This is a genomic window from Hanamia caeni (assembly GCF_003721595.1).
GTDB classification, from domain to species: Bacteria; Bacteroidota; Bacteroidia; order Chitinophagales; family Chitinophagaceae; genus Ginsengibacter; species Ginsengibacter caeni.
The window spans coordinates 1-230,686 of the sequence record NZ_RJJR01000005.1; the positions used below are offsets into that span (position 1 = coordinate 1).

At 39.2% G+C, this 230,686-nt stretch carries 184 protein-coding genes, 1 tRNA gene and 1 riboswitch (1 of these 186 cut by a window edge); of the genes, 111 read left to right on the forward strand and 74 right to left on the reverse strand.

Translation table 11 applies throughout. The annotated features are described in order from the left end of the window. The 3 genes from EFY79_RS07485 to EFY79_RS07490 all read right to left on the reverse strand — a co-directional run. A partial coding sequence (locus EFY79_RS07485) for a beta strand repeat-containing protein (protein ID WP_199727489.1) occupies positions 1-2,262 on the reverse strand: 2,262 nt, incomplete at its 3' end. A gap of 86 nt (positions 2,263-2,348) precedes the next feature. Continuing rightward, positions 2,349-2,516 carry a hypothetical protein gene (locus EFY79_RS21410; RefSeq protein ID WP_158605175.1) on the reverse strand — a complete coding sequence of 56 codons (168 nt, stop codon included), beginning with the start codon at positions 2,514-2,516 and terminating at the stop codon, positions 2,349-2,351. Positions 2,517-2,693: 177 nt separating this feature from the next. Continuing rightward, positions 2,694-4,448 (reverse strand): tetratricopeptide repeat protein, encoded by a 1,755-nt coding sequence (locus tag EFY79_RS07490; protein WP_123120078.1) that lies wholly within the window; start codon positions 4,446-4,448, stop codon positions 2,694-2,696. A 314-nt stretch (positions 4,449-4,762) separates the two neighbouring features. On the opposite strand from EFY79_RS07490, the gene EFY79_RS07495 reads away from it, so the two are divergent. Further along, positions 4,763-6,799 carry a M13 family metallopeptidase gene (locus tag EFY79_RS07495; protein WP_123120079.1) on the forward strand — a complete coding sequence of 679 codons (2,037 nt, stop codon included), beginning with the start codon at positions 4,763-4,765 and terminating at the stop codon, positions 6,797-6,799. A 98-nt stretch (positions 6,800-6,897) separates the two neighbouring features. Here EFY79_RS07495 and gap read toward each other — a convergent pair whose 3' ends face one another. From gap to EFY79_RS07515, 4 genes are all read right to left on the reverse strand, one after another. Beyond that, positions 6,898-7,911: a type I glyceraldehyde-3-phosphate dehydrogenase gene (gene gap / locus EFY79_RS07500; RefSeq protein WP_123120080.1), complete on the reverse strand. Its 1,014-nt coding sequence runs from the start codon at positions 7,909-7,911 to the stop codon at positions 6,898-6,900. A 245-nt stretch (positions 7,912-8,156) separates the two neighbouring features. Beyond that, positions 8,157-8,813 carry a LysE family translocator gene (locus EFY79_RS07505; protein WP_123120081.1) on the reverse strand — a complete coding sequence of 219 codons (657 nt, stop codon included), beginning with the start codon at positions 8,811-8,813 and terminating at the stop codon, positions 8,157-8,159. Between the two features lie 3 nt (positions 8,814-8,816). Then, a complete protein-coding gene (locus EFY79_RS07510) occupies positions 8,817-9,359 on the reverse strand; it encodes a YceI family protein (RefSeq protein WP_123120082.1) in 543 nt (180 codons plus the stop codon). Between the two features lie 34 nt (positions 9,360-9,393). Next, positions 9,394-10,434, reverse strand: a complete 1,041-nt coding sequence (locus EFY79_RS07515) for a hypothetical protein (protein WP_123120354.1) — start codon at positions 10,432-10,434, stop codon at positions 9,394-9,396. A 101-nt stretch (positions 10,435-10,535) separates the two neighbouring features. Between EFY79_RS07515 and EFY79_RS07520 the strand changes: the two genes are divergently transcribed. Both EFY79_RS07520 and EFY79_RS07525 read left to right on the forward strand, forming a co-directional pair. Continuing rightward, positions 10,536-11,315 (forward strand): (Fe-S)-binding protein, encoded by a 780-nt coding sequence (locus EFY79_RS07520; RefSeq protein ID WP_123120083.1) that lies wholly within the window; start codon positions 10,536-10,538, stop codon positions 11,313-11,315. Positions 11,316-11,418: 103 nt separating this feature from the next. Continuing rightward, positions 11,419-13,134 (forward strand): glutamine--tRNA ligase/YqeY domain fusion protein, encoded by a 1,716-nt coding sequence (locus tag EFY79_RS07525; protein WP_123120084.1) that lies wholly within the window; start codon positions 11,419-11,421, stop codon positions 13,132-13,134. Positions 13,135-13,202: 68 nt separating this feature from the next. On the opposite strand, the gene EFY79_RS07530 is transcribed toward EFY79_RS07525, so the two are convergent. Genes EFY79_RS07530 through pheT form a run of 3 tightly spaced genes read right to left on the reverse strand, consistent with a single transcriptional unit; the run spans position 13,203 to position 16,236 of the window. Next, positions 13,203-13,493, reverse strand: coding sequence for a cell division protein ZapA (locus EFY79_RS07530; protein WP_123120085.1), 291 nt, complete (start codon positions 13,491-13,493; stop codon positions 13,203-13,205). A gap of 3 nt (positions 13,494-13,496) precedes the next feature. After that, on the reverse strand, positions 13,497-13,787 hold the full coding sequence (locus EFY79_RS07535) for a hypothetical protein (RefSeq protein WP_123120086.1): 291 nt from the start codon (positions 13,785-13,787) through the stop codon (positions 13,497-13,499). Continuing rightward, positions 13,780-16,236 carry a phenylalanine--tRNA ligase subunit beta gene (pheT, locus tag EFY79_RS07540; RefSeq protein ID WP_123120087.1) on the reverse strand — a complete coding sequence of 819 codons (2,457 nt, stop codon included), beginning with the start codon at positions 16,234-16,236 and terminating at the stop codon, positions 13,780-13,782. The genes EFY79_RS07535 and pheT overlap by 8 nt, the downstream gene beginning before the upstream one ends. 605 nt (positions 16,237-16,841) lie before the next feature. Here pheT and dnaB point away from each other — a divergent pair. Both dnaB and EFY79_RS07550 read left to right on the forward strand, forming a co-directional pair. Continuing rightward, positions 16,842-18,398: a replicative DNA helicase gene (dnaB, locus tag EFY79_RS07545; RefSeq protein WP_123120088.1), complete on the forward strand. Its 1,557-nt coding sequence runs from the start codon at positions 16,842-16,844 to the stop codon at positions 18,396-18,398. After that, on the forward strand, positions 18,379-19,128 hold the full coding sequence (locus tag EFY79_RS07550) for an RsmE family RNA methyltransferase (protein WP_233577959.1): 750 nt from the start codon (positions 18,379-18,381) through the stop codon (positions 19,126-19,128). The genes dnaB and EFY79_RS07550 overlap by 20 nt, the downstream gene beginning before the upstream one ends. Positions 19,129-19,177: 49 nt before the next feature. Here EFY79_RS07550 and EFY79_RS07555 read toward each other — a convergent pair whose 3' ends face one another. Next, positions 19,178-19,876, reverse strand: a complete 699-nt coding sequence (locus EFY79_RS07555; RefSeq protein ID WP_123120089.1) for a response regulator transcription factor — start codon at positions 19,874-19,876, stop codon at positions 19,178-19,180. A gap of 156 nt (positions 19,877-20,032) precedes the next feature. On the opposite strand from EFY79_RS07555, the gene EFY79_RS07560 reads away from it, so the two are divergent. Next, positions 20,033-21,577 carry a helicase HerA-like domain-containing protein gene (locus EFY79_RS07560; protein ID WP_123120090.1) on the forward strand — a complete coding sequence of 515 codons (1,545 nt, stop codon included), beginning with the start codon at positions 20,033-20,035 and terminating at the stop codon, positions 21,575-21,577. Positions 21,578-21,812: 235 nt separating this feature from the next. On the opposite strand, the gene EFY79_RS07565 is transcribed toward EFY79_RS07560, so the two are convergent. Next, on the reverse strand, positions 21,813-23,747 hold the full coding sequence (locus tag EFY79_RS07565; protein ID WP_233577950.1) for a RecQ family ATP-dependent DNA helicase: 1,935 nt from the start codon (positions 23,745-23,747) through the stop codon (positions 21,813-21,815). A gap of 112 nt (positions 23,748-23,859) precedes the next feature. Here EFY79_RS07565 and tsaE point away from each other — a divergent pair, with 112 nt between their 5' ends. Both tsaE and EFY79_RS07575 read left to right on the forward strand, forming a co-directional pair. Next, a complete protein-coding gene (gene tsaE / locus EFY79_RS07570) occupies positions 23,860-24,288 on the forward strand; it encodes a tRNA (adenosine(37)-N6)-threonylcarbamoyltransferase complex ATPase subunit type 1 TsaE (RefSeq protein WP_123120092.1) in 429 nt (142 codons plus the stop codon). 37 nt (positions 24,289-24,325) lie between these two features. Beyond that, positions 24,326-25,540, forward strand: a complete 1,215-nt coding sequence (locus EFY79_RS07575; protein WP_123120093.1) for an alanine dehydrogenase — start codon at positions 24,326-24,328, stop codon at positions 25,538-25,540. Between the two features lie 57 nt (positions 25,541-25,597). Here EFY79_RS07575 and EFY79_RS07580 read toward each other — a convergent pair whose 3' ends face one another. Next, the gene (locus tag EFY79_RS07580; protein WP_233577951.1) at positions 25,598-26,728 is read right to left on the reverse strand and encodes a formimidoylglutamase; all 1,131 of its coding nucleotides are present in this window, start codon (positions 26,726-26,728) and stop codon (positions 25,598-25,600) included. A gap of 114 nt (positions 26,729-26,842) precedes the next feature. Here EFY79_RS07580 and pheS point away from each other — a divergent pair, with 114 nt between their 5' ends. The 4 genes from pheS to EFY79_RS07600 are packed head-to-tail and all read left to right on the forward strand — an operon-like array spanning position 26,843 to position 30,971. Then, positions 26,843-27,874, forward strand: coding sequence for a phenylalanine--tRNA ligase subunit alpha (gene pheS, locus EFY79_RS07585; protein WP_123120094.1), 1,032 nt, complete (start codon positions 26,843-26,845; stop codon positions 27,872-27,874). Positions 27,875-27,929: 55 nt separating this feature from the next. Beyond that, a complete protein-coding gene (locus EFY79_RS07590) occupies positions 27,930-28,781 on the forward strand; it encodes a 3-hydroxyacyl-CoA dehydrogenase family protein (protein WP_123120095.1) in 852 nt (283 codons plus the stop codon). Positions 28,782-28,820: 39 nt separating this feature from the next. Next, the gene (locus tag EFY79_RS07595) at positions 28,821-29,837 is read left to right on the forward strand and encodes an NAD-dependent epimerase/dehydratase family protein (protein WP_123120096.1); all 1,017 of its coding nucleotides are present in this window, start codon (positions 28,821-28,823) and stop codon (positions 29,835-29,837) included. 6 nt (positions 29,838-29,843) lie between these two features. After that, positions 29,844-30,971, forward strand: coding sequence for a carboxypeptidase-like regulatory domain-containing protein (locus tag EFY79_RS07600; protein ID WP_123120097.1), 1,128 nt, complete (start codon positions 29,844-29,846; stop codon positions 30,969-30,971). Positions 30,972-31,017: 46 nt separating this feature from the next. Here EFY79_RS07600 and lpxD read toward each other — a convergent pair whose 3' ends face one another. Continuing rightward, positions 31,018-31,989, reverse strand: coding sequence for a UDP-3-O-(3-hydroxymyristoyl)glucosamine N-acyltransferase (gene lpxD, locus EFY79_RS07605; protein ID WP_123120098.1), 972 nt, complete (start codon positions 31,987-31,989; stop codon positions 31,018-31,020). Between the two features lie 365 nt (positions 31,990-32,354). Here lpxD and EFY79_RS07610 point away from each other — a divergent pair, with 365 nt between their 5' ends. Genes EFY79_RS07610 through EFY79_RS07630 form a run of 5 tightly spaced genes read left to right on the forward strand, consistent with a single transcriptional unit; the run spans position 32,355 to position 36,121 of the window. After that, positions 32,355-32,960: a pseudouridine synthase gene (locus tag EFY79_RS07610; protein ID WP_123120099.1), complete on the forward strand. Its 606-nt coding sequence runs from the start codon at positions 32,355-32,357 to the stop codon at positions 32,958-32,960. Continuing rightward, positions 32,954-33,829: a YicC/YloC family endoribonuclease gene (locus EFY79_RS07615; RefSeq protein ID WP_123120100.1), complete on the forward strand. Its 876-nt coding sequence runs from the start codon at positions 32,954-32,956 to the stop codon at positions 33,827-33,829. The genes EFY79_RS07610 and EFY79_RS07615 overlap by 7 nt, the downstream gene beginning before the upstream one ends. 52 nt (positions 33,830-33,881) lie before the next feature. Next, on the forward strand, positions 33,882-34,349 hold the full coding sequence (locus tag EFY79_RS07620; protein ID WP_158605176.1) for a gliding motility lipoprotein GldH: 468 nt from the start codon (positions 33,882-33,884) through the stop codon (positions 34,347-34,349). Positions 34,350-34,406: 57 nt separating this feature from the next. Then, the gene (locus EFY79_RS07625) at positions 34,407-35,408 is read left to right on the forward strand and encodes a sensor histidine kinase (protein WP_123120102.1); all 1,002 of its coding nucleotides are present in this window, start codon (positions 34,407-34,409) and stop codon (positions 35,406-35,408) included. Between the two features lie 8 nt (positions 35,409-35,416). Then, entirely contained in the window at positions 35,417-36,121 is a 705-nt protein-coding gene (locus EFY79_RS07630; RefSeq protein WP_123120103.1) for a response regulator transcription factor, read from the forward strand. 71 nt (positions 36,122-36,192) lie between these two features. Here the strand turns inward: EFY79_RS07630 and EFY79_RS07635 are convergent, their stop codons facing one another. Beyond that, on the reverse strand, positions 36,193-37,011 hold the full coding sequence (locus EFY79_RS07635; protein ID WP_123120104.1) for an SDR family oxidoreductase: 819 nt from the start codon (positions 37,009-37,011) through the stop codon (positions 36,193-36,195). 83 nt (positions 37,012-37,094) lie between these two features. On the opposite strand from EFY79_RS07635, the gene EFY79_RS07640 reads away from it, so the two are divergent. After that, positions 37,095-38,372, forward strand: a complete 1,278-nt coding sequence (locus EFY79_RS07640) for an acyltransferase family protein (protein ID WP_233577952.1) — start codon at positions 37,095-37,097, stop codon at positions 38,370-38,372. Positions 38,373-38,435: 63 nt separating this feature from the next. Here EFY79_RS07640 and galK read toward each other — a convergent pair whose 3' ends face one another. The 4 genes from galK to EFY79_RS07660 form a co-directional block, all read right to left on the reverse strand. Further along, positions 38,436-39,587 carry a galactokinase gene (gene galK / locus EFY79_RS07645; RefSeq protein WP_123120105.1) on the reverse strand — a complete coding sequence of 384 codons (1,152 nt, stop codon included), beginning with the start codon at positions 39,585-39,587 and terminating at the stop codon, positions 38,436-38,438. A 5-nt stretch (positions 39,588-39,592) separates the two neighbouring features. Further along, a complete protein-coding gene (locus tag EFY79_RS07650; protein WP_123120106.1) occupies positions 39,593-40,555 on the reverse strand; it encodes an aldose 1-epimerase in 963 nt (320 codons plus the stop codon). Positions 40,556-40,579: 24 nt separating this feature from the next. Beyond that, complete coding sequence (locus EFY79_RS07655) at positions 40,580-41,671, reverse strand: DNA topoisomerase IB (protein WP_123120107.1); 1,092 nt, start codon at positions 41,669-41,671, stop codon at positions 40,580-40,582. Between the two features lie 104 nt (positions 41,672-41,775). Continuing rightward, positions 41,776-41,970 (reverse strand): hypothetical protein, encoded by a 195-nt coding sequence (locus EFY79_RS07660; RefSeq protein WP_123120108.1) that lies wholly within the window; start codon positions 41,968-41,970, stop codon positions 41,776-41,778. Between the two features lie 81 nt (positions 41,971-42,051). Here EFY79_RS07660 and EFY79_RS07665 point away from each other — a divergent pair, with 81 nt between their 5' ends. The 8 genes from EFY79_RS07665 to EFY79_RS07700 all read left to right on the forward strand — a co-directional run bounded on the left by EFY79_RS07665 (position 42,052) and on the right by EFY79_RS07700 (position 46,308). Beyond that, a complete protein-coding gene (locus tag EFY79_RS07665) occupies positions 42,052-42,672 on the forward strand; it encodes an acyl carrier protein phosphodiesterase (RefSeq protein ID WP_233577953.1) in 621 nt (206 codons plus the stop codon). Between the two features lie 131 nt (positions 42,673-42,803). Further along, positions 42,804-43,949, forward strand: a complete 1,146-nt coding sequence (locus tag EFY79_RS07670) for a cystathionine gamma-synthase (protein WP_123120109.1) — start codon at positions 42,804-42,806, stop codon at positions 43,947-43,949. Between the two features lie 63 nt (positions 43,950-44,012). Beyond that, a complete protein-coding gene (locus EFY79_RS07675; protein ID WP_123120110.1) occupies positions 44,013-44,231 on the forward strand; it encodes an addiction module protein in 219 nt (72 codons plus the stop codon). Beyond that, entirely contained in the window at positions 44,221-44,529 is a 309-nt protein-coding gene (locus EFY79_RS07680; RefSeq protein ID WP_123120111.1) for a type II toxin-antitoxin system RelE/ParE family toxin, read from the forward strand. Before EFY79_RS07675 ends, EFY79_RS07680 begins: the two co-directional genes overlap by 11 nt. A 169-nt stretch (positions 44,530-44,698) precedes the next feature. Then, the gene (locus EFY79_RS07685; RefSeq protein ID WP_123120112.1) at positions 44,699-44,914 is read left to right on the forward strand and encodes an addiction module protein; all 216 of its coding nucleotides are present in this window, start codon (positions 44,699-44,701) and stop codon (positions 44,912-44,914) included. Beyond that, positions 44,914-45,213, forward strand: a complete 300-nt coding sequence (locus EFY79_RS22020) for a type II toxin-antitoxin system RelE/ParE family toxin (RefSeq protein WP_158605177.1) — start codon at positions 44,914-44,916, stop codon at positions 45,211-45,213. The genes EFY79_RS07685 and EFY79_RS22020 overlap by 1 nt, the downstream gene beginning before the upstream one ends. Continuing rightward, the gene (locus EFY79_RS07695) at positions 45,195-45,983 is read left to right on the forward strand and encodes a TIGR02757 family protein (RefSeq protein ID WP_123120114.1); all 789 of its coding nucleotides are present in this window, start codon (positions 45,195-45,197) and stop codon (positions 45,981-45,983) included. Before EFY79_RS22020 ends, EFY79_RS07695 begins: the two co-directional genes overlap by 19 nt. Positions 45,984-45,993: 10 nt before the next feature. Next, positions 45,994-46,308 carry a hypothetical protein gene (locus tag EFY79_RS07700; protein WP_148041873.1) on the forward strand — a complete coding sequence of 105 codons (315 nt, stop codon included), beginning with the start codon at positions 45,994-45,996 and terminating at the stop codon, positions 46,306-46,308. Between the two features lie 34 nt (positions 46,309-46,342). Here the strand turns inward: EFY79_RS07700 and EFY79_RS07705 are convergent, their stop codons facing one another. After that, positions 46,343-47,035: a sterol desaturase family protein gene (locus EFY79_RS07705; protein ID WP_123120116.1), complete on the reverse strand. Its 693-nt coding sequence runs from the start codon at positions 47,033-47,035 to the stop codon at positions 46,343-46,345. 162 nt (positions 47,036-47,197) lie between these two features. Between EFY79_RS07705 and EFY79_RS07710 the strand changes: the two genes are divergently transcribed. Continuing rightward, positions 47,198-48,202: a fumarylacetoacetate hydrolase family protein gene (locus EFY79_RS07710; protein WP_123120117.1), complete on the forward strand. Its 1,005-nt coding sequence runs from the start codon at positions 47,198-47,200 to the stop codon at positions 48,200-48,202. 80 nt (positions 48,203-48,282) lie between these two features. Here EFY79_RS07710 and EFY79_RS07715 read toward each other — a convergent pair whose 3' ends face one another. After that, complete coding sequence (locus tag EFY79_RS07715; RefSeq protein WP_123120118.1) at positions 48,283-48,687, reverse strand: cupin domain-containing protein; 405 nt, start codon at positions 48,685-48,687, stop codon at positions 48,283-48,285. 27 nt (positions 48,688-48,714) lie between these two features. Further along, positions 48,715-48,933 carry a hypervirulence associated TUDOR domain-containing protein gene (locus EFY79_RS07720; protein WP_123120119.1) on the reverse strand — a complete coding sequence of 73 codons (219 nt, stop codon included), beginning with the start codon at positions 48,931-48,933 and terminating at the stop codon, positions 48,715-48,717. A gap of 200 nt (positions 48,934-49,133) precedes the next feature. On the opposite strand from EFY79_RS07720, the gene tkt reads away from it, so the two are divergent. The 3 genes from tkt to acnA all read left to right on the forward strand — a co-directional run bounded on the left by tkt (position 49,134) and on the right by acnA (position 54,543). Further along, complete coding sequence (gene tkt, locus EFY79_RS07730) at positions 49,134-51,131, forward strand: transketolase (RefSeq protein WP_123120121.1); 1,998 nt, start codon at positions 49,134-49,136, stop codon at positions 51,129-51,131. A 25-nt stretch (positions 51,132-51,156) separates the two neighbouring features. Continuing rightward, on the forward strand, positions 51,157-51,633 hold the full coding sequence (locus EFY79_RS07735) for a universal stress protein (protein ID WP_123120122.1): 477 nt from the start codon (positions 51,157-51,159) through the stop codon (positions 51,631-51,633). A 126-nt stretch (positions 51,634-51,759) separates the two neighbouring features. Further along, complete coding sequence (gene acnA, locus EFY79_RS07740; RefSeq protein ID WP_123120123.1) at positions 51,760-54,543, forward strand: aconitate hydratase AcnA; 2,784 nt, start codon at positions 51,760-51,762, stop codon at positions 54,541-54,543. A 110-nt stretch (positions 54,544-54,653) separates the two neighbouring features. Here the strand turns inward: acnA and EFY79_RS07745 are convergent, their stop codons facing one another. Continuing rightward, a complete protein-coding gene (locus EFY79_RS07745) occupies positions 54,654-55,595 on the reverse strand; it encodes a TIGR01777 family oxidoreductase (RefSeq protein ID WP_123120124.1) in 942 nt (313 codons plus the stop codon). 225 nt (positions 55,596-55,820) lie between these two features. Here EFY79_RS07745 and EFY79_RS07750 point away from each other — a divergent pair, with 225 nt between their 5' ends. The 3 genes from EFY79_RS07750 (at position 55,821) to purQ (ending at position 59,105) form a co-directional block, all read left to right on the forward strand. Next, positions 55,821-57,335, forward strand: a complete 1,515-nt coding sequence (locus tag EFY79_RS07750; protein WP_123120125.1) for a hypothetical protein — start codon at positions 55,821-55,823, stop codon at positions 57,333-57,335. A 76-nt stretch (positions 57,336-57,411) separates the two neighbouring features. Further along, positions 57,412-58,392, forward strand: coding sequence for a DUF6427 family protein (locus EFY79_RS07755; protein WP_123120126.1), 981 nt, complete (start codon positions 57,412-57,414; stop codon positions 58,390-58,392). Positions 58,393-58,439: 47 nt separating this feature from the next. Further along, positions 58,440-59,105, forward strand: a complete 666-nt coding sequence (purQ, locus tag EFY79_RS07760; protein ID WP_123120127.1) for a phosphoribosylformylglycinamidine synthase subunit PurQ — start codon at positions 58,440-58,442, stop codon at positions 59,103-59,105. Between the two features lie 146 nt (positions 59,106-59,251). On the opposite strand, the gene EFY79_RS07765 is transcribed toward purQ, so the two are convergent. Next, positions 59,252-59,824, reverse strand: a complete 573-nt coding sequence (locus tag EFY79_RS07765) for an RNA polymerase sigma factor (protein WP_317128033.1) — start codon at positions 59,822-59,824, stop codon at positions 59,252-59,254. 279 nt (positions 59,825-60,103) lie between these two features. Here EFY79_RS07765 and uvrA point away from each other — a divergent pair, with 279 nt between their 5' ends. Further along, the gene (uvrA, locus tag EFY79_RS07775; protein ID WP_123120130.1) at positions 60,104-62,938 is read left to right on the forward strand and encodes an excinuclease ABC subunit UvrA; all 2,835 of its coding nucleotides are present in this window, start codon (positions 60,104-60,106) and stop codon (positions 62,936-62,938) included. Between the two features lie 33 nt (positions 62,939-62,971). On the opposite strand, the gene EFY79_RS07780 is transcribed toward uvrA, so the two are convergent. Beyond that, complete coding sequence (locus tag EFY79_RS07780; RefSeq protein WP_123120131.1) at positions 62,972-63,418, reverse strand: DUF4293 family protein; 447 nt, start codon at positions 63,416-63,418, stop codon at positions 62,972-62,974. A gap of 198 nt (positions 63,419-63,616) precedes the next feature. On the opposite strand from EFY79_RS07780, the gene EFY79_RS07785 reads away from it, so the two are divergent. Further along, entirely contained in the window at positions 63,617-64,642 is a 1,026-nt protein-coding gene (locus tag EFY79_RS07785; protein ID WP_123120132.1) for a PIG-L deacetylase family protein, read from the forward strand. A gap of 49 nt (positions 64,643-64,691) precedes the next feature. Here the strand turns inward: EFY79_RS07785 and EFY79_RS07790 are convergent, their stop codons facing one another. Further along, on the reverse strand, positions 64,692-65,972 hold the full coding sequence (locus tag EFY79_RS07790) for a serine hydroxymethyltransferase (protein ID WP_123120133.1): 1,281 nt from the start codon (positions 65,970-65,972) through the stop codon (positions 64,692-64,694). Between EFY79_RS07790 and EFY79_RS21885 the strand changes: the two genes are divergently transcribed. After that, positions 65,966-66,097 (forward strand): hypothetical protein, encoded by a 132-nt coding sequence (locus EFY79_RS21885; RefSeq protein WP_262683929.1) that lies wholly within the window; start codon positions 65,966-65,968, stop codon positions 66,095-66,097. The two genes, EFY79_RS07790 and EFY79_RS21885, sit on opposite strands and share 7 nt — an antisense overlap. 97 nt (positions 66,098-66,194) lie before the next feature. Next, positions 66,195-67,187: a sugar phosphate nucleotidyltransferase gene (locus EFY79_RS07795; protein ID WP_123120134.1), complete on the forward strand. Its 993-nt coding sequence runs from the start codon at positions 66,195-66,197 to the stop codon at positions 67,185-67,187. 69 nt (positions 67,188-67,256) lie between these two features. Here EFY79_RS07795 and EFY79_RS21945 read toward each other — a convergent pair whose 3' ends face one another. Next, positions 67,257-67,421: a DUF6728 family protein gene (locus EFY79_RS21945; protein WP_317128034.1), complete on the reverse strand. Its 165-nt coding sequence runs from the start codon at positions 67,419-67,421 to the stop codon at positions 67,257-67,259. 712 nt (positions 67,422-68,133) lie between these two features. Between EFY79_RS21945 and EFY79_RS07800 the strand changes: the two genes are divergently transcribed. Then, entirely contained in the window at positions 68,134-68,505 is a 372-nt protein-coding gene (locus EFY79_RS07800) for a response regulator (RefSeq protein ID WP_123120135.1), read from the forward strand. 3 nt (positions 68,506-68,508) lie between these two features. On the opposite strand, the gene EFY79_RS07805 is transcribed toward EFY79_RS07800, so the two are convergent. Further along, positions 68,509-70,071: a hypothetical protein gene (locus EFY79_RS07805; RefSeq protein WP_123120136.1), complete on the reverse strand. Its 1,563-nt coding sequence runs from the start codon at positions 70,069-70,071 to the stop codon at positions 68,509-68,511. Between the two features lie 443 nt (positions 70,072-70,514). Between EFY79_RS07805 and EFY79_RS07810 the strand changes: the two genes are divergently transcribed. The 17 genes from EFY79_RS07810 (at position 70,515) to ilvA (ending at position 88,639) form a co-directional block, all read left to right on the forward strand. Then, positions 70,515-71,690, forward strand: coding sequence for a 2-isopropylmalate synthase (locus EFY79_RS07810; protein ID WP_123120137.1), 1,176 nt, complete (start codon positions 70,515-70,517; stop codon positions 71,688-71,690). A 35-nt stretch (positions 71,691-71,725) separates the two neighbouring features. Next, a complete protein-coding gene (gene leuC, locus EFY79_RS07815) occupies positions 71,726-73,126 on the forward strand; it encodes a 3-isopropylmalate dehydratase large subunit (RefSeq protein ID WP_123120138.1) in 1,401 nt (466 codons plus the stop codon). A 36-nt stretch (positions 73,127-73,162) separates the two neighbouring features. Further along, entirely contained in the window at positions 73,163-73,747 is a 585-nt protein-coding gene (leuD, locus tag EFY79_RS07820; RefSeq protein ID WP_123120139.1) for a 3-isopropylmalate dehydratase small subunit, read from the forward strand. A 15-nt stretch (positions 73,748-73,762) separates the two neighbouring features. Further along, on the forward strand, positions 73,763-75,274 hold the full coding sequence (locus EFY79_RS07825; RefSeq protein WP_123120140.1) for an ATP-binding cassette domain-containing protein: 1,512 nt from the start codon (positions 73,763-73,765) through the stop codon (positions 75,272-75,274). A 44-nt stretch (positions 75,275-75,318) separates the two neighbouring features. After that, positions 75,319-76,434 carry a 3-isopropylmalate dehydrogenase gene (gene leuB, locus EFY79_RS07830; RefSeq protein WP_123120141.1) on the forward strand — a complete coding sequence of 372 codons (1,116 nt, stop codon included), beginning with the start codon at positions 75,319-75,321 and terminating at the stop codon, positions 76,432-76,434. Between the two features lie 287 nt (positions 76,435-76,721). Then, the gene (locus tag EFY79_RS07835) at positions 76,722-77,621 is read left to right on the forward strand and encodes a branched-chain amino acid transaminase (protein ID WP_123120142.1); all 900 of its coding nucleotides are present in this window, start codon (positions 76,722-76,724) and stop codon (positions 77,619-77,621) included. 42 nt (positions 77,622-77,663) lie between these two features. Continuing rightward, positions 77,664-79,367 (forward strand): dihydroxy-acid dehydratase, encoded by a 1,704-nt coding sequence (gene ilvD / locus EFY79_RS07840; RefSeq protein ID WP_123120143.1) that lies wholly within the window; start codon positions 77,664-77,666, stop codon positions 79,365-79,367. An 18-nt stretch (positions 79,368-79,385) separates the two neighbouring features. Next, positions 79,386-79,943 (forward strand): ORF6N domain-containing protein, encoded by a 558-nt coding sequence (locus EFY79_RS07845; protein ID WP_123120144.1) that lies wholly within the window; start codon positions 79,386-79,388, stop codon positions 79,941-79,943. A 78-nt stretch (positions 79,944-80,021) separates the two neighbouring features. After that, positions 80,022-80,273: an ORF6N domain-containing protein gene (locus EFY79_RS21720; RefSeq protein ID WP_123120145.1), complete on the forward strand. Its 252-nt coding sequence runs from the start codon at positions 80,022-80,024 to the stop codon at positions 80,271-80,273. Positions 80,274-80,441: 168 nt separating this feature from the next. Further along, positions 80,442-80,600, forward strand: coding sequence for a hypothetical protein (locus EFY79_RS21725; RefSeq protein WP_233577954.1), 159 nt, complete (start codon positions 80,442-80,444; stop codon positions 80,598-80,600). Positions 80,601-80,602: 2 nt separating this feature from the next. Beyond that, on the forward strand, positions 80,603-81,127 hold the full coding sequence (locus EFY79_RS07860) for a DinB family protein (protein WP_123120146.1): 525 nt from the start codon (positions 80,603-80,605) through the stop codon (positions 81,125-81,127). Positions 81,128-81,153: 26 nt separating this feature from the next. Then, positions 81,154-82,899 (forward strand): biosynthetic-type acetolactate synthase large subunit, encoded by a 1,746-nt coding sequence (ilvB, locus tag EFY79_RS07865; protein ID WP_123120147.1) that lies wholly within the window; start codon positions 81,154-81,156, stop codon positions 82,897-82,899. A gap of 21 nt (positions 82,900-82,920) precedes the next feature. Then, positions 82,921-83,559 (forward strand): acetolactate synthase small subunit, encoded by a 639-nt coding sequence (gene ilvN / locus EFY79_RS07870; protein ID WP_123120148.1) that lies wholly within the window; start codon positions 82,921-82,923, stop codon positions 83,557-83,559. A 15-nt stretch (positions 83,560-83,574) separates the two neighbouring features. Then, positions 83,575-83,949, forward strand: a complete 375-nt coding sequence (locus EFY79_RS07875; RefSeq protein ID WP_123120149.1) for a glyoxalase superfamily protein — start codon at positions 83,575-83,577, stop codon at positions 83,947-83,949. Beyond that, positions 83,946-86,138 carry an alpha-galactosidase gene (locus EFY79_RS07880; RefSeq protein WP_123120150.1) on the forward strand — a complete coding sequence of 731 codons (2,193 nt, stop codon included), beginning with the start codon at positions 83,946-83,948 and terminating at the stop codon, positions 86,136-86,138. The genes EFY79_RS07875 and EFY79_RS07880 overlap by 4 nt, the downstream gene beginning before the upstream one ends. A gap of 95 nt (positions 86,139-86,233) precedes the next feature. Continuing rightward, entirely contained in the window at positions 86,234-87,289 is a 1,056-nt protein-coding gene (gene ilvC / locus EFY79_RS07885; protein WP_123120151.1) for a ketol-acid reductoisomerase, read from the forward strand. 63 nt (positions 87,290-87,352) lie between these two features. Beyond that, complete coding sequence (gene ilvA, locus EFY79_RS07890; RefSeq protein ID WP_123120152.1) at positions 87,353-88,639, forward strand: threonine ammonia-lyase; 1,287 nt, start codon at positions 87,353-87,355, stop codon at positions 88,637-88,639. An 81-nt stretch (positions 88,640-88,720) separates the two neighbouring features. On the opposite strand, the gene EFY79_RS07895 is transcribed toward ilvA, so the two are convergent. The 6 genes from EFY79_RS07895 to EFY79_RS07920 form a co-directional block, all read right to left on the reverse strand. After that, the gene (locus tag EFY79_RS07895) at positions 88,721-93,172 is read right to left on the reverse strand and encodes an autotransporter outer membrane beta-barrel domain-containing protein (protein ID WP_123120153.1); all 4,452 of its coding nucleotides are present in this window, start codon (positions 93,170-93,172) and stop codon (positions 88,721-88,723) included. Between the two features lie 274 nt (positions 93,173-93,446). Next, positions 93,447-94,874 (reverse strand): IS4 family transposase, encoded by a 1,428-nt coding sequence (locus tag EFY79_RS07900; protein ID WP_123120154.1) that lies wholly within the window; start codon positions 94,872-94,874, stop codon positions 93,447-93,449. A 51-nt stretch (positions 94,875-94,925) separates the two neighbouring features. Beyond that, positions 94,926-95,186 carry a GIY-YIG nuclease family protein gene (locus EFY79_RS07905; protein ID WP_123120155.1) on the reverse strand — a complete coding sequence of 87 codons (261 nt, stop codon included), beginning with the start codon at positions 95,184-95,186 and terminating at the stop codon, positions 94,926-94,928. A gap of 41 nt (positions 95,187-95,227) precedes the next feature. Beyond that, positions 95,228-95,299 (reverse strand) — tRNA-Glu (locus tag EFY79_RS07910). Between the two features lie 95 nt (positions 95,300-95,394). Then, entirely contained in the window at positions 95,395-96,402 is a 1,008-nt protein-coding gene (locus tag EFY79_RS07915; protein WP_123120156.1) for a PorP/SprF family type IX secretion system membrane protein, read from the reverse strand. A 236-nt stretch (positions 96,403-96,638) separates the two neighbouring features. Continuing rightward, positions 96,639-97,235, reverse strand: a complete 597-nt coding sequence (locus EFY79_RS07920) for a nitroreductase family protein (RefSeq protein ID WP_123120157.1) — start codon at positions 97,233-97,235, stop codon at positions 96,639-96,641. Positions 97,236-97,448: 213 nt separating this feature from the next. Between EFY79_RS07920 and EFY79_RS07925 the strand changes: the two genes are divergently transcribed. The 6 genes from EFY79_RS07925 to EFY79_RS07950 all read left to right on the forward strand — a co-directional run bounded on the left by EFY79_RS07925 (position 97,449) and on the right by EFY79_RS07950 (position 102,485). After that, the gene (locus EFY79_RS07925) at positions 97,449-98,036 is read left to right on the forward strand and encodes a Crp/Fnr family transcriptional regulator (protein WP_123120158.1); all 588 of its coding nucleotides are present in this window, start codon (positions 97,449-97,451) and stop codon (positions 98,034-98,036) included. A 1-nt stretch (position 98,037) separates the two neighbouring features. After that, positions 98,038-99,015 (forward strand): 2-hydroxyacid dehydrogenase, encoded by a 978-nt coding sequence (locus EFY79_RS07930; RefSeq protein WP_123120159.1) that lies wholly within the window; start codon positions 98,038-98,040, stop codon positions 99,013-99,015. A 142-nt stretch (positions 99,016-99,157) separates the two neighbouring features. Next, positions 99,158-99,649, forward strand: coding sequence for an NAD(P)-binding domain-containing protein (locus EFY79_RS07935; RefSeq protein ID WP_158605178.1), 492 nt, complete (start codon positions 99,158-99,160; stop codon positions 99,647-99,649). 84 nt (positions 99,650-99,733) lie between these two features. Continuing rightward, the gene (locus EFY79_RS07940) at positions 99,734-100,384 is read left to right on the forward strand and encodes an NAD(P)-dependent oxidoreductase (protein ID WP_199727490.1); all 651 of its coding nucleotides are present in this window, start codon (positions 99,734-99,736) and stop codon (positions 100,382-100,384) included. Between the two features lie 242 nt (positions 100,385-100,626). Further along, the gene (locus EFY79_RS07945) at positions 100,627-101,328 is read left to right on the forward strand and encodes a DsbA family oxidoreductase (RefSeq protein WP_123120162.1); all 702 of its coding nucleotides are present in this window, start codon (positions 100,627-100,629) and stop codon (positions 101,326-101,328) included. A 122-nt stretch (positions 101,329-101,450) separates the two neighbouring features. Next, positions 101,451-102,485, forward strand: a complete 1,035-nt coding sequence (locus tag EFY79_RS07950; RefSeq protein ID WP_123120163.1) for an LLM class flavin-dependent oxidoreductase — start codon at positions 101,451-101,453, stop codon at positions 102,483-102,485. Positions 102,486-102,518: 33 nt separating this feature from the next. Here the strand turns inward: EFY79_RS07950 and EFY79_RS07955 are convergent, their stop codons facing one another. Together EFY79_RS07955 and EFY79_RS07960 are read right to left on the reverse strand one after the other, a co-directional pair. Next, on the reverse strand, positions 102,519-102,974 hold the full coding sequence (locus EFY79_RS07955) for an Hsp20/alpha crystallin family protein (protein WP_123120164.1): 456 nt from the start codon (positions 102,972-102,974) through the stop codon (positions 102,519-102,521). A gap of 177 nt (positions 102,975-103,151) precedes the next feature. Further along, positions 103,152-104,420, reverse strand: a complete 1,269-nt coding sequence (locus EFY79_RS07960) for a DUF2130 domain-containing protein (protein ID WP_123120165.1) — start codon at positions 104,418-104,420, stop codon at positions 103,152-103,154. Positions 104,421-104,564: 144 nt separating this feature from the next. Between EFY79_RS07960 and EFY79_RS07965 the strand changes: the two genes are divergently transcribed. Then, the gene (locus EFY79_RS07965; protein ID WP_123120166.1) at positions 104,565-105,767 is read left to right on the forward strand and encodes a pyridoxal phosphate-dependent aminotransferase; all 1,203 of its coding nucleotides are present in this window, start codon (positions 104,565-104,567) and stop codon (positions 105,765-105,767) included. A gap of 33 nt (positions 105,768-105,800) precedes the next feature. Here EFY79_RS07965 and EFY79_RS07970 read toward each other — a convergent pair whose 3' ends face one another. Then, the gene (locus tag EFY79_RS07970; protein WP_123120167.1) at positions 105,801-106,211 is read right to left on the reverse strand and encodes a hypothetical protein; all 411 of its coding nucleotides are present in this window, start codon (positions 106,209-106,211) and stop codon (positions 105,801-105,803) included. Positions 106,212-106,331: 120 nt separating this feature from the next. Further along, positions 106,332-108,140: an aspartate--tRNA ligase gene (gene aspS, locus EFY79_RS07975; protein WP_123120168.1), complete on the reverse strand. Its 1,809-nt coding sequence runs from the start codon at positions 108,138-108,140 to the stop codon at positions 106,332-106,334. 259 nt (positions 108,141-108,399) lie between these two features. On the opposite strand from aspS, the gene EFY79_RS07980 reads away from it, so the two are divergent. Continuing rightward, positions 108,400-112,161 (forward strand): DUF3857 domain-containing protein, encoded by a 3,762-nt coding sequence (locus EFY79_RS07980; protein WP_123120169.1) that lies wholly within the window; start codon positions 108,400-108,402, stop codon positions 112,159-112,161. 106 nt (positions 112,162-112,267) lie between these two features. On the opposite strand, the gene EFY79_RS07985 is transcribed toward EFY79_RS07980, so the two are convergent. Then, positions 112,268-113,368, reverse strand: a complete 1,101-nt coding sequence (locus EFY79_RS07985; protein WP_123120170.1) for an Mrp/NBP35 family ATP-binding protein — start codon at positions 113,366-113,368, stop codon at positions 112,268-112,270. 116 nt (positions 113,369-113,484) lie between these two features. On the opposite strand from EFY79_RS07985, the gene EFY79_RS07990 reads away from it, so the two are divergent. Beyond that, positions 113,485-114,123: a carboxypeptidase-like regulatory domain-containing protein gene (locus EFY79_RS07990; protein WP_123120171.1), complete on the forward strand. Its 639-nt coding sequence runs from the start codon at positions 113,485-113,487 to the stop codon at positions 114,121-114,123. Positions 114,124-114,243: 120 nt separating this feature from the next. Here EFY79_RS07990 and rsgA read toward each other — a convergent pair whose 3' ends face one another. The 6 genes from rsgA to EFY79_RS08020 form a co-directional block, all read right to left on the reverse strand. Further along, the gene (gene rsgA, locus EFY79_RS07995; RefSeq protein ID WP_123120172.1) at positions 114,244-115,167 is read right to left on the reverse strand and encodes a ribosome small subunit-dependent GTPase A; all 924 of its coding nucleotides are present in this window, start codon (positions 115,165-115,167) and stop codon (positions 114,244-114,246) included. A gap of 139 nt (positions 115,168-115,306) precedes the next feature. Further along, positions 115,307-116,311, reverse strand: coding sequence for a vWA domain-containing protein (locus EFY79_RS08000; RefSeq protein ID WP_123120173.1), 1,005 nt, complete (start codon positions 116,309-116,311; stop codon positions 115,307-115,309). After that, entirely contained in the window at positions 116,301-117,254 is a 954-nt protein-coding gene (locus tag EFY79_RS08005; protein WP_123120174.1) for a hypothetical protein, read from the reverse strand. Before EFY79_RS08005 ends, EFY79_RS08000 begins: the two co-directional genes overlap by 11 nt. A 6-nt stretch (positions 117,255-117,260) precedes the next feature. After that, a complete protein-coding gene (locus tag EFY79_RS08010) occupies positions 117,261-118,184 on the reverse strand; it encodes a DUF58 domain-containing protein (RefSeq protein WP_123120175.1) in 924 nt (307 codons plus the stop codon). 112 nt (positions 118,185-118,296) lie between these two features. Then, a complete protein-coding gene (locus EFY79_RS08015) occupies positions 118,297-119,298 on the reverse strand; it encodes an AAA family ATPase (RefSeq protein WP_123120176.1) in 1,002 nt (333 codons plus the stop codon). A gap of 162 nt (positions 119,299-119,460) precedes the next feature. Continuing rightward, entirely contained in the window at positions 119,461-119,667 is a 207-nt protein-coding gene (locus EFY79_RS08020; RefSeq protein ID WP_123120177.1) for a dodecin family protein, read from the reverse strand. Positions 119,668-119,818: 151 nt separating this feature from the next. Here EFY79_RS08020 and EFY79_RS08025 point away from each other — a divergent pair, with 151 nt between their 5' ends. Continuing rightward, positions 119,819-120,160, forward strand: a complete 342-nt coding sequence (locus EFY79_RS08025; protein WP_123120178.1) for a hypothetical protein — start codon at positions 119,819-119,821, stop codon at positions 120,158-120,160. 119 nt (positions 120,161-120,279) lie between these two features. Next, positions 120,280-122,754 carry a TonB-dependent receptor gene (locus tag EFY79_RS08030; RefSeq protein WP_123120179.1) on the forward strand — a complete coding sequence of 825 codons (2,475 nt, stop codon included), beginning with the start codon at positions 120,280-120,282 and terminating at the stop codon, positions 122,752-122,754. A 55-nt stretch (positions 122,755-122,809) separates the two neighbouring features. Here EFY79_RS08030 and EFY79_RS08035 read toward each other — a convergent pair whose 3' ends face one another. Continuing rightward, positions 122,810-123,520, reverse strand: coding sequence for a YebC/PmpR family DNA-binding transcriptional regulator (locus tag EFY79_RS08035; protein ID WP_123120359.1), 711 nt, complete (start codon positions 123,518-123,520; stop codon positions 122,810-122,812). Between the two features lie 179 nt (positions 123,521-123,699). Here EFY79_RS08035 and EFY79_RS08040 point away from each other — a divergent pair, with 179 nt between their 5' ends. Further along, complete coding sequence (locus tag EFY79_RS08040) at positions 123,700-125,016, forward strand: aspartate kinase (protein ID WP_123120180.1); 1,317 nt, start codon at positions 123,700-123,702, stop codon at positions 125,014-125,016. 179 nt (positions 125,017-125,195) lie between these two features. Here the strand turns inward: EFY79_RS08040 and EFY79_RS08045 are convergent, their stop codons facing one another. Together EFY79_RS08045 and EFY79_RS08050 are read right to left on the reverse strand one after the other, a co-directional pair. Next, positions 125,196-127,337 (reverse strand): hypothetical protein, encoded by a 2,142-nt coding sequence (locus EFY79_RS08045; protein WP_123120181.1) that lies wholly within the window; start codon positions 127,335-127,337, stop codon positions 125,196-125,198. 90 nt (positions 127,338-127,427) lie between these two features. After that, complete coding sequence (locus EFY79_RS08050) at positions 127,428-127,877, reverse strand: LytTR family transcriptional regulator DNA-binding domain-containing protein (RefSeq protein ID WP_123120182.1); 450 nt, start codon at positions 127,875-127,877, stop codon at positions 127,428-127,430. 432 nt (positions 127,878-128,309) lie between these two features. Here EFY79_RS08050 and EFY79_RS08055 point away from each other — a divergent pair, with 432 nt between their 5' ends. The 6 genes from EFY79_RS08055 (at position 128,310) to EFY79_RS08080 (ending at position 137,987) form a co-directional block, all read left to right on the forward strand. Further along, a complete protein-coding gene (locus tag EFY79_RS08055) occupies positions 128,310-130,517 on the forward strand; it encodes an alpha-galactosidase (protein ID WP_199727491.1) in 2,208 nt (735 codons plus the stop codon). Between the two features lie 102 nt (positions 130,518-130,619). Next, complete coding sequence (locus tag EFY79_RS08060; RefSeq protein ID WP_158605179.1) at positions 130,620-131,717, forward strand: sulfatase-like hydrolase/transferase; 1,098 nt, start codon at positions 130,620-130,622, stop codon at positions 131,715-131,717. A gap of 195 nt (positions 131,718-131,912) precedes the next feature. Beyond that, complete coding sequence (locus tag EFY79_RS08065) at positions 131,913-134,966, forward strand: ligand-binding sensor domain-containing protein (protein WP_158605180.1); 3,054 nt, start codon at positions 131,913-131,915, stop codon at positions 134,964-134,966. 136 nt (positions 134,967-135,102) lie between these two features. Beyond that, on the forward strand, positions 135,103-136,152 hold the full coding sequence (locus EFY79_RS08070; protein ID WP_123120185.1) for a sensor histidine kinase: 1,050 nt from the start codon (positions 135,103-135,105) through the stop codon (positions 136,150-136,152). After that, positions 136,149-137,198 carry a sensor histidine kinase gene (locus EFY79_RS08075; protein ID WP_123120186.1) on the forward strand — a complete coding sequence of 350 codons (1,050 nt, stop codon included), beginning with the start codon at positions 136,149-136,151 and terminating at the stop codon, positions 137,196-137,198. The genes EFY79_RS08070 and EFY79_RS08075 overlap by 4 nt, the downstream gene beginning before the upstream one ends. A 15-nt stretch (positions 137,199-137,213) precedes the next feature. Continuing rightward, a complete protein-coding gene (locus tag EFY79_RS08080; protein WP_123120187.1) occupies positions 137,214-137,987 on the forward strand; it encodes a LytR/AlgR family response regulator transcription factor in 774 nt (257 codons plus the stop codon). A 148-nt stretch (positions 137,988-138,135) separates the two neighbouring features. On the opposite strand, the gene EFY79_RS08085 is transcribed toward EFY79_RS08080, so the two are convergent. After that, complete coding sequence (locus EFY79_RS08085; RefSeq protein WP_123120188.1) at positions 138,136-138,537, reverse strand: hypothetical protein; 402 nt, start codon at positions 138,535-138,537, stop codon at positions 138,136-138,138. A 23-nt stretch (positions 138,538-138,560) separates the two neighbouring features. Continuing rightward, a complete protein-coding gene (locus EFY79_RS08090; protein ID WP_148041874.1) occupies positions 138,561-138,752 on the reverse strand; it encodes a hypothetical protein in 192 nt (63 codons plus the stop codon). Between the two features lie 369 nt (positions 138,753-139,121). Here EFY79_RS08090 and EFY79_RS08095 point away from each other — a divergent pair, with 369 nt between their 5' ends. The 9 genes from EFY79_RS08095 to EFY79_RS08135 all read left to right on the forward strand — a co-directional run bounded on the left by EFY79_RS08095 (position 139,122) and on the right by EFY79_RS08135 (position 152,673). Beyond that, positions 139,122-139,754, forward strand: a complete 633-nt coding sequence (locus EFY79_RS08095) for an RNA polymerase sigma-70 factor (protein ID WP_158605181.1) — start codon at positions 139,122-139,124, stop codon at positions 139,752-139,754. 126 nt (positions 139,755-139,880) lie between these two features. After that, the gene (locus tag EFY79_RS08100) at positions 139,881-140,978 is read left to right on the forward strand and encodes a FecR family protein (protein WP_123120191.1); all 1,098 of its coding nucleotides are present in this window, start codon (positions 139,881-139,883) and stop codon (positions 140,976-140,978) included. Between the two features lie 153 nt (positions 140,979-141,131). Further along, a complete protein-coding gene (locus EFY79_RS08105; RefSeq protein ID WP_123120192.1) occupies positions 141,132-144,515 on the forward strand; it encodes a SusC/RagA family TonB-linked outer membrane protein in 3,384 nt (1,127 codons plus the stop codon). A 33-nt stretch (positions 144,516-144,548) separates the two neighbouring features. Further along, positions 144,549-146,099: a SusD/RagB family nutrient-binding outer membrane lipoprotein gene (locus tag EFY79_RS08110; RefSeq protein ID WP_123120193.1), complete on the forward strand. Its 1,551-nt coding sequence runs from the start codon at positions 144,549-144,551 to the stop codon at positions 146,097-146,099. Positions 146,100-146,228: 129 nt separating this feature from the next. Beyond that, entirely contained in the window at positions 146,229-146,756 is a 528-nt protein-coding gene (locus EFY79_RS08115; RefSeq protein WP_123120194.1) for a class I SAM-dependent methyltransferase, read from the forward strand. 17 nt (positions 146,757-146,773) lie between these two features. Beyond that, on the forward strand, positions 146,774-149,320 hold the full coding sequence (locus EFY79_RS08120) for a phosphocholine-specific phospholipase C (RefSeq protein ID WP_123120195.1): 2,547 nt from the start codon (positions 146,774-146,776) through the stop codon (positions 149,318-149,320). Between the two features lie 97 nt (positions 149,321-149,417). Beyond that, positions 149,418-150,776, forward strand: a complete 1,359-nt coding sequence (locus tag EFY79_RS08125) for a Gfo/Idh/MocA family protein (protein WP_123120196.1) — start codon at positions 149,418-149,420, stop codon at positions 150,774-150,776. A gap of 95 nt (positions 150,777-150,871) precedes the next feature. Further along, the gene (locus EFY79_RS08130; RefSeq protein WP_123120197.1) at positions 150,872-151,870 is read left to right on the forward strand and encodes a 3-hydroxyacyl-CoA dehydrogenase family protein; all 999 of its coding nucleotides are present in this window, start codon (positions 150,872-150,874) and stop codon (positions 151,868-151,870) included. Between the two features lie 59 nt (positions 151,871-151,929). Next, on the forward strand, positions 151,930-152,673 hold the full coding sequence (locus tag EFY79_RS08135; RefSeq protein ID WP_123120198.1) for an SDR family NAD(P)-dependent oxidoreductase: 744 nt from the start codon (positions 151,930-151,932) through the stop codon (positions 152,671-152,673). Here EFY79_RS08135 and EFY79_RS08140 read toward each other — a convergent pair. The 3 genes from EFY79_RS08140 to EFY79_RS08150 form a co-directional block, all read right to left on the reverse strand. Continuing rightward, entirely contained in the window at positions 152,670-153,386 is a 717-nt protein-coding gene (locus EFY79_RS08140; protein ID WP_199727492.1) for an SDR family oxidoreductase, read from the reverse strand. The two genes, EFY79_RS08135 and EFY79_RS08140, sit on opposite strands and share 4 nt — an antisense overlap. 83 nt (positions 153,387-153,469) lie before the next feature. Then, positions 153,470-153,745, reverse strand: a complete 276-nt coding sequence (locus tag EFY79_RS08145) for a hypothetical protein (RefSeq protein WP_123120199.1) — start codon at positions 153,743-153,745, stop codon at positions 153,470-153,472. A gap of 176 nt (positions 153,746-153,921) precedes the next feature. Beyond that, positions 153,922-154,926, reverse strand: a complete 1,005-nt coding sequence (locus EFY79_RS08150) for a beta-ketoacyl-ACP synthase III (protein ID WP_123120200.1) — start codon at positions 154,924-154,926, stop codon at positions 153,922-153,924. Positions 154,927-155,325: 399 nt separating this feature from the next. Here EFY79_RS08150 and EFY79_RS08155 point away from each other — a divergent pair, with 399 nt between their 5' ends. Continuing rightward, entirely contained in the window at positions 155,326-155,523 is a 198-nt protein-coding gene (locus tag EFY79_RS08155; RefSeq protein WP_123120201.1) for a hypothetical protein, read from the forward strand. A 17-nt stretch (positions 155,524-155,540) separates the two neighbouring features. Next, complete coding sequence (locus EFY79_RS08160; protein WP_123120202.1) at positions 155,541-155,891, forward strand: hypothetical protein; 351 nt, start codon at positions 155,541-155,543, stop codon at positions 155,889-155,891. A gap of 56 nt (positions 155,892-155,947) precedes the next feature. Here EFY79_RS08160 and EFY79_RS08165 read toward each other — a convergent pair whose 3' ends face one another. The 4 genes from EFY79_RS08165 to EFY79_RS08190 all read right to left on the reverse strand — a co-directional run bounded on the left by EFY79_RS08165 (position 155,948) and on the right by EFY79_RS08190 (position 160,202). Next, complete coding sequence (locus EFY79_RS08165) at positions 155,948-157,339, reverse strand: APC family permease (RefSeq protein ID WP_123120203.1); 1,392 nt, start codon at positions 157,337-157,339, stop codon at positions 155,948-155,950. 195 nt (positions 157,340-157,534) lie between these two features. After that, entirely contained in the window at positions 157,535-158,167 is a 633-nt protein-coding gene (locus tag EFY79_RS08170) for a c-type cytochrome (RefSeq protein ID WP_123120204.1), read from the reverse strand. 254 nt (positions 158,168-158,421) lie between these two features. Continuing rightward, the gene (locus tag EFY79_RS08180) at positions 158,422-158,913 is read right to left on the reverse strand and encodes a nuclear transport factor 2-like protein (RefSeq protein WP_148041875.1); all 492 of its coding nucleotides are present in this window, start codon (positions 158,911-158,913) and stop codon (positions 158,422-158,424) included. A gap of 542 nt (positions 158,914-159,455) precedes the next feature. Further along, entirely contained in the window at positions 159,456-160,202 is a 747-nt protein-coding gene (locus EFY79_RS08190; RefSeq protein WP_123120208.1) for a LytR/AlgR family response regulator transcription factor, read from the reverse strand. Positions 160,203-160,605: 403 nt separating this feature from the next. Between EFY79_RS08190 and EFY79_RS08195 the strand changes: the two genes are divergently transcribed. Beyond that, positions 160,606-161,562 (forward strand): helix-turn-helix transcriptional regulator, encoded by a 957-nt coding sequence (locus EFY79_RS08195; protein WP_123120209.1) that lies wholly within the window; start codon positions 160,606-160,608, stop codon positions 161,560-161,562. 1 nt (position 161,563) lies between these two features. On the opposite strand, the gene EFY79_RS08200 is transcribed toward EFY79_RS08195, so the two are convergent. Together EFY79_RS08200 and EFY79_RS08205 are read right to left on the reverse strand one after the other, a co-directional pair. Further along, the gene (locus EFY79_RS08200; protein ID WP_123120210.1) at positions 161,564-162,055 is read right to left on the reverse strand and encodes a DinB family protein; all 492 of its coding nucleotides are present in this window, start codon (positions 162,053-162,055) and stop codon (positions 161,564-161,566) included. Between the two features lie 153 nt (positions 162,056-162,208). After that, the gene (locus tag EFY79_RS08205) at positions 162,209-163,348 is read right to left on the reverse strand and encodes a DUF2235 domain-containing protein (protein ID WP_123120211.1); all 1,140 of its coding nucleotides are present in this window, start codon (positions 163,346-163,348) and stop codon (positions 162,209-162,211) included. Positions 163,349-163,554: 206 nt separating this feature from the next. Between EFY79_RS08205 and EFY79_RS08210 the strand changes: the two genes are divergently transcribed. From EFY79_RS08210 to sov, 3 genes are all read left to right on the forward strand, one after another. Further along, the gene (locus EFY79_RS08210) at positions 163,555-164,934 is read left to right on the forward strand and encodes a polysaccharide deacetylase family protein (RefSeq protein ID WP_123120212.1); all 1,380 of its coding nucleotides are present in this window, start codon (positions 163,555-163,557) and stop codon (positions 164,932-164,934) included. Between the two features lie 385 nt (positions 164,935-165,319). After that, the gene (gene ruvA, locus EFY79_RS08215) at positions 165,320-165,904 is read left to right on the forward strand and encodes a Holliday junction branch migration protein RuvA (RefSeq protein ID WP_123120213.1); all 585 of its coding nucleotides are present in this window, start codon (positions 165,320-165,322) and stop codon (positions 165,902-165,904) included. Positions 165,905-165,933: 29 nt separating this feature from the next. Continuing rightward, on the forward strand, positions 165,934-173,160 hold the full coding sequence (sov, locus tag EFY79_RS08220) for a T9SS outer membrane translocon Sov/SprA (RefSeq protein WP_233577955.1): 7,227 nt from the start codon (positions 165,934-165,936) through the stop codon (positions 173,158-173,160). A gap of 326 nt (positions 173,161-173,486) precedes the next feature. Here the strand turns inward: sov and EFY79_RS08230 are convergent, their stop codons facing one another. Both EFY79_RS08230 and EFY79_RS08235 read right to left on the reverse strand, forming a co-directional pair. Beyond that, positions 173,487-174,995: a RagB/SusD family nutrient uptake outer membrane protein gene (locus EFY79_RS08230; protein ID WP_123120216.1), complete on the reverse strand. Its 1,509-nt coding sequence runs from the start codon at positions 174,993-174,995 to the stop codon at positions 173,487-173,489. A 17-nt stretch (positions 174,996-175,012) separates the two neighbouring features. After that, on the reverse strand, positions 175,013-178,087 hold the full coding sequence (locus EFY79_RS08235; RefSeq protein WP_123120217.1) for a SusC/RagA family TonB-linked outer membrane protein: 3,075 nt from the start codon (positions 178,085-178,087) through the stop codon (positions 175,013-175,015). An 867-nt stretch (positions 178,088-178,954) separates the two neighbouring features. Beyond that, positions 178,955-179,066, forward strand: a riboswitch (SAM riboswitch). Positions 179,067-179,465: 399 nt separating this feature from the next. On the opposite strand from EFY79_RS08235, the gene EFY79_RS08240 reads away from it, so the two are divergent. The 3 genes from EFY79_RS08240 (at position 179,466) to EFY79_RS08250 (ending at position 185,501) form a co-directional block, all read left to right on the forward strand. Continuing rightward, on the forward strand, positions 179,466-182,675 hold the full coding sequence (locus EFY79_RS08240) for a SusC/RagA family TonB-linked outer membrane protein (RefSeq protein WP_123120218.1): 3,210 nt from the start codon (positions 179,466-179,468) through the stop codon (positions 182,673-182,675). Between the two features lie 5 nt (positions 182,676-182,680). After that, positions 182,681-184,117, forward strand: a complete 1,437-nt coding sequence (locus EFY79_RS08245; RefSeq protein ID WP_123120219.1) for a SusD/RagB family nutrient-binding outer membrane lipoprotein — start codon at positions 182,681-182,683, stop codon at positions 184,115-184,117. 118 nt (positions 184,118-184,235) lie between these two features. Further along, positions 184,236-185,501, forward strand: coding sequence for a peroxiredoxin family protein (locus tag EFY79_RS08250; RefSeq protein WP_123120362.1), 1,266 nt, complete (start codon positions 184,236-184,238; stop codon positions 185,499-185,501). A 114-nt stretch (positions 185,502-185,615) separates the two neighbouring features. Here the strand turns inward: EFY79_RS08250 and EFY79_RS08255 are convergent, their stop codons facing one another. Continuing rightward, positions 185,616-185,933, reverse strand: coding sequence for a DUF6799 domain-containing protein (locus EFY79_RS08255; protein ID WP_148041876.1), 318 nt, complete (start codon positions 185,931-185,933; stop codon positions 185,616-185,618). Between the two features lie 641 nt (positions 185,934-186,574). Between EFY79_RS08255 and EFY79_RS08260 the strand changes: the two genes are divergently transcribed. Then, positions 186,575-187,342 (forward strand): hypothetical protein, encoded by a 768-nt coding sequence (locus tag EFY79_RS08260; protein WP_148041877.1) that lies wholly within the window; start codon positions 186,575-186,577, stop codon positions 187,340-187,342. Between the two features lie 210 nt (positions 187,343-187,552). On the opposite strand, the gene EFY79_RS08265 is transcribed toward EFY79_RS08260, so the two are convergent. Then, positions 187,553-188,665 (reverse strand): glycoside hydrolase family 18 protein, encoded by a 1,113-nt coding sequence (locus tag EFY79_RS08265; protein ID WP_123120222.1) that lies wholly within the window; start codon positions 188,663-188,665, stop codon positions 187,553-187,555. A gap of 167 nt (positions 188,666-188,832) precedes the next feature. Continuing rightward, positions 188,833-189,378, reverse strand: coding sequence for a plastocyanin/azurin family copper-binding protein (locus EFY79_RS08270; protein WP_123120223.1), 546 nt, complete (start codon positions 189,376-189,378; stop codon positions 188,833-188,835). Positions 189,379-189,683: 305 nt separating this feature from the next. On the opposite strand from EFY79_RS08270, the gene rpoB reads away from it, so the two are divergent. Together rpoB and rpoC are read left to right on the forward strand one after the other, a co-directional pair. Next, entirely contained in the window at positions 189,684-193,493 is a 3,810-nt protein-coding gene (rpoB, locus tag EFY79_RS08275) for a DNA-directed RNA polymerase subunit beta (protein ID WP_123120224.1), read from the forward strand. A gap of 97 nt (positions 193,494-193,590) precedes the next feature. Beyond that, positions 193,591-197,883: a DNA-directed RNA polymerase subunit beta' gene (gene rpoC / locus EFY79_RS08280; protein ID WP_123120225.1), complete on the forward strand. Its 4,293-nt coding sequence runs from the start codon at positions 193,591-193,593 to the stop codon at positions 197,881-197,883. Positions 197,884-197,897: 14 nt separating this feature from the next. Here rpoC and EFY79_RS08285 read toward each other — a convergent pair whose 3' ends face one another. Next, positions 197,898-198,098 (reverse strand): hypothetical protein, encoded by a 201-nt coding sequence (locus tag EFY79_RS08285; protein ID WP_123120226.1) that lies wholly within the window; start codon positions 198,096-198,098, stop codon positions 197,898-197,900. A gap of 72 nt (positions 198,099-198,170) precedes the next feature. Between EFY79_RS08285 and EFY79_RS08290 the strand changes: the two genes are divergently transcribed. The 3 genes from EFY79_RS08290 (at position 198,171) to atpC (ending at position 201,673) form a co-directional block, all read left to right on the forward strand. Beyond that, positions 198,171-199,715, forward strand: a complete 1,545-nt coding sequence (locus EFY79_RS08290) for an oligosaccharide flippase family protein (RefSeq protein WP_123120227.1) — start codon at positions 198,171-198,173, stop codon at positions 199,713-199,715. 157 nt (positions 199,716-199,872) lie between these two features. Further along, complete coding sequence (atpD, locus tag EFY79_RS08295; protein ID WP_123120228.1) at positions 199,873-201,378, forward strand: F0F1 ATP synthase subunit beta; 1,506 nt, start codon at positions 199,873-199,875, stop codon at positions 201,376-201,378. 43 nt (positions 201,379-201,421) lie between these two features. Further along, the gene (atpC, locus tag EFY79_RS08300; protein ID WP_123120229.1) at positions 201,422-201,673 is read left to right on the forward strand and encodes an ATP synthase F1 subunit epsilon; all 252 of its coding nucleotides are present in this window, start codon (positions 201,422-201,424) and stop codon (positions 201,671-201,673) included. A gap of 88 nt (positions 201,674-201,761) precedes the next feature. Here the strand turns inward: atpC and EFY79_RS08305 are convergent, their stop codons facing one another. Then, entirely contained in the window at positions 201,762-204,800 is a 3,039-nt protein-coding gene (locus tag EFY79_RS08305; RefSeq protein WP_123120230.1) for an AsmA-like C-terminal region-containing protein, read from the reverse strand. Positions 204,801-205,135: 335 nt separating this feature from the next. Beyond that, positions 205,136-206,704 (reverse strand): SUMF1/EgtB/PvdO family nonheme iron enzyme, encoded by a 1,569-nt coding sequence (locus tag EFY79_RS08310; protein ID WP_123120231.1) that lies wholly within the window; start codon positions 206,702-206,704, stop codon positions 205,136-205,138. A 400-nt stretch (positions 206,705-207,104) separates the two neighbouring features. Between EFY79_RS08310 and porV the strand changes: the two genes are divergently transcribed. The 9 genes from porV (at position 207,105) to EFY79_RS08360 (ending at position 213,808) form a co-directional block, all read left to right on the forward strand. After that, positions 207,105-208,268 (forward strand): type IX secretion system outer membrane channel protein PorV, encoded by a 1,164-nt coding sequence (gene porV / locus EFY79_RS08320; protein ID WP_123120233.1) that lies wholly within the window; start codon positions 207,105-207,107, stop codon positions 208,266-208,268. Positions 208,269-208,386: 118 nt separating this feature from the next. After that, the gene (gene ispF / locus EFY79_RS08325; protein ID WP_317128036.1) at positions 208,387-208,884 is read left to right on the forward strand and encodes a 2-C-methyl-D-erythritol 2,4-cyclodiphosphate synthase; all 498 of its coding nucleotides are present in this window, start codon (positions 208,387-208,389) and stop codon (positions 208,882-208,884) included. A 40-nt stretch (positions 208,885-208,924) separates the two neighbouring features. Then, entirely contained in the window at positions 208,925-209,368 is a 444-nt protein-coding gene (dut, locus tag EFY79_RS08330; RefSeq protein ID WP_123120234.1) for a dUTP diphosphatase, read from the forward strand. 18 nt (positions 209,369-209,386) lie between these two features. Then, positions 209,387-210,214, forward strand: coding sequence for a DUF4292 domain-containing protein (locus tag EFY79_RS08335; protein ID WP_123120235.1), 828 nt, complete (start codon positions 209,387-209,389; stop codon positions 210,212-210,214). 69 nt (positions 210,215-210,283) lie between these two features. After that, positions 210,284-211,573: a murein hydrolase activator EnvC family protein gene (locus EFY79_RS08340; protein WP_123120236.1), complete on the forward strand. Its 1,290-nt coding sequence runs from the start codon at positions 210,284-210,286 to the stop codon at positions 211,571-211,573. A 53-nt stretch (positions 211,574-211,626) separates the two neighbouring features. Beyond that, complete coding sequence (locus EFY79_RS08345) at positions 211,627-212,178, forward strand: gamma carbonic anhydrase family protein (protein ID WP_123120237.1); 552 nt, start codon at positions 211,627-211,629, stop codon at positions 212,176-212,178. Between the two features lie 84 nt (positions 212,179-212,262). Further along, the gene (locus EFY79_RS08350) at positions 212,263-212,445 is read left to right on the forward strand and encodes a hypothetical protein (protein ID WP_123120238.1); all 183 of its coding nucleotides are present in this window, start codon (positions 212,263-212,265) and stop codon (positions 212,443-212,445) included. A gap of 30 nt (positions 212,446-212,475) precedes the next feature. Then, positions 212,476-212,778 (forward strand): hypothetical protein, encoded by a 303-nt coding sequence (locus EFY79_RS08355; RefSeq protein WP_123120239.1) that lies wholly within the window; start codon positions 212,476-212,478, stop codon positions 212,776-212,778. A 136-nt stretch (positions 212,779-212,914) separates the two neighbouring features. Further along, entirely contained in the window at positions 212,915-213,808 is an 894-nt protein-coding gene (locus EFY79_RS08360) for a 3-hydroxyacyl-CoA dehydrogenase family protein (protein ID WP_199727493.1), read from the forward strand. Here EFY79_RS08360 and EFY79_RS08365 read toward each other — a convergent pair whose 3' ends face one another. From EFY79_RS08365 to EFY79_RS08375, 3 genes are all read right to left on the reverse strand, one after another. Next, positions 213,809-214,525 carry a type 1 glutamine amidotransferase gene (locus EFY79_RS08365; RefSeq protein ID WP_123120240.1) on the reverse strand — a complete coding sequence of 239 codons (717 nt, stop codon included), beginning with the start codon at positions 214,523-214,525 and terminating at the stop codon, positions 213,809-213,811. A 90-nt stretch (positions 214,526-214,615) separates the two neighbouring features. Next, on the reverse strand, positions 214,616-214,948 hold the full coding sequence (locus tag EFY79_RS08370; RefSeq protein ID WP_123120241.1) for a DUF962 domain-containing protein: 333 nt from the start codon (positions 214,946-214,948) through the stop codon (positions 214,616-214,618). A gap of 14 nt (positions 214,949-214,962) precedes the next feature. Beyond that, positions 214,963-215,574 (reverse strand): YigZ family protein, encoded by a 612-nt coding sequence (locus EFY79_RS08375; protein ID WP_233577956.1) that lies wholly within the window; start codon positions 215,572-215,574, stop codon positions 214,963-214,965. 195 nt (positions 215,575-215,769) lie between these two features. Between EFY79_RS08375 and kynU the strand changes: the two genes are divergently transcribed. From kynU to EFY79_RS08400, 5 genes are all read left to right on the forward strand, one after another. Then, positions 215,770-217,059, forward strand: coding sequence for a kynureninase (gene kynU / locus EFY79_RS08380; protein WP_123120243.1), 1,290 nt, complete (start codon positions 215,770-215,772; stop codon positions 217,057-217,059). Positions 217,060-217,121: 62 nt separating this feature from the next. After that, complete coding sequence (pyrF, locus tag EFY79_RS08385; RefSeq protein WP_123120244.1) at positions 217,122-217,922, forward strand: orotidine-5'-phosphate decarboxylase; 801 nt, start codon at positions 217,122-217,124, stop codon at positions 217,920-217,922. Between the two features lie 357 nt (positions 217,923-218,279). Then, a complete protein-coding gene (locus tag EFY79_RS08390) occupies positions 218,280-220,481 on the forward strand; it encodes a T9SS type B sorting domain-containing protein (protein WP_148041878.1) in 2,202 nt (733 codons plus the stop codon). A gap of 70 nt (positions 220,482-220,551) precedes the next feature. Next, the gene (locus tag EFY79_RS08395) at positions 220,552-220,851 is read left to right on the forward strand and encodes a hypothetical protein (RefSeq protein WP_123120246.1); all 300 of its coding nucleotides are present in this window, start codon (positions 220,552-220,554) and stop codon (positions 220,849-220,851) included. A 256-nt stretch (positions 220,852-221,107) separates the two neighbouring features. Then, positions 221,108-224,422 carry a TonB-dependent receptor gene (locus EFY79_RS08400; RefSeq protein WP_148041879.1) on the forward strand — a complete coding sequence of 1,105 codons (3,315 nt, stop codon included), beginning with the start codon at positions 221,108-221,110 and terminating at the stop codon, positions 224,420-224,422. A gap of 168 nt (positions 224,423-224,590) precedes the next feature. Here EFY79_RS08400 and nadB read toward each other — a convergent pair whose 3' ends face one another. The 4 genes from nadB to EFY79_RS08420 all read right to left on the reverse strand — a co-directional run. Next, entirely contained in the window at positions 224,591-226,189 is a 1,599-nt protein-coding gene (gene nadB / locus EFY79_RS08405; protein ID WP_123120248.1) for an L-aspartate oxidase, read from the reverse strand. A 181-nt stretch (positions 226,190-226,370) separates the two neighbouring features. Beyond that, entirely contained in the window at positions 226,371-228,383 is a 2,013-nt protein-coding gene (ispG, locus tag EFY79_RS08410; RefSeq protein WP_123120249.1) for a (E)-4-hydroxy-3-methylbut-2-enyl-diphosphate synthase, read from the reverse strand. Positions 228,384-228,433: 50 nt separating this feature from the next. Next, a complete protein-coding gene (locus EFY79_RS08415; protein ID WP_123120250.1) occupies positions 228,434-230,107 on the reverse strand; it encodes a VWA domain-containing protein in 1,674 nt (557 codons plus the stop codon). A gap of 108 nt (positions 230,108-230,215) precedes the next feature. Then, a protein-coding gene (locus tag EFY79_RS08420) for a penicillin-binding transpeptidase domain-containing protein (RefSeq protein ID WP_123120251.1) crosses the window boundary here: on the reverse strand, positions 230,216-230,686 show its 3' portion. It continues 324 nt past the right edge of the window; only the last 471 of its 795 coding nucleotides appear in the window; its start codon lies off the right edge, out of view — the gene reads right to left on this strand; the stop codon is at positions 230,216-230,218.

Genomic DNA, 230,686 nt, shown 5'->3' on the forward strand with positions numbered 1-230,686 from the left:
CACGCTATTTCCGAGGCTTTTATCCCAAATTTTAATCCTGAACAGGTCTGTTCCGCCACTTCCGTTAATTTGCCCATCAACAGCAGATACCATAAACCCATAATCACCCGCGCCATTTACAGTTCCTTCACCTCTGTATGTTCCTTTTGCACCTGAGATTACTAAAGAACCTGCATCCAGTTCATTGCTTTTGAAATTGAAATTACCATCCTGGAACTGAAACTCAGTATTTCCATCTACCAGGTTTTTTCCTTTCTGATATTTAGCTACGAAGCCAAAATTTGCCTTGCCACTCAATGAAGGTTGGGCAACCAAAGCGCCTGCAGGTGAGGTAATCCATCCGCCTCCGGTGATAAAGCTGCTGTTAGGGTCGTACACAGGCAAGTAAGCGGCGTCAGAGGTAGCACAACCGGATGCAGCCGTTGCAATCACTTTATATAAATTAACGGTAAGGCCTGAAACCGGGGCAGTGGTTGCGACTCCTGAATTATCGGTATCAGCCGTATAAGTAGTAATCACCCCGGTTCCCGGATCAACATTAAAGTTGACGGTAACTCCGGAAACAGCCGGTGAAATGGTAGCGGATAAAATAGCAGCAGACCCTAATGGAACAGGATTACTGCTTGCAGAGGCATCTATCCCTGAAATAACAATGATAGCCACACTCTGAGTGTTTGCACTTGCACCACCGCTGGTAACCACTGCCCGGTACCAGGTGGTAGCAGTGAGATTGGATGCTGGATAAGTGGCCGCGGTTGCATCTGCAATATTATCAAATGTTAGATTGTCTGTAGATGACTGCCATTGAATCGTTCCGGTATAGCCGCTCAAAGTAAGCGTAGTGCTGTTTGTACCGGAACATACAACCCCTGCACCGCTGATGGTACCTGCAACTGCCAGGGACGCCGCACTTTCATAAGCGCCCAAATCAATTGTTCCGCCCTGTATGCGTGCATGTCCATCTAAATCGGTGGTAATCGCGGATAAGTCAGGAGATTGGCCAGCCTCGTAATATACATTACTGCCTGCGTTAAGGAGTGGGCTGGTTGCTTGTAACCTATAATCTCCACCGGTACTTAACCCAGCAGCGACAGGACTTACAAATTGTGGATTGGTACTGCCATCTATATTACCATTAGTAACATCAGTTGAACCCTGCACCAGGCTGTAGCTAATTATTGATATGGAATTACCATAATAAATTTCATCATTATTGATTCCACTATTATTTCCATAGATAACAGTGTTGCGGATTTGAGAAGATGATTCATAATTATAAATCGCGCCACCGCCATCATTACCCGTATTCTCATTGACAAAAGCAGTATTTCCACTGATGGTTACATTGGTTAATATGGGGGATGAAAAATAATTAACAATTCCGCCACCATTGAGCCCGGCAGTATTCCCGGTGATTCTTACATTGGTTAAAACGGGAGATGCATAATAATTAGTAATTCCGCCGCCCTCACCAGTGCCACCAGCAATATTTCCACTAATAGTTACATTGGTTAAAACAGCGGATGAATATTCATTTGAAATTCCACCACCCTCGGCGTCGGCAGCATTACTATTAATGGTTACATTGGATATAACTGGGGATGAATTATAATTAAGAATACCTCCACCATTGACGTAATATAAATGTTGCGAATTAATGTTCAAATAAAAATATCCATTTGCATTGCCCCCGCTTATCGTAAATCCATTTAATTCTGCAGTACCCACATCTCCTGTACTGATAACAACATGATACGCATTATCACTGTTATCACCAACAGTTCCCATATCACCACTTAATATGGTGTTATTGATTGTCCTTGTAGAATCTCTCTGTGTTAATGCTGTTTCGTTGCCTGCAAAGCCACCGTACATTTTCACATTTGATTTTAATACAAAAGCATTGCACCTGTCATTAGGAGTAATCACAGTAAGGGCATCCGCTCTTCTGTTAGGTAAATAGGTGCCTGCTGCTACCCAAACCTGGTCGCCGGCTACTGATGAATTAATCGTTGCCTGTAAATCGCCTGAAGCATTTGCCCAGCTAGTTCCATCGCCCGTACCATTCACTTTTACATAATGTATGGTTTGTGCATTAGCCGCACCCATTGCTACATACAAAAAACTTACCAGCAGCGCCACTTGCAAGGCACGAAAGCCTTGGCATGATGATGATTTTTGTAATTTAAATATTCCTTTTTCAATTGGCTTATTTCCTTTTCTAAAAAGAAAATAATAATTACCATGTAATAGTGAATTCATGATGTTTATTTTTTTATTGTTATTGTAAATTAATTTCGACTAACTGTTCAGCTTTTCATGCTCCAAAAACTTCCTGACCTTTCAAATTATTTCTGTTGCTCAGTAGAAAAACCAGGTTCTTTTTCTTTCTCTATCATCTTTATCCTGGATTTGAAATACATGAAAACGGCCAATGCCAGCAAAACAAATACAAGGATTATAAGCAGGTACCGGATGACTGATTTATTTTTTTGAGGAAGAATATGCCAGCCCATATCAAATTTTTTATGATGCGAGATTACATGATTACCGGGCCGGATACAAATTTTCGGCGTGACTAAAGTGTTACAGGGGCGTAACAAAAACGTGACAGGTTGAAATTCCTTTTATAAGTGAGTCGGATTCAAAGAAAGAAACTACAAGATGGTAATCAGAAGGGTATTTATATGCGCTTAAATTTTCGCCACCAATTTCTCAATTCTTTCTTCATCTCCTGAATTGAGTTTCTTTTTAAGCCGGCTTCTGATTTGGCGAATGGCCTCAGTGCCTACACCGAGCATGCTTGCCATTTCTTTGTTGGAGAGCTGGAGTTTGATAAGCGCTGCGAACCTTGTTTCTGCAGGAGAAAGCCCGGGCAGCTTTTGTTTTAGCCTATCAAAAAACCCGTCATGCACTTTTTCAAAAAGGAGGGTAAAATTTTTCCAATCCTCATCGGTAAGAAGTACAGACTGTTTCAGGAGCCCTAAGGTATGATTATCTGCTTCTGCCGGGGAGGATAAACCATTCCGTTCATTTTTAGCAAGATTCAATTCAGCATTCACTCTTTCAATTTCCCGTGAAGCCTTTTCAATAAATTCATTTTTTTCCCTGATAGACTGTGTGAATGAATTAAGCTGTTGTGTAGCAGTTTGCAATTCATTTTCAGCCAATTGTTTTTGCGCAATTAGTTGTTGCTGGCGGCTCTTGTTTTTTATCTGGGCCCTGTTGTAAAGCAATAATGAAATAAACATCAGTAAAACGACAAATACAATGATAACATTTCTCAGGAAAATCTGACGTTGCTTTTCAACTGCAAATGATTTTTCTCTTTCCTTCACCAGTTCATTTTGCAAAGCCATTTCAATCTTATATTTTGTATTCAGATCTTTTTGGACAGTAAGCTTTTCATTAAAGATGCTGGCAGAATCGCTATATGCGATATAAAGTGCCGAATCTTTTATTGACCGGTAATAAGCAGCGGCAGCAGTATATGCAGTGAAATAATTTTCATTATCACCAGCCAGGTGAGCCGAATGTAGCGAAATATCAAGATATTTTTTTGCCTCGGCCTGCATGTTCTGTTTCCGGTAAATAGCTGACAAATCAGAGGCAAAGCCAACCGTATTATCATATACATTTCCCCGCATAGTCAGGGCAACACCTTGCAACAAATACCTCGTTGCCTTACTAAAATTATTTTGAAGAAAATAAGTCACACCAATGTTTCCCAAAGCAATGCCTTTCCATGCCACTTCACTTTCCATGAGGTGTGCATTATCAAATACACGCTGAAAATAAATCCGTGCAGAATCATATTGCCCTGTTTTCATGTAACACATACCAATAAGATCGGTATTGTAAACATACACAACTGTTTTTATGGTAAAAGTCTTATCAGTCCTGAGGGCCAGCTTCAGGGTATTCTGGAAATCGTTGTAACGATAATAGGCCTGGGATATAGCATACAGTGTGTATTGTCTTGGAGGAAGTTTTTCTTCGGGTATCTTTTCAAGCAGCATGTAGGCTTCCAGGTAATTTTCAAAAGCCTTTCCCAGGTTGTGCTTCTTTAGCTCATAGTAAAATCCTAAAGCCATGTATTGCATCGCAGCTATTTCCGGCGCATTCATTTCCATTGCCTCTTTAATTATTTTCTCCGCATTCAGTACTGCCGTTTCCAGTTCATATCCGTCATCGGTCTTCACAGAAAGAATGGTACGCTCGAGGTTGAGCCGTGTGTAATCATCTGTGTTTGCAGCCGCCGTGCGGAGTTTGGCTATTTCGTTATAAAATGTTTGTGAATCTACCTTAGCCAACGTAATACACACAGAGTCCAGCAAATGAATTTGTTTAGGGAAAGGAGTCTTGAAGATATACTCATACTGGGCAAGCGCTGACTGACTCAGCCCAAGCAAAACCAGGATGATAAAGAAACTTCTGAGAGGTCTCATCACTTTTCGCAGAGATTTACATTAAAAAAAAGAGGGTAATTTTCCGGTATTATCAAGGATGTATTGGCAAAGCAATCAGGGACGAAGGAAAAACAGTTGTACTACTTTTCAAAGATATGATTTTGAAACGTTCTATCGTAAAATGTTCTCAGTTTCATAATATTTAGATATTAACCAGTACAAGAAGAAGATCTTAAGTCTGGTTTTGTGGCTCACGAAATCAGCCATCAATTCTCTGCAATCAATAAAGCCACTCATAAATATTTTAAATTTATAAACACTCTAGATCCTACTTTTGAAATAAAAAATTTTTCATGCCAAAGTATATACTATTTGCAATTGCCTTAACTATTGCTTGTTGCACAAACAACGCCTATTCTCAAAAAAAATCAAAAGGAGGGGCGATAAGATATATTGATAAGTCCAACATAGATACCAATATAAAACCGGGTGATAATTTTTTCCTGTATGCCAACGGCGGTTGGCTGAAAAATAACCCGGTGCCCGCATCTAAAACCCGGTGGGGGACCTTCGATGTATTGAGGCTCGAAAGCGCAGACCGGCTTAAGAAAATCGCAGAGGAAGCCGCAGCCCACGGAGGCGATTCCGTATCACAACGGGTCGGAGATTTTTATGCAAGCGGAATGGATACCGCTTCTATCAACAAGCTCGACTATTCACCTATTAAACCGGAATTAAAACAATTAAAAAATCTTGGTACAAAAAAAGAAGTTTTGCATCAAATAGCTCTGCTTAGAACCAAAGGATTTGGGAGCCCGCTTTTCCGCTTTTCAGTTACCCAGGACGATAAAAATGTAAACGAGTACATTCCGCAATTTTCACAAGGCGGCACCACATTGCCCGACAGGGATTATTATCTGAATGATGATTTGAGAAGCAAAACAATCCGCCAGGCTTATCTTAGTTACATGACCGACTTGCTTCATATGACCGGCGATCCGCTTCCCCAGGCATCACAAAAAGCATTTGAAATACTGGCGCTCGAAACAGGCTTTGCCAAACTACAAATGAGCCGCGTGGAATTACGCGATCCGGTAAAAACTTATAATAAATTTTCAATATCGGATTTCAGCAAAATGACGCCTGGCTTTGATTGGAAACCCCTGATGAAAACCATGAAAGTAACAGAAGCTGACAGTGTTCTTGTAAATAATCCTTCTTTTTTTAAAGGTGTTGATGCTTTATTTTCAGCGGTTCCTTTGGATACATGGAAAGCCTATCTTGAATGTAAATTAATTGAATCTGCCGTGCCCTACCTGAGCGATGATTTTACAAACAGAGCTTTTGAATTCAATAAAGTAATGACCGGCCAGAAAGAAATTACTCCGCGATGGCAAACCATAAGCGACCTTATGGATCGCTCAATAGGTGAATTAGTGGGGCAACTGTATGTAAAAAAATATTTTACTGAAGCCGCCAAACAAAGGATGCTGGCGCTGGTACAAAATGTACAGGAAACTTTCGCCGATCGCATTACCAGGCTTACATGGATGAGTGATTCCACCAAGCAACAGGCTTTGGATAAATTGCATGCCATCGTTAATAAAATCGGTTTCCCGGATAAATGGGAAACCTACCCGGGCGTAGTAATTAACAGGAACGATTTTTTCGAAAACATTAAAAGCGTACAGGAATTTCAATATAATAAGATGGTTTCACGGATGGGAACGCCTGTGGATAAGAGCAGATGGCTTATGACGCCTCCTACGGTAAATGCCTATTACAATCCACCCAACAATGAGATTGTATTTCCGGCAGGAATTTTACAATTTCCTTTTTTCGACTTTGGCGCTGATGATGCAATTAATTATGGAGGGGCGGCAGCCGTTATTGGCCACGAATTAACGCACGGTTTTGATGACCAGGGCCGTCAATTCGCTGCCAATGGTAACCTGCATAACTGGTGGACAAAAGCTGACGCCGACCGCTTTAACGGCCTTGCCAAAAAAGTGGCTGAAGAATACGACGCCTTCACTATAAATGATTCATTGCACATAAATGGTAAATTAACACTTGGAGAAAATCTTGCAGATCTGGGAGGGTTGAATATCGCTTACGAAGCGTTTAAAAAAACACCCGAAGGAAGAAGTGATAAAAAGATTGATGGATTTACCCCTGATCAAAGATTCTTTTTAAGCTGGGCACAGGTTTGGCGTTCTAACACAGTTCCTGATTATGCGCGCCAGTTGCTACTTACCGATCCGCATTCGCCCGGCGCAGCAAGAACGAACGTTCCTGTTTCAAATATGGATAGCTGGTACAAAGCTTTTGACGTAAAGCCGGGTGATAAAATGTATAAGCCCGAAAGTGAAAGAATCACTATTTGGTAATAGGCAGGTAAGCAGATAATTTGTAACAGACTTCTTTTTACATTAAAAAACCCTCCTTATGCAAAGAGGGCTTTTTGATGTACTGTATATCGAACGAATTATTTTGAAATTAATTTTCCAAAATAATGAACCGTACGAACCAGTTGGGATACATAGCTCATTTCGTTGTCGTACCAGCTTACTGTTTTCACTAACTGGTTGTCACCAACAGTTAAAACTTTTGTTTGTGTGGCGTCGAATAAAGAGCCGAAATGCATTCCGATGATATCAGAACTTACAATGTCATCCTCATTGTAGCCGAAGCTTTCGTTGGAAGCCGCCTTCATAGCTGCGTTTACTTCATCAACAGTTACTTTTTTAGCAAGGATGGTAGTTAATTCAGTAATAGATCCTGTGATAACCGGAACCCGCTGAGCCACGCCATCCAATTTTCCATTCAGTTCAGGCAAAACTAATCCGATTGCTTTTGCAGCTCCTGTGCTGTTTGGAACGATGTTGGCTGCTGCCGCTCTTGCCCTTCTTAAATCTCCTTTAGGATGAGGTGCATCCAAAGTGTTCTGGTCATTGGTGTAGGCATGAATGGTAGTCATGAAGCCTGTCTGTATGCCGAAAGTATCGTTTAAAACCTTTGCCATCGGTGCAAGGCAGTTGGTAGTGCACGATGCGCAGGAAATAATAGTTTCGCTTCCGTCTAATATTTCATGGTTTACATTAAACACTACGGTTTTTACGCCACCTGTTGCCGGAGCTGATACAACCACTTTTTTAGCGCCCGCTGTAATGTGAGCCTGGGCTTTATCTTTATCTGCAAAAAAACCGGTACTTTCTATTACTACATCCACCTGGTGAGTACCCCATGGAATTTGTGCAGGGTCTTTTTGTGCATAAATTTTAATTTCTTCACCGTTAACGATAATTGAATTATCCGTGTGCTTTACTTCCGTATCAAATCTTCCCTGCGCACTGTCATATTTTAATAAATGTGCTAATTGTTTTGGACTTGTCAAATCATTGATGGCTACAACATCTATACCTTCCATATTGTAGATTTGCCTGAAAACAAGGCGCCCTATTCTGCCGAATCCATTAATGGCAACTTTAACTGTGCTCATAATACTTTTTGTTTTTATTTTAAAATTAAGGCTGCAAAATTAAGATTTTATAAAAGAACTTTCTTTATTTTAAAAATCTATGCTTCATGTGGACGTTTCTATGAATTTTTATCAGCACGTAAGGAGCAAGAGCAGGATTTTTAAGAATTTGTACAAATTCTTTATCTAACCGAATAGTAAAGCAACTTTTATTGAAATTTTTTATTTTGCCAGTTGGGTAGTCACCATGAAAAAAGCAAGTTGGATTAAGCGGTTTCCTCTAATTTTTTCAAACCATCTTTATGCAGTAATATTTTTATGAGAAAGATGATGGCTGTGACCGTAAAGATTCCACCAATTATCCAGTTTAATAGATTTTGATTTCCATTGAGCATGGTAACAATCCATTTTCCTCCAAAGATGAAAACGAAATTTCCCAGCAATGTTCCTATGCCGATTCCGACAATATAAAGATTATAGAAAGAATTTTTAGGGGCTAAAATATTTTTTGTAAAAAGAACAGTGCTCCACCCAAACCAAAAAGGAATTTGCACGGGATTAATCGCGCTTAGCATTGCGCCCAGTGCGTAGCGGTTGATATTATTATTCAGCACTACATTTTTAGCGGCGTGCGGTTTCATGGCTGCCGCAAAGCTTCCGATGGCCAGCGCCAGCACAATGGCCACGGTAATCCACTCCATGTATCGAAACAGCTTTTTTTGTTTTCGTACCCAATTAATGCCCACTAACGAAATGCGCACATAAATCATTTCAACAGTCAATGAGCCCAGGGAAAAAAGTATGGCATTGTGTACGCTTTCCTGCACGCTGATTTGCATAGCCGCCACATTCAAAGTTCCCAGGGGAAGAGAGCCTAAAAAGCTCACCATCATTCCCCAAAAGAAAACTTTAATTAATGGCATACGTCAGTTCTTTTTTGCAAAAACAGATAACGTAACCGCGACCTGGTTACCAAGTACAATACTTTGCTCACCAAGCCCAAAATCCATCCTGTTAATTTCGAAACTGCCGGTAAACAGCAATCCGTTTTTTTCTTCTTTCACCTGGAAGGGAAACGAAATGCTTTTTGTAACACCTTTTATGGTAAGGTTCCCGGTAAAATAATAAAACCCCGCAGCGGTTTTGTTGGTTTTTTCAATTTTTGTAGAAACAATCGTAATAAGCGGAAACTTTGCTGCATCAAAATATTCTTCTTCTGCCAGGCTTTTGTCCCTCATGCTGTTATCCGTATCGATGGTGGAAGCCTCCACAGATACATTAAAACTGCAGGCAGCAGGATTATCAGCAGAAAAAGAAATATCGCCTTTTAACCCCGAAAAATCTCCGCCTGTGTTAATTCCAAAATTTTTAATAACAAAATGTACTTTACTTGCGGTATCTACCGGTGTATATTTTTGAGCGTATGTGTTAACTGAAATGCATAATAGAAGCGCTGCAATAAATTTCATAATTTCATCCGGTTTTTAGCAAGGTGTTTCATTTTCAGGAAATTTCCTTGTCTGCTTTATTAATTAATTTATAATATTTTTTAGTTTGACGATGAAAGCTCAGGCCTTTTAGAAAACTCCAATAAGGCACACCGCGTTGATGATTATACCGGCTGATTTCAAAAAGGATTTTCCAATGTTTCAAAATTTCTTTCCAGGCGGCGGTTAATGTGTATCCTGTATCATAAATATGATTGGGTTCTGCGCCACAACCATTATATTCCAGGATGACAAAGTTTTTTCTCTGTTTTAACTCTTCTATTGAATTGCACATGATATCATACCTGCCGTAAAAAAAATCATTAATGCCAAGGCTAATCTCATCTAGTTGTTGCACCAGGTCGTCTGAAATTTCGGCACTCAGGTCAAAAAAATCAGCTCCTCTGTTGTGATTGCCGGCGTGGCTTAATATATAAACTTCATCCTTTGGAACAATTTTGCTGAAGTTGATTTCGTGTTTTTGCTTTAGTTCAGTTAATCGCTTTTTGGTCTTAACATTTTTTAATAATAATTCGCCTAAATTATGCACGCCGTCACCCACCACACGCATCGGCACCTTTTGCAGAAATCCTGTAATGTGGCCTTTTTTTTCAAACGGATAGCGATAATAGAAAAGGCTTATTTCCAAAGGATAGCTGATAAATTCCTGGATAAAATATTCAACCGGAACTTTAGAATGGTATTCTTTTAAATGCGCTTCGCTTTCAATTTTTCTGAACAATATTCCTTGCCCTCCCACCTCCGGCTTCACGATTAAGGGATAAGAAAATCCTTTTTTTTCTATGTCTTGTACTACTTCTGCAAATGAAACCGATGGGCTTATATTAAAAAAACGAGGACATAAATGTGGAGGAAGAAGATCGTGCATTTCTTTTTTAGGCTCACCATCCAGGCCGCCAAAAGTAAGTTTAGGATTGCTTGGAGTAAAAAACCAGACAGAACCGGATCGGATCATATACCATAGCCACACAGGCGCAATCGGAGCGTATAAAATTTTGAAAGGCCACTGTTCCCAGTTTTTTATTTTTTTAAACAATAGTTTTTTTTTAAACAAGCGCAAAAATAAGTTGAAACAGCGCAACCTGTGCGTATTCTATCAAAATTGTTTGTTGTATTTTAGCTCTTAAATCAGGTACCATGCGTATCCCAACAATGGCAGAATTGACAGCAGAGGGCAAGAGCCCGGACATTTTATTTTTTGTGGGCTGTGCAGGAAGTTTTGACCAAAGAGCACAGAAAATCACCAAGGCTTTCGCCACAATTTTGCAGAAAATAGGAGTGAACTTTGCAATTCTTGGAAAAGAAGAAATGTGTAATGGCGACCCTGCGCGCCGTGCGGGAAATGAATTTCTGTTCCAGATGATGGCATACCAGAATATAAGATTGCTGGATGGCTATGGCATAAAAAAGATAGTAACTACGTGCCCTCACTGTTTCAATATTTTAAAAAATGAATACCCGGCTTTGGGCGGTAATTATGAAGTAGTTCATCATACTGTTTTTTTGCAGCAATTAATAGATGAAGGCAAAATCAGGATGAAAGAGTCAGGTGAATTTAAAGGAAAGAAAATTACCTATCATGATAGTTGTTACCTTGGCCGCGCAAATAATATTTACGAGGCGCCACGCAAGGTGCTTGAGGCGTTGGATATTGAATTGACGGAAATGAAAAGATCGCGCAGCAACGGTTTTTGTTGTGGCGCAGGAGGCTCCCAGGTTTTTAAAGAGGAAGAAAAGGGCACACAAAGAGTAAACAATGAAAGAGCGCGCGAAGCCATAGAAACCGGTGCACAGATTATTGCTTCCAATTGCCCTTATTGCATGACGATGCTGACAGATGGTGTAAAATACAATCAAAAAGAAGAAGAAGTTAAAGTGATTGATCTGGCTGAACTAATCGCCGGAAGCATGGAATGAAGTTATGAGTTATGAGTTATGAGTTATGAGTTATAAGTTATGAGTGATGAATTAAATATTTAGGATTGACGATTGGGAAATGATTTATTAAAAGAAAAAAATAATGGCTGATAATAATAATCAATCTTTTGAAGCGAATGATTCACATAGCATTTTGCATAAAGAAAATACAGGAGAGCCACGAAGCCTCAATTTTATTGAAGAGATCGTTGAAAAAGATCTTGCCGAAGGGAAACATAAAACCATATTAACGCGCTTTCCGCCGGAACCCAATGGCTATTTACATATTGGCCACGCCAAAAGTATCTGCCTCAATTTTGGCCTTGCTGAAAAATATAAAGGCAATACCAACCTGCGCTTTGATGACACTAACCCCGTAACAGAAGACGTAGAATACGTTGACAGCATAAAAGAAGATATTCGCTGGCTAGGCTTTACCTGGAGCAATGAATATTATTCCAGCGATTATTTTGACGAGCTGTATCTCTTTGCCACAAAGCTTATCAGAAAAGGGTTGGCGTATGTGGATGATAGTACCTCCGAACAAATAGCTGCCGCAAAGGGAACGCCCACAGAGCCAGGTACAGAAAATGAATTTCGTAACCGAAGCGTGGAAGAGAATCTTCGCCTGTTTGAAGAAATGAAACAGGGCAAATACAAGGATGGTGAAAAAGTATTGCGCGCTAAGATAGATATGCAGCATATAAACATGCTGATGCGCGATCCTATCATGTACCGTATCAAACATGCATCCCATCACCGCACTGGCGATAAATGGTGCATTTATCCCATGTATGATTTTGCGCATGGGCAAAGCGATAGTATAGAACATATTACGCACAGCATTTGTACGCTTGAGTTTGTGCCGCATCGTCCGTTATACGATTGGTTTATCGAAAAACTTGAAATCTTTCCTTCGCGCCAGTATGAATTTGCAAGATTAAACATGACGTTCACGGTGATGAGTAAACGAAGATTGCTGCAACTGGTAAATGAGAGATTTGTTTCGGGTTGGGATGACCCCAGGATGCCAACCATATCTGGATTTCGGAGAAAAGGGTACACGCCATCAAGCATCAGAACCTTTTGCGAAAGGATTGGCGTTGCCAAAAGGGATAACCTGATTGATATAAGCCTTTTGGAATTTTGCATCCGCGAAGAATTAAATCAATCTGCGCCGCGCATAATGGCTGTGCTGAACCCCGTAAAGCTGATCATCGATAATTACGACGACAACAAAACTGAAGAACTGACTACCGAAAATCTTCCGAACGATCCCAACAATGTGAGGACTATCACTTTTTCAAAAGAATTGTGGATTGAAAAAGATGATTTTATGGAAGTGCCTGTAAAAAAGTGGTTCAGGCTCGCTCCAGGGCAAATGGTTCGTTTAAAAAGCGCTTATATCATCCGCTGCGAAAGTTTTAAAAAAGATGATGAAGGAAATATTATTGAAATTCATTGTGCCTATATTCCGGAAAGTCGCAGCCATAATGATACCAGCAATATTAAAGTAAAAGGAACTATTCACTGGCTTAATGCCCGCGACGCCGCCTCTGCTGAAGTACGACTATACCAGCGGTTATTTACGGTTGAAAATCCGGCTGCAGAAGAAGGAGATTTTAAAGCGTATATAAATCCTGATTCTTTACAAGTAATTCCGAATGCTTTTATAGAGCCGAATCTTCAGCATGACAATACAGGAAGCCATTTTCAATTTGTAAGAAACGGTTATTTCTGCATCGACAAAGATTCCCGGCCAGGGAAGCTTGTTTTCAATCGTACGGTCACATTAAAGGAAGGATTTAAACCTAAGTAACTATTGGTTCGTTTAGTACGATGCTCCCAAAATAAAATCTGATGTTATTTGTTGCTTTACTGCCGGGTTTATTGCAAAGCTTCATCTAATTGCTTTTCCATTTTCAAAAGTGACGACGCGAGTTCATCATTTAAAATTTGGGAATTATCTTCTTTTGCCTGGGTAGCATACCATATCAAAACCATGGAAATATAATCCTGCATATCTTTTCCTGCAAACTGGGTTTTGAATTCAAGAATTTTTTCGTTGATGGTTTTCAAAACTTTTCTCACCGTTTCTTCATCGGCGGGTAAAATTTTTATGCGATAGTTTCTATCGGCAATAACAATATTGAGTGGAATGAGCTGCTGGCCTGCCATGGATTATTTATTTAATACGCCGATACATTTATCCAGCGACCTGATGTAGCGGTTAATTGTTTTTTCAAAATCAGTTTTTTCGTTTCCCTCCAGTTGTCCCGCGGACGTTTTTAAAATCGCCACCTGCATTTCCAGTTGCTGGTTTCTTTCATGAAGGCTTTTGATTTTACTGGTAATATCCACATTTTCTTTGCGGAATTGCTCGATTTCTTTATTGAGGAGCGCGTGCTTTTTTAAGAGCAATTGCAATTTAGCCTGAAGGTTGATTATATGATTTTCAATATTGTCAGCCATTGCTTCTTATTACAGCATCAAATTTAGTCTTCAAAGCAGTAATGATTTTGCTCATCATTTTTTCTACTTCTTCATCTGTCATCGTTTTTTCTGTATCCAAAAAAGTAAAGCTGATTGCTAACGATTTTTTGTTAGGCCCCAGTTTTTCATTTTCGAAAACGTCAAACAGGCGAATGCTTTGCATCTTTTTAATATGCAAAGACTTTACCAGTTCTTCAATTTCGCCGAAAGGAATATTTTTATTAACAAGTAAAGAAAGGTCTCTTTCCACGTGCGGGTACTTCGAAATTGGTTCAAAAGTGATTTCTTTTTTGCTGCTCAAGTCGAGTAGATTGTCCCAGTCAATATCAATATAATACACGGGTTGTTTTATAGAAAACTTTTCCAGCCGGGATTTCTTAACTATTCCCATAGTAAGAAGACTTTTTCCTTTTGAGGTCGCCGTTAGGCTTTCTTCCAAATCTTCATTTTCTTCTTTTTGCTCAAACTTATAATTGCTGATGCCAGCCAATAAAAGAATCTTTTCACTTACGCCTTTTGCAAAATAAATTCCTGATGGCCGCGACGGGCTGTTCCAGGTTTTTATTGCCACATTGCCTGTGATGTAAATAGCTAATTTTTGAGATTCTGAATAAGAATTATTGCTTCGCAAATAAGTTTTACCAAATTCAAAAAATAAAAGATCGTTGTTCTTTCTGTTCAGATTATAAGCAATACATTCAAGCCCGGTAGGCAACATCGAAGGTCGCATCACATTTAAATCTTCACTCAGACTGTTGATAATGGAAACCGAAGTATCCAGCGTTTCTTTAGAAAAATATTTACTGTTGGTGATGGAGTTAGTAAAAATTTCAAAAAAGCCATTGCCTACCAGCCAACCTGCAATTTTTGATTTCTGCGCTGCGGCTACCACGCCGGTATCCGTTGAAGGTGTGATGTTGATGGAAGAAGGAATTTCTATATTATCCAAACCATCAATTCTCATAATTTCTTCTATTATATCTGCAGGAAGGGAAATGTCGGGATTGCTGTAAGGCACTTCCACCTGGAGACTGTCTATTCCTTCTCTTACAATTACATAATTTAAAGAAGTAAGAATATCCTTTATCGTATCCGGGTGATATTTTTTACCACTGATTTTTTTGAGATAAAAATTTGATAAAGTCACTTCCTTTTTAGGCCTCGTGACGGGGTATACATCAATTATGTCGGATGAAATAGTGCCGCCGGCAATTTCTTTAATCATCATTGCCGCCCGTTTCAGCACTTCAACCGTGTTGCCTATATTAATTCCTTTTTCAAAACGAACCGCAGCTTCCGTTCTGAGGTTATGCGCCAGCATGCTTTTCCTGACGGATGAGGCATTAAATACAGCACTTTCTAAAAAAATATCCGTAGTTGATTCTGTTACTCCGGAGTGCAAGCCACCAAAAACTCCGGCAATGCACATGGGCGTGTCTGCTCCATCGCAAATCATTATATCTTCTGCCCGCAGCTTTCTTTCTTTTTCATCCAGCGTTATAAATGGAGTGCCTTCTGCAAGGGTTTCCACTTTAATTTTAGTGCCCTTTATTTTATCCAAATCAAAAGCGTGGAGCGGCTGGCCGGTTTCATGCAAAATAAAATTCGTAATATCCACGATATTGTTGACCGGGCGCAGGCCAATGGCTTTCAGTTTATTTTGAAGCCAATCAGGCGATTTGGCCACTTTAATTCCTGAAATGCTGACGCCTGCATAACGTTCGCATTCTTTCGCATCTTTAATTTCCACCTCAAGCTGCCTTGAACGGTTGTCTGGCTTAAAATGATTTTTGAAAGGAGATATAACTTTTGCCGGCCTTTTTAAATGATGCGAGAGATAGGCACAAACATCTTTTGCCACTCCTAAATGACTCATGGCATCCATACGGTTAGGAGTAAGCCCTATTTCAAAAATCCAATCAGCATATAATTTAAAATAATCATTTAATGGAGTACCGGGCAAAGTGTTTTCCGCTAAAATCATTATGCCTTCATGGCTGGTGCCCAGGCCAATTTCATCTTCAGCACACAACATTCCGTTACTTTCCACTCCGCGGATTTTCGCATTTTTTATGGAAAATGGCTCACCCTTCAAAGGATAAAGGGTAGCGCCTACCGGCGCCAGTATTACATTTTGGCCTGCCTTTACATTGGGCGCTCCACAAACAATTTGCAAAATTTCACCTTTGCCATTATCAACCGTGGTAATTTTTAATTTATCTGCGTTGGGATGCGGTTCGCAGGCGATTACCCTGGCTGTAAACAAACCCTCTAACCCGTTTTTCACCTGCTCATATCTTGCCAGGCTCTCTACTTCAAGGCCAACTGAAGTTAAAATCTCTGATATTTTTTGGGGATCGCCGGTTATTTTCAAAGTGAACTCATCAATTGGCAGGTATTCAACCAGCCAGTTATAACTAATCTTCATGTATCTGTTTAAATATGTTCAAAAATAAGAAAGAAGTAGCTAACATTTTTTTACCACTTTCGCAGCAGATGAACAAATAAGGTCATTTTATATTTTGATTATGATAATATGGATTTTTTTGAACTCATGAGTTTTTTTTCGGCTGAAAAAAAATCCTGTAAACTTCCGCGTAGAAATCGTTTTTAAACATCTGTTGAAACCAGGATTTTTTTCTGGCATTTATTTTCACCGAAAGTTTTGACAGCCTTCACTTTCAGGAAATCGGAGGATTTTTTGGTAAAAAATTTTAATTTTTATCATAATAAATGGCTACTTATTTTAGCCGGAATTTATTCCTAAAAACTAATCTTTTTTTCTACACACCAGGATGTGCACAAAAATTGAAAAAATTGGGAAACTTTTTTTAATTGGGGAAAAACGCAATATACCTGTTGATAAGTGACTACTTTTGAGTGATTATCTTGTGGAAATGGCCTGTATAAATATAAGGCCTTAACTATTTCTTAATTTAGATTTTGTTCCGTTACCTTAGCTCCCCGCTTATGAAAACACCGAAAAATTACATAAGGATTTAAATTAATGGCTCTGTTTGAGAAAATTAAAAAATGAATTTACCAGATATAAATAAAGATAGAAAACGGCGGAAAAATGGGCCTCTTGAGCTGGGAACGATGGCTTTTGGCAAAGTGCCTCCGCAGGCAAAAGAACTGGAAGAGGCTGTGCTAGGAGCCATCATGTTAGAAAAAAATGCATTTGATATTATAGTTGAAATTTTATCTCCTGAATGCTTTTATGTGGAAGCGCACCAAAGAATTTTCAGGGCCATGCAGGGCTTGCAACAAAAAAATTCTCCCATCGATCTCTTAACCGTTGTAGAAGAATTAAAATTCCGCGAAGAGCTGGATTTGGTGGGCGGCCCTTTTTATGTTACCAGGCTTACCAATTCCGTTTTTTCTTCTGCCAATATAGAAATTCACGCCCGCATCATACTTCAGAAATTCATCCAGCGCGAATTGATTAAGATAAGCAGCGAAATAATCGGCGATGCCTATGAAGACAGCACCGATGTTTTTGATTTGCTTGATATGGCAGAGTCAAAGCTTTTTGACATCACCAACAAGCATTTGAAAAGAGATTATGCCAGCATTGATACGGTGTTGGTAAAAACCATTCAGCGCATAGAAGATTTAAGAACCCGGCAGGATGAAATTACCGGCGTTCCTACAGGATTTAACAGCATCGATAAAGTAACGTATGGCTGGCAGCAAAGTGATTTGATAGTGTTGGCAGCGCGGCCTTCTGTGGGTAAAACTGCCTTTGCGCTTAATCTTGCCCGCAATGCGGCTTTGCATCCTACCAAGCCCACGCCCGTTGGCTTTTTTTCACTGGAAATGAGCGCCAGCCAGTTGGTACAAAGAATCCTTAGTGCAGAAAGCGGCATCATGCTGGAAAAGATTGCAAGGGGAAGATTAGAGCAGCATGAAATGGAGGAATTGTATAAAAAAGGAATCAACCGCCTTTCTTCTGCGCCCATTCATATCGATGATACAGCGGCCTTGAATATTTTTGAGCTGCGCGCCAAGTGCAGAAGGCTGAAAAATAAACACAATGTGGGGTTGATTATTATAGATTATCTGCAGCTAATGAGCGGTACGGGCGAAAACCGCAATGCCAACCGCGAACAGGAAATCAGCCGTATTTCAAGGGATTTAAAGGGATTGGCAAAAGAATTACAAGTGCCCATCATTGCGCTAAGCCAGTTGAGCCGCGAAGTGGAAAAAAGGAAAGAAGGCAGTAAAATTCCTCAATTGAGCGACCTGAGGGAATCCGGAGCGATTGAGCAGGATGCAGACATGGTTATCTTTCTTTACCGACCCGAATACCACGACATTCATGCAAACGAGATGGGCGAATCTACCAAAGGAGAAACGCAGGTGCGGATAGCAAAACACAGAAACGGCCAGTTGGAAACGATTACGCTGAAGGCGCTTTTGCATATTCAAAAATTTGTAGAAAATGATGACGATGATTTCGGCCACAGGCTTCCTCCCGGAAACTTCAGGCCTGTAAAAGATATTGATGGACAAGGTGGCGCAAAGCTTTACTTCGAAGCCGGCAGCAAAATGAATGAGGCAGAATTTGATGAAGACGCTCCATTTTAATTTATTAACCATACAAAGCGGTGAAGAAAAATTAATGGCTTCTCCTTATTTTTTTGAAAAAGATATTCCGGAGGCAGATGAATTTGAATTGAGCGAAAGCTCTTCCAGGCACATCAGCCAGGTGTTGAGAATGAAAGAAGGAGCGGGTATTATACTTACTAACGGTAAAGGCTACACGCTAAATGCGGTTATCGCCACTCCTGACAAAAAACACACCCGGATAAAAATAATTTCCAAAGAATTTAATGAAATTCCGCGGCCGGAAACATGCATTGCTATTTCATTGATAAAAAATAATAACCGTTTTGAATGGTTTGCGGAAAAAGCCACTGAATTGGGTATTTCCCGTATTGTTCCTTTAGTTTGCCATCGTACTGAAAAATCTCATTTTAAAAAGGAAAGGATTACGTCAATTTTAATTAGTGCGATGCTTCAAAGCCAGCAGTCGTGGCTTCCTGAGTTGAGTGAGGTTACCTCATTCGATGAAATAATTAAAAATGCAAATTTTGAACAGAAGTTTATAGCTCATTGCTTGCCCGGGCAAAAAAATCTTTTAAAAAATGTGGTATTGTCAAATGCTTCAAAAATAGTCCTGATTGGACCTGAAGGAGATTTTACTCCGGAAGAAATAGCAACCGCCCTTCAAAATAATTTTTTGCCGGTTAGCCTTGGTGAAACCCGGCTCAGAACAGAAACTGCCGGCATAGTGTCGGCAGTTATGATAAAATAAAAATCTTATATATTTCTTCGTTTACTGAATCATTCGATAGTAATCGGAACTATTCCTGAACTACCAGCCTGAAGCCGTTTCCATGAATATTTACGATTTCAATATTTGGGTCGCCTTTTAAATATTTTCGCAGCTTGGCGATATACACGTCCATGCTACGGCCATTGAAATACGTATCGCTGCCCCAGATTCTTTTTAAAGCAGTTTCCCTGGGCAGTAAATCGTTCTTATATTCCGCAAGCATCTTTAAAAGCTCGTTTTCCTTGGGAGATAAGGTTTGTACATCTTTCCCGATGCCCAACTGACGCAGGCGTGGATTGAAATGATATTTACCTAAATCATATTCTGCATTTGCTTCTTCACGGTGCAACTCTTCATTACGTTTAAGGATAGCTTTTATTTTATGAAGTAAAACATCGCTGTCGAAAGGCTTGGTGATATAATCATCGGCACCCAGTTTGTAACCTTTTATAATATCATCTTTCATAGTTTTTGCCGAAAGGAAAAACAGGGGCATATCCGGATCTACATTCCTGATTTCTTCTGCCACCGTAAATCCATCCATATTGGGCATCATCACATCCAACAGGCACAAATCGAATTTTTCGCGCTGAAAGGCAGCCAGGCCAAGCCTTCCGTCTCTTTCAAGCACAACGTCATAATCATTAAGTTCCAGAAAGTTTTTCAGCACCATTCCAAGGTTAGGATCGTCTTCACAGATAAGAATTTTAGGTTTATTATTTTCCATAACTTTTTGGGTTTATTTAATTTAAAGGTATTTAGTTTTTATGAAATATCTTTTACATATTTAATGCCATAAATATTCAGGCTAATGTATTTACTTAAAAGTTAAAACAATCTTACTTTTTCAAATTGACTTTGTAACTTTCAAAAAAAATAAAAGATGGACAAAAAGGCGGACTTTTTACAGGCGATAAAAAATGGATACACTTTTAAGGGCGAGACAATTAAAATAGGAGCTGGCATACTTGATGGTGAAGTGATCCCCGAAGCTGAGGTATTTATTCCTTTATCTACTATGAACCGCCATGGATTAGTAGCGGGCGCCACGGGCGGTGGAAAAACGAAATCTTTTCAAATGATAGCTGAAGGATTAAGCGATGCTTCCGTTCCCTGCCTGCTCATGGATATCAAAGGCGACCTAAGCGGCATAGCGGCTGCCGGAACTGCCAACGATAAAATAAATTCCCGTTACCAAAAACTGCAGATGGAATACAAACCCACTACTTTCCCGGTGGACCTTCTTTCCTTAAGTTCTCAAAAAGGAGTAAAGCTTAGAGCAACCGTTTCAGAATTTGGGCCCATTTTAATGAGTAAAATTTTAGGATTGAATGATACGCAGGGTGGCGTGGTAGCAATGATCTTTAAATATTGCGATGATCAAAAACTACCACTTGTAGATCTGAAGGATTTTATTAAAGTATTACAATACGTGGGCAACGAAGGCAAAAGTGAATTACAAAAATCGTATGGAAATATTTCAACAACTTCCACCGGCACCATATTAAGAAAAGTGATTGAATTGCAGCAGCAGGGCGCCGATTTATTTTTTGGTGAAAAGAGCTTTGAAGTGGAAGATTTTATGCGAATGGATGATCAGGGTCGTGGAATGATAAGCGTTTTAAGAGTCACAGATATCCAGGATAAACCCAAACTGTTTTCCACTTTTATGTTGCAGATGTTGGCAGAGTTGTATTCTGTTTGCCCCGAGGAAGGCGATCTTGATAAGCCTAAGCTGATAATTTTTATTGACGAAGCCCATTTGATTTTTGAAGAAGCCAGCAAGGCGCTTCTCGATCAAATAAATACCGTCATAAAACTCATAAGATCCAAAGGAATCGGGATTTATTTCTGCACTCAAAATCCGATGGACGTGCCCGCGAGTGTTTTAGGCCAACTGGGTTTAAAAATCCAACATTCTCTAAGGGCATTTACCGCCAACGATCGCCAGGTGATAAAGCAAACAGCGCAGAATTATCCCGAAACTACTTTTTATCAAACGGCAGATCTCATTACTCAATTGGGTATTGGTGAAGCGCTGGTTACCTTATTAAATGAAAAAGGAATTCCTACACCGCTGGTACATACGATGATGTGTACGCCCAGAAGTCGCATGGACGTACTTACTGAGTCTGAAATTGATTCGATTGTAAATAAATCCAAACTGGCTGCAAAGTATAACCAGGTTATCGATTCTGATAGCGCTTATGAAATGCTGACAGCGAAATTGCAGGAAGCTGCTGCTAATCCTCCGGTGACATCCACAACCAAAAATGCTAAGCCTGAAGAAAGTACCCTGGAAAAGGTGGTAAACAACACCGTAGTAAAAAGTATGATGCGCACTGCCGGTACTACAATTGTGAGAAGTTTGCTGGGTTCGCTGGGCCTTGGCGGAAGGAGCAGGAAGTCATCTTCCGGATGGTTTTAATTCATATTAGAGATTTTTAGCGGTCTAAAACCGTTCGCTCAATAAAATCCACCGTTCAGTAAATAAAGCCGCTGCTTGTAAGTATAAGCGGTTTATTTTATGCTATTCAGCCTCAAATTGTAGTTACAGATAAAAGATTTCCTACTATATTTGTCTCGGTTTTTCATAGGATATTGGATTTTAAAGCGGGACTAGATTTCTATCTGGGTCCCCTTTTTTTTAAAAGGCCTTTCAGTTATTTCCCAGCTAATTTTATTGATCCTTCCTGGTCCACTGTTACGGCTTCTTCTTCCCGCAGAAACTTTAATACAGTTCTGATTTTGTCTCTTTTTACACTGGTGAGAATATTGAAAATTTCCTGCAGCGTTACTGCCTTCTCCTTCATTGTATTCTTAATTTCAGAAGAAATTGCGTTGAATTCTTCTTGAGAAAGTGCGCTGTTATTTTCACGGAGACAATTATCGCAGATGCCGCATGGCCGCAAATATTCACCGTTAAAATAATGACCGATAGCCGCACTCCGGCATTCGTCACTTAATTTACAAAAGCGAATCATTGCCTGTAATCTTTTTTCATAAGCTTCTTTTCGCTGGCGGACATTTTTTTGATTTATAAATAATTCATCGGTTCTTACACGATTTTTCAAAAAATAAATCTGTGGTTTTTCTTTTTGGGGAGTGTATTTAATTATTCCGAAAGCGGCTAAACCATTAAGATTTTGCAATAATAATTTTTTATTCATTCCGGCAAGACCTGACAACTCTTTTTCATTGATAAAAGCCGGGAAATCAAAAATACCATCATAAGAGCGCAATAAACTTTTTACAATTTCTGCGTATTCGGGTTGTGCTGACTCAAAGTCATTCAACTGATCTTTCGTTACACAAAATTCAACAGTTGAAGGCATAAAAAATTGTTCACTATACGTAATTAACTCTTCCTGCTCCAGAATTTTCAACACATTGTTTACGGTGATAGCATTCAGTTTGAAATTTTTTGAAAAAGTGTTAATATCAAATTCGTAATACATTCCTTCGCCACTATTGGCGGGGATTTGTAAAAAGCTACATAAATCCCTGTATATATTCTTAATCACTTCATTAGCCGGGAAACGGGTTTCAACCTGCTGTTTCAATGCCAGTAATTCGTTCCCGCTATAAAGCAAAACTGCATAGGCTTTTTTGCCATCGCGTCCGGCTCTGCCCGCTTCCTGGTAATAATTTTCAAGAGCATCCGGAACATCAAAGTGAATCACCACTCTCACGTCTGGCTTATCTATTCCCATTCCAAAAGCATTGGTACATGAAATAATCCGCATTTTTCCATTTATCCAATCTTCCTGCTTGCTATTCCTTTCTTCAGCGGTGAGGCCTGCATGGTAAAAGCCCGAGTTTATTCCATTCAAATTTAAGAGGTCAGAAATTTGTTTGGTATGTTTTCTTGTCCGGCAATAAACAATTCCGCTGCCGGACACTTTGTTTAAAATGTGTAGCAATTTATTTTCTTTTGAATAAAGCTCAAAAGCACTGTAAGAAAGATTAGGCCTTTCGAATGATTGCTGAAAAATCTTAAAGGATTTTTTAAATTGAAGCTTTTCACAAATGTCGCTTTGGACATCACGGGTGGCAGATGCAGTCAGCGCTAAAAATGGAACATCTTTAAAATTTTCACGAATAGCTGCAATCCGTAAATAAGGAGGCCTGAAATCGTAGCCCCATTGAGAGATGCAGTGAGCCTCATCTACTGCTATAAGACTTACCTTAATTAAGGGAAGGTATTCAAGGAATAATTCCGTTTCTAATCTTTCAGGCGACACATATAAAAATTTGAAATTACCATAGGCTGCATTTTTCAGCGTTTTTTCTACTTCATGAAACTTCATTCCTGAGTAGATCGAAAGTGCGGAAATTCCTTTTTGCTTCAGATGGAATACCTGGTCTTTCATTAAGGCTATTAGCGGACTTATTACGATGCACACACCTTCCTGCAACATGGAAGGAACCTGGAAGCAAACAGATTTTCCGCCACCTGTAGGCAGCATAGCAAGCGTATCATTGCCTTGCAAAACGGAATGTATAATTTCTGCCTGCAACGGTCTGAATGAATCATAACCCCAGTATTTTTGTAAGACTTGCGAAGGCGTCAGCATCAGATTTGTATGAAAATCCAAGATAGCACTTGTTAACCTTCATCCAAAATAAAATGGCACGATTGCAAAAGCAAAATTTTTCATTCTGAATTGCAATTTTATTTTAAGGGTAGTTATGCCTTAAATTTACAAAATGATAGAATTGGAGATTTATTTCGATTATAGTGAAATAGATAAAGCGGCCAAAAAATTTTTAGAGGCCATAGATTCCAGGAAAATATTTGCTTTTTCAGGCGATCTTGGAGCCGGCAAAACCACGTTTATTACTGCGCTTTGCAAAGCATTGGGTGTTTATGAAACCATTACCAGTCCCACGTATTCAATAATACAAGAATATAAAACAGGGGAAAATCAAACCATTTTTCATATTGACTTATACCGCATTAAAAGCAAGCAGGAAGCTATTGATGCAGGGGTGGAAGATTGCTTATTGAGTAATGAGCTGTGCATGGTGGAATGGCCTGAAAGAGCGCCGGAGATTTTTCCTGTCTCTGCTGTCTTTTCGCAAATGATTATCCTGTCGGATACGAAAAGAAAATTGATTATACAATTACCGGCTTAAAAATTTAAATTTATATCCCCAAAAAAGTAAATATTTAATGGCAACTTCAAAACCTTTCGTTTCATCTTCCTTTACTTATGAAACCCTGGAAGAAACCCTTGACATTAAACCTAAAGGCGCAGATTTATTTATCGGTATTCCCAAGGAATCTTCTTTTCAGGAAAACCGAATTGCGCTCACTCCCGAGGCGGTAGCCGTGCTGGTGGCAAACGGGCATAGGGTAATAATGGAAAGCAAAGCGGGAGACGGCGCCAGTTATTCTGATACTGATTACAGTGAAGCCGGCGCTAAAATCAGCAAAGACAAAAAAGAGATATTCGATTGCGATATTCTTGTAAAGAGCGCACCGGTTTGCGAAACAGAAATTGATTTTGTGAAGCCAAATCAATTTATCATTTCGCCAATCCATGTTACGGCTATGAAGCGTGATATTCTGGAACAAATGATGGAGAAAAGGATCACTGCATTAAGTTTTGAAAATCTCAAAGATGACAGTGGCCACAATCCCATCGTTAGAAGCATGAGCGAAATTGCCGGCAGTGCGGTGATGTTAATTGCCGGACAGTATTTAAGCAATGCGAATAACGGAAAAGGCGTACTTGTTGGCGGAATTTCAGGAATACCACCCACGAAAGTAATTATTATAGGAGCGGGCATTGTAGGAGAGCAAGCCGCGCGAACTGCGCTGGCCATGGGCGCCAGTATAAAAATTTTTGACAACAGTATTTACCGGTTAAAGCGTTTGCAAAACAATATTGGAATGCGGTTGTTCACTTCAGTTATTGAGCCAAAAATATTGTCGAAGCAGTTAAAAACGTGTGACGTGGCGGTGGGCGCTTTGGCCGCTTCAGGGGGAAGAACACCCATGGTGGTCACAGAGGAAATGGTAAGCAGGATGCGGCCCGGAAGCGTGATAGTTGATGTAAGCATTGACCATGGCGGGTGCTTTGAAACTTCAGAAATCACATCCCATACAAGTCCAGTTTTTAAAAAATTTGATGTAATTCATTATTGTGTGCCAAATATTCCAAGCGGATTTGCAAGAACTGCTTCGCAGGCGATCAGCAACGTGCTGATGCCATTAATGCTTGAAATGGCCGATGACGGCGGATTTGAAAATCTTGTGTGGCATAAATTAAATATCAGGAGTGGTATTTATTTATTCAAGGGCTCGCTCACTAATTTTCATCTCAGCCAAAGGTTCGATCTGAAATTTACAGATCTTAATTTGCTTATCGCAAGCCGGCGGTAAAGCCTGAAATAAAAATCTTCTTTATTTATTGCTTTACTCATTTGGGTAAAATAAAAATCATATGTCCCTTTCCTGAGCTCTTAACCATCTTTCAGGGATTTGGTTGCTGCTGGCGACAAGGTAATCTTTATAACTGCAGGCTATCATTTTTTTATCCGGCATCTGCATCCACCAGCGCCCTGTTTTTTTGCTTTGAAGAAAAACAGTATCCACTTCTGCAAAGGCTGTATGGTATTCAGTAAAATTCTGGCGGTCGTGCAATCCTGATTCATGGCGCCTTTTATGTCTTCCATCGATAAAATACCAAATCATTTGCGCTATTTGCAATGCGGTGAGCTCTTCGCGATCTTTGGAAGCATCAAAACCATATAATCCCATTGTAGAAACAGAAGGACTCATGCCTGCATAACGGGCAAGCGTACACGCTTCTTCGCCCGACAAGCCATTAGGGCTGCAATTGTTTGCAGGCGCATCGCTGTTTTTTATGGCGTCAATGTCAAAACTGATTAAGGATGAATTGCGCAATACGGGCTCCATCTCTGCGAGCGCTTCTTTTACTTTTCCTACCCTGAAACAATCAAACCGGAGCTTATCCATTGTTTCAAGCATACCCGGATGAACAAAATAACTCTGAAAAGCAATATGATTATAATGCCTCACCATGTTGGGTTCGCCGGTAAGCATTTCCATCAAAAAATTTTCACTCCGCAAGGGTGATTCGCTTTTCAAATCAATCTTCGCGTCCACAATTGTGGTTTCAATAATCCTGTTTAATTCTTTGTAGGCATTATATTGGGCAATTGTATTATCATGTGAGCCTCCGATAATGACAACGGTTTTATTAAGCTGGAGTAATTCTTTCAATACAATGGTGGCGGCGGCAAAGCTATCATTTAAGGAGGCGCCACTTTTTATATTGCCGATGTCTGCAATAGAAATTTCTTTATGCCAGTAGTATAATTCATAAAGCTTTTTCCGGATGGCATCCGCCGAACTCCGGCTAACATTTTTTCCTTCACCCCTGAATTCATCCATGCCTACAATTATAATTTCCACCTCTGAAATGTCAGGCATTTCTTCTTCAAATATTTTTATTGCGTTTCCCAGTTGTTGTTCGCCGTAATTTGTATCACCATTGATGGCAGCAGTTTGCAGGGGAATTAAGTATTCGGTTAAATCGTAAGTCAATCTAATTTTTTTTTTGACAAACCTAAACAATAAATACAGAATAGGTAACTGCGAATAATTTCTTTTCTGAAATTCAGAAAATGGAGCTGACGTTGTTTCACTTATTTTTGCAAAATGGAAAATCTGCTAACGCAAATCAAAAATTTACAGGAAGAAATTGCTAATTTCTCGTCAGAACAAAAGGATCCGGCCGAAATATTCAGGATAAGATTTATTGGCTCAAATGGCTCGGTAAAATCTTTGATGAGCGAAATGAGAAATGTGCCACCTGATCAAAAAAAGGAAATGGGAAAAGCGCTGAATGAATTGAAAATTTTTGCAGAAGGCAGATATGAAGCGCTAAAAAAAATTCCGGTTGACGAAAAGGATGCAAACGAAAAATTCATTGATTTATCCTTGCCCGGAGATTCGCTTCCTCTTGGAAGCCGCCACCCCATAAGTATTGTCAGAAATAAAATAATTTCCATTTTTCAACGCCTTGGCTTTGCCGTTGCTGAAGGGCCGGAAATTGAGGATGACTGGCATAATTTTACAGCGCTTAATTTGCCTGAAAACCACCCGGCGCGCGACATGCAGGATACGTTTTACGTGTCTCAAAATCCCGCGTGGATGTTGCGCACCCACACCAGCAGCGTGCAGGTTCGTGAAATGGAAAAGGGAATATTACCTATCAGGATTATTTGCCCGGGAAGAGTGTACAGAAACGAAACCATCAGCGCGAGAGCTCATTGCTTTTTTCACCAGGTAGAAGGATTATACATCGCGGAAAATGTATCGTTTGCTGATCTGAAACAAACACTCTATTTTTTTGTTCAGGAAATGTTTGGCAAAGAAATCAAAATTCGATTCCGACCATCATATTTTCCATTTACTGAACCAAGCGCCGAGATGGACATCTCATGCCTCATTTGTGGTGGCACGGGGTGTAATGTTTGCAAGCACACCGGATGGGTTGAAATATTAGGCTGTGGAATGGTACATCCCAACGTGTTGGAAAATTGCAACATCGATCCTAACAAATATTCGGGTTTTGCTTTTGGAATGGGAATCGAAAGAATTACCATGCTCAAATACCAGATTAAAGATCTTAGAATTTTTAGTGAAAATGATTTACGATTCCTGAAGCAATTTGAAAACGTAGTGTGAAATATTTATAAGATTAGGTCGCAACGTGTTGTTTATTTTAATTGAATAATCCATCATGACAATACCTATCGCTGTTTGCGGGGCAGGAACTATGGGAAGCGGAATTGCGCAGGTGGCTGCCCAAACTAATTTTGAAACCGTGCTTTTTGATGTGGATGAAACAATGCTTGAAAAAGCGAAGGTGGATATTGCAAAAAATCTACAGTACCTGGTTGAAAAAGGGAAGATGGATTTACAAGAAAAGCATGAAATTCTACACCGGATAAAATTTACTTCTGACATTAGCGACTGTACCGCTTTTGTAATTATAGAAGCTATCGTGGAAAAAGAAAAAGCCAAAATTTCTTTATTTACTGATCTTTCCAAATACAATAACGAAGAGGTAATTTTTGCTTCAAACACTTCTTCACTTTCTATTTCCAAAATACAGCAGCAGGTTCCCTTTCCGCAAAGAGTTATCGGGATGCATTTTTTTAATCCGCCGTATATCATGAAACTTGTGGAAGTGGTGAAGGGTGCTGAAACGAATGACGAAGTGATTACAGCCATTATGGATATCTGTAGGCAAATGGGCAAGGTGCCTGTTTTGTGCAAAGATTCGCCCGGTTTTATTGTGAACCGCGTTGCGAGGCAGTATTATCTTGAGTCACTAAAAATAGCGGAAGAAGAAATCGCATCATTTGAAAATATTGATAAAATTTTAGAAGCTTCCGGTTTCAAAATGGGACCGTTCAGATTAATGGACTTAATCGGGCTTGATATAAATCTTGCCACAACAGAATCAATATACCATGCATTCAATGAAACGTCACGCTTTATTCCATCGGCGATTCAAAAAGAAAAAGTAAAACAAAGTCTTTTGGGCAAAAAAACGGGCAGGGGATTTTATAATTATAAACAGGAATAAATAATTTACATTGCCTAAATAATTTTTAGATACCATAAAATGGCGGTCGAAAAACTCTCTGAAAAAAAAACAGGCGAAAAGCAAATTCTTGTCACGGGAGGTTCCGGGCTGGTAGGAAACGAATTGATAACTCAACTGCTAAATGCGGATGAAAGAGTGACCGCCCTTCAGCATACTTCTTCCATTAATATTTCACATCCTAATCTTTCAATAGTTCAATGTGATATCCTGGATGTTTCGTTGCTTGAAGAAATCATGCAGGATATTACGCATGTGTATCATGCCGCAGCACTTGTTTCCTATTCTCCGAAAGATAAAAAGCAACTCTTACAAATTAATGTTGAAGGAACAGCAAATGTTGTAAATGCCTGCATTAACAATCAGGTTCAAAAATTAGTGCATGTAAGTTCGGTAGCCGCGCTGGGAAGAATAAGAAATGGAGAAATGGTAACTGAAAAAATGAACTGGACTGAAGAAACTAGCAATAGCATTTATGGAAAATCAAAATATTATGGCGAGATGGAAGTGTGGCGCGGCGCGGCTGAAGGGCTGCAGGTGGTTATTGTAAATCCAAGCTTAATATTTGGCGGCACTGATTGGGAAAGCGGTTCTTCAGCCATCTTTAAAAAAGCCTACGAAGAATTTCCGTGGTATACAAATGGCGTAACGGGTATAGTAGATGTGAGAGATGTAGCGCGTGCTATGATAGCTTTGATGAACAGCGATATCACGTCTGAACGGTTTATATTGAATGGCGAAAATTTATCGTACAAAGAAATATTTACAACAATCGCAAATTGCTTTGATAAAAAACCTCCGTCGAAAAAAGTAACTCCATTTTTAGCAGAAATTGTTTGGCGAATGGAAGCAATAAAAAGCCGGATTACTAATAAGAAAAGTTTGCTTACAAAAGAAACTGCACGCACTGCGCAGGCGAAGGTTTATTTCGACAATCAGAAGATTTTGAAAGCCCTTCCTCAATTTCATTTCACCAATAGTAAAGACACAATTGAATTTACCTGCAGTCGTTTAATTGAGAAGTACCAGCTTAAATAAAAAATTATGATGAATTCTTATTTACAGGTTATTGTAGTGGCGGCGTTTATTTTTATTCTTTCTTTTTTTGTTCTTCCTAAAAGATTATTTGCGCAATCTGCCTATTATCTGGTAAAAGGAAAAGTGATAGATAAAAATACTTTAATGCCGTTGGCCGGCGCATCAGTATTTGCACAAAACACTACTATTGGCGAGGCTACCGATTCATCCGGCAATTTTAAGATATGGCTGCCGCAGGGCGGTTATTCGCTGGTAACAACTTTTACTGGTTATGAAACGCAATCCATACGCGTAAATGGATCGTCTGAAAATGATAGCTTGCTTTTTGAATTAAATCCGGAAGAAAAATCTTTGGAAACGGTAACTATTTCAATAAGCAATGAGGTGGAAGATGGCTGGCAGCAGTACGGCACATTTTTCACCAATAATTTTATCGGCCAAACAGCGTTTTCAAAATTGTGCTTTATCAAAAATCCGGAAGTGCTTCATTTTTATTTTTATAAAAAAAGAAATGCATTAAAAGTAACGGCTAAGGAACCATTGATTGTTGACAATTATGCATTGGGATATTCGATAAAGTTTGCGATAGATTCTTTTACTACTAATTATAATTCACAAACTAATTTATTCATCGGCTACCCCTTATTTATGGAAATGAAGGGAACGCCGGGACAGCAGCAAATGTGGAAAGCGAACCGTGAGAAAGCTTACAAAGGTTCTATGCTTCATTTTATGCGAAGCCTTTATTCACAAACCTTAGAAGACAATGGATTTGAAATTCAGTTTATCGTAAATAATAATGGTGAAGATTATCCGGTAAAACCCGGCGATGTATATGGAGCAATGAATTATAAAAAAGATGACAGTACGAACACCGTAGAATTTTATCCAAATCAAAACCGTGTTGCATTAATTTATAATGGTTATCCTGAAAAAGCGTATACAGAAATAGATACTACTGCAAATAAAAATTTTCAATTGTCCACTTTAATTTTTCCCGGAGGTGAAAAATTTTTCATCGATGAGAACGGTTATTTTTATGACCAGGAAGATTTGATAACCAACGGCTATCTGGGTTTCAGAAAGATAGGAGATATGCTTCCCTACAATTATCAATTGAAAGAAGAGGAATAGTGAAGCAACAAATCTTTATGATTTTTATTTTGCCTGTTTAAAAAATTTAAGTTTGAGAAGATGTTTTTCTTTCGCCGATTGATTTTATTTTTTCCCAAATTTCGGGAAGCCTTTTTATCATTACGAGCTCTTTTCTTTTATTGTAAAATTCCTGGATGGGCGTTCCCCAATACGTTTTGTTGGGTCCAATACTGGAGGTTACGCCGCTCTGGCCCATCACCACTGCATTATCGCCAATAGAAATGGTTTTGTTCACGCCTACCTGTCCCCAAAGTGTAACACCATCGCCTAATACAGTGCCGCCGGCAATGCCAACCTGTGCGGCAATCAGGCAATTTTTTCCGATAACTACGTCATGGCCGATATGAATAAGATTGTCCATTTTAGTGCCGCTGCCAATCTGTGTTGAATCGCTTACACCACGGTCAATTGTACAGTTGGCGCCTATTTCAACATTATTTCCTATTTCAACCATACCGCAGCTTTTCATTTTTTTAAACCAATGTTCACGGTTCTTTTTTGTATTGAAATAAAATGCATCGCTGCCTATCACCGTTCCTGAATGTATCTCTGCGTAATTGCCGATAATACAATCATCATAGATAGTAACGTTTGGATGAATGATGCAGCCATCACCAAGCACTACATTATTGCCTAAAAAAACATTTGGCATGATTGTGCAGCCTTTGCCAACTTTAACGCTGTCGCTAATCATTTTTTCTGATGGCACAAACGGACGAAAATGATCCACAATTTTGAGATAAGCTTCGAACGGATCCTCAACTACAAACAATGTTTTTCCTTCAGGAACCGGCACATCAGTGTTTATGATAATGCAGGTAGCAGCGCTGTTCAGGCAGGTATCATAATATTTGGGATGATCAACAAAAACGATATCGCCGTTTTTTACTTTATGAAGTTCGTTGATGCCGGATGCGGATGAATTTTTATTGCCTGTAATTTTTGCATCTATAAAATCAGCAATCCAGGAAACAGAAACAGGAGAAGGAAATTGCATACATGAAAATTAAGCTTCAAAGGTAAACATTGAAAGGCCGACTCCACAATTTTGATTGAGATGAAATCTAAAAATGGTTCACAATAAATGAAGCAATATTTTAAAATCAATGCGATCATTTTTTGAATCGTTCAGGTTTTATTTTTATGATTATCCACACATTGATTTAAAATGTTGATAAAAAAATTTCAAATATTTTTTCGTAAAGCAAAATTTATTTTTAATATTGTGTAAGGAAATTTATTTCCTGTACTTACTAACCCATCAATATAACAAAGCCCGCTGATTTTCTTGCCGGGCTTTTTTATTTTTTGCGAGCGGACAATAAAAAATCATGAAATTTTGTTTTAAAAATTTTCTTTCATTTGAATAACTATTTTATCCTTCACAAACCATTTAATGTGCTTTCGCAATTCACTTCAGCTGATGGGAAAAAGACGCTGAAGGATGTATTTAATATTCCGCCGGATGCGTGGCCTGTAGGCCGTTTGGATTACGACAGTGAAGGTTTGCTAATCGTTACTGATGATAAAAAACTAAATCGATTTTTATTGGATCCGGTGCATGCTCATGAGAGGGAATATTGGGTGCAGGTGGAAGGCAATATTAATGATGAACAAATTGAACGATTACAAAAAGGTGTTGCGATAACTGTAAATGGGAAAAGGTATCAGACAAAAAAATGTGTTGTAAAAAAATTTTCACATCTACCACAAGTAAGTGTTAGAAATCCTCCGATACGTTTCAGAAAAAATGTTTCTGATGGCTGGATAAAAATAATTTTAACAGAAGGTAAAAACCGGCAGGTAAGAAAGATGACTGCTGCAGTTGGATGCCCAACTTTACGATTAATCAGGTATAGGATTGAAGGAATAAATTTGGAAAAGCTGGAACCCGGCGAAATGAAAAAAATCGCTAAACAGGAATTGTATAACTTGCTTAAAATAAAAAAAGATAATTTAAGATGGTAAGATCAATGACAGGCTTTGGAAGAGCAGAACAGGCGGTAGATGATAAAACATATCTGGTGGAAATAAAATCGCTGAATGGAAAACAGTTTGAGGTGAATCTGAAAATTCCCCCACTGATAAAGCCTTATGAATTTGACATAAGGTCATTAATCCAGGAAAGCTTACTTCGCGGCACTATAGAATGCCTGATTGTGGTAAAACAAAATGGAACCAGTAAGCCCGTTGTTCTTAACACAGATCTAATTAAATCTTATTACAGGCAGATTGAGTCTCTTGCGTCTGAGCTCTCAATTGATACTAACAGCGTGCTGGCATCACTGCTCAGATTGCCTGAGGTAGTAAACCCGAGTAATGAAGTGCTCAACGAAACTGAATGGAAGAATTTGAGGCAGGTGATTGAAAATGCATTGGCACAATTAAATGCGCATCGTATAGAAGAAGGGAAAGCTCTTGACCGCGAATTGCGTTTACGCATACAAAATATTCAAAGCCAGGAAGCTGAAATTCTTAAGCTCGAACCGGAAAGAAGAAAGAAAATGAAAAGTGAGCTTGTTCAGCTTCTTGAAGAAAATGTGGGCAAAGACAATTATGACGCAAACAGGCTGGAGCAGGAATTAATCTACTATATTGAAAAAATCGACATCAGGGAAGAGCAGGTAAGATTAAAAAACCACTGTGAATATTTTTTGCTGCTGCTCGACTCAAACGAAATAGCCAAGGGTAAAAAGCTTGCATTTCTTGTTCAGGAAATCGGAAGGGAAATTAATACAACCGGCTCCAAAGCTTATGATTCTGAAATTCAAAGATGTGTGGTGCTGATGAAAGATGAACTGGAAAAAATGAAAGAACAAACTTTTAATATCCTTTAGGAACCGATTTATAGCAACAATGAAAACTTTTTATTTTTGTAAAAATGCCGGTTTGAAAAAATTCTTCGCGATATCAATGCTTTCTGTATTTTTTGCATCCTGTATAAAAATTGATCTTTTTGAAAAGCAGGCAACTATCCCTTTGCAACAGTGGTTTTATTCAAATGTGCCGCAGTTTACTTTTCATATTGACGACACTACTTCTTTATATAATGTTTATGTAATTATACGGCATACTGACCGGTATGAATACAATAATATTTGGCTTAGAATCGGCTTAAAAACTCCATCCGATTCTTTTAATTATCAAAATGTAAATCTCACGCTGGCAACAGATGCCAAAGGCTGGGAAGGAACCGGGATGGACGATATTTATGAAGTGAGAAAAAACATTTCATCTGCTCCATTTTCATTTAAGAAGCCGGGCGATTATACGTTTTCAATTGCACAAATTATGAGGGAAAATCCTTTGAAAAATATTTTGAGCGTGGGATTGAGAATTGAAATTGTCAACCGGTAATTGCGCAAGCCAGGCAAGTAACCTGTCTATTCCCGTTTTGTAAAAACCTTGAAAATAATGGCTTATTCAGCAATAAAGAACAAAATAAAATCAAGGCCGCTTCGCATCATTTACATATTTTACTGGTTCCTGTTAGCTTATATTTTGGCGGCTCTTATATTTTGGTATATTGATCTGAACGCCCAAAACCAGGAGCTTACCAGCTTAAGGCTAAACGCAGTAAATCCGCGGGAAACAAACTACATAGAAAAGGTAAACCACATTAAAGATTTAAGGAATAGAAAAAGCACACAGTATATCAGTGAAGGAATTACTTTTCTTTTGATGATAATTGCCGGGGCGATATATGTTTTCAAAATCATTAAGAGGCAACTGGTACAGGCTGAGCAGCAAAAGAATCTTATGATTGCCATCACACATGAATTAAAAACGCCGATTGCTGTCACCAGACTGAACCTGGAAACCATGCAAATGCGAAAACTTGAATTTGCCCAACAACAAAAATTAATAAGAAGCAGTATCCAGGAAGCCAACCGGTTGAATACGTTGTGCAATAACATGCTTTTCATGAGCCAGTTGAATTCCGGCGACTCAAACCTGAGCAATGAAATGCTGGACATTTCAGAGGTCGCGCGGGACTGTGTTTCAGATTTTGTGTCACGGTACCCAGATAGAAAAATGCTAATTGAGGTGGAAACAGACATAATTATTACCGGCGATAAAATTTTGCTGCAACTTGCGATTAACAATCTTTTAGATAATGCTATCAAGTATTCAGAGAAAGACGATGTAGTTTTGGTTAAAATCTTTAAAGCCGGCAAGAAAGTAATTTTGAAAGTAATAGACCACGGAGTGGGCATAAAGGATTCTGAAAAGAAAAGAATTTTTGAAAAATATTTTCGTGGCTCAGGTATGCAGGCAAAAGGCACAGGGCTTGGCTTATATCTAACCCGTGAAATCATAAAACAACATCATGGCATTATTAGTTTCCGGAATAATGAATATGGCGGAAGCACTTTTGAAATACAATTAAAAACTGCAAAAAATTTTAAGAAATAACCGGCAAAATGCAATCAAAAAAATTTTCCATATTATTGGTCGAAGATGAAGAGAACCTGCAGGACACATTGAAATTAAATTTCGAACTGGAAGGCTATGAAGTTACTTCAGCTTATGCAGGAGAAAAGGCGTTAAATGCAATCCACAATGAATATTTTGATCTGATTATTTTGGATGTAATGCTCCCTGATATAGATGGCATCACGGTTTGCGAAAATATAAGACTTACAAATACTGAAATCCCTATCCTGATGTTAAGCGCCAAAAGCCAAAGCAAGGACCGGATTTTGGGATTAAAAAAGGGAGCTGATGATTATTTGACCAAACCGTTCAGCCTTGAAGAATTATTGCTAAGAGTAAAAATTCTGATTAATAAAAGCCAAAAAATATCTGCCAAAGAACCAGTAGCTGAGCAATATTTATTTGGTAAAAACCAGGTGAATTTTAAATCCCTCGAGTGTACTACCAAATCAGGCGAAGTTGTAGCGCTTACAAAAAAGGAAGCAATGCTTTTAAAACTTCTTATCGAAAACAAAAATGAAGTGGTGACCCGCGAAAAAATTTTACAATCCGTTTGGGGATACAATGTTTACCCAACTACACGTACGGTGGATAATTTTATTCTGAACTTCAGAAAATATTTTGAAGAGGATAGCCGCAATCCCGAGTATTTTCATTCAGTAAGAGGAATCGGTTATAAGTTTACGAATTAATTTTGCTGACAATTCGTGGCAATATTGAAAATAAGAATTTGAATTATTTCTTGGTTTACTGCACTAACATTTTACAAAAACAAATCTGAATACAGCTTGCCGCCTGGCTTTACGGCGTATTTTTCCAGGTTGGTTATCCCTTCCTCTGCCAATACTTCTTCATCAATAAAAGTATTGCCTGTGCATTCAAATGACGATCTTTTAAGAATGTAATAAGCGCTGTCGGCAATAATTTCTGCAGTTCTGCTCATTTGAACAAGCGCTTCTCCGCCCAGTAAATTTCTTACCGCTGCTGTGGCGATGGTAGTTTTCGGCCATAAACAATTAGCCGCAATTTTATATTTTTTTAATTCTTCGGATAAGCCCAATGCGATCATCGTCATATTATATTTACTCATGGTGTAGGCGAGATGATTGGCAAGCCATTTTTTGTCAGGATTGATGGGCGGCGATAAATTAAGAATATGAGGGTTTATTCCTTTTTTTAGAAAAGGAATACATGCCTTGCTTACAAAAAATGTTCCTTTCACATTGATATCATACATTAAGTTGAATGGCTTAAGTTCTGTTTTTTCAACCGGCGTTAAGCTAATAGCTGAAGCATTATTAATTAGAATATCGATGCCGCCAAAATGATCAACGGCTTTCTTTACGGCATTGGATATCTGATCTTCAAAACGAATATCACACTGCACGGCTAAAGCCTTTCCTCCGGCTTCCTCAATTTCATGGGCTGCCGAATAAATGGTTCCACCCAATTTTGGATTCTCTTCTACAGATTTTGCGGCTACCACAATATTGGCTCCTTCTTTCGCAAGCCGCAGCGCAATTGCCTTTCCGATGCCACGTGATGCGCCTGTGATGAACACAGTTTTATTTTTAAAGCTCATACACAACAATTTTAGAGTTTCAATAAATATAATCCTATTTTCATTGATTTTAGAGAAATCAAATCAAACCGCACATACAATCTGTGGACAGATTTAACTTGCGGGCTTCGTCCGTTTTGCTAAATTTTTTTGACGAAAATTATCAATTGCTGATGGCAGACTCATTAATCAAAAAGGAAAGATTTTATTCGCTGGATGTATTTCGCGGCGCTACCGTTTGCCTGATGATAATGGTAAATAACCCCGGAAGCTGGGAACATATTTATGCGCCCCTTGACCATGCTGAGTGGCATGGTATCACGCCAACAGATCTTGTTTTCCCATTTTTTCTTTTTGCCGTTGGAAATGCGCTGGCATTTGTTATGCCGCGCCTCGAAGAAGGTGGCCACAAAGTTTTCTGGAAAAAAATAATCAGGAGAACGCTTCTCATTTTTTTTATCGGGCTTTTTCTCAACTGGATGCCCTTCGTAAAATGGAATGATGGCAGTCTTGTGTTTAAAGCGTGGAGTTATGTAGATGTTGATGGAAACCCGCAAGGCATAAGGATTATGGGCGTATTACAAAGAATTGCTTTGGCTTATTTCTTTGCTTCAGTAATCATTTACTTTTTAAAAACCAGGATGGCATTTGTTTTATCCTGCATTTTATTGTTAGCCTATTGGCTGGTCTGTGTTGTGTCTAATCCTGCGGATCCTTTCAGCTTGTATGGGTGGTTTGGTACGCACATAGATAAGGCTATTCTTGGTCCTGCACACATGTATCACGGCGAAATAAGGGAAGGCCGCCCTGTGGTTTTTGATCCGGAAGGATGGGCGAGTACCGTCGGCGCAATCGTGCAGGTAGTGTTTGGATATTTTGCGGGTGATTATATTATAAAAAAAGGGAAAAATGCTCAGATGCTAAACGGCTTATTTGTCGCCGGCGCATTTTTGCTTTTCGCAGGATATGTATGGGATATGGTTTTCCCGATCAATAAAAAAATATGGACAAGTTCCTATGTCGTGTATACTACCGGCCTGGGAATGATTATACTTGCGGTAATGATTTATCTCATCGAATTTAAAAAACACAAAGGCTGGCTAAGCAAATTCTTTGATGTGTTTGGAAAAAATCCACTCTTTATATTCGTGTTAAGCGGATTCTTGCCGAGGTTGTTGGCGCTCATCAGAATTCCTTCGAAGGGTGTTGAAGGGGGAGAAACTTTTATTACACCTTTTGGTTGGTTTTATGAGCATATTTGCAAACCGCTTTTACCGGGAAACCTAGAGAACGGTTCACTATTTTATGCCTTCTGCATGATAACTTTTTACTGGGCGATTGTGTACTGGATGGACAAAAAGAAAATCTATATCAAAGTGTAGGAAAACTTTTTACAGTAAAAGAACAAATACTTACGATTTTAATTTTCCTTTTTTTCCCCCGCTTTACGCTATCGGGCCGGTGCCATCAACAATTTTTACTTTATAACTTTCAGCCTGTATGCCAAATTGTTTTTTATAATCGTTGATAATTTGTTCAATAAAAGATGACGCGCCTTCGGATTTGACAATATTAATCGTGCAGCCACCAAAGCCGCCGCCCATCAGCCTTGAGCCGATTACTTCGTTATTCTCGCGTGCTGCATCTACCAAAAAATCAAGCTCTTTACAACTTACTTCGTAAAGATTTTTTAAACCGTCGTGTGTTTGAAACATCAATTTGCCAAAACCTTCAATGTCATTCGACTTTAAAAGCTTTGCCGCATTTTTGGTTCTTTGAATTTCTTCGATAATAAAAGTGCAGCGGTCAAAAACTTTTTCTCCCATTTCGCTTTTAAACGGAGACAACCTGGCAACGTCATCAATGTCGCGGAAAGAATCTATGTGTAATTCTTTTTTCAAAATTGATAGTCCCTTTTCACCCTCTTTTCTTCTTTCGTTATACGCCGAACCTGCGAGTGAATGATGCACTTTTGTATCAATCAAAATAATGTCGTATCCGTTCGTATGAAGTGGAATATCTTCATGCGCTACATTTCTACAATCCAGCAACAGGACGGTATCCTCTTTGCCCATCATATTGGCATATTGGTCCATAATGCCACATTTTACTTCGGGGTAATTATGTTCAGCGCGCTGGCCAAGCAAAGCCAGTTCTTTGCGACTCATTTTAAAATCGCAAAGCTCATTCAGACTAAAGGAAATTCCTCCCTCCAATGCAGCTGATGAGGACATACCTCCGCCGATGGGAATATTTCCACCAAAAGTGCAGTTGAAACCTTTGATGTCGACATTTAATTTTTGAAATTCTTTTACCACGCCAAGCACATAATTTTTCCAGCCGTCCATTTGCTTCACTTCTTTCAACGGAACAGAAAGATTTTCATTCAAATCGCATGAATAGCAATTAATAGTTTCGGAATGGTTGATGGCGACAGCAAAAAATATCCCTTTGTCAATTGCACCTGGCATCACATAACCATCATTGTAGTCAATGTGTTCACCAATAAGATTGATTCTTCCGGGAGAGTAATACAGGCGAGGTTCTTCTTTAAATTTTTCTTTGAAAGCTGAAGATACCTCTGATTTTTTAGACATTCTTTTTAATTTAAAAGAACAATTTTATAAGATGTTTTGAAAAGGGAAGATTGGCCGGGTTCTAAAGTAGTAACGCCGATATTGTTATTAAATCCATCGGGCACGCCACTCAAATTTTCAATGGCTATACTTTTCCTGTGTGGCGGAGTGTACACCTGCAAATACGGATATGATTCATCGGGCAGAAGCTGAATCTCAATTTTTTTATCGGCATTTCTTAAAACACAAAGTGGCTGGCATTCCTGCGAGTCGAGCACAAAACAATTATCAAGAAACCTGTCGCCAAGCTTTTCAATGGTTGTAAATCTTGTGTAATCAATTAGCTTTTTTGTAGGCAGTAATTCTGTATTGAATTCAACCATTTTCAAGGATTGAAATTCGAGGTCGAGATTATTAATCGTATCGCCCAGTGTGAAGTAAGGATGCCAGCCGTCCTGGATTGGAATGAGTCCTTCATCTTTATTAACGCATTCTGTTAGCACCGTTAATTTATTATTTTTTTCCAAACGCCAGGTCACAATACAATCGTAATTAAAAGGGTAGCCCGGATCATCTTGGCGGTATTCGTATTTCATTGTCACAGCGGCTTCTTTATCATTCGCCGTTTCAGAAATCAGTTCAAAAGATTTGTCATAAATCAGGCCGTGAATTGCGTGTTTGTTGGGCGACGATTTCTGTTTTTCAATCACATATTCTTTGTCAGCAAAAATATATTTTGATTGATTGAGCCTGCACACAAAAGGCGACAGCTTGCAGCCTTTAAAACCTTTGTCAGCAAGTTGAGATTTAAATTCTTCTGCACTTTTATAGCCATCTATTACGTTGAACGGAATGTTGTTTTGTTCAACTACAAATTCGAGCAAAACAGCACCACAGGCAGGCGCAATGGCAGCATAATTTTTAGTCTCGTCATTTTGCAAAATGATTTTATCAAAGCCTGACTCTTTCTTTTTCTGAATTGTAAACATGGCCGAATTTACAGAAAAGATTTTTTAATTGGTTTCCAAAATTTTCATTACCATTTTTTCTTCCGGCGAAAGCGCAGTGCTCGTCTTTGATTTCTCAATATCATCTATTGAATTGAAATATTTCTCAATTTTCCGGCTTTCATAAAGCGACAAAATCATTGGATGGACATAATAGTTTTTGCAAACGGAGCGTGTATTTCCCAGGTGTTGCGATACAATATCTATCGCTTCTACGATCCTTCTTTTTGTTTCTGTTTTTGTTTCGCAACAGCCAATGGATTTTAAAGCAAGGAATGCGTGGACGGTTCCTGCCCATGTTCTGAAATCTTTCGCTGTAAAATCTTGTCCACTAATTTCCCTGATGTAGTTGTTCACCATTCCGGAATCAATAGAATGATGTTCGCCGTTTTCATCATAGTATTGAAAAAGTTCTTTTCCTGGTACATCGCGGCATTTTTTTATAAGCGCTGCGAGTTTTTTATTTTTAAGATTCACCTTATGCGCTACTCCTTTTTTACCTACAAATGAAAACGTAACTGAACTTCCGTTGAACGTAACGTGCCTGTCTTTTAAAGTAGTGAGGCCAAAAGAACCATTTGCTTTTTCGTAGGCAGAATTTCCAATACGGATATTCGTTCTTTCCATGAGGCTCACTACAACGGCCAACACTTTTCTTTCTGTCAGATTTTTTTGGCGCAAATCCTTTTGCAAATGCCTTCTTATCTGGGGCAAAACTTTTCCCAGGTCGCGAATGCGATAAAATTTTGTGTGATTTCTTAAGGCATTCCAATGCGGATGGTATCTGTACTGCTTCCTTCCTTTCGTATCGTAGCCTGTTGCCTGGAGATGACCATTTTCTTTTTTGCAAATCCATACTTTTTCCCACGCTGGTGGAATCACCAGGTGCTTGATGCGCAGCAATTCTTCATCATCTTTTATCAATTGACCGTTGAAATAATACTCAAAATTTTTTCCTCTTTTTCTTCTTTCAATTCCGGCTTCCTGGTCGCTCACGTAGAGCAAATGTGCTGCCCGCGCGGTTTTTTGTTCATCTTTCAAAATCTTTCTCAGCTTGCTTTTTGACAATTGAGGAAGGCCATCTGAAACTACGGGCATCTACTGATTTTTTATTTTCTTTTTGATTTGAGTATAATTCTCCACAGGATACCTTGATTAGATCCTCTGAATAGTCTTGATTATTCTGCAATATTTTTCTGAAACTAATGCTTCTTTTTATCCGATTCGTTTCCTGTTTTCTTATTTTGACCCTTATGTTTTTTGCCCCCAAGCGCAGTCAAATGCAGTTGCGTATCCGTACCGGCAGAAAGGCCGCCGGTAATCCTGTCTTCTTTAGTTTCATCGCCTAGTTCATTACTACCACTTGATGGGCGCGAAATTCTTTCTTTGTCTGCCATAATTTTAATTTTTTATGAATAATAAAAGAGTTAGAAAAATATATGCCAGAATAATTTTAATTTTTACTAAACACACTATTCATGAAAGATGATGTTATTTTACAAATGAATTTCCTTGCACATGCTTTCCTATCGTTCAACGACAAAGACCTGCTAACAGGAAATATGATTAGTGATTTTGTAAAAGGCAGGAAGAGATATGATTACCCTGTTCCCATTCAAAAGGGCATCACGCTGCACCGCGCAATAGATGAATTTACGGATTGTCATCCCGTAACAGCGAAAGCGAAGGAATTTTTTCGAAAAGAATACCGCTTGTATTCCGGGCCGTTTGTAGATATCGTATTTGACCATTTTTTGGCAGTTGATAATGCGCAGTTTATTGAATATGATGATTTGAAGGGCTTTACAGAAGAAACTTATCAGCAACTGCAGATAAACGCAGCTTATTTTCCTTTTGTTTTCCGGCAAATGTTTCCTTATATGCAATCGCAAAATTGGTTGTATGGCTATAGGTTACAGGAAGGCATTGAAAAAAGTTTTGGAGGGCTGGTGCGCAGGTCGCTTTACCTGCATGAATCTGAAACAGCATTTAAAATTTTTATTGAAAATTACCATCAATTAAGCGAGTGCTATGCTTCGTTTTTTCCTGAGCTTAAAAATTTCGCCCGTCAAAGGATGCAGGAACTTGAGCGTGAATAAATCATTCTATCTTTGTAATCAAATCCGTTTTAAATAAGCAATATTTATGCAGAGAATATAAATCGTAATTATTTATTCATTTACTGCAGTTTTGGTTTGCGTTCTATATTAAAATTTTAAAATCAATTATTTTGAGAAAAGAAACTCAGTTTATTCATGCAGGCGCCGAGCCTGACAGTGCAACGGGCGCTATAATGACTCCCATTTATCAAACTTCTACTTTTGTACAGGAGGCGCCCGGCGTGCACAAAGGGTATGAATACGCACGCACGCAAAATCCTACGCGGAGCGCGCTGGAAACCGCACTGGCCCTTGTTGAAAATGGTAAATATGGATTGTGTTTTGGCAGCGGCTCTGCTGCTTCAGACGCGGTGATCAAATTATTAAATCCAGGAGATGAAGTAATAGCTGCAAATGACATGTATGGCGGAACTTACCGCTTGTTTACAAAGATTTTCGAAAAGTATGGTATTAAATTTCATTTCATCAACATGCAGGATGCGAATGAAGTTTCGAAATTTATTAATGAAAAAACCAAACTCATCTGGACTGAAACGCCTACCAATCCAATGATGAATATCACTGACATTGCTGCGGTAGCTGAGATTGCCAAAAAGCATAAGGTGCTTCTCTGCGTGGACAATACTTTTGCGTCACCTTATTTGCAAAATCCTTTAAACCTCGGGGCGGATATTGTTTTGCATTCTGCTACAAAATACATAGGCGGCCACAGTGATTCCGTTTTGGGCGCGCTTATAGTAAAAGATGAAGAATTAAAAAATAAGCTGGCATTTATTCAAAACAGTTGCGGCGCCGTTCCCGGCCCGCAGGATTGTTTTTTAATGCTTCGCGGCTTAAAAACATTGCACGTGCGCATGAAAAGACATTGTGAGAACGGAGAAAAAATTGCTCATTGGCTAAGAGATAATCCGAAAGTTGATAAAGTGTATTGGGCTGGATTTAGCGACCATCCCAACCACCAGATTGCCAAAAAGCAAATGAGTGGTTTTGGCGGCATGATGAGCTTTACTTTAAAGAATGACAATATAGACGAAGCAAAAAAATTGCTGTCATCAACAAAACTCTTTTCGTTGGCCGAAAGTCTCGGCGGCGTGGAAAGCCTCATAGGGCACCCGGCATCAATGACCCATGCAAGCATCCCGAGAGACGAAAGAATTAAAAATGGTTTGGTAGATTCGCTGATACGATTAAGTGTGGGGATTGAAGATGCCGATGATCTGATTGAAGATCTGGAGCAGGCAATAGGTAAAGATTAAGCTATTCTTTTTAAGATTTAAATTGTATTTTTAATAGCATGAAATCATTTTAAAATAAATCCTATGCCTTACAATAAAGAAGAACTTTTTAAGTTACCGGTTGAAGAAAAACTGGAATTGGTGGAAGCCTTGTGGGATAAAATTGATGATGAGTTAATGCCTCTTAACGATGAAGAAATAAAATTTGCCAGTGAGCGACTTGATATGCATAAACAAAATCCAGAAGAAGGTCTCGAATGGTCAGAATTTAAGCGAAAAATAAAGGAGAAATATGGCTTTTGAAATTATTATTAAGCCAATCGTTTTTCTTGATCTTGATGAAGCTATTAACTGGTACGAAAGCGAGCAGGAAGGACTGGCAGCCAGGTTTTATAAATCTTTTGAAACTGCAATTGAAAGAATCAAAGAAAATCCTGATGCATTTACTAAAGTTATTGCGGGGGTTAAAAGAATACTTTTAAAAAGGTTCCCCTATAAAGTTTTTTATTCAGTTTCTGAAAATACTATTTTTATTTTGGGCGTAACCCATTCAAAAAGAAGTAATGCGTATATAAGAAAACGATTGAGGTCAATGAAGTAATAATTTAAAGATTCGAAGCAGATCATGAACATAAAAAAAGAATCTGATCTCAAAATTTTTCTTGATAAAAAAATAGAAGCGTATAATAATGTTCATTTTATTGAAGACTGATCCTTTTAAGATTTATATTGTATTTTTAATAGCATGAAATCATTTTAAAATAAATCTTATGCCTTACAATAAACAAGAACTTTTCAAGTTGCCAGTGGCAGAAAAATATGAGCTTGTAATGGACTTGTGGGAAAGTATTGATAACAATTTTTTAGGAAAAGAAATGACGAGAAAAGGACTCGAAGAAGAGATTGACAAAAGGATTGAGAGAATTGAAAAAAATCCTGAGTTACTGATACCATGGGAAGAAGTGTTAAAAGAAATGAGGGATTAATGGACAGATATTCTGTTTCATTTTTTCCGGAGGCTAGAAACGAAGCGTTACAAGCATACCTGTGGTATCACGCAGAGCAACCTGGATTAGAAAAAAAATTTCGCGAGCACTTGCGTAACAAAATTGATTCTCTAAAAGCAGATCCAAAAGCTTCCTCATTCGTTTACAAAAATGTAAGAAGTTCCAGAATGCAAATATTTCCCTACAGTGTTATTTACAGAATTTCAAATTTAAACATACAGGTAATTGCAGTATTTCATCACTCCAGAAATCCAAGGGTGTGGAAGAAAAGAATCTAAAAAATTTCAAAATTTTTCTTGATAAAAAAGTAAAAGAGTTTAATAATGTTTCTTTTATCAAAGATGATCCTGTTTGTCTGCCTCATCTTTTTACTAAAAAACAGGATATAGAAATTGCAGGTTTTTTTGCAGCTACGTTTGCGTGGGGAATTCGCAAAACCATCATCAATAAAGGAATGTCCTTATTTCAATTAATGGATAATGCTCCTTATGATTTTTGTATACATCATTCAGAAAGCGATTTAAAAAAGCTCGAAGGATTTTGCCATCGCACTTTTAATGATACAGATCTTTTATACTTCATTTCTTTTTTTAAATATCATTATTCAAAAAACAATTCCCTTGAATCCGCTTTTTTCAATAAAAAAACGTTGGGTGCAAAAGAGATTGTGATTGAGAATGCGCTCAATTATTTCAATCAATATTTTTTTTCAATGGAGGATATTCCACGCCGCACTAAAAAACATGTTGCAGCGCCCAATAAAAATTCAAGTTGTAAAAGGCTCAATATGTTTCTTCGCTGGATGGTTCGCCATGATAATAACGGCGTTGATTTCGGCATATGGAAAAAAATTAAACCTTCTGATTTGATATGTCCTGTAGATTTGCATGTGGCCCGCGTATCCAGGCGATTAAACCTGCTTTCACGAAAACAAGTAGACTGGTTAGCCGCTATGGAGCTTACTGAACATCTGCGCAAGTTTGATGCGGCGGATCCTGTAAAATATGATTTTGCTTTGTTCAGTTTGGGTATTTATGAAAAATATTAATCTGCCAGTGATGGAAAAAGATATTTCTGAAGAAATTATTAATCTTTCTGGTTCATTACAACCGGCAAATAAAAGCCTGATTCGTGATAGGTTAATTGTGTTAGTGAATACGCTTATCAATAAAGATTTTCATTCTTTAATTCAATTATTGTATCAGATTGATATAAGTGAAAATAAAATCCGTTCGTGTTTGCAAAACGATTCAGAGATACTTACTGCGGATATAATTGCAGACCTGATAATAGAAAGACAATTGCAAAAAATTGAAAGCCGAAAAATTTTCAGTTCAAAAAATGAAAAGCTTTCAAATGAAGAAATATGGTGAAACAGATAACGGTCACCAGTAAACGAATATTTATCTATAAAACCTGTTTTACCTGCCTTGAAGGCTTCTTTGTGTACATCAGCTTTTGCACTTCTTCTTTATTTTCTTTTTCTTTTTTTAAGTTGAAAGCCGTTCCAAAAATCAGGTCCCACAAATGAGAGCTGACACCAAAACCTTTTTCTTCACTTTTATAATGATGAAGGTGATGGTTTCTCCAAATGGGCTTCATCCATTTATAACGCGGATTCCATGCATGAATGGCGTAATGCATGCTTCCATACATAAGATAGCCTAAAATAAAACCGGCGAAGAATGAAAAAGCATATTCTCTCATGGCAGAATACATCAGCAGAAAAATTAATGATGCAATAATTAGACTGGGCACCGGCGGCATAAAAAGCCTTTGCTTGTCCCGGGGAAATTCATGATGATTTCCATGTAAGACATAACTCATCCTTTGAATTTTGGGATTGTCGCTTACCCAATGAAATACAAATCTGTGCATAATGTATTCAAAGAATGTCCAGAAAAAAATACCGCCCAAAAAAAGCAGGGAAACCTGCACGCCGCTAAAATTGAGCTTTGTAGAAGAATAATAAGGTAATAAAATAATTACGGGAAGATACATTGCCCAGATAACGAGTGGGTGTGTTTTTGTAAAATATTCAAGGTATTGATTCCTGAAAATTTGGGCTTGTCCTTTATTGTGAATTTTTTCGAATTTCATGCTTTCTTTGTTTCAATTTCTACCCACAAAAATAAGCGATATTTATTTCATCATTTATCACACGTTACTTTAAATATTCTTTAAATGATTGCCCTCACCTGGTATTTATTGTGGATTTGCTCCTATAAAAGTTTTTATATTGCAGCCGCAAAAAATTAATGAATGAAGTTAGTTTCTTATCTGAGGGAAGATGATACGCAATTGGCGCTATTAGTAAACGGTTTTTTATTTGATATGGATAACCTCAATCCTAATTTACCTGTCACCATCACCATGTTTCTGAATTATTGGGAGGATTCTTATCCAATAGCACATTCAGTGAATCGCTTGCTGGAAGAGGGCACCAATCGTTTCAGGGCTATCAGGCTGGAAGAAGCAGAATTAATAGCGCCGGTATCTGCACCCACCAGTTTTCGGGATGCTTATTCTTTTCGTGACCATGCAGCAATCGGCGGAAAAATCAGGAATGCCCCACTTCCTGCGGAGTTTGACCAATTTCCTGTTTTTTATTTTTCAAATCACAATACAATCACTGGCCCTGGGAATATTGTTTGTATGCCTGATCATTTGAAAAAACTTGATTTTGAATTAGAAGTCGCTATCGTAATCTGCAAACCGGGAAAAAATATAAAAGCAGAAGAAGCAGATAATTATATTGGGGGATTTATGATTATCAATGATTTTAGCGCGCGTCAATTGCAAAGGGAAGAAATGAAATTAAATCTGGGTCCTTCCAAAGGAAAAGATTTTGCAACTGCGATAGGGCCTTGGTTGGTTACCCCTGACGAACTGGAACCATTTAAAGTTGCTCCAAAAGAAAATCATATTGGGAATGCCTACAACTTAAAAATGAAATGCAGCGTAAATGGAGTGCAGGTTAGTGAAGGAAATCTTGCAGATATGACCTGGACCTTTGCAGAAATCATTGAACGTTGCAGCTATGGAGTCCAACTATATCCCGGCGACATTATAGGTAGCGGCACGGTTGGAACCGGATGTTTTTTAGAACTTAATACAACTGGCAAATTGAATGACCCGCATTATGAAGAACAATGGCTGAAGGAAGGAGATGAAATTGAATTGGAAGTTGAGGCGCTTGGTAAATTGAAAAATAAAATAGTAAAGGCTGAAAGCGACTTTTCTATTTTGGATTTAAAAAAGATGTAAAAGATTCTGCCAGATAGAAATCCGGCATTAAATTTTAAGATTTTACCTGGCCGCTCGCAATTTATTTCGAAATACAGGAATTATTCATTGTCTCTAAATCCGGCAACACTTAAAAGAAATACAGATTCTTTTATGGCAATCACTTTGTGCGGTATGTTACGGTGAAGCGTAATTAACTCTCCTTTTTCCAGCGGATAGGTATTGCCAAGTGTTTCAAAATTAATCTTTCCTTCCAGCACCTGTACAGTTATCAAACCATTGGCGGTGTGTTCATCGATCATTGCATTTTTATGTAACGCAGTTAAAACAATGCGTATTTCATCAGATTTAAAAACAGTAATGGCATTCCGATCGCTGTTTTTCCATGCAGGCTCTTTTTTAATCTGTTTTAAGAATTCGGGGATATTGATATGCACCACCGGCGCATTCACTATTCGATCGCCCTTCGGTCTTAATTCTGTTGACTCATTTCTTTTTATTTCCATAGTTTCAATTTTTTTTGGATGACAGGATCACGTATCGCTTTTTTTTGAAAGTGCGCTTCCTTTATGAACGGCTACATGATCAGACTTGTCGCTTTTAATTTCATATTGAGGATCATCTTTACTGGCATGATGCGTATAGCCCTTGTAATCAAAATCTGATCTGTGAATTTTTATAATCTTCCCTGAAACATGCCCTGCCTCAGAATTCCATTTTACATGATCCCCGACTTTAAACTTGCCTGCCATTTTTTATTTTTTCATGTAACAAAAATTGCTCCTGAAATGTGAGATTCAATTTAATCCGGAAATTATATTCAGTCGCCGGTTCAAAATACAGGTAATTTTCTTCATAAATTTCTTTCTTGTTACTTTTGTTAAAATCAGGTGTTTAACGGCATATACTTGGAGGCAAAAACAGAAATTCAAAAAACAACTAAAAAACGAAAATGGAATCAATTGAACAAAAGGGAATTAATACAGTCCGCGTTCTCTCAGCAGATGCAGTGCAGAAGGCCAATTCGGGCCACCCCGGCACGCCGATGGGGCTTGCTCCGGTGGGCGATGTACTATGGACAAAAGTGATGAATTACAATCCAAAAAATCCAAACTGGCCAAATCGTGACAGATTCGTTTTGTCAGCGGGACATGCGTGTATGCTGCAATACAGCTATCTGTATCTTACAGGATACGAAGTTTCTCTTGACGATCTTAAAAATTTCAGGCAGCTACACAGCATTGCAGCGGGCCATCCGGAATATGGATTAATGCCAGGCGTGGAAGTAACTACCGGGCCACTTGGCCAGGGCTTTGCAAACGGCGTGGGCATGGCTATTGCTCAACAATATCTTGCCTCACGGTATAATAAGCCTGGCTTCGATTTGTTCAATTATAAAATATATGCAATCTGCAGTGATGGTGATATTATGGAAGGCGTAAGTGCAGAATCTGCTTCTCTTGCCGGCCATTTAAAATTAGGGAACCTCATTTACATTTACGACGATAATAAAATAACTATTGAAGGTGATACTTCGCTTGCGTTTAATGAAGATGTAGGTGAACGTTTCAGGGCTTATGGCTGGCACGTTCAATCGGTTGAAGACGGTAATGATGTGGAAGCGATTCATTCAGCAATTGTAAATGCACAAAAAGAAACAGGCCGTCCTTCACTAATAAAAGTGAGAACCCACATTGGATTTGGAAGCCCGAATAAAGTGGATACAGCATCTGCCCACGGTTCACCGTTGGGAAAAGATGAAGTAAAACTGGTGAAAGAAAATTTAGGATTTGATCCGGAGAAAAGTTTTGATATTTCTGACGAGGTGCTCAATTATTACAAAAGCAAGGGAAACGAAGGCCAGCAAAAGGAAGCAGATTGGAATAAGCTTTTTGACGGTTACAAACAAAAATATAAGGCCGAAGCTTCCGAATTTGAATTATTAAGCGCCGGAAATTTACCCGAAGGCTGGAAAGATAATCTGCCTGTATTTAAACCCGATCCCAAAGGCCTTGCAACCAGGAAAGCCTCCGGAAAAACCTTAAATGCTATTGCGTCCAAATTGCCCTTGCTGATTGGCGGATCTGCAGATCTTTCACCTTCCACAGATACAGAATTAAATGAGTATGAATCTTTCACTGACGAAAATCATGGAGGAAGAAATTTCCATTTCGGTATTCGCGAGCATGCTATGGGAGCAGTGCTAAATGGGATAGCGCTTACTAAAGGCTTTATTCCTTTTGGAGCTACTTTTCTTATTTTTTATGATTACATGCGGCCACCAGTAAGGCTTGCCGCCATTATGAAAATAAAACCCATATTTATTTATACTCATGACAGCATTGGTCTCGGGGAAGATGGAACTACCCATCAGCCGGTTGAACAATTGATAGGCCTTCGCTCTGTTCCGGATCTTACAGTCATCAGGCCGGCAGATCCAAATGAAACTGCACAAGCCTGGAGAACGGCTATTGAGCACGAAGGCGGACCGGTTGCTTTGATTTTGACAAGACAGAACGTTCCAATCATTGACCAGGAAAAATACACTAAAGCTGATAACGTGGACAAAGGCGCATATATACTTTCCGATTGCGATGGCGATCCCCAGGTGATACTGATGGCAAGCGGAAGCGAAGTTCACCTTATTGTTGAAGCACAGGAAAAATTAAAAGCAGAATCAATAAAAGCCCGCGTGGTAAGCTTTCCAAGCTGGGAATTGTTTGAGGCACAGAGCAGCGATTATAAGGAAAAAGTGTTGCCGAAAAAATTGCGTGCACGGCTTGCAGTAGAAGCCGGATCGCCGATAGGATGGTGCAAGTATGTTACTGATGACGGCGATGTTTTGGGTATCAGCAAATTTGGCGAATCGGCTCCGGGAGAAGAAGTAATGGCTGAGTACGGCTTTACGGTCGATAATGTGGTGGCCAGGGCAAAGGCGTTATTAAAATAATTATTTGCAAATCAAAATTTATTAAATGAAAAAAGTACTGATAGCGCTCGATTTCAATCCTACTGCGCAGCACATCCTTGAAGCGGGTTATGAGTTGGCCAGGTCAATGGGTGCAGAGGTTACGCTGGTGCATGTAATTGCTGATTACACGTATTATTCGTCTCTTGATTATTCCCCGATTTTGGGCTTTGATCAATTCAGCAATTTGGGCACGGTGCAGGTAGACACCGTGGCACAACTGGAAAATGCAGCAAATGAATACCTGGAACATTTAAAGACTCAGGTTGGAGATCCTTCCGCTAAAATTCTTATTAAAGACGGAGATGCGGGCGAGGCGATAGTGGAAGCTTCAGATAATCTGAATGTCGATGTTATTGTTCTTGGAAGCCATAGCCGCAGAGGGCTCGATAAAATACTAATGGGAAGCGTGGCTGAAAAAGTGCTTAGGAAAAGTAAAAAGCCCTTATTTATTATTCCTGTGAGCGAAAAAAATAAAAGCTGAGACTTAAGAGTAAAAACGATAGCAATGGATAAGAGCCCTATTGTAAAATAAGAATCAACCCTATTTATTGCCTTACTGTTTTTTTTAAATAAAATTAATTCTAATCGCATTCAAACCAATTTAATTATGGCAAAAGACCCTTATCAAATAAAGAAAATCCTGACCACTAAGGATGGAAATTTTACCTACTACAGCCTTGCTGAACTGGAAAACCAGGGCCATAAAATCAGCAAGCTGCCTTTCTCAATTCGGATACTGTTGGAAAATGCATTGCGCAACTTTGATGACTTCTCAGTCACTAAAGAAAATATCGAAACCCTGCTGAACTGGAAGCCCAAGGCCTCCGACAAAGACATTCCATTCAAGCCGGCCCGTGTGCTGATGCAGGATTTTACCGGCGTACCGGCGGTGGTAGATATCGCCTCACTCCGTGCAGAAGCTGCAAGAAAAGGGAAGAACGCCGAAGAAATAAATCCTTTAATTCCTGTTGATTTGGTTATTGACCATTCTGTGCAGGTGGATTATTTCGGAACTGAATATTCGTATCAGCGAAATATGGACGAGGAGTATAAGCGCAACCAGGAACGGTATTCTTTTTTGAAATGGGCGCAAAAATCTTTCAACAATTTTAGCGTAGTTCCTCCCGGCATGGGAATTTGCCACCAGGTAAACCTGGAATATTTTTCAAAGGGCGTAATAGAAAGAAATGGAGAAGTTTTTCCAGATACATTGGTAGGAACTGATAGCCATACTCCTATGGTAAATGGTATTGGTGTGGTAGCATGGGGCGTAGGTGGAATTGAGGCCGAGGCGGCAATTCTTGGCCAGCCGCTTTATTTCATCATGCCTGAAGTAATTGGTTTGGAACTGAAAGGAAAGCTTCCACTTGGGTCTACTGCTACAGACCTTGTGTTGAATATCGCTGAAACTTTAAGAAAATACGGCGTAGTCGGAAAATTTGTAGAAGTGTATGGTGATGGGCTCAATCATCTTTCTGTGCCTGATAGAGCCACTATAGGAAATATGTCGCCTGAATTTGGCTGCACTATCACTTATTTCCCGATTGACCACAAAACAATAGAGTATATGGAGAAAAGTAATCGTTCTGCCGCTCAGCTGAAGCTGGTAGAAGATTATTGCAAAGCAAATATGCTTTGGCGTACCGGCAAGGAAAAAATTAGTTATACAGATACGATTAAGCTTGATCTTTCTTCTATAGAACCATCAGTGGCCGGGCCAAAGCGCCCCCAGGATAAAATTCTTTTAAAGAATTTTAAAAAGAAGTTTATTGATTTAATGGATAAAAATTACGGCCGCACTTATTCGGTTCCTGACAAACAAATGTCACGTTGGTTTGCTGAAGGCGGCGGTCAGCCTATTGACCCGGTAACTCCCGGCGCGGCAACAGCAGATGTAAAGGAAGAAGTGGTAAATGGAACAAAAAAAGTTTGGGTAACCTTAGGGCATGAAAAATTTGAGCTGTCCGACGGTTCTGTGGCAATCGCCGCAATAACTTCGTGTACCAATACTTCCAATCCGTTTGTAATGATTGGTGCAGGATTGGTAGCCCGCAAAGCAAGGGAGCATGGGCTAAACAAGAAACCATGGGTAAAAACATCCCTCGCGCCGGGTTCGAAAGTAGTAACAGATTATCTGAGAAAAGGTGATTTGCTCAATGATTTGGAATCGTTGGATTTTCACCTGGTTGGCTATGGATGTACTTCCTGCATTGGTAATTCCGGGCCTCTTCCTCCTTACATGGCCACAGCAGTTGATGAACATGACCTGGTAGTAGCTTCGGTACTTTCAGGAAACAGGAATTTTGAAGCCCGAATTCATCCGCAGGTAAAAATGAATTTTTTAATGTCTCCCATGCTGGTTGTTGCGTATGCTATTGCCGGCCGCATTGATATAGACCTGACGAAAGAACCGATAAGTTATGATTCAAACCTGCAGCCTGTTTATCTGAAAGATATCTGGCCGAGCGATGATGAAATAAACGAAATTATGGATAAAGTACTTTCGCCAAAGGATTTCTCTAAAAACTATGGTGAAATTTTTGAAGGCAATGAAATCTGGAGAAATTTGAAAGTTCCGGAAGATAAGCTATACGCCTGGGATAAGAATTCTACTTACGTAAAAGAAGTTCCTTTCTTTTATAATCTTCCCGATAATGCTCAGCCCACTACGGATATTTTAAATGCGAGAGCCTTGCTCGTATTGGGAGATAGCATCACCACTGATCACATTTCGCCTGCCGGGCAATTTAATGAGAAATCATCAGCCGGTCAATATCTGATCAGCCGTGGAGTAACAAGAGAAAACTTCAATTCCTATGGCTCACGCCGGGGCAATGATGAAGTGATGGTGAGAGGAACCTTTGCTAACGTTCGCATTAAGAACAAGCTGGCGCTGAAAGAAGGGGGCTATACCACCTACCTGCCCACAGGAAAAGAAATGTCTGTGTATGATGCGTCAGTTAAATACAAAGAAAAAAATACTCCGTTAGTTGTGTTGGCCGGAAAAGAATATGGAAGCGGCTCATCACGCGACTGGGCGGCAAAAGGAACTTTTCTTTTGGGCGTAAAAGCAGTGATTGCTGAAAGTTATGAACGCATTCACAGGAGCAATTTAGTGGGTTTGGGAGTGTTGCCTCTTGAATATAAGAAAGGTGAAAATGCGGACATTCTCGGGCTAACCGGGAATGAAACTTTCGACATAACAGGCATAGCCGGCCCGATGAAGCCCTTGCAGGAGATGCAGGTGACTGCCAGGAAAGATGATGGCGCCTCAGTTCAGTTCAGCGTCATCGCAAGGCTTGATTCAGCAATTGAAATTGAATATTATCGCCATGGAGGAATTCTTCAATATGTTTTAAGGCAATTCCTGGAAAAAAATGGCAAAGAATAAAAAGTAAGCTTATTTGCTCATTTACTGTCCGGAGTATCAATTTTATTTTTACCGATAAACAGATACTCCGGATTTTTTTGCAAACAATATTTGCAACCTTAATCTGAAAATCATTTATGAGGATTGGCACCTAAATCATTAATGGCAGATTCAAGGGAAGGATATAAAAAAGTGAAGCCATTTGATTTTATTTTTTTATCGCTAACGGTTTCACTTTTTAAAATTTCTATACTCCTTTTCCCAAATAGAAGCTTAATCGCAAAGCGTGGTACATATACGGGTATAAAAAACCTGTTGCGCATCTGCTGCCCAAGCTTCAGTATTAAATCTTTTTGCGTGGAGGGTTCAGGGGCTACGGCATTGTAATTTCCATTCAGGTAAATATTTTCTATTGCCTCGCAATACATGCGGCAAAGGTCGTCAATATGAATCCAGCTTACAACTTGTTTTCCATTCCCGAGGATTGGCGCTATCCCAAATTTAAGCGGCGCTTTATATCTCTCAAAAGCACCGCCCTGGTTGGATAATACAATCCCTGTTCGTAATCTTACCAGCCTAATCCCAAAAGTAGCTACGCGCGATGATGCTGCCTCCCACAATACGCAGGTTTTTCCTAAAAAATCATCAGCCGAAGGGTCCCCTTCTACAAATCCTTCTTTTCTTATCAGTGGTTTTTCATCTTTTCCATACCATCCGATTGCTGATGCCGAAACAAATGTTTTTACATTATGATTGCTTTCATTAAGGCAATTGATTATCATTTCAGCGCTTTTTACGCGGCTTTCAATGATGACGTTTTTGTATTCCTGAGTCCACTTTTTATCAAGTACGCCAGCGCCAGCCAGGTGGATAATGTGATCAGCTTTTCGTACCACTTCCGCATCAATAATATTATCCTTTATATTCCAGTAGCTGTAAGAAATTTTTGGATTATCGGAAGCTTGATTTTTCTTTCGGCTAAGAATTATAATATCATAATTTTTCTGAATTAAATGATCAACAAGATGCGAACCTATTAACCCTGTTCCTCCCGAAATTAAAACGCAAGGCATAATTTTCTTCTTTTAAAATTTTAAAATTCAGGTTTGCAATATCTTCGGCTTTACAAGAAAAGTTTTTATGAGCAAATTATAAATCAAAAATCACAGCGATGAGGCATTCAAAAGAGTTAATAAAACATTGACATTAGCACACACTTATTTTTACTAAATTAGTATAGCTTTATAAAGATCAATTTAAAAGAACATCAGCATAAACCAGAAACCTTCAGACAAAGTATGAAAAATATTTTTATAATTCTTGGATTCCTTCTTATTGGCCAAACTTCATTTTCACAACAAATTACTTACTCGCAGCCAGAGTCGCAGGATACAAGGGCGCTTAATTTTGAAATCATTGGAAAAATTCATGATAATTTTTTAATCTATAAAAATATCAGGAACAAATACGCTATTTGCAGCTATGACAATTCGATGAACCTGGTCAATCGCGTAGATCTGCAGTTTATGCCCGACAATACCTTAAACGTGGATTTTGTCACCTATCCTGATTTTTCATGGCTCATATATCAATATCAAAAAAAGAATACACTTCATTGCGATGCCGTAAAAATAAATGAAGAAGGAAAATTGTTAAGCGACCCCATTGAGCTTGATACCACCCATATCAACTTTTTTGCTGATAATAAGATATACAGCACTATATATAGCGAGGATAGGTCTAAGATTATGATTTATAAAATTCAAAGGAAAAATGGGAATTTCAATTTCACTACGCTGTTGTTTAATGATAGCCTTCAATTGCTGCACAAATCGAGAATCCCTACAAATTTTGATGACAGGAAAGATTTGTTCAGCGATTTTTATGTAGATAATGAGGGCAATTTTGTTTTCACAAAAGGAAATAAATCTTCTACCAAAGATTTTATTCAAGACCTCTCTTTGATTACGAAAAAGCCGGATGATAACGATTTTATTTTAAACCAGTTTGACCTGTCAGGAAACTATCTTGATGCTATCAAGCTTAAGATTGATAATCTCAATAAACATTATATTATTAATTCGTTGTATTATGAAAAAAAGCGCGGCAATGTTGAGGGCATTTATACAGCGGTGTGGGACGTAGAGAATAAAAACATTATTACGCAGGTGTTCCAGGTGTTGGGAGATACCGTGCGGTCAGTGGCTAAAACCAACGGTAATAATAAACTGGCGCTCAATAATTATTTTATCCGCGATGTGATTCTGAAAAAAGATGGAGGATTTATACTAACAGCAGAAGATTTTTATTCTCAATCGCGCTACAGTCCGTGGAACCGCTATGATTATCTGTATGGTTATCCCTCATTTTCCCCGTATAATTATTACATGTATTCGCCCTACTCCTATGGCTATTACGGGGGCTATCCTTTTTATAATTCACGTGGCCAAAATCGGTATTACTACAACAACATCCTGGTTTTAAATATGGACAAAACCGGCCGGACTGACTGGGCTACCATTGTCAACAAAAGCCAATACGATGATGAAACTGATAACTTTCTTTCTTATCAGATAATGCTTAACGGTGGCCAAATGCATTTCCTGTTTAATTCATTGGAAAGACGAAATTTTCTTTTAGTGGATCACAGTGTGTCCGGCTCAGGAAAAATTACCATCAATCCTCCGTTCAGAACACTTGACAGGGGCTACCAGTTTATGCCGCGCTATGGTAAGCAGGTGAGCGCTTCGCAAATAATAATACCTTGCATCTACCGCAATTATATTGCATTTGCCAAAATTGAATTTCCATAAATAAAATCAGTAAGCTGCATTTCTGTGTGAATCAGTTTTAATTTTTTATTTTTGTTTTTTCAATTAATTATTTATTGTGACAGGAATTTTCAGGACCAATAATCCCCTCAATACGTTCCTGCTTTTCGTGTATGGAATTCTTTTAAAATTTGCCTGGCTTTCGCATCCGCAAATTCCCGTAGTTGACCAGTCCGGCGGATTTCTGTTTAATGATCTTATTCATTCTGTAAAGCCCTACTTTGATCAGTTCCCTAAATCTTATTTCCTGGTGGCCTATTTGCTTCTTTTTTCGCAGGCGATTACGCTAAACCAGGTTATTATCAGCAGGCGAATGATGCAAAAACCTGATTTTCTGCCGGCGATGAGCTATCTTTTAATCACTTCTTTTTTCCCTGAATGGAATATTTTGAGTGCACCATTAATTGTAAATTCATTTCTCATCTGGGTTTGGTCTAAAATGAGCAATCTCAATAGCAGCCAGCATCCCAAAGGAACGTTATTTAATGTGGGGCTCGCCATTGGCATTGCTTCTTTTTTCTATCTTCCCTCATTTGCCTTTGTAGTTTTTGTTATTTCTTCGCTCGTCATTACGAGGCCACCAAAAGTTGCTGAATGGCTCATTACTTTTATCGGTGTGCTTACGCCATGGTATTTTTTATTCGCATGGCTTTTTCTTACTAATAAGTTATATTCCTTTAAATTTTATGGATTTGGAATTTCAGAAAAAAGCTATAATTTGTTTTACACAGAATGGGTAGGTATTGGTCTGATTGTGATCATGATCCTCGCCGGTGCTTTCTATGTTCAGTCTTTTATGAATAAGCAAATTTTGCAGGTAAGAAAAAACTGGGGCCAAATGTCACTTTACCTCGCTATTTGTATCGGAATTCCATTCATTATTTATAATCACAACATCAGCTACTGGCTGCTTGCGCTGGTGCCGGCTTCCGCTTTTATAGGATGTGCTTTTTATTATCCGCGCCGCAGGTGGATTCCGATGGCCATGCAATGGCTAATGGTGGCATTCGCCATTTATATACAGTATTTCAAAAAATAAAACAGTGGGGATTGTTTAATTTTGCATTCCAATAATAAAATTGAATCATGAAATTTGGTGTAGTAGTTTTTCCGGGTTCTAATTGCGACAGGGACATGATTAATGCGCTTCAAACAGACCTGCGCCAGGAAGTGATTACACTTTGGCATAAAGACAAAGATTTATCGATGTTTGATACCGGCGATTGCATTGTGCTTCCGGGTGGTTTTAGCTTCGGTGATTATCTCAGGTGTGGCGCCATCGCGCGTTTTAGCTCGATGATGCAGAGCGTAATTGATTTTGCCAACAAAGGAGGTAAGGTGTTTGGTGTGTGCAATGGTTTCCAGGTGCTTTGCGAAAGTGGCTTATTGCCCGGTGTTTTGTTACAAAATGCACACATGCAATTCACCTGTAAAAACACATTTATCAGGAACAATGTGGATGGAGAGATTCTAAAAATACCTGTGGCCCATGGCGAAGGGAGGTTTTTTGCTTCAGAAGCGGATCTTGAAGAAATTGAGAAAAATAACCAGATAATTTATAGCTATTGTCATGAAGATGGCGAAATTCATATTGACCATTCGCCTAATGGTTCTATTAAGAGCATCGCCGGCATCAGCAATAAGCAAAGAAACGTTTTTGGAATGATGCCCCACCCCGAAAGGGCCTGCAGTGAAGCTTTGGGCAATACTGATGGTAGAAAAGTATTCAGGGAATTATTTTCAATAAACTGACCACACCATTTTTGGATCCATTTTGTAAAGACAAAGCAACAGTAAAAGAATAAATATTGGCAATTTATATTTTGCATTAAATCATAAAAAAAACCCTTCGTTACAGAAGGGCTTTTCGTTGTGGTTTCAGAAGTGTTATTATTGATCTATAAAGCTATTTGTTTTTCTACCATCATTTTTCTCAGGTTGATAAGGCCATAACGCATCCGGCCAAGGGCAGTGTTGATGCTGCAGTTGGTGATGGTGGCAATTTCTTTAAAGCTGAGGTCTGCAAAATGTCGCATTACGATTACTTCTTTTTGATCTTCGGGAAGCATATCCAGCATTTTGCGTACACGCTCATGACTCTGTCCCTGGATCATTTTTTCTTCCATGCCTGCTTCAGAAAAATTAAGTACTTCAAAAATGTCGTGGTCTCCGCTTGTTTTGATAGTCGGAGTACGTTTTACCTTTCTGAAATGATCAATGCAAAGATTGTGGGCTATGCGCATTACCCAAGGTAAAAATTTACCTTCTTCATTATACCGGCCACTGTTGATAGTATCAATTACCTTGATAAAAGTGTCCTGGAAAATGTCTTCGGCAAGAAATTTATCTTTTACCAAAAGATAAATAGAAGTGAAAATTTTGTCTTTGTGACGGTCTACAAGTGTTGAAAGTGCATCGCTGTCTCCTTCGAGATAAATGTGAATTAATTGGGGGTCGGATAAACTGTTCATGGTTTTCATAACCTGTTTCGAAATTTAGGGTTTAGGATATTGTGTAAGTTCCAATTTGGAAGAAAACGATGACGTAACTTTGAGCGCTTGCGGAAGGTTTTTCATTGTTTCTGGAAAATTGGAAGACCAAAATTATATGAAAAAGTTACATCTCAAAATAAAAAATCAGATTTTTGGGCTAAATCACAAAAATCGAGTGTTACCACTTGAAAACCCGCGCACTTTCACTTTGTAACAGGCACCGTAAAATTACTATTCGTTAATTTTGCATCTCTAAAAATGAATAAAAAATCACTTTTACCCACGAAAATTAGGAACGTCAAACCAGATAATATTTTTATAAAGGGCGCGCGCGTTCACAATCTTAAAAATATAGATGTAGAAATACCAAGAAACAAGCTGGTAGTGGTTACCGGCGTGTCAGGGTCAGGAAAATCTTCGTTGACAATAGATACTCTTTTTGCAGAAGGACAACGGCGTTATGCTGAAAGTATGAGCGCTTATGCAAGGCAATTTATGTCGCGGATGAGCAAGCCGGATGTGGATTATATAAAAGGATTGTGCCCTGCCATTGCGATAGAGCAGAAAGTAATTACACGAACCCCGAGATCCACCGTAGGCAGCATGACGGAAATTTACGATTATCTCCGGCTTTTGTTTGCCCGCATAGGAAAAACCATCTCACCCGTTTCGGGCAGGGAGGTAAAAAAAGATGATGTGACCGATGTGGTAAATGCCATCAATAATTTGAAAACAGGCGACAAGGTATTATTGCTCGTTTCTTTTCGGAAAATGCACAATCGCGATATAAAAGAAGAACTTCATATCCTGATGCAAAAAGGCTTTTCACGAATTTATGCAGATAATAAAATAACCAGGATAGAGGACCTTGAAGAAGAAAAAGATTTGGATTCTTTTTTTGATCATAAAACGGTGTATGTTTTAATTGACCGTTTGATTAAAAAGGATTTTGACGAAGAAGATAATCATCGGATTGCAGATTCGGTGAATACCGCTTTCTATGAAGGCGAAGGTGAACTCTTGCTTGAAATAAACGGTAAGGATCATATTCATTTTTCCAACAAGTTTGAGCTGGACGGGATCAAATTTGAAGAGCCCGTTCCTAATTTGTTTTCATTTAATAATCCATATGGCGCCTGCCCGGTTTGCGGTGGGTTTTCGCTCGTGCTCGGCATTGATCCCGATCTGGTTTTTCCTGATAAAAGATTAAGTGTGTACGAAAATGCCATTGCGCCATGGCGCGGCGAAAAGTCCGGGCTTTATAAAGAACGCCTGGTAAAAATGGCCAGGCATTTTGACTTTCCTATTCATAAGCCGGTAATTGATCTTACAACGGCGCAATACAATTTATTATGGACTGGCAATGAATATTTTGAAGGAATTGATGATTTCTTTAAAGAGGTTCAACAGAATTTATATAAGATTCAATACCGCGTTTTGCTTAGCCGGTATCGCGGCAAAACCCTTTGCCCCGAATGTCATGGATACCGGCTAAGAAAAGAAGCATTGTATGTGCACGTAGCCAACAAAAATATTGGTGAGCTTTGCGAAATGCCTGTGAGGGATTTGAAAAAATGGTTTGAAGAAATTGAATTATCAGATTTTGACCAAACCATTGCCAGGCGGATCTTGACGGAGATCAATACACGGCTAAAAGTTTTATCCGATGTGGGTCTTGGTTATCTTACGCTAAACAGATTGGCTAATTCACTAAGCGGCGGTGAAAGCCAGCGAATTCAGCTCACAAGAAGTTTGGGAAGCAACCTCACTGATTCCTTATACATTTTGGACGAACCTTCAATCGGTTTGCACTCGAGGGATACAGAAAATTTAATTAGGGTTTTAAAAAATCTGCAATCTCTTGGAAACACAGTCGTGGTGGTTGAGCACGATGAGATGATGATGAGAAAAGCAGATCACATTATTGATATGGGCCCATTAGCGAGCCACCTTGGCGGTGAAATAATTGCTGAAGGAAATTATGATGAGATAATAAAAAATCCGGAAAGCCTTACGGGTAAATATTTGAAAGGGGAATTAAAAATTGAACCTCCAAAAAATATACGCAAATGGAACCGTTCCATAAAAGTGGAAGGTGCGCGTCAGAATAATTTAAAAAATATTGATGTGGTGTTTCCGCTTAATGTATTAACCGTGGTCAGCGGTGTCAGCGGAAGTGGAAAAACTACTTTAGTAAAACAAATTCTTTATCCGGCATTAAAAAAATTGAAGGGTGAATTTGCAGAAAAGATTGGGCTAAGCAAAGGATTGTCAGGCGATGTAGATTTTATTTCACAGGTAGAATTGATTGATCAGAACCCCATAGGCAAATCTTCACGCAGCAACCCGGTGACTTACATAAAAGCCTATGATGAAATACGTGAGCTTTTCAGCAAACAACCTTTAAGTAAAATACGGGGATATCAACCCAAACATTTTTCTTTTAATGTAGATGGAGGAAGGTGCGACGCCTGCAAAGGCGAAGGAGAGCAGGTGGTTGAAATGCAATTCCTGGCAGATGTCCATCTCGTGTGTGATGTATGTCACGGCAAAAGATTTAAGGAAGAAATTCTTGAAGTAAAGTACAATGATAAAAATATTTACGATGTTTTGGAAATGAGTGTAGATGAAGCCATTTCATTTTTTTCAAAAGAAAAATCTTCTTCAAAGAAAAATGAAATTACAGGAGAAGAAATCGCCAAAAAGATTCGTCCACTGGCGGATGTAGGTTTGGGATATATTAAATTAGGCCAATCATCCGACACATTGTCCGGCGGAGAAGCACAACGGGTAAAGCTTGCGTCGTTTTTAGGAAAAGGAAAAGGCCAGGGAAACCTGCTTTTCATTTTTGACGAACCTACAACGGGCCTTCATTTTCATGACATAAAAAAACTGCTGTCTTCTTTTAATGCATTAATTGAGCAGGGGCATACTATTATCGTGATAGAGCACAATACCGATGTGATAAAATCTGCCGACTGGAATATTGATCTCGGGCCCGGCGCCGGCGATGAAGGGGGAAACCTTGTTTATGCAGGTATTCCGCAAGGATTAAAAAAAGTGAAAGAAAGTTGGACGGGAAAATATGTTTGACAAATCATACATCAAAAAATCAGAGGTCAGATGTTATCTCAACCTGTTACTTTCTTTTATCAGCTTAGAATCTTTATAAATCCCTCTTGATGCCATTATAAGAAAAATAATTACCAGAATATGAAGGATTGCCCAGATATTAAAATTTCCCTGTGAAAATTTTTCGGTTTCTTTTATATATAAAAAAATAATTAAGCATTCCATTAAAATTGCTGCAATAATAATCCTGATTTGAATACTTCTCTGTTTGAATAAAAAAATATTGATAATGATACCTGTTCCAAGAGCGCTGGTAAGTATCAATATTAAAAAATTATCAGTCGCCGTTACCAAATGATAACTCCCATCAGTCGCCATCGAAGTAACCGCATCAGCCCCGTTTTGAATGGCGAGTGTGCCGCTGTAAAAAGAAAATTTAATGGTTAAGAAAACAGCGATCGCCGCCAGAATCATCCAGATAGTTTGTACACGTTGTATCATAAAGAAACTTTGTATGAATTAGTCATATTGTTCAAAAAATATACATACCGAAGCTGATATTTTTTATTGCAAATATATTCTTTAGTAAAGTTATCCTTTTAGCCTTTTTTCATATCTCGACCGGCTAACAAAGCTGAAATTTTGTTCATACATTTATCATCTTCACTTACACCAATAATATAAACTTAATTCATCATCATGAAAAGAAGAGATTTTTTTGGAAAAAGCATGTTGGCCGGGGCTTTCATGAGTCCTGCTGCTGCGGTTGCGGCCCTGGATTCATCAAGTTCAAAGAAAAGCATCCACACTGGTTTGGAAAGTACTACTGACAAGGAGAAAGAAGAAGTAGTTATAGAAAGGCCTGTAGAAGGCCGGCCGCATGCGGGTAAAGTGCTTGGCATAATACAGCCGCATTGCGATGACATCGCCCTTTTTGCCGCGGGCACAGTAGCCAAATTGATTCATGAAGGATATACAGGATATTTGATAAGAACGTCAAATGATGACGCTACCGGCGTAGGAAATAGTTATGGCGAACAAGTATTGAATAATGAAAAAGCGAATGAAGCATTTGCAAAATCTTTGGGAATCAAAAAAATTTACGACTTACATTATCGAAATCACCGTATGGACGAATACAACATCCAGGAAATAAAAGGACGTCTTATATTTTTGTTCAGGCTGCTGAAGGTAGATACCGTTATATCTTATGACCCCTGGGGGCATTACGAAGAAAACCCCGACCATTACGTCACCGCAAAAGCAGTGGAAGCTGCCCGCTGGATGGCAGGAGGTCGGGGCGATTACCCGGAACAATTGGATGTAGTGGAACCTCATTCCGTGATGGAAAGGTATTATTTTGCCAGGGGACCGCAGCTCGTAAATAGGGTAGTGGATATCAGTAATTATATAGATAAAAAAGTGGAGGCCAATAAAGCCATCACTTCCCAGGGCCCGGGCGGAAACGCAGGTGCGCAACTAAGAAAAGCGCTTGCGGCAAAAGGTAAGAAATTACCCATTCTTGGCAACGACGACAACGCCGCTAATTTTAATTATATCAAAAATTTTATGTTGGATATAGATTCTGAAAGATTAAGAGGTGTTCCGTCTGATAAAAAAACAGGAGAACAATACGGTTTAGAATGGGCTGAACGATTTCATTATTTTGGCCCCGCAGAAAACAAACTGGAAGAATACAGTAAAGCCAATCTTGTCAATGCATAAACTGCCTGTCGTTGTAATAATAAATGAGTTCTATCGTGGATTAATTACTTTACCCCAACTCCGGATACAAGGGAAATGCTTTCATAAAATCTTTCACATCGCCTTTTACAGACGCAATTATTTTTTCATCGTCAAGATTCATCAACACTTTGTCAACAAAATCAACTACGGTCTGCATGTCATTTTCTTTCAGCCCGCGCGTAGTGATTGCGGGCACGCCCACGCGAATTCCGGAAGTAACGAACGGGCTTTTGTCATCAAAGGGAACGGCATTTTTATTTAAAGTGATGGCTGCTTTGTCAAGCGTTTCCTGCGCTTTTTTGCCGGTAATATTTTTATTGCGAAGATCAATTAACATTAAATGGTTGTCTGTTCCATTGCTGATCAAATCATATCCTTTTGCATTGAACGCCTTGGCCATCGCCTGCGCATTGGTCTGGATTTGTTTTGCATAAGCAGTAAAATCCTCACCCAGTATTTCGTAAAAAGAAACGGCTTTCGCAGCAATGATGTGTTCCAGTGGCCCGCCCTGTGAACCGGGAAAAACAGCCATGTCTAATAAATGGCTCATCATTCTTGTTTCACCTTTGGGTGTTTTCAACCCAAATGGATTTTCAAAATCTTTTCCCATCATAATAATTCCGCCGCGCGGGCCCCGCAAGGTTTTATGAGTAGTGGAAGTAACAAAATGACAGTGCTCAAAAGGAGAATTTAATAAGCCTTTCGCAATTAAAGCCGCCGGATGGGCGATGTCGCACATTACAAAGGCGCCTACTTCATCAGCTGCTTTTCTTATCCGCTCATAATCCCAATCGCGGCTGTAGGCGGAAGCGCCACAGATAATCATTTTGGGTTTTATTTCTCTTGCTTTTTGTTCCAGCATTTCATAATCTACGAGGCCTGTTTCTTTTTTCACACCATAGAAATGCGGCTCATATATTTTGCCTGAAAAATTTACCGGCGAGCCGTGAGTGAGATGGCCGCCCATGCTTAAATCCAATCCTAAAACTTTATCGCCAGGTTTAAGTACGGCAAACATCACAGCGAAGTTCGCCTGGGCTCCGCTATGCGGCTGCACGTTCGCATAATCACAATCAAAGATTTTTTTGAGGCGATCGATGGCTAGTTGCTCCGACTCGTCCACAAATTCACATCCACCATAATATCTTTTGCCGGGGTAACCTTCTGCGTATTTATTGGTCAACACACTTCCCATCGCTTTTATCACCTCTGCGGATGTAAAGTTTTCTGAAGCAATTAGTTCGATTCCTTCGCGCTGGCGGTTCAATTCTTTGTTGATGATATTAAATATTTGTGTATCGTTTGGCATGGATAAAAATTTTGCGCAAACCTACTAAAAGAATGCTGAATGCGGAAAGCCGAAGGCAAAAGCAAAAGGGAAAAGGCAAAAGGCATAAGGCAAAAGTAGAAGGCGCAAAGCAGGCAAGGCATTAAGCCTTCAGCATTTAGCATTGAGCCTTCGGCTTTCAGCCTCTTTCCGAAACATTTACTATATTCACATCCCCTAAAAAGTTTTTAAACTTACAGATTCATGAAGGCTATTATCCCTGTAGCAGGAGCGGGAACTAAATTGCGGCCACACACCTATACACAGCCAAAAGCTTTGATTCCTTTGGCAGGCAAAACGATCCTGAGCATTAATGTGGATCAGATGCACGATGCAGGTATCAATGAATTTATTTTTATTGTGGGCTATTTAGGAGAGAAAATCCAGGATTATATTACCACCAGGTATCCTCACCTCACCTGCCATTTTATTTTTCAAAATATCCGCAAAGGCACGGCGCATGCAATAGACCTCTCTAAAAAGCTGGTGAATAATGATGAAGTGTTCATAGCGCTGGGAGATACGATTTGTGAATACGACATTAAAAAAATTCTTTCTTCGCCAGATTCTATGTTGGGGGTAAAAAAGGTGGATGACCCACGTAATTTTGGCGTTGCAGAAATTAATGAAAAAGGGATTATTACCAAAGTGGTGGAAAAGCCTGCTATTCCTAAATCGAACATGGCGCTTGTCGGGCTTTACAAAATTAAAAACTCAAAACTGTTGTATAGCTGCCTTTCCAAAATTATTACCAATGGTATTAAAAGCCATGATGAATTTAACCTTACTGATGCTCTTGAATGTATGATTGAAGGCGGCGAAACCTTTAGACCTTTTAAAGTAGAAAACTGGTTTGATTGCGGAAGAAAAGAATCGCTCTTACAATCGAATTCTATTTTGCTGCAAAAATTCGGAGGTTCCATTGCTGAGCCAAACAATTTTGAAAATACCATTTTCATTCCGCCGGTAAGCATCGCTGAAGGCTGCGATATTAAAAATTCAATCATTGGACCGCACGTAGCGATGGGTGAAAATACCATTGTTCATTCTTCTATAATAAAAGCATCCATTATCGGCTCTTTTTCAAAATTATATGACATAATGCTGGACGATTCTTTAATAGGAAACGATACGGAAGTAATTGGTGAAACGCGTTCTTTGAATATAGGAGACAATACAGAAATCAATTTTGGATAAAGGCAATTGAAACGGTTTCAAAAAATGAGTGAACGAACAAATAACCGATTTTTTTTTGCACCACGCTATTTACCGCCTTATTAACTGAATTATTAATATTATCATGGCAAGTATGAACAGTAAAATGGAAAGGCGGTTGATAAAATGCATGGCCCTTGTCATTCTTGAATAATGAGCATTCGGGTTCTTTTTTACAATCCATAAGTATTCTCCTATCTGTCGCCATATTCCCATACAACAAATTTATAAAAATTGCAAGTGAGTTGATGCTGGGGATTTCTCCAAGACTTTCTTATTTTATGATCAATTCTTACATTTTTTATGATCAATTCTTAGTTGTTCAAAATTCGCGCTAATTAAATTCCTCAAAAAATTTGTTTGGGACTAAAACTGAGTGTCTTTTTTTCCCCAAAATTTCTTTCAAATTTGAATTTTGGGGTATATCTGCAAAGAATGAGGAAAAATTCTTATTATGCTTAGGAAGAGATGTTACGAACCTGGTTTTTGAACGTAGCATAATAATAATTTTTGGAAAGTTTTTTAGTTTAATTCCAAAAAATGAAAAATGAACAGCGTATTAGCATAGATTGTCAATAGGTAACGATTTAAAAAACTTTCTGTTGGATAGGTACTAATGATTGAACTGACCCCGAAAACATTAGTGTAGAAATAGGTGGTGGAGATGGGAATCTTCTTTTTTTAACTACTTTTACAATAATATGAAAGGCCAGCGTATGTTGTGGTAACAAGTGTAATTGAAATTTTATGAGAAAGCTGCTTTAAGCCAGATTAAATCGAAAATTAAAATGTGGCACGTTATGTGGGGGAGTATTGGGCTAAATAACCATCATCCTAATTGTGTGTAAAACAGGCGAAATGCCAGCATCTCCCGAAATAACGGCTGCTGTTGAAAGAAAAATTATTTGTTTATTTAAACAATTAAAATATGAATCGGATTCTTATCGTGGATGATAATACTGATATACTGTGGGTGGTTGAAATAATTCTTAAAAGATATGGATTTGAAGTGATGACGACGCTTAAGGGCGAAGAGGTTCTTTCCAAAACTAAATCTTTTGCACCTCAGTTAATTCTTTTAGACGTGTTTTTATCGGGTGTTGATGGCATAGACGTTTGTAACACATTGAAATCAAACCCTATTACAAAAGATATACCTGTCATAATGATTTCCGCACATACGAACTTTAAAGAGATTAAAAAGTTTTGCAAGGCAGACGATTTTATGGCAAAACCTTTTGATGCCAATGAACTGGTAAGAAAAATAAAACATTATATAGGAACCCCGGTTAAAGACTAATTATCAGCTATTTTGATTGTAAAGTTTTCTTCCTCTTAAATATTTTTCGTGGATAATTTCATAAATGGGTTTATCCAATACTTTGCTTTCGAGCCATGAGATGATATCGAGGTAGGCAAAAGCGCGGGTCTCAAACTTGCTTGTTTCAAATTGCCTGATAGTATTAAGGAGATTCTCAAACTCCGGCTTTAGCCTGGCTGCCGACATATAAAACGATTTGCGCAGAAAGCGGAAAATTTCTTCTTCTACCAAACTCAGGTTTTGCATCTTGGCCATAAAGCGATACACCGTTTTTACAAGATACTCCAATAGCTGAAAATTACCTATTTCGTAATGCGCTATCAAATGGAGCAGACGGGCATAACATTGTAAATCGCTGCGCAGGTTCACTTTCCAATTAATAATTTTATTCAGGTAGTCGATGGCTTTATCATAATCGCCGGCGCCAAAATAAAGAGAGGCTATCTTATAATAAAATACCAGTCTGCGATGCTGGTCAAGAAATAAATTATAAGCGTCCAGTTTACTTTCAATTTCATCTACCACCTCCAGGCCTTCTCTGAAAGTGCCTTCAAGAAAATGCTTGTTGATTTTGGCGGTGTACAGATAAACAAAAACCTGTATTTGATTGTTATCGTTCTTTTTTACGATGTCAGAATCGCCAAATTCTTCAAGGATGGCAATCGTTTTTTCAAAGCCCGAAAAGTTTCTAAGTGTAAAATGCGCATTCAGCAAATTGTGCAATCCTTTAATATAATTGCCCGTCTCTATTGATATCATAGAGGGTTCATTAATAAAAACATCTACCCATTTTTGTGTATAGCGGTAATACATCAAATAATCCTGGCGGATAAATGCATACCAGCTATAGCTTTGATTAAAATATAACCTTTCATAAAATCCTTCGGGATGCTTAATATCTTCGGTTAAATGCTGGTGGAAGTAATCTTCTATTTCTTCTTCATCCGCACTATTTCTGGCCAGGCCGTTTTTGATATACCAGCTATACAACTGCAACGCAAGGTTAGAAAGCTTTGATTGCTTAATCAGCCTTTCATTGGATTCATGCACATCGAGGGTGAGCTCATCAGCTCTGTCCTGCATACTTCTCGTGATATGCAGGCTTTCAATTTTCTTTTCAAGGATTAAAACCTCAATATAAAAATTTACCTGGTTAGCCGCCCGTGCGGCCTCCTTAATCTTTTCTAAAATTTTAAGGCTTTGGAGATAAAGTCCCTTATTATAAAGAATGCGCGCATAATCCAATTGCTCGTGCATTTGAAGGTCAATATTATCGGCGCTTTCGAGCAGGCGCAAACTTCCAAGAATTTGCCTGTATAAATGTGCTTTTATATTAGGTAATTGCTGCTTTTTAATTGAAGAAGTTTTGCTCATTAGCACATTTTCATCATAAACGTTCATCTTATCGATGGCATCAAAAAGCTGGACTACTTTCAGGTCATTATTTGAAGAATTTCTCTTAACATATAATTTAAAATTTCTTTTCTCTGATTTTTGAAGAGAATGAACCAGTTGAAATAAAGCATCTGTTGACCTGTTTGGCATCGTATCTAAATTTACAAACTAATATAACGCACTGTATACGGCTTTAATATCTTAACAAAATGTAAATGAACGGTATTCAATTTTTGTTTTGAATTATTTTTGAGAAATAAAATTCGCTCCACAACCAAAATTGATGAATTAACTTTGGTTACAAAAATATTTAAGAAATAAGCACTTTATAAATTACAGTAAACAAAGAAATAGCGTTAATTCGTATTCTGATTTCTATAAAAGTAGTTAAAAGCTCAACCCGCTATCCGGTTGGGCATCGTAATATAGATATTGCAGAACCCTTTGCCACAAAGGGTTTCATATTTTTCGCGTTTATTTTAGCAGTGTAAGTTCATTTCATTTTAATTTAGCTATCATAGAGGTAAACCTCTAATTTCGGAGAAAACGTAGATGTTTTTTCTTCCGCAAATTCATCTTTTTAAAAACAAATTATGGAAAAGATTGTCATTTTTGATACTACCTTAAGGGACGGAGAACAGGTCCCCGGCTGCAAATTGAATACGAAAGAAAAAATTGAACTGGCCTTAAAACTTGAAGAATTAGGCGTGGATGTTCTGGAAGCCGGGTTTCCTATATCAAGCCCCGGCGATTTTAATTCAGTGGAAGAGATTTCTAAAAATATAAAAAATGCGATTGTGTGCGGATTATCCCGCGCGGTGCAAAAAGATATAGAAGTGGCCGCCCAGGCTTTAAAATATGCAAAAAGATCGCGCATCCATACAGGCATTGGCACCTCTGATTTTCACATAAAAAGTAAATTCAATTCAACAAGGGAAGAAATTTTAAAACGCGCGGCGCAATGTGTTACGTGGGCCAAAAATTTTACAGATGATGTGGAATTTTATGCAGAAGATGCGGGAAGAACCGACAATGAATATTTGGCAAGAGTGATTGAAGCGGTTATAAAGGCCGGCGCCACTACCGTTAATATTCCTGATACTACCGGCTACTGTTTGCCTCATGAGTACGGCGAAAAAATCGCTTTCTTAAAAAATAATGTAAGCAATATTGATAAGGCGGTGATTTCATGTCATTGCCATAATGATTTGGGCCTCGCAACAGCTAATTCAATTTCAGGCGCAATAAGTGGCGCGCGGCAGATAGAATGCACTATAAATGGATTGGGAGAAAGAGCAGGCAATACTTCGCTTGAAGAAGTGGTGATGGTAATTAAGCAACACAAATCATTGAATTTTTATACCAACATTGATTCTACAAAATTATATCCGATGAGCAGGCTTGTTTCTGAAACCATGGGCATGCCGGTTCAGCCGAATAAAGCCATCGTAGGCAGCAACGCTTTTTCCCATTCTTCCGGTATTCACCAGGACGGATTCTTAAAGGATTCTCTCACGTATGAAATTATGAATCCCGAAGAAGTGGGCGTTGACAGTTCAAAGATTGTACTTACCGCCAGAAGCGGCCGCAGTGCATTAGCTTATCGTTTTCAGAAATTAGGATTTCAGTTTTATAAGAGTGATGTTGATGTTTTGTACGATCATTTTTTAAAAGTAGCCGATCGAAAAAAAGTAGTGGAAGATGAAGACCTTTCAGAATTGGCCAGCGAGTTTGAATCTTCAAAAAAAATGCAGAAAGCAGAAAGCTAAGCCAACCCGTTTAAAAAATTTCTCATTTAAACATTATGAGCAAAACACTTTTTGAAAAAATATGGGAAAAGCACCGGGTAAAATCTATACCGGAAGGGCCCGATATTATTTACATCGACAAACATTTTATTCATGAAGTTACCAGCCCGCAAGCTTTTGCCGGTGTGGAAAAAAGAGGATTGAAAGTTTTCAGGCCGAATAAAACGGTAGCTACTGCAGATCATAATGTACCTACTATTGATCAGCATTTGCCGATAAAGGAAGAACTGAGCAGAAGGCAGGTGCAAAAATTAACTGAGAATTGCAAAAATCATGGAGTTGAATTATACGGACTTGGCCATCCCTTCCAGGGGATTGTGCATATCATTGGGCCCGAGCTGGGAATTACACAGCCTGGAATGACGATTGTTTGTGGCGACAGCCATACTTCTACGCATGGCGCATTTGGCGCTGTTGCCTTCGGAATTGGAAGCAGCGAGGTGGAGATGGTTTTCGCTTCTCAATGCATTATGCAGACGAGACCCAAAGTAATGCGCATTAATATCAATGGAAAATTGAATAAAGGCGTATTGTCAAAAGACATCATTCTTTATATTATTTCAAAAATATCGGCCAGTGGCGCAACTGGATATTTTGTTGAATATGCGGGTTCTACCATCAGCGATCTTTCAATGGAAGCAAGAATGACCATTTGTAATATGAGTATTGAAATGGGCGCAAGGGGCGGCATGATAGCCCCCGACGAAACTACTTTTCAATATGTAAAAAACAGGTTGTTTGCGCCGAAAGGAACTGCATGGGATGATAAAGTAGCAGAATGGAAAAAATTGCGATCTGATGATGATGCTGTTTTTGACAGTGAATTAAATATAAATGCTGAAGATATTGAACCCATGATTACCTATGGAACAAATCCGGGCCTGGGAATTTCTATAAACGGAACAATCCCCACCTCTGGCAGCATAGAAGACGAAGGGGATAGAAAAAATCTTTTGAAAGCGCTGGAATATATGGGATTGCAGGAGGGACAGCCATTGAAAGGCATGCGTGTACAAAATGTTTTTATTGGCAGTTGTACTAATTCAAGAATTGAAGACTACCGCCTCATAGCATCTTTCATAAAAGGAAAAAAGAAAAATGAAAATGTGAAAGTGATGATCGTTCCTGGCTCACACCAGGTGCGGGAGCAAATTGTAGCAGAAGGGCTTGATAAAATCTTTAATGAATCAGGATTCCAGATTCGCCAGGCAGGGTGCAGCGCATGTTTGGGAATGAATGAAGATAAAATTCCGGCGGGCGAGTATTGTATTTCTACGAGCAACCGCAATTTTGAAGGAAGGCAGGGCCCCGGAGCACGAACATTATTAGCAAGCCCGCTCACGGCAGCAGTGGCCGCTATTACGGGTGAAGTAAGCGATATTAGGGAATTTGTTTAGGAACGGATATTGTTTTAAAATAAAAGATGATTTAAAATGCATTCTTTACGAAAAGTAACCAGCACCTTCATTCCTCTTACAGAAGAGAATGTAGATACGGATCAAATAATTCCCGCACGGTTTTTAAAAGCAACCACGCGCGAAGGTTTTGGTAAAAATCTTTTCCGCGATTGGAGGTATTATAATAATGATGAATCACAGCCGAAAAAGGATTTCGTTCTGAACAAGCCTGAATACAACGGTTCCATACTTGTGGCCGGTAAAAATTTTGGTTCCGGATCATCCCGGGAACACGCCGCGTGGGCAATTCTTGACTATGGTTTCAATGTGGTGGTTTCCAGTTTTTTTGCAGACATTTTTAAAAATAATGCGTTGAATAATGGCATTCTTCCTGTACAGATAAGTGAAGCTTTTTTAAATAAAATATTTGAGCTTGAAAATGGATCTACCCTTACGGCTGATGTAGAGAATCAAACTATTACAATTGATAAAACCGGGGAATCAGAAAAGTTTGAAATCAATCATTATAAAAAAACCTGCCTTCTGAACGGATACGATGATATTGATTATCTGATAAACCTTAAAGACGAAATCTCAAGGTTTGAAAATACATTGTCCTGAAATCAGCAAGTGAAAATGCAAAAACTATCTATCATAGTAAAAAAGGTTATTGTACAAACAGACGATAAAATTGTGCTGGATGGAATTTCTTTTTCTCTTCAGCAAAATGAGCATTTGGCTATACTGGGACCATCCGGCAGTGGCAAAACCACGCTGGCAAAAGCATTGGCCGCAAATATTCATTTTAACGGAAATATTTCTTTTCATTTTGATCATGTAACGGACAGGCATACACGAATTCAATTAATTGATCAGCGATATGCTTTCAGGAATTTATCAGGCACATCTGATTTTTATTACCAGCAGCGATATAACAGCTTTGATTCACAGGATGCACCAACTATTTACGATGAATTAAAAAGGGGATCACTGGTGGCAAACAATAATACTGGCAATAGTAAACAAACAAATAGCATAGATTTTACGCTCGCTATCCTGGGTATTGAACATTTAAAAAATTCTCCGCTGATTCAATTATCAAGCGGTGAACATAAAAGGTTTCAATTAGCTAAAGCGCTCATTAATCCACCGGATATTTTGATTCTTGATACGCCTTACACAGGGCTTGATGTATCAGGTGTAAATGAATTAAATAATATATTGCTCAAAATATCAAAGCAGGGAACTCAGATTATAATCATACCCGGAACGTTTGCAATACCGGATTTTGTAACGCATGCCTGTTTTCTCGAAAATGGCCGGATAACTTATTTTGGAAGCAAAGAAGATTTAGTATTGGAACAACCTGAAAGGGCCCAAAATAGTTACAGTTATAATTCCGATTTGCTGCCTCTTTCTGATTTGTCTTTGCAATTTGAGTCGGTGGTAAAAATGAAAAATATTCATTTGAACTACGGAAAACATTTGATTTTTTCAGGACTCAACTGGACGGTAAAAGAAGGGGAAAAATGGCTGTTGAAAGGGCGCAATGGTTCCGGCAAATCATCATTGCTGAGCATGATAACCGGCGACCATCCGCAGGCATACGCCAATGAAATTTATTTGTTTGGAAAAAGAAGGGGAAGTGGCGAAAGCATTTGGGACATCAAAGAAAAAACGGGCTTTATATCTCCCGAGCTCCACGCATATTTCGACAAAAATATTTCCTGCTTTGATGCAATCGCATCCGGTTTTTTTGATACAATCGGATTATACAGAAAGTTAAGTCAATCACAACATCAAATTATACTTCAATGGTTGGATTTTTTACAAATTTCTCATGTGTCAACGAAGCCGCTGCATTCAACTTCTACCAGTTTCCAACGAATGATTTTGCTTGCAAGAGCTTTGGTAAAAAATCCGCCATTGTTAGTATTAGATGAACCTTGCCAGGGGCTTGATGATAAGCAAAGCAAACAATTTGTTTCATTGGTGGATAGTATTTGTTTGGGTAAAAACCGTACATTGATCTATGTGAGCCATGATGAACGGAATGTGCCATCATGTATAGAAAATATTTTCCAATTAGAAAAGAAAGCTGATAAGTTTTATAGGGTTTTAAAGAATACTACGCTTGCCCTGGCATGAAATATTTATAAATGAAATAATAAATCCGCTAGCGAATTATAAACATGGATAAGAATATAACAGTGATTGCAGGAGATGGAATTGGTCCGGAAGTGACCTATGAAACACTAAAAGTGTTAACCGCAGTTGCATTAAAATTTAAGCATAATTTTAATTTTAGTCATCGGCTGATGGGGGGCATTGCTATTGAAAAAACGGGCGATCCGCTGCCCAATGAAACCATTGAAAGCTGCCTGAACAGCGATGCCGTGTTGCTTGGCGCCATCGGGCTTCCGAAATATGATAATGATCCGTCTTTGAAAATAAGGCCCGAACAGGGTTTGCTGCGATTAAGAAAAGACTTACAGCTATTTGCCAATATTCGCCCTGTAAATGCTTATAAATCTCTTTATCATCTTTCGCCTTTAAGAGAAAAAAACCTGGCCGGCGTTGATTTTGTTATCTACCGCGAGCTAACCGGCGGAATATATTTTGGGAAAAAAGAATTGAATGAAGAAGGTACAGAAGCGTCGGACCTTTGCATCTATAATACTTCAGAAATTTCAAGAATTGCACATCTCGCATTCGCAGCCGCTCAAAAAAGAAAAAGGAAATTAACGCTGGTAGATAAAGCAAATGTGCTGGAAACTTCAAGGTTGTGGAGAAAAACGATACAGCAAATTTCTCCAAAATATCCGGATGTTAAGGTAAATTATATGTTTGTTGATAATGCAGCTATGCAAATCATCGTGAATCCAAAACAATTTGATGTAATTCTTACAGCGAATATGTTTGGTGATATTCTTAGTGATGAAGCAAGCGTAATCAGCGGTTCGCTGGGATTGCTTCCTTCCAGCTCTATCGGGGAAGTGAATGCATTGTTTGAACCAATCCACGGGTCTTATTCGCAGGCCGCCGGAAAGGATATTGCAAATCCTATCGGCTCCATTTTATCAGGCGCTTTGATGATGGAACATTTTGGATTAAACGAAGAAGCTAAAATGATAAGAGATGCTGTGGATTGGACATTAAGCAATGGTTTTGTTACCAAAGATATCGACCCGGTAAATTCATATTTTACTTCAACGATTGGCGAATTAGTGAGCAATTATATTTCAAATGAAATTCCGCAAAATTCAAACATCAGCAATATGGCGATTGGCCAGACAACCATCATTTAAAGAATAAAAAAAAATTGGCGATAGAGGGGTGTCAGGCTTTAAAACGCCGGCACTCTAAAAAAGTTCTTTGTTTTTTGAACCAGGTATTTTAAGTTTGCTTTTCAATCCTCAAAATGTTGACAGGCAAATTAAATAATGGACTAATAAATGTTGCAGTGATCATGATTGCTGTGGTAGTCATTATTGTACCTGTCTTTGGAGGAGGATAAGCTAATAAAATTATTTAAACAAGCAGCCCCGCCTCCAAAAGATGCGGGGTTTTTTTCACCCCTTCAATTAAAAAAATCATGTATTACAACAACAAAACATTTGTTTATTTAAACGGAGAAATCGTAAAAGCTTCAGAAGCTAAAATTGATCTGTACAGTGAAACGCTGCATTATGGATATGGCGTTTTTGAAGGAATTCGTTCTTATAAAACAATAGATGGGCAAACAAAAATCTTTAAAGAAATTGAACATTTCGACAGGCTTGCCAATTCAGCAAGCGCGCTTAATTTGCCTTATCCATGGGATCGCGACGAACTAATTGACGCGACTTATCAAGTTTTAAAACTCAACAATTTGCAGGATGCCTATATCAGGCCGCTCGTGTATGCACCGGCCAATATGAGTTTCAGTCCAAACACAGAATCTTTCATCGTAATTGAAGCGTGGGAAATGCAACCTTTTTTGGGCGAAAAATTATTAAGCGTGATGACTTCTTCTTTTGAAAGGCCTAATCCAAAAGCATTTAAAATAGAAGCAAAGGCAACAGGCCATTATGTAAATTCTATTCTTGCCAGCCAGGAAGCCAAATCAAAAGGATTTGATGAGGCTTTATTGAAAGATATAGATGGTAATATAGCTGAAGCACCGGGCGCCAATATTTTTATGGAAAAAGATGGCAGGCTTATTACGCCTCAGCCGGGCAATATTCTTCCTGGAATAACAAGAGCCACAGTTTTTGAAATCTGCGAACGCTTTCAAATACCGGTAGAAGAAAAGCAAATTTCTCCGGAGGAACTCAGGGATGCAGACAGCGCTTTCTTTTGCGGCACAGCAGCAGAGGTGATAGGAATTGAAAAGCTGGATAATATTTCTTTCAGAAAAAGATGGAACGAATCACTCGGAAGTAAAATTCAAAAAGAATATAAAGACCTTGTGACCGAAAAAGCAACAAAAAATAATTTACAGCCGGTAAATTAAATATCAGTAAACGAATAAATAATCAATAATTCTATTTTACCAATGAGCGAGAAATTAGTTGACACCGAACTTAACAAATACAGTAAAACGCTGACACAGGACGAGAATCTGCCGGGTGCGCAGGCGATGTACTATGCAATCGGATTTAAAGAAAAAGATTTTGATAAAGCGCAGGTGGGAATCGTGAGCATGGGTTGGGATGGTAATCCGTGCAATATGCATTTAAACGACTTTGCTACAGAAGTTAAAAAAAGTGTGAACAATGTAGAAGGCTTGCTGGGCCTTCGTTTTTATACAATCGGCGTAAGTGATGGCATTAGTATGGGCACGGATGGAATGCGTTTCAGCCTTGTGAGCCGCGACCTTATTGCCGATAGTATCGAAACAAATGCAAGCTCGCAATATTATGATGCAATTGTTGCGATTCCGGGTTGCGATAAAAATATGCCTGGTTCCATAATGGCGATGGGCAGATTGAACCGTCCGTCTATAATGTTGTATGGCGGTACTATCGCACCGGGGCATTATAAAGGGGAAGATTTAAATATTGTTTCTGCTTTTGAAGCCCTCGGCCAAAAGATTTCCGGCCATTTGGATGAAGCTGATTTTAAAGGTATCATTCGCCATTCATGCCCGGGAGCAGGGGCTTGCGGTGGCATGTACACAGCGAACACGATGGCCAGTGCGATTGAAGCGATGGGAATGAGTTTGCCTTATTCAGCAAGTAATCCTGCGATGAGCAAAGACAAAGAAAAAGAATGCGCTGCGATTGGGCCGGCCATAAAAAATCTTTTGGAAAAGGATATTAAGCCAAAAGATATTATGACGCGTAAAGCTTTGGAGAATGCGATTACATTAATAATGATTTTAGGCGGCAGCACCAATGCGGTTTTGCACATGATTGCAATAGCCAAAAGCATTGGCATTGATTTAACTCCGGATGATTTTCAAACCATCAGCAATAAAGTTCCGATGCTTGCAGATTTTAAGCCAAGCGGAAAATACCTGATGCAGGATTTGCATGAACATGGCGGCATTCCTGCAGTTATGAAATATTTACTGAAAAAAGGTTTATTGCATGGTGATTGCATGACCGTAACCGGAAAGACGGTGGCTGAAAATCTGGAAGAGGCAAAAGACCTTGATTTCGACAAGCAGGATATTATCCGTCCGCTTGAAAATCCACTTAAAGCAACAGGACATCTTCAGATATTATACGGCAATCTTGCAGAAAAAGGAAGTGTGGCAAAAATAACGGGAAAAGAAGGAACCCATTTTGAAGGCACTGCAAGAGTATTTGAAGGCGAAAAACATTTGATAGAGGGACTGGAGAGCGGGCGTGTTCATGCGGGTGATGTAGTGGTAATCAGAAACATCGGGCCTAAAGGCGCGCCTGGCATGCCAGAAATGCTAAAACCCACAGGCGCTATTATTGGCGCGGGTTTGGGAAAAACGGTTGCATTAATTACCGATGGAAGATTTAGTGGCGGCACTCATGGTTTTGTCGTGGGCCACATTACTCCTGAGGCTTTTGAAGGCGGGCTATTGGGATTGGTAGAAGATAATGATATCATTGAAATAGATGCGGTAAAAAACACATTAAACTTAAAGGTAAGTGATGAAGAAATTGCTAAAAGAAGAGCTGCCTGGAAACGGCCTGCTTTGAAAGCAACAAAAGGAGTTTTGTATAAATATGCAAAGTTTGTAAAGAATGCGAGTGAAGGTTGTGTGACCGATGAAGATTAGAATAATTGAAAAATAATCATGCAGATTATACGAAGCATACAAAACAGGATCTATAAAATCAGGGGTGAAAGGGTAATGCTTGACAGGGATTTGGCAGATTTATATCAAACAGAAACTAAATCATTAAACCTTGCTGTCAAGCGGAATATAAAAAGATTTCCCAAAGATTTCATGTTTCAACTCGCAAAAGAAGAATGGGATGATTTGAGGTTTCAAATTGAAACCTTAGAAAAGCAGTTACATCCTTTGAGGTTGCAATTTGAAACCTCAAAAAGAGGCGGCACCAGGTATCTTCCTTATGTTTTTACTGAACAAGGTGTGGCTATGTTGAGTGGCGTTTTAAATAGTGATAAAGCTATTAATATGAATATAGCCATTATGCGCGCTTTTGTAGAAATTAGAAAGATTATTTTAAAAGAAAATGATTTGAAAGAGCAATTAAAAATGATTAAAGAAAAAATAGGTGAACATGATGCACAATTAAATCAAATTTATGACTCTATCGAAAATTTATTAGACGAAAAAGCAAACCAGAGAAACTGGGAACAAAGGGAAAGAATCGGGTTTAAAAAATAAGTATAATGTTTGCAAAATGGTGATATGGTTATTGGCATTAATTAAAAATTAAAAAATTGGGTTTAAGAATTTTTAGTAATGCGAGCGCAATTTATTCAACAAAAGATATTTGAAATAAGGGAACAAAAAGTGATGCTTGATTTTGATTTGGCTGCTTTGTATGAAGTAGAAACAAGAGTTTTTAATCAGGCTGTAAGAAGAAATATAGAAAGTTTTCCGGAAGATTTTATGTCTCGGCTTACCAGAAAAGAATGGAGCAGTATGAGGTCACAAATTGTGACCTCATACATTCAAATAGATGTCAGAATGTTAACTCATCACAAATTGTGACCGGTTCCAGAAAAAGAGAAGAAAGGACTTATTGCCTTACGCATTTACTGAACATGGTGTAACCATGCTAGCAAGTGTTTTAAAAAGTCCGATAGCAAGGAAAATGAATATCGCAATTGTCCGCGCTTTTATTGCTTTAAGAAATTTGCTATTCAATACAAAGATATTTTGGAAAAATTGGATGGGTTAAGAGAAAAAATAGGAAGCCACTATGCTCAATTGAATCAAATCTACGAAGCATTAGAAAACATGTTGGATAAAAAAGTAGAAGAAGAAAATAAATTGGAAGCATGGAAAGCCAGGAAACGAATTGGATTTAAAAGTTAATTATGTCAAAGAATTATTTTATAGAATTATCTGAATACCACATCTGGGCAAATAATCAGATGTGCGATTGGCTCAAACATATTTCTGATGAACAATGGAATCAGCTGGTAGTGAGTAGTTTCAAAAGTATTTATGAAACTATTTTGCACATGGTATCAGCAGAAAAAACGTGGCTGGAAAGAATGAATAAGAAGCCAAATTCCCAAATGCTTGCAGTAAAATTTAAAGGCTCAAAAGATGAGTTAATAGAAACCTGGAAGGAAATCTCTGACGGCTATCAGAAATTCGTCACGGCTATGTCGGAAGACCAATTTCCGCAGACATTAAATTATAAAAATTCGAAAGGAATAGAATTTAATCAACCCATTTATCAATTGTTAGTGCACGTATTTAACCATACTACCTATCATCGCGGACAAGTCGTCACCATGCTGCGACAAGTCGGGTACACCGATGTAAGCTCAACAGACATGACTACTTTCTTCAGACTTAAAAATGAATTTGCCACTCAAGTGTTTAGTAATTAAACATACCATATTTAAATTTTACTATTATGAATACCATCGAATTAGAAGAAGAAAAAAAGACAAAAGTCACTTCTAAAAAAACGGCAAACATTACTGGCAGCGAGGCCGTAATAAAAATATTACTTGCCGAAAAAGTAAAGACGGTTTTCGGATATCCCGGAGGCGCCATCATGCCGATTTACGATGCGCTTTACGACTACCAGGATAAAATCAACCATATTTTAGTCCGTCATGAACAGGGCTCCGTTCACGCCGCGGAGGGCTTTGCCACTACTTCCGGAGAAGTAGGTGTAGTATTCGCTACCAGCGGCCCCGGAGCTACCAACCTGGTAACAGGGCTGGCGAATGCTATGATTGACAGCACGCCGGTTGTTTGTATCACAGGCCAGGTGTTCGCACATCTTTTAGGCACGGACGCTTTCCAGGAAACTGATGTGGTAAATATTACGACGCCGGTTACAAAATGGAACTACCAGGTAACTGACGCCAACGAAATTCCATCAGCGCTTGCAAAAGCATTTTACATAGCGAAGAGTGGAAGACCAGGGCCGGTTTTAATTGACATTACAAAAAATGCCCAAGTTCAAAAATTCGATTTTGAGGGATATAAGCCTTGTAACCATATTCGTAGCTACAGGCCTAAACCGATTGTTCGCGAAGAATATATCGAGCAAGCCGCTGAACTAATTAATCAAGCAAAAAAGCCTTTCGTAATTTTTGGACAGGGTGTAATTCTTGGTAATGCAGAAAAGGAGTTTAAAGCATTTATAGAGAAAGGAAATTTGCCCGCCGCATGGACCGTTCTGGGTTTGAGCGCCTTGCCAACCGACCATCCATTAAATGTAGGAATGCTGGGCATGCATGGAAATTACGGCCCGAATGTATTAACCAATGAATGTGATGTGTTGATTGCGGTGGGTATGCGTTTTGACGACCGTGTAACAGGAAGGCTTGATAAATATGCGAAGCAAGCCAAAGTAATACATCTTGATATTGACCCGGCGGAAATAGATAAAAATGTAAAAACTACGGTGCCGGTTTGGGGCGATTGTAAAGAGACGTTGCCTTTGCTGACCAAACTAATTGATAAAAAAGAACATAAAGATTGGTTGAAGAAATTTAGTGAATTCACTCAAAAAGAAATTGACATCTGCATCAACAAAGAATTAAATCCTGACACCGACATCCTGACGATGGGCGAGGTAATTAAAGTTTTGAACGAGCTTACAAAAGGCGATGCCGTAATCGTTAGTGATGTTGGCCAGCACCAGATGGTGGCTTGTCGCTATGCGAAATTCAACTCATCCAGAAGCAACGTTACTTCAGGCGGCCTCGGTACAATGGGTTTTGGATTGCCCGCAGCAATGGGCGCAAAGTTAGGCGCGCCAGAACGTACGGTTGTGGCAATAATTGGAGATGGCGGCTTCCAGATGACCTTGCAGGAAATGGGAACTATTATGCAAAATAATATTGACCTTAAAATTATTATTTTAAATAATCATTTCCTGGGAATGGTAAGACAGTGGCAGGAATTATTTAACGACAGGCGCTATTCATTTACCAACATTGACAGTCCTGATTTTGTAGCGCTTTCCAGGGCTTATCATATCAATGCTGAAAACATTTCTGAAAGAAAAAACCTGGAAGAAGGTATCCGGAAAATGCTTGAAACCGAAGGCCCGTACTTGCTGGAAGTGAAAGTAGGTAAAGAAAATAATGTATTCCCGATGGTTCCCCAGGGTTGCAGCGTTTCTGAAATCCGTTTATCTTAAAATCTTTAAAAAATCAAAATCATGAATACTGACGAAATAAAAAAGACAGCTATTTCTTCTTCCACTGTACCGGGAAAGCAAGAATACACGATAACGGTTTATTCAGAAGACCAGATAGGAATTCTAAATAGAATCTCCATCATTTTTTCAAGGAGGAAAATAAATATTCAAAGCCTGAACACTTCACCCTCAGAGGTTCCCGGCATTCACCGGTTTAATATTGTAATTGAAGAAACAGAAGAAGTAATCAAAAAATTAGTACGCCAGATTGAAAAACAAGTGGACGTTTTAAAGGCTTATTTTAATACCAACGACGAAATCATCTGGCAAGAGATGGCTTTGTATAAAGTGCCAACTGATGTTATCGCAGAAAAAGCCAAGGTTGAAAGATTACTTCACCAGTTTGGAGCAAGGGCGGTAGCGATTCGAAAAGATTATACAGTATTTGAAACAACAGGTCATCGCGAAGAAACCAATAAAGTAATTGAAGCGCTTGAACCCTACGGTTTGATTGAATTTGTAAGAAGCGCACGCGTTGCCATTATTAAAAACAGCGATAGCTTTCATGAAAAAGTAAAAGAATTTGAAAAAATGCAGCCGGGTGAAGAAGTTGTAGAGAATGAATTTTTAGACCGGCAGAGCGAAATTTTTACTATGTAATCCAATTTCAATAAAATGAAAATTGAAAAAGTTATTCCTGTTTTGAGAATTTTTGATTATAAAAAGGCAATCGAATTTTATGTTGATTGGCTGGGATTTAAAATCAATTGGGAACATACTTTTGATGAAAACACGCCGGTATACCTGGAGATTGAAAAAGATGGATTGCTAATTCATTTAAGCGAACATCACGGAGATGGCACTCCAGGCACAAACGTATTTGTTTGGCGCAATGGCGTGGAAGAATTTCACAAAGAGGTTATCGGCAAAAAATACAAATACAATAAACCGGGATTAGAAAAAACTTTTTACGGCGCAATGGCGGTTAAAGTAATTGACCCTTTTCACAATCAAATTATTTTCAATGAAAAAACAGACGAAGAAAAATGAAAAACCCTTTAGCTAAAATATTAATCTGCTTTGCCTTTTGTTTTTGTTTTTTTTCAAAAAATTACGCCCAAACTATTACAATTGCCACAAACAATACTTCATTAATATATAAGGTTGATGGCAATCATCAATTACAACAAGCTTGGTTTGGTTCCAAATTCGCTGATGCAGATAATCCCGATTCTTTGAATGATAAATCGCTGCTATCCCGCGGCAATCCTGCCTTTCCGGGTGGAGGTATGGGGTATGTTTTTGAGCCTGCTATCCAGGTTACGCATGCAGATGGCAATCCTTCTTTGCAACTTAATTTTGTTGAATCCTCTATAGAAAATGAGAACGATGATGTTTCAGTTACTCATATCAAATTGAAAGACCCGGAGTATTCTTTTTACGTCACTTTGAATTTTAAATCTTACAAAAAGGAAAATGTGATAGAACAATGGGCAACGATTTATCATGAAGAGAAATCTTCGGTTACGCTTAACCGTTATGCTTCTTCATTTGTCACACTTCACGATAATAATTTTTATCTTACTCATTTTTATGGTGACTGGGCCAGTGAAATGCAATTTGAAGAAACAAAGCTGCCCGAAGGAATTTACAATATTCAATCTAAACTTGGCACAAGAGCTACGAATTATGAAGTGCCATCTTTTATGATTTCGCCCAACAAGCCTGCCGATGAAAATGAAGGAAATGTTTTTGCAGGTTCTTTGGCGTGGAGCGGGAATTTTAATTTGCAATTTGAAAATATCAGGTCTAATGGGCATGCAGGGAATTCACTAAAAATAATTCCGGGCATCAATGCGTACGCTTCGGCTTATTCACTCAGGCCAAAAGAAGTATTTAATACACCGCATTTTATTTTTACGTGGTCAACAAATGGCAAAGGACAAGCCAGCCGCAACTTTCACCAATGGGCCTTAAATTATGGTGTGTGGAACGGACATCAGAAAAGACAAACGCTGCTCAATAATTGGGAAACTACTTTTTTCAATTTTACACAGGATACTTTGGTAAAATTATTTGATGGTGCAAAAAAAATTGGTGTTGATGTTTTTTTGCTGGATGATGGCTGGTTTGGAAATAAGCATCCGCGACATGGCGATACAGCAGGCCTTGGCGATTGGCAGGCGAATAAAAAAATATTGCCCGATGGCCTTAAATATCTTGTAAAGCAGGCTGAACAAAAAGGTATTAAGTTTGGAATTTGGGTGGAACCTGAAATGGTAAATCCTAAAAGTGAATTGTATGAGCAGCATCCTGAATGGGTTTTAAAATTACCAAACCGCCCGATAGACCTTTCACGTAACCAACTTGTGCTGGACCTTACCAATCCTAAGGTTCAGGATTTTGTTTATGGTGTAATGCATAATCTACTTACTGAAAATCCGGGAATTGCTTATATAAAATGGGACTGCAATCGCTTTATGACAAACGCTTACAGTAATTACCTTGGCAATAATCAACAGGCGTTGTATGTGGATTATACCAAAGGATTGTACAAAGTATTGGAGCGGGTGAGAAAAGAATTTCCTGACCTTGAAATGATGCTTTGTTCCGGAGGCGGTGGCCGCGCAGAATATGGTGCATTAAAATATTTTAATGAATTTTGGGCCAGCGATAACACCGACCCGGTTGAAAGAATTTTTATTCAATGGGGTTATTCTTATTTTTTTCCAGCCGGCGCCGTGTGCGACCATGTTACCAATTGGGGCAACGAAAGTTTGAAGTTTAAAATTGATGTGGCTATGCAGGGCAAACTTGGTTTCGACATTAATATCAATAAATTAAGTGAAAAAGAAATTCAGTTTTGCAGAAATGCAGTTGACAATTATAAAAGGTTGCAGGATGTTTTAAATTATGGCTCGTTATATCGGCTGATAGCGCCTTATAAAAACAGCATTGCCGCGTTGATGTATGTTGACAGCAGCAGGAAAAGGGCCGTGGTATTTGATTACAATATGAACGTGCATCATGGTGATACCTATCAAAATATAATTTTGCAAGGTTTGAAACCGGCCAGCAGATACGTCGTAAAGGAAATTAATGTAGAAGAAGGCAAACGAAATTCATTTCGCGAAAGTGGTAAAATTTATACCGGTGATTTTTTGATGAAAGAAGGAATAGGATGGTACCTGAATGGAGCATTAACCAGTTCCATTTTAGAAGTAACAGAAGTTGAGTAAATAATTTAAAACGATATTGATAGCAGACTTTTATTGTTATTAGTCACAGTAAACAAATAAAAAACAGGATTTTTAATTTACAAAAAACAAAAAACATGGCGACATTAAATTTTGCAGGAACGGAAGAAAACGTGGTAACGCGTGAAGAATTTCCATTATCCAAAGCACAGGAAATTTTAAAAGACGAAGTAGTAGCCGTAATTGGTTATGGTGTTCAGGGGCCAGGACAGGCTTTGAATCAAAGGGATAATGGCATCAACGTAATTGTTGGGCAAAGAAAAAATTCAAAGAGCTGGGATAAGGCAGTGCAGGATGGATTTGTAGAAGGAAAAACTTTATTTGAAATTGAAGAAGCTTTGGAAAAAGGAACTATCATTTGTTATCTGCTGAGTGATGCGGCACAAATAGCTTTGTGGCCAACGGTTAAAAAACATTTAACTGCCGGAAAAGCCTTATACTTTTCTCACGGATTCGGAATTACCTACAATGACCAAACAGGCATCGTTCCCCCAAAAGATGTGGATGTATTTTTGGTAGCGCCAAAAGGTTCAGGTACTTCTCTAAGAAGAATGTTTTTGCAAGGCCGCGGATTAAACAGCAGCTACGCCATTTACCAGGATGCAACAGGCAAAGCATTTGACAGGGTTATTTCTCTTGGAATTGCAATTGGTTCCGGGTATCTTTTTGAAACCGATTTTAAAAGAGAAGTGTACAGTGACCTGACTGGCGAGCGTGGCACGCTGATGGGAGCGATACAAGGAATTTTTGCTGCGCAATTTGAAACCCTTCGCAAAAATGGCCATTCTCCTTCCGAAGCTTTTAATGAAACCGTGGAGGAATTAACACAATCATTGATGCCCCTGGTTGCCGAAAATGGAATGGACTGGATGTATGCTAATTGCTCTACTACAGCACAGCGTGGCGCATTAGACTGGTGGAAAAAATTCCGTGATGCTACATTGCCGGTCTTTTCTGATTTGTATGCAAGCGTTGCTGCAGGCAAAGAAGCAAAGCGTTCAATTGATTCCAATTCGCAAAAAGATTATCGTGAGAAACTGGATGCAGAATTAAAAGAATTACGCGAAAGCGAAATGTGGCAGGCGGGAAAAACCGTAAGGAGCTTGCGTCCTGAAAACCAGGAGCCCGCATAATAATTTTAAAGATTGCCGGCATAAAAGGCCGGCAATCTTTTTTCAAATTTTTTTGCATTTCCTATGAGTAATAAGCATCAATCAAAAGGCCATGAAATAAATTATCATCCCATCTTTGATGGCCTGGGAGTGGCCGATGCATCTGCCCGCTTAAACAATGTAGTGAACAGAACTCCACTCGAGGTAAACCGGAATTTATCCACAAAATATAATTGTAATATTTTCCTCAAAAGAGAAGACTTGCAGGTAGTGCGTTCTTATAAATTAAGAGGTGCTTACAACATGCTCAGCACTTTGCCGCAAGAACAATTAAAGAAGGGTGTAGTTTGCGCCAGTGCAGGAAATCATGCGCAGGGATTTGCCTACTCGTGCAAAAAATTAAGTTGCAAAGGAGTAGTTTTTATGCCGGTGATAACACCTAAGCAAAAAGTAAAGCAAACAAAAATGTTTGGCGCAGATGCGATTGAAATAAAATTGGTTGGAGATTCTTTCGAAGAGTGCGCCGCAGCCGCCATTCAATTTTGCAAAGAAAATAATCAAACATTTATTCCTCCGTATGATAATCTTAAAATTATTGAAGGGCAGGCAACTGTTGCTTTGGAAATACTGGAAGAGCTTAACCACATTGATTATTTATTTTTACCCGTTGGTGGTGGAGGACTCGCATCGGGCGTTGGTTCTTACTTTAAAACTTTTTCACCCGCTACAAAAATTATCGGCGTGGAACCGCAAGGCGCTCCTTCTATGACTGCAGCTTTTAAAGCAGGCCACCCGGTTGAACTGCATAACATAGAACATTTCGTGGATGGCGCTTCTGTTAGCCGCGCCGGTGATATCACTTATAAAATTTGCAAAGAGGTTTTATACGAAATGCACTTAATTCCTGAAGGAAAAGTTTGTACTACTATTTTACAGCTTTATAATGAAGATGCGATTGTAGCGGAACCCGCGGGAGCTTTATCCATCGCTGCTTTAGATGATTACAAAGACGAAATAAAAGGCAAAAATGTCGTTTGTATTATCAGTGGGGGCAATAATGATATTGACCGCATGCAGGAAATAAAGGAGCGTTCATTACAATACGAAGGTTTAAAACATTATTTTCTGATACGTTTTGCGCAAAGGCCCGGCGCATTGAAAGAATTCGTCAATAAAGTTTTAGGACCAACTGATGATATCACCAGGTTTGAATACATCCAAAAAAATAATAAAGAAGCGGGCCCCGCGCTAGTTGGCATTGAGTTAGGCGCTAAGGAAGATTATGAAAAGCTCAAAAATAATTTTAATCTTCACAATATTAATTACACCGAATTAAAAGAAGATGATGATGCTTTTGGTTATTTAGTGTAAAATAAAAAAGCAGATTATTTGTCTGTCCACTATATAATTGTAACTGTCTTTTTTCGTTTACCCCTCACCGTTAGTTGCCGGCTATTTTTCAATTTTCAATACCGATTTGCTGCCATCAGGTTTTATGACTTCTAAATTATAAACGCCATTGGCAATCTCTTTTTTGAGCGTGATAATTTGTGATGAATTACCACGTTCAACCAAAACTTTCTTTGAAAATTTTTTATGACCCACCAGGTCAAATAAATTTAAAAGGTAAATTCCTGATGATTGATTGTAGAATTGAAGTTGTATAATTCCCTGCTGAATTGGGTTTGGATATACTTTAATTGAGGATTCAATTCCGGCAATCACTATTCTCTTTATATCATTGTATCGTATTTCTCCATTTATTTTTATCGCGCTTAATCTGTAAAAATTATTGCCCGCGGCAGGATTCAGATGAAGAAATTCATAATTATTTGCTTTTTCTGCACCAGCATTTATGCAACCAATTTCAGCAAAATGAATTCCGTCGGTTGAATGCTCCAGCTTGTAATTTTTGACATCTGCATCTGTATTCGTCTTCCAGGTTACCAACACACTTTTTCCTTTTTGAATAACATTCATTGATAAGAAAGAAATATCAAGCGGCGAACTTGTGCGAAATACTATATAAAACCGGTTGGCGCCTGTTGAATTTTTGTCGTCGGTAACACTAAAATTCGCGTCGGTGTTTTGGCTTAAATTAATTGGCGTTTCGGTTTTCAAATAGTTGTCGACCAGAATGGCCGTTAATCCGGGAACCATATTTTCAGGAATAAAATTGAATTTGTATTGTTGTTTCGGAAGGTTTTCCAATGAATAAAAAATAGTATCGGCGGATGTTATTTCTTTTCTTGCTTCGATTGATAAGAATTTATTTGTTCTTTTCAAACAAAAGACTGGAACACCAGTTGTGAATTTTGGCGCATCATACCCATCAATTGCGTTTGAAAATTTTGAAGAAAAAGAAACGGCATTGCCATCAATTAAAATTCCATTTTGAGCAAATAAATTGGCATATAAAGTTACATACTCCTGTTCCGTTTTTCGTGTTACCAAATGATGATTATCATCCATTTTACATTCTTCGGTAAAATTTACAGATCCATTGGAAGCGGTTGAATTATACACAAGAATTCCTTGTCCTGATTGTATATTTCTATAATCAGATGCGGAATTATAAGTGGCCGTATTACCCGGAACGGGTTTAAAGCCAGTAGCTTCAGAAATAGTTTGATATCCTCCCACGCCATAGTCGCCACCCAGGGTTGGGTCCCAGGTGATGTAGTAAGATCCAATGTTAGTAGCATTAATTTTAGAAAAATTTATCACAGATGCATAAGGATTTCCTACCAGTTGAAATTTTCCTGGAGAAACGATGCTTTCAGGAGGTAAAAAATCGTGTGTATAAATTTTACCTCTTGTTCGCAAAACTGTGGGAGTAGCAGGAGAATTAATCGAAGTTGCTTTCCTGTCACCTCTTACAAAAATCATGTAAGCATTTTTGGTTTCAAGATTAATATTAGTTCCCGGGATGCCTGAAAAACTATTTGATATTTCATCAAAATATTTCATTGAAGGCGCTGCAGAAATATCGTCGAAACCATTTACGGTACCGGTCTTATCTGTTATCCACGTTCCATATCCTGAAATCGTTTTACTTCCTTTTTCCTGCCAGGTATTAAAAATTGTTTCACTAAAAGCAGATATGGAAAGCATTTGCCATGATTTTAAATGACCTCCATTTATTGTATTAGTATTTATATATCGCTCGATAATAAATCTTCCCTCGCCATAATTGATTTTTACGTTTGTGCCTAACTGTCCGATACTGGCCGTTTGAATTTTATTGCTTAGTAAACTAATGTCTGCGTTAAGGTGAGTAACAGAACTATTATTAAACGCCAGCCGCCTATAAACTGATAAGCTGTCATTGATAATAAGACCGGCAATATTTTTATTAATCAAATTATGAAAAATTACCTGGGGCGAAGCACATGAATAAGTTTGAGAAATGGTGTTATCAAAAATGACTGTTCCATTATTGTGAACAAAAGTTGCAGCGCTTATTTTAGAAAAATTTCCCTTTATAATTAAATCATTTGAGGGAGCTACTTTATTTCCTGTGCCGGAGATTTGCAAATTTTGATAAGCTAATCCGTTTGCATTAGTTATCGGCTGATCGCCATTCCTGGAATAATCAACAATGCTATTTGGTTCAAGAATTATCTTTTCAATATCAACATTAATCGCAGAACTTTTGATGGGCGCCGAAGTAATGGCCGCACCATTAAATCCGAGGTTGGTGCCGCATCTAAACGTTGCACCGCCTTCCACTTTTACAATTTCGGAATGATCTCCGGAGCCGGTAATTGTATTATCATTAATCCAAAAAACACCGCCATTTTTAACTGTAAAAGTTCCATTGCTGTTCAAAAATATTTTGCCATCAGACATGCCAACATTCGTTCCTGTCACTTCAATATTCTGATAGTTTTTACTTCTGATAGTCTGAGAAGTTGAACCGGAACATTTAAATTCAATAACACCTCCTGAAAGATTATAAAGCCCATCTATCGGAGGATTTGGTCCGTATGTACTAACAATTAGCCGGCTGTTTCCTGTCATGGTAAGATTTGTATTTACATCTCCGATATTTATACCGTTTGTATTTCCTGTGCAATCAAATATGGCATTGTCTTTAATGGTGAGAGTTCCATTCGGCGAGAAAGGACCTTTTGGAATTTTTGTACCATTTCCTGAAAAGATCAGGTTGCTAAAATCGGTTCTTGCGTTAAGGTATTGAGTGTTGTCTGAATAGAGTTCTATTGTTGAGCCTCGATTAACCAATACACTGCCTGAAACAATTGATGACCCGCTACCGGAAAATCCTCCGGGATTTTTGGTTTTGAAAAGCCCATTTAGAATTATCTGGCCATTTTTATTTCCAATTCCCTGATCGGTTACATCTAAAGTGCCGTTTATGGTGAAAATATTTCCCACTGTATTATTATTAATACTGGACCCGGAAATAGTTACCTGAGCCCCTACAGGAATGTTTGCGCTTGACAGAAGACTGAGGTTATTATTTAAAAATAATTTTAAAGAATTGCCTCCCAAAACAGGATTGACTCCATTCAAAATTAGTTGGCCGGTACCCGTTTTAGTCAGGGTATAGTTTCCTCTTATGCCGTTTCGCAGATATTTGTCGCCCGTACCAGAAAAAGTAAAATCGCAATTGACCTCAAGTATTCCATTAACATAAAATGGACTGCTGGAGCCGCTTCCCGGTGTTCCGCTTACAGCGCTTACCCTAAAGACAGGGATAACATTTGAGGAGGCATTCGGAAAGTAAGTCAATCCTGGCGCTTCAAATTTTTTATTGCAATTGAACTCATACACTGCCCCATCGTTCCAAACGTTGCTTAATGATGTTGCAAAATTTTCATAGCCATTACCAGTAAAAGCACTTCCATCGCCGATTTGTATTTTGCCGTTTGGGGAAATATTGATGGATGCAGCGCCGCTTTGATTAATCGTTGTAGAATAGTCCTGTGAACAGGTAACTTTTAAAATTCCGCCAGCAGGGATAATAATATCATCACCTTCGCCATCATTAATATTGAGACTTCCGTCTGTTTGTAATTCCAGTGTGCCCGCAATGGTGACCTGGTCAATTGATAACGGGCAATCAATAGTTATTGTGTGGCCGTTTGCAATCAAGATCTTTTCCACATCTTTAGATGGGGTATATGCTGAGGGGCTCCAATTCAAATTGTCTGTGGAATATTCCCAGGTTGAAGAAGATGCCCATAACCCGCTTTTTTTACTCCTGTACGAGGTTTGAACGGCAGAAATGGCAACGTCCAGCGAGAGATCGTCAATTCGCCATACGGCTGTATTTTGAGAAGACCCTGTTCCATTAAAACCATATATTCTTATCGTGATGGATGAGCCAGTTGCCAGCGATAAAGAGGGATGCTGGTAATAGTACCAGGTGGAGTTAACCGGGAAAGTGCCTGCAGCTACATCTGAATTATATGAGTCAATGGAAGTGCGTATTGAATAAGCCTGCGGGCCCGTTCCTGTTGACCTTGAGCCAAAACTTATTTTTGATATTGCTATCGTATAGCCCTGTGATGGAGAAAGGGTAAATTCAAAATACGTACTGGTGGTTGCATTAAAGCCCGCGGATATAGTAGCTGCACAAGCATTAAAGTTTCCGGAAGCTCCGGTATACCCAGAAGAGGCAGAACTGGAAGAAAGCATAGTCGTTATGCCCCAATTATTTTTTTGTGATACAGGTGACACAGTAACATTGGCGATACTTTGATAGGGCAAATCTGTTCCGCCCGGCCCATCGAAAGTCCATTTTATGGACTGCGCATCTGCTGTAAAAAAAGCTAAGACAGCAAATAAATTAAAGAGCATTTTAAAAACAATGCCCTTTTGATCAAAACAAAAAAAGAATTGACATTTTTCTTTTTGAAAGGAAATGAAATTTTCCATAACAATTAGTTTAGGTATGATATATTTTTGGCTTTAAGGATACTGACAAGCTTTCAAAAAAGGGGAGGATTCAAGCAGTTACGAATTCTATATCTAATATAATGCCTTATTTTAAATAATACCGTTTTTATTTATTATTTTTTTTGAACAGATCACACGGAGGTTGCTCCGTGAGGAAGATATACTGGAACGATAATAAAAAAGCCTCGAAAAATGACTTCGAGGCTCAGGCTAGTAGCACGTACGGGATTCCCTGCCTGACTGCGTCAAGCAGCTACACTGTACACATATCTTTTGCAATAGCGATCCCTTCCATGATATTATTAAACTTATCCAACCCCTTCTTCAAACAAATAACTCCGGGCGGCCCTTGAGAGTCATACCCTTTCCACCCACCCAAGCGTCCTATTATCCAGGCAGCCCATTTTGTTTTGTCCGGATTATGGTGATTTTGTGTTTTCAATCTTTTACCTTGTAAGGTTTTATTCAGATGAGTTAATACTGCAATTTCCTGTTCGCTAAATACTTCTTTTATTGGCTGACCCCCTTCGGGATCACTATAAGCGATATTCATTTGAATAATCTTTATCAAGCCGGATAGCTGCATCAAAACAAGTTTACGTATTGCCCAGCCGCTTTCTAATTGTGCACCCTCAATGCCAAAACCTTCTGATTTCAGAAGTCTGAATACTTGTTCTATAAACCATCGCGCACCATACCATTCTACTATCTGTATGGCTTCCTCTACGCTATTGATACTATGAGTAGTAAGCAATTTCCAATTGATTAAATCTTTCCCTGCCACTCCCTCTGTGATTTCCTGCGTCCAAACGCCCTGTACCTCAATATAGTCGGGATACATAGTCTTGCTTAAATTAGCCGGACGTTTTATTTTGAATGTACCATAACGAATGGCCATTTTTGCTGTTCGCTTAGATTTGTTTTTACGCTTATCGGCTGCAATCTCAATTGTATAAATACCTGCAACCGGTAATTGTTTCATAACCGTATAAAGATCGGAGCCATCCCAAAGGCAACGTGTAGTTCTGCTTCGGATTAACAGATGATGTTTTTCATCAGATATAAGGGCAAATTGTTCAAATATATCGCCTTCCCTGTCCTGAATAAAAGTAACACGGTCTGCTGATGATAAAGCATCTTTAGAAGCGTCCGACACTTCTATCCACTTATAGGATTCTTTTTGTTCAATAGGTTGTTTCTTATAATTTCTCTCAAATCTGTCCGGTTCCTGCTCTTCCCGATGAAAAACCTTGACTGCAGAAAACCCTAATGGACACAAACTTTCCGCATCCAGCACTAATCCCGGATGTATTTTAAAACAAGTGGCATTGTCTGCATTGTCTGATCGTCCAATACCACTACCAGGGCGTAATCTGTTTTTATTAGCACATACGTTGATTTCGCTGCTGTCTTGTATGCAAAGTAAGTCCCGGCCTTTTGCTAACGGTTTCATTCTGCCGGTAAGTTCATTAATCAAATCCTCTTCAGCCAGTTTTTCATTTTCCAGCAGCCGATAATAGGCAATCTGCTCGGCTCTATTGTCTGACAGTTTACTGATTGAAGACCCAGGCCTGCGACACAAGCTGTTCCATAAGTTTTGAGCACGCTTGTCTAAGCGCCTATCACCTGTAAGGCCTCTATAATCGGCAATAAAATTTTTTCCGTCAGTAGGTACGCTCATCGTTTTTAAACAAATTTCTGCTTTAATTTATATTTGTGTGTACAGGGTAGGTCAAGCAGGCAGGGAACCCGAGATTCCGTCTTGCTTATTTAGCCAATTTTTCCCCGCGGTGGATTTTAAATATTTTTCTCTTATTCTTGCTGAAGCCCAATCAGGGTGCTGCTCGGTATAAATAATTTTCCAGGGTATGTGCCCTTTGGTATACCGGTTTTTACCATGATTGTGTTCTTTAAGTCTTTTAGAGGCATCGGAAGCCATTCCCACATAAGTTGCATTATCTTTTAAACTAAGGAGAACATACACTGTAATCATAATAAAAAAGCCTCGAAAAATGACTTCAAGGCTGAGGCTAGTAGCACGTACGGGATTCGAACCCGTGATTCCTCCGTGAAAGGGAGGCGTCTTAACCCCTTGACCAACGCGCCATTTTTATTAGGGGAGGGCAAAGATAACTTCAGGGAGTTTTGTTGCCAAATAATTTTCGTTCCACAGATGGAAAAGCAACTAATATCAGTGAAATCTAAAATTTAGGACAAGGGATACCTTTAAATCCTGCAGGCTTTTTAATATATATAAGAGAGATTTCCATGCCTCCCCGGCTTTCCGAGCCAGCACGAAGACTGGAAACATTAATATCGTAGGTGGCGCCAATCCGTAAACCGGCAAACTCAATCCCGATATAGGGAATGATAGCATCATTTAACCGATACCACAAGCCTGCGTATACATTGGAAGGTTGTTGTGATACCTTGTCTATTACTGCAGACAAAGCGCCTCCAAAAACAGTTTCTGAGGCCTGGTTCTGATATTGATAGATACCACTTGTATGAAAGGTAAGAATATCTGACACAGGAAAATAACCTCCGGCGCTTATCGTGGTTCGCGTAGCTATATGCCAGTCGGCGCCAGTGAAACTTTCGCTCGGCTGGTTAATATGATACAGCGAAGCACCAACATAAAAATTATTGCTTGCATCTGTTGACATCGAATATAATAACCCGGCATTTACATCCAAATAATTCACATCAAGGTTGTTTTGATCAAATGTTTCCTGCGTTACACCCGTAAAACCGAAGGGAGTTAACTGGTCTTCGAAATATAACTTATTTCTGTCGAGGCGTTTGCCTCCGTAAACTCCCTGGAAGCCTATTCCTAATTGCTTAAAACCATCTTCATCGAGCGACTTATGATAAGAGGTAGAAATACCTAAATAATTGTTTCTGATTAATCCTGCACCCGCCTGGTCGGTAAGCGCCAGAATTCCGATTCCCCACCTGTCGTAATCAGGCAATTTGTCTTTTAAAATATCAAAATCAACACTCACCGTAGAAGTGGTGTATGCATTATTAAAAGCAGGCCATTGGTTTCGGTAATTTCCGGCTACCCTCACTGTGCCGTCAAACTTCCCTGTAAACGCCGGATTCAGGGTGAGGGGAGAAGCGAAAAATTGTGAAAAATGAGGGTCCTGTGCAGTAGCATAGAACGAAACAAGTAGGAGCAGATGAAAAAAAAGGGCGGCTTTTTTCATTTTTTAGAATTCAGTTTCTTAAAGATAAGTGAAGGCATTGAGTTATTTCAGATAATTAAAACTACTATTTATATGAAATTCATTTTCCCAAAACTGTATCGGTTATTAAAGCGGGTAAAAGTAAAAAAACCATTGCACATTCCATAGCATTGGGTGAAATATTTTGCACTGCAATTTTCGTCTAATCGAAAATATGATTTTCAGCTATTTGTTTATCCACTGTGATCCATTAAACATTAAGAGTTCACCCATTTAACTTTGTCATCAACCAAGGAGCGTTTAGTTAATGGATTATCAACTACATCCGGATAGCCAATAAAAATTGTTCCTATCAGCCGGTCGTGTGGGCCAAGTTCAAAATAAGGTTTGGCTTCATCAAGGTAAGTAATGCCCCCCGTGGATATATATCCACCGAGATTATACGCATTTAGCGATAAAAAAATATTTTCGATTGCGCAGCCAACAGCAATTATTTCTTCTGTTTCCGGAATCGAAATATGTAATGTCCGTTTCATACCCACCACAATTACATGCGAAGAGAATAAGGGGTAGTCGCGAAGATTCTGCAATTTTTTTTCTTTGAAATTTTCCCCTGCATACCTTGTATAAATTTCAGTTTGCATATCTGAAAAGACTTCCCTTCCCTTACCGGAAAAAACTGTAAACCGCCAGGGTTGCGTTAATTTATGTGTTGGCGCACGGTTGGCATTTTCTAAAATTTGACGGATAACCGGGTCAGGAATTGCTTTCCCTTTTATAAACTGGTATGGATATATACTACGCCTGTTTTGAACGATAGAATTAAATTGATTTATATCATAGCGATCTTCCATCCTGTTTTTGATTTTTCTTGAAAGGCAAATTTACATCTGCACCTCTTTAAATAAAAACTATAAGCGTTTGATCATCATATTTGCGCAACCGGATTAACAGCAGGCATTTAGAAAAAGATTTCTAAATGTAAATTGATAAATTTTGGAGCTGGCGATTTTCTTTTAACGAGTTATAGTTCAGGTTATGTAAATTAGTGACCTAATATTGTATGAATGTTTGAATTACTTGCTGAAAAAATACGAGAGCAAATTGTGATCACTGAGGAACAATTTGAATTTTGCAAAACACTTTTTATTCCAAAAAAATTAAGGAAAAGACAATATTTATTGCAGGAAGGCGATGTTTGCCGATACACAGCGTTTGTTGAAAAGGGCATGCTGCGCACATTCACGGTTGATGAAAAGGGAAATGAACCGATTCTTCAATTTTCTTTTGAAGGCTGGTGGATTGCCGACTTATACAGTTTCCTTACAGAAGAACCTTCGATTTATAATATAGAAGCTTTGGAAAATTGCGAGTTGCTGTTAATCACTAAATCGTCCTGGGACGAATTGCTTGAAAAAGTTCCGGCTTTTGAGCGATATTTTCGTATATTAATCCAAAACAATTTAATCGCTACGCAAAAACGATTGATGAGTTCTTTAAATGAAACGGCCGAAGAAAAATATAAAAAACTGATGGAAAATTTTCCGGGTTGCCTCCAGCGCGTGCCACAACACATGATCGCTTCCTATTTAGGTATTACTCCTGAAACATTGAGCCGCATCAGGGGCCAACTGGCATCGGTCAAATCTAAATAAAATGAAAGTTTTTATCACAAGAGAAATCCCCGCAATTGGCATAGAAATATTGAAAAAGGCAGGTATAGAAATTGAACAATGGGAGGAAAAAAGGCCTTTGACGCAAAATGAACTGATCGATTTCTGCATGCAAAGTGATGCATTGTTATCAGCAGGTTACAATAATATTGATGCGTATTTTCTAAATAAATGCAATCATCTAAAGGTGGTTTCATTACATTCTGTGGGGTTCGACAATGTAGATGTTGCCGAAGCAACTAAATTAAAAATTCCCGTAGGGCATACACCCGGCGTTTTAAACAGCGCTACCGCCGATATCGCTTTTTTGTTGATGATTGCTGTATCGCGGAAGGCATTTTATTGCTATGAAAAAATAAAGAAAGGAGCGTGGAAATTTTTTGAACCAACGGCCGATCTCGGCATTGAATTGGAAGGAAAAACTGTAGGCATTTTTGGTCTTGGAAATATTGGTTTTGAAATGGCCAAACGATGTAAAGGTGCCTACGACATGAAAGTGATTTACCACAACCGCACTAAAAATCCGAAGGCTGAAAAAGAATTAAATGCCGAATGGGTTTCATTTGATCACTTATTGGAAAGAAGTGATGTTATTTCGCTCCATAGCAATTTATCAGAAGAAACCAGGGGCAAATTCGACCGCAATGCTTTTCAAAAGATGAAACGCTCGTGCATTTTCATTAATACGGCCCGGGGCGCCATTCATAATGAAGAAGATCTCATTGAAGCTTTGGAAAAAAGAATCATCTGGGGAGCAGGCCTTGATGTAACAAATCCCGAACCGATGGACAAGAATAATCCACTGCTGACAATGCCTTCAGTAGCCGTATTACCGCATATCGGCAGCGCTACTGTTGAAGCAAGAAACGGAATGGCGCGTATTGCTGCACAAAATGTTATTGCCGGTTTAAACGGAGAAAAATTGCCATTTCCGGTAAACCCCGAAATATACCGGGCCTAAATAAATTTACGCGTTACTGCTATTTGTATGAAGAAAAAATTTCTTCATTTTCTTGATATACATCAATGGTAAATGTTATCACATCTCATTGGAAGCACCATGACTCCACACGTAACTTTGCTCTACATCAAATAGTACAATCGTGAAGAAAACGATAGCAATTGTAGGCGCAACTGAAAAGAATGGAAAAGAAATCATAGCAAAGTTTGCATCCGCTCCTTACCGTTTGCTTTTAATTTCCAATGAAGCGAATGAGCTGGAGCATTTCGGCACAGATATAACAGCAAAGTATCCAGGCAGTGACATTGAAACCCTGGATTGTGTTAAAGATGGTTGTTGGGAAGCGGACATTATTATCCTTGCCGTTCCCCCGGAAAAAATAGTAGAGATCACAACAAAATTCAAAGAAGTTGCAACCCAAAAAATTGTTATAGAAATGTGGGGCAATGAAACCAACTCCGAAGAATTAAAAAAGATTTTACCCTATTCAAAATTGGTAAGCATTTCAGGTTTTTGTTCACCCAAAATCACCATTAGTGGCGAAGACAAAACAGTAAACGAAGAAATAAAGAAGATTTTTATTTTGGCCGGATTTTGCGTTAGCGATGCAGTTGATAATATTAAGAAATCTTAGCAATGCAAAATAGTTAACCGGAATAAAAGTAAAAATAAGCCGGAGATATTTAATGGTAACATATTAAACTTAAAAAGAAGAATTATGAAAATTGCACTAATAGGAGCTTCGGGATTTGTAGGTACTTCAATTCTGAATGAAGCATTAGAAAGAGGTCACGAAGTAAAATCCATTGTGCGCCACACTAATAAATTAAAGGAACAAAACAATTTAAAAATCGTGGAAGCAGATGTGATGAATACTGAACTTTTGGCCACTACTTTATCAGGAAGCGATATCGTGATAAGCGCTTATAATGCCGGATGGACGAATCCAAACCTTTATAAAGAATTTTTAAAAGGATCCGTTTCTATCCAGGAAGCTGTAAGCAAATCTGGTGTAAAAAGATTGATAGTAGTTGGTGGCGCCGGCAGCTTGTTTATTGCGCCGGGCGTACAATTAGTTGATACAACTGATTTTCCTGACACGTTTAGGGCTGGCGCTGCCGCGGCCCGCGATTATTTAAATATTCTCAAAAAGGAAAATGACCTTGAATGGACATTTATTAGCCCCGCAATAGAGATGAACCCTCTTTCTTTACATGAAAGAACCGGCACTTATCGTACAGGAAGAGACGCTCCCGTATTTGATGAAAATCATAGAAGCAAAATTTCGGTTGAAGATCTTGCTGTAGCAATTATCGATGAAGTAGAAAACCCAAGACATATTCGTGTACGCTTTACTGTTGCATACTGATTATCCGCTAAAGCAAAATAGTAGATCTTAAAAAATATTAATTTATTATATTAAAAATATAAGCGTGAAAATATTATTAATGGGCGCAAAGGAAAACTGTAACCGGTTATGTAGAAACAATTGAAAGCACTCTGGGCGGGAAATCCTTTTTTTAGAAGGTTCTAAACGTACAAGGAAATTTTAACACTTGTGAATTTGCGGTAAGTAAATAATAAAATTAATCCTCATAAAAAATTTAAATTATGGAAATAAAAATTTGGTCAGATATAAGATGCCCGTTTTGCTATATTGGAAAACGGAAGTTCGAAAAAGCGCTTAATCAATTTGCCCATAAAGAACAGGTGAAGGTGATATGGAAAAGCTTTGAGCTTGATCCTAACCTCACAACAAATACAAATGTAAACTCCACCGAACATCTTGCTAACGCAAAAGGTATTTCAAAAGCGGAGGCAGAAGGAATGGAGAAATATGTTGCAAATATTGCTAAGGAAATTGAGCTTCAATTTAATTCTGAAAAAATGATAGTGGCAAATTCTTTTAACGCGCATCGTTTAATTCAGTTTGCAAAATCAGTGGGCCGTGCTAATGATGCTGAGGAAGCATTGTTTAAAGCATTTTTTGTAGATGGAAAAAATATAGATGACATTCCGGCTTTGATTGAAACGGGCGTGGCTGCAGGGTTGGATAAGGAAAAGCTTCAGAATATTTACCAGTCTGAGGATTTCAAAAATGAAGTAAGAAGTGATGAAGGTGAAGCCGGAAACTTGGGAATCAATGGCGTACCATTTTTTGTGTTTAATGATAAGTATGCTGTTTCCGGCGCTCAGTCTCCCGAAACATTCCTGGAAGTACTGGAACAATCATGGAAAGAATTTGCTGAAGGAAAGCCAGAGTTTATCCTAACAGAAGGTCCTTCCTGTGAGCCCCGCGGAAATTGTAATTAAAAGAAGACACAGAACGTTAACAATATAACGGTAATGGATATACGAAATATTCGTTACGATGAGAAGCTTATTTTATAGTAAAGAAACAAAAAAATAAAATTTTTATTTTAAAACAAATTTTTATGGAGTTTGGCCTGATAACTTTTGCAGATATGCACCCGGAGTCATTGCCCGGTCGCGGTATCAATGCACATCAAAGAATAAAAGACTTAATGGAAGAAATAAAGCTTGCAGATGAACTGGGCCTTGATGTGTTTGGGATTGGCGAGCACCACCGGCCTGATTATGCCGTATCTTCTCCGCCAATCTTATTGGCTGCAGCTGCGATGGTTACAAAAAACATCAAGCTTTCCAGCGCGGTGACCGTCTTGAGTTCGGATGATCCGGTGAGGGTGTTTCAAAATTTTTCGGAAGTGGATTTATTATCAGGGGGCCGTGCGGAAATCATGGCCGGACGCGGATCATTTATTGAATCTTTTCCATTATTCGGTTATAATCTTGAAGACTATGATGAGCTTTTCACTGAAAAATTAGATTTGCTTTTGAACTTAAATCAATCAACAAAAATAACATGGAAGGGAAGGCATCGCCCTTCCATAGATAACCTTGGCGTGTATCCCCGCCCATATCAGTCTTCTATTCCTGTTTGGCTTGCGGCCGGCGGAACCCCGGCATCGGCAGTAAGAGCCGCTAAGCTGGGCCTGCCTTTGATGTTAGCGATTATTGGAGGACGCCCTGAGCAATTTGTTCCTTTTATAAACCTTTATAAGGAAACAGCGATAAAGGCAGGGAAAGAAATTTCTGAATTACAGTTTGGAGTTAATAATCATTTTTATGTTGCTGAAGATTCCCAGCGGGCGGCCGATGAATTTTACCCGTACTATGCAGAAATGATGAACCGGGTGGGCCGGGAACGCGGCTGGCCTCCGCTTTCACGGCAACAATATGATTATGCAAGATCGCGGCAGGGCGCGCTAATGACAGGAAGTGTGCAGGAAGTGGTTGATAAAATTTTATATGAGCATGAGCTCTTTGGAAATACCCGCTTTCTTGCACAGGCAAGTGTGGGCACTGTTCCTCATAAATTAGTCATGCATTCAATTGAATTGTTTGGCGACAAGGTGGTTCCGGCAGTTAAAAAAATAATAAAGGCATAAAAAAAACTGCCTTCGGGCAGTTTTTTTGTTCATTTATTGAATCTGAATTTGCTTTGGTGGCTTTACTTTAGCCTCTTCCTTTTTAGGAATTTCCAGGTGTAACAAACCATTTTCATATTTTGCCTGAATTTTATCAGCATCTACCACATCTTTCGGTAATGTGAAAGTCCGCTGAAAAGATTGGTAGCTGAATTCGCGGCGGGAATATTTTTCATCTTTATTATCTTCCTCGCTTTGTTCCGTTTTCTCTGAACTAAGCGTGAGCAAGTTACCATCTAACTGGATTTTGAAATCCTTTTTGTTCATTCCCGGTGCCGCAACCTCCACTACAAAATTGTCTTTGTTTTCTTTGACATTAACGCGGGGGACTGTGGTATGTGTGTCTGAAAAATTTTCGAGCCCCCAATTAGAAAACCCCGAATTAAAAAAGTCGTCAAACAGAAAAGGCCATTGGTTTGCCGGGGCTGCGTTTCTTTTGATAAGATTCATAATACCCTCCTTTTTTAATGGTTAATAATAAAATTGTTTACCCAATTTCCCCCAAGAAATATACCATCTTCATGTCATATTTGTAGTTCTGAACTTTTGTTCCGAAAAAGGAAAAAAATGACAGTCGGCAGGACAATTTTTCTGTTAATTTTTTTCTAACGCAAATGAATTTTTAATTTATTCTTCAAAAGAATTCTGCTCATCCAAAAGATTTAAATTTATGGATTCCAGGCCAGAAATACCATCAATAGATCCCTTTACATGTGCGGCATTCAGCAGTACTTTTTCCAATTGTTTTTCGCGTGCTTTCCATAGTTTTTCCATAGCCGATCTTTCATTTATGATGCTCATTTTCATAGCGGCAAATCCTTCGCGGATGGCTTTCCATTGTTCACTGAATTCATTGCTGGTCAGGTAATCATACAGAAGCTGCATTTTATCGCCTTTATTTTCATGGCTTTTTGAAGAATTATACACCCTGATAATACCATCCCGCAATACGTTTGCAAGGGCCTTCACTTCAGAAAAAGTACAAATCCAAACGCCATCTTTCAGACCAAAACATTCTAATTCTTTGGGCATAGTTTTCGTAACCAGTACCGCAATATCGGCCCTGGTGCTTCGCATATCTGCTTTTAATTTTTCTATCCAGTCCACACCAAAATCTTTGGTGCGCTTGCTTTCATAAATAATCTTACCGCATTCCTGGCCAAAATTATTTCTTACGGTTTGAATGCAATCTGCGCCCCTGATACCTTTGCCTACTTCAGAAACTATGTCAAAAGGAAAAGCATTTCCTAATATTTCTTCTAAAGCCAGTTCCTGCACTTCACCCTGCAATTGCATAGATACCTGGTCCTGCCTGCGTTTCATTTCCTCTACTAATTTCTTCTGATCATTTAATTGCTTTTCCAGTTCTTTATACCGCAAGGATTGCTCAGTTTCTTTAATTTCATTTTTTTCCTTTTCCTGTTTTCTAATTTGTTCGATAAGCAATTCTCTCTCGCGGGCTAATTTTTTTTCCAATTGAATTTCCATTTCTTCTGCCTGGGTTTTTAATTCCTTTTCTTTTTTCAGGAATTCCAATTCTTTTTGCCGGGCGCTTTTTAATTTCTCTTCATTATCGTTGTTTGCCTGCTGTAGAAGCTTTAACTGGTTTTCATAATCATTACTAATTGTTTTTCTTAATTTTTCCTGGAGGTCATTTTGCATTTTTATTTTTTCTTTTTCCATTCTTTCTGCAAACAGCTCATTTTCTTTTTCTTTCTTTTTTTCAAATTCTATTTGCTGTTGTTGCAGTTGCCTTTGTTGAGCGGCAAATTGTTCGCTAAGCCGCTTGCGATCCTGGAATAATTTATCCTGGTATTCTTTTTCCAACGCTTGTGCAATGGCTTCCTGTGGGGCAAATTTATGCTGACACTTAGGGCAGGTAATTAAAGTATCCATTGAAATTTTTTAGCGGTTAAGGTACAAGTAATTTTAATAAATTTCAGCGTTACAACTACCGGTGTGCGGCTGCACAAAGTTCAATTAAGAATAAATATGATCAAGAGCTAAAAAAACTTGTAATTACTCAACTATCTTTGTTGTATGCTTTCTATAAGTAACAGAGGCAATATAATGCCCGCTTCGCCCATTCGTAAATTGGTTCCTTTTGCAGAAGATGCAAAGAAAAGAGGAATCAAAATTTATCACATGAACATAGGCCAGCCTGATATTGAAACGCCGGCAAAAACGCTGGCGGCGGTGCGGAATTCGGATTTTGAAATCCTTGAATACAGCCACAGTGCTGGCATTGAAAGCTATAGAAAGAAACTGGTTAAATATTATAACCGGGCAGGCATCGGGCTGGATTATGAGGAAATCCTCATAACTACCGGCGGTAGTGAAGCTATTCTGTTTGCGATGATGAGTTGTCTTGATGCAGGCGATGAAATCATCATCCCTGAACCTTTTTATGCAAATTACAATGGATTTGCGGTTGAAGCAGGAGTTGAAATAATTCCAATCACCTCTCATATAAACAATGGGTTTGCTTTACCGCCTGTTGAAGAATTTGAAAAATTAATTACTTCTAAAACAAAGGGAATTTTAATTTGTAATCCTAATAATCCTACGGGCTATTTGTACAGCCGTGAAGAGCTGGAGGTGTTAAAAGATATTGTTATCAAACATGATCTTTATTTGTTTTCTGACGAAGCGTATCGCGAATTTTGTTATGAAGGCAATCATTTCAGCGCAATGCTGTTAAAAGGCGCTGAAGAAAATGTAATTCTTTTAGACACCATTAGTAAACGATATAGCGCATGCGGCGCAAGGATTGGCGCTCTCATCACTCGTAATAAATCACTGTTACAAACAGCTATCAAATTTGCACAGGCACGATTGAGCCCTCCTACTTTTGGACAAATTTTAGGTGAAGCGGCTGTGGATTTGCCTGAAGATTATTTTGAAAAATCCAAAGCCGAATACCGTTTAAGGCGTGATACCATTGTGAACAGGTTGAACCATATGCCCGGCGTTTTTTGTCCCAATCCTGGCGGTGCATTTTATGCGATGGCTTCCCTGCCAATTGACGACTCCGATAAATTTTGCCAATGGCTGCTTGAATCATTTGATTATAATGGAGAAACGCTGATGTTAGCGCCTGCTACCGGTTTTTACAATACACAGGGGTTGGGTAAAAATGAAATAAGACTTGCCTATGTTTTAAACAGAGACGCGATTAATAATGCGATGAATTGTCTTGAAAAAGCGCTTGAAGTTTATCCCGGAATCGTTAGCGACAAATAGTAAACAAACAAATAACCAATACTTTTATTTTACTTACCGCAGGCTTTGCTTAGCATCGGTGTTTTTGGTGATGTATCTGAAGGATATTAAAGAGAATCCAATAGACAAAAAAGTTCTGAACATCATAGCCTTTACTGTTTTCTCTTCATAAATGCCTCCTGAATAAATGTGAATTCCAAGGCCGATAAAAGCAACAATTAAAACTACCACTGCGGCGTTCATCAGCCTGGTTGTCCATCTTTTCCTTTTGAAAAATCCATAAGCGCCTGGGAGGTATAAAAAAGCGCAAATAAAATTAGCGACCACAACAAACAAAACATAATTGCCTTCTTTTTCCCTGATATCAAATAAGCCAAAAATAACGGACGTGCTCATAAAAAGCGTTATGATTCCGAAGAAGGCCACGATGCATCCTGTAATAAATAAAATAATTTTTGGTTTCATGGTTGCGATTCTTTTCCGGATTAAAACGATAGGCAGCTAAATGCATAATAGGTTTTAGAAAATATTCTCTAAAAAATTCAAATTTTTTCCCGAAAGAAATTTTCTGCGAAACCAGTTGCTTTATTTAAGATCTAACTTTATCTGCAACTCATCCAATTGCTTTTCATCAATAGTAGAGGGCGCGTCAATCATCACATCCCGGCCAGAATTATTTTTTGGAAAGGCAATAAAATCGCGGATGGATTCGCTGCCTCCTAAGATAGCGCAAAGCCTGTCGAAGCCAAATGCAATGCCCCCATGCGGCGGAGCGCCATATTCAAAAGCGCCCAACAAAAATCCGAATTTATGTTGCGCTTCTTCTTTGCTCATTCCTAAAGCGGCAAACATTTTTTCCTGTAAGTCTCTTTGAAAAATCCTGATAGAGCCACCGCCAATTTCATTGCCGTTCAAAACAATATCGTAAGCATTCGCCTTAATTTTTGCATAATGATGATCTAAATAATTTTCCGCATTTTCAATCAATGGATTGTTATTTATCATCACTTCTATATCTTCCGGCTTTGGCGATGTAAACGGGTGATGCCGGGCTACCCAGCGATTTCCTTCTTCATCATATTCAAATAATGGGAAATCAGTAACCCACAATAATTTAAATTCATCCGGCTTACGCAGTCCCAGTCTATCGGCCATATGTAAACGTAAATCGCTTATGGCTTTGCGGGTTCTTTCTTCTCTTCCGGCTAAAATCAAAATGAGATCGCCGGGACTTGATTTTGAATATTGGGCTAATGCCTTTAATTGTTCCGCATTAAAAAATTTGTCAAAACTGCTTTTTAGGGTTCCGTCGTTATTCACTTTTACAAAAGCCAATCCGCCCATTCCTATCTGCGGACGCTTAACCCATTCGGTAAGTTCATCTGTTTGTTTTCTCGAATAATCGCTACACCCCGGAACGCTAATGGCGACAACCGTTTCCGCATTATTAAAAACGGGAAAATCTGTTTGGTTCAATTCTTCAAACAAATTTTTCCCTTCTACTTTAAGGTTCGCAACTTTCATTTCAAAACGGATATCTGGTTTGTCGTTGCCATAATTCCACATGGCATCGTCCCAACTCATTCGTTCTACTTTTTCAGTGTAATCAATATTCTTAACTTCTTTAAAAATGTATTTTACAAGGCCTTCAAATGTTTGCAATATATCTTCCTGTTCTACAAAAGACATCTCGCAATCTATTTGCGTAAACTCCGGCTGCCTGTCGGCGCGCAAATCTTCATCCCGGAAGCATTTCACAATTTGATAATAACGGTCGTATCCGCTTACCATCAGCAATTGCTTAAATGTTTGCGGCGATTGAGGAAGCGCATAAAATTCTCCCGCATTCATCCGGCTTGGCACCACAAAATCTCTTGCGCCTTCAGGAGTAGATTTTATTAAAAAAGGAGTTTCAATATCTATAAATCCATTTTGATGCAAATACTCCCGCGTGGCTCTATTTACGGCATATCTCAATTCGATATTTTTTTTCACCGCATTTCTTCTTAAATCCAAAAAGCGATATTTCATGCGAAGGTCATCGCCGCCATCGGTATCATCCTGGATCGTAAATGGCGGAACTGCCGATTTATTCAGCACTTTAAATTCAGAAACTAAAACTTCAACATCGCCTGTAGGAATGTTTTTATTTTTATTGCTTCTTTCAGAGACGGTTCCTTTCGCCTGGATTACAAATTCTCTTCCCAAGGGATTTTTGTCCAATTGTTCAGTCAGTTTTTCATTAAAAAGAAGCTGCGTAATTCCATACCGGTCGCGAAGATCAATGAAAGTGATGCTGCCAAATTTTCTGATTGTTTGCACCCAACCGGCAAGCGTAACTTCTTTTTGACTATCACTTAATCTTAATTCGCCACATGTTTTTGTTCTGTACATCCTTAAATTATTGATTTAAAATTATTGGTTTGCAAATATAAGCCGGTTGACGAAAGTATAAATCCTGAAAAGAAGCCTTTACAGTAAAAGGATAAATAATCTCAATTTGTATTTCAGGCCTTTTTCATTCTTTGCATAATAAAATGGTGGAATTTTCGTTAGGAATTTTTGTAGCAAAAAAGGGCTTTAAAATTTTATTTTTTAAAATCTATTCTATTATTTTAGTCCTCTAAAAAATCAGTTACCAAAATTATCTTTCATGAAAAAATACCTTGTTGCCATCTTATTAGCGTGCGGTTCTTCAATTTTTGCTCAAACTAATCCTTATGTAACTGCCTGGAAATACTTAAATGAAAACAACAGGCCTGAAGCAGAAAAATTACTTCAAAAAGCTGTGGAAAGTTCATCGTATTATGACGATGCTTTCATTACTGACCTGTATATAAAAACCTATAACAGGAAAGAGGATGAAGTCAAAGAATTTGTGAGCTCATTTTATAAAAAATCCGCAAATCCTTATCCGTATGTTTTTGCATTATGGTCCAATAAAGCGTTAGCAGGTTCTGTAGGTAAAAAGACTTCCGAAAGCCAGGTAGAATTTTTGAATACAATTCTTTCAGACAAAAATGCACCGGGCACCTTAGTAGCTGCAGCCAATTACAATGAGAAAATGCATTATCTTTTTTCAGGTGAATTTCAAAAGTCTCAATCCTATTCCGAGGCGGTGGGAAATATTAAAAACTGGCAATTTGTTGGCCCGTTTGAAAATTTATCGCAGAGCGGATTTTATAAAGATTACGGGCCATTGGAACACCCGGAGCAAAGTGCAGTTTTCAAATCAATATCTAATGCTGATGTACAATGGTTTACGCCGCAAATTGAATCCAAAGACGGCTGGACGCCGATAGTTTACCAGTTTAATAAGGCTACGGCGATCGTGTATGCTCAAAGCTTTATTAACAGCGAAGCGGCGCAAACAGTATTTTGCAACATCGGATGTGCGGGCTCAGTGAAGGTTTGGGTGAATGATGAGTTGGTGATATCAGAATCAAAAGAAAGAAACACTGAATTAGATAATTATTCTGTAAAATATGATCTGAAAAAAGGCGGCAACCGCATATTGGTTCAGTTGGGATACAGCAATGCCTCTTATCCCAGCTTTTCGCTGCGGCTCACTGACGATCGTTACCGGCCGATAACCAACATTAGTAATTCTTCAAATTTTATTTCGTATCCAAAAAATACCGGTGGTGAAAAAAAATATGAATTGATACCGGGATTTGCGCAAAAATATTTTACTGATAAAATTGAAAAAGATAAAAATAATCTCCTTAATTATCTGCTTCTCGCCGATGTGTATTTGAGAAGCGAAAACCTTTTGGAAGCGCACAATACTTTGACTGACGCGCTGAAGATAGCGCCCGGCAATTGTCTCATCAGGATGAAGCTGGTGACCGTGTTGAAGCAGGAAAATAATAAAACTGCTTACCAGGAGGAGTTGGAAAAAATTAAAAAAGCAGATCCTGAAAGTGTAGATGTATACGATCTGAACCTTGAGGAATTGTATAAAAATGAAAAGTACCAGGAGTGCGAAAATGCGTTGCAAAAAAGAATACAAAAGTTTGGTGAAAATGAAGTGACGGACGCTTACGAATTAATGCTGTTGGCGCAGGATAAAAAATATGATGACCTGGTGAAGGTGGCCGAAAAGATGTATTCGAAATATCCCGGCAATGCCAAGTTGTTGCCGATGATGTATAATATAAAAAAGGAAGTGTATAAAGACAATAAGGGCGCATTGAAGGTGTATGATAATTTTATGAAGGATAATTACGACTATGATACTTACATTAAATATGCAGACCTTTTGATTGACCAGGGAATCACCAAAAAAGGCTTGGAAATAAAGGAAGATTTGGCAAAGCGTTTTTCCTTTGCTCCGGTTGGATTTTACAAATTATCTCAGTACTTTTTTTCGATTAAGCAATATGACAAAGCGGAAGATAATATCAAAAAGTCGCTGGTGTTATCGCCTTATAATGAAGATTACTGGCAGCAGCTTGGCGATATTAAAAGTGAAAAGAATAATGTTGCCGAAGCAATGGATGCGTATAATCAATCTTTGAAATACGACCCTAATCAATATGATATCATCAGCAAAATCAGGAAGCTGAACAATAAGCCGGAGATATATAAATTATTTCCGGAGGTAGATATTGATAAGGAAATCGCCAACGACAATCCTGATGAGGCGCAAAATAAAGATTATGGCTACTACTATATTCTTGACCAGCATGATGCCGTAATTTATCCTGATGGAGCAAATGAGCAATACTACACAACCATTTTAAAAATAACCAATGAGAAAGGCGTTGAAAGATATAAAGAGACTTCTATCGATTATAATAATGATCAATCATTGCTTATTGAAAAGGCTCAGATTATTAAGAAAAACCAGGCAAAGATTGATGGCGAACGAAATGATAACCAAATTGTATTTACCAACCTGGAGGCAGGTGATTATATTGTAATGAAATACCGGCTTCAAAGTTATGCCAGCGGCAGATTTGCGAAAGATTTTTGGGACAAACATTATTTCAATGGAAAAATTTATTGCCATGCCACGAAATATAATTTGCTGATTCCGGCGACGCAAAAATTCAAATACCTGCTTACCAATTCAAACATTCAGCCTACAGTTACCGATGTGGAAGATTTTAAAAAATACAGTTGGGAAATGATAAAGGCTACGCCTTTGAAAGATGAACCATTGATGCCGTTAGTGATTGATGAAGGCGCCATATTGCATGTATCCACTGTTAGTTCATGGAAGGATATTGCAGACTGGTACAGTGATATTTCAAATAATAAATCTGAAAAGGATTTTGAAATATTGGCGCTTTATAAAAAATTATTTCCTGGTAATAATAAGCCGATGTCGCAGTTTGAAAAGGCAAAAATTATTTATGATTATATCGAATCAAATATCAGGTACAGCTCGGTTTCGTTCAGGCAAAGCGCCTTCGTTCCGCAAAGGGCTTCTGCCACTTTGATTACGCGGCTGGGTGATTGTAAAGACCTTTCTAATTTGTTTGTAACGCTGGCAAGGATGGCAGGCATCAATGCACAAATGGTTTTGGTAGACACAAGGGATAACGGAGAAAAAGATATGATGCTGCCTTCGGTTGAATTTAATCATTGCATCGCAAAAGCAATCTTGGATAACAAACCCTATTTCATTGAGCTTACCGATAATTATTTGCCGTTCACAAGTTTGCCTAATGTTCTGAACGGAGCGCTGGCGCTGGAAATACCAGCAAAGCCAAATGCAGAAAAAAAGGAACTTATTCATTTGCATGCAGTCAACAGAAAAAAAGATATTATCAAAAGAATTATAGATATTAAACCGGAAGAAGAGGATCTGAAAATTTCTGTGAAGAGTATTTTGTATGGTTCATTTTCTGCTTCAACGCGCCAGGACTACAGGAACCTTGATAATGAAAAACAAATTCAGGAAATGGAGAAGGTGGTAGCAGGAAGATATAAAAACAATGTTTCGTTGGATAAAGTTCATTTTAACGGGCTTGACCAGCTTGATGATTCTATATCTTATGACTATAGTTATAAAGTAAAAAATGAAGTTGCTGAAATCGGAAGCCTGAATACTTTTAAAATTGTTTATCCGGATATTGTGGCCACGTTGGATAATTTTTCTGCTGATAAGAGAGACTTTCCGGTGGAATATTGGAATTATGAAACTGCAGATGCTTATGAAACAGTAGTGAACATTACAGCACCGGACGGAAAAAGTTTTGTGGAATTGCCAAAAGGAGAATCCGCTTCTTTCAAAGACATGAAATTTTCTATTTCCTATACTTTGAAAGCTCCGGATAAGCTAACCATTATCCGCAAGTTCTCCGATGCAAGAAGCCAGCAAATATCAAAAGAGGATTACCCGGCGTTTAAAGCCTTCTTTGAAAAAATAGTAAAGTCGGAACAGAAGTTCATTGCGTTTAAATAAGAATCATTAATAACAAAAAAAAGGAAGATGGCGGTCTTCCTTTTTTTTGTTTACTAAGGTGTAGTAAAAGCACAAATACTTTATAATTTTATTTTGCAATTCTCTATTATACTTTTTCGAGGATGCTGCTTACTTCTGTTTGCGGTAGCTGAGCATTGCGGATAGAAATAGCCCTGACTGCATTTTTGCCAAAATCGCTAAATGCTTTTTTGGAAATTTCATCGTCTCCAATCATTACCGGGATTCCCAAATCGCCGCCTTCGCGGATGGACTGCACAAGTGGAATTTCTCCAAGGAAAGTAATATCAAATTCTTCGGCAAGATTTTTACCACCTTCTTTTCCAAAAATATAATATTTATTTTCCGGCAGTTCCGCAGGCGTAAAATAACTCATGTTTTCAACGATACCGATTACAGGAACTTTTAGTCCGCGCTGGTTGAACATGGTGATTCCTTTTTTTGCATCGGCAAGCGCCACCAGTTGAGGTGTAGTCACTACAATGGCGCCCGTAACAGGCACCGTTTGAACAACGGTAAGATGGATATCGCCGGTACCTGGCGGCATGTCTATCACAAGATAATCGAGCTCGCCCCAATCCACATCGCTTACGAATTGTTTGATAGCGCTGCTCACCATTGGGCCGCGCCAAACCACAGCCTGCCTTTCATCCACCAACAAGCCAATGCTCATTACTTTAATTCCGTAGCGGTCTATCGGAACAATTTTCCCTTTGCCATTTACGTCTCTCATTTGAGGCCTTTCGCCACGAATGCCAAACATGATGTGCACACTCGGGCCGTAAATATCCGCATCCATCAGCCCTACTTTGGCGCCGCCGGCGGAAAGCGCCAGGGCAAGATTAGCGGCCACTGTGCTTTTTCCTACGCCTCCTTTTCCGCTCACAACAGCGATAATATTTTTTACATCTTTTAAAAGCTCTTTTTTATCAGTTCTGGAAGAAGAAGTGTTGCTGGCCCAGTTTATTTTAATTTCCGCGTTTTCATTTACCATTGAATGAATGGCTTTTTCACATCTCAATTGTATGATATCTTTTAAAGGACAGGCAGGTGTGGTGAGTATAACGGTAAAAGAAACTTTATTATCCTCAATATGGATATCTTTTACCATATTCAGTGTGATAAGATCCTTTTTAAAATCGGGTTCTTCAACGGTGGAAAGCGCCTTCACAATCTCATTTTCGGTCATGGTTCAATATTTTGTTAAAAACAATTAGTGGTTGCAAATTTAACCATTGATGGCCTTACTTTGTTTACTTAAAAAGGAACTTTCTGCAAAGAATTTCCGAAATTTACCCGAGAGGTATGAAAAAAGCTATACTATTTTTTAATTTGTTTTTGTTTGCTCTTTCGGGTTCAGTTCAAGCCCAATTTGAGACTTACAAAGATTCGGTAGTGCAGTTGTACGGAGTGGTGATGTCTGCCGATAGTTTGCAGGGATTGCCCGCCGTAAGTGTGGTGGTGCAAGGGCGCAACCAGGGAACCATTACGAATGACCAGGGTGTTTTTTCCATTGTGGTTTTAAAGGGCGATAAAATTGAATTTACAAGCGTTGGCTATAAGCCGAAGCTCGTGACCATACCAAAAAACCTGGAAGGAAATCAACAAAGCATAATTCAGCTAATGGTACAGGATACTGTTTATCTTGCAGCTACCATTATTAAAAAATACCCTACCAAAGAAGAATTTGCACGCGACTTTGCTAATATACAAATACCGGACGACCAGGAAGAAATAGCAAGGCAAAATATGTCGGAAGCCAACCGCACAGCTTTAATGAATGTGTACCCGATGAATGGCCGCGAGGCAAACAATTATTATTTTAAGCAAAACCAGAAAAAATTTTATTATAATGGTCAGTTGCCTCCGCAAAATATTTTCAATCCTTTTGCCTGGTCAGAATTTATTAAAGCATGGAAGCGGGGAGATTTTAAAAGCAAATAGGATTTTTACCTAAATAATAATTCGTCTTATTTCTTAGTTTACTGTAATGTATAATACGCTGGCCCGCACATCAATGATTTTTAGAGACAGCGTTGTGGTAAATTAGAAAATCTTTTCTATTCACCATTTCTTATTGTCAATGGTTCCCAAAATATTCAGGTAGCTGATATATCGTTCCGGAGAAATTTTATTCTCTTCTACTGCAGGCTTAACTGCGCATCCCGGCTCTTCTATATGCATGCAATTATTGAATTTGCAGTCATGTATCAGGGCTTTCATTTCGGGAAAATAATGGGAAAGTTCATGAGGCTCAATATCCATCATCGCAAATTCACGCATGCCCGGTGTATCAATTATTTTTCCGCCAAAAGGAAGGTCAAACATTTCAGCAAAAGTGGTGGTGTGCAATCCTTTGCCGCTCCAGCCGCTTACTTCCTGCGTTTTAATGGTGTTTCCCGGAAAAATCGTATTGATAAAAGATGATTTTCCGACTCCTGAATGGCCGCTGATTAAAGTGATTTTATCTTTCAATAATTCCTTTACTTCTTCTACTCCTTCATTGGCTGCCAAACTCATGGAATATACCGGGTAGCCAATTTTTTCATAAATGGCTTTTATTTTTTCAAAATTTTGTTTCTCTTTTGCTTTGTGCAAATCAGTTTTATTAAAAACAATAATTGCCGGCACGTGGTATGCTTCCGATGCTACCAGAAACCGATCTATAAACCCTGTTGACGTTTTAGGATCTTTTAAAGTAGCTAGTAAGATGCTTTGATGAAGGTTGGCCGCAACGATGTGATGCTTAAATTTATTATGCGGCGATTGCCTCGTGATGTAATTTTTCCGGTCGTGAATTTTTGTTATGACGATAGATGCTTCACCTTCCTCTTTATCAATATCCACAATATCGCCAACGGCAATGGGGTTGGTGGAGGTGATGTCATCAATTTTAAATTTACCTTTTATACGCGCATTAAATTCTTCTCCCTTTTCATTTTTGGCGACATACCAGCTACCGGTAGATTTATAAATTAAAGCGGTCATGAAGGAAGGTTTATTGGTTTGTTGGTTAACTGGTTTAGAAGGGTTTAGATGGTTTAGATGGTTAGTGCTTTTGTCTTCCTGCTTCAGCTTTCTGCCTTGAGCCTTCTGCCTTGAGCTTCCGCCCTCTGCCTTCCGCTAATTAGGGAAATTTTTTAAAGAATGTAAATTTTAAAATAACCTCTAATAAAATTAACGCCAATGCGGCAAAAACAAATGGATAAAATTTTTCTGTATAATGATGAAATGTGGTTATTTCAACTTTCGATTTTTCCATTTGGTCGATCTGGCTATAAATTTTTTCAAGGCTTTGGTTATCGGTGGCTCTAAAATATTGGCCGCCTGTTTGCTTTGCGATATTTTTTAAAAGATCTTCATCAATCGATACCTTTTGATTTTGCATTACAATGCCGAGCGGTGTACTTACAGGAGTAGGTGCGTAACCATCAGTGCCTACGCCGATTGTATAAACTTTCACATGAAAAGTTTTCGCTATTTCCAAAGCCGTCGATGGATCGATTAGCCCGCCATTGTTCATTCCATCGGTGAGAAGAATTACGACCTTGCTTTTTGATTTGCTGTTTCTCAGCCTGTCTACGCTGGTGGCCAGCCCCGACCCAATCGCAGTGCCATCTTCCAGCAAGCCGTTCCTGATATTTTCGATTTGAGTTTTTAAAACATAATGATCGGTGGTGAGGGGGCATTGCGTAAAGCTTTCTCCTGCAAAAATTACCACGCCAATCCTATCTGAAGGGCGGTTATCCACAAATTCTGCTGCTACCTTCTTTGCAGCCTCCATCCTGTTGGGGGTAAAATCCTGTGCAGTCATGCTGCCACTTACATCAATGGCTAAAATGATATCAATCCCTTCGCCTTCTCTTTGAGTTTCATCAAACCTTGTCTGAGGCCGTGCCAGTGCAAGAATAATACAGGCCAGCGCAAACATTCGCAAAATAAAAGGGAATTGCTGGAAATAATTTTTCCAGGATTTTGATTCCATTAATCCCTGGATAGATGAAATAGCCAGCGCGGCCACTTGCTTTCTGCCCTTATGATACTTCCAGTAAATAAGCACAGGAATTACCAGGAGAAGCAGCAGCCACCACGGCTGCCCGAAAATAATATCCTGGAAATAATCAAATACCATCTTTATTTTCCCTGGTTTCCATGTTATGGATGTTTACAATCATTTCTTTTATTTCAGAAAAGCATTTCTGGTTTTCAAAATCAGCAGGAATAAACCGTGCAAATTTTACCGCATTTCCCATACGCAGGCAACTGGCAAAATTTCCAATCTTATCTTTTGGCAAATTCATCTGATTTAATTCTATCAGCAATTCATCTGTTGTCAGATACATCTGGTTGATGTTATTTTTTCTTGATAAATATCTTTTGAAAATATCTGACAACCTTGTATGATATTCTTTGTATTCCTGCTTTTCAATAAAATTTTCATTTTGGAGTTCATCCAATAGCTGCATCGCTTCCTCAAAAGGCGGAATTTTTGATTCAAAAATTTCATCGCTTTTTTTCTTTCTTGCCTTTCTGATAAAATAAAAAATGAGCAGGCCCAAAATAATTACCCCAAGCGCTATCAATGCCCATATCCACCATTGAAAAGTTTTATGAACTTCAATGATATTCTTAATGTCATGAAAAGGAAGCACGCTATCAGCCGGTGAATAGCCAACATTGATGGGTATCGAATCTGTGTAAATGGTAAATGTTGAATCGCCATCCAGCGTAGAAACGGAAAGTGGTAACGGGGGGATTATTTGCCGGCCGCTATCAAAGCTTGTGATAATTATTTGCTGGCTGAAATTTAAGTTGCCGTTTGAATAAGAAGAATCAATTTTTTCTTTGATAACAGGAACAAAATTTCCAAAGCTATCGGGTACCGAAAACCAGCCTAAGCGATAGGTATTGTCTGGCATTGAAGTGGCAACTTTGAAGTGTATTCTCTGGCCAATTAAAATATCATTTTTGTCGACAGTGGTTTTTACGGTGGGGGATTGGGCGAATGTTCTTTGCAGTGAAAACAATAAGCCGGTAAGAAAAACAAATTTGATATAGTAAACTCCTTTCTCCAAATCCTTTTAATGCGTTTTTTTTCTTCTTGTAAAAAATTGTTGTAAAATTTTTACATAGTCTTCATCTGTCCGGATATGCAGCAACTGGGCGCCCGCTCTTTTAAAAATCGTTTTGGTGGCCGTGCTGTGTTCAATGAAGTTCTGATGGTATTTATACCTGATCATCGAATCTGAAGTATTAAGCCATGCTACATTTCCTGTTTCAAGATCCTGCACCTTGGCCATGCCGATATCAGGCAGATGGCTGTCCATCTTATCATAAACTTTCAGGCCAATCACGTCATGCCTTTTTCCGAGCACACGAAGCGCATGTTCGTAATTGTCATCAATAAAATCGCTCATAATGAAGGCGATACTTTTCTGATGGTTAGACCTTGAAAAAAAATTAAGCGCTTCGCGGATGTTGGTGCCTTTTCGTTTAGGGGTAGCCGTTAGTAACTCCCTTACAATATACAGCGCATGGTCTTTGCCTTTTTTAGGCGGAATATATTCTTCTACTTTGTCGCTGAAAAATATGACGCCCACTTTATCGTTGTTGTTGATAGCGCTGAAAGTAAGTATCGCTGCCGTTTCAGTAATCATATCTTTTTTATTCTGATGAACAGTACCAAATAATGAGCTGGCGCTGATATCGACCAACAGAACGACCGTTAATTCCCGTTCTTCTTCAAACACCTTGGTAAAAGGATGTGCGTACCGTGCGCTCACGTTCCAGTCAATAAATCTTATATCATCGCCATGGTAATATTCCCGCACTTCCCTGAAGCGCATTCCCTTCCCTTTGAAGGCAGAATGATACTCACCGGTAAAAAGATGCGTGGTGAGCTTTTTGCTCACAATCTCCAGTTCTTTTACTCTTTTTATTATTTCGGCGGTGGTTAAAGGCAATGGTTGATTGGTTAATTGGGTTAATTGGTTAAATCGTTGCATTTAATAGGTGACTTATTATTTCCATAAAAAAGAAAATCGTATTATTTGTTTGTTTACTAAAACTCCTAAACTTCCAAACCCCTAAACGCTCAACTCCTCAACCCTAAACTCCCTAAGGAACATTCACGGCTTTCAAAATTTCATTGATCACCATTTCGATATTTATATTTTCGGCTTCGGCTTCATAGGTAAGCCCGATACGATGGCGCAGCACATCTTTACAAATATTTCTCACGTCTTCGGGAATTACGTATCCTCTTTTGTTGAGGTAGGCATAAGCTTTTGAGGCCAGTGCCAGGTTAATACTTGCCCTCGGAGAGCCGCCATAGGAAATCAATGGCTTTAGTTTTGAAAGATTATAGTTTTCCGGAAAGCGTGAAGCAAATACGATATTGATAATATATTGCTCCACCTTTTCGTCCATATATACTTCGCGCACAAGCTGGCGTGCCTGTAATACTTCAGAAGAAGATACAACTGCATTTATACGAGGCTGTTGAAGGCCAAGCACATTTTGCCGTATAATAGCCTGCTCTTCTGTTTTAGAGGGATAATCAATAATAACTTTTAGCATAAACCTGTCTACCTGCGCTTCAGGCAGCGGGTAGGTTCCTTCCTGCTCGATAGGATTTTGTGTGGCCAAAACCAAAAATGGTTCTTCCAGTAAATAAGAATCATTGCCTATGGTGATTTGCCGTTCCTGCATGGCTTCCAGTAAGGCGCTTTGCACTTTTGCCGGTGCCCTGTTTATCTCATCCGCCAGAATAAAATTTGCAAAGATGGGGCCTTTGCGCACCACAAATTCATTTCTCTGCTGGTTATAAATCATGGTGCCTATTACGTCAGCCGGTAGCAGATCCGGCGTAAACTGAATGCGGCTGAATTTTGCATTTATCGTATTGGCAAGCGATTTTATTGAAAGTGTTTTTGCCAGGCCTGGTACGCCTTCCAGTAAAATATGCCCATTGCTGAGAAGCCCGATAAGTAATCTTTCGAGCATGTGGCTCTGGCCAACAATTACTTTTCCAACCTCATCATGTATCTTATCAATCAACGATGCTGAGTGATTTATTTTTTCATTCAATAACCTGATATCTTCTGAAGTTTGTACCATTTTTTTTATGCAATATTTTTTTCGGTTTAAAGGCTTGCAAATTACGAACTACGGCTAAACAATAAATAAGTTTATATATAACCTTCACGGAAAGGTATGTTAAAAAATAAGGGAGCCGTAAATTGCTCCCTGTCAAAAATGAGTCTTCTTTCCGGGCAAAACTTATTTTTCGTCTACACGAAAAGAGACTTTACAAATTACTCCATAGGATGATACCTTTTCATCTTTTACATGAACTTTAAAATCTTTTACATACACAGAATCAATATTTTTTATTGTTTTAGAAACCTCTTTAACCGCATTCTGGATGGCATCATCGAAACTTGTTTCTGAAGAAGCTATTACTTCAATTACTTTTACAATAGGCATACTAAGAGTTTTAATTGTGAGATAAATATTTTAAACTATATCTGTTACAAAAGTTATTCCGCTTTTGTTGATACTTCGTGAAAACTTTCCGTATTGAATTCCGCGAAAAAACTTAAAAAGCTACCTTTGCAAAATCATTAATAAACACAGGTTGAAGCATATTAGTTATACCAGGAAATTTACAGGCGTTCTTTTGCTGGCTTTGTTTGTGCTTTGTAATACGCCCACAAAATACCTGCACGCAATATTTGCAAACCACTCGGATTTTATAAGCAAGACTTTAACCGAATCAAACCATCCTCAAATAAATGCACCCGGAATTGATTGTCATTGCCAAAATAATGTGATAATTGCTCCGTACACATTGCAGCCGGGCTTTGTTATCAAAGCCCCCGTTCGCTTTTTCAGGGGATATTTTATTTCTCCCGTTCAAAAATTTTCATATTCCCAACATGATTTCTTTGGCTTAAGAGGCCCGCCATCTATGAGTTAGTTTCTGTCACACGCAGTGAATACTTTTCCTCGTTAGCGCAGTAAATGGACATTTTATGCTGATTTATATTCTATAGATTGGCTCATCTTATTAAATTAGCGACTTTTCAAAAATTATTGATGAAAATTTTTTCTATTATAAACCTGATTGCGTTATTCAGCTTTTTATCTCTTTCCTCTACGGCTCAAAAAAAAGCAGCCCGCTTTTCTTTCTCAGGAATTATTACGGATACCGCTGGCACACCTTTGCCAGGTGCTTCTGTTCATATTCCCGATTTGAGGAAAGGTAATGTAGCAGATGCTACAGGCCACTTTGTAATCAATAATATTCCGGCAGGCAATTACCTTGTTGAAATAAATTATGTAGGCTATAAATCGATTGTAAAAAATATGGATTTTACAAATAATGTTGTTGAAAATTTTAGCATGCAAATTTCAATTGTTGAAGAAGATGCAATTGTTATCACGGGTTCTTCCAGGGCCAGTTCAATCATCCGAAACCCGGTTCCAATTGTTTCGATAAATAAAAAATTTCTGCAGCAAAATTTAAACACAAATATTATTGACGCTATTGCCACTGTGCCCGGCATCAGTGAAGTAACCACCGGCCCGAATGTTTCAAAACCTTTTATTCGCGGCCTTGGCTTTAACCGCATTCTTACTTTATACGATGGCGTTCGGCTGGAGGGGCAGCAATGGGGCGATGAGCATGGCATAGAAGTAGATGAAAACACGGTAGACAGGGTAGAAGTGGTGAAAGGCCCCGCCAGCGTGATATACGGTTCTGATGCCTTGGCTGGCGTCGTAAATCTTATTCCTGCTTCACCTCCTGCTGCCGGAAAAATTTCAGGAAATTTTTTAAACGAATACCAAACCAACAACCGCCTGATTGAAAATTCCTTAACTGTCGCGGGTAATACAAATGACATTACCTGGGGCGGAACCTTTACGCATAAAATAGCTACCAATTATAAAAACAAATATGATGGAAGGGTGTATAATACAGGCTTTGCAGAAACGGACGCAGCAGCCAGCCTTGGCATCAATAAAAGCTGGGGCTACAGCCATTTTGGATTTTCAATGTTTGATGACTTGCAGGAAATTCCGGATGGCAGCCGCGATTCTGCTACGCGGAAATTTACCAAGCAAATTACTGAGGCAGATGATTACCGGCCAATTGTAAGTGAGGCCGAATTGAATTCATATAAAATTTCAGCACTGCATCAACATGTGCAGCATTATAATTTTTACAATGCCAACAGCTTTAACCTGGGAAGCGGACGGCTCACCGTGAATCTTGCGTTTCAAAAAAGCACCCGTCGCGAATACAGCCATCCTGAAATTCAAATACCGGGATTGTATCTTTTATTAAATACCTACACTTATGATGCAAAATATTATTTTAAAGAAATAAATGGCTTTAGCATAACAGCCGGCGCAAATGGCATGTACCAGGATAATAATGTCAATAAGGGCACTGAATTTATTATCCCATCTTACCGTCAATTTGATATCGGTCCGTTTGTCTACTTAAAGAAAAGAATGGATAAACTGGAGATATCAGGAGGGCTGCGCTATGATGTAAGAAATTACCGCAATAATGATTTGTATTCCATTACAAATCCTGTAACAGGTTTTGATAAGGTAGTAAAAGGCAATGATACTGCCGGCGCTGATCATCTCTTTTATGCATACAAGCATTCATTTTCGGGTATGAGCGGAAGCATTGGATTTTCATATAAATTGAATGATCGGTTTAGCATCAAAGCCAATCTTGGAAGGGGATACAGGGCGCCAAACGTTTCTGAAATTTCTGCGAATGGGGTTCACCCGGGAACGAATATTTACCAGATCGGCAACCTTAATTTCAAACCTGAATTCAGCCTGCAGGAAGATTTGGGGGCTACGTTTAATTCAACCCATATTTCCATTACTGCCGATATTTTTAATAACACCATTCAGAATTACATTTACAACGAAAAGCTGCAAACCGCGTCAGGAGAGGATTCTATCATTGTCGCCGGCAATCAAACTTTTAAGTATGCAGCAGCAAAAGCGCAATTATATGGCGGAGAGTTGAGCATTGATGTGCATCCGCATCCATGGGATTGGCTGCATTTTGAAAATTCTCTTTCTGTTGTATATGGCGTCAACAAAGGCGTTGAGGGAGAGGCCAAGATTTCAGATAGCGCAAAATATTTACCATTTATCCCGCCATTGCATTCCATTTCTGAATTGAGGGCAAACATTAAGAAGGTAGGAAATGCTTTTGAAAATGCTTTTGTAAAAATTCAATTCGAAGTATATGCCGCACAAAACCGTGTCTTTCTTCAAAACAATACAGAAACGCCAACAGCGGGCTATCAGTTATTGAATGCAGGTTTTGGAACGGATGTGCTCAATAAATATGGAAAGCCGATGTTTACTATTTCTTTCTTTGGAAATAATTTATTGAATGTGGCTTATCAGTCCGGGCTAAACCGTTTAAAATATTTTGAACCTTATCCCGGCAATTTTACAGGGCATGACGGCATTTACAATATGGGAAGAAATTTCAGCATTAAACTGAATATTCCATTGCGATTTAAAGATTGATAGTAAACGGGCAAATAATCGCAATTTTATTTCTGTTTCAAGAGATTCAGGATTGCTATTTCAGGTTGTGATATACTTTTTGAACGTCATCGTCCTGTTCAAGATTGTCTACCAGCTTTAATACATCTTCAGCATCCTGCTCGGATAATTCAACCGTAGTAGTGGGTATGCGCGTTAATTCGGCAGTGATTACTTCTATCTTTCTATCGTCAAGAGCCTTGTTCATGTTGCCAAATTCAACAAATGGCGTGCGGATGATGATATTGCCTTCGCTGTCTTCACCTATTTCTTCCAGGCCATAATCAATCAGTTCAAGTTCCAGCTCTTCAATATCAATATTTTCATTTTTAATTTTGAACTCGCCCAAGTGATTAAATAAAAATCCAACACTTCCGCTCGTTCCGAGCGAGCCATTCCCTTTATTAAAATGCATCCGCACATTGGCCACAGTTCTCGTCGGATTGTCAGTAGCAGTTTCTACCAATACAGCAACACCATGTGGCGCATAACCTTCATATACTTCTTCATGATAATCGGATTTGTCCTTACCCATAGCACGCTTGATGGCCGCTTCCACGCGGTCTTTCGGCATGTTTACAGCTTTGGCATTGATGATGCAACGGCGTAGCGCGGCATTATTATCAGGATCAGGGCCGCCTTGTTTTACCGCAATATCAATTTCTTTTCCTATGCGGGTAAATTGCTTGGCCATCTTATCCCATCGGGCAAACATGGTAGCCTTTCTTACTTCAAATATTCTTCCCATTACTAATTCGTTATTAACTTTTTTGGTTGATTTGCTAACGGGCAAAACTAAAATCTATATGCTATAATTAAAAATTAAAAACCATCTCAGGATAAAAAAAGTGTAAACTTTCTTTTTGGAAAGTTTTTTCATATAAAATAATTTTGCGCGCGCTTTAATTTAAATAAAAAATTGAATTCATGAAAATAATGAAGTTTGGCGGCACGAGCGTAGGGAAGCCGGAAAGAATGGCTGAGATCAGGAAACTGATTACTAAAGATGATGAAACAAAAATTATTGTGCTAAGCGCGCTCAGCGGCACTACCAATGCGCTTACTGAAATAAGTGATGCCTTATCAAAAGGCGACAGGGAAGAGGCAAAGAAGCGCATTGATGCATTGGAAAGTCATTACCAGAATTTCATTGTGGAGCTTTTAAAAGACGAAACTTATTTTAAGAAAGCCAAAGAAACTCTTGCGGAGCATTTTGAATTTTTGAATATCATTTTAAAAATTTCCTACAGCGAAGCTTTAAATAAAGACATTCTTGCGCAGGGCGAATTGCTCAGTACCAAACTTTTCAGCATTTATTTAAATGAACAGGAGATAGCGCACGTGTGGCTTCCGGCGCTGGAGTTTATGAGCATTGACCAAAATAATGAACCGCAGGTAGCCTCTATTAGAGAAAAGCTTTCCAAACTTCTTGATATTCATAAAGGCACTCAGCTTTTTGTGACACAGGGATATATTTGCCGGAATGCTAAGGGCGAAATTGATAACCTCAAAAGAGGAGGCAGCGATTACAGCGCTTCTTTGATAGCCGCGGCTGTAGACGCTTCTGTATGCGAAATATGGACAGATATCAGCGGTATGCATAATAATGATCCACGTGTGGTAAAAGATACAAAACCGGTGAAACATTTATGTTTTGAAGAGGCGGCAGAACTGGCTTATTTCGGTGCAAAAATTCTCCACCCCGCCAGCATTTGGCCTGCCCAATATTTTAATTTTCCGGTCAGGCTTTTAAACACAATGGAGCCTGATGCCCCGGGCACTTTGATAGAAAGGGATTCTGATTCTGAAGGCGTAAAGGCCATAGCGGCAAAAGATTTTATTACGGCGATTAAAATTAAAAGCAGCCGTATGCTGCTGGCTTATGGTTTTTTAAGAAAAGTATTTGAAGTATTTGAAAAATACCAGACTTCCATTGACATGGTTACTACTTCTGAAGTGGCCGTTTCGCTTACGATTGACAATGATACTTATCTCAATGATATAATCAGGGAGTTGGAGATGTTTGGCAGCATTGAGATAGACAAAGCGCAAACTATCGTTTCGATAGTTGGCTATCATGTTGCCAAAACTGAAAACCTGTTGGCAAAAGTATTTGACAGCCTTACTGAAATTCCTGTGCGCATGGTGAGCTTTGGTGGCAGCCAGCATAATATTTCGATTCTTGTGGCCCATGAGCATAAAGAAAAAACTTTACAGCTTTTGAGCCATGGCCTTTTTGATTAGCGTTTTACTTCTTGTTTTGGAAATAAAAAATCAAACTATTTGTTTATCTGCTGTCGTTTATTATAAGCCGTATAATCAACCTATTTATTACAGGGATTAGTTTAAAAAATACGAACTCACCTTGGCTGGTAAGTTCGTATTAGTTGTCCTGTGTTTGCGATTATTTATTTATCCTTCATTTATTTTGCCGCATCGCGAAGGCAAAAGCCCTGCACATCATTGTTGTAGAAGCCGATGGTGTGGGAGTTTAAAATGGTTCTGTCCCACGCGTCTATTCTCACATTATAACCACACCTTGGTACGCCTGCAGTATGAATAACAAAAGTTCCGGATTTGCCGCCATTCGGTAATGTTCCGCCAATGTAGCTTAGACTGCTTGTGCCGGTGCCGTCTACATCTACTGTGGCCCCCTTAGCGGGTGTTACGCTTATCGTGAATGATCCTGCGTGGTCATCGATCATACTATAAGTTCCGGTTATATCAGTCCCTGTAGTAAAGTCTGCGCAATCCCCGCCGATTGCAGGATCAATATGAATATGAACATCGGGCCTTTCTGCATCCACCCACAATGACACACTTCCATTGGGATCATCGTAAATAATATTGGCCGCGTCTTTTGCCTGGATCCGGATTTGGTGCTTGCCTTCTTCAGTTGCATGATACCGTCCCAGCAAATCTGCGACAATATTGGTTACCGGGGTTTGTAAAAATGGTATCCATCCCTGCGCATCCGGGTTCAAAACAACATCATTTAACGAGCCAAGCGTATCGGTGGTTATCGTTTGTGTGTCCATTAAAGGTTGCTCCACGCTGCCGGGTTTTGTAACCAGGAACCGATATTTCATTCCGCCACCGGCAAAGAAAATATTTCCGATTAATTCCATAGTTCCATAGAACGGACTGTTTTTGGCTCCGCCTAAAGACGCTGCAGAGAAGGTGGTGGCCAATCCTGTAATGTCATTGATATCATCTACTGACATGCCTCCAACTTTTTCCAAAACTACCGTAGTCTGGCCGGGGTAAACATTCTTTGGTAATGGTTTAATTTCTACGTTACATTCTTCCCAATCTCCGTAAGAGGCTATATAATTCGGATTATTGGGTGGAGGAGGCACATTCCACGAAAGAATGGCTTTCACTTTAGCTTTGCCCGCAATACACCATTCTTTTTGATACGGAAGAAGATTTACAGAATGCATGACGTTGTACCATAATCCATCATTTGGAGCAGACGATATATCATGCACCGCGACTGAAGAGGTGCCGATATAAATATACCCGCCTCCGAAATCCATGTAAAACGCAACATATTCTTTACTTCCATGGTGGCATAAATCGCCCGAATAACCCAAAGGTTTTTTAAGGACTACGCTGGCATGCAGTGTATTTAGTTCCCTGTTTAAGGCCACACACTTTACCTCTTCGTAGGTGGTATTAAATTGGAGTAGCTTGATTTTGTTAACCAGGTCGGCCCAGTTAAATCCTTTTACATTGATGTTACTTTCAATAGGCGAAAGGGCAGAAATTTTTGAAATTTCATCAATTTGCTTCATTACAATCCGGCTGTCCTCTACCTGGCCTTTATATGCCTGTTGCAAATATTGGAGCGTCAATGGCCCCGGATCGGGCTGTGGAGGAATAGGCGGAATAAGGGGTTGTAACTTTTCGATATTTGCCAACAACTGATTTTGTATTGTATCGTCCAGCTTCACTCCTTTTTTAATATAACACCAGATGCTATGGCTAGGGGCTATCTGGATATTTGTTTCCATTACATTTCCCCACACGGGTATCCAGTTTGGCAAATTAGCAGGTGGCAAACTGTTCCACGAAAGGATGGCGCGCACTCTTGGAAGTATGGCGGCATCATCGCAGCACGAAGATTTTTTTGGTGTAATCTTTAGCCGGACGTTATAGCAATAAATATCTGCCGGAAGATCATGAACGTTCGTTGCGACAACTCCCTCATCAACCCAGGTTCCGTTCCGCAGGTAATCAACGTAAAAACGCACATACTCGGCGCTGCCGTTCGTGCATGGGCCACCACCATAGCCACCACTTTGCTTTATGGTGATGGCAGCATTCAATAATTGTAAATCAGGATTATAGCTTACACATTTTAATTCTTCATAAAAAACATTTCCGGCAATCTGTACCACGAGCTTTTCTTTGCTTTCTTTGAGATTCCCAAAATAGTTGGCGTTAGAAAGCTGCAGTGCTTTGAAATTTGACCGCAGATCCAAATATTCCAGGTCTTTTGGTGGTGTTACCGGCAAATCTTTTGTGGCTGTTATTTTTGTTGTTGAAATTTCTTTTGCCATAATGATATTTTTTGGGGGTTAAGATTTAGGGTTACTCCCAAAAATATTATTACCGGCTTTCTGTTGGCAACACTTTTACGTGATTTCATTTCACGTATAGCTGCTTTTTAGTAAATGGCTTAAAAACGGGGATATCCGGTGAGGGGTGGCTATTGAAAATCCATTGATTAAGTATAGAATCTTATGACTTTCATTGATATGCGAAAAATAATTGAGGTTGAGCACATAAAATTTATTGAGGCGGACAAAATTTTGCTTAGGCAACAGATTCATCAATTCTTTGAGCGTGCTGTGCCTTGTCATCCATTTCATTTTTTCTCCACAATTAATAAGCGTTTTTACATAATGGTCAGCGCTGATTCCAAAAATTATTTCATCAGAATGTGCCCATATATATTTTTCTTTCTTTTCTTCAAAACGGATAAACTCAATACAATTGGTACTTACATCCGCAGGGTTTGAAAGTGTAATAAAATTTCTCTTTTCGGAATAAATCGTATTTACGAGATCATTATTCATTATGTAATTGTGAATTCTCATAAATTTAAAAATGAGATTTTGGGTAACCGGTATATCAGGCGTTGACGCATGTTATTACTTTGGGCCAATGGATTATCAAATCTTAATCAGGGAACTTCTTTTGCACCGGGAACTATTTAAGGTTTTCTTTTTAATAAAAAAAACCTGAAACAGTTTTCACTAAAATGTAAAATGAAATTACAGTATTAAACAATTACATAAAAACATCATGTAATGCTTACCTTAAACAATGATGTAACCGGTAGGGATATACAACCCAGTGGTAGAACTCCACTAACGGTACGTCAGATCAAATTAGTAAAATAAAAATTCCGCTTATTTATCTGCCTGCTGTCAGACGGTTGGCTCTGCTATATTGCCATAGATTTCTTCCGCACAGGATAACCAAAGCGAAAACAAATTGCTACATTTATTCTTAATAAATTCAGATCAATGAAAAAAAACGTATTGTGTATTTTTCTTGTTTTCCTCTTCCTACAAACAGGCATCTCCCAAAATATTTTATTGCAAAAGTTTAACGAGCTTCCTGTGTATGCTTCTCAGAAAGCAGCCCTACACGAAAGTGACTGGTTGTTAGAAAAAGTTGGATATGCGGCCGCTGTTTACAAAAGTGGAAACGGTAAAGATTTAGTTATAACCAATGGATTGATAAGCCGTGAATTTCGCATGCAGCCTTATTTTGCCTGCTTCAGCTTTCGCAACCTGATGACGCCAAAAGAAATGATTAGGACTATTCAACCAGAAGGGCAAATCGAAGTAGATGGAATTGATTATAATATCGGCGGCCTAAAAGGGCAGTTTGAATATGCCTACATGAAATATGACTGGCTTGAAAAATTTACTGCTGATCCTGCAGCCTTTCAATTAAAGAATTTTGAAGTAAGAAATATTCAAAAGCGGTTTTCGTGGACGCCGCGGCGCTGGGCACTGAACAAACAGTGGCCACCAAAAGGAATAGAAATTATTTTCTATTTTTCATCATCCCAAAAAAGTGCGGAAAATATTCAGGTAGCAGTGCATTACGAAATGTATGATAATATTCCTTTGATGAGCAAATGGATAACCATTGTAAACAATTCTGATAAAGAAATCAGAATCAATTCATTCAAAAATGAAATTCTTTCCGTAGTGGAAGAAGAGTCGGTAGTAGGCGGTGATGGGCGCCTGGCCACACCGCATATTAATGTGCAAAGCGACTATTCTTTTGGCGATATGACTTCCAAATATGCTGACCACACCACTTATTGGCTGCCGGATACTTTGTATACCTCGCAGGTAAATTACAATTTGAAAACACCCTGCCTCCTGGAGAGTAAACCGCCTATCGGCCCTTCTTATCGCCTGCAGCCGCATCAAACATTTGAGCCCTTCCATACATATGAAATGATGTATGATAGCTATGATAAGGAGCGTTGCGGGCTGGCAGAAAGGAAAATGTATCGCATCATTGCTCCATGGGCAACTGAAAATCCGATCTTCCTTCACCTTACTTCTACCGATCCGGTAGTCGTAAAAAATGCGGTAGACCAATGCGCAGCCACGGGTTTTGAAATGATAATCCTGAGTTTCGGGAGTGGCTTAAATATGGAAGATACCAGCTACGCTAACATTCATAAAATTAAATCGTTGGTGGATTATGCGCACAGCAAAGGAATTGAAATGGGAGGATACTCTTTGTTTTCCAGCAGAACCATTGATGCACAAAATGATGTGATTAATCCTGAAACCGGGAAGCCCGGTGGCGCAATTTTCGGAAATGCGCCGTGCCTTGGAAGCGAGTGGGGCATTGCGTATCTCAAAAAAATAAAAAGATTTATTGAAAAAACAGGATTCGATTTGCTGGAACATGACGGCCCTTATCCGGGAGATATTTGCGCTTCCACTTCGCATCCCGGCCATGACGGAAAAGATGATTCTCAGTGGAAACAATGGTGGCAAAGTATTTCATTCTATCGTGAACTTAGAAAAAATGACATTTATATCAATGCGCCTGATTGGTATTTTTTGAACGGAACTAATAAAGTGGGCATGGGCTATCGCGAAACGGACTGGTCGTTGCCGCGCGATCGCCAGGTGATAATTGAGCGGCAAAATATTTATGACGGTACATGGAATAAAACGCCCTCTATGGGATGGACCTTTGTGCCGCTTACGCGATATCATGGCGGTGGCGCTGCTGCCACGATTGAACCATTGTCTGAACATTTGAAAGATTACGAAGCTCATTTGGTTCAAAATTTTGGAAGCGGCGCCCAGGCTTGTTATCGGGGCCCGAGATTATTTGACGCGCCTTCCACTGAAGCGCTTGTGAAAAAGCAGGTTAGCTGGTATAAAAAGTACCGCGATATTTTGAATTCGGATATCATTCACCTGCGCCGGGCCGACGGCCGCGATTATGACGCGATGCTTCATGTGAACCCGCGTTTGAAAGAAAAAGGATTGCTAATGGTCTATAATCCGTTAGATACGCCGATTACCAGGGAGATTAAAGTTCCTTTATATTATACAGGAATATCCCGCGTGGCAACCGTGAGCGAAAAAGAGGGTAACAAAACAAAATATCCACTTGATGAAAATAAAAATATCGTGTTACGGTTATCCATACCTGCAAATGGTTACAACTGGTTTTTAATTGAATAAAATATAGTTATTTGAATTTTCATCGGAGTAATATTGTGCTCACTATTATATCTTCAAAACAGCGATTGATTTATGCTATCAATTTACGAAAACAAAAAAATCATGAAATTAAAAATCCCCTTATTTATTGCTTTACTGTTTTTGATATTACCTTCTTATGCGCAAAGAGAACATAAACCCAAAAACGCAGTAGTAATATTAATTGACGGCTACCGCTGGCAGGAACTTTTTAAAGGAGCTGATTTCGATTTACTAAATGATAAAAAATACAACACCGGCGATTCTTTACAACGTTTCAAAAAATATTGGTCGGAAAATTTGGAAGAAAGAAGAAAAAAATTAATGCCTTTTACATGGAGCAAAATGGCAAAGCACGGGCAGTTGTATGGAAATCGCGACCTGGGCAACTTTGTGAATGTGGCCAATCCCTATTGGTTTTCTTATCCGGGCCGTGCAGAAATTTTGAGTGGTTTTGTGGACACAGCAATCAATTCAAACGAGTATGGAAGCAACCCAAATACGAATGTGCTTGAGTTTATTGATAATCAAAAAGAATATAAGGGTAAAGTGGTTACGTTTGCTTGTTGGCGCGCCACAGGAAGATGCCTGCATAAAGACAAAAGTCCAATGCTCATCAATGTTCCGTGGGAAAACATTACCGGAAATAATCTGACTGAAGCAGAAATTCTTGCGAACGAAATGCAGCATTTTATTCCCCAAATCTGGGGCGATGATGAGCGGCTGGATGCGAATGTTTATGCCCTGGCAAAATCTTATATTATGGCCCATCATCCGAAAGTTGCTTACCTTGATTTTGGCGATACGGATGAATATGCTCACTCAGGTAAATATGAAAGCTACCTCGATGATATTCATAACCTTGATGCCATGATTGGAAAACTTTGGGAAACGATGCAAAAGGATGTTTTCTATAAAAATAATACCACATTTTTTATTGTTCCCGATCATGGAAGAGGCGTGGGCGCTCAATGGACCGACCATGGCAGTGGCACACCACACAGCAATGAAACCTGGTTTATGGTAATGGGCCCGGATATCAAACCTTCGGGAGAAATGAAAAGCAGTGAACAAATTTTTCAAACTCAATATGCAGCTACCATTGCAAACTTGTTAGGATTTGATTATATGGTTCCGGGAAAATCCGTCGGGGGAAAAATAAAAACTGTGTCGAACAGATAGTATCCAATAATTTTAATTGGTTTATGTGAAATGACGTTTGCCTGGAATCTTGTTTCAGCGCATAAACATTTGCGAAATTTTACTTTCAATTCATACATCAAAATCCTCAATTCATCCAGGTTTTTTGCTTAAAAATATTTCCATTTTACTGATATTATGGCGGCGCAGATTATATTTGAAATAAATAATTCCGCATTGCCACGCACACTGTTTATATTAATTTTTTTCCAGTTTTTTTGGAGCTGTGAGGCCGAAAGCCAATCAAAATATATTTTCAATCATCTTGGCATCAAAGACGGATTATCATCAGAAAAAGCACACGCCACAGCGCAGGATTCCAAAGGTTATATCTGGATTGCCACCAAAAATGGATTGCAACGGTTTGACGGCGTGCGTTTTTTGTCGTTCCGGCACCAGGAAGGCGATTCAACCTCCATTCCGCACAACAGTATTATGCGGCTTTGTATAGACAAGCATGATAAGCTTTGGATAATCACGGCTGATTTTAAGCTGGGCTATTTTGATATAAACCGGTTCCGTTTTCACCCGGTAAAAATTGTATTCAAAAACAAAATGTTGAACAGGGCAGAAGGCGATTTTTATACGGATGAAAACCAGGAAATCATTTTAGTGCTTCATCATTACAATGACGATGCGTGGGGCATTGTCACGTTCGATCAAAAGAAAAATATTTTTTCAGATGAAGATAAAAGGTTCGACCTGCCCGGCGACCGGAGAATATCTTTTTTTTCAATTGACAGCCTGCATCATCATTATTGGTACGGCACAAACCAGGGATTGGTAAAATACAATCCTGAAACTGGTAACTTCAATTATCGCGGTCACAATCCTGATAAAGATGCCATTATCAATGCACTTCAAAATTTTTCAGAAACGGGCCATCCTTTGTTAGACCGTCGCGGAAATTTTTGGATGACCACTTTCCAGGATAATAAAAATGTACATCTCATATTTTATGATTTTAAAAATAAGAAAGTAATTGATCGGAGTGATGAATTGCAAAAAGCAATCGGCACCTATTATGAAATACACAACATTCTGCCGGGAAGTGATGGCGATGTCTGGTTAAATGGATTGGGCATGCTGGTGCATGTGAATGACAAGAATAATTTTGAAGTGGTGCCCCTGAATTCTTTTGAAGAATACAATATCAATTTCGAAGACTCATACACGTTTAGGCACGACAGGGAGAATAACACATGGATTACTACTGACAATGGTTTGTATTGGTTCAATCCACAGGCCAATCTCTTTCGCTCAACGCCAATCAGGCGCTTCAATTCCCGTAAAAATTTTAAGGCAGATGTCACCGATATTAAAGAATTGCACAACGGCAATATCCTGGTTTCTACCTGGGGCGCCGGCCTGGTGGAATATGATAAAAATTTTGAGCCGGTGAACTCACCAATCGTACGCCAGGGAATAGAAAAAGGCGAGGAGATGGTTTGGTCGATATTACAACGCAGGAATGGAGATGTCTGGCGCGGGCACCAGGATGGATGGCTCTACATTTATCATGCAAAATCAAATTCCACAGAAAAAATCCAACTGCCGGTATTTAGAAAAAAAACCATCAGGCAAATCGCAGAAGACAGGAACGGAAATCTTTGGTTTGGCACTCAGGGTGGCGATGTTATAAAATGGATATCGAAATCAGACTCTTTTTATTTGGCCAGAAAGATGAACAAACTCGTAAAGCGTTTGTACGGTGACAACAAAGGCGACATCTGGGTTATAACAGAGAAAGTGATTCAGTTGAATGCTGACAATGATTCTATGATGCATGAATATGTGCCTTTAAAAGCTGATGGCAGGCATTTGCCTTCACCGGATCTCAACGATATTAAACAATATGATGACAGCACTTTTATTATAGCAGGCGAACAGGTGAGCATTTTAAATACGAATACGGGAATGTTCCGGTATCTAAGCTCAAATACAGGCATGCCTTCAGATTACATTTCCAATGTAGTTATTTCAAAAGATGGTAATCCCTGGATGAGTACTGAGAATGGTATTTATGTGCGAAATTTTAAAACTACAGTAAGCTCAACTTTTGGCCCCGAGGATGGTTTAATCAACAGCAAATTTGCGAATGCCGCTTCCTGCCTGCTCCGCAATGGCACTATCATTTTTGGAACAAGCCGTGACATACTGAGTTTTGACCCTTTAAAGTTGTATAGTCCTGAATTTGCTCCGCCGCATGTGGAAATAACGGCAGTGAAACTTTTTAATAAAAATCTCCTGGTTGATTCAATCCTGCATTTGAAAAGAATGGAGGTAAAGTACTTCGAAAATTCATTTGTTTTTCAATTTTCCACGCTTTCATTTATGTGGAAATACAACACAGCCTACATGATGGAAGGGATTGATAAAAAGTGGGTCAAGAGCAGCTCATCTAATGAAGCCGTCTATTCTTATTTGCCGCCCGGTAATTACGTTTTTAAAGTAGGTGCACCTGACAGTAAAGGGAACATAAGCAACATTGTGTCGATGCCGATTCACATAGAGGCGCCCATCTGGAAAACCTGGGAATTCTATACTACCCTTTTACTTCTTGGAGGATTTATAATCTGGCGTTTATACAAAGAGAGAAAAAATCACTGGAAAAATATATTGTATATGCGCAGCACAATTGGAAAGGATTTGCACAACGAGGTGAGGACAACCCTTAAAAATATCAGCGCATTGAGCGAAATAGCTGCAATAAAAGCAGATTCAAACCAGGAGCAGGCAAAAGATTATATCCGCGAGATAAAGCAGAAAAGCCGCCGCTCCGTTATCGCCATGGATGATGTAATGTGGAGCATCGATCCCGCAAATGATTCAATGAATAAAATTATTGACAGGATTTATGAAATTGCGGATACACTTAACAGTGAGTATGAAACCCGGATAGACATTGACATTGATAAAAACGTGCAGCACCTGCGGTTTTCAATGAAAGAAAGGCTCGAATTTATGATGATCTACAAAAGAGCGGTTTTACTTCTGAGCCGCGATAGCCACTCCAAACACATCAAGGTTGATTTGGATAAGGAAAAGGGCGGCCTTTCGTTGAAGCTTTTTGCAGAAGGAACTTTATTGTCAGAATTTGATCAAAAGGTGTTGAAAAGCGTCGAAGAAATAAAGACTAGGGCAAGTGATATAAACGCGGTAGCAGAAATACAATCTGATGCTTCGGGTACGGCTATTCTTACGGTAATTCATCACAAAAAACAAGCATAAAAAAGAAGCGGTGCGATAATAAAAAATATTAAAACAGTTTTACAACCCATGGTACAAAACAACCAATTCAAAAAAAATAATAACAGCTGAATCACTATCATGTTTTCTTTTTTATTCTTTTAGATAATTTAGGAATATGGCTATGCGACGATATAGTAAAAACGAACCATTCATTTTCATTTGGGTAATGATCCCCTATGTGTTGGGAATGAATGTGATTTTATTTGGCTCATGCATACTAAAATCCTTTTCCCAATTCCTTCTTTCCTTTTTGTACAGCGGCATCTACCTGGCTGCCATGTATTTCCTTTTCGGAATGGTGGCTCTTTCTATCAGAAAACAATTTCCATCCGCATCAGACTTATTCAGGCGTATCAGGTGGATGCTGCCGATATTTTATGTGATGAATATTGCAGCCATTAAAGGAATGGCGGTATTTTACCAGCAGCTAAAATTATTGGATTGTGAAGCAGGCGATAACATGGAGTGGTGGGGCGTGTTGTATGGATGTGTGATGAGCACAGCCATCACTTTTTTAAATGAAGGAATGGCAAATTTTGAAGCATGGAAAGCTTCCCTTACTGAAACGGCAAGATTAAAAAGTATTTACCAGCGCAGTAAACTGCTGGGTCTGAAAGGGCAAATCAATCCGCATTTTCTGTTTAACTGTTTCAATACATTGTCTGGCTTAATCCGTGAAGATGAAGAGAAGGCAGAATCTTTTTTAAATGAAATGACCAAAGTGCACAGGTATCTTTTGCGCAATGATGATGATCTGCTTGTGCAGGCAGAGGAAGAAATAAAATTTGCGTCCTCTTATTTGTATCTAACCAAAGAAAGATTTAATAAGGCTGTAGACATTCTTATCAGCTTTCCTGAAGAATATAAAAATTATTATTTACCGCCGTTAACTCTGCAGGTGGTTTTGGAAAACATAATCTATTCCAATGCCATCAGCAAAGAAGATCCGCTTGTGATAAGGATTTCAGCGGCAAACGGTGAAATCATTATAACGCATTCCGTACACAAAAAAAAAATTGTGCAATCATTATATATCGACGAAGGGCTGCATAACTTATCAGACAAATACAAATTGCTGAAAGCAGGTGAAATAAAAATTTCAGCACAAGACCAAATAAAGACCATCAGGCTTCCATTGATCAAAGACATAAATGAACTACAATGAAGAAAGATAAATTGAACAAGGTTTATTTATGGAGTTTTTTACTCACAATGCCGGCTATAACCATCATTCTCTGTTACATCATGTATGGCCAGCGCTTGTTTTATGAATGGAAATTGTGGATTTATGGATTTTTCACGATTTATTTGATAGGGTGCCTGATGTGGTGGGTTCGCTACCAGTATGATAAATTTTTATTCGAACGCTATCCTCACATAGAGCAAACCCGCCATCGCGTTTTTTATAAAATTTTGGTCAACATTTTTATCTTGTCGCCTTCGGCACTTCTTGTCCTTTTCGTATTCGACCGTTTTCATATTGGCGGTTATTATCGTGTGCCAGGCGATGCTACAAGCATGCTTATAGTTGGGTTTTCCACTAATCTAATTCTTGAAACTTTTTTTGAAGCAATCTATAGTATTGAGAAATTCAAAGACTCATTGTATGAAAAAGAAATGCTGGAGCAGATGAATCTCCGCCAGGAATTTGACAATTTAAAAGGGAAAGTAAATCCTCATTTTTTGTTTAATTGCTTCAATACACTTTCTTCCCTTATCTCAGAAAATAAAGAACTGGCAGAAAAGTTTTTGGATGAGCTCAGCAAAGTATATCGTTATTTATTACGAAATAATGAAGATGGAATGAGCACTGTGGAAAGCGAAATGAAATTTATACAGAATTATTTTCAACTGATGAATACGAGGCATGGAGATGGTATCAGGCTCAATATGCAAATTGATAAAAAATATCATCCTTATATCATTCCTTCTCTGAGCGTTCAGCTACTTGTTGAAAATGCCATTAAGCATAATGTGGTAAGCCGCCAGATGCCTTTGTCAATAGAAATTTTTACAACGGAAGGAAAGCAATTAGTGGTGAATAATAATTTGAACGAAAAAGCCCATAAAGAACATTCCACCAGTATTGGCCTTCATAATATCGAATCGAAATACAAGCTGATGAACCAGGAAGGATTCCAGGTCGTACATGGTGAAAAGAATTTTATGGTAGTGCTGCCCATGATTTGGAAAGCCAAAAATGCATTGTAACTTAAATTTATTTATATGAAAATTTTAATTGTAGAAGACGAAGACCTTGCAGTAAAGAAATTGCAAAAAACACTTAAAAGTGTAGAGCCTGATGCAGAAATAGTGGGATGCACCGATAGCATAAAAAATACAGTGGAGTGGCTTCAGCAAAATGAACAACCCGACCTGATACTGATGGACATTGAGCTTGCCGACGGCCAGAGTTTTGAAATATTTAATCTGGTGCGTGTTAACTGCCCCGTTGTATTTACTACCAGCTACGACGAGTATGCACTGAAAGCTTTTAAAGTAAACAGCATTGATTATTTATTAAAGCCCGTGCAAAATGAAGATCTCGAAAAGGCGATTCAAAAATTTAAAGGCTATGCAAAAAAACACGAAGGCGATGCAAATGCGTTGAACATGGATAGCATCTTAAAACAACTTCAGCAAAAATTGCAACCCAAGGAATATCGCAAGCGCTTCCTGGTTAAGAATGGGCAAAAGCTTGTCAGCATTGAGGTAGCCGATATAAGGTATTTTTTTAGCGATGGAAGATTAAACTTTTTTAAAACTGCTGACAATAAAAAGTTTGTGGTAGATTATACCATTGATGAGCTGGAGGAAATGCTTGATCCTGATGTATATTTCAGGATAAGCCGCTCTTTCTATGTTTCTATTAATAGTATCGAAAAAATTGATGATTATTTTGGTAACCGCCTCATCCTGCAATTGAAGCCTGCGGTAGATAAAGAAGCTTTGGTAAGCAGGGAAAAAGTAACTGATTTTAAAAGATGGATGGGCAAATAAGCAGGCGCTTCCGGAATGCAATGACAGCCAACAAACAAATAACGACATTTTTTATTTTGATCTTAATACCGTAGCTACAATAAAACAGCCTCCATAAAAATGAAGGCTGTGCTATACTCCAAAATCCAAAACCTGGTATGTTTCCCTTTTAATTTTTTAATTCTTCCTGTTTTGACAACAGGTAACGCGTCATAAAAATTCCGCCATTGCCGCTTTCAGTCTGGCTAAGCGTTAGCGAAGTGACGTGATCTATTTTCCAGCCATTTTCTGTATAAAATTTCAGGGTATTAATTAATTTATTTTCGTTCTCCCCGATATTTTTAAAATTAATGCCCACCATGCTGAAAAGGTTTTCCATTCCTGATTCTTTTTGACTTCCATCAGGATTTGTAACGATCATTTTTGAACGTCCCAATCCGCCCGAAAGCACGGATTCTACGGTAGTCACCTGCATAAATTGCTGTGCTTGTTTTACGGGGATGCTTTGCGCTTTTAGTTGAGAAGTGACTCCGCAAAAAAGTAACAGTGTGCCTAAAATTATCTGTTTCATTTTTTCTTATTTTTTATTGTGAATCAATTTGAATCCTGATCAGATGTTTCGAGCGCTAATGCCAAATCTTTCCTGAAAGTTTTTTGCAAAGGCTCTTCGTAATTTTTGCATGCCTGCTTTAGAATTTGTTCTACATGCCGCAGCTTTGATGATTTTTTCTTGCCTGACATACATGCCATTATTACATATATATCAATGTATTTTCCCTTTTTCATGATAATTGTTTTTTTTTGCGTTTTTATATTTTTTTGTTGATGGAACAAAATTATAAAGGCATCTTCTGCGACGAATACGCTACATGAATGGGCTGTATTTAATTTTAAATGAATTGAGCAATTTGCGGCTGGCAAAAGGTTTGAGCGAAAAAAAAGAAGGGATGAAAAATTAGTTTTTTAAATTTTTTAATTTGTAAAATAAAAATTCAGTTTATTTATTATTTTACTACGGGTGAGAAATTCATTGGTGTTTATTAAAAACAAGCGAAATTTTTTTTATTTAAGTTCATCAACCGGTGCAGCATTTTGAAATAAAAAAATGTCATTTGAGCGAACAGCCTGCCAATGTTCTTAATTTTGCTATATAAATTGCAAGATCCCAAAACACATATCAGCCAGCTTTTTGAAAATATTTCTCAGAAAGACGATCAAAAGTCTTTTGAAGAATTATTTAAGCTGTTTTATGAAAGGCTTTTAAATTTCTGCGTGCGTTATACAATGGCGAGGGAAATTGCAGAAGAGTTAGTTTCAGATGCATTGTTTACCATTTGGCAAAAAAGAAAAGATTTGTCGCATGTATCTAACCTGCAGACGTATCTTTTTATAATGGTAAAAAATAAATCTCTTAATTATACCAAACAATTTTCCAATTACAGGTTTGTATACCTTGAAGAAACAGGAAGCCACCAGCTCTTAAATATCAATGACCCCGGGAAGGAATTGGAACGAAGAGAATTAATTCTTAAAATGGACCAGGCTATAGAAACCTTGCCTCATCAGTGTAGAATTATTTTTAGTCTTATAAAAGAAGAAGGCTTAAAGTATAAAGAGGTTGCACAAATCCTGGATATTTCGCCACGAACGGTGGAAACACAATTGGTAAGAGCTATGAAAAAATTGGATAAAATTCTTTTTCCTTACGTTTCTCCCAAATCATCTCTTCGCAGGAAAACTAATCCGATTTCTGTTATTAAATCTGCATTGTTTTCAACCTTCTTTTAATACATCCAATTAGCCATTGCATTGAGCTTCTGTTTCAAAAAAAAGTTTCGAATGCTGTAGGTAATTTTTCAAAAAATGTTGTCCTTATTAAGTACGGCTTGATTTACGAATACCTGAAAATTGAAAATGGACAATGATACCTTCTTATTGTTAACAGCCCGAAAGCTAAGCGGAGCGGCATCTTCAGAAGATATACGGTCTCTGGAAAAGTTATTAAATCAGGATGAGTTGCTGAAAAAAAAATATGAGCTTTTAAAAGCGCATTGGGAAAACAAAAATATGGTTGCTGCAGATGTTCATAGTGCTTTGGAAAAAGTATTGCACAGGATGCAGAATGATAAAATTCAAAAAGAATACCCTGGTTTAGATTTGCGACCACAAAGAAAGCGGCCTGTTAAATGGCTTTTGCAATTCTCCAAAGTGGCTGCGGTAATTACGGTTGCTTTAGTTTCAATATATTTTTTGAACCAAAAAAAACTTGTTCCGGAGGTTGCTCAGCTAACTGCAAAAGATACATTGCAAACCCTGCAAACTCCTAAGGGAAAGAGAACCGCCATTACTCTTTCTGATGGCACCAAAGTAATTATGAACGCAGATAGCCGGCTTACCTTTCCTAAAAATTTTTCAGGCAATACCCGCGAAGTTTCACTTGCAGGAGAAGCATTTTTTGATGTAACGCATAAAGCCAAAATCCCTTTTATCATTCATACGGATAAAATAAGCATTAAAGTTTTGGGCACGGAGTTCAATGTAAAATCCTATCCTGGCGATTCTACAACAGAAACCACGCTGATACATGGAATGATTGAGGTTACTTTAAATGACAGGCCCGATGACCGGATTGTCTTAAAGCCAAAAGAAAAATTAGTGGTTTCCAATTCTGCGGCTGAAAAAAGTTCTTCAGCAATTAAAACGGTTCCGGAAACTCATGCAGCCGAATTATTAATAAGCAACCTTCATTATGTTTCCGGGTCAGACAGCACCGCCATAGAAACGTCATGGGTGAATAATAAATTGATTTTCCAGGATGAGACCTTTGGCAAGCTCGCTGAAGAGTTGGGCCGGAAATATGATGTGGCAATTGAATTCAAGAATGAAGTAATCAAAAATTACAGGTTCACAGGAATATTCGAAAATGAATCCATAACACAAGCATTAGACGCGTTGAGGCTGACAGAAAAGTTCAATTACAAAATGAATGGAACTACTATAATCATCTATTAATATTTAAAACCAGTTAACGTATGCGCTTATTAAATGAAACTTAAAAAACGGGGAATGTTGCAAGCATTCCCCCGAAAAGTCAAAACAGAAAACGAATTCATGTGATCTTCTGTGGGAGAAGATTACGCTTATTTAACTTTCAAAATTAAAGTTATGAAATTTTTAAAGCACCCAAACGGTGCACACCAAAAACATTGGCTTGTAAAGTCATTGGTCATTATGAAACTCACAATTATCATCCTCCTGATTTCCTGCATGCAGGTAAGGGCAAAAGGCTATTCACAGGCAATTACACTCAATTTGAAATCGGTAGAGTTGCGCAAAGCTTTAAACACTGTTGAAAAACATACCAACTTCAGGTTCCTCTATAGCGAACGAAAAATGGCCGATGGCGACAAAGTATCGATAAATGTAACCAACGCCGATATTTCACAGGTAATGAATCAATTGTTATCCGGCACTTCACTTTCTTATAAAACACTTGGAAATAATCTTATTGTCCTGGTGCAAAAAGATGAGGAAGTGCAGGACGTGGTGGCCACAGGAAAGGTGACCGATAAAGCTACAGGGCTTCCGATAGCAGGCGCAAGCATCCAGATAAAAGGAAGTAATGCCGGCACAACCACTGATGGTAACGGAAATTATTCCATCAATGTACCTGAAAGGGCGACGCTGGTGATTTCATCAATTGGCTACAATAATCTGGAAATACCCGTACAGGGCAGAAGCGTAATTAATGTAACGCTCGAAGTTTCTACCACGGGTCTTAATGAAGTAGTAGTAACGGCCCTTGGTATTACACGCGCCTCCAAGGCATTAGGTTACGCGGTTCAAAAAGTGGGAGGTAACGAAATCCAAACGGTAAAGGGCGTTGATGTCGGAACATCGCTTTCAGGAAAAGTATCTGGCCTGGTTATCAAAAATTCTACTGAATTTGATGCCACGCCCACTATCGAACTCAGGGGTGAATCGCCGATGCTGGTTATTGATGGCGTGCCTTATTCAAACCTTACCTTGAGAGATATACCTACCGATAATATTGCAGATATCAGCGTGCTGAAAGGGCCAACTGCAGCGGCTTTATACGGAGCGAAAGGTGCAAGCGGCGCCATCATGATTACGACAAAGAAAGGAAAAGGAAAGGGTTTGTCTATCGATTTGAACAGTAATACGATGGTGGCATTAGGATATCTTGCGATTCCGAAAGTACAAACTTCTTATGGCCATGGTATCGACGGGCAGATTTCCACAGACTATGTGTGGGGGCCAAAACTGGATATTGGTGACAGCGCTATACAATGGAATCCTGTTTCAAAACAAACGGAAATGAGGCCATTGGTATCCAGCGGAAAAAATAACCTGAAAAACTTTTTGGAAACCGGCCTGATCACCAATAATAATATCAGTGTAATGCAAAGCGGCGAAAATGGCTATTTCCGGGCGGGTATTAATCATATCTACAACAAAGGTCAGTTTCCTAATGAGCATTTAAATATCATCAATTACACGATGAGTGGCGCCTTAAAAGTGGGAGATAAATTTAATATTGAAAGCCATATGGGATATACATGGCAAAAATCGCCTCAAATATGGGGGCGGGGCTATGGTGCACAAGGGTATCTTTATCAAATCCTGATGTGGACAGGACCTGACTATGATATTCGCCAGTATCGCGATTATTGGGTAACTCCGAATGAAAAACAAAACTGGTTGTATACCGCGTGGTACGACAATCCCTACCTGATAGCGTATGAAAAATTAGATGGCGTGGTACGTAATAAATTAAACGCGAGCCTTACCGCCAATTACCAGTTTACAAAAGACCTGAGCCTGATGTTCCGCACCGGCTATGATTTTTATAAAAATGAAGAAACAGTACAAAGCCCTGCCGGTATTAATTCAACCAGGGGTGGATCAAGCGGTAATACTTTTGGCTGGAACTATAGTGGCAAAGGAATGTTTGGTATGAACCAGCTTTGGGGCTTTAGCACCAATAATGATTTGATATTAACGTATGACAAAAAAATCAATCAATTTGATGTAAATGTGTTAGGTGGAAGCAGCATTTCCTATTTTACCGATCGCGAATTTGGTTCGCAAACACGTAACGGCCTTGCCGTGCCAGGATGGTATTCGCTGGCAAATGCCGTGCCATCGACTACTGCCGGTGTAGATGCATTGAGAACCAACTATGGCACCTGGAGCGAGCAGGTAAACAGCCTGTATGGAAAAGCCTCATTGGGATGGAACACTACCGTTTTTCTTGACCTTACGGGCAGGAATGACTGGAGCTCCACTCAATCTGCATCACAACGTTCTTATTTTTATCCATCCATTTCGTCAAGCGTGATTGTATCAAAGTTTATTCCGATGCCTGCTTACGTAGACATGTGGAAGCTGCGCGGATCATGGACGCAGGACAAACTACCGGCAGGCATTTACGACAATAACCGCACCTTCTCAGGAGGTACATCATGGGGTCTTCCAAGCTCAACCTATCCTGGCAATTTGCTGGGAAAAGATTTGTTGCCTTCTTCTACAAGAACCTGGGAAGTGGGTACGGAAGCCTATCTGGCCTCTGGCCGCCTTCATTTTGATGTGGCTTATTTCAATAAATATTATTATGATCAGCAAACATCAGCTACTATTTCCTCTGCCTCCGGATTTTCCTCTACTTTAATCAATACGAAAGAAACGTATGCAAGAAGAGGCCTTGAAGTAACGGTAGATGGATCTGTTATTAAAAATAAAGATTTTGAATGGCGCTCAATGATAAACTATTCATTTCAGCACCGGTATTATATAAACCTGGACCCTGTGTATTCTGCTGATAATTTATGGACAAAAAAAGGCGCCAGGCTTGATGCTTACATTTCAGAACCCTTGCTGAGAGACCCGAAAGGCCAGTTAATCAATGACGGTGGTTTTCCTGTATTGAGCGATTATTACGGCAACCTGGGATATACGGATCCCAAATTTTCTTTTGGCTTCATCAACAATTTTACTATTAAAGATTTTATCATTGGGGTTAGCATTGATGGCCGCATTGGAGGCATCATGTATGATTACATCTGGAATAAAATGTTCGACACCGGAGCCAATCCGGAAACAGATACAAAATGGCGGTACGACCAGGTAGTGCTGGGACTTATCAATTATGTTGGTCCTGGCGTAAAGGTGGTTTCCGGCGAAGCGAAATATGATAAATATGGCCGCATTACCAGCGATACACGTAAATATGCAACCAATGATGTGGCGGTGGGTTACCAGGATTATGAACAATGGCTCAATGGTGCAGGATATGAGCATGGGTTAAAAAATCAATCCTTCATTAAGCTGCGCGAAATATCTGTAGGCTATAATTTCCCAAAAAGATTATTAGGAAAAACCGGGATTAAAAATGCCACTTTGAGCCTTACAGCCCAAAACGTTTTGATGTGGACAAAGTTCACATTTTCTGATCCCGACCTGGGAGATGAAAACCTGAATGCACCTTCACAACGCTTACTTGGATTGAATATTAAGCTGGGCTTTTAAAAATCCGTTTATTGAAATTTTAAAAAGAATACAATGAAAATTATTTTAAAATATATCATGGTACTCCTGGTAATTACAGCGCTTGGAATATCATGCACGAAAAAGTTTGATGCAATCAATACCAATCCTGATAAATCAACTACTTCCAATGCGGCATGGCTTGCTACAAGCATGCTTACTTCCATTACTTCCAGCGACATTTCTTCTACTAAAAGTTTTGTGCAGCCCTTCCTGCTTGCCAAATATGCCTTGTGGACTGAAGACCAGGAAAGCTATCAGTATAATAAAATCAGCCGCGCAGGGTTTGGAAGATTGTCTGTTTTGCGCAATGTGCCTGTGATGATTTCCTATGCGCAGAATGAGCCTGATGATGTAAAGAATTCTTACCTGGCCCTCGGGCATTTTATCAGGGCGTGGCAATTTTACCAGGTAACCATGCAGCTCGGCGATATCCCTTATTCAGAGGCCATCAAAGGCGAGTCTGATGGTAACATCAAACCGAAATATGATACTCAAAAAGACGTATTCATCGGAATTTTGAAGGAGCTCGATAGCGCTAATATGCTCTTTGCCTCAGGGGCTCCATTTGGGGGAGATTTTATTTATAAAGGTAATGTGGACCAATGGCAAAGGCTTACGAACAGCTTTGAGCTGAATGTGCTGATGCAGCTTTATAAAAAAACAAGCGACCCGGATTTAAATGTGGTGTCAAGATTTAAAGACATCGTGCAAAACAGGCCATTGATGCGGGATTACGATGATAATTTTGCAGTAAAATATGTAAATACTGCGGGCTATGCTTATCCATGGAGCAATACACCTACGCAAATCAATTCATTTGTAATATACCCAATGGTAGGCGCAACGCTGATCAATCCTTTAAAGGCAATGCACGACAGGCGCCTGTTTTATTATGCTGAGCCGGCGCCCACAATGATTGCAGCGGGGAAATCTCCTTCCGACTGGGATGCCTATATTGGCGTAGAAGCTTCTGATCCTGTTGCCAGCACTAAATCAGCGAGGGCTTCCGGAAATTTTTCAGACTTCAATAAAAGATATGCTGATTTATATAATGCAGAACCCGTGGGGCTTTTTAATTACTGGGATGTTCAGTTTCTGTTAGCTGAAGCAACAGTTCGCGGATGGATTTCAGGCACACCGGCTGAAACGTACTATGAGGCGGGCATTTCAAGTTCGATGAATTTTTTGGCACATTATGCACCGGCCGGTTATGTACATGGAATGCCTATTACTGATTCGTACATCGCAAGCTATCTTCCTGCTGTGGCTTTGACAGGAGACGCCGAGAATATGATTCAACAAATCATCACGCAAAAGTATATTGCGAATTTTTTGCAGGATGTGGACTACAGTGCATGGTACGAAAACAGGCGCACCGGCTACCCGGAGTTTGTATTAAATCCCGCTACAAATCTCAATATTCCTGAAACGAAGTTTCCTGTGCGTTGGCTGTATCCTTCTGCAGAGTTGGATTATAATCCCGACAATGTAGCAGCGGCTATTCAAAGCCAGTACGGAGGAAATGATGATGTAAATGCTTTGATGTGGATTTTGAAAGATTGAAATAATGATTTATTCTGAACGAAATAAAAATCTGCATTAAAAGCCCTTTTACTGTATATTTATTTGACCAGGCAAACAAAGGAGTGTACAGCCGCTTTTTTGTTTGCCTGGCAATAAAAAATAATTGAAATGACTTTGAAAGAAGGAATTGCATTAATTAAAACGGATAAAATCAATTCTTTCAGAGCGGCCACCTGGGCTGATTTAGGCTGTGGCTCCGGACTTTTTACTTATGCTCTTGCCGGCATGTTGAATAACAAAAGCACGATTTATGCCATTGATAAAAATATCACTTCTTTTAAGAAAAATCTTACATTCAAATCATTTGAAATAATACCGGTTGAATTGGATTTTGAAAAACAGGATTTGCCTTTTATTAAGTTTGATGGTATTTTAATGGCCAATTCTCTTCATTTTATAAAAAACAAAAATGATTTCATTAAAAAAATAAAATCGCGGCTTAATAGGGGCGGCCTCTTTTTGGTTGTGGAATATGATACAGAAGCCGGCAATCATTGGATTCCTTACCCAATTACTTTTGAAGGCTTAAAAGAATTATTTGCAGCGACAGGTTTTCCAGGTGCTTCAAAAATAAATGAAAGGCCTTCTGCTTTTAACAGCGCTAATTTATATTCGGCAATAGCAGAACACACATAATTATTTACATAACGGTCATGGATACACGAAGAGAATTTTTAAAGAAAGCGTCTATGCTTGCGGGTGGCATGAGTCTTTGGAGCAGCCTTCCTGCCTCTATTCAAAGAGCGATTGCTATCAATCCGGAAGAAGGATCCACATTTATGGATGCTGAACATGTTGTTTTCCTGATGCAGGAAAACCGCTCGTTTGATCATTGCTTTGGGACTTTACAGGGCGTACGCGGATTTAATGATCCAAGATTTATTTCACTGCCTGGCGGCGATCCCGTTTGGTTGCAAACCAATAATGAAGGAAAAAAATATGTGCCTTTCCGGCTGAATATAAAAGATACCAAAGCCACCTGGATGGGCGGCCTGCCTCATTCGTGGGATAATCAAACAGACGCCCGCAACAATGGAAAATATGATAAGTGGCTGGAAGCGAAACGCCCTGGCAACAAAGCTTATAAAGACATGCCGCTGACTATGGGGCATTACTCACGTGAAGATATTCCTTTCTATTATGCAATGGCAGATGCTTTCACAGTTTGTGATCAAAACTTTTGTTCGTCGCTCACAGGAACTACCACCAACCGTACCTTTTTTTGGGCCGGGAAAATTCGCCCCGAGCCCGGCGCGCCGGCCGATGTGCGTAATTCTGATTTATATTACAACCGCGAAGCCAGCTATAAAACTTTTCCTGAAAGGCTGGAGGACAATGGAATTTCGTGGCGCGTGTATCAAAACGAACTGAGCTTACAGACGGAACTCGAAGATGAAGCCGACAGTTGGCTTTCGAATTTTACGGATAATAATCTCGAATGGTTTAGCCAGTATAACGTTCGTTTTCACAAAGCCCATATTGATTTTTTGAAAAAAAGAACAGAGGAATTACCTGTTGAAATTACTGCGTTGCAAACTGATTTGAAAAAGGCGAATAAAAATCATGCAAAGAAAATTCAGAAGAAAATTGACCAGAAACAACAGCAGCTTGAAAAGTATAAGAGTGAGATAGTGACTTGGAGCGAAGAAAATTTTGAGAAGCTACCTGACTATAAAAAAAATCTTCATAAAAGTGCTTTTACTACCAACGTGAACGATCCGGATTATCATAAGATAGAAATGTTCACTTATGATGACAACGGAACAGAACGCAAGATTTTGTTACCCAAGGGCGATGTATTACACCAGTTTAGAGAAGATGTAAACAAGGGAAAACTTCCTACTGTTTCGTGGCTGGTAGCGCCGCAATATTTTTCAGATCATCCCAGTGCGCCGTGGTTTGGCGCGTGGTACGTTTCGGAAGTATTGGATATTTTAACCAAAAATCCCGACGTATGGAAGAAGACAATTTTTATTCTGAATTATGATGAAAACGACGGGTACTTTGATCATATTCCTCCTTTTACTGCACCGAGGCCCGGCGACCTAAATAGCGGTAAAGTTTCTGACGGGATAGACACTGCTCCTGAATATGTAACGCTCCAGGAAGAATTGTCGCGCGAAACCGTTGACAAAGAAGATGCGCGTGAAAGCCCTGTTGGCTTGGGTTATAGAGTTCCAATGGTAATTGCTTCTCCATGGACAAGAGGCGGCTGGGTCAATTCAGAAGTATTTGATCATACATCCACTTTACAATTCCTAGAAAAATTTCTATCCCAAAAAACAGGGAAAGAAATCAGTGAACCCAACATCACCGATTGGAGAAGAACCGTGACCGGAGATCTTACTTCAGCATTCAGAAAATACAATGGTGAAGAAATTATATTGCCGGAGTTTATAAAAAGGGATCCGTTTGTTGAGAAAATTTATAATGCAAAATTTAAAAAACTTCCAACGGATTTCCGCGCATTGCATCATGACGAAATAAATGATGCGAGGATTAATCCTTTGTCAACGTTGCTTTCGCGCCAGGAACCGGGTATCAGAAATTCGTGCGCACTTCCTTATCAACTGAATGCCGATGGGAAATTGAATAAAGATAAAGATGCTTTTGAAATTACTTTTTCCGTTGCAAATAACTTGCCCGGAATACAATCAGACGGTGCGCCATTTAATGTGTATGTGCCCGGAAAATATTCTTTCTCGGAAAACGATCAAAAAATTGTGGAAGACGTGAAAGCCTCGTCATTTGCGGTGCGCAGTGGTGAAGAACTGCAAGCGAATTGGTCTCTTGAAAATTTTGAAAACGAAAGCTATCATTTAAAAGTGTATGGGCCTAATGGGTTTTTCAGGGAGTATACAGGCGATAAAAACGATCCTGCATTGAGTGTAGGTTTTGCGTATGAAAAACGGAATAATTCGCCGCAGAAGTTTACAGGAAATATTATTTTGATTTTGGAAAATACCGGAGATAAAAATCTTCCTGTCGAAATAGTGGATAACAGTTATAAAAATCCACGTCAATCCTTTGAACTGGCTGCGAAAGATAAAAAGGAAATAGTATTAGATCTTTCCAAAAGCTATAACTGGTATGATACTTCAATTAAGGTAAATGGAAAGAATACATTTGAAAAAAGGTTTGCGGGCAGGGCAGAAACCGGTGAACCTGGCAAATCTGACCCCTTCATGGGCAGGGTATAAGCTGTGTACCTTGCAGCAAATGTTTGCAGCGATACTATAATTTTATCTATATTCATATTATTCTGAAAAATCAATTTCCATTATCAAAAACAAAACAATGAAAAGAAAAGATTTTATTAAGAATACCGCGCTTGCCGGTATCGGGTTATCTGTATTTCCTTCCTCAAATATTTTTGCTTCCTCTGCGGATACTCCTAAAATCCGGATGGCGATAATCGGCGTCGGAGCAAGAGGCAAAGGTCATCTCGATTTGCTTTTGAGAAGAGATGATGTAGACCTTGTGGCCATCTGCGATGTAGATGACAGGGTGCTAAAAGAATCAAAAGCGATGATAGAAAAGAGCGGAAAGAAAATGCCGAAAATTTATACCGGCGATGATTATGCCTGGCAAAAATTGGTGCAGTATGAGAAGCCTGATGGCGTTTTAATTGTTACGCCCTGGGAATGGCATAAGCCAATGATTATGGGCTCGCTTGAGGCCGGCCTGAAATATGTGGCTACCGAAGTGATATTGGGAATTACTTTGCAGGATCATTGGGATGTAGTGAAAGCAGCAGAAAAATATAACGCACATGTGATGATGCTGGAAAATGTGTGTTATCGCCGGGATGTGATGGCAGTTCTCAATATGGTGCGCCAGGGATTATTTGGCGAATTGATTCACCTGCAGGGTGGTTATCAGCATGATTTACGTACGGTATTGTTTAACGATGGCGTAAACACCTATGACCATGGAGTAGAATTTGGAGAAAAGGCTTTTTCAGAGGCGAAATGGAGAACAGAACATTCTATACACCGTAACGGGGATTTATATCCTACGCATGGCATCGGGCCGATAGCTGAATATATTGATATTAACCGTGGCAACCGTTTCCTTACGCTGTGCTCATTTGCATCAAAGGCTAGAGGCCTTCACAAACACGTTGTAGATGTGGCAGGAGAAAATCATCCTAACGCAAAAGTGAAATTCAAAGCAGGCGATGTTATCACTACTTCAATTAATTGTGCGAATGGTGAAACTATCCTGTTGCAACATGATACGAATTCACCGCGGCCTTATTCCCTTGGTTTTCGTGTACAGGGTACCGAAGGGTTGTGGATGGATGTAAATCAGAGTGTCTACATACAGAATAAATCGAAAAAGAATGATGAATGGGATAATGAAAAAGAATGGTTTGATAAGTATGATCATCCGCTTTGGGCAAGATGGAGCAAAGAAACCAAAGGCGCCGGCCATGGCGGCATGGACTTTTTCGTGATTCACGCCTTTGTAGAATCTATAAAAAGAAAAACACCCACCCCGCTGGACGTATACGATGCAGCCGCATGGAGCGCCATCACCCCGCTAAGCGAGCAATCCATTGAACTGGGCAATCAAACGATAGAATTTCCTGATTTTACCGGCGGCCAATGGATGTATCGCAAGCCGGTATTTGCATTGAACGACGAATATTGATTTAAAAAAAAATTCTTAAAGGCCTATTACCATTCAATAAGTATCAAATACCATAATCCTTTTAAAACCTTTTTTATATTTTAAATTCAGGTAAATTGAATGAATTAAATCTCCGGCCGGAAAGTCTGACCGTTGCTGTAGTTGGGCTTGGGCTAATGGGATGTAGTATTACGGCTTGTTTGCTAATGGCCGGCCATCCTGTGATTGCTTTAGCGCCGGTTCCCGGTGATATGGTAACAGCCATGCCGCGTATCAGGGAGCATCTTGAAAAATCATTCGCAGAAAAAATAACTTTGAAGGCACCGGAAGATCTTTTGCGCCATCTCAGCATCACTGAAGATTATGGATTACTGAAAAATTGTAAACTGGTAATTGAATGCACGCTCGAAAACCTGGACATCAAGAAATCTGTATATGCAAAAATAGAAAAGGAAGTTCCAGATGACACTTTAATCACAAGCAATACTTCAGCAATTCCTATCAGCATTTTGCAAAAGGAAACACGTGTGCCCTCGCGCTTTTTAGGATTGCATTGGGCGGAACCCTCGCACACTACCCGCTTCCTGGAGATTATTTGTGGTGATCAGAGTGATATTCAGAATGCAGAATGGCTTTATGAAATTTCTCATTCGTGGGGAAAAGAACCAACTTTGGTAAGAAAAGATATTCGCGGATTCATTACCAATCGCCTGATGTATTCAATGTACAGGGAAGCATTTTATTTAGTGGAAAATGGATATGCTACCATTGAAGACGTAGATCGAGCCTGTCGTAATAATGCTGGGTATTGGATGACGTTGGTTGGCATTTTTCGCTGGATGGATATTACCGGGGTCCCGGCATATCATAATGTGATGAAAGATTTATTTCCAACTTTAAGTACGCAAACCGAAGTGCCTGAATTGATAGACGACGTTGTAAAAGCAGGTGGGAAAGGTATTTCGAATGCACATGGTTTTTATAAATATACACCGGAGGAAGCGAGGTTATGGAAAGAAACCTTCGAGGAGTTTAGTTATGAAATCCGAAAGCTGGCACTAAAATACCCGGCAGATGTGGTGAAAAAGAAATTAACGGCAAAGAAGAAAGAATAGGAAATGAAGCAGAAAGCAACTCATTACTTTTTAACCTAACAGTATAATCTTAGATACAAATGAGGTCTTTCAAAAACCAGGTTGCAATTATTACCGGGGCTGCATCGGGGCTTGGAGCCGCTATCGCTGCACGCTTATCAAGTGAAGGAGTGAAGCTCGCACTTCTTGATCAAAACGATGAGAAACTTCAGCTGTTGGCTAAAAGCTTTCCGCCCGATACTAAAACTTATGTGTTGGATATTACCAATGAAGAATTGGTAAAAGAAACAATTGATACTATTCAGCAAGATTTTGGCACGATTGATATCCTGGTTAATAGTGCTGGAATTACGGGGCAAACCAACATCCAAAGCCATAATACAAATACAGACGATATCCGAAAAGTTTTTGAAGTAAATTATTACGGGTCTTATTTTACTTCAAAATATGTATTACCCCACATGCTTCATCAGAATTATGGAAGAATATTACACATTGCTTCTATTGCCGGAAAAGAAGGAAATGCGGGTATGATTGCTTATAGTTCCTCAAAAGCGGCGGTTATCGGCATGACCAAAGTACAGGGGAAAGAATATGCGGAAACGGGGATTACTATCAATGCGCTCGCGCCTGCTGTTATTCAAACTCCGCTGGTGGATATGATGCCGCCGGAACAGGTTAAATACATGACAGATAAAATCCCGGCAAAAAGATGTGGCAGTTTGGAAGAGGTAGTCAATATCGCGGCCTATATCGTGTCGCCCATGAATAGTTTTACCACTGCATTTACTTTTGATTTGTCAGGAGGAAGGGCTACTTATTAGGACTTAGATGGCTTCGATGGACGTACTTCCACTTTGCTGGGCAATGTTCTTGCAGGCATTTGCAAAAGATCGGCTACAATCTGGCCAATATCTTCCGGCTGAATCTTCCATGAATCGGCGTCACTGGGCGTATGGTTATCAAAATGAGTGGCGACAGAACCGGGCATGATGGTGGAAACTTTTATATCATATTTCCGCAGGTCCAGCATGATGGCCTGTGAAAAACCTACCAATCCAAATTTACTGGCATTATAAGCGGCGCCATTTTCAAAAAAATTAGTTCCGGCAAGGCTCGCTATCGTTATGATGTATCCCTTATTTTTTTTCAGCTCGTCCACGCAGGCTTTTACACTGTGAAACACACCTGTAAGGTTGGTGTCTATCATGTTTTTCCAATCGTTTTCTGTTAAATCGAGGATGGAAGCAAAATGTCCCACGCCGGCATTCGCAACCAATACGTCAAGCCGGCCGAAATGATCGATAATCTTTTTTACGGCTTCCTGCTCACTGGCCATCGAACTTACGTCCGATTCCAAAGCCAGCACTTTAGAATCATCAGCAGAAAGTGAAGCAGCGGCTTTTTGGGTTTCGGCGAGATGCCTGCTGGAAATGGCTACGTTCATCCCCAGCGCAGTGAGCGCTCTCGCAATGCCCAGCCCGATTCCTTTACTTCCGCCTGTGATATAAGCTACTTTGCTTTTTATATTATTCATTTTTGGTTTAATTGCAGGTTTTTTTTTTTGTGTAGAATAAAAGTTTTTTGTGTAGAATAAAAGTTTAATTATTTATTGATTTACTACACTTCCGGTGGCAATTCATCCAGCTTATTATCTTTAACGAACTTGTCTTTAACCGCGGTAAATTCTTCCACCAGCTGTGAAGCAATATTTAAAGTTTCATCGGCCTTTGAATGTATTTCAGGTAATTGCTTTTCTAAAAGGCTGTTGCCGAGATTGATATTGTCTGCTTCTATTTGCGTAATTTTTTTGAGTAAAGAAGTCTGGCTGTTTACGATGTCATCCAGCTCGCGGATCATTTTTTCCATCGAGCCGAGTTTTTCTCTCTTATCCATGAGGAATAATTTTGTTTCATCAAAGTTGAATCAAATATTGTTCCTTATTTTAAATTTTGAAAAAGCGAAAAGGAAACGCATTGGAGTTGAATAGTTCGGTTAAACAGTACGAATAAATAACTGTTGTTTTATTTTTGACTACTCATTACATGTTCCAATTACTCACGATTCACCGCTCATGATTCAGTATCATACGCCCATTTCACCAGTGTGGCACCCCAGGTAAATCCGCCGCCAAAAGCTGCAAGAACAATCAAATCGCCCTTATGTAATTGTTTTTCCCATTCCCATAAACATAATGGAATGGTGGCGGAAGTAGTATTTCCATAGCGTTGAATGTTAATCATTACTTTGTCCATGCTAAGGCCCATCCGGTTGGCGGTGGCATCAATGATTCTTTTATTGGCCTGGTGTGGAACCAGCCATGCGATATCATCACCGGTGAGGTGGTTTCTTTCTAATAATTCATAAGAAACATCTGCCATTCCCTTGACGGCAAATTTAAATACAGCCGGACCTTCCTGGTAGATGTAATGCTCTTTTGCCATTACCGTTTCAATCGAGGCGGGCTTTGCTGAGCCACCGGCTACCATCTTCAGGTATTCACAACCTATGCCATCAGTTTTTAATAAGCTGTCCTGGATTCCATAACCTTCTTCATTGGGCTCCAGTAAAAGAGCACCGGCTCCATCGCCAAAAAGAACGCAGGTCTTCCTGTCGCTGTAATCTACAATGCCGCTCATTTTATCGGAGCCCACAACCACTACTTTCTTATAACGTCCACTTTCAATTAAAGAAGCGCCTGTGGTTACGCCAAATAAAAAGCCGGAGCAAGCGGCAGAAAGATCGAAACCAAAAGCATTCGATGCGCCTATTTCATAAGTAATAATATTTGCAGTGGCGGGGAAAGTCATATCCGGAGTAACCGTGCAGCAAATCAGGCAATCAATTTCTATCGGGTCAATTCCTCTTTTTTTGCATAATTCCAAAACTGCGGGCACGGCCATTTTAGAAATTCCCATATTTTCACCTTTCAAAATTCTTCTTTCTTCCACGCCGGTCCTGGTTTTTATCCATTCGTCCGAAGTTTCAACCATGGTTTCAAGCTCGGCGTTTGTGAGCCGGTAATCAGGCACGTAGCCGCCTACAGCCGTTATTGCAGCAGAAATTTTATTACTCATTTTTCAATAAAAATATTTTAGTTATGGCGATAAAAATACGACTTCCGCGCTATTCAATCGCTAAATGGCCTTTTTGAGCGCATCGCAAAGCCATCGAAAATTTTTTTTATACAATGAATCAACGAGTTCAGAATAAAAAATTTGTGTATTTGTCAGTTCACTGGTGCTGATTTGAATTTCAACCATAACAGGATGTTTTTTTAAAACAATTCTTATTCACCGATATTTGTAAAAGAAATTCTACAGATTATTGTAATGCTCGATATGGATTATAATGAATTGTTGTATACAGACGAGAAACTTCTCCATGAAATAGCTAACGGTAGCCAGGAAGCTTAAACCGAAGGTACAGATGCTAGCTTTCTTATCTCTGCATATCGCGATAAGAGCAATAAAAAAATGGTCATTGTAATTATCAATTCTGATATAAAATCCCGGGATATTAAATTAGATATTAAGAACAGCAACATCAGCCAGTTAAAGCCTTACATCACTTCTGACTTGGGCGATTTAAAACCAGGCAAAAGCTTCTATATAAAAGATACTTTTTCTGTTCCTGCGAGGTCTGTCGTCACTTTCGTATCCGTCAACGATTAAAAATTAAATCATCGATAATGAGACAAAAAATTTATTCATTTTCTTTTTTTTCAATTTTTATCATTTTCTCTTTTGCCTGTTTTTCGCAAACTACCAGGCAAAAAATACTTTTCGACAATGATTGGAAATTTTTTAAAGGAGAGGTAAAGAACGGAGAAGCCGTCAAATATAATGATGCTTCATGGCGCAACGTAAGCCTTCCTCACGATTGGAGCATTGAAGGCCCTTTCAGCCAGCAATGGGCAAGCGCTACGGCTTATCTTCCTGCCGGAATCGGTTGGTATCGCAAAACTTTTACGCTTCCGCAGCGCATGCAAAATCAACATATTTTTAAAAAGTCTCTCATTATTTCCTTGTTTACTGCTTAGCGATTGCTTCGTAATGTAAAAGAAGATATAAACAACTATTCATTTTATTCTTCGCTTCATAAATTATTTATCAGTTCTGACTCGGCAATCATATTCAATTCTTCGGCTCTCAACCTTGATGATTTCTTTACCTGCTTTGAAATATAATAGATAATGCTGACGATGGCGACGAAAATGATGGCTGATATTATTTCCATTGATTTAAGATTGAGTAATAATATACAAATGCTGACTATAGCAATGCCAGGAAAAATCATCCCACCCGGCATGCGAAATGTTTTTTCTACAACATCTATTTTTCTATACCTCAATTTTATTGTAGCCAGCACCACGGCAAGGTATATCAAAAGGATGGCAGCAGTAGCAAGGATGGCGAGTTGCTGAAAGCCTCCGCCTATGGCAATAATAAATACCAGTGAGGCATATACAATAATTGCAGGAAAGGGAGTGGCAAACTTTGTATGGGTTCTGGCGAGGAATTTAGGAAATAAATTATCTTTTGCACCTGCAAAAAGCAAGCGCGGTCCATTAAGAATATCGGCGAAAACGCTACCGAAACATGAAACGGCCGCAGTTATCAATAGTATTTTTTCACCGGCAGGCCCAATAATTTTTTCTGCTACTGCTGCAAGCGGCGCGTTTTTAGCCGCTTCCATTTCATTTCCCAAAACACCCTGCGTTACAAATTGTAATAAAAGGTAGAATGAGACGATAAAAATACCGCTCAGGATAATTGCCCGCGGAACAGCGCGGTGGGCATTTTTTATTTCGCCACTGGTGCTTAATGCGGACTCAAAACCCGGAAAGGCAAAAAACAATACCAGCATCACGCTACCAAAAGTGTTCAGGCGCGGTAAATGTTCAAAATGAAAAGCGCCTGCCTTCACATGAGAAAAGCCAAAAATAATAATGCCAATAAGCGGTATTAGTTTGATAACGGTGACCGTTTTAATAAAGGCAACACTCTGTTTTGCGCCCACAACATTTATTGCGGCCATGAAACCGATAGAAACAAGAAGAAGCAGAGTTCTTATCCAAAAATTTGTGAAAAGCGGGAACAGAACGCCGAGTGAATCGCAAAACAAACTGATGATGGCGGCGTCGCTCAAAATGCTTACTGCAATTATGAAAAGCCAGTTAACCACATAAGCCGGAAATTCGCCAAAGGCAGCTTTTACATAAGCATAAGTGCCGCCGGAAGCTACTATCTTACTGCCGGTTTCCGCATAGCAAAGCATTATCGAAATTATCATGAGGCCGCCGAAAAGATAGCCGAAAACCGCATAACCGCCGAGTTGAACGCCAACGATGCCTGGCAATACAAATATGGCTGAACCAATTACAAAATTCACAATAGTAAGTGCAAGCCCCGAAACACCAATTACCCGTTTGAGCCCTGCCGGTTCTTGAAGTTTTTCTGTCAATTGAATTGGAGAAGATTGCTGCATTTATTTTTTAATTGTAAAATCATGATGGTAATTGGAGCATAGTTTTTGTGGAATGCCACCAACGGTGGTGGATACCTGATTTTATTTTTTTATAGAAACTGAAACAGTAGATTCGTAAAGAGATGACACCTTTTGAAAAGATGTCATCTCTTTGGAAATTTTTTTTCCGAAATACCTGTAATAATTGCCCGGCCCTTATTTCGTCATCGCCAAGACGGGGAGCTGGGGTTGTGGCACAATATTGTGAACCGGCTTTGTAGATTGTAAATACGCAAAAACTGCTTCTAATTCTTCATCTGTCATTTGAGCCACGTTTTGCCATGGCATCGGTGGAAGTAAATCTCTTCCGCCCGGTGCGCCGCCATATTTACCTGTTTTGAAAACGTTCTTAAACTGTTCTATTGTCCAGTTTCCAATACCGGTGGTAGTGTCGGATGTAAGATTGGCTGCATAAGAAACGCCCCACGGACCTACAAACGAAAGCGAGTTGCCCATCACCATCAGGCCCTTACTTTCTATGTCTTTCCGGTCGATAACAGGTAAAGGCAATTGTGACGGGCTTCCGGACAAAGCTATATCCAGATTGTCTTCGGGACCATGTGGCCCCATCTTTTTTGGGGTATGGCAATCATGGCATCCGCCAATAGCTACCAGGTGTTTTCCCCAGGCTACCTGGCTTTCAAAACCGCCATAAGCGGGAGGTGCAGCCTGAACCATGGTTGTGTCATTGCTTGTTTCTGAATTGTCTTTTTGTGTGTGGCTGCAGCCTGAAGAGAACAAAATAACACCCATTACCATAATGATAAAAACCATTGAAATCTTTTTCATAATTTCTTTTTTTAATTTTTAAAAAATAGCTCATACTATCAAAAAGCCTTCATAGGAATACCTCAGGAGTATTTAAATCTGGTTATTCTTCCGGAGGATAAATTATTACGAAACTGCCCACATTGTTCATCAGGATTGCATTGCCCAGGCCTACTTCACCAGTAAAGCAATAAATAAATCTAAATTTTATTTTATTCTTTGTAATGCTAGAACTGGTTGCAATGCAAAACGACAAAAAGCTTTGCTGCTCATTTTTACATGCCTCCTTCTTCCTGCACAACTTTTGAAAAATCGCCATAGATGTATTCCAAACTGATTTTTCCATCAGCGTTAAACTCGTCAAATACCACGATTGGTACTTTAATCATTTCACCGGTTTTCTTTGATTTGCCTGTCCATGTATACCATGACTGAACGATTTTTGCATCCCCTTTTTTGTAATGGAGATAATCCGGATAGCCCTGCGGAACTTGTTTTACACTATCGAAATACTGGAAATCTTTTTTCCATTCATTCATGGCATCAGCTATAGGAATAAATTTTTTCATTCCGGAAGCCCACCATTTTGCCGTGTCTGAATACAAATTTGTAAGCGAGTTCCAGTCCTGGTTTTCGTATGCTGCAGAAGACTGGTTTACCACGTCAATGTAGGGATGCTTAATGTAAATAGTGCCATTTTCTTCTTCCTGGCAAAAGGCGGTTATTGCTGATAGAAATAATGCCGCGGTGATAAAAATCTTTTTCATTTTTTTTAAAATTTTTAATTTGTTCCTACTCATCTGGCTTTTCGGAATCGCCCCTGCAATGATGTCTTTGCAGGAAGACCTTTTTGAGGTGAGATAAAATTTTTTATAGGAGTGCAGTGAATCTTTTTAAGCAAAGCATTCTTTTTTTCTCATTGAATCTGTACCGGGCTTTAATGACAGAAACAGCGATGAGACTTTGGTAGCCACACACGAAGTAATTAAAATGCGTTTATGAAAAATACGTTTTCATCTGAGCATACGGTGATGCATAAACGAAATATTACCTCTCTCGGAGTGAGCGAATTCTTTATAGAATATTTGCTAAATGTTATTAATCAGGTTGTTTTTTTTCAGAGAGGAATTGAATTATCACATAAACATATTATAAAGGAAAGCCGGATAACAAATTTGAGGACGAAGGCCCGTATATTTTGTGCGAACAGGGGGAATTTTTATCAGGGCAATAAATTCATGCAAATAAACCGTTGCTGAATATAAATCCGAATGAATCAAAAGGGAAAATCAACCACCTTGTATTTCTTTTACAAGGTCTGAATTTTTCGAAGCAAATTGTCTTTAAGGACGGCGCTCATCGGAATAGCTTTCTGGCCAATAATCACGTGGCTTTCCGCCACTTCCTCTACCTGTAAAATATTAATAATATACGACCGGTGAATTCTTACAAAGATGTCCGCAGGAAGCTTCTCTTCTATGGCCTTTAACGTAAGCGATAAAAGAAATTCTTTTTGCCTGGTGAATACCTGGCTGTAATTGCGGTCGGCTTCGATATACAAAATATCAGGCACCATAATTTTTATCATCTTATCCCGGCTACGGATAAATATGCGGTCTCTTAAAATAAAATGCTGATTATTGCTATTTTCAACGGCGGATACTGGTCCGGTTTGTTTTTCTGCCATCCTGCAAATCGTAAGTTCTATGGCTCGCTGCAAGTCTACTTGTTTAAAAGGCTTTGAAATAAAGGCGGCGGGTTTGGTAATTTTGGCCCTGTTAAAAGTAGCTTCGTCGGCGTTAGCTGTCAGATAAATCACGGGTACTGAAAATTGCTTTTGAATTTGTTTGGCTGTTTCAATCCCATCTGCTTTCTCTTTTAAATTAATATCGAGCAAAATTATATCCACAATATTCTCCTTCATATATGCGATAGCTTCTTCACCCTGTGGCAAAATGCCTGCGACCTCATAGCCGAAGCTGGCCAATTGTAGGGCTATCTTTGCGCCAATAAGCATATTGTCTTCAACAACCAGTATTTTTACCAAATGCCCCATCGTGGATTGAGTTAAATTTTAGATGATGTTGGTAATTTCCAGGACAGGTTTTTGTTGGATTCCGGTAACAATTCTGTGAGGGTTGGCAGTTGAATGATAATTTTCCTCCTTCTTTCCCAAACTTTCTTTCTCACTTTTGAATTTCAGGTTTCAGCTTTATCTTTTTTGCCGATTCACCGAATGTTCATATATTTTATCTTATTATATAAAACTATCATTTATTTTTTATATTTTCTTTTAAAAAAACAAAAATAAATTTTGGAGGAGAGAAAGACTGGCGCTTCAATTCTTTTCAAAAAGCCGTGGCTGACTTTTTAAAAAAAATTGTTCAGATTCTTGTCCTGGTTTAAGTACACAAGCATCCTCTCAAATCCGAATTTGTACATTTACGAAATTTTTTAAAATGGAGCAAATACCAAACCGCTTCGACAGGATCGTGGCGATTCTCATCCAGCTACAATCCAGAAAAATAGTAAAAGCAAGAGACCTTGCTGAACGATTCGGTGTAACCTTGCGCACCATCTACCGGGATATCAAAACACTTGACAGCGCCGGTGTACCAATCATTGGCGAGGCAGGATCAGGCTATTCCATCATGGAGGGTTACCGTCTGCCTCCTGTAATGTTTTCGCGCGAAGAAGCCGGCAGCTTTGTAGCTGCTGAAAAGCTGATGGAAAAATTTACCGACCCATTAATGAACAGCCATTTTACAAAGGCGATGTATAAGATAAAATCTGTATTAAGAACTGATGAAAAAAATATGATAGCTTATCTTGAAGAGCAAATTGACATCACGGATTCGCCATACGGATTCAATAAAGATTTGCCTCATGCCTTGCAACATGTAACAGAAAGCATGTCTGTAGGTTGCCAGTTATTGCTCCACTATAAATCGCCGGCCAGTGACGAACCGGTAGAAAGAAAAATAGAAGTAATTGGCATTTTCCATGAAAACCAGTTTTGGTATATCTATGCGTGGTGCCACCTGAGGCAGGATTATCGTCAGTTCAGGATAGACCGCATTACCCAGCTTACAATTACGGATATTCCTTTTACAAGAAAACATCCGAGCCTGCAGCAATTGCGCAATAAGAATAATAAAACAGAAACCACGAGAGTACGCATTAAAGTAAAAAAATCCGTGGCGCCTTACCTGCATTTTGGCCGTAATTACCACGGATTTTTATCAGAAAATACCTGCGGCGATATGGTGGAAATGGCTTTCGATTCCCCTGATGTGGAGATGAGCTTTCCAAGATGGTATATGATGTTTGCAGACCATGCCCAAATTCTGGAACCCGCATCGCTAAAGTTCTCTGTACGCCGCATCCTGGACCAGGCGCTTGAAAAATTAAACTGACTTACCTGTCATAAAAATGAGGCGGCTCAATACCAAGCGCGCGCAAATACACATATCCTTGTGCGCGGTGATGAATTTCATTGTCCATATAATATTGTATAGACGAAATTACGGTGCCTTCATACTGTCCAAAGGCTTTAATACGCTCCTGGAAACGCTCTTCCGGAATCTGTGTCCACAGCGAACTTATTTTTTCACTGTCTTTATCCCATAGTTTTAAAAAATCTTCTTTGCTGGTATGGGTGCCAAAATCGCGTTGAAATGAAGCTGTTTTTCCGGTTACAATTTCTTCAATACCGGGCGCCGCAATGCCTAACAGTTCCTTAGTGATTTCCGAAAAAGTGCGCATGCCCCCGATGGAAAAATTAAAAAATTCATTTTCCGGAAAAGCGGCAATTACTTTACGCGTAAGGCTGCGGTGGCCTTGCCAATGTTCTAACAAGTCATCTTTTGAAAGAACAGGTGGCGTTAATGTGTTGGTTGCTTGTGACATAATGGTTTGTTTTTAGTGCAAGCAAAAATATTGGCAGGTACTGACAGCCCTTTGTCAACAGTATTTATTTTTATGAAAAAATATTTTTGTAGGTAGGATTCCTGTTCCATGAGTAAACGAAGAAATAAGCAGTATTTTTATTTTATTCCGGATTCAGGTGAGATACTCATTCCACTCATTTTCCCATTTTTCTTTAACAGGGTCGAAGGGAGTACTGCGGGAAATAGCATCTAAAAGATTTTTTGGTTTGTATTTATTTTGCTGGTGCTGCCGTTGCATACAGGTGTAATGGATGCTTTCATTTCGAACTACGTTTTGTTGCACGCGCTTACCGGTTTCTTCATCAATAGAATACGTAATCCCCGAATTGATGGTCCGTACCAGTTTTCTCATAAGCCTAAAAATACCCGAGGTTGAATTTCTTAGTTCGCCGCCGGTTTCCGGCTTTATGTTTTGCAAAGCATTCTTATCAAATTCAAGACCTGTGTTGTGCGCTTTATCAATCATCCATTGCAACGCAATATCACTAAGCCCTGAATCTGCATACCCGCCGCCTACATTGCTGTGCACCCCCGGAAACCAAACCTGTTCGGATATCTGCGAGCCATCTTCAACTGCTTTGGGGCTTAGCTGCCATAACGTAGGCGTAAACGTTTTTCTTTTTTCATCTACTGCCAGCGCATGATAGGCATATTTAATCTGGCTGCTGATGGTTACATCATGAAACTGGTACTGGCGGTTCAGTATGTCAAACCATTTTAAAGGGATGCCCAGCGCTCCAACAGTATCCCACACGCCAATGAAATGAATAAAAGTTTCCTCCTGGTTGATGCCGTAGACTTTTTTAAACGACTTCATTAAATCGCTGTCAGGATGCGTGATCGAACTGCGGTCGCGATATAAATTGTAGGCCTCCAGAATAAGATGCAGGAAAGAGGGCTGCATAATGCCACAATTCCGGATGAAACCGGCGAGGCTGCGAACCGTATAAGCGCCGCGGCTGAACCCAAAAAGATATATCTGATCGCCGGGGTCGTAGTTCCACATCAGGAATTTATAGGCATTCATAATATTGGCATCTATACCGAGGCCGGTGCTTCCGCCGAGTAACATATCTCCTAAGGTAAAGCCCGTGCCGACGCCCTGGCCATAATATTTTAGCTGAGGCATTCCCGGTGTTCCTGAGTTGATCGCTTCATAAATTTTTTGCACATTGGTCTTTACCGGTTTACCCCGGTCTTTTATGCCGGGTTTATTCCACGTTCCATCGCAACAAACAATGATTTTTTTCATTACTGAAAGTTATGGCGTTTTAAATTGTAAAACATTTCAAAGTTATACGTTGCTGCCCTGGGGTTTTCCATGATTTTATAGTGGTTTTTCATGAGAGGAAAATCGCATTTAAAAATTATTGAATCAAATTTTAAATGCTATAAATCAAATCGTAGCTTTAATAAAACCTGATTTTTAATATCATTGCAGAATCTAAATCTTTACTAATGAACAATAACAGGAATGACGAAAATGAAAATAGGAAAGAAGTAAATCTTTTAAAAAGCCGGCATGCTTTTCCTTTTGTAGTTATTTGTTTGCTGGTTAATTTGTTGCCGGTTGAAACCTTTGCCCAGACGGGAAAGACAGAAATCACCAAATGGCAGGATGGTAAAAAAACTGCCGTCTCCATCACTTATGATGACGGCTCCAGAAACCAGTTTAAAGTAGCGTTGCCCATTATGGAACGGTTGCATTTTCCGGCAACATTTTTTATCATTACCGGTGCCATTGAAGGTTCTGCGCATCAGCCAAAATTTATCGGGAGGCCTGTTGAACAAATAATTGCTGAAACCGCCACAGTCCCAACTTCTGAAAATAATTTCTTCGAACGCGCTTCCGCTTCCTTATATCTGGGTTATGCAGGCGCGCTTCCCTATTACAATGAAGCCGATGCGTTTTATGAAAGAGGAAACCCGCAGGATGCCTGGAAAGTGATGGATACGCTCTACCGCAAAGTGAGGAATAAAGAACTGCCAGCCGGAAAAGACACGAGCATGGAAATAGCTCAGGAGGAGGGTTTGAGCTGGGAGGCTGTTAAGAAAGACGCCGCCAAAGGATACGAGTTTGCGAGCCATACAGTATCGCATGCGCACCTGGCAATCCTGGACAGTGCCAATATGAATTATGAGCTCAGGAAAAGCAAGGAGGATATTTTACAAAATCTCGGGCCGGCATATACTTTTTCTGCTGAAGTTCCTTTCGGAATCGAAGATAAAAGAGTAATGAAATTTGGTTTCCCCATTTATGAAGCTTTGAGAAATTCCATGCCCGAGCCGTGGATGCAGGAGATTAACCGTGGCTATAAAGAACAGCCCGGACAATTTGCCAAAGAGTATGTGCAATGGCAGAGAGGTCCACTATCTAAAACTCCGATGCCGCTGATGAAATCATGGGTGGATACGTCTTTAGCTCACGACAATATCTGGCTCGTGCTGGTTTTTCATGGCATTGAGGGCATAGGTTGGGAGCCTACGCCCGCTCAAAAATTGGAGGAATATTTTCAATACATCCAATCAAAAGAGAATGATATTTGGGTGGCCACTTTTGGCGATGTGACGCGATATGTAAGGGAAAGAATGAATGCCAAAATAAAAACTCATGAAGGAAATGATGCAATAACAGTTACGCTGACTCATACCCTTAATCCGGAAATGTATAATCTGCCATTGACACTGAAAACGTATGTTTCGCCGGAATGGAAACAGGTAACAGTGAAACAGGATAATAAAACGCAGGAAGTTGCTACTGCAAAAGATTCCAAAGGAAGCTATGTATTATACCAGGCCAGGCCGAACAAAGGCATTATTACAATTTCGAAAAAATGATTGTGGGATTCAGTGAGTAGTAAACCACCGCTTCGTTGGGGAAAAATCAAAATAAAAAACAGTGATATTTGTACTTCCACTAACTAAAATTGCTTTGGACGATGTTTTAAATGCAAATTTGCTTCACACATAAATTTTTTTAGTATTAATAAAAACCAAAATAGAAACCGGCATTATTTATTCATTCACTGTCTGACAAATCATTTGTTTTGATTAATAGTTTTGAAAATGCTATTTCTTCAAAAAAGTTTCTTCCCGGCAGCAGTAACTTTTTTGTGGACAATTTCTTCCGGCACAGTCTGTTATAAATTCCGCAATTATTTCTGCCAATAATATCTAGCTCATTAAGCCGAATTCCTTATTTTTGACCACTCTAAGAAAAACTATGATTGCATACCTGTCCGGAAAGTTTGCGTATAAAACCCCAACGGTAATTTATGTGGATGTTAACGGCGTAGGTTATGAAGTAAATATTAGTCTTAACACATATTCGCAAATTCAAAACCTGGAAGAAGGCAAGCTTTTTACTTATTTGCAAATTAAGGAAGATGCGCACACGCTGTATGGATTTTTTGACCTGGCCGAAAAGGAAATGTTCGTTTTGCTGATAGGCGTTTCTGGTGTAGGAGCCGCCACTGCCAGGATGATGCTGTCAGGCATGAAGCCGGAAGAAATCAGCCAGGCAATAGTCATGAAGCAAACGTCAGTTTTGGAAAGTGTAAAAGGAATAGGCAGGAAAACAGCAGAACGTTTGGTGCTTGAATTAAAAGAAAAGGTTGGCAAAGTATCAGCTTCTTTACCCGGAAATACTACAGTTGGCAATACTTTCGGGCAGGATGCGTTAAATGCCTTAATAGCTTTGGGAATATCCCGGCCTTTGGCTGAACAAGCTATTAAAAAAGTAATTATGATCGAACCATCAATAAATTCTCTTGAAAGTTTAATAAAAAAAGCCCTGAAAGCCATTTGATAGAAATCTACCTAAAATAATTTGCCTTAATGGTCATAAAGAGAGGAGCGCCAAATTATATGCGGTCGGTATTTTTCTGGATATTTTCATTAGCACTGTTTATCACAGTTCCTGTGCATGTTCTTGCGCAGGATTCTACTGCTTTACCGTTAAAAGACACCGCATCTGTAGTGGGTGCTGACAGCCTTCCTTTTCCCATCCACGACCGTCGCGGAGATTTTCTTTCTTCCAGGCCGAATATTTATGATTTTCAAAATCCGCCTAATATCGAAGATTCTGTTGCTTATGATCCGGCAACTCAAACTTATACAGTTTACGAAAAAATAGGAACTCATTATTACAGAACGCCTACTACCTATACTGGTGAAGAATTCAGGGCCATGGAGGCGAGGAAAGCAGAGATAAATTATTTCCAAAAGCGCGCAAATACGCTTAGCATCCTAAATCGCGGACAGGTAAAGCCCAAGTTAAGCGTTTATGACAATTTGTTTAACAGGCTTTTTGGAAATGGAAAAGTAGATATCCAGCCGCAGGGAAATGTGGATATCACCGCAGGCTACCAGGGCCAAAATGTAAAAAATCCGACTTTGCCGGAACGGGCGCGAAAAAATGGAGGTTTTGATTTCAATATGGCTGCCCAATTGAATGTAATCGCCAATATTGGCGATAAAATGAGATTTCCGATTAGCTATAATACACTTGCAAATTTTGACTTTACTAACCAGCTTAAGCTGGATTATACCGGCACCGATGATGAAATTTTGAAGCGGTTTGAAGCGGGAAATGTAAGCTTTCCGCTAAGAAGCACGCTCATTCCCGGCGCCCAGTCGCTTTTTGGTGTGAAGACACAATTGCAATTCGGAAAATTATTTGTGACAGGCATACTGGCTAATCAAAAATCGCAGCGCCAGTCTATGAACCTGGAAGGCGGCAACACGGCTACCAAATTTGAAATTAAGGCCGACCAATATGAAGAAAACCGTCACTTTTTATTGGCGCAATATTTCAGGAAAAATTATGACAAGGTGATGAGCAATGCGCCGGCGGTAATTACACCAGTGCAAATCTTAAGGCTGGAAGTGTGGGTTACCAATAAAAATGGCTCCACTACGGATGCCCGCGAGGTAGTTGGACTGATGGACCTTGGAGAGCCTGAACCTTTTCATAATTTCACTGTTACCGGTACGCTTCCCGATAACAATACGAACAGTGAATATTCATCAATTATTAAGAATTCGGGAAGCCGCAATTCCACGCTTATCAATAGCCAGCTACTGGCGATGGGGCTGAGCCCGGTGCAGGATTTTGAAAAGACTTTTGCGAGAAAACTGGATTCCAGCCAGTACATTTTCAATAGAAGGGCAGGATTTTTGTCGTTAAGCCAGCCTTTGCAGGCCGATGAGGTGTTGGCAGTCGCTTTCCAATATTCTTATAATGGTAAGATATACCAGGTGGGAGAATTTTCGCAAGACGTTCCTCCCGATTCCACCACCAGCAATCAAAAAATATTATTTCTTAAGCTATTGAAAGCCACCTCCCAAAGGCCGCAGCTTCCCATTTGGCAATTGATGATGAAGAATGTGTATTCAGTAGGATATGGCTCATTAGACCGGACTGATTTCCAGCTAAATGTATTGTACCAGCAGCCGGGTTTGGGCGCTAAAAGATATGTACCCTTTGGCGATTTAAACCAGGGAACGCCACTTTTATCGCTGGTGAACCTTGACAGGCTCAACAGCCAAAATGATCCGCAGCCTGATGGCGTATTTGATTATATAGAAGGATATACCGTTTTATCGCCGTACAGCAGAATTATTTTTCCGGTACTCGAGCCTTTTGGCAGGGCGTTAGCTCCAAAAATATTCAGCAGTCCCGCAATAGGGGCAGATAGTTTATATTACCCTTTATATGATTCCATAAAAACCGTGGCCCAGGAACAGTTTCCCAATCTTGATAGGTTTGTGTTGGAAGGTACGGCAAAAACTACTTCTTCATCCGATATTAGTATCGGATACAATATTCCACCGGGGTCAGTTTCAGTAACTGCCGGTGGCAGGCAGTTAAGGGAGAATATTGATTATACAATAAATTATGATTTAGGAACCATTAAAGTAATTAACCAGGCAATCATCAGCTCCGGCATTCCGGTGCAGGTAAATTATGAAAACAACGCGTCCTTTGGACTTCAGCAAAAAAGCTACATGGGCCTTCGGCTGGATTATCTGCTGAAAAATACGGCCAAGGAACAGATTAGCTTCGGCGGAACAATGGTGAGGTTGAGCGAAAGGCCGTTCTTTACAAAAGTGGATTATGGCGACGATCCCATCCGGAACACGATGTACGGCCTGGATGGAAGCTACCGGCGTGACATGCCGCGGCTTACAAAAATTTTGAATAAGCTTCCTTTTTATAGTTCAACTGCACCTTCATCCGTCAACGCATATGGAGAGGCTGCGTTTTTGAAACCCGGCCATGCCCCACAGATAGGAAAAGGTAGCAAAGGTGTGGTATATGTTGATGATTTTGAAGGCAGCAAAAGTGATATTGATCTTCGTTTTCCGCCAATAAGCTGGGCGCTGGCCTCCACTCCGCGGGCCGCTACTGACAAGGACGGTAACCTGCTTTTCCCAGAAGCAGATTCGAGCAACAGTTTGGCCTATGGCAAAAACAGGGCCCGTATTGCCTGGTACCAGATTGAGCCTACCTTGCAGGATCCCAAAAATCTGAATAACCCGATTAAAGATAAAAAGCTTCTCTCTGATCCACGTGTCCGCGCCGTATCTCAAACTGAAATATTCCCGCAACGAACTACAGATTTTGGCCAAAACCAATTGATCACGTTTGACCTTTCTTATTATCCTTCAGACAGGGGGCCTTATAATTTTGATGCCTCCAGGCTTGATTTGAATAGTAATGGTAAATTCTTAAATCCCAAAACCAAATGGGGCGGATTGATGAGAAGCCTTGATCAGACTGACTTTGAAACCGCAAATATCCAGTATATTGAATGTTGGGTGCAGGATCCGTTTATTAATAACCCAACCAGCACCGGGGGCCAGTTTTATATCAACCTGGGAAACGTTTCTGAAGATGTATTAAAAGATTCAAGGCGGTTTTATGAAAATGGATTGCCTACGCCAAACCTGCCTGCGCAGGTTGACAAGTCAATTTGGGGAAATGTTCCCAGGAATCCGATACAGGTAACCAATGCCTTCAGCACCGACCCGGCTGACCGTCCCTTCCAGGATGTGGGATACGACGGCCTTACTGATAGCGCTGAACGTTCTTTCAGGCGAAATGATTACCTGGATCTTCTCGCAGCAAACTTTGGTTCTAATTCAAAAGTATACCAGGATGCTTTGGCCGATCCATCATCAGATAATTACCAGTATTACCGCGGAGCACAGTTGGATGCTGAAGGCGCGGATATTCTGGCCCGGTATAAATATTTTAATAATCCCCAGGGGAACTCACCTATTGCAGATAACAAATCGCAATATTCTTCAGCGGCTACTTTATACCCCGACCAGGAAGATCTAAACCGCGACAACACGCTCAACGAAACGGAAGAATACTTTCAATATATTGTAGATCTGAAGCCGCCCACCGATCCGGAAATGACGGTTGGACAAAATTATATTATTGATAAAAAGGTAGTTGGGGTAAAACTGGTAGACGGTACTTCCCGCAATGAAACGTGGTACCAGCTAAGAATCCCTATCGACGGCTATGATAAAAAAGTAGGCAACATTCCTGATTTTAAATCTATCCGTTTTATGAGAATGTTTCTTACGGGTTTCCAGGATAGCGTCACTGTTCGTTTTGGCACCCTAAGCCTGGTAAGAAATACCTGGAGGAAGTTTCAGTATAAACTGGATTCGTCCGGCAACTATTCTCCAACTTCTGACAATGATTTTAATGTAGGTGCAGTAAATATTGAGGAAAATGACAAAAGAACACCGCTTCCTTACCGTACGCCCACTGAAATTGAACGTGTGCAGACTTTAAGTAACAACGGGGTGAATCTTTTGCAGAATGAGCAATCCCTTACTTTACAATTTTGCGACCTCGCAAAAAATGATGGAAAAGCAGTGTTCCAGACTTTTGTAAATAAAGATTTAAGGCAGTTTAAAAAATTGCAGATGTTCATCCACGCCGAAAGAAATCCTGCTACCAGCTTAAATAACGATGATCTTACGGCAGTGGTACGAATCGGAAGTGATTTCGTGAGCAACTATTATGAAGTGCGTATTCCTTTACGGCTTAGCCCGTTGAACACAGGTCTGAACCCAAACAGCAAAGAATACAATGATACACTTTGGATTGAATCGAACAACCTGGATCTTGACCTTCAATCGTTGGTGACCCTTAAAACGCAAAGAAATCTGTCAAACTCCCCCATAAACGTTTTGTATTCCAAACAGGAATCTAACGGCCAAACCTATTCCATTATGGGAAATCCTAACCTTGCAGAGATAGGCGGAATTTTGATGGGAGTTGAAAATACGAACGCCGTTTCTGCCTGTGGCGAATTGTGGTTTAATGAATTGCGCCTTTCTTCCATTGATGAAAAAGGCGGCTGGGCTTCGCTTGGGCGTGTAGATGCCAACCTTTCTGACCTGGGAACGATTTCTGTGTCGGCGAATTCGCATAGCAACGGGTTTGGAACGCTTGAGCAGGGAATCAGCGATCGTTTTAAAGATAATTTTGTGCAGTTTGATGCCGCAGCGAATCTTGAATTAGGGAAGCTATTACCGAAAAAAGCAGCCATGTCAATCCCGGTATATGCAAGTATCACTACGGCTACCAGCGCACCGCAATACGATCCTTTCGACAAAGACATCACATTAAAAGAAAAAATCAGGAATGCCAATTCAAGGAGTGACAGAGATTCAATAAGAAATAATGCCATTGATTTTGCCTCTATCAAAACCATAAGTTTCACTAACGTTCATAAAAACCGCACCAACAATAAAAAGCCTCAGCTGTGGGACGTTGAAAACCTCGACGTCAGCTATACCTATACGAAAACTGAAGCGCACAATCCGCTTATTGAATACAATGATGTTACGAAGCAGCAGGGAAGCCTTGGCTATAATTTTATGCCCCAGCCAAAATTCTTTTCTCCCTTTAAGAAGTTGTTTAGTAAATCAAAAACCCATTGGTTTGACCTGGTAAAAGATTTTAACATTAACCCGATACCCTCGCAGCTTACTTTTAAGGCGGATGTATTCAGGCAATTTGCAGTATTGAAGCCGAGGAGTATTGGCGACGATAAATTTGTGACGCCCGAAACTTTTGATAAGTACTTTACCTTCAACCGCAATTATATTTTACGTTGGGAGCTTACCCATTCACTCACGCTTGATTATTCAGCGTTGAACAATGCGGTGATAGATGAGCCGGATGGCAGGCTTGACACCCGCGCCAAACGCGACACAGTAAGAGACAATTTCTTTTCCGGTGGAAGAAACACGGTCTTTAACCAGGTAATTAATTTATCCTACAATGTGCCATTATCGAAGCTGCCGCTGACAGATTGGATAAATATGCATCTGGATTATACAGCTAATTACAACTGGATAGGTGCTTCGAGGCTTGCCGTAAACCTTGGAAATTTTCTTGAAAACGGCCAGCAGGAAAATGCCACTGTTCAGTTTGATTTTTTAAGATTATACAGCAAATCAAAATGGCTGCGCGCTTTAGACCAACCTTTGCAGCCAAAACAGCCACTGGCAGATTCTACGTCCGGTAACAAGCCAAAGGCGGCGCCTTCCAAACCGGGCGCTAACGAACTTCCACAAATCACCGGACCGTTAAGGATTTTGGGAAAATTGCTTACCAGTGTAAAATCAGTGAATGCATCAGTTTCGCAAATCAGTAATACAAGGTTGCCGGGCTATACCGACAGCACCAAAATTCTGGGTGAAAATTTCAAAAGTATGGCGCCGGGATTTGATTTTATCCTGGGCAGGCAACCAGACAGCAACTGGCTGAATGATGCGGCCAGAAGGGGTTTGATAACGCGCGATTCCAATTTTAATGATTTGTTTGTGCAAAGCTTTGACCAGAAAATTACCGTTTCAGCACAACTTGAGCCTATACAGGATCTTTCCATTAATCTAAATCTAGGTAAAACATTTACCAAGAACTATTCGGAAACTTTTAAAGACACGACGGGAACCGGAAACAATTTTGGCCATTTAAGCCCTTATGTGAATGGCGGCTTCAACGTGACTTACATCGCCTTCAATACCTTGTTTGGCAAATATGATCCCAACCGTATTTCTGAAACCTTCTTAAAATTCCAGGATTACAGGCAGATTCTGTCGAAAAGATTGGGGGAACTAAATACGTATAATAAAAACCAGGGAAATCCAACGGGCACAGATGGATATGCTTTGGGCTATGGCAGATATTCAGTGGATGTATTGGTGCCTGCGTTCATAGCCGCATACACAGGCCAGGACCCTACCAAAGTGGCGCTTATCAAACAGCAAAACAAAAATATCAAGTCAAATCCGTTCAGTGGGATTTTGCCAAAACCCAACTGGAGCATTTCTTATAATGGCCTTAGCCGGATCCCCGGATTGGATAAAATATTTTCGAACTTCTCGCTTACCCATGCTTATAATGCGAGCCTTGGCATGAATAATTTTACTTCAGCATTATATTACAGGGACGTATCGCACTATGGTTATCCTTCGTTTATTGACACCACCGGCGGCAGTAATAATTACATTCCCTTCTTCCTGGTTCCGAACATTACCATCCAGGAACAGTTTGCTCCGTTGTTTGGGATAGATATGACTTTTACCAACCAGGTGAATCTGAAGTTGAACTATATGAAACAACGCCAGTTAAGTCTAAGCCTTATTGATTATCAACTGAGTGAAGTGCGGTCTTCTGAAATCACTTTTGGCGGCGGATTCCGCAAGCGCGGATTGAAGTTGCCGTTTAAAGTGCCGTTCTCAAAGAAAGATACCAAAACGCTGGACAATGAGATTAATTTCAATATTGCCTTCAGCATCAGGAACAATGTAAGCTCTAACAGTATTTTAGATCAAAATAGTGCCTTTGCCACCAACGGCAGCAAGGAAATTACGATAAGTCCTACGTTGGATTATTACATCAGTAACCGCATTAATGTGAAGCTGTATTTTGACCAGCGGAGGGTAAACCCTTATGTTTCATCCTCTGCGCCAACGATAGATACCAGGGCGGGCGTGCAGGTAAGAATTTCCCTGGCGCCGTAGGGTTTTAGCAAAATAAAAAACGGGATATTTATGGGTTTACTATGGATATCATGTCTGTGGGGAATCCAGAAGAAAGCGGGATTTGTCCGGCAACCCATAGATTGGTGCAATCAATTATTATACTGAGAAGGGAATGGGTTGAGTCCTCAGCCGAGTTTCTCCGAAAGGACTCCGCCTGTTCGGAAGAATCTAAATTAAAGGTTCTCTTATGTTATTATTCGAATGATTTTTATTCAATCTTTTTGGAAACAGGAATTAAAAAAGCCTCAACAATTTTAGATTCCGGAATTTAAAATTGTTGAGGCTTTTATTCTATTTATTCGGGTTTAAAATCCTGGATTATTAGGCAATAAATTTGGATTAACGTCGATTTCCTGTTTAGGTACCGGGAACAGCAGCTGGCTTTCGGTAAACGTAGCTCCGAAAACAGTTTTGTGGCCTACAAAATCGTCCCAATTTCCAGTTACATCATTGTGCACTTTCCTGGTTCGTAACATATCAAACCACATTTTGTTTTCAAAGCACAATTCAAAATAACGTTGCAGCCATACTTCTTTTTCAAATGCATCCATACTCATCGAACCGATTGGCGCTAAATCAGCTCTCTTCCTGATAAGATTAACATACGAAATTGCGTTTGCATCCGGGCCGCCCTCAGCCCTGTTAGAGGCTTCTGCATACATCAGGTATACATCAGCAAGGCGATACAAAGTATAATTGAGATCAGACTTTGCCGTGTTGGTTACTGCGTTTACATCAAACCACTTATAGATGTATGTGTTTTTAAAGTGCACTATATTTCCTGTAGTAATGCTTGGATAGCTCGTATAAAAAAATTGTTTTTCCTGGACTCTTTTGTCTCCTGCCGGAAAAGATGCGATAAATTGAGGTGTGGGATAAACTGATCCATATTCATCCGCATATTTTGATATACCGGCATAATTAGGAATAGTAAGTGGGGTGAGTGGATTCGTTGATGGAACACTGGCGGCATATTGTACCTGGAAAATAAAACCACCCTTATTTTTATTCGCAGGATTAATCATATCCGTATAATTTGGAAACAGGGTGTATCCTCCATTTTGAATAACTGCAAGCGAACGTTTTGCAGATTCTGCATAATACGAATCGCCTCCGTTAATTGCAGCTCCGGCATAAGTTAGGTACACATCAGCCAGGATGGACTCTACTGCGCCCATAGACACTTTTCCTGTATGATCCTGCCATGGTAAGGTTGACTTTTCTGCAAGAAGCAGATCCGGGATAATGATACTATCATAAATCGCTTTTGCCGGCGTACGGGGTAATTTCAAATTTAAATTTGACGGCACTTCGGTTACCTTAGGCACCGCTCCGTACATTCTCACGAGGAAAAAATAATACAGGGCGCGCAAAGTATGCGCTTCGGCGAGCATATTGGTTTTATCTTCTTCAGTTAATCCTGAGGCGGTAATTTTTGGAATGTCCTGTATGGCAAGGTTGCAGGCGCCTACGCCAAGATACATATTTCTCCACCAGGTATCTACATAAAAAGAAGTGGAATTGTAGCTGAGGTTTTCAAAATTAATAAAACCTGTTTGGCCAAGATCTGAGTTAGCTTTTCCGGTCATAAATTCCATGAGGTTCCAGGTGTTGCCACCATAAGAACCGGATTGGCCGGCCAGCAAGCCTTGCAAATTTGCATAAGATGCATTAGCCAGCGCCCTGGCAACTTTTGTACTCGAGAAATCTGACGAGGGTGTGAAAAAACTTGTTGGCTTTTCTTCAAGAAATTTTTTGCAGGAGCCAAATGAAATCACGGCTGCCAGCACAATGATACTTTTAATTATTTTCATATTAATAAGTTTTTAGATTAAAAATTAAGTGTCAGACCGAGGTTCCAAACACGTGGACGGGGATAGGAAAAGAAATCCATATTCTGTGAAAAGGAACCATTATTCCCATAGCCCGAATTAAACGTATCCACTTCCGGATCATATCCTGTATATTTCGTAATTATAAACAGGTTTTGGACACTTGCATAAAAGCGTAGCCGGTTAATTTTTAATTTTTCAGTTGCTTTAAAAGGCAGCGAATACCCTAAAATAAAATTCTGGCCACGAATGAAGGAACCGTCTTCAACCCACCATGTATCAAAATGAGAATCCTGTGCGAATTTATAATTGCGTACCTGTGAAATCATTGTATTTTGATGGTCAGGTGTCCATGCATCCAATACGGTTGCCAGGCTGTTGGCAATGGTTTGCCTGTCCTCGGTTGAATGTTTAAATGTTGCTGCTGTATTTACACCTTCTACAAACCGGATGTCAAAAGAGAAATCCCAATTCTTGTAATTCATTGTGCTGCTGAAAGTGCCGGTCCATTTAGGGTTAGACCTTCCGATGATGCTGTAATAATTACTGCCGTCAGCATTATAAATATATTTCCTGTCGCCCGGCAAAAGATTGTGTTGAGCTGCTTCCAGGCTATCTTTTTCAGAATTACTATAGGTTCCCAGGCGCGTCATTCCATAAAAAGAGCCAATGGGCTCGCCTACGCGTAATATATTAGTTTGGCCAAGAAAATTAGGCCCCGGGAAAATATCCGCATTATTATCATTTAGCTTGAGGATTTTGTTTTTATTTGATGCGAAAATGAAAGTGGTGGACCAGGTGAAATTTTTTGTTTTCACATTTACCGTATTCAGGTTCACCTCTACACCTGAATTCCGAACGCTTCCTACATTTAAATAAACATTGCTGTTTGTCATCCCTGCAGACCATGGAATGGGAGCCTGCAGCAAGAGGTCTTTCGTTACCCTGTTGTAATAATCCACATTAAGTGTAATGCGGTTTTGAAACAAGCCCAACTCGATGCCTCCATCTGCCTGTAACGACCTTTCCCATTTCAGGTCCTGGTTTCCTAAACGGCTTGGCAGTAAGGTAGATTGATTGGCGCCATCCAACACCGTGGTGCTCGGCTGAATTTGAGAAATAGACTGGTATTGGCCAATTTCCTGGTTACCTGATACGCCGTAGCTGGCACGTATTTTTAAATTGCTAATCTTTCTGCTATCCCTGAGAAAATCTTCCTCTGAAACTCTCCACGCAGCGCCTACTGAAGGGAAAAAGGCATATTTATTATTAGCCCCAAACTTTGAAGATCCATCATAACGGCCGGTTGCGGTGAATAAATATTTCCCATCGATATCGTAGTTTAACCTTGCATAATAAGAATTCATCGACCATTGATAGTCGCTTGATTGCGCCTGGGTTATTACAGAACCTGCTTGCAAATAATGCCATTGGAAAAAATCATCAATAAAGTTTTGCGTTTCTGCATAGACTCTTTCCTGTGTGGTTTTGTTCCAGGAAGCGCCTAACAAAGCTGTCAATTTCTGACGGCTGTTTATTGTTTTGTTCCATGTCAGATAATTTTCTGATTGCCAATAGGTGTTGTTGTACGAATTTATATTCGCTACACCTCCCTGGTCTTGTGAAAGGTGAGGTAAATCACCTGCGGAATAAAAGTTATTTTTCTGGCTGCTTAAATTATAACCAAAATCAGTTTTGAAATCCAGATCTTTGGTGATATGAAACAAAAGATAGGCATCTCCGATAGATTGCAGGTTGTTATTTAAAGTAAACCGGCTGTTTGCGGTGTGTACCGGATTTGGCCCTCCTTCCAATCCGGGAATATCATTATTACCGGCCCACGTTCCATCCGGGTATTTTACGGGAACAATAGGAACTTCCTCGCTTACCATCCTGGGCACATTCAGGCCACCATTTCCATCTGATACTACCCGTTGCTTACTTTTCACCACAGAAATATTACCCCCTACTTTAAGCCAGCTTGTTACATCATTATCAAGCGTAAACCTGGCAGAATACCGCTTGAACCATGAATCAATCATCAGACCATTCTGGTCTAAATATCCAAGCGAAAGGCTGTAAAGTGTTTTGTCGGAGCCTCCCTGGAAGTTGAGCTGATGGCTTTGAGAAATGGCAGGCTTATAAACCTCTTCTTCCCAATTGGTATTATATAAAGGCTTATCGTTTGCATCGAACAGTAATGGAAAATTTTCATGGTTGAGTGCTGCAGGTGGCGCCCATGTTCCATGTGTAGGGTCGAACTTCGTACCGTTTGCATAGGCAAGATTATAAACCTTTATAAATTGTTCTGAATTAAGCGTTTTTAAATGACGATACAATTGATTCACGTTCACATTGGCATCATAGGTAATGCGGGTTTTTCCATGAATCCCGCGCTTGGTGGTTATCATAATTACCCCATTAGCACCTCTTGCTCCGTAAATGGCCGTGGAAGAAGCATCCTTCAATACTTCCACTGAGGCTATGTCATTTGGATTAATCGAATTTGCATCAACGCCAATAACGCCGTCCACCACATAGAGCGGGTCAACATTTGAATTAATAGAACCAATTCCGCGGATACGCACCTTTGCCCCGCTACCCGGCGCGCTGCTGTTTATATCTACATTTACGCCCGCAACTTTTCCTTCCAAAGCCTGTGTAAGATTAGGTACCGGCGCATCCATTAATCTGTCTCCCTTAACAGTTGTAACAGCGCCTGTAAGGTCTCTCCGGTTCACTGTTCCATAACCAATGACCACCACTTCATTAAGAACATTGGCTTTTGTATTTAATGCAACATCAATAGTTGTTTGATTTCCTACCGTTACTTCCTTTGACGTAAAACCAGTAGAAGAAAAAACCAAAACAGAACTTGCATCCGGTACTGAAATTTCATAAGCTCCCTGCACGTCGGTTGTTGTGCCGCTGGTAGTTCCTTTAAGGCTAACAGTTACATTGGGAAGAGGAGTTCCATCTTTTTCATTGGTTACTTTTCCTGAAACGGTAACCTGCGCGATTGTGGATACGGAAAGGAAAATAAATGTAATTATGATTATTAGTTTTCTTTTCATAATAAATTAATATTTAAATTATTGTAAATTTCTTGTGTGCCTGGTTAAGCGGTTTATAAGGGTGTGTCTTAAGGAGGAAAAATTTTTATGAGCGCAGTTCGTTTTTGTATAAAAAATAAATTGAGCATGGAAAAAAAGAAACGAACTGTTGAAAATAATTGATAGTTATATTTTGTAATATTTTCAAGTTTGAGCTTGCCTCGTAGTTCCATAATTTGAGGATGGTCATGTCTGTTTTCCAATTGCAACAACTGAAAACGACAAATAAAGATTGGGGGATTTTTTACTCTCATTAAATTAATAACTGTTTAATTATCGCCACACCTGTCTTAAATTCCTGAGACATGATGAGGATTTATACAGCATCAGCAATACATCAAACACATGAATACACTCAAATCCTTCGATAAAATAAATTTTAGTCAGGGTTATGGGGTTACGTTTTATTTCAAGGCAATAACATGAACCAAAAAATTTAGTTGATTCAGAATGCAGAAACTGAAATGTTTGATTCAGAAGGTGCTCCATTAAATTTTTCACAATTATTATGCCGCGCAGTGTATTCCGTATATTTTGACTAACAACTGACAATCATCGGCTTCCGCAAAGATTTGCCAGTAAACGAAGAAATAAGAAGAATTTTTATTTACCCGGCTAATAAACCATCATCTTATCAGAATGAAACAGTGGATTCACTTACAGAAAACAAACTTTTTTTACAGATTCTTATTTTGAAATCTTTTGGATGATTTTCGTTTATGCATGACCGTTATATTCTTTTATTGTTCCATTTATTTTAAAAATATTATCCTATTATTTTGGTAGGATAATAAAGACGCTTTACATTTGCACCAGTTCTTTAGAAATTACTTATCAAGAAAGGCTGAGGGAAAGGCCCTGTGAAGCCTTAGCAACCGTCTCTTGTGGAAAGAGAAATGGTGCTAATTCCGTCACGATTAAAACCGTGGCTAGTTAAGTCAGATGCAAATGGAAAATTTATTTTTACATAGTAGACAGCGCTTCTGATTCCGAAGCGCTTTTTTGTTTGACAAAACCAACTTCTTTTTTTTCAATGGTAATTTTCAAATTATTATTAAAAATTAAAAACAACACAAAGTGAAACAGATCAGCTCGATCAATTTTTGGTTAACCGTTTCTAATAACCGCAGACTACACGCAATGCAAGGTTGCTGTGTCATGCGTGAGCCTTGTCGTTGTCAATAACCTCCCTCTTTTTAGTATAACAATTACTTGTGGGTTACTAATGCAGTATCGCGAACTGCAGAAAGTATCCTGACGCTATGGCTATGCTCTATCGGGGAGGTAAACACTTTTCATTCGTTCATCAAACTTTTATTCATTCATTAATCCAAATAATATGTTCAGTAATTTAAGGGTATTATTTAAAAGCTTTAGGTTGATAGCAGGATTTATATTTGTCCTGTTATCACAAAGCGCAACTGCACAAACATTTTCAATAAATGGAACAGTCATTTCAAAAAAAACCGGACAGCCCCTTGCCGCTGTAACCGTTGTTGATAAAGGGAGTAAGCAATCTGCGATAACCGATGAAAACGGAAATTTTCAATTGAATGTGGCAGGAAAAAGCGCACTTGTTTTTTCATCTGTAGGTTTTAAGTCGCAGGAAATAAATGTTGGCCCCAACAACACTTCTATAAAAGTTTCTTTAGAAGAAGAAGAAAATGTTTTGAACGAAGTAGTGATAACGGCCCTGGGAATTTCCAAAGAAAAGAAATCGTTAGGCTATGCAGTTCAGGAGCTGAAATCGAAAGATATTTCCGAAGCCAAAGAAACCAATCTTGTAAATGAATTAGCGGGAAAAATTGCCGGTGTAAATGTTACGAACAGCCAGGGCGATATGGGATCGTCAAGAATTATTATTCGTGGCGAAACTTCTATCGATGGAAATAATCAACCGCTGTTTGTAGTGGATGGCGTTCCGGTTGATAATTCGCAGTTGTTAGGAAATGCCAGCTCCAGGGATTTTGCCAATGCCATTTCTGATATTAATTCAGAAGATATAGAATCCATCAGTGTGCTGAAAGGCCCGAATGCCGCGGCTCTTTATGGTTCACGTGCAGCAGCGGGAGTTATTTTGATAAAGACAAAAAGTGGTAAAAATAAAAAAGGCCTTGGCATCACGCTTAATTCAAATACTACTTTTTCCAACTTATTGATTTTACCAACTTATCAAAATTCATTCGGACAAGGGTCTAACGGTAAGTTCAGTTTTGTAGATGGAAAAGGCGACGGAATAAATGATGGTGTGGATGAAAGCTGGGGGCCGGCACTGGACGGACAATTGATTCCACAATTTTATTCAAAAGGAGTTCCGGTGCCTTTTGTAGCGCATCCAAATAATGTTCGCAATTTTTTCAACACCGGGTATACATTTAACAATGGCGTTGCCATTGCCGGTTCTGATGAAAAATATGACTTTCGTTTTTCTTATAATAATCAAAAGCAAACCGGTGTAATCCCCAATTCAGAACAGGGAAAAAATTCATTTCTTCTAAATACAAGTTATCATATCACTCCCAGCTTAACCTTACACGCCATTGCTAATTATGTCCGTGATGATGCAGATAATCTTCCCGGTTCCGGTGGAAAAAGATCAACGAGTACGATGCTTCAATTCACGTGGTTTGGCCGGCAGGTTGATATCAGCCAGTTAAAAAATTACCGTGATGCTGATGGAAATACTTTTAACTGGAACAATAGTTATTACAGCAATCCATATTTTGTTGCTTATGAAAATACAGTAGGACAGAGGCGCGACCGCATCATTGGAAGCGTTGAATTGAATTATCAAATCGGTAAAAATTTCGTTGCCAATTTGCGTAGCGGAAATGATTATTACACAGACCGCAGAAAATTAAAAATTGCCTACGGCACCAGCGGAACGCCTTATGGTTCTTATGAAGAAGATGCTTATACCTTAAGCGAAAACAATACAGAAGCAACACTTGATTTTAATAAAAAAATTAATAGTGATTTTTCAATAGATATTTTGGGAGGGGGAAACATCCGCAGCAACAGTTATGAAGAAAATGATCAGGTGGCTCCTAAGCTTGCTGTGGCCGGGGTTTACACGCTAAGTAATTCACGCGACCCGCTCATATCATCCAACTATTTCAGCAGATTAAAAACCTATAGTTTATTTTCTTCTGCGCAAATAGGCTTTAGAAATTATGCATACCTAAATCTTACAGCGAGGAACGACTGGTCGTCTTCTTTACCCGCAGAAAATCTATCCTATTTTTATCCTTCAATAAATGGAAGCCTTATTTTAACCCAGGCGCTGGATATTAAAAGTGATGTTTTAAGTTATCTGAAATTACGCGGTGGATGGTCAAAGGTCGGTAAGGCAGCAGATGCATATCAACTGATAAATGTTTATAATTTCACCGCGCCTTTTGGTTCCAACCCGCAGCAAAGCGCGGCAAGCAAAGATCTTAATCCGAATTTAAAACCAGAAACCACCACCTCTGCAGAAGCAGGTGCGGAAGTAGGTTTATTCAATGATGCGCTACACCTTGATTTGAGCGTTTATAATATGAACAGCATTGATCAGATTTTAAGCGTGGATGTAAGCCCATCAACAGGCTATACCAAAAAATTAATAAACGGCGGCAAAATAAATAATAAAGGTTTTGAAGCGCAGGCAGCCATTAAAATTATCAAAAACAGCCAATTTAGATGGGACGTTAATTTAAATTATTCACAGAATCACAGTGAGGTGTTAGAACTGGATAAGGAAGGCAGATTACAGAGCTATGTTTTAGGCTCAGACCGCACGGTGCAGGTGCTTGCTGCAGTTGGCCAGCCTTATGGAACCTTGTTTGGCAACGCTTATTTACGCAATGCTTCCGGGGAAATAATTGTAAAGGCAGATGGAACGCCAGCCATAAATCCGACAAAACAATATCTCGGAAAATTTACTCCCGATTGGTTAGGGGGAATTAATAACAGCTTTTATTATAAAGGCATTAATCTTAGTTTTCTTGTTGATGCCAGAATTGGCGGGTCAATTTATTCAAACACTAACCGCACCGGCACTTATACAGGCGTACTTGCAACCACAATGCCTGGTAGGGATGCCGCACATGGAGGATTAGCCTATTATTACCCAGATAATCAAACTTCTGAAGCTGCAGTGCAATTATCTGACGGAGCAACAACGGGGCCCGGCGGAGAAATGGTTTATCATGATGGAAATATTTTTCCCGGAGTAACACAGGATGGCAAGCCTAATACAACAATTTTGCCGGCACAGCAATATTATAAAGGATTTACAAACGTAGATGAGCAATTTGTGTATGATGCATCTTTTGTAAAACTGCGTGAAGTAAAATTAAGTTACACTTTGCCATCAAGATGGATAGCAAACATTGGTTTCCAAAGCGCCACTGTTTCTCTTGTTGGCCGCAACTTTTGGATCATCTATAAAAAAGTTCCCAACATAGATCCTGAAACCGCTTTCAACACCGGTAACGCACAAGGGCTTGAAGATTTAACTCTTCCAACCGTTCGCAATATTGGTTTTAATATCAACCTTAAATTTTAATAATCATGAAACTTAAATATGCTTCTTTACTATTTTTCTCCATCCTTTTATTTTCAGTAACATCGTGCAAAAAAGAGCTGGTAAAGGTGAACAGAAATCCAAATGCAGCACAAATAGCTCAGCCAAATTATTTATTGACAGCGGCTACAAAATCTGCGATAGATGAATATTGGGCAATTACACGAGGTACCAACCCCAGTTCACTTTTTGTACAACACTGGGCGATGATACAATACACCGATCCTGACCGGTATATTTTCACCAATAATGATTTCCAGGAATTGTGGACCGTGGAATATTCAAGCATTGTAAATCTTGATGAAATAATTAACCTTGCTGATGAGCAGGAAAATCCAAACTACAAAGGGGTAGCGCTTGTTTTGCGCTCATGGGCTTTTTCATTGCTTACAGATGCCTTCGGTGATATTCCTTATTCGCAAGCCATCCAGATCGATAAATATCTGACACCGGCTTATGATGCGCAAAAAGATGTTTATGAAGGGATATTAGATGATTTAAAAACTGCACAGGCGGCTCTTGATCCAGATGGAAAAGCAATAGCAGGGGATATCATTTACAACAATAATATTTCTCTTTGGAAAAAGTTTGCGAACTCTCTGCGGTTAAGAATTGCACTTCGTATTTCAGATCGGGAACCTGAAATTTCAAAACAGGTTTTGGCAGACATTCAAAATGAAGGCGGCTCGTTTATTAGTAGTAACGATGAAATTGCACAACTGGTGTATCTGAATTCCCCAAATCAAAATCCGATCAGTAATTATTTTGACACAAGGGATGATTATCGAATCAGTAAAACAATTGTTGATAAATTAATTGAACTTCATGACCCGCGGTTACCAATTTATGCTAACAAAACAAAAGATCCAACTCCGCAGCAATATGTGGGGCTTCCGAATGGATTGCTGGTAGGTGATGCAAGTAGTTATGGATTTTCAAAAACCTCAAAGCCCGGTGATTATTTTAGCAATCCTCATGCTCCGGCAGTGATTATAAGTTATGCGGAAGTTTTGTTTGACAGAGCTGAAGCGGCTGCGCGTGGCTTCACGAACGAGAATGCAGGAGATCTATACAAACAAGCTATTCTTGCTTCTTTAGATCAATATAATATTTCTAATGCAGATGCAACTGCTTACGTTAATTCTGCAGATGTAGAATATGATGCTGCCAACTTTAAGAAATCAATTGGCGAACAAAAGTGGATCGCCTTATTCGGCCAGGGTTTGGAAGCGTACGCTGAATGGCGCAGACTGGATTATCCACAGTTGCAACCTGCTGTTGCCGGGGTTTTGAACGGACAAATTCCTTTGAGATTTATTTATCCTGGAACAGAACAATCGCTAAATGGAAAAAGTTACCAGGAAGCGTTAAGTGACCAGGGGGCAGATGTATTGACCACAAGACTATGGTTTGACGTTAAATAAACAAATACCGCCGTTTTTTATTTTACATAAAAAAATAAAAAACGGCGGTATTAATGATTTTTCAACACAATGATTTGTGTCGTCTTTTAAAATGGTTTTAAAAAGAACAAAAAATATTATGAAAAAAAGAGAAATGGTTCCTCATAAAATGGTATTTGGATTTTGCATTTTTGTTTTTGCTTTGGTTGCTGTCCGATGGTCAGAAAAGCCAACCCAATTGAAAAATGGTTTTTGGAGGGCAACGATTCAACGGCCGGATGGTCAACAGATTGTTTTTAATTTTCAAAGTAAAGATAGTGCCGGCAAAAAAATCATGTATGTCATAAACGGCCAGGAACATTTGTTGGTCGACAGCATTCAAACCCGTGCCGATTCTGTATTTATCGAAATGCCATTCTTTGAATCAAGCTTCAAAGCAAAAATAAATAGCGCAGGAAACTTAGAAGGAATTTGGATAAAAAAGTATGGTGAAAGAATACAGGTCTTGCCTTTTGAAGCGGTGTATGATACGAAAGAAAGATTTCATGTTTCTGGTCCCCCGGTTGCAAATATTACCGGGAGATGGGTAACGGAATTTAAAACAAAAAATAATTCGGATACCATTGTTGCAGAATTCAAACAGAAAGGATCACATTTATCAGGAACCTTTCTGGATCCTACCGGCGATTATCGTTATTTAGATGGCGTGGTGAGTGGCGATAGTTTAAAATTATCCACTTTTGATGGGGCACATGCTTTTTTATTTACAGCAAAAATTGATAATGATAAAAAGATATCAGGAGGTAAATTTTATTCCGGCGCAAGAAGTATCAGTGATTGGAATGCCGTGAAAAATGCTAAAGCAGAAGTAGAGGATGGTTTTGGTGAAACAAAAATAAAAGCCGGTTCGGGTAAATTAAATTTCACCTTTCCAAACAGTACTGATGGAAGTGAAGTTTCTATTAATGATAAAAAATATGAGGGCAAAGTGGTAGTGATTCAAATCCTGGGTTCATGGTGCCCGAATTGTATGGATGAAACAAAATTTCTGAGTGATTATTACGATGAAAATCACCAACGCGGAGTCGAAATAATCGGCCTCTCTTATGAGCGAACCACCGATTTTATTGAATCCCAGAAAGCGTTGCAGCCATTCAAAAAAAGATTCAATGTTAAATATCCCATCCTGATAACCGGCGTAACCGTTTCAGATTCTTTACGAGCTGAAAAAACGTTACCACAACTGGAATCAATAAATGCCTTTCCTACGACCATTTTCGTAGATAAGAAAGGGAACATCAGCAAAATCGAAAGTGGTTTCAACGGCCCGGCAACAGGAGAACATTACACGGAATTCAAAAAAGAATTCAATAAAATAATTGATGAATTGCTCGCGGAAAAGTGATGACTGCCTTATTTGATGCTACTAATCATCGCGTGGAAAAGCGTATGTGAAAAGAAGAGGTTGCCGTTGTAAGGCAACCTCTTTGTGGAATAAATGAAAAACGAAAAAACCATCTTATTTTTCAGTTGTTTCCCCGATATTCCCGTCTGCGTCAATATACTGGCCATCTTTCAGGGCTTCTGTCTTGCCATTTTTTGTAATCTCACCAGTGGTTTTTACCACAGTTCCATCAGATAGAGTTACGTCATTGGCCATCGCAGCGATGTTCCCGTTTTTGACGGTCCACATTTTACTGTTCTTGAAAACATACATGTCCTTCTGTTGCTGTTGCGTTTGTTCAGTAGGAGAGGTCGTTGAAGTGCCCGTGGAGTCCTGGGCAAAAGCGCCAAAAGAAAGCGCAGCGCCAATCATTGCTAAAAATACTTTTTTCATGGTTGTTTGTTTTAACGGTTAGGGTTTAGATTAAGTTTACCTGATAAGTCTAAAACCATACCAAAGCTTTGGACGGATTCAATTGTTGGCAAATCCTTTAGAAAAATGAATGCGTTATTATTTCAAACTTTTACCCCTCATGCCCAATAAAATACCTGTCATTCCGTGGTTATTATTTTGGTAAGAATAACGGGATTTCTCCCTCCTGGCTGGTCTCCTCACCCGACATTTAAAAGATCCGTATCTGAGAAAAATGTAGGCGGTTTTTAAATATTTAGGAGTACGAAAGAAAAAATCCGATAATAATTAAGTGATTATAAAACAGAACAAGAAGACAGAATTATATCTTCTGGCAAAGAGACCCTTTGGCAATATTGATAACCGGCAGAAAGATGGCCAGGAGAAAAATTGGATTATTTGCATTACAGCCCTCTTCAATCCCATTTGCAATTTTGTAAAGATCCAATTGACTATAAGTTCTCATCTCCCCGGTTTTACGAAACAGGGAAAGATAAATTTAACCTCATGACTTACTATACGGATAAATTATGATTGAGAAATGTAGAATGGGGACACCCGCCACAAAGAGGGGAATACTTTTAAATGAAATGAACATTTATTACTTTAGTAAAAAATTGCGTATGAGAAAAATACTATTTATTCTATGGGTATTGCCTATACTTGGATATGGCCAAAATATAGAAACAGTAAAAAATCCTCACTATAAAAAGCAAAAGATAGAGGGACTTGGAAATCTGAAGATCAATAAAACTAATATAAGTATAATTGACAGCCTTTCTAAATTGCCAGATGTGAAATATGATTATACAGCGTATACTTTGGGAAATATTCCGTTAAAGAATGCCGAATCTACCTCGCTTACAGAAATGTATGAATTAAAAAAAGATTCTTCGACTTTAGAAAAAGAATTTGACACACATGCTGTTTATGCAAAAAATGTAAAAGTGTTTTATCTAAATTATTTTCAGGCAGGTGGAATAGATGTCAATAATATTTACTTAACGTTTCATAATGGCATTTTGATAAAAATAGAGATTGGGTTACAAGGTTTACACAATGAGGTTGATAATGCTTTTCTTACAAAATACGGGATGCCTGTAAAAATAACGACAATCACAAAGCCTATCACTTGTCAGAATGGATTTGGGGCCGTTTTTTACTATAAAGATGAATATATTTCATCATATTGGACTTCTGAGATTAACAATGTGGTTGCAGAAAAAACTTCCTCCACTTATTATATAAACTGTAAACCAGTTTATTCTTTTAGCTTTTCCATTTTTGATGAAAAAAAAATGAACTTAATCAATGCAGAACAAGAAAAAAATATTAAAGTGATTGATTCTTTAAAGAATACGATTCCAAAGGAAAAATTGAAGGATTTTTAAAAAATATGTAACTTAACCAATTTGAATATTATTTTTTTATTCCGATTCATTCCTACTTTCCTCAATTATATTCAATAATCCATGTCTTAGCCGAGTCTCCGCAGGAGACTTGGCATGAAGTCAGATTATTTTGCGAATAATATTACGAAACTCTTGATTTAAAAGCCAAAATAAAAAAAGGTAATGAATGTCTGTTTACTATAGGTTTTTCTAAAAATGAAAATCATTTTTATCCGTTTCACTTCTCCTTTCGTCAATTATATTCAACAATCCATCTGAAAAAGTATCTTCTGCCAGTTGCCAAAACATGATGCCATTCAGGTGGTTTTTTATTGCGTATTCAGTTTTTAATTTTATGGAAGTTGAATCATCATACGTAACGAATAGTTTTTCTTCTGCATTAAATGCGTAGGGCGCTTTTGCGACTGGGTCCCAATATTTGGTAAATCCGGGATTGCCGGTAAAGATATCTGCAAAGTGCTTATAGGGAACGCCCCGGTAAAATTGAGCAGGCTGATATAGTCCGTGATTGGCGGTATCTTCTGTTTTAAAAATTCTTGCATAAAACGCCGCGCCTACCGCTATTTTATTGGCAGGCACGCCGGCTGCAATTAATTTATTTACACCATTATCTACTGATTCTATTTTTTGCGGCGAAGAATACAAGGGCGTGTGATGGCCGGAAATTTTGCTGAAGCCGCTGGTAAGGTCATAGCTCATCAAATTCACCCGGTTTACCAAAGGCATTACTTTTTTCCAGTCAATGGCAGAATCAATATAAGAAGGAAACCCTCCGGCAGCAAAGCTGATCTCATTATTTTTGCCCAGTTTCTTTCTTAGCTGCTTTACCAACGCAGTAAAATTCTTCTTGTCGGCAAGGCTAAAGGGATGTCCCGGGTAGCCTTCCACGACAGGATATTCCCAGTCAAGGTCTATTCCATCGGTTCCAAAATAGTCGTTTAAATCTTTGGTTGATTTTGCAAAGGCTTTCCTTCCTTTTTTACTTGCAAACACATCCGAACAGGTTTTGCAGCCGCCCCAGCCTCCAAGAGAGAGCATTACTTTTAAATTGGGGTTCCGTTTTTTTAAACTGACCATATTTCTGATGGTAGCGCTGTCGCGCGCATTGGCCACAGATAACGTGTCACCTTTTAAATGGCAAAAGCTGAATATAAGATGGGTAAGCTGTTCCACCTGAAAGCTATCGATCATAGTGGGGCTTCCGGCATAATAGGCTATTACACTTACAGGCTTTTCTTTTTTTTGGGATTTACCAATTGAAGCAAAGCAAATAAAAGCAAGAAGAAGTAAAGAACGTATCATAAGAAATCTTTTGTGAATCCTGAAAATAATTAACCATAGCAAGCGACCATACCTGCCGGTAGGCAAACAAATCTCTCTCTTTTTTATTTTCTAACCGAAAGATAAGTATAAGTATAAAAAAAACGGCCATGGAAGGCCGCTTTCAAAAGTTTAAGAGATTTGATTAATTATTGAGCAACAATCTTTCCGTGCATAGTGCCAAAGTGGCCTGGGAAAGTGCAAATGAAGTCATAAACGCCTGCATCAGGAAGAGTGAACGTAATCTGGTCACTTTCACCAGGGCCTAACAATTTAGTGTGGGCAATTACATCATCTTTCATTGATTCAGGAATGTGTGCGGTGGCTGCTGCAGGAACTGCGGCTTCGCCAAATTTCTGTACATCTGTTCCCTGTTGCAATATCACTACGTTGTGAGACATAGCTGCTGCAGGCTGAGTACCTATATTTTTAAAATCTAAAGTAATTTTCTGGCCTGCTTTTACTTTGAAAAGGGTTATATCATACTGTAGCTGATCGTTCCCTGTAAGCTTAATGTGGTCAGTTACTGAAACGGTGTCAATTCCGGGAATATCAGCTCCGGGCGCTTCTGCTGCTGCAGGTGCGGTAGTAGTATCTTCTGTAGCTGTTGAATTTTCATCACTTGAGCTATTGCCGCCACAAGAAGCTAAAAATAACATTGCTGCTGCTGCAGGAAGAAAAAATAATTTTTTCATGGTTTAAATTTTAAATGGTTATTTAAGTGGCGCAAAATTAAGGCATATTCGATTACAATTAAAACATAGTTGTGATTATTGCACGGTTTATCCATTAAAAGAAACATTTTTCCCAAATTCGGAAATTATCGGTGTTTGAAACTTTATTTTGAAGAGTTCAAAAAAATGGTTAAGGTTTGGTAAAGAATTTATTCAGTTTCAAAAAAATGTTTACTTTTGCAATCCTTTAAATTTCGGCACGTGTACAATTTAATATAATAATCCGTTTTAAAGGCTCTCTCATTTTAAAATATTTTAACTAAAATATGCCTTCAACTAAAGTAGCTCCGACACAAAGACTCAGTTTTGGAAAAATTGAACATTTGGCGGAAACTCCAGACCTATTAGGAATACAAATCCAGTCTTTTAAAGATTTTTTCCAGTTAGAAACCACCCCCGACAAACGTAACGTAGAAGGGTTATTCCGTGTGTTTAAGGAAAATTTTCCTATTAATGATACCCGTAATATTTTCATGCTGGAATTCCTGGATTATTTTGTTGATCCACCCAGGTACACCATTGAAGAGTGTATCGAAAGGGGATTAACCTATGCAGTTCCTCTAAAAGCTAAACTTCGTTTAAGTTGTAACGATGAGGAACACGTGGACTTTCAGACTATCGTGCAGGACGTTTTCCTGGGAAACATTCCCTATATGACGCCGCGCGGTACTTTTGTTATTAATGGCGCTGAAAGGGTAGTAGTTTCTCAACTACACCGCTCTCCGGGCGTTTTCTTCGGTCAAAGCACTCATCCAAACGGAACGAAAATTTATTCTGCCAGGGTAATTCCTTTTAAAGGAGCCTGGATGGAATTTGCTACAGACATTAATAATGTAATGTATGCTTATATCGACCGTAAGAAAAAATTCCCCGTTACCACTTTGCTTCGATCTATCGGGTATGAAACTGATAAAGACATCCTGGAACTTTTTGGGATGGCTGTGGAAGTGAAAGCCGACAAAAAAACACTTGCAGCCAATGTGGGAAAAAGATTGGCGGCGCGTGTGTTGCGCAGTTGGGTGGAAGATTTTGTGGATGAAGATACCGGAGAGGTTGTAAGCCTTGAAAGAAATGAAATCGTTCTGGAAAGAGATACTATCCTCGATGAAGAAAACATTGAAATGATACTTGAGCTGGATGTAAAGAGTGTATTTATCCAGCGCGAAGAAGTAAGCGGCGATTATGCAATTATATATAATACCTTAAATAAGGATACTTCAAACAGTGAAATTGAAGCGGTTCAGCATATTTACCGGCAGTTGCGCGGTGCAGATGCCCCCGATGACGAAACAGCAAGAGGCATTATTGATAAATTATTCTTCAGTGATAAACGCTATGATCTTGGTGAAGTAGGCCGGTACAAAATCAACAGGAAACTGGGCCTGGATTATCCTATCACTAAAAAGGTATTGACTAAAGAAGATATCATTGCCATCATTAAATACCTGGTTTTATTAACCAATGCTAAAAGCGAGATTGATGATATTGACCACTTAAGCAATCGCCGTGTCCGTACGGTAGGCGAACAATTATATGCGCAGTTTGGCGTCGGTTTAGCCCGTATGGCCCGTACTATCCGTGAAAGGATGAACGTGAGGGACAATGAAGTGTTTACACCAGTTGACCTGATTAACGCAAGAACTTTATCTTCCGTTATCAATTCTTTCTTTGGAACTTCACAATTGTCTCAATTTCTCGATCAGACAAATCCATTAAGCGAGATTACACATAAACGCCGTATATCCGCCCTCGGGCCCGGCGGTTTGAGCAGGGAGCGTGCGGGATTTGAAGTTCGTGACGTTCACTATTCTCACTACGGCCGCCTTTGCACTATTGAAACTCCTGAAGGGCCAAACATTGGATTGATATCCACTCTTTGTGTTCACGCGAAGATCAACGAAATGGGTTTCATTGAAACGCCATACCGTAAAGTACATGATGGACATGTGGACATGAAAAAGGTGTATTTCTTAAGCGCAGAGGAAGAGGATACAGCTAAAATTGCACAGGCAAATGCGCCCCTGGATGATAATTCAGATTTTATATACGACAAAGTGAAATCCCGCGAGACAGGTGATTTCCCGATTCTGGAAAAAAATGAAGTGGAATATATGGACGTGGCTCCTAACCAGATTGTTGGTTTGAGCGCTTCGCTGATTCCATTTCTTGAACATGACGATGCCAACCGTGCGCTGATGGGGTCAAATATGCAACGCCAGGCAGTTCCATTGATTTTGCCGCAGGCGCCGATTGTGGGAACAGGGCTCGAAGGTAAAGCGGCCAGGGATGCAAGAATTCAGATTCATGCAGACGGTGATGGTGTGGTTGAATACGTAGATGCAAATGAAATTCACGTTCGCTATAACAGAAGCCATTCTCAAAAAATAGTAAGCTTTGAAAATGATTTAATTGTTTACAGGCTGACCAAGTTTATTAAAACCAACCAAAGCACTTGTATCAATCTTCGCCCCGCTGTAAAAATCGGGCAGGTTGTAAAGGCAGGCGATTTCCTGACCGAAGGCTATGCTACCAAAGATGGTGAGCTTGCCTTGGGCCGAAACCTTAAGGTCGCCTTCATGCCATGGAAGGGATATAATTTTGAAGATGCAATTGTAATCAGTGAAAAAGTAGTGAAGGAAGATTTATTTACTTCTATTCATATTGATGAGTTTGAGCTTGAAGTTCGTGATACTAAATTAGGTGAGGAAGAATTAACTCCTGATATTCCCAACATTAGCGAAGAAGCTACAAAGGATCTTGATCAGAACGGTGTAATTCGTGTAGGCGCACATGTGAAAGAAGGTGATATCATTATCGGAAAAATTACGCCAAAAGGCGAAAGTGATCCTACACCGGAAGAAAAATTATTGCGCGCTATATTTGGTGACAAGGCCGGTGATGCAAAGGATGCTTCTTTGAAGGCACCAAGCGGAACTGAAGGCGTTGTAATTGACAAAAAATTATTCCAGCGCGCCAAAAAGGATAAAAACGGCAAAGTGAAGGAAAAGTCTATCCTGGAAAAAATAGACAGGGTTCATGAAAAAAATGACACCGATCTTCATGAGTTGTTAATCAGTAAACTGCTGGTTTTATTAAAAGATAAATCCTCTGCCGGCGTTAGCAATAATTTCGGTGAGATGCTGATAGGAAAGGGCGCCAAGTTTACCCAAAAAAATCTGAGTAACATAGACTATCAGAATGTGAACCCGCTGGGCTGGACCGGAGATTCAAAAACAGATGAGCATATCAATGTCCTGTTGCATAATTATAATATCAAATACAACGAAGAGTTAGGAAGATACAAGCGCGAAAAGTTCAATATTTCCATAGGCGATGAGTTGCCTGCCGGAGTATTAAAACTGGCTAAAGTTTATCTTGGTGTAAAACGCAAGCTGAAAGTGGGAGATAAAATGGCTGGTCGCCACGGAAACAAAGGGATTGTTGCGAAAATTGTAAGGCAGGAAGACATGCCGTTCCTTGAAGACGGAACTCCGGTTGATATCGTTTTGAATCCGCTGGGTGTACCAAGCCGTATGAATCTTGGGCAGATTTACGAAACTGTTTTGGGCTGGGCAGGTGAAAAGCTTGGAAAAACTTATGGCACTCCGATTTTTGACGGCGCATCAGTTGATGAGATTGCAAAAGAAATCGCAGATGCCAACCTTCCATTATTTGGCCATACTTTCCTGTATGATGGTGAAACCGGCGAACGTTTTGACCAGAAGGCCACCGTTGGAGTGATTTACATGATTAAATTACACCACATGGTGGATGATAAAATGCATGCACGTTCTATCGGGCCATATAGTTTGATTACACAGCAGCCCCTTGGTGGTAAAGCTCAATTCGGTGGACAGAGATTTGGGGAAATGGAAGTTTGGGCATTGGAAGCCTATGGCGCGTCAAACATCCTGCAGGAATTACTGACATTGAAGTCTGATGATATCATCGGCAGGGCAAAAACGTATGAAGCTATTGTGAAGGGCGACAATATCCCAAGGCCGGGCGTTCCGGAATCATTCAATGTATTGGTTCATGAATTAAGAGGTTTGGGATTAGATCTTCAGTTTGAATAATTCAATTGCTTTTGGCTAAGCCGACAGTAAACGAACAAATAATTAAAATTTTGCTTTTAGCTTCTTTAAAAGCTAAGAGCTTAAAGCTAAAAAATATATGCAAAGAAAAGAAAATAGGCCACGTCCAACGTTTTCTCAAATTACCATAGGCCTTACTTCCCCTGATTCAATCCTGGAAAGAAGCTATGGTGAAGTTTTAAAACCCGAAACCATTAATTACCGCACCTACAAGCCAGAAAGAGATGGCTTGTTTTGCGAAAGAATTTTTGGTCCGGTAAAAGATTATGAATGCGCCTGCGGCAAATACAAACGTATTCGCTATAAAGGCATCGTGTGCGACCGTTGTGGAGTTGAAGTTACAGAAAAGAAGGTGCGCCGCGAAAGAATGGGCCACATTAAGCTGGTAGTTCCGGTGGTTCACATCTGGTATTTTAAATCACTTCCGAATAAGATTGGTTATTTGCTCGGAATGAGCTCTAAGAAATTAGAAACCATTGTGTATTATGAAAGATATGTGGTAATCCAATCCGGCATCAGGGCTGATAAAGGCCAGAACTATGGCGACCTGTTGACTGAAGAAGAATATCTTGACATTCTGGATACGCTTCCCAAAGAAAACCAAATGTTGCCCGATGAAGATCCGGATAAATTTATTGCAAAAATGGGCGCTGAGGCGGTTCACGATTTGTTACAAAGAATTGATCTCGACCAGCTTTCATTTGATCTTCGCAACAGCGCCGCTAACGAAACTTCACAGCAACGTAAAGCAGATGCTTTAAAGCGTCTTAGTGTAGTAGAAGGTTTCCGCGATGCAAATACAAGAATCAACAACCGTCCGGAATGGATGGTGATGCAGTATATCCCCGTGATTCCGCCAGAGCTTCGTCCTTTGGTTCCTCTGGATGGAGGACGTTTTGCGTCTTCAGATTTGAATGACTTATACCGCCGTGTTATTATTCGCAATAACAGGTTAAAAAGACTATTGGAAATTAAGGCGCCTGAAGTGATTCTCAGAAATGAGAAGCGTATGCTCCAGGAAGCTATTGATTCATTATTTGATAATTCCCGCAAATCAAACGCTGTAAAAGCAGAAGGTGGCCGTGCCTTAAAATCATTGAGTGATGTATTGAAAGGTAAACAAGGCCGGTTCCGTCAAAACCTTTTGGGAAAGCGTGTTGACTATTCAGGACGTTCTGTAATCGTAGTAGGGCCTGAATTAAAAATGCACGAATGTGGCTTGCCAAAAGATATGGCTGCCGAATTGTTCAAGCCATTTATTATTCGCAAACTGATTGAGAGGGGAATTGTGAAAACAGTAAAAAGCGCCAGAAAATTAGTCGATAAAAAAGAAGCGATCATTTGGGATATTCTTGAAAATATTTTAAAAGGACATCCGATTATGTTGAATCGTGCCCCTACATTACACAGGCTTTCTATACAGGCGTTTCAACCTAAATTGATCGAAGGAAAAGCAATCCAGCTTCATCCGTTGGTAACCACTGCGTTCAACGCGGATTTCGACGGTGACCAGATGGCCGTTCACGTGCCTTTGAGCAGTGCGGCAATTCTTGAAGCCCAAATGCTGATGCTTTCTTCACATAATATTCTGAATCCTCAGAACGGTACTCCTATCACTCTTCCATCACAGGATATGGTTTTGGGATTGTATTATATCACTAAAGGTAAAAAATCAACTCCTGAAGAACCCGTTAAAGGCGAAGGCAAAATCTTTTATTCTCCTGAAGAAGTAATTATTGCTTACAACGAGCGTCAGCTTGATCTTCATGCAGGAATTAAGGTAAAGGTGAACGTAAGGAACCAGGATGGTTCTCTTTCCAACAAATTAATTGAAACAACTGTAGGAAGAGTCATATTTAATCAGCACGTACCTAAAAATGCAGGTTTCGTAAATGCGTTGTTGACTAAAAAATCGCTTAGGGAAATTATTGGTAACATCATCAAATGGACTAATATTCCAACCACCGCTAAATTCCTTGACGATATCAAACAATTAGGGTTTCGCATGGCATTCAAAGGTGGCTTGTCTTTTAACATTAACGACCTTATCATTCCTGACACAAAAGTTTCGATGATTGAAAATGCATCTGGCGAGGTAGATGAAGTTTGGGACAACTATAATGCAGGTCTGATTACAAATAATGAAAGATACAATGGAATCATTGACATCTGGAGCCGCGTGGATACACGCCTTACAGAAACTCTGATACAGGAGCTGGCAGCAGATAAGCAGGGATTCAATTCCGTTTATATGATGTTGGATTCCGGCGCCCGTGGGTCCAAACAACAAATTAAGCAGCTTGCCGGAATCAGGGGATTGATGGCAAAACCCCGTAAGTCAGGAAGCACCGGAAGTGAAATTATTGAAAACCCTATTCTTTCAAACTTCAAAGATGGTTTGAACGTATTGGAGTATTTCATTTCTACGCATGGTGCGCGCAAGGGTCTTGCCGACACTGCATTGAAAACTGCGGACGCTGGTTATCTTACCAGGAGGCTCGTGGATGTAGCCCAGGATGTGGTGATAAATGAGGAAGATTGCGGCACATTAAGAGGAATTACCGTTTCAGCATTAAAAGATAATGAAGATGTTATTGAGCCTTTGTATGATAGAATTTTAGGAAGAACTTCTTTGCATAATGTGTATGACCCGGTGAGCGATGAAATTCTGGTGGAAGCCGGAACCATTATTACCGAAGATATTGCTAATGCGATTACTGAGGCAGGCGTTGAAAGTATGGAAATCCGCTCCGTACTTACCTGCGAAAGCCATCGGGGAGTTTGTGTAAGGTGCTATGGTAAGAATCTTGCTTCAGGGTATACTGCACAAAAGGGAGACGCTGTCGGAATTATTGCAGCCCAATCAATAGGTGAGCCTGGTACACAGCTTACACTTCGTACCTTCCACGTGGGTGGTGTGGCTGGTTCAGCTTCAGTTGAATCTACATTGACCGCCAGGTTTGACGGAACTATTCAGTTTGACGGGCTGCGCACTGTGGAAGCGTATAATAACCTGGGCGAAAAAATTAAGGTGGTGATTGGCCGCACGGGTGAGGTAAGGATAATGGACGTTAAAAATGACAGGTTGCTTATTAACAATAATGTTCCTTATGGGTCTACTTTGAATGTAAAAGACGGTCAGAAGGTTTCCAAGGGCGATGTTATCTGCACATGGGATCCGTTTAACAACGTTATTATTTCTGAAATTGATGGGGTGCTGAAATTTGAAAATATCATTGAAGGGGTTACTTATCGCGAGGAAGCTGATGAGCAGACAGGGCATAGAGAAAAAGTAGTCATTGAAACAAAAGACAAATCACGTATTCCTTCCATGATAATTGAAAGCAAAAAGGAATCCAAAGGGTATAACCTACCTGCTGGTTCTCATATCACAATGGAAGAAGGGGAGGAAGTGAAGGCCGGTCAGGTGGTTGTTAAGATACCGCGTGTTTTGGGTAAATTAAGAGACATTACCGGTGGTTTGCCACGTGTTACTGAATTATTTGAAGCAAGAAATCCAGGTAATCCGGCAGTAGTTTCTGAAATTGATGGTGTGGTTTCTTTTGGAAATATCAAACGTGGAAACCGCGAGATAATCGTGGAAGCAAGAGATGGTGTTATTAAGAAATATTTAGTTCCGTTGACCCGCCAAATCCTTGCGCAGGAAGGCGATTTCATCAAAGCCGGTGTGGCTTTATCTGATGGACAAATTGCTCCTGCAGATATACTTTCTATCAAAGGGCCATTTGCGGTGCAGGAATATGTTGTGAATGAAATTCAGGAAGTGTATCGTTTACAGGGTGTAAAAATTAACGATAAACATATCGAAGTAATAGTTCGCCAGATGATGCGTAAAGTAACTATTGAAGATGCGGGCGATACCAAATTTCTTGAGGGTGACACTGAAGACAGGCTTGATTTTAACGCTGAAAACGATTGGATTTTCGATAAAAAAGTGGTTACAGATTCCGGCGAAAGCTCAAAAATGCGCCCTGGACGGATAGTAACGTTGAGAGAAGTGAGGGAAGAAAATTCAATCCTTCGCCGCGCAGATAAAAAGACAGTTGAATTCCGTGATGCACGTCCTGCTACTTCTTCACCATTATTGTTGGGTATTACAAAAGCTTCATTGGGAACGCAAAGCTGGATATCAGCCGCATCATTCCAGGAAACTACCAAGGTGTTATCTTCTGCTGCCATCCAGGGCAAGACAGATACCATGCTTGGCCTGAAAGAAAATGTAATCACTGGGCATCCAATACCTGCAGGTACCGGGTTAAGGGATTTTGAAAACATGATCGTGGGTAGCAAAGAAGAGTATGAATTGCTGATGACTACCAAAGAGGCTATGGCATTTGACGAGGAAGAATAAATTAAGTATTATTTCTATAAAAACAGGAGTAAGATGGAAGCATCATGCTCCTGTTTTATTTTGTAACCTGATGCGTAGTAAAGAAACAAATAAGCAGCTTTTTGTTTTTGAAGATTGCGGTTAACGCCAATGATTCCAGCGATTTTAATTTGTGTAGCACGGCGATTTCGGGCGCTTCCATCTTGTACCTTTGCACCAGGGCATTTATCCCTCATTCATGTATTAGTTTCACCTGGTTTTTAAAAAGTTTAAGGATTAAATTTGCCTTCTTTTAAACTCATCTTTTTTTGAGCAGCATAAAAAAATTAGCAGGACAGACTATCTGGTATGGCGTAAGCTCTATTGCTGCCAGGTTTTTGTTTTATCTACTTACTCCTTATCTTACCCTAAAGCTAAGTGTAGACGGATATGGAGATATGAGCATTTTGTATGCTGCCATTCCGTTTTTGAACGTGATTTTTACATACGGCATTGAAACGGCGTTTTTCAGGTTTGCCACCAAAGACGAGTACAAAAAGGACATTTATAGCACGGCGACCATTTCTGTCATTTGCAGCACATTTTTCTTAACAGCGTTATTAATTATTTCCCGAAGCGCTACAGCACATTTTTTAAGGCTGGATAATCATCCTGAATTTATTACCTGTTCTGCATTGATTATTGCTTTCGATACTTTGGCTACACTTCCGCTGGCAAAACTCAGGCTTGATCAAAGGCCGAGGAAATACGCCATGATAATGATCTGCAAAATTGTATTACAAATCCTGGTGATTTATTTCCTGATATCCGTTTGCCCAAAACTGGCTAAACAAAACCCAAATGGTTTTATAGCTGCTTTTTATGATCCAAATTATGGTGTTGGCTACATAATTATTGCAAATTTATGTGCGTCTGTTTTTGCCTTTCTGCTCCTTTACAAAGAATTTTCTGCTTTTGAGTGGAAGTTTAATAAGAAAGTCTGGACAACCATTATTATTTATTCAATGCCCCTTTTAATTGCCGGCTTTGGCGGCATGATAAATGAAACGTTCGACAGGATAATGCTTTCGTGGCTTGCACCCGTAAAAACAATTACAGAAGCCAAAGACCAGGTGGCTATTTATTCGGCGTGCTATAAATTGTCTATTCTGATTACCTTGTTTATACAGGCGTTCCGCATGGGGGCAGAACCTTTCTTCTTTAAGCAATCAGAAGGCCAGAATCCGCAAAAGGTGTATGCCCGGGTGATGAAATTCTTTGTAATTACAATAACTACAATGTTCCTGGTAGTGTCGCTATATATTGATATTTGGAAATACTTTTTGAGTACCGATCCCCAAAAATTAAAAATTTACTGGACGGGGCTCAAAGTCGTACCTATCTTGTTGTTGGCGAATATGTTTTTAGGGATATATTATAATTTATCAATTTGGTATAAACTTACGCACAAGACGATAGCCGGCGCATATATCACGTTAATTGGTGCGGCGGTTACACTTATCATAAACTATTTTTTTATCCCATATTTCGGTTATATGGCCTGTGCCTGGGCTACGTTTTTATGTTATGGAACCATGATGGTGATTTCGTTTTTGTGGGGCCAAAGAGATTACAGGATTCCCTATGCCTGGAAAAAATTGTGCGCTTATATAATAATCGTTGTGCTGATTTACCTATTGCATAAATTAATAAAACATGTTTTCCCCGGCTTTTGGATAGGCATTATTACTGCAACTGTTTTTATATTACTTTACCTCATTTTTATCTCAAAAGTTGAATGGCGCGAAGTAAACCGCTTGCCGGTTATTGGTAAATTATTTAAACCACCCGACCGGTTATTATCGAAAGAATAGATTCTTATCTTACAGTAAACGAACAAAAACCTCTTTTTTTTATTTACCGGTTAATTAGCAAATCGGGTTAAAATATTCCATGATCTTAGTTGTCGTTTTGATTGGTTCATCTTACCTTTGCGGCCAAATTGAATACAAGTTTCTTTAATAAATTTTTATGGCAAATACCGGAAAAATCAAACAAATCATTGGCGCGGTGGTTGACGTACATTTTGAAAATGTGAGCCACCTTCCGCAGATTTTTAACGCACTGGAATTACAAAAAGAAGATGGATCCAAACTGGTTTTGGAAGTTCAGCAGCATCTTGGCGAAGACAGCGTTCGCTGCATTGCAATGGATGGTACTGAAGGCCTGAAACGTGGTATTGAAGTAATAGATACCGGATCTCCGATATTGATGCCTACCGGCGAAGCGATAAATGGACGCTTATTTAATGTAACCGGCGATGCTATTGATGGCTTGCCACAGGTAAGCAAAAAAAATGGAAGGCCAATCCACAGCAAGCCTCCATTATTTGAAAATTTAAGCACCGCTACAGAAGTGCTGTTTACAGGGATAAAAGTGATTGATTTGATTGAGCCCTATGCCAAGGGAGGAAAAATCGGCTTGTTTGGTGGAGCCGGCGTTGGTAAAACGGTTTTAATCCAGGAACTGATTAATAATATTGCAAAGGCTTATAGTGGATTATCTGTATTTGCCGGAGTAGGGGAAAGAACACGCGAAGGGAATGACCTTATGAGAGAAATGATTGAGGCTGGCATCATGAAATATGGCAAAGAATTTATTCACAGTATGGAAGAAGGTGGCTGGGATTTGGATGCGGTAAACATGGAGGAGTTAAAAGATTCAAAAGCGACTTTTGTCTTTGGTCAAATGAACGAACCGCCGGGAGCGAGAGCACGTGTAGCCTTGAGCGGATTGACGGTTGCCGAGTATTTCCGCGATGGCGACGGCCAGGGAAAAGGAAAAGATATTTTGTTTTTCGTAGATAATATTTTCCGTTTTACACAAGCAGGTTCTGAGGTTTCCGCGCTTCTTGGACGGATGCCGTCTGCGGTGGGTTACCAGCCAACGCTTGCAACAGAAATGGGATTGATGCAGGAAAGAATTACTTCAACAAGAAATGGTTCTATCACATCAGTTCAGGCGGTGTACGTACCTGCGGATGATTTGACTGACCCTGCGCCTGCTACCACCTTTGCCCACCTGGATGCAACTACAGTATTGAGCAGAAAAATTGCCGACCTTGGAATTTATCCGGCAGTGGATCCGTTAGATTCTACTTCCAGAATTTTAACTCCCGCAATTGTGGGTGATGAACATTATGATTGTGCCAACCGCGTTAAATTGACCCTTCAACGCTATAAAGAATTACAGGATATTATTGCCATTCTTGGTTTGGATGAATTGAGCGATGAAGATAAGCTGACTGTAAGCCGCGCACGAAGAGTTCAGCGTTTCTTATCTCAGCCGTTTCACGTTGCTGAACAGTTTACCGGTCTGAAAGGAGTATTGGTTTCAATTGAAGATACCATCCGGGGATTTAACGCAATTATGGATGGCGAAGTAGATGAATATCCTGAAGCCGCTTTCAACCTGGTGGGAAACCTGGATGATGCCATCGCGAAAGGTAAAAAAATGATGGAAGCAGCCAATTCTTAATTAGCTAATTAGCTAATTAGCCAACCAGCTAATTAATACAATTATGACTTTAGAAATATTAACTCCGGATAAAAAAATTTTTAGTGGAGATGTATATGGAGTTCAGCTACCGGGCATAAGCGGTATGTTTGAAGTGCTCGATAAGCATGCGCCTATCGTAAGCGCCTTGAAGGCAGGAAAACTCAAAATTCTTAAAGATAAAAATACTACAGCCCAATACAATATACAGGGCGGCTTTGTCGAAGTACTGCATAACAAAGCATCTGTGCTTGTGGAAGGAGCTAGTGAATCTTAATCAGTAAAAGGAAAAAACGTAATAGAAAATCCTCTTTAGCCATCGACTAAAGAGGATTTTTTTGTTGAATGCCAATGGGCTTGGTTGTCTACTTTTTTTCGGCCTTATCTTTTTTCTTCAATAAATTATTGAGTGAATTTTTTATTGTATTCTCTGCATTTTTCTTCGCATTTTCCAGGGGCTTTTCTTCCGACGAAGCGCTGTCTTTTTTTCCACCAATCAATTGTTTTGCAATGTCTTCCTTTAAATCCTTTACTACCTGGTTTTTAATTGCTTTTGCAGAATCCAGCACCGTATTTTTTGTACTGTCGATCTGAGTCTTTACAAATTCGGTAGCCTGCTGCTTCATTTCTGTAGCTATGCTTTCGGCCGACTCTTTCAAATTTGTTTTAATAATGGGATTTGTTATTGAGCCTTCCATTCGTACAGTCAGGTTAACAGAATCGCTTACCTTAACAGGAATTCCGGTAGAGGATGCTTTCTGTGCCAGATTATTAATCAATGCATTGCCCTGCGCGCCCATTAAGCTTCTTGGAAACTTCATGCCTATTACATAATCAATAGATTGATCTATGCCGTGGACACCACCAATTTCCATATCAATATCTTTCACTTTTACATGGAATGGCTTAACCAATACTTTTCCATTTGCAAAATCAAAATAGGTTTTTATATCCTTCAACGCAAAATCAGTTAATTGGGAAATATTCAATGTCTGCGCTAATTTTTCAACCGGAGCAAACTTTTGCAAAAATCCATTTAATAAAAGAACATCACCTTTTCCTGTCAAAGTTGCAATGTCAGGCGCCATGTCTAAGCCGAGCTTTCCGGTCATGGACAGTTGTGAATTGATAATGCCCGATATAAATTTACCAACGGGCATTAATTTTTGAACTGTGTTAAACGCAAAGAATGTTTTTTGTGCATCAAGGTTTTTAACGTCATAATTTAAGGCGACATCAGGATGCAACTTGTCATTTTTTGTAGAATAGGATCCATTCATATTTATCGTTCCTCCGAGCGCATTCATTTCGATATTCCTTAAATCAACCATTTGGTCTTTAATAATAACAGATCCTTTTAAATTATCATATTCAGTTTTATCATAGATCATTTTATCAACGTCCGCATTCAAAACAAAAGATACATTTTTAGGGACTACAAAAGGCTCAGAAGTTTGGTTTTCATTTGACGCTGTGTCTGTGCCCATAAAATCATTGAGATTTAATTTGTCGACCTGTACGTTCAGGTTGCCTGCGATAGGCTCATCTTTTAAGGCATATCCTATTGCATTGTCCAGCGAGCCGTTCGCAGTAATATTAGAAGACAGGTACGCTGCGCTTAATGAATTAAGTATAATATTTTTCGGGTTAAAAATAAAGCCGGCATTTTTTACCCTAACGCCTTGCGGATAATCCTTACTTACATAATCCAGGTCTGAAATATTTAAATTCCCGGAAGTATTAATTTTTTCATACTCTTTTTTATCGATTGCTGCTTTGTTCCCCTTAAAAGTCAGATCGGCAGCAAGCATTCCGGATAATTTGGTTCCTGGCTCCAGTGTTGTGAATTGACTTACTGAAGCCAGGTTAAATTTACCTTTTGCAGCTCCATCAAAATAAAGCACGCTGGCAGGATTTTTTATCAATACATTAAAGTCTATGGGGTTGTTGCCAATCTCCAGATGAGCTGCGGGAATTTGAATTACTGTGTGGTCCGCAACGCCATCAGGATTTTCAAATTTAATCTGTACGTTACTGTTGCTAATTGGCTGCGGAAAGTCGCTTGATGAGTAATTAAGGCTGCTGATATTTAAAAATCCGTTTGCAGTGAAGGGCCCTGGCTTTTGTTGGGTAATCACTGCCAAATTCCCTTTTGCCGAAACATCTGCGTCCAGTAATCCGGAAAGCTTCGTGTCGCCTGACAGTTTTATAAACTTTGTAACCTGCGCAAGATTCAGCTTCCCTTTCAGAGCAGCCTCGATATATTGAACTGTGACGGGGTTTTTTAAAAATAATGTAAAATCAAACGGGTCGTTTCCAAATTCGATATGTCCTTTCGATACGTCTATCACAGTATGATCTGTAATTCCATCGGGATTGTCAACTTTAACGGCAAGTCCAATATTTTTTACCGGTTGCGGCAAATCAGGATACTGAAAAAAACCTTTTTCAACATTCAGGTTAATATGGTAGGCAGGAATTTTTACCGAATTATACTCACCTTTTACAAATCCATTAAACACTGCTTTGCCGCTGGTTTTAATTTTAGAAAAATCATTATTGTAGATTGCCGGTACCAGCGATAACAGGGTCTTAAATTCAGTAGAGGGTGCGTTGAATTTGATATCCATTCCATAAGTAGAGTCATTTACAAATTGAAAATAACCTTCCGTTGAAAGCTTTAGGTCATTTAATTCAATATCATCCGTCTTGAAAGTATATTTTTCATTTTTAGTATTTACCTGAATATCTGCATTTAATATTGTTTTGACGTTTACCAGGTAAGGAATGTTTGCATAAGTAAACGAAACGGATTCTGCTGTAGTTTTTGTGGCCAGGGTAAAAAGATCTGAGGTGAAATCGCCGCTGCCTGAATGGTTTAAATGGAATATTTCGGTGCTCATATTGCCGGGGATATCAACGTAGCTTATGTAGGCATCGTTAATGGTGTATTTCTTTAGCGACAATTTAAATTCACTTTCTTTTTGCGGGGTTGCAGAAGTATCTGGTTTGGTTATATCCCAGTTTGCTTTTCCCTCTTTATTTACAATTGCATGAACCCTCGGTTTATCAACTGTAATCGAATAAATTTTCATCTCAGCATCGCCGAAAAGACTCATGAAGTTGAGCGCTACATCAATTTTTTTTGCGGATAGTAAAGTGTCTTTTGAAAAATCGCCCGTGCCGATGATTTGTAAATTTTCAAGGCCTGCCGCCACGTGCGGAAAGTGTCTGAAAAAAGAAATATCGACATCTTTAAAATCTACCTGGGCACTTAAATTTTTATTGATTTGCTTTTTTGCTATCGCCATAATCTTACCCTTAAAAAGAAGCGGTAGGAGGAAGGCAATTATAATAAGCGAGAGAAGAACAATGCCTGTTATTTTTACTATTTTTTTGACCATGTCATTTCCTGTTTGTAAACAAAGAACGCTTTCGTAAAGGTATTATTCCGGCGTTTGCAAGTTTACTAATATTAAGCTGTAAAACCGGTGAAAATTATGAGGAGTAAGAATAAATTAACAGCCCTGTTATCTATCCTATTTTAATTTGTTTTACTAAATAGCGCACTGCTTTTCAGTGAAGAGCTTTAATTATATTTTATGAAATTTGGATAAATCATCTTTTGGGAGTTTTAGGAACAGGTACTAATTTATCATTCAACAAAAAAAAACCTCCTATCGTAAAATAAGAGGTTGTAATAAATTATTTTGTAGGACGGAGGAACCCTTAACTTATATTATTTCTTGCGGTTGTTTTGTTTCCTTGTTCCAAAGATGTTGCCATCTTTAAAACCATTTCCTTCAGGGCTTCCAAGCCGTGTCATTGCGCAACGGAATCCGACTGTGCTGCTTGATTCATCCTGAGACATGTATCTGCGCGCTCCCGGAGATAGCCAGTAAGGCATATCGTTCCAACTTCCGCCTTTGATCACGCGGGATTTATCACTAATTAAAGTAGTGATACCATATCCATAAGTTACGTTTGAAATGGAGTCGCCATCCAGGTAATTAATCACATCACCTTTTTGGTAATTACGGCGTTGCACGGTTACGGAGTCAGGAACCACTTCCTTCTTCAACCTGCCAAGCGTATCTCTAACGTATTCGCCATTTTCATCTTTATAAAATCTTGTAAACTTATTGCCGCGGAAAGGATTAATATCATCTTCATCTATTGAAGTCATTGGGCGGTAAACGTCTGCCACCCACTCACTTACGTTTCCACTCATGTTGTATAAGCCATAACCATTTGGATAGAACGAATTTACCGGGGCCGGAATAGCTGCGCGGTCATTTAACCCTCCTGCCACTCCCATCACGTCACCACTTCCTCTTTTGAAGTTGGCTAAAAATTCACCCTGCCAGCTACCGCGGCGATTATCACGAAGCCCGTTCACATTTTTGCTCCATGAATATACCTGCTGGTTAGCGATAACCTCTTCACCGTGATTTTTTTCCTTAGTGCGTGGTTTAGGGTTTTGAGCGATGATACCGTAAGCGGCATACTCCCATTCGGCTTCAGTAGGCAACCTGTATCCTGGCAAAAGGATTCCATCTTCAAGAGTAACTACTTTTCTTGGCCTTCCGCTTACATCTTTTAAACCGCCTTTTTTAGGGGCTGATTTATTGTCAATAAGTTCAGAATTCATTATATAGGTATCAGTATTAAAAGTAGATTCGCCGCCGCCACCTTTCATTGCGGTTAATGGAGACCTTTTATTAAGATATCCCTGGTCAATTAATAATTTTTGGTTTACCCTGTCGGTCCTCCAGATGCAAAAATCGTGAGCTTGCTCCCAGGTTACACCTACTACAGGATAAAAATTATAAGCAGGGTATCTGAAATAATATTCGACATACGGCTCATTATAAGCAAGCTCGCTTCTCCATACTAATGTGTCGGGCAATGCCATTCTCATAATAGCGGTATCATTATCAAAGGTATTAGAAAGCCAATATAAATATTCACGATAATGAACGTTGGCCACTTCTGTTTGATCGATATAAAATGAGTTGACACTCACTCTTCTCGGAACGTTATTCCAATCGCCCATTACATCTTCTTCCTTAGCGCCCATCACAAAAGTACCACCCTGGACAAAAACAAGCCCTGGCCCGGTTTTCTGTTCATTTGCTTTAAGAACATGAAAATTTCCAAAATTTTTATCATCATAGTTCCACCCTGTAACAGAGGATTGCTCATGCTTCTTTTTTCCGAAGATGCTACCGTTTTTACAGGAAGGTAGAATTACCAGTGCTGCCAGAACAAATAGGGTAAGGTTTCCGGCGGTTAATGATTTTGACATGTAGGTTTGTTTTGCAGATTAAATAACGAAAGCTTTACTTTCTTATTGTGAACCGCTGTTTTGCAATGCGAATATAATTACTTTATTTGGTTTTGATTTATTGGGAAACTTAAATTATAGCGTTATACTTTTTTTTGCAAACCCTTCACACTTGGGCATTTTTTACTAATTATTTTCGCGCCGGTGAGTATATTTCTCGGGAGCATTTGCAATATCCTCAAATCTCTTTTAAAAGGTTTTGCATGCAATAAATTATAGCTGAAAGCGTTCATTCTGCATTGCCGGTAAAGCGGCAGGCATTTATTTTTAATTGGCTGTTTAAAAAAAAAAATTATTTTTACAAACTTCAATCCCAACAATTATAAGAGAACTCTACTTAACAAGTACATTTTAATTTTTCATGAAAAGATTCCTCTTAAAGTTGACTGCAATTATAGTGTTGATTGGAGCGACTGTTTCTCTAAAAGCACAATCTGCCAATCCAATCAATGTAGTTACTACGGCAGTTCCTTTTCTCCGCATTTCTCCTGATGCGCGGTCAGGCGGCATGGGCGATGTAGGAATAGCTACTATTCCTGACGCAAGCTCTATTTTCTGGAATCTTTCCAAAATTCCTTTTGCCAAAGATCAATCTGCCCTGGTTTTAACATATACTCCCTGGCTTAAAGGCCTTGATTTAAATGATGTGTACCTTGTTTCTGCGGCTGGTTATCACCAGATTGATGAGATGCAGGCTATCTCTGGATCGGTTCGTTATTTTAGTCTCGGCAATATCCAGTTTACTGATAACCGCGGGAATGATTTGCAAACCTACCGGCCGCGCGAATTTGCTGTAGATGCGGGTTATTCACGGAAACTTTCTGACAGGCTTGGACTCGGAATATCCCTCAGATATATTAATTCCAACCTGGCCAATGGTCAATCTGCCAGCGGTTCCACTTATAAAACCGGGACTGCCGTTGCAGGCGATTTATCATTATTCAGCGATGGTTCAGAAGGCGGAACAGTTTCCGGCTTCAATTGGGGAGTGGCAATTTCTAACCTTGGATCAAAAATTTCTTATACAAATGATGCACAGGAAAAGGATTTCATTCCTGCTAATTTAGGTTTAGGCGCCGCTTATGTGAATGTAATTGATGAGACTAGTAAAATTACTTTTGGCCTGGATGTAAATAAGTTATTAGTTCCTACTCCGCCAGCTATTGGTGATTCGGCAGGGTTGGTAAATTATCATAATAAAGGAGTGGTAGGCAGTTGGTTCAGTTCATTTGGCGACGCGCCGGGAGGTTTTAGTGAAGAATTAAAAGAATTCCAGGTTTCTGTAGGTGGTGAATATACTTACAATGACCAGTTTTCTCTCAGGCTTGGTTATTTTTATGAAAATCCCACAAAGGGCGACCGGCAATATTTTACGGTGGGCGCCGGATTGAATTATAACGTGTTTGGACTAAATTTTTCTTACCTGATTCCCTCAGGAAATGGAGTGAATAGAAATCCGTTATCAAATACGCTTCGCTTCAGCATTCTTTTTAATCTTGGTTCGCAGAATTCGGAAAATTATTAGAATTTATTCTCAGAATAAATATACGCCCCTATTTTTGGGGGCGTTTTTGTTATCAGTAAACTCGTAAACAGTAAAGCAATAAATAATCTAAATTTTTTTATTACTAAACTACCATATAATGCCTTTAATGTTGCCTTTCAGGACCGGCTTCGGAATTGATTTTCACCAATTAGCCTACGGCCACGAGTTATGGATCGGTGGTGTGAAGCTTGAACACGAGAAAGGCGCTGTTGGCCACAGCGACGCCGATGTGCTTTTACATGCCATTTGTGATGCCATGCTTGGCGCCTGCTGCCTGGGCGATATTGGGTTTCATTTTCCTGACACTGACCAGGCTTATAAAAATATTGACAGCAAAATTTTATTGAAAAAATCAAAGGATTTAATTCACAATGCTGGCTACCAGGTAGGAAATATTGATTCGACCATATGCCTTGAATTGCCAAAAATAAAACCCTACTCATCTCAAATGCAGAAAGTCATTTCGGGCATTTTGGACCTTGAGACAGGGCAGGTGTCAATAAAAGCTACCACTGCAGAGAAAATGGGATTTGTAGGCCGCGGGGAAGGTATTTCGGCCTATGCAACTGTGTTGTTAACAGCAATAAATAAATAATTTATTTTATCCGCTCTCGTTCATTTTTATCTTTGTTTCTATGCATCATGTTGAAATTAAAGTCGTAAACACCTCAGATAACCCTACTCCCGAATATGCCACAGCGGGCTCAGCCGGCATGGATTTGCGCGCCTGGCTTCCAGAACCGGTGATTTTAAAGCCGATGGAACGAAAACTAATTCCGACGGGACTTTTTCTGGAAATTCCGGAGGGATATGAAGTGCAGGTAAGGCCGCGAAGTGGAATGGCTATCAATCATGGAATCACTTGTTTAAATTCTCCCGGAACAGTTGATAGCGACTATCGCGGCGAAATAAAAATTATCCTTGTAAATTTATCTGCAGAACCCCATACAATAAATAGCGGTGAGCGCATAGCGCAAATGATTGTGGCAAAAGTGGAAAAAGCAATTTTGAAAACGGTAGACAAGGTTCAGGCAACAACGAGAGGAACCGGCGGCTTTGGCCATACCGGGAAAGCATAAATTTAAAATAAGGAACGGATGGAATCGCATAGCGTCATTTTTACAGTGGTATTATTTTTAATTGTTGCAACCGGCTGCCGTTCTACCAAAAGCCTTCGCAGCAATATCAGCATAAAGGATAGCTCCGGCCATGCGAGTTCTGTAATTCTCCGCGACAGTTCTTCTTATAAATCTGCAGCAAAAGAAGTATTATCAGTTTTAAGCGACGATGAAATTAATTTTCAGACTTTTTCGGCAAAAGCAAAAGTGCAGTACGAAGATCAAAATGGGAAGCAGCCTGATTTTAATGCGTTTATCCGGTTGCAAAAAGATAGCGCACTTTGGGTATCTGTCAATGCTACTTTCCTGGGCATTGAAGCCTTCAGGTTGTACGTTACGCCCGATTCCATAATACTTCTTAATAAATTGGATAAAACGGTAGAATATCATCCGTTTAGTTTTATAGAAAGTTTTGCCCATATCCCAATGAACTTCACATTGCTTCAAAATATATTAATCGGCAACCCTGTTTATGAAGGCGATAGTGTTGTTTCCTTTCGCCGAACTGAAAATCAGATTATCATTGGTACAATTGGATCTTTTTTCAAGAACCTTACAACCATTTCAGCAGATACCAACAAACTACAGCAAATAAAACTGGACGATCTTGATGTGTTCCGAAACCGTACGGCTACCTTATTGTACGGCGGTTATGAAAAAAATTCAGGGCTCAATTTTGCGACTGAAAGGCAAATAAATGTATCAGAAAAATCTAAAGTGGATGTTTCTATTGAGTTTAAACAATATGAGTTTAACAAGGAATTATCATTTCCTTTTAGCATTCCACATAATTATAAAACGAAATAATTGTTACTTTCAAGCCAACCGTCACATGGTTGGATATTGACCGATAATAGTTTAAAAATCTTTGCATAAATGCCCAGTAAAATTTTTGCAACATTTGTATTTTTTTTATGTACCATAGCTGCCCTGGCCCAGGAACCTACCAAAGATCAACTTGAGAAACAAAGAGCGGATTTAAAAAAGGAAATTCAGGCTACAGAAAAAGCGCTTATTGAAACGCAAAAAACAACTAAGGTGAATGTTGGGCAGCTTAGTCTCATCAACAAAAAATTAAACCTGCAGGATAATGTTATACGCAACATCAGCGGCGAAATTCAAAAGCTGGGTGATAACATTTATTTATCCCAACTGGAAATCAACAAAATCAAGAGAATCCTGGATACCCTAAAAATAGAGTATGCGAAAAGCATGGTGTATGCGTATAAAAACAGGAGCAATTATGATTTCCTGAATTTTATTTTTGCGGCAAACAACTTTAACGATGCTATCAAACGTATTGCCTATTTAAAATCTTACCGGAACTACAGGGAAATGCAGGCGGAGAATATATTGAAGACACAAGCTTTGCTTGAAGATAAAATCCAGAAATTGTCTGGCATGAAAGCGCAGAAAAAAGATGTGCTGGATGAAAAAGACAAAGAACTCGAAAAACTTCAAAAACAAAAAGAAGAAAAAGCCTCGATAGTAAACCAGTTAAAAGGGCGGCAAAAAGAACTTTCAGCGCAGGTGAGAGAAAAGCGGAAGCAGGATGCAAAGCTCAAAAATGCGATAACGGCAATGATCAGGCGCGAAATAGAAAGGGCTAAGGCAGAAGCCGCCCGAAAGGAAAAAGAAAGACTGGCCGCAGCGGCAAAGAATAATAAAAGTAATGCCGCGTCTGACAAACCTGCCACAGCCTCCAAGCCTGCCTCTTCTATTCCTTCAGGGAGTGTATTGGTAAGCAGTGAAGCAGACAGAGAATTGAATGCCAGTTTTGAGAAAAATAAAGGCGCGCTTCCATGGCCCGCTGACGGATATGTAATCTCTCATTTCGGACCAAACCAATATCCCGGCGGAATTGATTATAACAACCCGGGCGTAAGCATTGGCGTAAAAGTAGGAGCGCCTGTAAAATCCATATTTGAGGGTGAAGTTACATTGGTGAATTATATGGATGATAAGCAGGTGGTTTTTATCAAACATGGAAAATATTTTACGGTTTATAGTAATCTTGCTTCTGCAAGTGTGCAGCGTGGCGATAAGGTAAAAACCGGGCAAGTGATTGGTAAGGCCGGCGTAAATGATGATGGTAATGGCGAAGTTGATTTTATCTTGATGCAGGAAAGTAATAATGTTAATCCTGAATCATGGTTAAAAAAGTAGCCTGCTTCGACCCTACTTCTCACTGGTAAATGGTGAATTAAATCTTCAGTCAAATGCCTTTTTTATTTGAAATAAATGGAAACAATCCTTCCTGGGGTAAAACTTGTTTTATAGCTCCAAATGCAACGCTTTGCGGCGATGTGGTGATGGGCGACGATTGCAGCATTTGGTTCAATGCAGTGCTACGCGGAGATGTAAATTCCATAAGGCTTGGCAATAAGGTGAATGTTCAGGATGGCGCAGTCATTCATTGCACCTATTTAAAATCAAAAACCATTGTTGGAAATAATGTCAGCATCGGACACAATGCAATCGTTCATGGATGCGTTATAGAAAATAATGTGTTGGTCGGAATGGGGGCAATTATAATGGATCATGCTGTAATAGGAGCCAACAGCATTATTGCTGCGGGCGCTGTAGTTCTTGAAAATACGATGGTGGAACCGGGAAGTATTTACGCAGGCGTTCCTGCAAAAAAAATAAAAGAGATTTCTGAACAGTTGATAAAAGGTGAGATAGAAAGAATTGCCAATAATTATTTATTCTACGCCGGATGGTACACTACTGGAAAAGAAGAACAGGTGAAGGATGGCCATGGGATGTAGCCTTGCAGCAAAGATTTGATGTAATCAAGTAAACGAATAAATAATTCAAATTTTTATTTTGATTTCTAAAGGTTGTTTTAACCCATGAAAAAGACAATATTGATACTTGCGATTTGTGGATATATATTTTCGGGCTGTTCCATTTTCAGGCGGTATGAAAAATATGGATGCCCCACAAATGGCAAAAATATTGGCGCTGAAAGAATTTTATCGGGAGATAAAGATGCAATCAAAGCCGCCAAAAAAGCTAAAAAATTTAATGAGTAAAGATTTCTATCCCTTTTAAAAACGAAACCTATGTGTTATCATTTAAAAACAAAATATGGCGGCACAGAAGCTGTTATAGATGACAACTGCGGCATCTCCAAATTTTATTCAATAGCTGGCACACTGGCTGACGAGTTGAAAGTAAAGTTTTTAAACCAGGTAGACGATGCCGATACATTGGATTGGGATTTCAAATACAAGAAGTTTTTTCTGACGCTGCACTATAATATTTTCAACGGGGTTTCCATCCTTCCGCAAAATATTATTAATAAAGAAAAGGTAAATAAAGCCGTAATTGAGGTCGCTGATTTCCTGGAAAGAAATGCCTACTAAATTTTTCACAGTAACAAACAACCCAGAAATAATATCTGAGGATAAATTCACCTCAAGCTCCCGCACTTCTTGCTGCCTTAAATACACTGCAAACTAAAACGTTTGCTTTTCGTTTATCTTTGGCTAAACGGATGGTATGGAAATAAAAAAGATAGCTGTGATAGGCGCAGGCACTATGGGAAATGGCATCGCACATGTTTTTGCCCAAAATAATTTTTCCGTAAATCTTATCGATGTCTCACAGCCGCAATTGGAAAAGGCTTTCAACATTATCGAAAAAAACCTGGAGCGGCAGCTTGCAAAAAATATTATTTCAGCAGATACGAAGAATAAAACATTAGCGAATATTGCTTCATTTACTTCTATCGAACGCGGCGTGTCGCAATGTGATTTGGCGATAGAGGCCGCCACAGAAAATGAAAGTATAAAGCTAAAAATTTTTAAAGAATTAGATGAGTTGTCGCCAGCAAGTTGCCTGCTTGCTTCCAACACTTCCTCCATTTCCATTACCAAAATTGCATCTGCTACGCACCGCCCCGAAAAAGTGATTGGAATGCATTTTATGAATCCTGTACCGGTGATGAAGCTGGTGGAGATTATCAATGGTTATTCCACCCAAAAAGAAGTTACCGACACAATTATTGCTATCTCACAAAAAATTGGGAAAATTCCGTGCGTTGTCAATGATTATCCTGGTTTTATCGCTAACCGGATTTTAATGCCGATGATAAACGAAGCCATTTTTAGCTTGTATGAAAATGTAGCAGGCGTAGAGGAAATTGATACCGTTATGAAACTTGGAATGGCGCATCCAATGGGACCGCTGCAATTAGCTGACTTTATAGGATTGGATGTTTGCCATGCTATTTTAACGGTTTTATTTGAAGGTTTTGGCAATTCAAAATATGCGCCTTGCCCATTGCTTACTAACATGGTGCACGCACAAAAACTGGGCGTAAAAACCGGTGAGGGATTTTATAAGTATACCGTTGGAAGTAAAGATAGAATAGTGAGCGACCGGTTCAGATAATTAATGTTGTTTGCCATTTATTTTTGTTAACCTATCCAATATTGAAAACAGGAATTTTTTATTTTTTTCAAAAAATTCCTGTTGATTTTCTATCTCTTTTTCCTGCTGGATATATTGCCCTCGCGTTAATTCGTGCCTGCCGTTTGCAATCATTTGTTGAATGCTCTCCTTTGTTGTTTCCAAATGAAATTGAAATGCCAGTACATTTTGATTATAGATAAATCCCTGGTTGGTGCAGGCTTCCGATTTGGCGATAGCCATTGCATTTTCCGGAAGCTCAAAAGTATCCCCGTGCCAGTGAAACACAGTAACCTCGCTATCCCGGCCTTTGAATAACGGATGTTGTTTTGCTCTTTCTGTCAGCAGGATAGGAAACCATCCAATTTCTTTTTGCCCGTTCGGATACACTTTTGCGCTTAAAATTTGTGCGATTAACTGTGCACCCAGGCAAATGCCTATCACAGTTTTTCCCTTTTCAATAGCATTTTTTATGAAAATTTTTTCTTTGGATAGCCAATGAAATTCTTTCTCATCATCTACGCTCATGGGCCCTCCCATAATGATTAGCCAGTCAATGCTATTTAAATCAGGAAGCGTTTCATTGAGGTAAAAATTAGTAGAGGTAAGAATGTGGCCATTCTTGATACTCCATTCCTGTATGCTTCCCGGGCCTTCAAAGGGAACGTGCTGAAAATAGTGAATTCTTAATTGATGCATGATTGAGGGATAACAACAGCCTGCAACATTAAATTATATTTTTAATATGAACTTTTACAATTTGAAGATCTTGCTTAATTGTTCAGAGAATTAAACTTTTTCTTCCGCTTCTTTTAATTTTTTATGTATTTGTCCGGAAAGTATGTGCCAGAACATCACAAAATCGCTCCCCAGACTATAAAGCGGGTAAACGAAAGTGGCTGGTTTATTTTTTTCAAAAAAGAAATGCCCGAACCACGCAAAACCGTATCCGCAAAGCGGAATGATGATAAACCAAAACCATTTACCGGTAACGATTCCGAGGATGATGCAAACAAAAATTAATAGAGTGCCGGTGAAGTGAAGCGCCCGGCTCGCGGGGTTCTTATGCTCCGTTAAATAATATGGATAAAAACTCCAAAAGGTTTGATATTTCTTTTCCATATATAAATTTAAACTTATTTATTAAAATGAAGTTCCAAATTTTTTACCTCTTTCAATGCAGATATCACTTCATTGATTTTATTGCGGGGAATGCCCGTTTCAATGCTGCAAAATAATTGCATCTCATTTTTAAGAATGGTACAATTGAATTGCTTCAAAATGCGCATTACTTCATTCATTTCGGTATAATTGAATTGTAGCTCGTAATTAATTTGCACTGCTTTTTGAACCACATGCGTGCATTGCAACACCAGCGCTGCTGATGTTTTGTAGGCATTGATTAACCCCGGAACACCCAATAAAGTTCCTCCAAAATAGCGCACAACAACAATTAAAATATCAGTCAGCTTTTTGGAATCTATTTGGCCAAGGATAGGCTTTCCTGCGGTGCCGGAAGGCTCGCCATCATCGCTCACTCTGAAATTATTTCCATCGGTTCCCAGTCTGTATGCAAAGCAATGGTGCGAAGCTTTGGGATGCTCTTTCTTTATTTCCTGCAGATTTTTTTTAAAATCAGTTGTATTTCTTATAGGGAAAGAATAGGCAATAAATTTACTGCCACGGTCCTTAAATTCAGCAATGGCAGCCTTTTCCACGGTATAATAATATTCAGCTTCTTTCATCATGGCATCTTTACAGGCAACAATTTTTTAATGGCGCGGTAATCGTTGCGTAACTTTATCATTTTTAAATTAAGCAAATATTCACATTTATCTCTAGGAAACGGAAAATGCATCATGTGAAAATAATGAAGTGCAATATGTTGGTGTCAATCCGGGAACATTAAATATGATAACAGTAAACAAACAAATATCCTGAAAATGAATTTTGAAAATACGATGGAGTTTGCAAAAAGTGAGGACGAAAAAGATATTCTAAAAATTTTTCGCAGCCAGTTTTATATCCCTATTCTCAATGGAAAAGATTGTGTTTATCTCAATGGAAATTCATTAGGCTTGCAACCTAAAACCGCGCAGGACAGCGTGTTGGATGAAATGGAGCACTGGGCAAACTACGGCGTGGAAGGCCATTTCTACGGAAAAAATCCCTGGGCAAATTTTCATGAGGCTTGCGTTAAAAAGCTACAGCCGATTGTTGGAGCGCTTTCTGAAGAAATAGTAGTGATGAACCAGCTCACAGTGAACTTACATCTGATGTTTACTACTTTTTATTGGCCCGATAATACACGCTATAAAATCATTTGTGAAAGTGGGGCGTTTTCTTCTGACTATTACGTTATTGACTCCCAATTGCAACTCCATGGCCTTTTTCCTGAAGATGCACTTATTGAAGTAGCGCCACGGGAAGGAGAATTTATAATACGGAATGAAGATATTATTTCTGCAATTGAAAACAATGCTGAAGAAGTAGCGTTGGTCTTTATTGGTGGTGTTAATTATTTAACCGGGCAGTTTTTTGATGTGAAATCCATTACTAATGCCGCGCATAAAGCCGGTGCCTATTGCGGTTTTGACCTTGCCCACGCCGTGGGGAATGTTGAATTAAAATTGCACGATTGGGAAGTGGATTTTGCCTGCTGGTGTTCATATAAATATCTAAACTCAGGCCCGGGCGCGGTAGCAGGTGCGTTTATCCATCACCGTTATGTTACGGATAAATCGCTTCCGAGATTGGCGGGGTGGTGGGGAACTGACAAGCATGAGCGGTTCCAGTTTAAAAGAGCGTTTAATGCGATGCCCACAGCCGAAGGTTGGCAACTAAGCAATGCAAATATTTTAAGCATGGCGGCTCACAAGGCGGCCCTTGATATTTTTGAAAAGGCCGACTTTGAAAATATTGTAGCCAAAGGAAAAAAATTGAGCGCTTATCTTTTATTTATTTTGAATGAAATCAACCAATCTGCGTCAAAGGAATTAGTGCAGATTTTAACCCCGGTGGATGCGCAGGAACACGGTTGCCAGGTTTCTTTGATTCTGCCGGAAAATGGAAAAGGCTTTTTTGATTCTTTAAATAGAAACAGCGTAATTGCTGATTGGAAAGAGCCGGGCATCATCCGTGTAGCGCCTGTGCCATTATACAATACTTTTGAAGAAGTTTTTTTATTTGGTAAAATCTTAAAAGATTTTGCAGGTACTAACGGTAATGGCTAAACGAAAACCGTAAAATAAAAATCCGGGTTATTTATTCTTTTACTAAGAAATGTGCTTAACAGATGAATAGAAATTCTTTAATTGCAGAAATAAAAAGAAAAAGAACATTACTGTGTGTGGGCCTTGATACCGACATTAACAGAATCCCTTCGCATTTGAAAGCCTCGCCTGATGCGGTTTTTGAATTCAACAAGCAAATTATTGATGCCACGTACGATTGGTGTGTAGCTTATAAAATCAATACAGCCTTTTATGAATCGCAAGGCGCAAAAGGATGGGAGTCTTTGGAAAAAACAGTGAATTATATTCCCGGTACACATTTCAAAATTGCTGATGCCAAGCGCGGGGATATCGGTAACACTTCTGACCAATATGCAAAAGCCTTTTTTGAAACAATACCATTTGACGCGGTTACGGTAGCGCCTTATATGGGCAGCGATAGCATAAAGCCATTTTTGAACTACCCAAATAAATGGGCCATAGTTTTAGGATTAACAAGCAATAAAGGCAGCGAAGATTTTCAGCAGCAGCACATCGGAAATCATTTTTTATATGAAGAAGTGATTCGTAAAACCAGCCAATGGGGCACGCCGGAAAATCTGATGTTTGTAGTAGGCGCTACGAAGGCAGTGGAGCTTTCTTCTATTCGAAAAATCATTCCTTCTCATTTTTTACTTATCCCCGGTGTAGGCGCCCAGGGAGGCAGCCTTTCTGAAGTGTGCAAATATGGTTTAACCGAAGAGGGAGGTTTGCTGATAAATGCGTCCCGTGCTGTTATTTATGCAGGCCATGATGCAAATTTTGCAAAAGAAGCTGCAAAGGTGGCAAAGCAATACCAATCAGAAATGCAGCAATATTTGTAGTGGCTTTTTAAAATGTTTAAAACTCTTTTTTCTTCAAAAAACATACGGCGGCACCCCCATGATAAATACAAGAATATCGGGCTCAGTAAAGTGTTGCAGCAATAAATAAAATGATGTTTTCTGACATGCGCCGGGTAAGCAAAATGAGAATTATTTTTCAATTTACTGCATTTGTCAGAGATGAAAATTTGACGTCGATAAGCTGTACATTTACTCCTCATTTTTATAAAACGATTTGTGGCTTTTTCCCGATGTAATTTTATTATTAAAAGTGTTCTATTTAATGTTTTGCTGTTCCTTTTTTCCGGCAAATTATCAGGCCAGAATTATGTTTTTGCAAAATTATCCGGCTCGCCGATGAACACTTCCGGCTGGAACCTCCAGGGAGGCGCTTTTGTAACCAATGTAACCGGCACGGATAATTCTGAGCTGATGCTTTGCGCTCTTAACCAGCCAAGCGGAGCCGTATTTTTTAATCAGCCCATTAATCTTGCAGTTTGCAGCCGTTGGAAAGCTGAATTTGATTTTAGAATGTACGATGGTGATGGCGCTGATGGAATCGCCTTTTGTTTTCTTGAAGTACCCCCGGTGGGCTTTGTTACGGGTGCAGGACTTGGAATTCCTCAAACAGCCAATGGCTTAAAAATTTGTTTTGACACATGGAACAATTGCATTCCTCCGAATCCTGCCACCATTCACCAGGATATGCCCAAAGTTGAAATCAGGTGGGGAAACGGCTACAATGAATGTACCACGCAACCTACAAGAGATAACAGAGATGGCAAAATTTCTTTTATCCGCTCTTCTTCATATAACCATGCAAAAATTATTTACGACAAGGGAAATATTGATGTGTATGTAAATGACGGCCTTATGGTGAGCGCTCACCAGGAATTTAATTTTACGGGCTATCTTGGCCTTACGGCAAGCACCGGCGGTTACCATGATAATCATTCAATAAAAAATGTAGTGGTATATACTGAAATGCCACCGTCAGTTGCAGGCCCCGCCCAAAGCGGATGCCCCGGCGATACGTTGCAGGTGGGTAGTTCGCCCAATCCTTCCTATACTTATTCGTGGTTGCCTTCTGAAGGATTAAATAATACCAGTGCCTCAGCGCCATTGGTTACGCTTCAAAATGATTCGGCGGCATCTGTTTTTAAAACTTATTTTGTAAAAACTGCTTTTGCCAATAATCCCGGTTGTGCTTCTATGGATAGCGTTGTTATAAGAGTATTTCCAAAACCCAAGGTCAATTTTATCAGTCCTGAAATTTGCCTGCTTGATGCCGTGGCATCTTTTAAAGACAGCAGCTTTACAGAAGATGACCAAACTTTGCCTTTCAAATATCAATGGACTTTTGGAGATGATAACGCGGATGGCTCTAATCCTGATTCTTCTTTTTTTCAAAACCCCTCGCATCATTATTCTGAAGCCAGCGATTATGCAGTTTCCTTGAAAGTTACCAATGAAAAAAGCTGCGTGGACAGCGTCAGCAAAATATTTACCGTGAACGGCGCGGTTCCGAAATCGGTATTTGAAATTGAAAATCCAACCGCATTATGCAGCAACACTCCGGTTGTTCTGATTAATAAATCGACAGTCGATTTTGGTCAAATTACAAAATTGCAACTTGCCTGGGGAGATTCAAACGGGAATTTTGAGATCGATGAAACACCCGTCAGCGGGAAATCGTATAATCATATTTATCCGCAAGCTCAAATGGCTGCCGATTCCGTTTTCAATATAAAAGTGATAGCCTATTCCGGAATCTCTTGCAAAAATGAAATGACCCAAACGATAAAAATTCTCAAATCTCCCCAAATTGTTACTGATTCCATTCCGGCAGTTTGTAATAATGCACGTCAGATTTCCATCAAGCCTTATGCATCCGCACCTGGCTTTACGGGCAATTTTTCTTTTGAGGGAAATGGCGTTTCGGAAAATGGATTCTTTAATCCACAAGAAGTTACCGGGACAAAAAATTCCATTATTTATGCTTTTACTGCTTCAAATGGTTGCCGCGATTCCGCTTCTCAGGTGGTGTCAATCATCCCTCCTCCGCAGGTGGATGGCGGGCCAACTCTCTATTTATTAAAAGGCGAAAGCGGAAAATTAGCGGCTACTGCATCGGGCACTGACTTATCTTTTTCATGGTATCCTTCGTTGTATTTAGATAATGTCCACGTTATTCAACCAACCACTACTCCTTCTGAAGATATTCAGTATACGCTTACCGTTACCGGAACAGGAGGATGTAAAGACAGCTCTCTGGCAGCGGTAAAACTTTTGCCTGAGCCACAGATCCCAAATGCTTTTACACCAAATAATGACGGATTGAATGATACCTGGGGAATTGCCGGCCTGAGTTTATATTTGAAATGTGAAGTCAGGATTTATAACCGCTACGGACAATTGGTATTTTTTTCAACAGGATACTCTTCTCCGTGGGACGGCACTTTTAAAGGCCAGCCGCTTTCGTCAGACCTGTATGTTTATATTATTGATACCAAACGGAGAAAAAAGTTGTACAGAGGGACTGTAATGATCATAAGGTAAATTATCAGGGGCAATTTCTTATTGCGCTGGATTCTTTTTTCTTTTAATTATCTTTAATTCAAAAACTGCCATGAAAATTATTTCGCTACTTTTTATTGTTGCTTTCTTATTTTCAGCGTGCAAGCCAAAAATGCTTTCAGGAAAAGAGTTGGAAAGCAAGCTCATTGAAACGATGAATAATTATTTGGACAGTACTTTGAAAGCCGGTGTTCATGCAACCGTCAGAGATGTTGTTTACTTCGCAGAGCCTGAAAAAAAACTCTACCGTTGCCGGTTTCATGTAAATATGACTTATGAAAAAAAAGATACAGCCGGAATAGTTGCAGCTACTATTAGTAACGATTTTAAAACCGTCAGCCGCACCCAGTAAAGTGCCTGGGTTTAGAAAAATTATTTTGCCTTCCGCCATTAGGTTATTTCTGCTAATTACAGCCTTATCTGCTGTGAATGAGCTATGTATTGAAACAATTTATATTTCATCTGATAAAACGCAAGCTCATTCTTTGTAATTTGTTAACCTACGTGTGCAGCGAAAGATAGCCAATTGTTGCCTTGCAAATGTTAATAAAAACCAAACCGCATTTAGAGTAATTTTTATTTCCTTTGCGGCTCAAAAATCAAGCTATATGAAAATACAAAGAATCTTACCCTTGTTACTTGTCGCTTTTTTGTTGCCCTTCGTAATGAATGCACAGGTGACAACAAGTAGTATAACAGGAAAAGTGACAGACAATACAGGAGCAGGACTCGCAGGAGCTACCATTTCTGCAAAACATGTTCCTTCAGGGACCGTTTACAACACGCTCACACGTAAGGATGGATTATTTGATATGCCAGGTTTAAGAATTGGAGGTCCTTATACCATTACCGTAAGTTTTGTGGGATACGCTACACAAACAATCAATGATATCTCATTACTGTTAGGGGAGCCTCATCAACTTATTATAAATATGTCTCAGTCTAATCAGAGTCTCGAAGCCGTTGTTATTTCCGCGTCGGGCTCTCGTAATAAGTCATTAAAAACAGGTGCAAGTACAATTGTTACTACTTCTCAGTTAGCAACTCTTCCTACGATTAACAGGTCATTGAGCGATTATACAAGAGTTACCCCACAGGCAAATGGTAATGGTTTCGCGGGAAGAGATGGAAGATATAATAATCTTCAGATTGACGGAGCCAATTTGAATAACAGTTTTGGATTAAGTTCTGACCTTACTCCCGGTGGCGGCCCATCGCCAATATCTGTGGATGCGATCCAGGAAGTTTCAGTTAATATTGCCCCGTTCGATGTGCGTCAGTCTGGGTTTACCGGTGCGGGAATAAACGCCGTAACCAAAAGCGGAACAAACACTTTTCATGGAAGCGTATATCATTATTTCAGAAATGAAAATATGATGGGTTCAAAAATCGATGGCCAAAAAATTACAAAAACTCCATTAAATAATAAAATTTTCGGAGGCAGCGTAAGTGGTCCGATCATTAAAGACAAATTATTCTTTTTTGTAAATGCCGAACATGAAACAAGATCTGTTCCGGGCATTACCTATGTTGCAACTGGTTCTAAAAATAGCGGAACCCAGTCCACAACAAGCATAGAAGACCTAAAAGCAGTATATGATTTTGTAAAATCCACATATAATTATGATCCGGGAGCTTATGACGGCTTTCCAAATTTTGAGTCGAAAAACACAAAGCTTTTGGGAAAAATTGACTGGAATATAAGTGACAAGCACAGATTGACCGTGAAATATACAGACTTTAAGGGAAGTGATATGAGCCCATTAAACGGAAGCAGTGTTCCTCAAAATGGTAAAATCTTTGTGACAGGGCAATCGAGCGGGCTTTCAAGATTACCTGTTAATAGGTTTGGAACACAATCAATGGGCTTTAGCAATTCTAATTATGGTACTGATCATATAGTAAGAACAGGATCTCTTGAATTAAACAGTCGTTTTAGCAATACAATATCAAATCAGTTTATTGCTACTTATACCAAGACAAATGATACACGCTTTATTCCCGGAGGTAAAGTTTTCCCAACAGTTGATATCTTTAATGGACAAGGTTTAAACTACATCAGTTTGGGAACCGACCCTTTTACTAATAATAATGTTCTTGATGGAAAAGATTTAAGTATAACTGATAATTTTACCGTTTATTCAGGAAGCCACACAATTACGGCCGGGATAAATTATGAATATCAGCAAATACGGAATATGTTTATGGGAGGTTCACAAGGCCATTATGTATTTGATAGTCTTGGAGCATTTTTAAATCAGCTTCAGCCCAGCTATTACGGTTATACTTATTCTTTGGTTCCCGGCCAGCCGGCTGTTTATTCTGCCGATCTTAAAATTGGGCAAGTAGGCATTTATGTTCAGGATGAATTTAAAATAAGGAATAATTTTAAGCTCACTTATGGTATACGCTTTGATAAACCGTATTACCCCGAAAACCCGATTGACAACCCTTCAATTGATGCTTTATCTCTGCCTGATGCAGATGGCCACATGACCAATTACAATACAGGAAAATGGCCAAAGTCCAATGTGATTTTATCACCGCGTGCGGGATTTAACTGGACAGTGGGGGCGGATAAAAGTCTCACTGTGAGAGGTGGAACTGGCTTATTTACCGGCCGGATTCCCTATGTATTTTTAACGAACATGCCATCAAATAATGGAATGTACCAAAGGGCGGTATTCTATAATACTAAGAAAGATTTGGATTCTTTGGGCATTACTAAATTTGACCCTAATCCGGATGCGTATGCTGGCCAATTCTCTAAAACTCCAAATACAACCACTCCTCCTCAAAGTTTTGTGGTGATTGATCCTAAATTTAAATTCCCATTGGTATGGAGAAGCAATATCGGTATCGATAAAAAATTAGATAACGGTTTCACAGCTACGGTTGATTTAATTTATACTAAAGATATCAACGCCGTCGTAATGAGAAATCCTAATCTTAAACCTCCAACTGATAAATATACAGGGCCAGATACAAGGTATTATTACCCTGGTTCAACACCTACTTATTACCCAAATTTAGGAACACCCATAGTTCTTGAAAATACGCATAAGGGTTATGCGTTCTCAGCTACTGCCCAGGTTTCTAAATCGTTTACCAATGGATTGTATGGTTCCCTGGCATATACTTACACACAAGCAAAAGAAGTGAGTCCCAATCCCGGATCGCGGGCAAGTTCTGCATGGCAATCTATTGCTAATGTAAATGGCCCCAACGACCAGGTGTTAGATAATTCTCAATACGCCATTCCACACAGAATAATCGCTAATGTATCTTATAAATTTGCTTATGCAAGGCATTTTGCTTCTACATTTTCTTTGGTTTACACAGGAAGCAACGGATACCTTATTAATTATGTGACTAATGGTTCAATAGTAAGAGATGGAAATTCAGAATTGCTTTACATATATCCAAAGGGAACGGATGTACCATTTGTAGATTACAAAGTAACAGATAAAGATTCAAAAGGAAACGTAATCGCAACAAGATCCTATACTGTTCAGCAACAGCAGCAAGCTTACGATCAATATGTATCTAACAGCAAATATTTATCGGATAATAAAGGTCATTATGTGAGCCGTTATGGACAAAAAGCTCCATGGTTTAACCAGGTTGATTTTCGTTTCCTGCAGGATTTCTATTTGAAAACAGCAGGCGGAACAAAACATGATTTAGAGTTTAGCATGGACATTTTCAATCTTGGCAATTTAATAGCTAATAAAACAAAAGGTTTTGGCTATACTGAAACCACAACAATTACAAACCCATTAGTTATGAAAAGTGTTGTAAATCAGGCGCCAACTTTTACATGGAGCGAGTATAATAAACAATTAGTAGAAACTCCATTCCAGGTAGATAAGAGCACCTCCAATTTATGGTATATGCAAATTGGTTTACGCTATAGTTTTTAGCTAACTAACATTTTTATCGAAGACTTTCCGGAATTCCGGAACGTTTTGCCAGATAAGCCCGGTCCAGTAAAATGGCCGGGTTTTTTATTATAACCTTTCTAAAATAAAAATGACAAATTTGTCTATCTACTGGCAGCCAGGTTGCTTTACTGTTGGTAGAATGCCAAATCACAACACAATATTCTGCACCAGCTCACTCTTCCCGGGATAATCGGTGTTGAAATGTAAACCCCTGCTTTCATGCCTGAATTGCGCACTTTTTACAATTAAATAACCGACAGTAATCAGGTTCCTCAATTCGCAAAGCTGGGGCGAAACGGAGGTGGATTGATACAGTCCTTCTGTTTCCAAATGCAGTAAATCCAACCTTTTCATCGCGCGTTCGAGTCTAACATTGGTTCTTACAATTCCCACATAATCTGTCATCAGCAGTTGCAGCTCTTTTAAGCTTTGTGTAATAAGAATCATCTCTTTGGGCACATTGGTTCCCCTCGCATTCCAGTCAGGTATTTTTTCTTCAAACTGAATGGCATCAATTTTTTCTCTTGAATCTAAAAAGCACCTATGCGCAAACACCATCGCTTCCAAAAGAGAATTGCTTGCAAGCCTATTGGCGCCATGCAAACCAGTGCTGGCACATTCGCCACATGCAAATAAATATTTGATAGAGCTCCTTCCCCATTCATCCACTTTTATTCCGCCGCAACTGTAATGCGCAGCCGGAGCTACCGGGATAAATTGTTTGAAAACATCAATGCCCATTGATTGACATTTTTCATAAATATTAGGAAAATGGTGCAGGAATTTTTCACGATCCATTTTCGTACAATCAAGGTAAACGAATTCAGTTCCTGCAATTTTCATTTCGCTATCAATAGCGCGGGCTACAATATCGCGCGGTGCAAGATCTTTTCGCTCATCATAGTTTATCATGAAAGCTTCGTCTTTATTGTTTCGTAAAATCCCGCCATCGCCACGCACCGCTTCGGTTATTAAAAATGCCTGGCCGCTTTTTCCGGCTTCATACAAGGCAGTTGGATGGAACTGGATGAACTCCATATTTTCAATTCGTCCTTTTGCACGGTAGGCCATCGCTACGCCATCACCTGTTGCAATAGAAGGATTGGTTGTTGTGCGATACACCTGCCCGTTTCCACCGGAAGCCAGCAGTGTAATCTTTGCAAGAATTTTATCAATTTTATTTTCATGAAGATTCAATACATACACTCCGTAACATTCTATATCAGGAGTTGATTTGGTAACCAGATATCCGAGATGATGCTGGGTGATAATATCCACCACAAAACAATGATTAATTAATTGTATGTTCGGATAGTTGGCAATTTGTTTCAACAATGTTTTTTCAATTTCTTTTCCCGTTACATCTTTATGATGAAGAATGCGGAATTCACTGTGGCCGCCTTCTTTTCCCAATGCATATTCCCCTGAAATTTCCTTGTCAAAATCAGCGCCCCATGAAATGATTTCGCGGATTCTTTCCACGCCTTCTTTCACCACAACTTCAACCACTTCAGGATTGCAAAGGCCATCGCCTGCAATTAAAGTGTCTTCTATATGCTTTGCAAAGCTGTCATTTTCAAAATCGGTAACGCCCGCTACACCGCCCTGGGCGTACTTTGTGTTCGTTTCTTCACTATTGGTTTTGGTAAGAACTGTAATGGTTTTATCAGGAAATTCGCGCGCAGTTTTTAATGCGTAGGTAAGCCCGGCTATGCCGCTGCCGATAACGAGGAAGTCTGTTTGCAATGTTTAGATTTTTAAAAACTGAAAATTAATCAAAATCAATTATTCAAATTTCGCAACTCCTAAATTTTGAGAAATTAGGAGATGTTAGGAATAGCCGAAAAATTATTGGGATTGCTGACTTAATTAAAATGATGATGCAAAAATAAAAATCCGCTTTATTTATCTTTCTGCTGCAGATTAATTAAACAGTCATTGCGACAGCCGGTTCTACCCACGCATTGTTTTCTTTCAACAAATTTATCAGTTCTTCCACAGCAATGGCTTCAGGTACATTTCTTTTGATCACTTCTTTGCCCTTGTACAAGGTAATTTTTCCCGGGCCACTGCCTACATAACCGAAATCCGCATCAGCCATCTCTCCGGGCCCGTTTACGATACAGCCCATAATAGCAATTTTTAATCCCTTTAGATGGTGTGTAACGGCGCGCACCTTGGCTGTTGTTTCCTGCAGGTCGAATAAGGTTCTGCCGCAAGATGGGCAACTGATAAATTCCGTTTTTGAAATTCTTGTACGCGATGCCTGTAAAATCCCAAAGGCAATTGAATTCATTAATTTATAATCCGGAATCTTACCTTGCCTACCGGCAGACAGGTTTTTATCGGCATTATGATCGCCCAGGCAAATTCCATTTCCAAAGCCGTCAATTAATAACGACCCAGCCTCAATTGCAAAGTGGATAAGGCTTTCATCCATAGTTTCTTTTTCACTGTCGCAAATAATAATTGCCGGATTTTTTATTTCTCTTTCATTCAATTCAATAAACATTCGACGCACACTTTGAACTGCATTCGTATTTTCAGAACTTAGACACAACACTACCGCGTTGTCATTTTTTATTTTTTCAAAGAATTTCTCTTTATCAAATGGCGGATAATTTTTTGAATAGCAATCCAACGTTACAAAATTGAGAGAAGTGGATTTGTCAAAAGAATCATCTGCATATTGCTGCTCACTCAAAATCGGAAAGCATTTTGTTTTATCAACAGATGATTTCCATAATTCATAATTATAAATCAATTGTAAAGTGCCCGGCAACGCAAAGTCAACCGCATTATCTCCGCAAAAAATATAGTCGGCGGCCATATCGCTGATATTCCATTTGTCTGTAGAAGAATTATAGCGGTAACCGATGTCTTTTAAATCTTCGCGGTTGATTCCTTCTTTTTTGTGAAAGTCGGCAATAACAACGGGAACATTTTTGCCGCCAATATTCTGTACGGAAAATGTTTTTCGTGTATTCCTGCCTGTTATATTCAATGGTGAAAAATTTTTGATTGGCGGGACATTATTTTTCTGAAGGTTGACTTTAGAAGGCTCATAGCGCTTTACAATATTTTTACAAACGGGTAATTCAAATTCTGAATCTTCCGTAAGCGAAACGCGGATGGTATCTCCAATTCCATCTTCCAGCAAAGTGCCAATGCCGATAGCGGATTTTATTCTTCCATCTTCGCCATCACCAGCTTCTGTAACGCCCAAATGCAGCGGATAACAATGCCCCAATTCGCTTTGCATATTTTCTATCAAAAGCCGATAAGCCTGCACCATCACCTGTGGGTTGCTGCTCTTCATGCTCAGCACAATATTGTAATAATTTTCGCTTTCTGCAATTCGTAAAAATTCCATCGCACTTTCAACCATGCCAATCGGCGTATCACCGTAGCGGCTCATGATGCGGTCGCTCAGCGAACCATGATTAGTGCCGATGCGCATGGCAGTCCCATACTCTTTACAAATTTTTATCAGCGGTGTAAACCGGGTCCTGATTCTTTCAATCTCTTCCTGGTAATCTGTATCGGTATATTCTATCAGCTCAAATTTTTTCTTATCAACGTAATTTCCAGGATTCACACGCACCTTCTCCACAATTCGTGCAGCGATTTCAGCGGCATTTGGCGTAAAATGAATATCGGCCACCAGCGGTGTATTGTAGCCGCGTTTACGCAATTCATTTTTTATATTCAATAAATTTTCAGCTTCTTTTTTTGAAGGTGCTGTAATGCGTACTAGTTCTGCGCCTGCTTCGATGCACCGGATACTTTGTTCCACCGTTCCGATGGTGTCCATCGTATCCGTTGTTGTCATCGTTTGAATACGGATGGGATGATAATTCCCAATCAGCAAACCGCCAACATTTACTTCAAGCGTTTTTAATCTTTTATATTGGGTTAATGATTCAGCAAAGAGTTCCATATATCTGAAGTAATAATTTTATTGCAAAAATACGACCTTAATTCAGCTATCTACCAATCCTTTTCAGGACTATCAGGCGCCGGTGCACCTTTCATTTTATGCATTTTATCCTGCAATTGCTTTTCATTTTCGAGTAGCGATTTTAATTTTTCTTCAGCGTCCTGCTTTGATAATTTGGATGGAGAAGGTTTCGGCTCCTGCTTGTTTTTTTGTTGGTTATTATTTTGCTGATCTTTAGGTTGCTGTTGTTTTTTCTGATTCTTATCCTGTTTCTTTTTGTTGTCCTGATTTTGCTGTTGTTGCTTTTGTTGTTCTTTTAATGCGCGTTGTAAATTTTGCCTCGCATCTTCATCACCAGGATTTAAAATCAGCGCATTTTCGTAAGCCCTGATGCATTCAGGCAGTTTTTTGGCAGCCTGCAAAGCAACTCCTTTATTATAGAAAGCTTTTTGCTTAATTGAATTATTTTGCGTAGATGCGATGGCATTGTCATAGGATTTTATGGCCTCTTCAGTGTTATTATTTTTATACAACGCATTGCCTAAATTATAGCTGGCCGTTGAGTTGGTATCTGAATTTTTTAAAGCTTCTTGGTAAGCATTTTCTGCGGCAGTATAATCTTTTTCGTTGTATGCCTTATTTCCTTTGATGATAACATCTTTTGTATCCTGCGAAAACGAAGGCAGGCTGATGCACAAAAGCGCTATTACCGCAACGGCTTTCTTATATTTTTTTCCTTCTCTTTCAGAGATAAAAAATTCAATCAGCAGCAATAAAAAAGCAGCGCCTAAAAAATATTGGAAGTATTGTTTAAATGAAATATATAAGCCGTCGCTCGTGGCCGTTTCTTGTCCAATATTGGCTAATTGATGTTTGATGTTAGAGGCCACTGTTTCTGTGTTGGTGTATAGTTGATAAATTCCCTTGCCGTCCTTTGCAATTTCCTCCAATTCTCTTTCATTCAGCTTTGTAATTACAGTTTGGCCTTTCTCATCTTTTTTATATTGACCCGTGGCCGGGTCTAAAATAGGTGCGCCCTGCGGTGAGCCAATGCCAACTGTATTCACCATAATGCCTGCTTTTGCCAATTTTTTTGACTGCTTAATGGCATCGTTATCGTGGTCTTCACCATCGCTGATAAGTAATACTGATTTAAATGTTTTTTCATTTGGATTAAAAGACGCTTCACACATTTTGAGCGCGTCAGCAATCACCGTTCCCTGTGTGGGCACATCTGCAGGTGAAGCAGATGCTAAATACATTTTGGCAGCGTCGTGATCCACTGTCAAAGGCATTTGCAAGTAAGCCCGTCCGGCAAAAATCACCAGCCCGATTCTATCATCCGGTGAATGATCGATTATAGTAGATACAAGTTGTTTTGCCCGTTCCAATCTGCTGGGCTTTATATCCTGTGCCAGCATACTTTTGCTTACATCTAACGCAATCATTAAATCGGTTCCTTTGCGGTTAATTTTTTGATTGTTGTCAGGTGTTACAAGTCCTGCAACTGCGATAACACATAGCGCAAATGCGATAAGGATTAAAACAAATTTGGTATAAAATTTTTTAGGAGAATAATCCGCTGTAAGTTCCTTTACCAATGCCGGGTCTCCAATTTTTTTGCTGGTAGCTTTTTTCCACCTTTTCAATTGCACATAAAAAAATATCATCAGAGGAATGGCAGCCAAGGCGATAAAATATTCTATGTATTGAAAATGAAGCATCTCAGCCTGCGAAATTAAAAATGAAAAAGTGATTGATTTGTTCCTTTACTGTTAAATTCCTGTATGAAAAAGTTATTCTGATTGAAGCGGCATCCAATTTAACAAATCCTATTTCTGGCCTTTGAAAAAGCCTAATTCTTTCAGGCAGGATTTGGATATTTCAATCACTCTATTTTCAGTATTGATTGATTTAACCGGTGTTCTTATGAAAGTTACAAAAAAGTAAATGTGCCTGTTTTCCTCTATCCATCCAAGGTTCCACGCAAATGAATTATTTTTTTCGTCTATGCCGAGGCCGGTGGCGTAGCTTAAACTATACAATGAAGTGTCTTCCTTCTTCATTAGGTTAGCCACGGTTTCCTGTGCATATTTTTGAAATGTCAATTGTTCAAAAAACAATTTGCTCAAAAAACCTAATTGTTCATCGGGTGAAATTTTCAAATCATTGTTAAGCCAGAAGGTATCAACTGCGGAAGTAATTTTGCTGTTGCCATAACTGATAGAGTCGAGCCACATCTGCAACGTATCTTTTCCTATTTGCCTTGCCAGTTCCTGGAAATAGGGAATAGAATTATTTTG

Bases quoted from the DNA above. Each gene is read 5' to 3' on its own strand.
- EFY79_RS07970 (WP_123120167.1), bottom strand. From the start codon at position 106,211: ATGAAACCAAAAATTATTTTATTTATTACAGGATGCATCGTGGCCTTC.
- EFY79_RS08060 (WP_158605179.1), top strand. From the start codon at position 130,620: ATGAAATTAAAAATCCCCTTATTTATTGCTTTACTGTTTTTGATATTA.
- purQ (WP_123120127.1), top strand. From the start codon at position 58,440: ATGAAATTTGGTGTAGTAGTTTTTCCGGGTTCTAATTGCGACAGGGAC.
- EFY79_RS08370 (WP_123120241.1), bottom strand. From the start codon at position 214,948: ATGGAAAAGAAATATCAAACCTTTTGGAGTTTTTATCCATATTATTTA.
- EFY79_RS07655 (WP_123120107.1), bottom strand. From the start codon at position 41,671: ATGCCCGTAGTTTCAGATGGCCTTCCTCAATTGTCAAAAAGCAAGCTG.
- EFY79_RS22020 (WP_158605177.1), top strand. From the start codon at position 44,914: ATGGACAGATATTCTGTTTCATTTTTTCCGGAGGCTAGAAACGAAGCG.
- EFY79_RS08000 (WP_123120173.1), bottom strand. From the start codon at position 116,311: ATGGTATTTGATTATTTCCAGGATATTATTTTCGGGCAGCCGTGGTGG.
- EFY79_RS08395 (WP_123120246.1), top strand. From the start codon at position 220,552: ATGAAAATTATTTCGCTACTTTTTATTGTTGCTTTCTTATTTTCAGCG.
- EFY79_RS08305 (WP_123120230.1), bottom strand. From the start codon at position 204,800: ATGGTCAAAAAAATAGTAAAAATAACAGGCATTGTTCTTCTCTCGCTT.
- EFY79_RS08365 (WP_123120240.1), bottom strand. From the start codon at position 214,525: ATGCATCAATTAAGAATTCACTATTTTCAGCACGTTCCCTTTGAAGGC.
- EFY79_RS07940 (WP_199727490.1), top strand. From the start codon at position 99,734: ATGAAAATTGCACTAATAGGAGCTTCGGGATTTGTAGGTACTTCAATT.
- EFY79_RS07915 (WP_123120156.1), bottom strand. From the start codon at position 96,402: ATGAAAAAAGCCGCCCTTTTTTTTCATCTGCTCCTACTTGTTTCGTTC.
- EFY79_RS08350 (WP_123120238.1), top strand. From the start codon at position 212,263: ATGAAAAAGACAATATTGATACTTGCGATTTGTGGATATATATTTTCG.
- pyrF (WP_123120244.1), top strand. From the start codon at position 217,122: ATGAATAGAAATTCTTTAATTGCAGAAATAAAAAGAAAAAGAACATTA.
- EFY79_RS07575 (WP_123120093.1), top strand. From the start codon at position 24,326: ATGGCAACTTCAAAACCTTTCGTTTCATCTTCCTTTACTTATGAAACC.
- EFY79_RS08205 (WP_123120211.1), bottom strand. From the start codon at position 163,348: ATGAAAAAAATCATTGTTTGTTGCGATGGAACGTGGAATAAACCCGGC.
- lpxD (WP_123120098.1), bottom strand. From the start codon at position 31,989: ATGCAATTTCCTTCTCCTGTTTCTGTTTCCTGGATTGCTGATTTTATA.
- EFY79_RS08255 (WP_148041876.1), bottom strand. From the start codon at position 185,933: ATGAAAAAAGTATTTTTAGCAATGATTGGCGCTGCGCTTTCTTTTGGC.
- dut (WP_123120234.1), top strand. From the start codon at position 208,925: ATGCATCATGTTGAAATTAAAGTCGTAAACACCTCAGATAACCCTACT.
- EFY79_RS08145 (WP_123120199.1), bottom strand. From the start codon at position 153,745: ATGGATAAGAGAGAAAAACTCGGCTCGATGGAAAAAATGATCCGCGAG.
- acnA (WP_123120123.1), top strand. From the start codon at position 51,760: ATGGCAAAAGACCCTTATCAAATAAAGAAAATCCTGACCACTAAGGAT.
- EFY79_RS08360 (WP_199727493.1), top strand. From the start codon at position 212,915: ATGGAAATAAAAAAGATAGCTGTGATAGGCGCAGGCACTATGGGAAAT.
- EFY79_RS08010 (WP_123120175.1), bottom strand. From the start codon at position 118,184: ATGCAACGATTTAACCAATTAACCCAATTAACCAATCAACCATTGCCT.
- EFY79_RS07980 (WP_123120169.1), top strand. From the start codon at position 108,400: ATGAAAAAATACCTTGTTGCCATCTTATTAGCGTGCGGTTCTTCAATT.
- tkt (WP_123120121.1), top strand. From the start codon at position 49,134: ATGGAATCAATTGAACAAAAGGGAATTAATACAGTCCGCGTTCTCTCA.
- EFY79_RS07520 (WP_123120083.1), top strand. From the start codon at position 10,536: ATGCGTATCCCAACAATGGCAGAATTGACAGCAGAGGGCAAGAGCCCG.
- EFY79_RS07880 (WP_123120150.1), top strand. From the start codon at position 83,946: ATGAAAAACCCTTTAGCTAAAATATTAATCTGCTTTGCCTTTTGTTTT.
- EFY79_RS07490 (WP_123120078.1), bottom strand. From the start codon at position 4,448: ATGAGACCTCTCAGAAGTTTCTTTATCATCCTGGTTTTGCTTGGGCTG.
- EFY79_RS08310 (WP_123120231.1), bottom strand. From the start codon at position 206,704: ATGTCAAAATCATTAACCGCCGGAAACCTTACCCTATTTGTTCTGGCA.
- EFY79_RS08235 (WP_123120217.1), bottom strand. From the start codon at position 178,087: ATGAAAAGAAAACTAATAATCATAATTACATTTATTTTCCTTTCCGTA.
- EFY79_RS08195 (WP_123120209.1), top strand. From the start codon at position 160,606: ATGGAGCAAATACCAAACCGCTTCGACAGGATCGTGGCGATTCTCATC.
- EFY79_RS08240 (WP_123120218.1), top strand. From the start codon at position 179,466: ATGTTCAGTAATTTAAGGGTATTATTTAAAAGCTTTAGGTTGATAGCA.
- EFY79_RS07630 (WP_123120103.1), top strand. From the start codon at position 35,417: ATGCAATCAAAAAAATTTTCCATATTATTGGTCGAAGATGAAGAGAAC.
- EFY79_RS08140 (WP_199727492.1), bottom strand. From the start codon at position 153,386: ATGAATAATATAAAAAGCAAAGTAGCTTATATCACAGGCGGAAGTAAA.
- EFY79_RS07535 (WP_123120086.1), bottom strand. From the start codon at position 13,787: ATGGCTGACAATATTGAAAATCATATAATCAACCTTCAGGCTAAATTG.
- EFY79_RS07950 (WP_123120163.1), top strand. From the start codon at position 101,451: ATGGAGTTTGGCCTGATAACTTTTGCAGATATGCACCCGGAGTCATTG.
- EFY79_RS21720 (WP_123120145.1), top strand. From the start codon at position 80,022: ATGCGAGCGCAATTTATTCAACAAAAGATATTTGAAATAAGGGAACAA.
- EFY79_RS08160 (WP_123120202.1), top strand. From the start codon at position 155,541: ATGAGACAAAAAATTTATTCATTTTCTTTTTTTTCAATTTTTATCATT.
- atpD (WP_123120228.1), top strand. From the start codon at position 199,873: ATGGCAAATACCGGAAAAATCAAACAAATCATTGGCGCGGTGGTTGAC.
- EFY79_RS07505 (WP_123120081.1), bottom strand. From the start codon at position 8,813: ATGCCATTAATTAAAGTTTTCTTTTGGGGAATGATGGTGAGCTTTTTA.
- EFY79_RS07780 (WP_123120131.1), bottom strand. From the start codon at position 63,418: ATGATACAACGTGTACAAACTATCTGGATGATTCTGGCGGCGATCGCT.
- EFY79_RS08105 (WP_123120192.1), top strand. From the start codon at position 141,132: ATGAAATTTTTAAAGCACCCAAACGGTGCACACCAAAAACATTGGCTT.
- EFY79_RS08400 (WP_148041879.1), top strand. From the start codon at position 221,108: ATGAAAATACAAAGAATCTTACCCTTGTTACTTGTCGCTTTTTTGTTG.
- EFY79_RS08070 (WP_123120185.1), top strand. From the start codon at position 135,103: ATGGCTATGCGACGATATAGTAAAAACGAACCATTCATTTTCATTTGG.
- EFY79_RS07495 (WP_123120079.1), top strand. From the start codon at position 4,763: ATGCCAAAGTATATACTATTTGCAATTGCCTTAACTATTGCTTGTTGC.
- EFY79_RS07860 (WP_123120146.1), top strand. From the start codon at position 80,603: ATGTCAAAGAATTATTTTATAGAATTATCTGAATACCACATCTGGGCA.
- EFY79_RS07925 (WP_123120158.1), top strand. From the start codon at position 97,449: ATGTTTGAATTACTTGCTGAAAAAATACGAGAGCAAATTGTGATCACT.
- porV (WP_123120233.1), top strand. From the start codon at position 207,105: ATGAAAAGATTCCTCTTAAAGTTGACTGCAATTATAGTGTTGATTGGA.
- EFY79_RS07720 (WP_123120119.1), bottom strand. From the start codon at position 48,933: ATGGCAGGCAAGTTTAAAGTCGGGGATCATGTAAAATGGAATTCTGAG.
- EFY79_RS08015 (WP_123120176.1), bottom strand. From the start codon at position 119,298: ATGGTACAAACTTCAGAAGATATCAGGTTATTGAATGAAAAAATAAAT.
- EFY79_RS07810 (WP_123120137.1), top strand. From the start codon at position 70,515: ATGGAAAAGATTGTCATTTTTGATACTACCTTAAGGGACGGAGAACAG.
- EFY79_RS08270 (WP_123120223.1), bottom strand. From the start codon at position 189,378: ATGAAAAAATTATTTTTTCTTCCTGCAGCAGCAGCAATGTTATTTTTA.
- EFY79_RS08415 (WP_123120250.1), bottom strand. From the start codon at position 230,107: ATGCTTCATTTTCAATACATAGAATATTTTATCGCCTTGGCTGCCATT.
- EFY79_RS08120 (WP_123120195.1), top strand. From the start codon at position 146,774: ATGGATACACGAAGAGAATTTTTAAAGAAAGCGTCTATGCTTGCGGGT.
- EFY79_RS08180 (WP_148041875.1), bottom strand. From the start codon at position 158,913: ATGAAAAAGATTTTTATCACCGCGGCATTATTTCTATCAGCAATAACC.
- EFY79_RS08075 (WP_123120186.1), top strand. From the start codon at position 136,149: ATGAAGAAAGATAAATTGAACAAGGTTTATTTATGGAGTTTTTTACTC.
- EFY79_RS07550 (WP_233577959.1), top strand. From the start codon at position 18,379: ATGAAGACGCTCCATTTTAATTTATTAACCATACAAAGCGGTGAAGAA.
- EFY79_RS08055 (WP_199727491.1), top strand. From the start codon at position 128,310: ATGAAAAAAAACGTATTGTGTATTTTTCTTGTTTTCCTCTTCCTACAA.
- EFY79_RS08285 (WP_123120226.1), bottom strand. From the start codon at position 198,098: ATGAGGGATAAATGCCCTGGTGCAAAGGTACAAGATGGAAGCGCCCGA.
- EFY79_RS07675 (WP_123120110.1), top strand. From the start codon at position 44,013: ATGCCTTACAATAAAGAAGAACTTTTTAAGTTACCGGTTGAAGAAAAA.
- EFY79_RS07920 (WP_123120157.1), bottom strand. From the start codon at position 97,235: ATGGAAGATCGCTATGATATAAATCAATTTAATTCTATCGTTCAAAAC.
- EFY79_RS07960 (WP_123120165.1), bottom strand. From the start codon at position 104,420: ATGGATACTTTAATTACCTGCCCTAAGTGTCAGCATAAATTTGCCCCA.
- EFY79_RS08260 (WP_148041877.1), top strand. From the start codon at position 186,575: ATGAGAAAAATACTATTTATTCTATGGGTATTGCCTATACTTGGATAT.
- leuB (WP_123120141.1), top strand. From the start codon at position 75,319: ATGGATAAGAATATAACAGTGATTGCAGGAGATGGAATTGGTCCGGAA.
- EFY79_RS08030 (WP_123120179.1), top strand. From the start codon at position 120,280: ATGAAAATTTTTTCTATTATAAACCTGATTGCGTTATTCAGCTTTTTA.
- EFY79_RS07835 (WP_123120142.1), top strand. From the start codon at position 76,722: ATGTATTACAACAACAAAACATTTGTTTATTTAAACGGAGAAATCGTA.
- ilvA (WP_123120152.1), top strand. From the start codon at position 87,353: ATGAGTAATAAGCATCAATCAAAAGGCCATGAAATAAATTATCATCCC.
- EFY79_RS08390 (WP_148041878.1), top strand. From the start codon at position 218,280: ATGAACACTTCCGGCTGGAACCTCCAGGGAGGCGCTTTTGTAACCAAT.
- EFY79_RS08090 (WP_148041874.1), bottom strand. From the start codon at position 138,752: ATGAAAAAGGGAAAATACATTGATATATATGTAATAATGGCATGTATG.
- EFY79_RS08125 (WP_123120196.1), top strand. From the start codon at position 149,418: ATGAAAAGAAAAGATTTTATTAAGAATACCGCGCTTGCCGGTATCGGG.
- EFY79_RS21945 (WP_317128034.1), bottom strand. From the start codon at position 67,421: ATGGGAATATGGCGACAGATAGGAGAATACTTATGGATTGTAAAAAAG.
- EFY79_RS07875 (WP_123120149.1), top strand. From the start codon at position 83,575: ATGAAAATTGAAAAAGTTATTCCTGTTTTGAGAATTTTTGATTATAAA.
- tsaE (WP_123120092.1), top strand. From the start codon at position 23,860: ATGATAGAATTGGAGATTTATTTCGATTATAGTGAAATAGATAAAGCG.
- rpoC (WP_123120225.1), top strand. From the start codon at position 193,591: ATGCAAAGAAAAGAAAATAGGCCACGTCCAACGTTTTCTCAAATTACC.
- ilvC (WP_123120151.1), top strand. From the start codon at position 86,234: ATGGCGACATTAAATTTTGCAGGAACGGAAGAAAACGTGGTAACGCGT.
- EFY79_RS07560 (WP_123120090.1), top strand. From the start codon at position 20,033: ATGGACAAAAAGGCGGACTTTTTACAGGCGATAAAAAATGGATACACT.
- EFY79_RS07735 (WP_123120122.1), top strand. From the start codon at position 51,157: ATGAAAAAAGTACTGATAGCGCTCGATTTCAATCCTACTGCGCAGCAC.
- EFY79_RS08080 (WP_123120187.1), top strand. From the start codon at position 137,214: ATGAAAATTTTAATTGTAGAAGACGAAGACCTTGCAGTAAAGAAATTG.
- EFY79_RS08040 (WP_123120180.1), top strand. From the start codon at position 123,700: ATGAAAATAATGAAGTTTGGCGGCACGAGCGTAGGGAAGCCGGAAAGA.
- EFY79_RS07530 (WP_123120085.1), bottom strand. From the start codon at position 13,493: ATGGCAGGCCAGCAGCTCATTCCACTCAATATTGTTATTGCCGATAGA.
- EFY79_RS07930 (WP_123120159.1), top strand. From the start codon at position 98,038: ATGAAAGTTTTTATCACAAGAGAAATCCCCGCAATTGGCATAGAAATA.
- EFY79_RS07955 (WP_123120164.1), bottom strand. From the start codon at position 102,974: ATGAATCTTATCAAAAGAAACGCAGCCCCGGCAAACCAATGGCCTTTT.
- EFY79_RS08045 (WP_123120181.1), bottom strand. From the start codon at position 127,337: ATGGCAAAAGAAATTTCAACAACAAAAATAACAGCCACAAAAGATTTG.
- EFY79_RS07895 (WP_123120153.1), bottom strand. From the start codon at position 93,172: ATGGAAAATTTCATTTCCTTTCAAAAAGAAAAATGTCAATTCTTTTTT.
- EFY79_RS08135 (WP_123120198.1), top strand. From the start codon at position 151,930: ATGAGGTCTTTCAAAAACCAGGTTGCAATTATTACCGGGGCTGCATCG.
- EFY79_RS07705 (WP_123120116.1), bottom strand. From the start codon at position 47,035: ATGAAATTCGAAAAAATTCACAATAAAGGACAAGCCCAAATTTTCAGG.
- EFY79_RS07965 (WP_123120166.1), top strand. From the start codon at position 104,565: ATGCTTTCTATAAGTAACAGAGGCAATATAATGCCCGCTTCGCCCATT.
- EFY79_RS08190 (WP_123120208.1), bottom strand. From the start codon at position 160,202: ATGGGGCATTTGGTAAAAATACTGGTTGTTGAAGACAATATGCTTATT.
- EFY79_RS08050 (WP_123120182.1), bottom strand. From the start codon at position 127,877: ATGAGAATTCACAATTACATAATGAATAATGATCTCGTAAATACGATT.
- EFY79_RS07700 (WP_148041873.1), top strand. From the start codon at position 45,994: ATGGAAAAAGATATTTCTGAAGAAATTATTAATCTTTCTGGTTCATTA.
- EFY79_RS08150 (WP_123120200.1), bottom strand. From the start codon at position 154,926: ATGAGTAATAAAATTTCTGCTGCAATAACGGCTGTAGGCGGCTACGTG.
- EFY79_RS21410 (WP_158605175.1), bottom strand. From the start codon at position 2,516: ATGGGCTGGCATATTCTTCCTCAAAAAAATAAATCAGTCATCCGGTAC.
- EFY79_RS07685 (WP_123120112.1), top strand. From the start codon at position 44,699: ATGCCTTACAATAAACAAGAACTTTTCAAGTTGCCAGTGGCAGAAAAA.
- EFY79_RS08110 (WP_123120193.1), top strand. From the start codon at position 144,549: ATGAAAATTATTTTAAAATATATCATGGTACTCCTGGTAATTACAGCG.
- EFY79_RS08230 (WP_123120216.1), bottom strand. From the start codon at position 174,995: ATGAAAATAATTAAAAGTATCATTGTGCTGGCAGCCGTGATTTCATTT.
- EFY79_RS07635 (WP_123120104.1), bottom strand. From the start codon at position 37,011: ATGAGCTTTAAAAATAAAACTGTGTTCATCACAGGCGCATCACGTGGC.
- EFY79_RS07615 (WP_123120100.1), top strand. From the start codon at position 32,954: ATGGTAAGATCAATGACAGGCTTTGGAAGAGCAGAACAGGCGGTAGAT.
- EFY79_RS08035 (WP_123120359.1), bottom strand. From the start codon at position 123,520: ATGGGAAGAATATTTGAAGTAAGAAAGGCTACCATGTTTGCCCGATGG.
- EFY79_RS07945 (WP_123120162.1), top strand. From the start codon at position 100,627: ATGGAAATAAAAATTTGGTCAGATATAAGATGCCCGTTTTGCTATATT.
- EFY79_RS07715 (WP_123120118.1), bottom strand. From the start codon at position 48,687: ATGGAAATAAAAAGAAATGAGTCAACAGAATTAAGACCGAAGGGCGAT.
- ilvB (WP_123120147.1), top strand. From the start codon at position 81,154: ATGAATACCATCGAATTAGAAGAAGAAAAAAAGACAAAAGTCACTTCT.
- EFY79_RS08340 (WP_123120236.1), top strand. From the start codon at position 210,284: ATGCCCAGTAAAATTTTTGCAACATTTGTATTTTTTTTATGTACCATA.
- EFY79_RS07660 (WP_123120108.1), bottom strand. From the start codon at position 41,970: ATGGCAGACAAAGAAAGAATTTCGCGCCCATCAAGTGGTAGTAATGAA.
- gap (WP_123120080.1), bottom strand. From the start codon at position 7,911: ATGAGCACAGTTAAAGTTGCCATTAATGGATTCGGCAGAATAGGGCGC.
- EFY79_RS07600 (WP_123120097.1), top strand. From the start codon at position 29,844: ATGATGAATTCTTATTTACAGGTTATTGTAGTGGCGGCGTTTATTTTT.
- EFY79_RS08085 (WP_123120188.1), bottom strand. From the start codon at position 138,537: ATGAAACAGATAATTTTAGGCACACTGTTACTTTTTTGCGGAGTCACT.
- leuC (WP_123120138.1), top strand. From the start codon at position 71,726: ATGAGCAAAACACTTTTTGAAAAAATATGGGAAAAGCACCGGGTAAAA.
- EFY79_RS08345 (WP_123120237.1), top strand. From the start codon at position 211,627: ATGCCTTTTTTATTTGAAATAAATGGAAACAATCCTTCCTGGGGTAAA.
- kynU (WP_123120243.1), top strand. From the start codon at position 215,770: ATGAATTTTGAAAATACGATGGAGTTTGCAAAAAGTGAGGACGAAAAA.
- EFY79_RS07795 (WP_123120134.1), top strand. From the start codon at position 66,195: ATGAAGGCTATTATCCCTGTAGCAGGAGCGGGAACTAAATTGCGGCCA.
- EFY79_RS08165 (WP_123120203.1), bottom strand. From the start codon at position 157,339: ATGCAGCAATCTTCTCCAATTCAATTGACAGAAAAACTTCAAGAACCG.
- ruvA (WP_123120213.1), top strand. From the start codon at position 165,320: ATGATTGCATACCTGTCCGGAAAGTTTGCGTATAAAACCCCAACGGTA.
- leuD (WP_123120139.1), top strand. From the start codon at position 73,163: ATGCATTCTTTACGAAAAGTAACCAGCACCTTCATTCCTCTTACAGAA.
- dnaB (WP_123120088.1), top strand. From the start codon at position 16,842: ATGAATTTACCAGATATAAATAAAGATAGAAAACGGCGGAAAAATGGG.
- EFY79_RS08115 (WP_123120194.1), top strand. From the start codon at position 146,229: ATGACTTTGAAAGAAGGAATTGCATTAATTAAAACGGATAAAATCAAT.
- EFY79_RS07905 (WP_123120155.1), bottom strand. From the start codon at position 95,186: ATGATTACAGTGTATGTTCTCCTTAGTTTAAAAGATAATGCAACTTAT.
- ilvD (WP_123120143.1), top strand. From the start codon at position 77,664: ATGAGCGAGAAATTAGTTGACACCGAACTTAACAAATACAGTAAAACG.
- pheS (WP_123120094.1), top strand. From the start codon at position 26,843: ATGGAAAATCTGCTAACGCAAATCAAAAATTTACAGGAAGAAATTGCT.
- galK (WP_123120105.1), bottom strand. From the start codon at position 39,587: ATGTCTAAAAAATCAGAGGTATCTTCAGCTTTCAAAGAAAAATTTAAA.
- EFY79_RS07985 (WP_123120170.1), bottom strand. From the start codon at position 113,368: ATGACCGAAAATGAGATTGTGAAGGCGCTTTCCACCGTTGAAGAACCC.
- EFY79_RS07825 (WP_123120140.1), top strand. From the start codon at position 73,763: ATGCAAAAACTATCTATCATAGTAAAAAAGGTTATTGTACAAACAGAC.
- EFY79_RS08155 (WP_123120201.1), top strand. From the start codon at position 155,326: ATGGTCATTGTAATTATCAATTCTGATATAAAATCCCGGGATATTAAA.
- EFY79_RS07555 (WP_123120089.1), bottom strand. From the start codon at position 19,876: ATGGAAAATAATAAACCTAAAATTCTTATCTGTGAAGACGATCCTAAC.
- EFY79_RS07990 (WP_123120171.1), top strand. From the start codon at position 113,485: ATGAAAAAAGCTATACTATTTTTTAATTTGTTTTTGTTTGCTCTTTCG.
- EFY79_RS08170 (WP_123120204.1), bottom strand. From the start codon at position 158,167: ATGAAAAAGATTTCAATGGTTTTTATCATTATGGTAATGGGTGTTATT.
- rpoB (WP_123120224.1), top strand. From the start codon at position 189,684: ATGCCTTCAACTAAAGTAGCTCCGACACAAAGACTCAGTTTTGGAAAA.
- ilvN (WP_123120148.1), top strand. From the start codon at position 82,921: ATGAATACTGACGAAATAAAAAAGACAGCTATTTCTTCTTCCACTGTA.
- EFY79_RS07900 (WP_123120154.1), bottom strand. From the start codon at position 94,874: ATGAGCGTACCTACTGACGGAAAAAATTTTATTGCCGATTATAGAGGC.
- atpC (WP_123120229.1), top strand. From the start codon at position 201,422: ATGACTTTAGAAATATTAACTCCGGATAAAAAAATTTTTAGTGGAGAT.
- aspS (WP_123120168.1), bottom strand. From the start codon at position 108,140: ATGTACAGAACAAAAACATGTGGCGAATTAAGATTAAGTGATAGTCAA.
- EFY79_RS08100 (WP_123120191.1), top strand. From the start codon at position 139,881: ATGGACAATGATACCTTCTTATTGTTAACAGCCCGAAAGCTAAGCGGA.
- EFY79_RS07845 (WP_123120144.1), top strand. From the start codon at position 79,386: ATGCAGATTATACGAAGCATACAAAACAGGATCTATAAAATCAGGGGT.
- EFY79_RS07710 (WP_123120117.1), top strand. From the start codon at position 47,198: ATGAAGTTAGTTTCTTATCTGAGGGAAGATGATACGCAATTGGCGCTA.
- sov (WP_233577955.1), top strand. From the start codon at position 165,934: ATGGTCATAAAGAGAGGAGCGCCAAATTATATGCGGTCGGTATTTTTC.
- uvrA (WP_123120130.1), top strand. From the start codon at position 60,104: ATGAATAAAAAATCACTTTTACCCACGAAAATTAGGAACGTCAAACCA.
- EFY79_RS08355 (WP_123120239.1), top strand. From the start codon at position 212,476: ATGTGTTATCATTTAAAAACAAAATATGGCGGCACAGAAGCTGTTATA.
- EFY79_RS07765 (WP_317128033.1), bottom strand. From the start codon at position 59,824: ATGAACAGTTTATCCGACCCCCAATTAATTCACATTTATCTCGAAGGA.
- EFY79_RS08265 (WP_123120222.1), bottom strand. From the start codon at position 188,665: ATGATACGTTCTTTACTTCTTCTTGCTTTTATTTGCTTTGCTTCAATT.
- EFY79_RS08250 (WP_123120362.1), top strand. From the start codon at position 184,236: ATGAAAAAAAGAGAAATGGTTCCTCATAAAATGGTATTTGGATTTTGC.
- EFY79_RS07800 (WP_123120135.1), top strand. From the start codon at position 68,134: ATGAATCGGATTCTTATCGTGGATGATAATACTGATATACTGTGGGTG.
- ispG (WP_123120249.1), bottom strand. From the start codon at position 228,383: ATGGAACTCTTTGCTGAATCATTAACCCAATATAAAAGATTAAAAACG.
- EFY79_RS08200 (WP_123120210.1), bottom strand. From the start codon at position 162,055: ATGTCACAAGCAACCAACACATTAACGCCACCTGTTCTTTCAAAAGAT.
- EFY79_RS07525 (WP_123120084.1), top strand. From the start codon at position 11,419: ATGGCTGATAATAATAATCAATCTTTTGAAGCGAATGATTCACATAGC.
- EFY79_RS07745 (WP_123120124.1), bottom strand. From the start codon at position 55,595: ATGCCTTGCGTTTTAATTTCGGGAGGAACAGGGTTAATAGGTTCGCAT.
- EFY79_RS07595 (WP_123120096.1), top strand. From the start codon at position 28,821: ATGGCGGTCGAAAAACTCTCTGAAAAAAAAACAGGCGAAAAGCAAATT.
- EFY79_RS07510 (WP_123120082.1), bottom strand. From the start codon at position 9,359: ATGAAATTTATTGCAGCGCTTCTATTATGCATTTCAGTTAACACATAC.
- EFY79_RS08245 (WP_123120219.1), top strand. From the start codon at position 182,681: ATGAAACTTAAATATGCTTCTTTACTATTTTTCTCCATCCTTTTATTT.
- EFY79_RS07650 (WP_123120106.1), bottom strand. From the start codon at position 40,555: ATGTTTACAATTCAGAAAAAGAAAGAGTCAGGCTTTGATAAAATCATT.
- EFY79_RS07665 (WP_233577953.1), top strand. From the start codon at position 42,052: ATGAAAGATGATGTTATTTTACAAATGAATTTCCTTGCACATGCTTTC.
- EFY79_RS08375 (WP_233577956.1), bottom strand. From the start codon at position 215,574: ATGATGAAAGAAGCTGAATATTATTATACCGTGGAAAAGGCTGCCATT.
- EFY79_RS07590 (WP_123120095.1), top strand. From the start codon at position 27,930: ATGACAATACCTATCGCTGTTTGCGGGGCAGGAACTATGGGAAGCGGA.
- EFY79_RS07785 (WP_123120132.1), top strand. From the start codon at position 63,617: ATGAAAAGAAGAGATTTTTTTGGAAAAAGCATGTTGGCCGGGGCTTTC.
- EFY79_RS07790 (WP_123120133.1), bottom strand. From the start codon at position 65,972: ATGCCAAACGATACACAAATATTTAATATCATCAACAAAGAATTGAAC.
- EFY79_RS07680 (WP_123120111.1), top strand. From the start codon at position 44,221: ATGGCTTTTGAAATTATTATTAAGCCAATCGTTTTTCTTGATCTTGAT.
- EFY79_RS07625 (WP_123120102.1), top strand. From the start codon at position 34,407: ATGGCTTATTCAGCAATAAAGAACAAAATAAAATCAAGGCCGCTTCGC.
- EFY79_RS08020 (WP_123120177.1), bottom strand. From the start codon at position 119,667: ATGCCTATTGTAAAAGTAATTGAAGTAATAGCTTCTTCAGAAACAAGT.
- EFY79_RS07750 (WP_123120125.1), top strand. From the start codon at position 55,821: ATGAAAAATATTTTTATAATTCTTGGATTCCTTCTTATTGGCCAAACT.
- EFY79_RS08210 (WP_123120212.1), top strand. From the start codon at position 163,555: ATGAACAATAACAGGAATGACGAAAATGAAAATAGGAAAGAAGTAAAT.
- EFY79_RS08335 (WP_123120235.1), top strand. From the start codon at position 209,387: ATGGAATCGCATAGCGTCATTTTTACAGTGGTATTATTTTTAATTGTT.
- rsgA (WP_123120172.1), bottom strand. From the start codon at position 115,167: ATGACCGCTTTAATTTATAAATCTACCGGTAGCTGGTATGTCGCCAAA.
- pheT (WP_123120087.1), bottom strand. From the start codon at position 16,236: ATGAAGATTAGTTATAACTGGCTGGTTGAATACCTGCCAATTGATGAG.
- EFY79_RS07805 (WP_123120136.1), bottom strand. From the start codon at position 70,071: ATGCCAAACAGGTCAACAGATGCTTTATTTCAACTGGTTCATTCTCTT.
- ispF (WP_317128036.1), top strand. From the start codon at position 208,387: ATGCCTTTAATGTTGCCTTTCAGGACCGGCTTCGGAATTGATTTTCAC.